Here is a 230,686-nt window from a genome sequence, read left to right as displayed (position 1 = left end):
CGTGGTCGGGATGCGGCAGATGTACGCCGAACTGCCGCCGTTCTCGAAGAAGCCGCGTACGGCGTGCGGCAGCATCGCACCCCGCACGAACCCGCCGTACACCCGCTCGTACTGCGGCCAGCTGGTGACCAGCTGCGGTTTCACGCCCGCAGGGTCGGTCGGATCGCCCGCCTCCCGGTCGTACCGTTCGGTGAAGCCGACGAACGCGGCCACGGCGGTTCCCACCCCCTCGATCGGCATGGAGCCGCTCGGCTGCTCCTCGATGTAGACGCCCGGGGCTCCGTACGACGCGGCCATGGGTGACACCCTTCGTCTTCAGGCCTGCACCGCGCTGGTCAGCAGCGCGGGATCAAGATCGGATTCGTAGAACTCGCCGTAGTGCAGCGGCGGGAAGACCCGCATCATCGGGTGGTTGGCCGAACATGCCACCACCTTGACGGCCGGGAACCGGTGCACTATCACCCAGACCAGGTCGTCCGTCGCGCTCTTGTCCAGGTCCAGCACGATGACGTCGGGCAGCGCCTCGAGCAGCCGGGCCAGGACGTCCCGCCCCTGCACATCCATCAGCTCGATGCCGTCCACCCGCAGGATGTTCTCGAGACCCAGACGATGCAGGGCGCTGAAGTCCCCCATCAGGACCCGCGTCATCGCCTCACCCCCACGAGCGCCTTCCCGCCGGTGCTGAGCGTGCCTCGCGTACACGCGCGGAGAGAAGGTGCGGCGGTGCAGCCGAAGGTGCAGTGCCGCTGAGAGCTCTTGCCGCCCTCCCCCGCTCCGTCGATCCTGGAGGGCGGGAAGGGAGCGGGCCGGGTGAAGCTGAGCACGCGACAGGAGCCGCAGACCGACGGGCAGGCACCCGAGCCGGTGCATGCGGTCGCGCGCTCCCCGCGTACCCCCCATCCCTCAGCGCTCGCCCGCACGATGCCGGCGGCCGCCGGCGGTAATGCCGCGATCCAGCGTCTGGCGACCGGGCCCGCGCCACATCCGGCCAACCTCGGCCTGCTCTCCGCGGGCGGCAGCAGGGCGCTGCACCGGCTGCACGCGCGGACGGCGCCGGTGCAGCCGAGGCTGACGGTGAGTCAGCCGGGCGACCGGTTCGAGGTGCAGGCCGAGGCCGTCGCGGCGAGGGTCGGTCCGGGAGAGGCTCCCGCCGGGCCGGCGCCGACGATCACACGGCTGGCGACGGCGTCGGGAGCGCCCGGTGATCCGTCAGGTCCCCCGGGCCTGGAGGCGCTGCTCGCCGATCCGGGGCCGGGCAGTGCGATCCCGCCGGAGATCCGCGCGCGGATCGAGCCACACCTCGGCTTCGACCTCGGCGGCGTGCAGGTGCACGGCAACGACAAGGCGCAGGCCGCGTCGGCGCAACTCGGGGCGCGGGCGTTCACCTCCGGCGGACACATCTTTCTCGGCGCGGGCGAGTCGGCGACCGACCTGGCCCTGATGGCGCACGAGGCGACGCACGTGGTGCAGCAGCAGTCCGTGGCGGTGTACCGGTTGCAGCGCAGCAGTGACAGCCTGCTGCCCGACTTCATCATGGAGGGCATCGAGGAGCTTGCCCGGTCGGTGCCGGGCTACGACATGCTGACCGTGGTCGCCGGGTACGACCCCATCGCGAACCGCACCGTGGACCGCAGCCCGGAGAACCTGGTCCGCGGCGTCATGGACCTGGTGCCGTTCGGCACCATCGTCGCCTCGAAACTGCTCGAGCTGGGCATTCTGCAGGACGCGTTCCGGATGATCGACGCGGGGCTCACCGCGAACAACCTGACCCTCGCGCGGATCCAGGGCGACATCGACCGGGCGTGGGCGGAGATCTCGATCGACAAGGGCATCGACGGCAATGTCGCGGTCATCACCCGGTACGTCGACAGCCTCTACAACGACGCGCTCGCGTTCGTCCGAGGCATCATCGACCAGGTCGTCCAGCTGATCCGCGACGCCGCGGTCGGCCTGGCGGAGACCTACCTGGTCGGTACGCCGCTCTGGGACCTGACCAAGAAGGTGCTGCATCACGACCCGCTGCGCGGCACCCCGGTCACCGCGCCGACCGTGGAGATCCTCGCCGACTTCCTCCGGCTGATCGGCAAGGAGCAGACGGTCGCGCAGATGACCGAGCGCGGGACCCTGCAGAAGACCGCCGACTGGCTGGACGTGCAGATCCCCCGCTTCCTCGGCCTGATCGGCGAGCTGGCCGCGCTCTTCGAGGCCGGGTGGAACGCGATCCAGCCGGCCACCATCGCCAGCCTCGCGGACAACCTGAGCAAACTGGCCCGCGACGCGGTCGGGCTGGTGCAGCGGGTCGGGGCGTTCGCGAACGACATCATCGTCACCGTCCTCAGGCTCATCAAGGACGCGCTGCTCGACTGGCTGTCGCGCGAGGCGGCGGGGATGCGCGGCTACCGCCTTATGACGGTGATCCTGGGACAGGACCCGGTCACCGGCAAGGCGGTGCCCCGGAGCGCGGAGAACCTGATCGGCGGCTTCATCGCGCTGCTGCCCGGCGGCGAGGAGACGTACAGCAAGCTCGCCGAGGCCGGCGTGATCGCCGAGGCCGGGGCACAGATCGAGGCGGCCATCGGCCGGCTCGGCATCTCGCTCGACATGATCGTCGGCACCTTCAAGGCGGTGTGGGACTCCCTCACCCTCGAAGACCTGCTGAACCCGATCGGCGCCTTCATGCGGGTGCTGGACAAGTTCGGCGAACCGCTGGGCCGGATCGTGGCCTTCGCCGGCGAGGTCCTCAAGGTCGTCATCACGCTGATCCTCAAGCTGATGAACTTCCCGAGCGAACTGCTCGGCAGCATCATCAGCAACGCGATGGCCGCGATCGAGGACATCGAGCGCGACCCCGTCGGCTTCCTGCTCAACATGATCGCCGCCCTGAAGAGCGGCTTCATGAGCTTCCTCGACAAGGTGCTCGACTACCTCCTGAGCGGCCTGGCCGACTGGCTGTTCCGGGGACTCGGCGCGCTCGGCATCCGGAAGCCGCCGGACCTGACGTTCAAGTCGATCCTGGAGCTGGTGCTGCAGGTCCTGGACGTCACCGTCGACAAGTTGTGGGCCCGGCTGGGCAAACACCTCGGCGACGACGTGGTGCAGAAGATCCGCGCCGGTATCGGCATGGCGGGCGAGGCGTTCGACTTCATCAAGGACGTCCAGGAGAACGGTGTCGGCGCGGTCTGGAAGCACATCGAGAGCCAGCTCGGCAACCTGTGGGACACGCTGCTGGGGATGGCGAAGGACTGGATCGTCAGCACCATCATCGAGAAGGCCACCGCGAAGCTGCTGTCGATGCTGGACCCGACCGGCATCATGGCCGTGGTCAACAGCGGCATCGCCTTCTTCAACGCGGTGCAGTCGGTCATCGAGTACGTGCGCGAGATCCTCGCGATCGTCAACGACTACGTCAGCACCCTGGCGGCCGTGGCGGCGGGGAACATCTCCGCGGGTGCGGCGAAGGTGGAACGAGGCCTGGCGAACGCGATCCCGGTGGCGATCGGATTCCTGGCGAACCAGGCCGGGTTGGGCAATGTGCCGCAGAAGCTGGTCGAGCTGATCGGCCAGCTCCGGGAGCTGGTGGACAAGGCGTTGGACTGGCTCTTCGAGCAGGCGGTGCGGCTCGGAAAAGCGGCCCTGAATGCCTTGGGCATCGGCAAGCCGGACTCAGCCCCGGATGACCCCGCAGCAGCCGGATTCACCGTGCACGAGTCACTCAAGACGCCGGACGAGGAAGACCACGAGCTCTACAACAAGCCCGGTACCTTCGAGCTCATCGAAGCCTCGGACAATCCGACCTCGCTCGCCAATCATCCCGATACGGCCGTGCAGAAGGCGTACAAGCTGTACCTGGACGCCGTGGCTGCGGCTTCGCCCTCGGGTCGGAAGGAGGCAGCCGCCGGGCCGCTCAAGGACGTCATCGAGGCGGTTCGGAACAGCACGGGAATGGGCGATCCACAGGCGAGCGCGCCAGGTCTGGGCGACACGGGCCTGCATGGGAACAAGCCGTCGAGTCTACGGAACACCCACCGGCTGTGGTGGCTCGAATCCGAGCACATTCTCCCCTTCGCCACCGGCCGAGCCCTGTGGAACGCACTGGACCTCTACCTGCCGAGCCGGGGCTTCCCGGAGGACATGAAGCAGACGACGATCATGATCTATTACGGGGCGGCCCGGCTAAAGACGCCGCAGGACAACGAGGTCAGTCAGCTGTTCAAGACCAGCGTCGCCAGCCTCAACATCCGTCAGGACCTTGACGTCGCCACAGTGCGGATGGAAGCAGGCGTGACAGACGCCATCACCGACGGGCGAGCGGTGCTGGACCGGATCGAAAGGCCGCTGCAAGAGGCGAGCGCCGACGCAAGCGACCGCACGGTGAAGGCGATCGAGGCGGAGAACAAGGAGAAGCTGCCGAAAGCCAAGCGCGAAAATGGCGAACGCCGCGGGCGCAAAGACACCCGGGAGCAACCGCTTCCCACGGCCGCCGACGTCATGGCGGCAGCAACGCAACAGTGGAAGGACCTCATGGCTCTGGCGCGTGCCGAACTCCTGCACAAGGAGGAGGTCCGCGAGCGCTTACGCAAGAAGGGCTTCGTCTTGGTGGATTGACCACACCCCGGCGCCTGGTCCCATCTCCACGAGGCCCGTCGTGACTTCCGGCACAGCTCTGCATGGTCGAATTTCCCGTGTCTGCGTCTCTACGATGACGGCGTGGGGACGCGTAGTGAAACGGCGAGGCACGACGGTGACGACAGGTCAAGTTTCGCCGCGTTGCGGGAGGCGGCCCGCCATACCTACGGCGCCGACGCCGCCGGCTACCGGGAAGGGCGGCCCGACTATCCGCCGCGGCTGTACGAGCTGCTGCGGTCGAGATGTGGTCTGGGAGAGGGTAGCCGGGTGCTGGAGATCGGCCCCGGGTCTGGGCTGGTGACGGAGCATCTTGTCGCTGCGGGCGCGCGGGTCGTCGCGGTTGAGCCGGACCCCGGGTTCGCGGAGTACCTCGGTCGCGCCATGCCGGAGATTCAGGTGGTGGAAGCGCCGTTCGAGGAGGCTGAGGTCGGCACCGGTTTCGATGCGGTCTTCGCCGCGACTTCCTTCCACTGGCTCGACCCGTCGACCGCGTTACGGAAACTGGGCGGCGTGCTGCGGCCGGACGGGTGGGCGGCGATCTGGTGGACGGTGTTCTCCGACCCGTACCGAGAAGATCCTTTGCTGGCCGAGGCCAGCGCCGCCCTGGGGTTCGAACCGGGCAACCAACGCGGTGGGACGGCGTTCCAACTCGACACCGACGCTCGATGCGAAGATCTGCGCCGGGGTGCTGGTCTGGTCGACATCGCCGCGGAGTTGATCCCCTGGGACCTGCCGATGAGCGCCGTTGAGGTGCGGGCACTGTTCAGCTCGATGATGACCGTCCGGCAGCTGCCCGACGATGAGCGCACCCGCACGCTGGACACGATAGCCAACCTTGTGAACGATCGCTGCGGCGGCGTTGCCACCCGCCGGCACCTGACGGCTCTCTACACCGGCCGGAGGGCCGGGTAACGCGCGGCGTTGATCCCGCCGCGTCGCTTCTGGTCCGGCGTATGGTCCAGTGACGATGCGTGCGGTCGCGCTGAACGCGGCGAACCCGGCTGAGCATCACCTGACCCTGCGACGGCAACGGCTCGCCAATCTCCGACTATCCGCCGATCGCCGGCCGCCGAGGTCGGCCGCGACGCCGCTTCGCCACGCCGCGTCGGTCGACATTGCGACTGATTGCGAGGGCGACACCGTCAGCGCACGCTGGCGGCCGTCCGACCGGCCCTGGGGCAGGAGTCACTCGCCGAGCCTGCTGGCGCGGACGGCGACCCGCTCGGTCGGCGGACCGGCCATGGCACGCGCCGCGGCGTCCACGGTGACCGTCACGACAAGATCCAAGCCCGGTTTGAGCTGGCCCCCGAGTGCCGACCAGAAATCGGAATTCTCGGTGCCGTCGCCGCTGCGCAGGCGCAAATGCGGCAGGGGCCGGACCGACGCGAACACGCCCTGCAAATGCTGCGCCTCGATCACCTGGTGCAGCAACAGCGCCGAGAGCACATCGCCGAGCAGCGAGTGCTCGTCGCGGACCTCGCTCGTCCACGCGGTCACCAGATACCGGCAGTCCACCCGCGGCAGCGGGTCCCGGCGGAACCGTTTGCCGTCCGCCTCCTCGAGAATCACCTCGCCGTAGTCGCGTTCGGACAGGTTGGGCCGGACGTCCCACAGGTAGAGATCGACGGTAGGCCGGGAGGACAAAGCGGCCGCCCATTCGCCGTCCGGGGCGTCGAACGCCACGTCCACGTCGCGGGCCGGCAGCGGCACCACCGCGCGCAGGAAGGTCTCCAGCGTTTCATCGAGCAGGTGCAGCATCGGATCCCCTGTTCACCAGGTCGAAGTAGCGCTCGAACTCCTTCTCGGTGCGCAAGCGGCCGAGTTTCTGGAACTCCCGCTTCACGCTCAGCACCGCGTGCCGCATGGTGATGGGGCTGTCCTCGGCCGCCGCGAGAAACGCCGCGCCGAGGGCCGCGTTGCTGATGACGCCGCCAGTGATCTTGAACTGGCGGGCCAGGAAGTCGAGGTCGAGGTCGGCCAGCGGCGCGGTCGCCGGAAAGGCCCGCTCCCAGATCGCCCGGCGTTCCGGCTCCTCGGGCGCGACGAAGTCGACGGCCACGGAGATGCGCCGCAGGAACGCCGGATCGATGTTTCGCTGCAAGTTGGTGGCAAGCACTACCAGGCCGTCGTACGTCTCCAGCCGCTGCAGCAGATAGGCGACCTCGATGTTGGCGTACCGGTCGTGGGCGTCGCTGACCTCGGAACGCTTGCCGAACAGCGCGTCCGCTTCGTCGAAGAACAGCACCAGGTCGCCCGCCGCCGCCGCCCCGAAGATCCGCTCGAGGTTCTTCTCGGTCTCGCCGATGTACTTGCTCACCACGGCGGAGAGATCCACCTTGTACAGGTCGAGGCCGAGATCGCCCGCGACGACCTCGGCCGCGAGCGTCTTGCCGGTGCCGGACGGCCCGGCGAACAGGGCGACCACGCCGGTCGAGGGCACCGGGCTGAACTGCCAACGGCCGTACACCGTCTCGCGGCAGCGGTGCCGGGCGGCGAGCTCCCGCAGCTGACCGGCCTCGTCGCGGGGCAGGATGAGGTCGTCCCAGGTGCGACGGGGACGGATCCGGACGGCTACGCCGTCGAGATGACCACCTGCGAGCCGGCGCACGGCGGGAGCCACCCGGCCCCCGTCCGCCGCAGCCGCGCCGGCCACCAGGCGCAACTGCTCACGGCTCAGCCGGTACGCCGGATCAGGGTCCTGTCCCAGCGCCCGCCGCCAGTCCTCGGCGTCCGCCTCCCCGTCGGTGATCCGCACCTCCCGCCAGCGCCGCTCCGGCAGTGCCTCGAGCGGCTGCTCACCCGCGGAGGACAGCACCCATTGCAGGTGACCGGCCCGCACCACCGCGTCGCGGCCCGCGACCGGCAACGGCTCGGCGAGGTCCAGCACCACCATGAGGTTGCCGACGGTCGCCTCGCGCACCACGGCTTCCCACCCCTGCGCCGCGGCCGGTGGTGAGCAGGTCACCATTCCGGCGCCGGGATGGTGCCGACGGATCGCACGCAGGCGGCTCTCCCGGTCGCCACCGTGCACCAGCAGCAGTCCCCCGGGTCGCCGCGGGGACTGCGCGGCGGCGATCACCGTGCCGGGCGGGAGTGCCGGATCCGGCGAGGCGTCGCCGCGCAGGTGCCAGATCAGCCGCGCGGCGGCCTCACCCACCAGGGTCGCCCACGGTCCGTCGCCGCTGAGGCGTACGAGAGCGGCGCGGCGCAGTCCTGAGCCGGGTGCGAGTGCGCGTTCTCCGGGGTGACCCGGCTCCACGAAGATCCGCGCCAGCGTCGCCAGGGTCAGCCGGGGCAGTTGCACCGAGTCCTGCACGTACGCGACGAGCCGCTGCCGCGCCGGGGACAGCTCGACCGCGACGAGCAGGGCGAGCACCTCGGCCTCGGCGACCGGAAGGTGAGCCGTCCGGGTGACGTCGGCGAACCGCGACCGTCCTTGCAGGGCCGCGACGAACGCCTCGCGGGCGGCGGTGACCGGTTCCGCCAGCGCTGTGCGGACGGCCGCGGCCCGTTCGAGATCCGGGCCGTCGAGGCCCGGCAGGGAGTGGAGGACTCGCCGGACTTCCTCGTCGGCGACGTAGAGGCCCGCGAAGTCGCGCGGCGGGCGGCCCTCGGCCAGGCGGCAGATCAGCGCCTCGCGCTGCAACAGCGTGTCCGCCAGAGTGGCCCAGGGTTCAGTGGGCGACATCATCCGCCGGCTCAAATCACGCCTTCGCGGGTCGCCACCGCGACCGCCTGCGCCCGCGTCCGGCAATTGAGCTTCGTCAGTACGTCGTGCACCACGTTCTTCACCGTGCGCTCCGAGAAGCAGAGGTCCTCGGCGATGCCGCGGGTGTCCATGCCGTCCGCGAGAAGCCGCAGCACCGAGCGCTCGCGAGTGTTCAGGCCGGCGGGGCCCAGGTGCGACGTCTGGCTGACGTGCAGCAGCAACCGGGCCAGCATGTCGCCCGGCAGCGCGACCGTGCCGGCCACCACCGCTCGAAGACTGGCGATGAGTGTGTCAGGGGTGAGGGTGGCGTGCGGCAGGATCGCCCCGACGCCGGCATCGACGAGTTCGCGGACGGCCTGCTCGTTGACGTCCCGGATGGTGGCGACGAGCCGGGTCGCGCATCCCTCGGCGAGACGGACCGCGCGCCGCAGATTCGGGCCGGCGTACTCAAAGACCAGGATGTCCAGACCGGTGACGACCGGCACGGGGGCCAGCGTCGCACTCTCACCCCGGACCACGAAGTCGGCCTGCTGCAGACACGCGGCCATGCCACGCCGGACGATGGGACTACTGTCGTCGATCCAGACAGACGGCGGCCGTTGGATGAGCATGCGTTCCCCCAGGCTGGCGGCCTCCCGGCACGACCATCAGCACATGATGCCCCCGCGAAGTCGATCAGAACAATAGGTCTTCCGGCTGTGTCGTTGATCCATCTCTGGTGACCTTTCCCGCGGGCATATGTATCTGACAAATGGCAGCTATGCAGCGGCGTTCGTGAGTTCTAATGTCGGATCCATGCCGAGGTACTCCGCGGAACAGATCTACGGTTTCGCCCGTCGCGCCGGGTTCTCCCCCGACGAGGCGGCGACCATGACCGCGATCTCGCTGGCAGAGTCGGGGGGCAACAGCCGTGCGCACAACCCGCACGGTGAGGACTCGCGCGGGCTGTGGCAGATCAACGGCCGCGCCCACCCTGATCTGCTGGCCGGGTCCGACCTCTACGATCCGCTGCAGAACGCGATGGCGGCTTACGAGGTTTCCCGTCATGGCAGGGACATCTCGCCGTGGACGGTGACCCACGGCGGCAACAGCGCGCGCTATCTGCGGTATCGCGAAGAGGCCCAGGCGGCCGCGGTGGCGTACGGCGACGGCGACGGGCGCGGCGTCTGGACCGGCACCCCGGGCTACGGCCACCCGGTCGCGGCGTCCGCATCGGACGGCGCCGGCGTCGGCCACAACTCCGCTCTCGACACGTTCTTGGAAGTGGCGAAAGCGCAGGTCGGCGACCCGTACGTGTTCGGCGCGGAAGTCAAACTCAAGGATCATGATCCGGACGTATTCGACTGCTCGGAATTCACGCAATGGGCGGCTTACCAGGCCGGCGTCAAGATTCCCGACGGCGCCACGGCGCAGTATCTCGATCTCAAGGAACGGGGTCTGCTGATCCCGGTGGACCAGGCCAAGGACACGCCCGGCGCGCTGCTCTTCTCCTTCGACCGTGAACCCCGTCCCGGTGACGGGCGCACCCCGGGCGCGCACGTGGCGATCAGCCTCGGCGAGGGCAGAGTTGTGGAGGCGGCCAACCGGCGCGCCGGCGTGCGCGAGTCCACCGCCGGCCATCGCTTCGAGTACGCCGCCGTGCTGCCCGGCATCTCCGACGGCACGGCGACCCCGCTCGCCGAGCCGACGCCCCCGCCGATGCCGATGGAGGTCGTTCCGGCGGCGACCGTGGTGCCCGAGCCGGCCCCGGAGCTGGGCGGCCCGGACGCCGACCGGGACGGCCTCAGCGACGCACTCGAACGCCGTCTCGGCCTCGACCCGCGGCGCGCCGACACCGACGGCGACAACCTGAACGATGCGCAGGAACTGGTCACGTACGGCACCGACGCCCGCAAGGCGGACACCGACGGCGACCAGCTCAACGACGCGTTCGAGCTGGCACAGGGCCTGAACCCGCTCTCACCGGACAGCGACGCGGACGGGCACATGGACGGCAGCCTCGCACCGGTGCAGACCGACACCGACCACGACGGCCTCGACGATGCGCTCGAGCGGGTGCTCGGCCTGAACGCCCAGCTCAGCGACTCGGATGCGGACGGCTTCAGTGACGCCCTGGAGTACCACGCGGGTTCCCGCGCGCTCGACGCGCACGACAATCCGCTGACGCACCTCGGCCCGGCCGATCAGATGGCCGGGGCACACCAGCCGCCGGGCGCGGGCCAGCCCGACGACCCGATCCACCTGCCCTGATCGGAAACGGTGCCGCGATCGTGGACGTGGAACTGACCCTGCCGACGGCGCCCGTGGCCATGTCCCCGGGCGCCGCCACGCGGGTTCCCGTCGAGCTGCGCAACCCCGGCGGTGCGTCCCGCACCGTGCGGATCTCGATGGCCCGCGGCCGGGTGTCGGCCTGGGCATCGGTCGACCCGCCGACCGCGACGATCGAGGCGGGCGCAACGACCACCGTCGACCTGCTGGTGCGGGTTCCCGCCGACCAGCCGCCGAGCCCGTCGCTCGCGCCCTTCACCGTGCGCGCCGAGGACGACGTGACCGGCGAGCCGGCCGGGTTCGCCACCGGGCTGCTCACCGTCGCGCTCCCCGTACCCGTGACCGGTACGTTGACCACCCGGACCGGTGCAGCCGACGCCTTCGACCTGCGCCTGGTCAACAACGGCGACGGACAAGCGGCCGTGCGCATCACCACGACGCTGGAACCGCCTCTCGGCAGCGTCGAAGCCCAGCCCGCCGCGGCGCGGCTCGATGCGGGCGAGACCGTCACGGCGTCCGTCCGCGCTCGGCCCAAACGACCTTTGACGGGTACGCCCAAGCCGTACGCCGTCGTGGTCTCGGTCCACGACGCGCTCGACCCGGACCGGCCGGCCCTGTTCACCGCCACCGGCACCGGCAGCCGCAGGCCGCGGGTGACATCGTGGATGGCCGGCACGGTGGCGATCGTGCTCGCCCTCGCCGCCACCGCCGCGGTGGCACTGTCGGGCGTACGCATGCCACTGCCCGGTCACCGCAAAGCCGCGAAGCCCCCGCCTTCCGCGCCCGCGCCCACGGCTGCGGTCCCCGTCCGCCGCCCGTACGCGCTGGTCGAGGTTTTCCCGCACCGCGGCGCCGACGGCGGCAGGGCCGTCGCCGAAGCCGCGCAGACCCGCTTGACCGGCGCCGGCATGCCCGTCCGGCTCGTGGACAGCCTCACCTCCGACGTGCTGGCCGACGACGGTTCGGGCTTCTGGGTGCTGCTGCAGGACGGGTTCACCTCCGTCGACGCGGCGCAGTCGTACTGCGGCGAATGGCGGCGCGTAGCCCCCCAATGCACCGTGACGGCGTGAGACTCCGGCGTCAGCCTTGAGCCGGCGCGGCCGTCTCCGCGGCCAGGATCCCCTCGCAGCTGCGGGCGACCGCCCGGGCCCCCGTCCTCAGCTCCCGCGAGGAGAACGGATGTTCCGCCACGGTCTGCCAGCGGGCCAGGGCCGTCCGGGCCGCCGTGGCGATCCGGGACGGCGGCGCGTCGGCCGGCAGGCCGAGCCGGCTGTGCGCGGCCCCGCCCCCGCCGCCGAGCAGCAGGTCCATCTCGGCCAGTTGCTCCTCGGTGCCGGGCAGCCGGCCGGAGCGAAGCAGATGCAGGAGCCTCAGCTCCACGAACTCGTGGGCGCTGGCCCGGATCTGTTCGGCATCGGCAGCGAGGGCCGAGTTCGGGTCCAGGCATCCGTCCAGCACCGCCAGCGCCGATCGCGCCTTGAGCACCTCGCTGCGGCCCACGAACTGGGCGGCGAAGACTTCGCGCAGACGGTCGATGCCGCTGTGCTCGGTCAGTGCCCGGGCCAGGTCGGCGGAGTCACCGACCGCGCCCTCGCGGATCAGCCGGACCGACAGCCGCACCCCGAAAAGGCCGAGGCGGTCCAGGACCCGGTCACGCCCGGCGCCCGAGGCGGCGAACCGGTCCGCGGTGAGCAGTATCTCGATCACCTCGGTCATCGGTTCGCCCGCGACGGCGGCGAGCACCCGGAACTCGTCCTCCCGCAGCGTGGCGCCGGCGGCCCCGAGCAGCCCTGCCACCGGCACGACCACCGGGCAGAGATGGCGCAGTCGCTGGTCGCTTGCGTACCGGGCGGCGACCCTGGACGCCTCCGTCATCGCGCCGAGGCGACAGCCGCCGATCTCGTCGGCGCGGGACAGCACTCCCACCGCGTTGACGGGGGTGCCGTTGGCGAGGCCGTCACCGTGGAACGATTCGAGGAAGCGGACATCGCTGCTGTGCATGTGCCGCAGCAGATAGATGACTGCGTCGGTCTGCGCGGCCCGCTCCCCCTCCGCCTCGAGGAACGCCATCGTCCGCAGGGACACGTCGGTGGACAGCGAAGCGATGCCCGGTGTGTCGATGAGCGTGTGGCGACGCAGGCGGGCGCTGGGCAGGCGTACCTCGAGGTGGTCGAACTGTTCGGCGGGCCGGCCCAGGGAAATGTCGATGGACCCGGATGTACGGCGGAACGGCCGCGATTCCGTGGTGCCGTCGGTGAGATGGGCGGTGACCGCATAGGTGGGGCCGTCGGCGTACCAGGTGACGATGCGGGTGCACTCGCCTGCGTCGGTGGGCGCCAGCTCCTCGCCGACCAGCGCGTTGAGCAGCGTGGACTTGCCCGCCTTCACCTTACCGGCGATGGCCACCCGCAGCGGCTCGTCCACCCGCCGGCGGGCCGCCGCGAGCACGGGCCGGGACGTGGGGTCGCGGATCTCGACGAGCGCGCGGTCGAGCAGCTGACGAACCCGGCCGATCAGGCTTCCGGAGCTCATGCGACCTCCAGCCGGTCGAGTTCGCGGCGCTGCTCGGCCAGCTCGCGGGCTCGGGCAGCACGGGAAGTCTCGGACAGCGCGGCCGTGCTCCGGACCGCCGCGGCCGTCGCCTCGGCGGAGCGCTGCACCGCCTGCGCCCGTGCCGCGAAATCGTCGCGCAGGAACCGCTGCGTCCGGCGGACCGCTTCGCGCGAATCCCGGCCGACGTGGAACGCGACATCGTCCACGTACCGGCGCAGCTCCGCCTTCGCCTGCAGCCGCCGCTGCTGCGCCTGGCGCTCGCGCTCCTGCTTGATCAGCCGCCGCCCGAGGGTCATCCCGGCCAGCAATCCGAGCGGCGCGGCAAGGGCCACGTTGAAAAGCGCGCCGACCGCGCCCAGCATGTAGAACCCGCCGTAGGTGACGCGCGCCGCGGTGAACGCCCCGAGGAATTGCTGCAGGCCGGACTTCTCGAAGCTGACATCGAGGTCCGTGACCTTCCGCAGCGCCAGTTCCGGCGACGGCAGGTCGACGTCCAGGCTGTCGTACTCGATGTCGAAGCGCTCGGCCACCTCGCGGGCGAGCTTCTCGGTGCGGGCGACGAGCAGCATCAGATTGTCGACGGCGGCCGCTGTGGCCTCCCGCGCGGCCCAGGTCTGGAAGTCTCGCCAGATGTCGCGTGGGTCGCCCTGGTCGAGCAGCTCCTCCCCGCGGCGCACCATCAGCCTCAGCCGTTCGTAGAGGTCGTGGTCGACGTCGGCGGTGAGGTCCTGGATGCCGTCGGTCAGTACGGTCCGCCAGGAGCCCTCCCCGAGCAAGGCACTTCGCCGGGTCTTCTCCGCGTAACGCTCCACGAGTGCCGGAGCGGCTGCGGGCACGGCCGCAACGGCATGTTCGGCCTCGACGCGCTCGCGCAGCTGGGTGACGACGAAGGCGAGTTCGGCGCGGGCCGCGGCGAGCGCGACGGCCTGGGCCGTGCCGAGCACGTCGCGGCGCAGCAGATCGATCAGCCGGGGAAAGCCCGACTCCTCGTTGAGCGACGTGCTGTCCTGCGCCTGCGCCCGCATCCGCAGGAACGACGACACTGCCATGATCGGCACGTCAAGGCCGGCGCCGGCCAGATGCCCCTGATTGAGCTCGGCGATGCGCCGCCACTCGCGGTACAGATCGATCTTGCTCAGTATGCAGAACACGCGGGGACAACGTTCGACGACGCGGCCGAGAAACTCCACCTCGGGTGCGGTCAGCTCCTGAGCCGCGTCGGTGACGAACAACGCCGCGCCGGCCGACGTCAGCGTTGCCAAGGTCATGTTCCCCTGGGCGGAGTCGAGGCCGCCCACGCCGGGCGTATCGATGAAGGACAGTCCCGCGCCGAGCAGCCGGCGGTCCAGGTGCACCTCCACACTTCGCGGCGCGGGGCCGCCGTCTCCGGCCACGGCGCCCTCGGTGACGTGGCGCCGCAGCTGCTCGAACGGCAGGGGCACCGCCCGCAGCGCGCCGTCGGAATCCGGCACCTGGAGGAAGACGGCCGGCGGCCGCCCGTAGCGCAGGACGGTCGGCAGTGCTGTGACCACGTCGGAATCCACCGGGCAGATGTCGGTACGCAACAGCGCGTTGATGAGCGTGCTCTTGCCCTGCTTGAACTCGCCGACCACGGCCACGGGCACATCGTCGGCCCGCAAGCGGGTGGCGGCGCGCCCGAGCCGCTCGGCGAGGTCCGGCCGGTCGGCGCCCTCGGCAAGCCGCCGGGCTCCGTCGAGCTCGGCGAGCACCTCCGCAACAGCACCGCCGCGCCGCGCCGCAGTGGTCGTCACCGATCGAACCTTACGCGGCGAGGTCAGCCGGTGACTACCACGACCGTCGCATCGAACTTGTCAAAAATCTGCCCCCGGTAGGATCCAGGGTCATGCCACTGTTCGGTGCGCACGTGCCGCCGTCGCCGTACGAGGGTCTGGACGCCCTGCAGCGGCTGGAACGGGACACCGGCCCGCTCGACATCGTGCATCTCTTCCAGCCGTGGGCGCCGAGCCCGGTCAGCGACTTCCACGAGGAGTGGCTGCGTCCGGCCCACGACAGCGGACGCATCGTGCTGCTGACCTGGGAGCCGTGGCACCTGGACGGTGGGATCCAGCAGGCGGCGTACACGGCGGCCCGGATCGCCGCCGGAGATCACGACCCGCACATCCTGGCCTGGGCACGGGCCTTGGCCCGTCTCGACTTCGAGGTCTATCTCCGTCCCCTGCACGAGATGAACGGAACCTGGTATCCGTGGGCGGCCGGCGTGCCCGGTTCCAGCCCGGCCGACGTGGTGGCTGCCTGGCGTCATCTGCGCGAGGTCTTCGCCGATGCCGGTGCCGACCGGGTGCGGTGGGTGTGGTCACCCCTCTGCGACGACGTGCCGGCCACCAACCGCTTCGAACTCAGTTACCCGGGTACGGACGCGGTCGACGTACTGGCGCTCGACGGCTACAACTGGGGTGCCGACGTGCCAGAGTACGGCGGATGGCGTGACGTCGACACCTTGTTCGCCGATGCCTACGCCCGGCTGATCGCGCTGGGCCCGCAGCCGATGTGGTTCGCGGAGGTCGGCTGCAGCCCGGTGGGCGGCGACAAGCCCGCCTGGGTGGCCGACCTGCTCACGCCCGGGCGGTTCCCGCGCTGCGCCGCGGTGGTCTGGTTCAACGTGAACAAGGAGCAGGACTGGCGACTCTCCTCGCCGCCCTCGGCCGCGCGGACGGTCGCCCGCTCACTTCGTCCCTGATCCCGGTCCGGACAGTTTCACGCAGTGCATGAGACCGTCGTCGCTGCCGACGAAGACGAAACCGTCGGACACCAGCGGCGACGCGCCGACGATGCCGCCGGTGGCGACGGTCCACAGGCGGGTGCCGGTGGTGGCGTCGAGCGCGTACAGCCGGTTGTCGTGACTGCCGAAGTAGAGGATGCCGTTGGCCAGCGTCGGCGACGAGAAGATCGGCTTGGGATCGCCGGGGACGGTGTAGCGCCAGCGCTCGCCGTGGGTACGCATGTCGATCGCGAAGACGGTGCCCTGGAAGTCCGCGGCGTAGACCGTCCCGTCGGCCACCAGGGGCGAGGACGAGACGTACCCGTTGGTCGCGAAGGTCCAGCGCACGGTGCCCTTGCGGGCGTCGAGGGCGTACACGTGTTTGTCGCCGCTGCCGAAGATGACGGTGCCGTCCACGACGGTCGGTGACGAGCGGACGTCGCCGACCCGGGTGGCCCACCGTTTCGCGCCCGTCCTGGCGTCCAGCGCGTACATGTTGCCGTCGGCGCTGCCGACGTAGACGGTCCCGGCCGCGACCGTCGGGGTGCCCCAGACGACGCCGTCGGTGGTAAAGCGCCACCGCTCGCGGCCGGCCAGGTCGAACGAGTACACGGCACCGTTGCGGCCGCCGATGTAGAGGGCATCGCCGACGACGGCCGGCGAGGAGAACTCGACGCTGGCCCGCGCCTTCCAACGCACGACGCCCTGATCGGCACTGAGCGCGTAGACGTAGCCGCTCTGCCGGGCGGTGCCCTGGCTGGCGAAATAGACCACGCCGCCGGCCACCACGGGCGACGAGGTGACCGAGGAGCCGGTCTCGTACTTCCACCGGACCGACCGGCTCTTGCGGTCGACCGCATAGAACGTCCCGTTCTGGTTGCCGAAGTAGAGGACCCCGCCGGCGACCGTGGGACGGCCGGTGATCGGCCGTCCGGTGCTGACGTTCCACGTCTCGACCCCGTTCGGCGCGGCCACGGTGGCCGACGGCCGCGCGCCGGCGGCACCGGGGCCGCCGTGGGACCGGAACCAGGCGGTGAATCCGCCGATCAGGGCTACCAGTACCAGTACGGCCACGCCGGCCAGCCACACCGTCCCGGTGCGGCGCGCAGGCCGCTCCGGGACCCCCGCATCGGGCCGGGCAAGCGGCGCGGGCGGCGCAGCGACGGCCACCGGGGAGCCCGGGACCGGCACAGGCGATGAGGCGACGGCAGACGCCTGCCTTACCGGTACGGCCGGCGCCTGCGGCCGGCTCAGGGACGGCCGGGCGATGCCCGGAGGGGGGTGCGCGACGCCGACGGTCGCCAGTTGGGCCGCACCGAGGGCGACCGCATGCTCGGGTTGGGCGTCGAGGATCACCGGGCAACCGAACTCGGTGGAGAGCGCCTCGGCGACCAGCGGTATCCGGGACGAGCCGCCGACCAGCAGAATCGACCGCAGCTCGCTCGATGCGACACCTGCGGAACGCAACGCGCGGCGCGTCGCCTCCACGGTGTCGGCGAGCGCCGGCGCGATCATCGTCTCCAGCTGGGAGCGGTTGAGCCGGACGCGGGTGTGCAGCTGGGGCATGGCGACCGGGATGGTGACCGCCGTATCGAAGGACAGGCCCTCCTTGGCCTCGGTGCAATCGCGCCGGAGCCGGGCGAGGGCGCCGGTCACCGCTTCGTCGGCCAGGTCGAGGTCGCCGACCGCGCCGCCGAGGGCGTCGACCACGTAGCCGAAGACGGCCTCGTCGAAGTCGACCCCGCCCAGCTGTTCGATTCCCTCGGGCCGTCCGAGCAGGGTGAAGCCCGTATCGGTCTTGCGCAGGACGGCCGCGTCGAAGGTGCCACCGCCGAGGTCGTAGACCGCGATCACCTCGCCGGACCGCATCCGCTCGCCGGCCGCGTACTGTACGGCGGCGGCCTCCGGTTCGGTCAGCAGCCGGACGTCCTCGACGCCGGCCATCCGCACGGCTTGGCCGAGCAGCTCGCATTTGTAAGGACCCCAGTTGGCGGGGTGGGTCACCGTCACCACGGCCGGTGGGCTCTGCTGATAGCCGGCGGCGATCTGCAGGACGGAGCGCAGCAGCCGGGCCATCAACGTGTGTGCCGCCAGGGGCGAGCCGCCGACCAGCAGCGGCACCGGGTCGCCGACGCGGCGTTTGAACTCGCGGGCCAGCCGGGACGGTTCGGCGGATCCGCGCCGCTCGGCCGCCTCGCCGATCAGCACCTCGCCGTCGTCGCCCAGGAAGACCAGCGACGGAATCTCGAGCCGCCGGCTGCCGAGCCGGATCATCTCGACGCGGCCGCCGACGCTTACCGCCGCCGCGGTGTGCGTGGTGCCGAGGTCGACGCCTAGCCCGTACTCCACGGACTCCTCCCGCCTGTGGGCGTGGTCGTCAAGTCTAGGACGGTTGTGGTGAGGCCGCGACGGCCGAGCGACCGGTCCCGGGCGCCAGCCGCGGGGTCGGGCGCCAGTACGGATGGGCCAACGCGTGGGTCAGTGCCCGCCGCGACCGGTCGTCCAGCGTGAAGTCGACCGGCGGCGCGTAGGGCAGGTTGAACCACACGACGGCCCGGATCAACGGGTACGACGTGCGGAACGTGTCCAGCGCCTTCGTCACCCAGGCGGCCTGATCACCGCCCTGCTCGACCGTCGCGATCTCGCTCACCATGATCGGCTTGCCGAACCTGCGCAGCTTCTTGTAGTCACCGGCGAAGATGGTGCCGGCACTCGTCCACGAGCTCCACGGTCGCGTCTTTCCCCAGTTCATGCCGCTGACGCCGAGCCAGTCGACATAGTCGTCGCCGGGATAGAAGTCGTCCGGGGAGTACGGCCGGCTCATCCCGTACCCGGAATTCAGTGACCAGACCCAGGAAACGTTGGTCGCGCCGGCCGCCCGGAAGATGTCGTGCACGTGGCGCCACGCGCGCACATAGCCTCGCGGCGTGTTCCCGTTGACCCCGACCGACCACGGATACCACCAGCCGTTCGCCTCGTGCATGAACTTGATCAGAACCGGTCGCCGGTAAGCGGCCAGCCCTTTGGCCCAACTGCGGATGTACGCGTCATACCGGCCGGACGCGATGACGTCGACGCTGGCGGCGGCCTGGTCCGGACTGGAGTAGCCGCCGGGCGGGCGGGCCCAGGGCTCCCAGACGATCATGGGTACGGAACCGGCCTCGGAGACGGCGTTCAGCCAGTCCTCCCGCAGCCGCACCTCACCGCTGCGCCACTGCTGGAACCACTGGACGAGCTGGACCCGGTCCCCCGCGTAGGTGCGCAGGACCTCGGCCGGGGTGGTGCCACCGTCGCCGTGTGAGAGCCCGAAGTACGCACCGGTCGTCGGCGGCACCAGGCGCCGGGGCGCGCTCTTCGGTACGGGGGTCGGCAACGGCACGACGAATGCGCCCGCCGGCACGTGCGAGTCGGCCACCAGGGAACTCGACCAGCGGGGCTCGGCAGCGGCCGGCGCGAAGAGGGACACGACCATGGCTGCGGCGATGCCCAGGCGCAGGCCGGCCCGAAGCCCGGCGGACTGGCGTGGGCGCCAGGTCACCGCGGTGATCGGACCGCTCAGCAGCAGCGCCATGAACGCCGTCCAGAACAGCCCGATGGGTGAGATCCCGGCGCGGCCCTCGCGCAGCAGCAGCGCCAGCCCGCTGATCATCGCGAGCAGGAGCAGCACCGGCGGCACCACCAGTCCGGAGAAGCGCCGCTGGTGATATTTGACGGAGATCAGCGTGCCCGGCCGGCGGCCCAGGAGCACCCGGACCGCCGCGGACAGGAACATGACCGCACTGGAGAGCGTCACTTGCAGGGAACGCAGCCCGGCCACCACACCCCGATGGGCGATGGCGATGAACAGGAACAAGGCAGCCAGGTACGGGCCCGCATGCCACAGATACGCCGCGTCGCTCGGTGACGCGACCATGGCGAACCGGGTGACGGCGTAGCTCAGTGACGAGACGGCGAACACCAGCTGCAGGCCGGCGAACAGATAACTGACCGTGGTGTCCAGGTAGTGCAGCCTGTGCCGCAGCGTCAGACCCCGGTGCCACAGCGGCGAGTCACGAAGCAGCAGGCGCAGGCTGTCCATGGCCCAGCGCTGCCGCTGGGCCAGGTATTCGGCGACGGTTTCGGGCGCCGTCCCGGTGCTCACCGGACGTGGATGGAAGACGCTACGCCAGCCGGCGGAGTGCAGCCGGTAGGACGTGTGCAGGTCCTCGACGAAACCCCACTCGCTGAAACCACCGATCGAGGCCAGCGCGGCCCGCCGGTACACCGTGCCGTTGCCGCAGGAGATGGCGCCGCCGTCGCGGTCCTTGGCGGGCTGGATCACCGTGTAGAAATAGGTCTCCCGGTTGTTGAGCACATCCCGCCCGGTCAGCGCGAACCGCTGGTAGGTGCAGACGAACGCCACCCACTCGTCGCGCAGATAGCCGATGGTCTGCTCGGCGAGGTCCGGCTCGGCCACGTGGTCGGCGTCCAGCGTCACCACGAAGTCCCCGTCGGTGTATTCCAGGGCGTGGTTGAGGTTGCCGGCCTTGCCCCGGGCGCCGCCGGTACGGGTGAAACACACGACCCCCAGCCGCGCGGCCAACGCGTCGATCTCCTGCCAGCCCGCCTTGCCGGCCAACCGGCCGTCGTTGAGCACGTACGTCCGATGCGGATAGGTGATCCGCAGCGCCGCCAGCAGCGTCTTCTCCACCATCTCGACCGGTTCGCCGCACACCGTGATGAACACGTCGAGCGTGCCGAAGGGCGGCCTCGGCGGCCCCGGACGCCACCGAGCACGCATGATCAGTACGGCGGTGCAGGCCAGCTGAAACCAGCAGAGAGCCTCGGTGACCAGCAGCACCCGGCCGGGCACCCCGGTGCCGCCCAGCGTGCCGAGCCGCCACCACAGGTATCTCCCGCCGAGGCCGACGGCCGCCAGGACAGAGGCGCGGAGCACGAACCTGAGACCGGCGCGGGGCGGGCGCTTCCATCGGGCGTCGCCGACGGGCGGGGTGGGGACCGCGGGTGGATCGGCGACCGCGGGCGGGTTCAGCACCGTCAATGGGCACCTCTGGATGCCGGATCCCCGTACATGACACAGAGGGTAGGACTTACGATTCGGTCCGTGAATCAACTGTCAGGTCTGGGTCAATAACCTGGTCACTTATAGACGACCGGCCGACGGCGCGCCGCCCCATTTCAGCGGATCCCGCGGTATTCGACCGAAACCGTACTGATTCTCGCCAGGACCCGTCGCAATAGGAACGACTTACCACGACACCTTCACCGCACGCCTGCTTCGGGTGCCGCCCTGGTCCACGCTTCCAGGAGCACGCGGCTGGAGGCCGCCGTCCGCTTGCCGTGCGGGGCGGGGCGGGATCAACCGTCAGCACCTCGCCCCCTCGATGAGGTGCCCGGCTCGACGCAGCGCGGACCGCAGATCGGCCTGCCGGTCGATGCCGTCCGAGTGCCGAGTGGGCATAAGGGAACCCCCTACAATCACTCGTCGTAAAGTCTCGGATGTCCCATTTCTCCGGCGGGTACATCCCGTTTACTCATTTCGTCCTATCGGGTGGTCCTTGCTGGCCTCAGCGAGCAGTTCCTATGCTGCGCGAGCTCTTCGATCACCTAAGTGAGGTATGTGTGGCAACTTTCCGTTCCGTGCTGCGGAGCCGGGCCCTCGGGACCATCGGGGTCGTCGGGCAAGCCATGAGCGTCAACGGTGTCCAATTCCCGCGTCGGCGACAGGGAGCCAGTGCGATGAGGCGAGCCGCGGGTCTCGCGGTGACCACGCTGGTCACGGCGATCGTGGCGACGACGACACCGGCAATGGCGTTGGCCGCGGACGGCGGTGTCCCGAAAGCGGTGGACCTCGCCGTCGACGGTGGCCGACCGGACGACCGGGCCGAGGGCTGCTGCTCGCTGTCCGCGGACGGCCGGTACGTCGCGTTCGAGTCGTTCGCGTCCAACCTCGTCGGCGGTGACCGTAACGGCGTACTCGACGTCTTCGTCCGCGACACCGCCACCGGAACCACGACACTGGTGAGTGTGGATTCGAGCGGTGTCCAGGCGGACGCGCCGAGCTTCGACCCGTCGATCTCAGCGGACGGACGCTACGTCGCCTTTGCCTCCTCGGCGTCGAACCTGGCTCCGGAGGACAAGAACGACGCCAACGACGTGTTCGTGCGGGATCTGCAGGCCGGCACGACCACCCGGGTCAGCGTCACCGCGAGTGCCGCCGCCGGCGGCTGGCACGCCGACAGCGAGTTGCCGGCGATCTCCGGGAACGGCCGGTTCATCGCCTTCGAGACCGAGGCTCGCCTGGTGACCACGGATACCGACGGCCTCAGGGACGTGTACGTCTTCGACCGTGTGACGGGCACGCCGGAGCGCATGACCGTCACCCCGACGGGCGAGCCCGCCAACCAGCACACCTTCTGGGCCGGAACCGGGATCTCGGACGACGGCCGGTTCGTCACGTTCGAGTCCGAAGCGTCGAACCTCGTGGCCGGGGACGTCAACGGGCAGAAGGACGTGTTCGTGCGGGACCGGCAGCAGGACGTGACCAAGTTGGTCAGCATCACTCCGGCCGGTGTGCAGGGCAACGGCCGCAGCGAGGACCCGTCCATTTCGGCGGACGGCCGCTCCATCGCCTTCGTGACGTGGGCGACGAACCTGGGTGAAGGTACGGACGGCGGCTGGGAGCGCAAGGTGTACGTGAAGGACGTCCGCACCGGACAGCTGAGCCGGGAGGACCGGAACTCCAGCGGCGCCTTCGTGGGGGCAAGGGAGCCCCGGCTCTCCGCGGACGGCAGCTACCTGGCGCTGACCGCCGGCTCCGGCAGCATGGAGAACGACTGGTCCGGTGGGTCCAACGTCTACGTCCGCGACCGTCGCAGCGGTGAGGTGGTGCCCGCCAGCCATGGCACCACCGGCAAGCCCGCCGTCCAAGCCTGTCTCGACATCGCACTGTCGGCCGACGGTCGACACGTGGCGTTCATCTCGGACGACGGCTCCCTGGTGGACGGTGACACCGAGGGCAAGGACAACGTCTTCCTCACCACCTTGCCGGCCTGACGCCATGCGCTGCCCGGGCCGGGACCCGGGCAGCGCATAGCTCGAGCACGTCTAATCCGCGCTCGCCTCCGCCGCCCAGCGGCCGGCCAGCGCGGTACGCCCGGAGACGCCGAGCTTCGCGTACACCCGGCCGAGATGCACCTCGACGGTCTTGGGACTCAGATGCAGGCGACGGCCCACCTCGCGATTGGTCAGCCCGGCCGAGACCAGGGCGGCAACCTCCATCTCCCGCCCGGTGAGCCCGACGCGTTCGGCCAGGGACCCGGCCGCCGGCGTGGCGTCGGCGCCGTGTCGCGGGCGACGCGCGTTCATACGCCGTTCCTCCCGCGCCACCTGAGGGAGGAAAAGCCGCGCGTCGCACCGTACGAAGAGGTTCCGGGCCGCGTCGAAGTGCTCCCGGGCTGCCCCCGTACGCCCTTCTGATGCGAGCGCGACCGCGGCGAAGAGGTGGGCCCGGCCGGCCTCCACCGCCACCCCGACGCGGGTGAACGCCGCCGCGACCGCAGGGGCCAGCCGGGCCGCCGCGGCCGGATCCACCGGCATCGTGGCCATCAACCGGGCGAGCTGCGCGACCGCGCTCCGTACGGGCGAAGCCACCGCGGCCGCGGCCGCCTCGGCCCGGCCGGCCCAGTCGGCGGCAGCGGCGAACCGGCCGCACCGGACTTCAGCCTCGGTGAGGATCTGGTACACCACGGGCCGGTTCAGGGCCTCGACGGCTGGAAGCTCGGCGCCTCCGCCGGCGGTGAGGAGCAGCTCGATGCAGGCGTGCGGGTCACCGGAGTGCAGCATCGCCTGGCCGAGCATCGCCGCGGCCTGCCCGCTTCGCCAGGTCAGCCCCGCCGTCAAACGATCCTCGGCGGCCAGCGCCCGCTTGCCGAGCCGGAGGGCCTCGTCGAGGTCGCCGCGCCAGGTGGTGATCCAGCAGCCGAAGGTCAGCGCCATGGTCTGCAGCTCGTCGCTGTCGGTCAGCTCAGCCGACTCCAGCCCGTCGGCGAAGCAGACCGTCGCCTCGGCCAGTTCGCCGAGGTACGCGTGGACCATCCCGTGGACGGCGTTCAGCGTGGTGATCACATGGGTCTGCCCGCCGGCCCGTGCCAGCTGAAGGCCACGCTCCAGGTGACGACCTGCCGCAGTCAGTCGGTCGGCGGACGCCTCGGCCCAACCCAGCCACAGCGCGGCGTCGAGGTTGCGGACCAGTTCGCCATCGGGCAGGGCGTCGAAGAGTGCGGCTGCCTCGTCGAGACCCGCCGCTGTCTCGGGCGCGGCTGGGTTCGCCCACGGGGCCAGCGCAGCGATCGACAGCGCCATGGCCAGCAACACGTGATCACCGGTACGCCGGGCGGCTTCGATCGCCTCGGGAATCCGGGTGCGCGTGCCCGCATCGCGTTCGACGACCTCGCCGGCGGCGAGAGCGACGACGAGGCCGGCCGCGGCATGGGGATCCTTACCGGTGGTCCGCTGCCACTCTGTCTGCAGCAGTGCCCGGGCCTCGATGTGGCGGCCGAGCAGGCGCTCCAGCGTCGCGCAGAGCCGGACCGTCTCGGCCCGTAGGCTGGTGAGGTCGGCCGGCAGAAGCCGTAGCACCTCGTGCAATGCCGCGCGGGCGCCACGCAGATCACCCGTCGCCGCCACGGCCTGGGCGAGTCTGCCGAGCAGGAACAGGCGCTGTGGCGTGGTGGGCTCGGTTTCGGGCAGCAGCCTGAGGGCGGCTCGCAGGAAGTGCCCGGCGTCCGACGGCGTGGTGTGCAGCGTCGCCTCGGCGGCCTCTGCGAGAACGGCGACGGCTTCCAGGTCGCCGCCGACGGCGGACCGCTCGACATGGTGTGCGAGTTCGACGTTCGCCGCGCCGCGGGCGCGCAGTGCCGCGGCGGCGCGGCCGTGAGCCTGCAATCGCCAGACCGGACCCGCGTCGCGGTAGGCGACGGCGCGCACCAGCGGATGCCGGAATCTGAACAGTCCGGCAGCGCGGCCGGTCCGCACGAGGTCGCGGTGAACGAGGTGATCGAGCGCTCTCAGCACCGGTTCCCTCGGCAGGGCGGCGGCCTCTGCCAGCAGCCCGGCGTCGAAGTCGTCGGCGACGACCGCCGCAGCGTGTGCGACGGTGCGTTGGTGCGGATCCAGCGCCGCCAGCTCGGCCGCGAGCGCCGCATGGATCGCCGGGGGTAGCTCTCCTCCGCTGCCGGGCGGCACCTCGCCCGGGGCCGCACCATGACGGTCCGCGCGCACCAATGCGTCGAGGTAGAACGGGTTTCCGGCGCTGGCCCGGTACAGCTCCTCGCGTCGGGTGCCGCTCAGCTCGGCCGGCAGCAGCGGCTCGGCCTCGACCCGGCTGAGCGGGGCGAGCTCGAGCAGCTCGGCGGTTCCATCGGCCACCGCCCGGCACAACGCGTGCCACATCCTTGGACTGACCTGCCGGCTGCGACATGACAACGCCAGGACCAGCCGGGCCCGGGGCGGATGGCGCAACAGGTGATCCAGCAGCTCCACGGTGCCCTCGTCCGCCCAGTGCAGGTCGTCGAGGGCGAGTACCAACCCCGCCGGCCCGGCAACCAGCTCCAAGAGGGAGCGGACCGCCCGGTGGAGCCGGTACCGCTCCACGTCGACCAGGGCGACCGGGGCAGCGGCGGAGATCGACGGGAACGCGGCGGCCAGCAGCGTGAGCTGCGGGTCCCCCAGCTCAGCGAGCCGTTCCTCGCCGAGCTCGGCGAGACGATCGTCGAGAGCATTGACGAAAACGCCGAAAGGCACATGGAGCTCGAACTCCGACGCACGCCCCGAACACACAGCGAACCCGGCTCTTGCGGCCATCTCCCCGAACTCGGACAACAATCGGCTCTTACCGATCCCCGGGTCACCAGCGACGCCGACACACCGCGACATGCCGGACTCGCCGAGCGAGCGGCGCAGGACGCCGAGCTCCCGGTCTCGACCCACCAACAGGCCGTCCGCCTCGCCGTCACCACGCTGCACATCCACCAGCGTCGCCCTCTCCCCCGCTCTCGACGCGCCGACCGCACGTCGCGGCGCCCCCGCGCGTCGGGCGATCATGCCCGGTTCGCCGCCACCGGAGCAAACGGCTCCGCCGTACGTCCGACCGTGCCCGCGGTCCAGGGCCGCCGCCGGAACGGACACGAGCACGTATCCGCGCGCCCCGCACCGAGCGCGGACGACGACTGCCTCTCGACGCCCCCCCTGCCGGGCGTTCGATGGGCTCAAGAGGGTCTGTCGCCGAACGTACAAGGCGGGCGCCAGTGGAGAACGCGCCCGGCACACGCGAACCGGCTGAGCAGCACGGCTCCGGCCGTCAACCGTGATGACCCCGTTCGGTGGCCGCCGGCCCCGTCGTCGTGGCGGGGCCGGCGGCCGAGAGTGCAGCTACGGGAAGCGCAGCCGTACTCAGGCAAAGGACGTCTTGCACGTCATCGGGCACGGGAACAGGCCGCTCTCGGGCTCCGGCTCCTCCAGCATCTGCAGGGCCTCGACATCGATCTCCATCGTCAGTCACCTCCTCGTTCAGTCGTCACGGACAGGGCGACATCGCACGCCGGCACACCAGGTGCGCGAAAGTGCGACGACGTCGGTTCATCGGGCGGTCCCGTCCTCACCGGATGCCCGAAGGCACTGCCATCGGTGGCTACCGCTCCATCCCGATGGCGGTGTACGAGGCCGGAAGCCACATCCGGTCGCCACCGAACTCCAGCCGCAAGAGGAAGGCGACCACGCCGGCGAGGCCGGTGTTGTAGTCGGCGGTCACCGCGTCCAGCAACTCGTCCGGGGCGAGCATCCGCCCGTCGCGCAGGGCATGCCGGCCGTAGATGCTGACCGCGAGGTCGCGCGCCCGGTCCCGGTACGTGTCGTCTCCCGTCACGTCGGCGACGTCGAGCAGGAACTCCCCGTCGCCGGCCAGGCCGTGACACTGGGCGGGCCCGGCGTGCCAGCGCGAGCGGTACACCGCGGTGGCGGCTTGCAGCGCCAGCTCCGTGAACCGTTCGTCACCGGTTCGCGCGCCCAGCCGCAGCAGGAAGGTGCCGACGCCGGAGGCCCCGCTGCACCAGCTCGTCATGCCGACCTGCTTCGTCTGGCCGCTCGGCCAATATGCCGCTCCGTCCTTGACCTGAGCGGCCGCGGCGAGCGTGCGGCCGCCGCGTTCCGCAGCATCCAGAAAGGAGCGGTCCCCCGTCGCGCAGGCGACGGTCAGCAGATACGCACCGACGCCGGCGACACCGTGGGCGAAGCCATAATGGACGAGGCCGGCCAGCGTCGAGCTGAAGTCGGCGGGGATCGGCCAGACCAGGCGGTCGTCACGGTCGTCGGCCATGGCCAGGAGACCGGCGGCGACCTGCCGGGCCCGCTCCAGGAAGACCGGGACGCCGGTGATTTCGTACGCTCGGAGCAGCGTGAAACCGCAGCCCGCCATGCCGTGGCACACGTCCGGGTTGGGCCAGCGCAGCGGCAGCCGGCCCGCGAGGTCGGTGCCCAGCTCGAACACGCCGTGGTCGTCGAGCTGTCGGCCGGCCTCGAGCAATGCCCAGGCGGTACCCGCACGCCCGAAGTAGAGGCCGGGCAGGGTCCGCGGCTCGCGCAGGGCGCGCGAGCCGATCCATCGGGCCGTGGTCGCCGCCGCCTCCCGCAGCGATACGTCGTCGCTCAGGTGGCGGCTCGCCCGGAGCAGGACGGCGAGAATCCCGGCCGCGCCGTGCTGCACGTTCAGCGGGTCGGTGCGGGAGCCGACCTCCCCGGACTGCCATAGGCGGTCGCGTTCCGGGGTACGGGTGGCGAGGAGGAAGCCGATACCGTCCTTGATCCAGCGAACCGGCTCCCCGTCGGCTGCTGTCACGACCCGTGGTGCAACCCCGACCGGGGACCGAGCGGCGAGCATGCTACGGACGTCGTTGACGCCGGGCCGCTGCGCGGGATCGTCGTGCAGCAGCGCGACGACGACGGGGGCGTACCGGCGGGCACACGGGTTACGTTCGCCGAGCAGTCGGAGCAGGGCGGCGACCCGGGTGCGGTGCTCACGCGCCGGTGGCTCGTCGCCAGGGAACAGCGGGTCGGAGCCGGTGACGAGGTGGAAAAGCGTCGCGCCGAGGCTGTACAGGTCGACGCTGGGGTCGTGCTCCGCGTCCAGCGGCGGCGCGCCGACCTGTTCCGGTGCGGCGTACCCGGGTGTGAAGGCCCGCGTGGCCGGTTCCCCGACCGGCGTGACCAGCTCAAGGTCGATGAGCCGAAGGTCGACGTCATCGGTCACCATGACGTTGTTGGGGTTGAGGTCACGCAGGACCAGGCCCTCGCGGTGGACGGCGTCGACCAGGTCCAGCAGGCCATCCGCGAGCCGGTCCACGACGGCCGGCGGCGGTCCCCAGGTGGCGCCGTCGTCGAGGACGCAGTTCTGTGTCGCCCACTGCCGCAGCGTCGCGCCGGTGACCAGCTCCTGAACCAGGAAGAGGTCGCCCTGCTGCTCGAACGTCTCGACCAGACGCGCGGTCAGGCCGGTGCCGGACAGACGCCGCATCATGGTCGCTTCATGGCGGCGCGCGGTCCGCACGTCGGCGCCGGTCAGGTTGGCACCGGCGTGCGCCCGGGCCTGTTTGACGACGACCGGATCGCCGGTGTGCTGGTCCTCGGCACGGTAGACGCCGCCGCCGAACGAGTGCCGGATCACCTCGTTCACGACGTACCGATCATTGAGCAGCACCGGACGCGGCGCAGCGGGCTTCGCCGCCCGGTCCCCGCCGAAGGGGTCACGCGGCGCCCACGCGGGCGGGCTGTACCACGCCTTGCGCTGGTCGAGCACCATGCTGCCGTCCGGCGCGACCAGCATCGCCTCGTAGCAGCCGTCGTTGCTGAGCATGGGTACGCCGCGGAAGACACCGAACCGGTAGTGCACCAGGCTGCCCGGCTTGTAGCGGCGGTCACTCATGATGCCTGGGCCGGGCAGGCCCCTGGTCGCCTCGTGCAGCTGCTCCGCGAGGGCCCGCAGCCCGTCGTCGTCGGTGTCGGGATACACCGTCAGGAACTTGCCTCCGCCACCGCGGTCGGCTCGCCGGGAGCCGAGCTCGCCGACGTGCTCAAGGGTACGGGCGAACTTGAACGAGCAGCCGTGCGCGAGCAGAACGGCGGCAGCCCGGGCCAGCACCACCGGCGCGGACAACGGCGTGGCCGAGAGGTGCAGCTTCCAGCCTTGCGTACGCGAGCGGTTCTCGGATGGCTGGACGAAGCACCAGAAGCCGTCCGGTCTTACCTGCCAATCCTGGCGCCCCTCGCCGAGCATCGCCCGTACGCAGTCCACCAGAAGACTGTCGTCGTCGTTCGCCGCGTCCATCTGTTCCCCCATTGGCGTCAGCGGTCGATCAGGACGGCGCGAAGGCCGGACGCCGGTCGATACGAGCGCGCGTCGCGTCGGTACCGAAGTGGTAGTCGATCCTCCGGGCGGCGTCGGCCCACTGCACCATCGTCCGTACGGGGGTGAGCGCCTCCACGACGAACGGGTCGCCCCATCGCTGAACGGCCCGATCCCACAGCACGTCCGGCGGTTCCGTCAGCACGTTGCCGACAGTTCCCTCGTAGATCGGCATCGCCCGGACCTCGCCGTCGGGTTCGACCTGGAGCGCCGGCATGTAGACGCCCCGCGCGACGAGATCCGGGCGCATCATGAGCATCAGATTGTCGTTGCTCGCGACGGCCACCGACCGTGGCGCCAGCGACCTGATCCGGGCCAACTGCTCCGGGCTGCCCAGCTGCCGGTGCTGTGCATCGGTGACCAGTTCGTGCACCGCGAAGTCGGCGCGGCTGGCCAGCCCGGACGGCACGGCGGCGCCGAACCAGAGGAACCCCAGCCGGGGAAAGCGCCGGGCCACCGCCGTACACAGATCGTCGATCTGATGGAAGTTGCCGCGAACGACGGCGCAGTCGATGCCCAGCACGGGCGCGGGCAGCCCGGCCGCGAGACGCCGGCGGACGGCCTCGTCCAGCAGCGTCAGCGCTTCGACAGCCCGGTCGAACGAGCCTGCCCGTCCACGGATGCGGTCGTGCACCTCGGCGGTAGCACCGTCCACACTGACGTTTATCTGCGCTACCGCGCCCATGAGGGCATCGGCCATGCCAGCGTCGAGGTGCCAACCTCCGGTATAGAGCGTGACCGCGATGCCGGACCGGGATAAGCGCTTCGCGACGTCCACCAAGTCCGGTACGGCCAACGGCTCCCCGCCCGCAATGGCGATCGCACTCGGGCGCATGGCGATCAGGGCGTCGGCGACCCGAAAAAGGTCAGGCGCACCGAGCTGCCGGGTCGAACGGCGGCCGGACTCCGAGTAACAGTGGATACATCGCAACGGGCACGCGTACGTGATGTCCCAGATGACGTCCGACGGGCCGCTGGCGATCTCCACGAGCACTCCTCACAAGACCGGGACGAGAGAGAGGTGCGTACCGGCGTCTCCAGAGTGCCGATGCAGGCCGCCGCCGGGTATAAGGGATCCGCCTACACCTCGCGCCGCGGCCGGCCCTGCTGGGTCCCGCTCTTCAGAACCTTCAGGTACCAGCTGGACCGTTCGTCGTTGATCCAGAGTTTGAGGTGGTCGGCGGGGATCGGCCCGTTCAGGGTGTCGCGGCCTCGGACACGAGTCGCTCCGCGCGGGCCGTGAGGTCGGCGGCCGTACCGCCGGTCTGCAACATGGTGAAGTTGAACTCGGAGGTGAGGCTCGCCGTGATGTCGGCGACCGGCACGTCCTCCGGGACGATCCCGACGAAGCGGGCTCGGGTCGGGCTGAACCGCACCCGGGTGGGTACGCCGTCGACGAGGATCTCGGCCGGCACCTCGTCCAGCGTCGAGGAGAGCTGCGTCTCCCCCGGCACGGTGCCTGGGCTCAGCCGCTCGACGTCTTTGCGGATCTGGCCGCCCCACTCGGACTGGGTCACCATGTCGCGCATGCCCTTGTCCTCGGCGATCACCTTCTGCGCGCGCCGGGACACCTTGCGGCCGCCGGCGGCCACCGCGTCCGCGTCGGCCTTGAGCCCGCTGCGCCGCAGCAGCGCCTCCACCGCCTCGGCGTCCTCCTCGATGACCACCTTGGCGAACTCGTCGCGCCGCCCGATCCCCGACGACGCGGTTCGCAGCCCCTCGGCCGCGCTGGCCCCGGCCTTCGACTCGAGCACCGTGACGATCTCGATCGAGCCGTCCGGCAGGCGCCGCGCGAGCACCCCGTCGGTCAGCTGACGGCGGCTCAGGTCGGCGATCCGGTGCCCCTCGATCAGCTCCAGGCCCGCGTTGTCGCCGACACCGAGCACGTCGGACGCTCCCGCTGCCAACCGGCGCCGCACGTCCACGTGCGCCAGCTCCTCGAGCAGCTGGCCCTTGACCTTGTTGATCCGGTCGGCCACCGGACCCACCCGCGCCTTGCCCAGCACCCGAGCGATCGCGTCGTCGGACAGCTCGAGGCCGGCCAGGGCGGTCCGCGCCCGGGACAGCCCTTCCTCACCGGCCGCCACGGCGGCCTCGGCGATGCCGAACCGGGCGGCGGCGCGGTTGGCCAGCTGCTCGCCGGCCTGCTCACCGAGCGTCTCGGTGGCCTCCCGCCGAAACGCCGCCGCAGCCGTCGAGTCGGCCTGCGAGGCGAGCGTGCGCGCCGCGACCCGCAACGACTTCGCGACGGTCGCCATGTCGATGAGCAGGAACGCGGCATCCAGCAGCACCCAGGTCAGGCTCGGCTCGTTCAGCGACAGATCCGCCACCGAGGCGTCCAGCGCGATGTTCTCGGCGGCCTCCTCGTTCAGGTAGTCGCGGATGCTGCCGTACAGCGAGCCGGCACCCCACAGGCCCGCCACGGCCGCACCGGCCGCCGGGGTGAACAGCATGCCGGCCAGGATCGTCGTAGTGATCGCCAGCGCCGCCTTCACCCAGCCCAGGAACGCCTCGTCACTCTTGATCTCGGCGATCTTCGCGTCGATCGCCCCGAGCAGCACCGGATGCCGCACGTTCAGGCGCTCCTGGGTGATGCGCAGGACGTCGCGCATGTTCCAGATCTTGAGCTCGTCAGCGTTGATCGCTTTCCGGACCCGCTCGATGTTCTCCAAGACCTCGGTGACCGGGCCGGCCGCCACCTTGCCCAGCTCAGTGGCGTCTGCCACGGCGAACGAGCCCGGCACATAACCGCTGCTCAGCAGGATCGGATAGGTACGCCCGTAGGAGAACCGGGCCGCCTGATAGATCGGGGTCTTGGCGGCCAGCATCCGCCGGTTCTGGTCAAGGTTCGCGATGTCGACCATCACCGACTGCTCGTTCGGCGGGATGGTGCGGGCGAACTCCTCCGGGGTCAGCACGCCGGCCGACGGCGCGTACCTGGACAGCGCCTCCTCGGCCATCCGCACCGCGTTCGCCAGGCTGAACGGAGCCAGCTGGTCGAGGGCCTGGTCAGCGGCGAGCAGGCCGTCGATGTCGGGCGAGCACACCTGCGCCGAGTAGCGCTCCAGCTCGGCCTTCGCCTCGTCGGCGTTGTGCTGCAGCATGTCGAGGGCGACCTGCTTGGCCTCGGCCAGGAACCGGTCCGGGAACCACTGCTCGGCCATCGCCAGCATCTCCGCCTCGCTGGCGACGTCGAGGCTGATGCAGTCGTGCTCGATGCGCTGGGTGAGGTCGCGCTCCAGGTCGACCAGCGCCTGATATTCCTGGTGCGGGCCGCCGACGTCCGGGTCCTGGGTGTCGCCGTCAGCCTCGATCCGGAAGATCCTGACACGGGCATCGTCGCGCCGCCGGATCATGGCGACGACCTCGGCGCCGCCGGTGACCTGGGCCAGCTTCGCGGTGTCGGCCTCGTTCAGGCCCGGCTTCAGTAGGCCGCGGTAGCGCTCGGGAATCGCTTGGTCCGCCGTGTCACCCTCCACCTGGTCAGGCTCACGGGAGATCGTCGCCGTCCGCGCCCGGCTTCCGGCCACCGTGCCACTGTCTGCCCGGCGCGCCGCCTCGATCTCGTGGGCGTCGCCGGGCTCGCTAACCGTCAGGCCACTCGTCACGGACGGGGACTGGGTGGTGTGCACCAGCTCATGGGCCAGCAGGCGGGCGCCGTCACCGGTGTGCGGCTGATATTCGCCGGCGCCGAAGAAGATGTCCTGCCCGACCGTGAACGCCCGCGCTCCGACGGCCCGAGCCAACCCGGCCGACTCGGCGTCGCGGTGCACCCGCACCCCGTCCAGATCGGCGTCCTCGTGCCGGTCCCGAAGCTCGGGCGAGAGGGCGTCGCCGCCACCGATCCGGCGGCCGATCAATCCCGCGACGTATTCCGGCACCTCCGCGGGCGCACCGGACCGCATAAGGCGCACCGCCGCCGCGTTGCCGGCCGACGACTGCACCCGCAACAGCAGACCAGCCAGACCGTCGGCCCTCCCCGCCGCCGGTGCGGGAGCGCGCTCTTCGATCCGCTCGGCAGGCGCGGCCGAGCGGGACGTTGCCCGCACGCGGTCCGCCCGGCCGGCCGTCACGTGTCCATGATGGCGCGACCCCCGGCACGGCGCCGTGTCATTTTCCGGACCGGACCTCCGGCGCACGGACGGGCAGGGCCAGAGAACCCGTCTGGCTTCTCCCGCTCATCCACTCCGGCAGCCGGGCAGTCCGGCAGCACACGATGGGTCTGGGCTCCCGATGTGGCCCTCTCTGCTGCGGTTGCCACCGCCTCCCTCGTCGGCTTCAGCGCAGCAGCGGACAGGCCGTCGCGGCGAAACCGAAAGAGGCCACCACCATGGTCGCGCCGACGGACAACGCCACGTATACCCCGCAAGGGCGGGAGTGGTCGGACGCGGTTCGCGGAGTCCGCACCTCAATGTCCGGATTCACCATACGGTCGCCGTGCGGTACGGCAGCCCGCCCCCAAGCGGCTGCCGCACCGCAGATGTGATGGATGGGTCGCTGTTTCTGCTTAACCGCGGATCTCGCACTGCCGATCAACCAACGGCATGTCCGCGACCGAACCGAAGGACCCCCCACGCGATGCCCCTCAGCTCCCGCCCCGCGGCCGCCGCACTGGCCACTGCCAGCGCTGTCGCCGCTATCCTCATCGCGGCCGCGCCGGCGCAAGCTGCCGCCGTAGCCGACACCCCCACGAACCTCACGACGCTGGCCGCGCCGAAGAGCATGACGGCAGCGAACGGGCGGCTGTTCGTCTCCGACGGCAATGCCGTCGCCGTCCTCGGCACCGACGGAGTCACGCAGAAGAGCGTCACCGGGATGTTCGGGGCACGTGACGTCCTGGCGTCGCCATCCGGTGACCTGGTATATGTCGCGCTCAGCCAGGCCAGCGCTATCGCTGTCATCGACACCGACACCCTGACCGAGGTCGCCCGATACACCACCGGTGAATGCCCGGTCCACCTTGCGTTCGCCGGCTCCCGCCTGTTCTACGGCGCCGGGTGCGGCCAGTGGGACGGCACCATCGGCTCGGTCGACGCCGCCACCGGCACCGACCCTCGCGCCGTACAGACCGTCAGCATGTACTCCGCTCCGCTGCTCGACGGTGCTGGGAACACCCTCGTGGCGGGCGTCGGCGGGATCAGCAGCGGCCCGGTCTACACCTACACCGTCGACGGAGCCACCGTCACCGAGCTGGCGCAGAAGGACACCGACGGGTACCTCGCTCGGGTCTCCATCAGCCCCGACGGCAAAAAGGTCGCCACGGCTGCCGGCTCTCCGTACTACCTGGCGCAGTACGAGGCCGCCACCTTGACCGCGGCCGGGTCGTTCGACACTGGCTCGTACCCGGCCGACGTCGCCTACTCGAACAACGGCACCATGATCGGTGGCGGGGTCGACAGCACGTACGGGCCGGGCGGCAACATCGTCGCGTTCGACGTCCTCGCGGGCACCCAGGTTCTCTCCGGCAACGCCCACCCGAAGGCCGCCTACAACCGCCCGGCGCCGGTTTCTGGCACCTTGACCTGGTCTGCCGACGACGCGCGTCTCTACTCGATCCTCGACGACTTCACCGGACGCGCCGACCAGCCGCACGTCTATTACCTCGCCAAGGGCTTCGAGACCATTCCCGCCCCGGCCGTGACGACCACCAAGCTGACGCTCGTTCAGCCCGCGAAGGCCGGTGCCAAGGTCCGCGCGACCGCCACCGTGGCCCGCCACCCGGGCGTCACGGTCCGGTTCGTCCGCACCAGCCCGGCAGGTAACCTCACGGTGACTGCCAAGACGAACTCGGCGGGCGTCGCGACCGTCACCATTCCGGCACCGGCCGGCGGGACAGTCACCGCCTACTACGACGGCGACGACAGCAACAAGCCGTCGTCCGCCAAGGCCACCTACAAGACCATCACGACCACCAAGGTCACCGTCTCCGGTCAGTACAAGACGGTCAAGAACGTCGCCTACTTCCGCGACAAGAAGAACGTCCTCGTCACGGTAGCCGTGTCCTCGCCCGTCCCCGGCCGGCGGATCACCGCCGTGCTACAGGGCAAGTCCGGCACCAAGTGGCGTACGTTGCAGACCAAGAGCATGACCCTGAACGCTTCCGGCGGCTACTACATCGGCCTGATCTCTGCGAACAAGGGGGTGCAGTATCGCGTCGTCGTCAAGTTCGCCGGCGACGCCTACGGTAAGCCGTCCTCGGGTACCGGCAGGGCCTTCATCATTCGATGATCGTGAAGTGACGGAGGGCCGGCACCTGAGTGCCGGCCCTACGTCATTTCTGCCGCCGCTCCAACCTCGCATGACGCGTGGTGCATGGGCACCGGCGTGCTGCCGGCTGGTCACTCAACGTCATAGCCGGTCTGCGGTGACCTTCTCCCCGTCCGGGCCGACGGCGTACCAGGTCCGGTCCTGACTCTGGCCGTTCAGGTCCCCGGGCTGTGAGTCACCCGAGAAGCGGTAGAGAGGCCAGCCGCCCACGGTCACCTGCACGTCGCCGTCCGCCCGGCGGATCGCCCCGACCTCGGCCGGATCGACACCCGCCAAGAACACCTTGCCACCATCCTCGACGGTCACCGGCGGCCACGTACGCGCGCAGCTCGCGTCGCAGGTGGACCGGGGCGGCTTCGCGCTGTCCCCGTCGTTGCGATAGAGGGCCGCCTGGTTGACGTTGACCAGATGCGGGGCCTTCAACGCAGCGGAGGTCACCGTGCTGAGCTGCACCCACCGAGGCGGACTCTCCTGGACCGCGACGCCGACGACCGTGCCACCGTTGCCGGTCTTGCCGGCCTGGGTCGCGGTCTGGTCGACCACCTCCAGCTCGTCGTTGCCGGCGGCCGGTGATCCGGATCCCGGCACGGCGGCCGACGCAGCCGGCGGAGCGGCCGTGGGGCCTCCCGTACCCGAATCGGTGATGGTGATCGACTTGCCGCAGCCGGACGTCAGCGCGACAGCGCCGAGGATCAGCACCGCGCCGGCGGCGCGAACCACTCGGCCGGTCCACGATGAAGGAGGGGTGGGGGTCGGAGCCATACCGCACACACGGAACGGCAGCCGGAACGGTTCACCGATTGAACCGCCGGGCGGGGCAGCTTCGTGTGTGACCCGGACGACGAGCCGTCGTCGCTACGCCAGGAAGGAACGCCGATGGCCGCAGACGTGCACATTCCCGGAAGCGAGCTGAAGGAGGCGCAGGACATGCTCACCTTCATCCACGACTTCATCGACGTCGGCCCGCACAGGGTCGACTTCGCCGCGGCGTTCGGCCGGGGCCGGCTCGCCGGCGCGGCCGGGCACTTCGATGACCGGTGGAACGACGGCCGGTTCCAGCTGCGGCGGCAGGTCGTGGGCGTACGGGACGCCATCGGCAGCATCCTGGACGCGTTCGGCAAGACCGATCAGGACGCCGCCCGGAATCTCGACGACGGGCAGGGGTGAAGCGATGAGCAGCGCACGACGCTTCCTGCTCGACGTCCCCGATCTGTGGGACGAGGTCGATCTCAGCGGTGAGCAACTGGCCCGGATCCGGGCGCAGGCTCTTTCCATGACGGACGATCCGCGCGAGCGGATGCGGATCAACGACATGTTCCGGCAGGGTCGCGAGGTCAGCCGCGCGGCGCGGCGGCAGGGCGCGCTGCTGGCCACCGGCACGGCAACCGTCTACGACGAGGGCCTGTTCATGGCGTACGGCATGGTCTTCGCCGTCACCACGCCGGCAGGTCAGGAATTGACGCTGCCGGTGCTCTCCACGCAGCTGGGCGTCTCCTCGTCGAGCGGCCAGGCCCCGAAGGACCGGATCGTCTCCTCGGTCCGGCTACCGCACGTCGGAACGGTCGCCCGGGTCACCGGTACGGAGACCACGCGGCTGACCGCGGACATCGACGTGCGGCTGCTGACCATGCACACGATGATGCCGGTTCCCGGCCGGCCCGCGGACTTCCTGGTCGTCACCCTGGCCAGCCCGAACCTGCCGCTGAAGAACGAGGTCTACGACCTGTTCGACGCGATCACCAGCACCTTCCGCTTCCTGACCGAGGACGGGCGGCCGGTCGAGGTCGCGGACGCGGCCTGAGCGGGACCACAGAGCGAAGGACGGCCGGTTTCCCGGCCGTCCTTCTGCCGTCTGGGACTGCTGCGCTTACCCGGTGAACTCCGGCACCTGCACCGAGAGCAGACTGCCGTCGCCCAGGTGCAGCAGGCCGCGACCCGGCTGCGGGGCCCGGCCGACGTACCCGCGGCTCAGCTTCACGCCGATGACCTCGCCGTCGCTCAGGCCCTGCGGCGAGAGCAGCATGCCGGTGCGGTTGCGCTTGACCTGGCCCATCCAGCCGGCCAGGCTCAGCGCCAGCGACTCCGCGTTGCCCGCGGCGAGAATGCCCCACCCGGTGCCCTGGGCGCCGCGCGCGAGCAGGGCGAGGTCCGAGTCGATCTCGGCGCCCATCAGCAGTTCGGCGTCGTCCACGACGATCACGGCGCTGGGCTCCGGGATGCCGCTCAGCACCGTACGGAAGTCGCGGACCGACACCTCCGGATCGGTGATCACCGCCGCGACCCCCGGGCGGCCCGCGAGTTCACGCAGCGGCGACCGGCGGGGCGCCAGGACGACCACGGCCGTCCCCTGGGCCAGCAGCGACTCGGCGGCGACGAGCAGAGTCGTGCTGCGGCCGGTGCGCGGCGGGCCGGCGATCACGAAGGTCGGTACGTCGGTCAGGTCGGGGCCGAACGAGGTGAGCGTGTCGCCACCGACGGCGACCAGCGGCCGCATCGGCGCCGGGTGGTGCAGCGCCATCGCGTCGGCGTACGAGATCCGGTCCGGAAGGGTGTCCAGCCGCAGCGGGCGACGGGCGGGGGGAACATCCGCCTCTCGCTTGGTCAGCTCCTCCCCCAGTGCCAGCAGAACCTGAGCCTGGGCGGCGCCGGACAGGTCGCCGCCGAGCACGGCGATCTGGGCCTCGCTCAGGTCCTGGGTGCGCAACGCCCGGCCGGGAGCCGGGTCCGCGGGGGCGGACCGGGAGGGGATGCCGACGGAGGAATAGTCCTGGCGGTCGTTCAACCGCAGGACGAGCTTGTCCTCGGTGGTCGCCGAGTAGCGACCGCCACCCAGGATCCGATCACCGGCCAGGACGACGTGGATGCCGGCACCGGCACCGTCGCGCAGCAGGCGCAGCATCCGCTCCATGTAGCTGCCGTTGTCGTAGGCGATGAACTCGCGGTCGAAGACCTCGAAGCGGTCGACCATCAGCACGATGTGCGGCAGGCGCTCGCCGGGCGCCTGCGAGCGGCGTAGTTCGGCGAGGTCCGCGGTACCCCGGGCGCCGAGCGCCGACTGGCGGGACGTGAGCTCGGCGTTGAGCCGGTCGAGCAGGCGGCCGAGCCGCTCGACCTGGTTGCGGTCCACGACCGCGCCGCAGTGCGGAAGACTCACCAGGGCGTTGAGCGCACCGTTGCCGCAGTCGATCCCGTAGAGGTGCACGTCGTCGGCGCCGTGCGCGAGGGCGAGTACCGCGGCGAGGGTACGCAGCGCCTGCGACCGCCCGCTGCGGGGAGAGCCGACGACATGCAGGTGCCCGGCCCGGTCGAGGTCCAGGGTCAGGGGCGCCCGGCTCTGCCGCGCCGGCAGGTCGACGACGCCGTACGCGACCGGCGGCAGGGCGGCCGGGCGGGTCTCGGCCGGTTCGGGCGCAGGCGGCCTGGTCCACTCGAGCAGGGTGGGCAGGGGCGGCAGCCAGGGGCTGGGCTGGCGGGGAATCCCGGCGAGCCCAGCGGCCTGCGCGATCGCGGTGACCAGGACCGCGAGGTCGGTGACAGCCTGCGTCTGAGCCGTCCCCGAGCCGCCGCGGGAGGGTTCCGGGCTCGGCAGCGGACCGCCGAGGTCCCGCCAGGAGACCGCCTGGGCCCGGACGGGAGCCGGCGTGTCCGTGGGCACGGCACCGCCGGGGCGGCGTCCACCGACCCGGGCGGACTGGAAGGGCAGGAGCACGGACGGGCCGAGCCGGACGAAGGCGCGGCCGGGGTGGGCCGGGGAGATCTCCCCGGCGTCCGGAGCATCGATGATGTCGCGGCTCTCCGTGGTGTCGGTCGTGCGCAGCGCGATCCGCAGGTTCGTGTTGGCCCGGATGTCGGGCGTCACCGCCCCGCCCGGCCGCTGAGTAGCCAGCACCAGGTGGATACCGAGGGAGCGGCCACGCTGGGCGACGTTGACCAGCCCGGAGATGAAGTCGGGCAGTTCCCGGGCCATGGCGGCGAACTCGTCGATGACCAGCAGCAGCCGGGGCAGCGGCGGCAGCGCATCGCCGCCCCGGGCGCGCTTGTCCAGATAGTCGAGGATGTCCTTGGCGCCGGCGGAGGCCAGGAGCGCCTCCCGACGGCGAAGCTCGGCGCCCAGCGACACCAGCGCCCGCTCGACCAGGTGGGTGTCGAGGTCGGTGACGAGGCCCACGGTGTGCGGCAGGTCGGCGCATTCGGCGAAGGCACTGCCACCCTTGTAGTCGATGAGCACGAAGGTCATCTCGTCGGGGCGGTTCACGACCGCGAGGGTGGCGACGAGGGTCTGCAGCAGCTCAGACTTGCCGGAACCGGTGGTTCCGGCGACCAGCGCGTGCGGACCGTCGCGGACCAGGTCGACGGCGAAGGCCCCGTCGAAGCCGGCGCCGAGGACGGCCGTCGTGCTCCGGCCACCCAGCGACCATCCCGCCACCAGCGCCTGCGCGGTCGGGGGCTCGATGCCCAGCAAATCCAGCAACCGTACGGCGCCGGGCAGCACGCTCTCGTCGCTGTCGCCCACGCCGCGCAGCGGGGCCAGGGCCCGGCCGAAAGGCTCGTACCAGCCCGGCTCCGGCGAGTCCGTCCGGACCTGGTCGAGCGGTACGGCGCCACCGGCCCGCACCTCGGACACGTTCCGGCGGCCGGATCCGGTGACGATGACCGCGCCGCACTCCTCGGGGAGCAGCCGCTCCTCCCGGTCGATGCAGATGACGTAGACGCCGACAGCAGGGCCGTCGCGGAGCAGGCCGACGACGCCCGGTAGTGAGCGGGCGCGGCGCGCCTGTTCCAGGACCACCAGGACGTCCGGGTAGCCGTTGACGCCGCCGCGGGCCAGTTCCGCTCCGGAGGCGGCGCGGGCGGCGACGATCCGCCCGAGCTCGCCGATCCGCCGGGCCAGCGAGTCGGTGGTGCTACCGACCAGCGCGTACGCATCCTCGCCCTGGGGCTGGGTGTGCGGCAGCCAGCGGGTCCACGCCCAATTCTGCTCGCCGTCCGGTCCGGCGAGGACGACGGCACGCAGATCGGTGGGGCTGTGCCGGGCCGCGGCCTGGGCCACGAGCCATCGGGCCAGGTCGGCGGCGCGCGGCCCGGCGATGCCGACCACACCGGCGTCGCGTACGGACACCGCGACCGGCACCTCGTTCAGCAACGGCACGGTGCCGCGCCGGTGCTCGTCCTGGGTCGGGTCGTCCACGGTCACCGCGGAGGGCAGATCGGCGGTTCCCACGCGTACGGAAAGGAAGTCGGGGTCGTGCCACCGCCTCTCCCACAACCGCTCGGAGGGCTGGACGGCCATCTGAAGCAGCGACGCCGGATCGGGCAGGGACAGGCGCAGCTCCCGCTGCTCGTCCAGCAGCGTGGTCTCGATGTCGGCGTGGACCCGGGCCAGCTTCTCCTCGTACTGTCCCACCTCGTCGAGGTACTTACGCATCGCCTGCTTCCGGCCGCCGAACTGGGTGAACAGGGCGGCGATCGGTGAGAGCAGCGCGACGAAGACGAAGGTCCATCTGCCGGTGGCCAGGATGGCGACGATGGCGCTGCCGGCCGGCAGAAGCAGGACGGGAAGCAGCGGGATGGGCCGCTTGTCGGGCTTGGCCGGCGGGCTCGGCAGCCGGAACCGGCCGCCGCTCGCCGCCGGAAGGAACCGTGGCGGCCGGTTGAAGCTCAGGCCGAGGCCGTCGGCGGCGGGTGTCAGCGGCGCCCGGGCCCCTCGGTGCGAGGTCAGCTCCAGCAGGATGTCACCGGCCGACAGCAGGCTTCCCTCACGCCACGGGGTGCGGTCCTCCACCGGCTTGCCGTCCAGCAGGGCGTGCTCGGCGGTCAGCAGCTCGGCCGTACCGTCCAGCCGGACCCGCACCCGGGCCGCCTGCGCGAGCGTTCCCTCCTCGGCGGACAGCCGGATGCGGCAGACCGCCGCGCTGCCGATGTCGTAGTCGCCGGGGACCAGACGGAAGATGGTCCCGGCGCCGGGACCGGAGACGATCCGGATTTCGGTACGGCCCTGCGCCTCGGGCTCGGCGCGAAGGGGTACGCCGAGCCCGAGGTCCACGCCGTCACGCACCCCGGCCGCCTGGAGCGTCGCCCGTGGGTCCACCGGATCGGCACCGATGTACAGCACCGGCTCCGCTGCCCCGGCATCGTCGGGTCGCACCGGGCCGACCGCACGGGCCAGCTCAGCCGCGAGGCTGCCGGCTGTGGCGGACGGCTCCGTGTCGACCACGACGGTGGTGGAGACCCCCGGGAACTGAGGATCAGGGACGCTCACGTTCAATCGCACGGCTTCTCGACCCTTGTCGTAGAGGAATGGTGGACGGCGTGGTGGCCTCGGTACGGCCGCCGGTCAGCCGAGGTTGGCGCCCAGCTGATCGTCGGTCTGCGAGAAGGCGTCACCGACCGACCGGACGTACTGGCCGATGCCCTGCAGACCCTGGTTGACCTGATCGAAGCCCTTGGCGAACTCGTCGAAGAACGGCGAGAACTTCTGCTGGGCGGCCGGCGTGGAGTAGCCGTTGGCGAGCAGACCGGAGATCTTCCCCTTGACCTCGGTGAGCTTGTCCTGCAGCTGGCTGAAGTCGTTGAGCAGCCCCTGCGACGTCGATGCGGTCTCGTCCGAGTTGACCCGGTAGTCGGGCATGGTGTCTCCCTCGTGTTGTTTTCTGGAACCCATCCGGACGGATGGAAACTTGGAGCCGCCGCGGCTAGGAGAGCCGGACGGGGACGAACGGCAGCCCGAGCCGCTTGGCCGCGATGATGCGGTGGTTGCCGTCGTTGATGCTGAGGTCGTCTTTGGCCAGGCCGATCGGGGGCAGCGGGGTGCCGTCCCGGAACGCCTGCACGATGCGGTCCACCCGGGCCTCTTCGGCGTCGCCGCGCAGCAACGAGTCCGGGATCTGGTCCGTCGGCACCAGGACGGGCTGGTCGGTACGCGGCAGGTCGTGCAGCTCGCCGAGGCTGCCGACCTGCGTGAGGTCCTGGCCCTCGAAGTTCTTGACCACGAAGTGATCCGTGGGGACCGGCCCCTGGAACCTCGTGAAGTCCGCGAGAGGCTCTTGGTAGGTGAAGCCATCGCCCTCGAACTTGCGGAACGTGTTGTCGTCGAGGTCGAAATACACGGTCTCGCCGGTGTCCTTCACCTTGAAGACCGGATCGCCGTCGATGTGGTGCTGGAACTCGAGGTCGACATGCGGGAACGTGGGGTGGACCAGGATCAGCGGGTCCTGGCTCTTGACCGCGGTGCCGTGGGGGAAGAACACGTCCTGCATTCCGGGCAGCGACGACGGAGACGGCGGCCGGGCGCCGGGATCGAGCGTCGTGTCCGTGTCGATACCGCGCGAGGAGGTGCCGTCGGCCGGTGCCGTCTTGACGGGGATCCCGCCGGAGGCGGTGTCTCCCTTCGTGCCCCGGTGTCCTGCCAGTTCGCCGCCGGCGCCCAGTCCGCCGGCCGTGGCGATCTGGGTGGCATCAAAGCCGTCGCCGTTGATCGCCTGCGCCGCGACCTCGTCCGTAGCGCCCTCGGCGAAGCCTTTGGCGCCGGAGCCTGCGAACCGTGCCGCGGAGCTGTTCACCAGGGGCCCGATCGTCCTGCTGGTGTTGATCGTCGTTCTGATGCCGGTGATGCTGCCGTTCACCGTCTTCGCGAGCTGTGGCACCACCTTGGCGGCCAGGCCGGCTCCGGCCTTGAGCCCGCTCCCGACGACCTTGAGGACGGACGCACCGGGGATGAGGCCGAGCAACCCGATCAGGAAGTCGCCGAGTTTGAAGGCACCCGTGGCTATCGCGACGATCTGGGTGACGGCGAACAGTGCGGCGCCGAGCAGCAGACCGACCACCGGGAAGAACACCGAGACGACAGCGAGCAGCAGGCCGAGCAGGATCTGGACGAACGGGAAGTCCGCGAAGAAGTCCGCGATCTTCTGGAAGAAGTTGCGTTCCGGGATCGCCTCGCCCGCCGCGCGGTCGAGGGCGTCGGCGCACGTCTTCTCCGCGGCCTCCCGCATGCTCTGTGCCTGCTCGGCCAGGCCTCGAGCCGCCGACATCTGCCCCTTGGCGGCGTCGATGCCGTCCTGCGCGCGGACAGCGGCGGCCTTCTCCTCGCCGGTGGCGTCCGGCGCCGGCGCCGGCGGGGTCTGATGCGCCTGCGGCGCCGCCTGGCGCGCCTGCTCGACCGCCCGGTCGAAGGTGTCCTGTGCCTCCCGCAGCCGGGGCGTGTACGCCCGCATCGCGTCGGCCGCGTCGTGATAGGACCGGGCCGTCTTCGCAAGCTTGTCGGGGAGGTCGTCGCCGACCTTCTCGCGCAGCTGGTCCATCGCGGATCCACGGCCGGTGGCAATCGATCCGTCCCGCTTCAGGACGCTCAGCGCCTTCTCCGCCGCGTCGCCGATCTCGGCATACCGCCGTACGACGTCCTCGATGTGCTCCGGATCACCCGGGGTCGGGTCCGAGCTCATGCCCACCAGCTCGAAATCCGCGGGTGTCGCGAACCGCCGCGCCATCCTTCACCTCTCCCCCGTGTTCTCTCCAACGCCCGGCCTTGATCAGGACGTCGCGGCATACACGGCGCCCCCCGCCGAACGGTTCACGGAATTTTCCGAACCCTCACGCCACCGGCCGCGTGTATAGGGCGATCACCGATAGGAGGTCCGGCGGCACGGCCGCCGAACTACACCGAGCGATGGCGGGGAACATGGGTAAGAGAAGCGCCGGGCGGGCACTCGTCCGGGCGGCCACGGTCCTGGTGCTGGCGTGCTGGGCCGCGTTCGCCGCGGTCGCCCCGGCCGCCGCCGACGACGGTGATCTGATCAAGGTCTTCGTGGTCTCCGACGTGAACGAGACCGGCGGCCAGCTGCCCACGCTGCCGTCGATCGCGGGAAGCACCCTCGACGACCCCGCCCGCGCCGGCGAGATCCTCGACCTCAACAGGGGCCGGACTCAGCCGGACGGCGGGGCACTGACCCGTGCGGACGATCGCCTGCACCCGGGGTGGATCCTGCGCCTGCCGCAGGACGCATCCGGTCCGGACGTACGCCTGGCCCGAGAGACGGGCAACCGCCGGAGCGACCCCCCGCCACGGGCGGCCTCCGGCGACGTCATCTCCATTCCCCTGCCGGCGGTCCTGGCCGTACTCGCCGCCGTCCTTGTGGCGCTCGTCACGGCCGCCATCGCCGGACGGCGCCGACTGACCCGATGGATCGCCCGGGCCGTCCATGCCCTCGGAGAGCCGGCCCGGCGCCGCCGTCGCCTGTCCGACCGGCTGTCGCTGGGCCGGCGGTTCGCCACCGACGGCGAGACCCTGCGCCGGGCGTACGACACGATCGGCGAGGTCGCCGTCATGTTCCCCGCGGGCGAGGGCCCGGTCCACGCCGTGAGCGTCGACCGCGCGGGCACGACGGTATGGCTACCTGCGTCGGAGTCGCTGGCCACCCCCTGGCAGCGCATCGACAGCACCCGCTGGCGGCGCATGTCGACCGCGACCGCGAGGTCCGGCCACGGTGACGCGGCGAGCCAGGCGCAGCGGGTACGGAACGAACAGATGGCGGCATGCATGGTCCGGGCCGGCAGCGACGCCGCCGGCGAGCCCGTCTTCGTGGACCTCAGCCGGCTCGACGGTGTGCTCAGCGTCACCGGCGACCGGCGGGTGGCCCGCGAGATCGTCCAGAACCTGCTGTGGGAGATCGCCCGGGTCCGGCCCGGCATCCCGGTGGCGGTGCTGCGAACGGCCGATGCCGGGATCCCGCTGGCCATGCCGCCCGGTCTCGCGGTCACACCCCACGTGCCCGTACCGGTCCAGGCCGGCGACGACGGCGCCGACGTCCCGATCCGCGGCGCGGCGGCTCGCCGCCCGGTACGCGCTCTGGTCGTGGTCCTGGGCACCCCCGACGAACGCGACACCGCCCGCCTGCTGGCGCTGTGCGGCACGAACGGCGTCGGCTGGACCGGCCTGGTCTGCGGCGACATCGGCGAGGGCGCCCACTGGCGCTGGCACGCCACCAGCGACGGCACGGTGGACGTCCCGGTGCTCGGCATGGAACTCACGGTCCCGGCCCGCCCCGGCACGCCCGCCGGGCACAGCCGGCCCTCAATGGCGAGGTGAGCGGAGGGCCGGACAGCACGACGGCCCCCCGGAAGGAGGGCCGCTGTGTGCTCAGCCAGGCCAGGGGATCTCAGCCACACCAACCCGGACGGCTACTGAACCAGACTCGCAGCTCCACCTCAATCCCAGCGCAAGCCGACCTCCAGACCACCGCAATTCCTGGTTGGCACCCCGGTTGCGCCTCCCCGCCGCGAGGTATCCGCGAACGGCGACCACCGTATGGCTCCAGCGTGGATACCGAACCGCAACCATGCCGGAGTCGAATGGGCCGATGTCTACCGGCCATCGCAGGCCGCCCATCCACCTCGGGTGGCTGCTGGGCGGCGTTTCCGCGGTCGCGGCGTACTACCTGATGCCACTGGCCTGCGTTTCCCCGGCCGGCCAGGGCGTGTGGTACTGCCTGATCAGCTTCGGTTCGGCGGTCGCCGTCCTGGCCGGGCCGCGCCTGCACCGGCCGCAGGCCCGGGCGGCGTGGTGGCTGCTCGGCGCCGGGCAGATCATGTTCACCCTCGGCGACATCGCCTACACCGTGATCACGAGCGCCGACCCCAGCACGAGCTACCCCCTGGTCGCGAACCTCTTCTACCTCGCCCAGTACCCGCTGGTCGCCGCCGCCCTGGCACTGTTGATCCGGCGTCGCAGCACCGGCAACAACGCGACCGCCTTCATCGACGCCGGCACCGTGGCCACCGGCGCCGCGCTGCTGTGGTGGACGTACCTGATCCAGCCGATCGTCACCGCACCCGGCGTCTCGACCCCGGACCGGTTCGCCGCGACCGCCTACCCCGTGATGGACCTCGCGGTGCTCGCCGTCGCGCTGCGTCTCGTCCTCGGCGGCGGCCGACACACCATGTCGTTCCACCTGCTCACTGGTTTTCTCGCGCTCACCCTGCTGGCGGATACCGTGTACGGGCTGCAGACGCTGCTCGGCGAGTTCGTCAACGGCAGCTGGCTGGACGCGCTCTGGCTGGCCGGGTACGTGCTCCTCGGCGCCGCCGCCCTGCACCCGTCCATGCGGCGCATCGACGAGCCCGGCCCGGTCAACACCGAGTCGATCTCCCGGTGGCGCCTGGGGCTGCTCACCGCGGCGGTCATGGTGGTCCCCGCCGTCCTGGTCGTGGAGAACCTGCGCGGCACGCATCCCAACCTGCTGATCATCGCCGCCGCCTGCACGGTGCTGTTTCTCCTCGTACTGACCCGGATGGCGGGCCTGGTCTCCGCGCAGCGCCACCTCGCCATCACCGACGAGCTGACCGGCCTGCACACCCGCCGCTTCCTGCAGGAACGGCTCGAGGCTCCGCCGCCGCGGCCGCGCCGCGACGGCGAGATGGGCCTGCTGATCGTCGACGTGGACCACTTCAAGCAGGTCAACGACGCGTACGGCCACCCGGCCGGCGACCAGGTACTGATCGAGGTCGCCCGCCGGCTGGAACAGGCGTGCCGACGCGACGACGTGATCGCCCGCTTCGGCGGTGAGGAGTTCGCCATCCTGGCCGCCGACGTGACCCGCGCCGAGCTGCGAGAGCTTGCCGAACGCGTCCGCCACACCGTCGTCGCCGAGCCCGTACCGGTAGCCACCGGGGTGGATCTGAAAGTCACCGTGTCCCTCGGCGGCGCGACCGCCCCGCGCCGGATCTCCGACTCCGGCGAACTGGTCCGCGTCGCGGACGCCGCCCTGTACGCCGCCAAGAACGCCGGCCGCGACCGCGCGGTCCTGGCCGCCCCGTCCTAGGGCGCCATCGCTTTCGACGGTGCCCGTGGAGCTGTGGTCAGGGAACGACGATGATTTTGCCGCGGGTGTGACCCTCGCGGTTCAGTCGCTGGGCGTCGGCTGCACGTTCGAGCGGCAACGTCGCGGCCACCTCCACCCGCAGTCTCCCGTTCTCCGCGAGCTCGGTGAGCGCCGCCAGGTCGCGGGCGTCAGGTCGCACGAAGACGTACTGGCCACCAAGTCCGAGCACGGCGGCGTCCGCGACCGATGCCAGGCGGCCGTCTGCGGCGAGCAGCTCAGGCGATGCCTTCAGGGCATCACCGCCGACGAGGTCGAGCACAGCGTCCACGCCGTGCGGTGCAAGGTTCCGGACGCGGTCGGTGAGACCCTCGCCGTACGTGACGGGTTCGGCGCCGAGCCCACGCAGGTAGTCGTGGTTGCGCTCGCTCGCGGTGCCGATCACCCGGGCGCCGAGCGACCTGGCGATCTGGACCGCCAGGGAACCGACGCCGCCGGCCGCCGCATGCACCACCACGGTGGCGCCGTCGCGGACCTGCAGGGTCCGCGTCAGTGCCTGGTACGCGGTCAGCCCGGCCAGCGGAAGACCAGCGGCCTCCTCGAACGTGAGGTTCGCCGGCTTGCGGGCGAGCGTACGGACCGGAGCGGCGACGTACTCGGCAAAGGTGCCGCGAGAGACGAAGTCCTCACGGACGTAGCCGATCACCTCGTCTCCAGGAGCGAACTCGGTGACGCCGACACCGGCCTGCTCGACCACGCCCGCGAGATCCCAGCCGGGTATGACGGGAAAGACGGCGTCCAGGACGCTGTCCAGGTATCCCGCCTGGATCTTCCAGTCGACCGGATTGACGGAGGCGGCCTTCACGCGGACCAGGACGGCGTCCGGGCCCAGTTTCGGCTTCGGGACCTCGCCGTACTCCAGGGCCTCCGGGCCGCCGTACGTGCGGTAGATGATGGCCTTCATTGCGGTACTCCCCCTGGATGTCGTGTGTACGGGTCGTCATGCGGGCCTTCGGCCCGTGTGTCAGGCGCGGGCCGCGACCGGCGGTTCCAGCTCGGCTCCCGTGCCCGATTCGGCCGGCTGGACGTCGCCGGTTGCGCTGTCGGCCGTGACCTGGCTCGCCGGCAGGACCGGCTTGGTACGCAGACCGAACAGGCTGATCAGCCCCACCAGGCCGAAGGCGACGCCGGCGACGGCGAAGCTGATCGTGAACTGCCGCTCTGCGGGCAGGGCGGGCACGCCGGCCGGCAGGTTCGCGATGGTGTTCGCGGCGAGCAGCGAGGTGACGACGGCGCTGCCGATCGAGCTGCCCGCCGAACGGGAGATGGAGTTGATCCCGTTGGCAATGCCGCTCTGGTGCAGGGGCACGCTCGCCATGATGAGCGCCGGCATCGCGGCGTACCCGAGGCTGATGCCGGCGCCGATCGCCATGCCTGTGCCGATGACCGAGGCCGGACTGTCGTGCGCGACCGTCAGGACGGCGAAGCCGGCCGCGCCGACCACCGCGCCGAGGGTCAGGGTGGACCGGGCGCCGATGCGGCGCACGAGCGCGCCGGCGAACTGCGCGGCGAACAGCGACACGATCGTTGCCGGCAGGAGGAACTCCACCGAGGCGCGCAGCACCGAGGCACCGAAGCCGTAGCCCGTGAGCGCGGGCGGCATCTGCACCAGGTACGACACGCCGATGAATTGGGCGAACATGCCGAAGCCAACGAACAGGCCGGCCAGATTGGTGAACAACACCGGCCGGAAGACGAACATCCGCAGGTCGACGAGGGGCTCGCGCACCCGGCGTTCGACCAGGACCCACACGGCGGCCATCAGCGCGGAGCCGGCGAAGCTGCCCAGCGTCCGCGCGCTCGTCCAGCCCCAGGACTGTCCCTGGGAGATCGGCAGCAGGAGGAGGACGAGAGCCGCGGCGAGGGTCACCGTTCCCAGTACGTCCACGCGGCCACCGGTACGGGAGCCCGCGCCCGGCACCAGGAAGACCACCGCCGCGAGGGCGAGCAGCGCGAGAGCCGTGGCGAGCCAGAACACCCGGTGGTAGTCCGCGTCCGCACCGCGGGTCAGCAGGCCGGTCAGGACCAGCGCCAGGCCGCTGCCGAAGGCCAAGGTGCCGCTGACCAGACCCATCGCCGCGTGCAGCCGCTCGTGGCGCACCTGCTCACGCAGCACGGACAGCGCAAGCGGGAAGATCGCCGTGGCCGCGCCCTGCATCGTCCGGGCGACGATCAACCAGCCCAGCGAATCGGTCAGGGCGGCCAGGACACTTCCGGCCACCATGACGACCATGACGGCGACCAGGGTCGGCTTCTTGCCGCGTTGGTCGCCGAGGCGGCCGAGCAGCGGTGTGAAGACGGCCGCGGACAGCAGCGTCGCCGTGGTCACCCAGCTGACGTTGCCCGCGCTCGTGTGCAGCGTCTGTTGAATGAGGCCGAGAATCGGCACCACCAGCGTCTGCATCACAGACACGATCATGGTGGCGAGACCCAGAGCCAGGATCAACACAGTGTCACCGCCGCGTCGCGACCGGACCTCGGAGCGCAGTTCCACCACACCGTTTCCCTTCACATGCCGCCCCTGGCCAGGCTGAACAGGCCGTCGGCGAATACTTGACAAGCTTGAAGCTTGATGACCTCAAGGAAAAAGACCGTAACCTCGATGGTTGAGGTGGTCAAGCTTTGCCGCTACTCTTGCGACGTGAGCCACTCCTCCCTCGCAGCGCCCGCCACACCGGTCACACCGGCGCCACCCACCACCGTTCAGCTCATGGAGCTGTTCGCGCTGGCCAGCACGGCGTATTTCCAGGACTTCGCCGCCGTGGCGGCCAACCAGGGCCTCACCTCGACGCAGGCGAAGCTGCTCAGCCAGCTGCGTCAACCGCTGTCCATGCGGGAGCTGGCCGAGCGGCTGGTCTGCGACGCCTCGAACATCACCGGCATCGTCGACCGTCTGGAGGCCCGCGGACTGGTGCGCCGGGAGATGAGGCCCGGCGACCGACGGGTCAAGAACGTCGTGCGCACCGACGCGGGCACCGACGCCATTCTGCGGGTACGCGACGAGATGCAGGCCACGCATCAGGCGCTCGCCGGCCTCGGCGACGCCGACCGCATCGCCCTGGCCGACCTGCTGCAGCGTCTGCGAGCCTCCCTGGACCAGCGAGCCTGACGGCTCGAGCGGGGCCGGCGCTTCGGTATCCAGGACGGGATCCGGCCGCCTCGCCGGTTGTAGCGTTCACCGCGGTGCCAGGACCCTCCTCGCCGTAGGGAGTGATTGACGGAGCTCCCGGGTGCGTGCTGTCTGTACTGTCGACCGTTCCTCGCCGTCGACCGCAAGAGGACCCGTGCCGAACGTCCCCCGCGCCCGCCTGGCCCTGCTCGTTTCCCTGCTGTGCCTGCCCGCCGGCGGTGTCGCCGCGTGCGATCCGTCCCGTGGCCAGAGCGCCCGGCCCAGCGTCTCGCGCACCATCCCGGCGTCCGGCCACGTGGACCTGCTCGCCGGGGACTGGAGCCGTTTCCCGGGGGCGACCGCCGCTTCCGGCGGCGTGCGCATCCACGGCCTGGGACGGCGCATCGTGCTTCAGGACGGCACGGGTGGACAACCCAATCCACCGGTGAACCTGCGCGGGCCACAGCTGCGGGTCCGCGGCGACTTTCAGGTCAGTGCGACGCTGCACCGTCCGGCCGGCCAGACCGCGTCGCTGTACCTGTACGGCGAGGTCCCGATCGTCTACGACGAGTGGCGACAGAACCGGCGGGGCCTGCGTGTCGCGGTTTCGGACCGCGATTTGCGCCTGACCGTCTGGGACGGCCGTTCCGCCACGCCGGCCACGGACCGGACCGCGTCGGCCACGTCACCCGGAACGGTCACCGTCACGGTCGAGCGTTACGGCGGCGACCTCGTGCTGTCCGCCGGTGACATCCGAGTGTCCGTCCCGGATCCAGGAGTGTTCGCCGCCGGTTCCGTCACTTTCGGCGGCGACGCCGCTCCCGGCCGGCCGGACTGGACGCTGGCGGCGCTGGAGGCGATGGGGCGCGGCGGCGGAAGCGTCGCGGTCCGTGACACCCCGATGATGGGGCCGGCCGCGCCGCCCGCCGACGCCCTGCGCGGCTTGGCCGAAGCCACCGGCCGCCGGCTCCCGATCGGAGCCGCGATGGCGGCCGCACCACTGGTCAGCGACGACGGCTACCGCGCCCTCGCCGCGACCCAGTTCTCGATGCTCACCACCGAGAACGACCTCAAGCCCCAGTTCGTGCACCCCGGGCCGGACACCTACGACTTCGCCGAGGGCGACCTGCTGGTCGACTTCGCGGCCGCCAACCATATGGCGGTGCACGCACACACCTTGGTCTTCGGCGAGGCCAACCCGCGATGGATGCAGGAGGTCGCACTCGCCGACCGGGAGAGCGTCATGACCGGACACATCAGGACCGTCGTCGGTCACTACCGCGGCCGGGTCGCGGAGTGGGACGTCGTCAACGAGCCGTTGTCCCCGGACGACGACGGGCCCGACGGTGTTCCCGGCCTGCGCGAACACCTGTGGCAGGAGGCCATGGGCGAGTCGTACATCGACAAGGCGTTCATTTCCGCCCGCGCCGCCGACCCCGGGGCAAAGCTCTACCTCAACGAGTTCGGTGCGGAGGCTGACGGCCCTCGCTGGGACGCCCTGTACGCCCTGGTCACCCGTCTCAAGCGGCGTGGAGTGCCCATCGATGGGGTCGGTTTCCAGAGTCATGTCCACGAAGCCGGCGACCACATCGACCCCGCCGTGCTGCGGTCGCACATCGCCGCGCTGGCCGAGCTCGGCCTCTCCGCGCGCATCTCCGAGATCGACGTGTACGGCGAATCACCCCGTGTTCAGGCCGCCCAGTTCGCCGGCGTGCTGGGTGCCTGCCTGTCCGAGCCGACCTGCACCTCGTTCACCACTTGGGGCATCACCGATCGCTACGGCTCCACCGCCGAACACGACAGCTATCCACTGGAACCGGGCGACGAACTGCCCTGGGACGAGCGACTACGCCCGAAGCCCGCCGTCGGCGCCCTGCAGGACACGCTTCGAGCCGCCCGCCGGTGATCGTCACGGCGCCTCGTCGTCGTGTCCTATGCCTCCGGCTCCCAGGCAATCAGCTGGTCGAGGACGCGCCGGTCGCCGTCGAGCCGCAGCGAGTCCATCGGAATGCGGCCGTAGCAGAACATGACCAGTTCATTGGCCGTGCCCTGGGCGCAGACATAGGCCGCCTCCGGGCCTACGCCGACGACCGGCGTGGGGAGGCGGGCGGTCCGGGCGCCGTCGGCGGAGAACCAGAGCCGCCACGAACGGCCCTCGGTGGCGTGGTAGTCGACGACCGCGGGCTGGTGCGGCCACGCGGCCGTCGTCGCGACGCAGGTGGTCAGGAACTCGTCGACACCGTCGAGTGCCACCTCGTCCGGCAGCGGCTGCGGGGCGCCCACGGCGACCTGCGCGTCGTAGGTGTGCACGGCGACCTGCTGGAGCTGGTGCCGGGCGACGGCACCGGTCGTCTGCGGCGACTGCGACGGACCCCACCACGTCCAGCAACCACGATCCGGGCCGGCCTCCCGCAGCGCGTCCAGCAGCTCCCCCGTCGACGCGGCGAACCAGGCCAGCAGGGCCTCGCGCTCCCTGGGCGCCACGGGGGCGGACATCGCCGGAGGCGCGTCCGCGGGCCCCGCGGCCACGATGGCGGCCCACTTGCGGCGCCCCTCGCCGAGGTGCTGCACCAGGTCGAACAACGTCCACTCGGGGCATGTCGGCACCCGCACGTCGAGGCTCGGTGCCGCGGCGACCGCCGCCCGGAAAGCGGTCGATCGTTCGTCCATCAGCCGCAACAGGTCAGCGAACTCCAGAGTCTCTTCCACCGCGGCTTTGTACCACCCGCATCCGACAACCGACAGCGGGTTTCCCCCCTCCCGACGGCGGGACCACCGTGCCGGGCATCTCGCCCGGAATGCCCGGCGCAGTGATCGGCATCGCACCGATCGGCGGGCCGGCCGACGGCGCGGTCACCGGCCCGCTCGCCCGCCGCTTCGGCATCGGCCCGCTCCTGGTCCTCGGATACGTGGCAAGCCGCCGCCGGCGCTGCGCGCCGTTGAGCACCTTGGCCCTCCTGTAGCCCGTCCCCTGAGCGGCACCTCGCCCGACCACAACTTCGACGCCCGGGGGACCAGCGGCCGCCGTTGGAGTTTGCTGCTCGATCATCGCCCGCGGAAGAGTCGCCGCCGGGGCGTCCACGGTGGGGCCGGACGGTTGATCGTGTCGCTGTCGCGGCCGATGGGCTGATCCCGCCGAACCTCGACGACCTCCAGGGCCGGATGACACAGGAGCGAGTCGACCGTCGCCCGGTCCGCGCCCACGTACGTGCTGTCCTGATCGATGTCGGTCGCCACCACTCCGGTTCCCACCGCGTCGGCCAGCAGCCGGGCCTGCGCCGGCGGCAGGGCACCCAGTTGCGGGCTGCGCGTCCAGAGCCGGCCGCCGTGACCGTCCGACTCTTCCCAGAGGTCCTCGGGCACCTGCCAGGCCGTCGCCCCGGCCGTCCGCCAAGTGCCGGCGATCGCGGACCATTGCATGCCTGGGTGGACGCGGCGACCGTTGGCTCGGGCGACAACGGCCCACCGCACCTCCGTGTCGTCGCGGGCGGCGGGGTGCAATACGCGCGCGTACGCTTCGAACCCATCCGGTACCAGTGAACCGACGGTCCGGTGCATCGCTGCGTGTTCCACGCACCGATTGTTGCCGCCAAACGGTAGGCGGCAAGCTGCGCGAGCGTCCCGGCACGGTGAACTCGTCAAGGAGCCCGACTGTTCATCTACGCAGTGATCGACTCAACCAGTGCCGCCGCGCCGGTTGCGGCGCCGGGGATGGTGTGGATCCGGGCTCGGGCGCCAGCGCAGAGATCAGGCAGGAGCGGCACAGGTCGGCGCGATCCCATTCGGCGTACAGGTCGATGTGGGGTACTTCCTCTCGCGCTTCCTCCGGCTGGATTTCGGTCAACCATTCCTGGGGTTTGTGGTACGGCAAAGGCCGCTCGCGCAGGACGACACCGCACAAGCTGTTCGGCTCCACGGGCCCCGTGTACCCCTCACGCACGGCAAACCGGCACAGGTGTCGTACCCCCTGCGCGCCGGTGATCAGTTCGTAGTTCTGCTGCAGTACGCGGCTGTGGTGCGGCGACAGGGGGCCGAGCACCATGGCCCTCCGAGGGCAGAACAGTGCGTGCCAGCACCGGTCGTCGGGTTCCGCGCACACCATGACCGGGACTAGCCGGTCGGGCGGTTCGTGCTGTACGTGCGGGTGGCATGGTTCCGGCTCACCCACGACGGCGGCCCGGTAGCAAGGTTCCCCGCCCGGCAGAGTGCCGCCCTCGGGGCACGCCCTCGAGTACAGCGGGTGGCACATGGCCTCGACGTTCGTGCTGTATTCAGCGTATTTATGCGTACCGTCGGGGAACCGAATGGTTGTCAGCCACGTTCCCACCTGTCTCCGCCTTTGTCAGCACGCCGATCACCTTGCCGATGTCGGCCAGTTGCACGGCTCCACGGGTACGGAAGCCACGACACTAGCAAGACCGCGAAGCCGGTCCGGGTACGTCTCACGGCGTACAAGTTGGGTTGCCCGCCCGCCGGCCGCGATGAAGTAGCCGCCGCGCGGGCGACTCCACTGCTACATAAAGCAAACTCGCTATACCAAGCGACACGACAAAGCAGCCCAGCGAGTACGGCACCCCCTCGCCGACAGCACGACCACGTTCGTCCACCACGGCGATTCCGACTCGCAACACCAGGAGGTGGACCAGATAGAACGCGTACGACACCTCACCCAGGCGCACCATAAGCGGGCCGCCGGCGCCGGACCTGTGCCCGCTCAGATCGGTGTGCGCTGCTGCGGCGATCAACAGCACGAAACCGGGCAGTGTCGCCGCCGCGTAGCGATACGGCGTAGGTACGAAGCTAGCCAGTAGACAGCCCCCAGCCGCTATCGCCACCGCGGCCGCCATCGGCGGATGAAAGCGCCATGCGCCGGTGGCAACGAGACGGGCCAGCACCACGCCGACCACGAACTCCGGTAGCCGGCCCGGCGGCGTCCAGTGAAAGAACCACGTCGCCGTGTCGGGGCCGGCGACCGCGCTGAGCAGCGCCGGCCCCACCGGCACCACCAGCGCTGCGGCACCGCCGACGATCCACAGGCCGGATGTGCTCAGCCGCCGTGTCGCCACCACGAGCCACGGCAGCAGCAGGTAGAAGAGAGCTTCGCAGGACAACGTCCAGCTCACCGTGTTGAGGCTCTGGACGTACGCCTCGTCCGGCATCCAGGCGTGCGTCAGGGTGAGGTTCGTCAGGATCACCGTCAGGGGCGGGGCGGGACCGCGCTCATAGGTGATCACCAACAGCAGGGCTGCCAGGGCAGTGAAGAGGTGCAGCGGATACACCCGTGCGAACCGTGCGCGATGAAATCCACGACGTGCGCGGTACGACCAGGCCAGCACGAAGCCCGACAACACGAAGAAGAAGGACACCCCGGCACTGCCACCGCGGAACAACATTGCGGCCACCGCGCCTGCGTCGCCTCGCAGAGCCCCCACGATGTGCAGGTGGAAGGCGAAGACGAAGAACGCCGCCGCCCAGCGAAGCCCGGTCAAGGAGGGTAACCGGGCGACGGCCGCTTCAGCCTCCCTGGAGGCGGTCGACGAGACAGCCAATTTGATCATGGCAGGAATGTAGAAGGCGGCCGCCACCAGCTGTGTCACCGCGACTCCGGCCCTCTGCCGACGAACGGCGCGGGCGGCCGCGAGCAAACCGGCGGCCTTCATCCGGGACACGCCTCGTGGCGCCGGGGAACGGGCCGGCTGCCGGTGGCACGTGGACGGAACAGGCCGCGGGCATGCGGCGGCGATCTGTGTCTCGGTCACGGGCCGACATTTAGGCCGACCATTCCGCTGCCCGCAGGCCGGGACGGGCTAGGATCGATGCATGGCTAACGAAGTGGTCGGGGTGCTCAGACGAGCATCGCCGGGGATGCCTGCTCGCGGCACCTTCGGCCGATGAACCGAGATCCTGTGAAGGGGCTGCAGATGCGCACGTATGACCAGCTCGCCTCGGCCCAGCCGCCCTACTCGGCGTGGGACATCTTCGGCCGCGACGACGAACTGGGCACCATCAACCTGCTGACGCCCGAGCGGGTGGCGGCCGCCGCGCAGCTCGTCCGCACGGGCCGGCGCTTCAGCCTCGACTATCCGGTGAACGCATTCCAGCCTTTTCCGACCGCCCCGCGGCCGGCCACCCGGCATCAGGTGTTCGAGCTCGGTGAGTTTGCCCGCGACGACTGGCTCGACTCGTTCTACCTGCAGTCGACATCACAGATCGACGGACTGCGACACATCGGCCACCCGGTATACGGCTTCTACAACGGGCTGTCGGCGGCCGACAACAGCGGCGCCTCCACCCGCCTCGGTATCCACAACTGGGCCGAGTCCGGCATCGCCGGCCGGGGCGTGCTGCTGGACGTCGTACGGTTCTTCGCCGAACAGGGGCGCGAGTACGACCGCGAGGCGACCGTCCTGCTCGATGCCACGACGCTGGACGAGATAGCCGCGGCGCAGGGTGTGGAGTGGCACGGCGGCGACATGCTGCTGCTGCGGACCGGTTGGGCCGAAAGCTATCTGTCGAAGACCGAGCCGCAGCGGGTGGACTTCAGCTACCGCGCCAAGTCGCCGGGGCTCGCGCGGCGGGAAGCAGTCGTGCGCTGGCTGTGGGACAAGCAGATCGCTCTCGTGGCCAGCGACACGCCGGCGGTCGAGGCCCAGCCCGTGCTCGAGTCCGACTTCCGGGCGCCCGGGCGGCTGCAGTCCGGCAGCGTCATTCTGCACCAACCGCTGATCGCGCTGCTGGGCATGGCCATGGGCGAGCTGTGGAATCTGGAGGACCTGGCCGCCGACTGCGCGCAGGACGGGCGGTACGACTTCTTCCTGACGGCCAAGCCCCTGAACATTCCGGGCGGCGTCGGCTCCCCGCCGAACGCCATGGCGTTCAAGTGAACGCGAGCCAGCAGTCCGGCTGACATTTCATCGCCGGCTGATTCGATGAGTCGAGGTGACCGGATCAGTCCACGGCAGGACCGGTTGTGCAGCCTCTCTCCGCCCGGTTCCTTGCGGGCTGCGTCCGGTGTGGCGGACGGGTTGCCCCGGTCCGCCATCCGTCAGTTCCCTGTCGTCCGGCTTTCAGAGGCCGCACCGCGGCAGGGGTTCCCCGCGACGGCCGACGACACGACAGCGGATGCACGGCAGCGGCCGAAGGCGTACGCGGTCGAGCGGTCACCGCGGCGGCAGGCGGTCCTCACCGACCTGCTGCGAACCGAGTGTTCGCCGGGACGATCACGCTGTACGGGTGTGCTACGAAGCGATCTACCAGTGGATCCAAGACCTTACGGACCTCGAGCACGCCGAAACCATAAGGAAGGTGACCTCGTCATCGGCAAGGCCGGTAAGAGCGTCGGCGCGACGCTGGTCGAACGTACGTAGCGATTGGTGGTCCTGGTCCCGCTGACCGGCCGGGACTCCCTGACCGTCGGGGACGCGGCAACGCCCGCCGCCGGCACTGTGCCACCGTAGATCGCCAAGAGCCTGACCCGGGACTGCGGCGCGGAGATGGCCCCGCACGCCCGGATCACCGCGGCGGGACTGCCGGTCCAGTTCGCCCGTCCGCGCTCGCCCTGGCAGGGCGGCAGCAACGAGAACCTCAACCGGATCCTGCGCGAATACTTCCCCGAAGCGTCAAGATCACCACCGACCACGAACTCTTTGGCGATGGTGGCTTCCGCAATCAAACGATCGACCCCGAGAGCTCCATAACTGGACGAAGCCCTCCGAGATATTAGCCGCTGAATTCGCTCACCGGTTTGCCGTTGGCAGGCTGCTTTGATCGGTGTCTTGATGCCCTGACCGGCGTTTCGTAGCCGGAGTTTGACCAGCGCCGGGGTGCAGGTCGGCGGCAGCCCGGTTCAGCGTCGCGGTCACGCCCATTTCAGGCATCGCCGGCGAGGTCTCGACCGGAATACTGTCCGGGCGCGTCACCGCTCGCACGCCCGCACCGGAGTCGCGGTGCTTTCCGGAGTACCAGGCGTCGATCGTTTCCTGCTTTACCGAAACAGGGCTTTCCGCCGGCCGGCGGCAGTCGAACAGTTTGCCGTCCAGGATCACGTGCGACCGGCAGTCGTCGGCGACCCGCTTCGGAGCGATGTGCAGATCCTGGGCTTGGGCGGCAAGCACGGCGACACCTTCATCGCGGTAGCGGTACGCGGTCGCCCGGGAGACCCCGAACCCGGCGCCACCAGGCTACATCCTGGGCCTTACGAACAGGCCTGATAGAAGTACGTCAACGCCCGAGTGTCACGCCGCGCACCGCGGGCGCGGCGATCCGCCGCAAGGAGCCGGCCGAGGTACTGCATAAGTTCCCGGGGCACGTCGAGCATCGCAGGATAGGCGAGCACGTGGAGCCCTCTCGAAGACTGGCTTCTGTCGCAAGGACCTGTCTGTCGATGGTTTCACGACTGTCTCCAGCACCATCCGATACGGACCGATCTGCCCGTGTCGTACGGGCCGTCCGCAAACGTGATCAATTCATATTCCAGCTGGCCACCCATGTCGGATAACCGCCAATATCGGGCGACTAACGTCAATGGGCAGTTATAAACTATGGATCACCGGCCGTCACGGTACCGCGATTTTGCGGGACAGCCGGTAGCTTTGCTTGCGACTGGGTCAAGCGGCCGGCCGAGACTCTCGTGAGTGCGACTGGCACGGGAGAAGGTCACTAAGCAGTTGCCCGACAAAGCACGATTTCGCAACCACACCGCACCGCACCGGCATTCGGAGAGACTATGGGGAAGTCCAACCTGCAATGCGGAAGCGCGACGAACCTCTTTTACGAGCCGGAGGGACTGCTGCTGCGCAGTTGCCTGCTCCCGGCCGACGACGAGCACCGCTCACACCTCCTGACCTTCCAGCTCGGCTACCTCGGCAGCGGCGAGATCACGGTGGATGTCGCCCTCGAGGGCGGCCCCGTGACGCAGCCTCCGGCGGAGCGCGAGGAGCCGGCCGTCGTCGTCGCGCGCCTGGTCGGCGCCGGCACCACGCCGCACAACGGGTGCTTGTCCGCGAACGCGAACCTCGCGTACCGAACGGTCGGCGACGAGCCCGTCCAATTCAAGTACACAGTGTGGGGCCAGGCTGCCGTGATGGGAGACAGCCTGCGCGGTGAGCTGTCCGTGGTCGTCGTCGGCCGCGTGCCCGATCTGACCGTCACCACACGTTCAAGCGCCACCTGGAACGCACCCCGGGCGCCGCGGCGGGCACCGCAGGTCGGCTGCCCGGCGAGCCGCGCGGTCATCCCGAAGATCCGCTGATCCACAAGCGGACCCGCGTCGAACGGCCGACGCTGCCCACGACCCGGTTCATCCGGAGCCTCGGCGGGCGGCGTCGGCCGTTCGGCGTTCCGGGTTCCCACCGCCGCCGTCGCCGTGGAGATATCGACCTAAGCCGACGTCTCGTTCGGCTTGACCCTTGACCGTTAGATCGTCAACTGTAGAATTCATCATGTATAGAACCGCCGATCGTCGCGGTGCGGGGCACGGCGGCCATAGTCCCGAGGAAGGACTCCCATGGGCACCATCTCGCTGACCGAGGACGAGATCCAGCAGAAGATCACGCAATACGTGAGCGCGAACCTGCTGGAGGGGACCGAAAGCCCGGCCGAGCTGTCCGGCGGCACTCCGCTGCTGCAGCTCGGCATTCTCAACTCTCGCAACACCGGCCGCCTGCTGGCCTACATCCGCGAGGAGTTCGGCGTGACCGTCCCGCCGACCCGCATCACCGGCAAGCACTTCGCGAACCTCGACAGCATCACCGCGCTGGTCGCCGGGTTGATCGCCGAATGACCCGCTCGCCTGCCGTGTTTCCCTCAACGCCCAGCGACGACCGCAGGAGAATGCCATGAAACCAGACTTCGACGTCGCGGTCATCGGCGGCGGCCCCGCCGGATCGACGGTCGCGTCCTACCTCGCCAAGGGCGGCATGTCCGTCGTCCTCTTCGAGGCCGAGAACTTCCCGCGCGAGCACGTCGGCGAGTCCCTGGTCACCGCGACGACACCGGTGCTGCTGGAGATCGGCGCGATGCCCGCCATCGAGGCCGCCGGCTTCCCCAAGAAGTACGGGGCGGCGTGGACCTCGGCCGAGACCCGCACCATCGACCCGCTCGGCTACGGCAGCGGGCCGCACGACTTCCGAACCGCGCAGATCCGCTTCCGCGAGCGCGAGCAGCCCGGGGTGGACCGCGACTACACCTTTCACGTGGACCGCTCGAAGTTCGACTTGATCCTGCTCAAGCACGCCGAAAGTCTGGGTGCCGTCGTGCACCAGGGGGTGCGCGTGCAGCACGTGGACTTCGACGGCGATCTGCCGACGGTGTCGGCCCGGGTGGGTGGCCGGATCGTGGACATCCCGGTGCGGATGGTGGTCGACGCCAGCGGCCGGCAAACCATGCTCGGCAACCAGCTCAAGGTCAAGGTGAACGACCCGGTATTCAACCAGTACGCGGTGCACACGTGGTTCGACAACTTCGACCGCAATGCGCTGAACCCCGCGAACGAGGAAGCCGACTTCATCTTCATCCACTTCCTGCCGCTCACCGACACCTGGGTGTGGCAGATCCCGATCACCGACACGATCACCTCGATCGGCGTGGTGACGCAGAAGCAGCGTTTCCGGCAGCACGAAGGGACCCGCGAGGAGTTCTTCTGGGAGACGGTCGCCAGCCGGCCCGACCTTCACGCCGCCCTCGAGAAGGCTAAGCGCGTCAAGCCGTTCAAGGTCGAGGGCGACTACAGCTACGGGATGCAGCAGATCACCGGCGACTCCTTCCTCCTCATCGGCGACGCCGCCCGTTTCGTCGACCCGATCTTCTCCAGTGGTGTGAGCGTGGCCCTCAACAGCGCGCGCATCGCCGCGACCGACATCCTGGCGGCGCACGAGGCGGGCGACTTCCGCAAGGCGCGTTTCACCGGCTACGAGACGAAGCTGCGCAAGGCGGTGAACAACTGGTATGAGTTCATCTCGATCTACTACCGCCTGAACATCCTGTTCACCGTGTTCGTCCAGGACCCCAACTACCGCCTCGACGTCCTCAAGATGCTGCAGGGCGACGTGTACGACGACGAGGAGCCCAAGGCCCTGGCGGCGATGCGCGAGGTCATCACCGCGGTCGAGAACGACCCGACCCACCTCTGGCGGCCCTTCCTCGGCAGCCTGACGGCGCCTGCGGCGAAGGCCAGCTTCTGAGGTTCCCACAGACTGTCCAGTGCCCCCGTTCAGCAAGCTGACCGGCGGCACGCGTCGTTGCACAAGGGACCACGAAGCTCCGCCACATCGACAACGGGCTCCATGCGCCGAGGGCGCACGGAGCCCGACGATCAGGTCAGCCTCGCGGTCGTCCCGGATCAGAGGCCGATGCGCTCCAGGCCGAAGCCGAGTTCCACGACCATCTCCGCGTCCCCGACCCCGTGCGGTTCGACGATCTCGGGGACCTCGACGCGGATACTGCCCGGCTGATCCATCCGGTACACCTGCATGTAGCTGCCTCGCCAGTAGCCGAGCGGGGATCGCGAGCGGTCCACGTCGCCGCCTACCAGCAGGCCGATGACGACGACGTGGTCGCCCGCGTCGATCAGCTGCTGGATCGAGCACTCCGCATGCGCGAGGACACGGTCGAGCACCGGCACCCCGCGGGCCGTACCGGGGCGCCACGGGACGCCGTCGAACTTGTCCTGGACCGGCCCGGCGAAGCGCCGCGAGATCTCCCGGCCGTGGGCGTCGAGGAAGTTGACCGCGAACACCCCGCTCTCGCGCAGCACGTCCAGGGTGCGGCTCGGCGTGCGGATGCAGGCGAGCAACAGCGGCGGGTCGGCGGACACGCTGCAGACCGAGGAACAGGTGAGCCCGTAGGGTTCGCCCGCCGGCGTGCGCGTGGTCACCACCGCGACACCACTGGCGAAGGAGCCCATGACGGCGCGGAAGGCTTCGTAGTCGAGGTCGACGTCCATCAGATCTCGCCTGTCTCGAGGACCGCGGCGAGCGCGGCGCGGTCAATCTTGCCATTCGGCGTGAGTGGGATGCTCGCGGTCAGGTGCAGCGCATCCGGCAGCATGTAGGTCGGCAGCCGGCCCGCGGCGAAGCTCTTGATCTCCAGCAGGCCGGGGCGGTGGCCGGGGGCCGGCACGACGATGGCATGCAGTGCGGATTCCAGACCCGAGCCCCGCACGAGCACCGCGACCGAGGCGACCGATTCGTGGGCGCCGAGCGCGGCCTCGATCTCGCCGAGCTCGATCCGCTGCCCGCGGACCTTCACCATCTGGTCGAGGCGCCCGATGTACTCGAGTTCGCCGTCCTGACCGACCCGGCCCAGGTCCCCGGTCCGGTAGGGGCCGGAGTGCGCGGGGGCGCCCCAGTAGCCGAGCATCACGGTGGGGCCGTCCACGACAATCTCCCCCTCCCCCGGCGGGTCGAGCACGACGGTGTCCCCGCTGGCGGCGGTGCCGATGGGCAGCGGCCGGACGCGGGTGAGGTCCGCGTCGGTGACCTCGTAGGAGGTGCACACGTTCGTCTCGGTCGGGCCGTACCAGTTCAGCATCCGCACGTCCTGCCAGTGCTTGCGTAGCGCCTGGACCTGCGGCAGGGCGAATGGTTCGCCGGCGAACACGCAAGCCCGCAGCGCGCGCGGGCGGGGACGATCGAGCAGCCCGCCGTCGCGCATCATCAGCGCCAGCGCCGACGGGACCGAATACCAGACGGAGATCCGCTCCACATCGATGAACTCGGCGAGGTGCTCGGGAGTGTAGGCCAGTTCCGGCTGGATCAGATGGACCGAGGCACCGACCGCGAAGGCCCCGTAGAGGTCGAAGACGGAGAGATCGAAATTGAAGGGCGCATGGTTCGAAAGGCGGTCCTCGCTGGTGAGTTCGAGCAGGTCCACGGCCCACGTGACGAAGGCCAGGGCATTGCGGTGGCTGATGCTGACGCCCTTGGGCGCGCCCGTGGAGCCTGAGGTGTAAAGGATGTACGCGAGATCTCCCGGATCGGCCCGGTGGATCGGTTCGGCCGGTGCGTCCGCCCGCTCGCCCTCGGTGCGCAGCGCGGTGAGGGTGACCAGGTCCGGGGCGCTCGGCCCGAGGCCGACCGCCCCCGGCCCGGCGGCGGTCGGCTCGTCGACGACGACCAGGGCGGCGGCGCAGTTGCCGGCGATGATGGCCACCCGTACGGCCGGGTTGGCAGCGGTCACCGGGACGTACACCACGCCGGCGCGCAGCGCACCCTGCATCAGCGCTACCATGTCGGCACACTTACCGCCCCAGAGAAGGATCCGCTGCCCGGGACGGACGCCCCGGGCGCGCAGCGCACGGGCGTAATCGTCGGCGGCGGCGTCCAGCCGGCCGTAGCTCAGGGTTCCATCCGCGTCGGCGACGGCCCGCGCCGATGGATCACGACGGGCCGCGGCGACGACGAGGTCCTGGAGATTCCGATTCACAATCCCATCTCCTTCGCGATCAGCAGGCGCTGGATGTCCGACGTGCCAGAGAAGATCGTGCTCGGGATGGCGTCGCGCAGGTAGGTCGCGATGCCGAAGTCGCTCCGGTAGCCACGGGCGCCGAAGACCCGCACCGCATCCAGCGCCGCGGCCAGCGCGCCCTCGGAAACGGCGAGTTTGGACAGCGCCACCTGCAGCACGCTGTCCGCGCCCTGATCCATCGACCAGCAGGCCCGGTACAGCAGCAGCCGTGCGCTCTCCGCCCGCATCTTCATGTCGACGAGGCGGTTGGCCACGCCCTGGAAGTCGGCGAGCCGGCGGCCGAACTGCCGGCGCGAGCGGACGTGGACGACGCACTGCTCGATCAGCCGGTCCATCAGGCCGAGGTAGCCCGCGAACAGGCAGGCCCGCTCCCAGCCCATGGAGTGCTGGAAGACCGCGCCGCCGGCGCCTTCGCCACCGAGGACGTTCTCGTCCGGGACGAAGCATTGGTTGAAGGTAAGGCCGCCCGCCGGGCAGGCCGCGAGCCCCAGCTTGTCGAAGGGCTCGCCGACGCTCAGCCCGGGCGCGCCACGTTCGACGACGAAGCCGGTGACGCCGAGGTGGCCGGCCGCCGGATCCGTCATGGCGTAGGTGACGAACACGTCGGCCGCCGGTCCGTTGCTCACGAAGCTCTTCTCACCGTTGAGCAGCCAGCCGCCCTCGGTCGGCTCGGCGACGGTGGCCAGACGGGAGACGTCCGAGCCCGCGTCGGTTTCGGTCATGGCGTTGCCCGCGACCAGCTCACCGCTGGCCAGGCCGGGCAGCAGCCGCTTCCTGAGCGTGTCCGAGCCGAACTCCGAGATCGGCACGCAGCAGGCGAACAGATGCGCGCTCGCGGCGAAGACGAGACCGGTCCGGTCGCAGGCCCGGCCGAACGCCTCGACCAGGCCGGCGGTCTCCAGCGCGCCGAGGCCGCCTCCGCCGTACTCGGTCGGCAGACACAGGCCGAGCAGTCCCAGGTCGCCGAGCGTGCGCCACTCCTCGCGGGTGAAGAACGACTCCTGCGGGCGCCGGTCGGGCGGCTCGCCGAACGCGTCGCGTACAGCATCCCGCACGGCGCTCTGCGCAGCCCGTTGCCGCGGGTTCCAATCGAAGTCCACGGTTTCTCCTGTCGCATGGATGGTCGGACGAGGCAGCTCAACCGGCGCTTGCACCGCCGTGACTGCTGATCGGGGCTAGGGTTCGCCGGCCAGCAGCCGCTCGGACACCGCCAGCTCAGCCATCAGGCGGGCCGCGAGCTCCTGCTCGGACAGCATGTCGAGGTCCACTTCGGGCTGCGGTTGGCGTTGCGGTTGGGGCTCGGGCTCCGTCTCCGGGTCCCGCAGCCGCTCGAGGAGGTGCTCGGCAAGGGCACGGGAGGTGGGGAACTCGAAGGTGAGGGTGGCCGGCAGGCCTACGCCGAGCTCCTCGTCCAGGCGCCCCTTGAGTGCGACCGCCATGACGGAGTCCATGCCCAGGTCGAAGAAGCCGCGCTCGGGATCGACCTCGCTGCCGGGCCCCTCGCCCAGGATGTCCGTGACGTGGCCGAGTACCCGGTCCACGAGGACCTCGCCGCGGATGCGAGGGCTGAGCGCGGCCAGCTCGGCCAGGAACGCCGAGCCGGCGGGGGCCGCGGCGACGCCGAGGTCCGGTGCGGCGGCGCCGCCGGGCAACGCGTCGAGCCCCGGGTGGCGTACCCCGGAGTCCAGCAACGCGAGGAACCCGCGGTCGGTCTGCTGGCGGCAGGCGGCCATGTAACGCCGCGCATCGACCCGGGCCATCGCAACGTCCCGAAATCCGCCGTGCAGCAACAGTTCGGCCGCGCCGCTGCGATCCGCCGCGGTGAGCGGGGTCAGCCCGGTGCTCTCCATCATCAGCAGGTCCCGCCGGGTCAGTTCGCCGGTGTCCGCGCCAGGCATCCAGACGGTGACGGTGGCGGCCCGGCCGGCCGCGCGGCGCGCGCTCGCCAGGGCGGCGAGCCCGCCGTCCACCGCGGCCGCCGCAGCCATCCCCGCGGCGCCCCAGGCAGCGGCGGCAGAGCCGAGGATGTGGAAGAACTCGAGCGACACCCCGCGGACCCGCGACCCGACGTTCTCGGCGAGCGCCACGAAGCGCAGCGCGGCCTCGACGTGCTCCACGGAGGTCTCGACGAACGGTCGCGTTGGCAGCGGCGGAGGCGCGATCACGACGCCCGCCAGCGGCTCACCCGCCGCCGGCAGCTGCGCCGCGTCGACGAACTCCACGCACGCCCCGGCGGCGACCATCCGCTCGGCCCACGCCTGCTCGGCGTGCCCGACCTCCGGCGCCCGTTCTCCGGCTCCCCGGACCACCATCCACCGGCGAGCTCCCGCGGCGAACAGCCGCTCGATCACCTCGCTGTAGGCGACGACGGAGCCGACGAGGACGTAGCGTCCCTCCGCCCGGAAGCGGGGCGCCGACGGTACGTTCGGCACGCGCACGGGGACGAGGCGCGGGACGTACCAGGTTCCGTTGCGGCGGACGAGCTCGTCCTCGACGGGGGTCTGGCGGTCCCGCGAGGTCATCGCGGCCGCGACGGCGGCGTAGTCGCCACTCGCGTCCGCTGCCGTCGCCACGTCGAGGTCGACGCAGCCACCCCACGCCAGGCCGGACTCCATCGCGAGGACGCGCAGCATGTGCCAGACGGCCGCGCGCTCGGGGACGAGCGCGGTATCGCCATCGGGGTCCTGCGCCCGCTGCGTGACCAGCCACAGCCGCGGAGGCGCGGAGGCGCGAACGAAGGCTCGGCCGACGGTGATCGCGGCCTCGACCAGCGAGATGTCGGCCGACTTCCCGGTCGCGACCAGCGCGACCCCGGCGAAGCCTTCGCCGAGCAGCCGCTCGGTGTCCTCCGTCGCCGCGTCGACGTGGACGTCGGTCGCGCCGGTCTCCATCAATCTGGAGGCGAGAGCAAATGCGGCATCCTGGTCGTCGAAGCCGACCGGCACGACGAGCCAGCGGCCCGCCGCCGCCGTGGCGTCCGGGCCGGGCAGCTCGGCCTCCTGCCACCGGACGCCGTAGAGCCGGTCCTCGAGCGCCGGGAGCACGTCCTGCGGGGCCTGGGGCTCCTCGGTCGCGAACCGGAGACCGACGATCTCGGCCGCAACGCGTCCGTCCACGTCGATGAGCCTGCCGCCGCGCACGCTGATCGACTCGATCTCGACGACCGTACGACCGTGCCACAAGGTGCCGAGCGCCCGGGCCAGCCGGGCGTTGTCCCCCGCAGGGTCCGCGCCGGTCGTCGCCGCCGGTCGGGTGGCGGCTCCGCTCAGCAGCGCGCGGAGGATAGGGCCGGCATCGCGCGTGCCGTAGCGGCCGGCCACGAGCCAGACCGACCATCCGTCCGCACCGGGCCGCAGCTCGAGGTACGACCCCGAACCGGGGCCGAAGGCCGTCGCGGGGACACTCGCGGCTTCCACGACGAGATCCCGCACGACGAAGTCCGCCTCGCCCGACACCTCACGGCACGCGGTCAGCACGAACGCCACGAACGCCGAGGCGTCGACGAACTCCTGCTGATCCGTTCCGATGCGGTACACCGGGTGGTACCGGACGCCGTCGCCGTCCGCCCCGATCGGTACGATGGCCGGCCCCCACCCGAGGCCGCGGCCGGACTCGCTGGTACGAGCCTCAGGGGCGGAGTCGATCCAGTGCCTGCGACGCTGCCAGGCGTAGCTCGGACCCGAGATGTGCGCGCCTCGGCCGGCCAACAGGGCGTCCCACGCTACGGAGCAGCCGTGCACGTGCAGCTCGGCCGCCAGCCGCACCGGCCAGGCGGAGCCGGCCACGTCCTCGGTGGCGACCACGACGAGGCCGCCCGGCGCCGTCGCCGCGATCTCGTCGGCCGCCCCGCCCAGGGCGGCGTCGAGCAGGACTGCGACGCCGAGCTCGCTGAGCCGGTCGCCCAGGCCGGAACTCCCGGCGGCCGTCAGCAGCCGCGTCGAGCCAGCCCCGAGCTCGACCGACCCGCCGCGCAGCGCCGCCGCCATCGCCTCGTCGAGGCCGAGCGCGCCCGCAGCGTACGCGGCGGAAATCTGGCCCGCCCCGAAGCCGACCAGGGCGTCGGGCCGCACGCCGAGGTCCGACCACAGTGCGGCCAGGGCGATCTGGGCCGCCGTCACCCCGGCTGGCGACACGGAGCCGGCCGCAGCCGCCCCGTGCAGCAGCTCGTCGCGGACAGACACCGCGGCTCCGGCCGCGGTCAGCGCCGCGTCGGCGGCGTCCAGGGCCGCGGCGAAGGCGGCCTCCTGCTGATACAGGCGCGCCCAGGGGAGGGCGCCGACGCCCGGCCCGAAGACCGCGGCGAAGGCGGCGGTCCCGCCGAGCCGGGCCGCCGTCACGGCCGGCGCGATGCGCAGCGCGTCGAGCAGCTCCCGCGGTTCGGAGCCGACCGCGACGAGCCGGTGCTCCAGATGGCTGCGCCGCACGCCGAGGGTGTGGGCGAGGTCGGCGAGCCCGGACGCCGGTGTGGCCGCCAGCCGCTCCGCGAGCCGCGACCGGGCGGCCTCGAGCGCGGCGGGGCTCGCGGCCGACAGGGCCAGCGCATAGGGGCGCGCGACGGACGGTACCGGGCGAGGCGGGGTGGGCGGCGCCTCGGTCAGCACCACGTGGGCGTTCGCCCCGGTGAAGCCGAAGGCGCTGACCCCGGCCGTCCTGGGGTGCGCGCCCTGCGGCCAGGGGGTGGCCGTTCGGGTGACCGCCAGGCACAGCTGGTCCCACGGCACCTTCGGGCTGGGATGCGCGAGGTGCAGGTGCGCGGGGATCTCGCCGTGCCGGAGCGCGAGCGCGGCTTTGATCAGCCCGGCGATCCCGGCCGCCGCCTCGAGATGGCCGATGTTCGTCTTCACCGAACCGACGAGCAGCGGGCCGGACGCCGGTCGTTGGCCGCCGAGGGCCCGGTCCAGCGCGGTCAGCTCGATCGGATCGCCGAGCGCCGTACCCGTGCCGTGCGCCTCGACATAGTCGACCGTGGCCGGATCGACCCCGCCGTCGGCCAGCGCTGCACCGATGACCTCGGCCTGCGCCTCGACGCTGGGTACGGTCAGCCCGCCGGACGCGCCGTTGTGGTTGATCGCACTGCCGCGGATCACCGCGTAGATCCGGTCGCCATCGGCCCGGGCCCGGCTGAGCGTCTTGAGCACGACGGCGCCGGCGCCCTCCCCACGGCCGTAGCCGTCGGCCGCCGCGTCGAACGCCTTGCACCGCCCGTCCGGGGCCAGCGCGCCGCCCGCGGACATCGCGATGGAGACCGTGGGGGTCAGCAACGCGTTGGCGCCGCCGGCCACCGCGATGTCGCTCTCGCCCGCCCGCAGGCTCTGGCACGCCAGGTGCACGGCCGTGAGCGAGGACGCGCACGCCGTGTCGACGGCCAGGCTGGGACCGCGGACGCCGAGGAAGTACGACATCCGCCCGGCGACCCCGGCGAAGGTGTTGCCGGTCCCGTAGTAGAGGTCGATCTTCTCCGGATCGCTGGACAGCAGCTGCCCGTAGTCGACGGTGTTCAGGCCGGCGAACAGGCCGGTGCGATCGCCGACGCGCGGGGACACGCCGGCGTCCTCCAGAGCCTCCCAGGCGACCTCGAGGAACATCCGTTGCTGCGGATCCATGCTGCGGGCCTCGCGGGCCGAGACGCGGAAGAATTCGTTGTCGAACAGGTCGATGTCGTCGATGAAACCGCCTCGGCGGGAGACCACCGCGCCCGGGGCGGTCTCGTCCCAGCGGCCTTCGGGCACCTCCCGCGTCGCGTCGACCCCGTTCGACAGCAGGGACCAGTAGGCGTCGAGCCCGTTGGCGCCCGGCAGCCGGCAGCCCATGCCGACGATGGCGATCGGCTCGGCCGCGCCGGCCGGAACCGGCTCCTCGACCGCCCCGGCCGGCGTCGACACCGCGGGCGCGGCGACCGACGCGTGCCCGGCGGCGGCCGTACCGACCTCGCCGTGCAGGAACTCGGCCATCGCGTCGATGCTGGAGTGGTCGAAGACCGTCGTGGCCGGCAGCTCGAGGCCGAACTCGGCGCCGATCCGGGCGCCGAGCTCCACGATGGACATCGAGTCGAAGCCGAGCTCGAAGAACCCGCGGGCGCCGGAGAGACGCTGGCCGGGCACGCCCAGCACCTCGGCGGCGATCCGACCGACAACGGCACTGAGGCTCCCTCGGCCGCCGAGCACGGTGTCGGTGCCGGCCACGGAGGCGGCGGGAGCGGCGGCCGGCGGCGCCTCAACGGGCGGCGCGAGCGCCACCGGCGGCCTGGAGGGCAGGGACGACACTACGGACGTCGGCTGCGCGCCATTGCCGAAGGCCGCCACCGGCAGCTCCCCGATGGTGGCGATCAGGCGGTGGTCGGCGTCGAAGAGCCGCAGTTCGCCACTGACCGGGAGCCCGGACGGCGAGCCGGCGGTGTCGCCCTGCTCGCCGCGCTCCAGGCCAGGCAGCCAGAACCGCTCCTCGTGCAGGGGGACTCGGGGCAGCGCGGGGAATGGTCCGGACGCGGGATGCACGGTCCGCCAGTCCACCTCAACGCCGGTGCAGTACAAGCTCCCGAGCGCGGCGGCCAGGGTGATCGGCCCGGGCTTGCCGCGGGACAGCGAAGCCACGACGATGCCGCGCCGGTTGCGGTGCGCGAGTGCCTCGCGCAGCGGCCGGGCCAGCACCGGGTGGGCGCCGATCTCCACGAATACCGCGTCTCGGCGGGCGAGCCACCGGTCGACGGCCGGCCAGAACCGAACGGCGTCGCGCACGTTGTCGCCCCAGTAGGCGGCGTCCGCCACGGGGGCGTCATCGTCCGGCCGGACGCTGGAAAGCATCGGGATCGCCGCGGGCCGCGGGCGCAGGTTGGCGATCAGCTCCTCGAGCTCGTCGCCAAGGGCCCGGACCGCAGGGCTGTGGAAGGCGTAGTTCACGGCGAGCGGCAGGCAGGTGACGCCGATCCCCTGCAGGTGCGTAACGGCCGCCTGGACGGCCGGGGCCGGGCCCGCAATGACCACCGAGCGGGGGCCATTGACGGTCGCGATGACGACCTCGTTCGCGAACGGCCGCAGCGCGGCGTGCGCCTCCTCCGGCGACAGCTGGACCTGGGCCATGCGCCCGGAGCCGTCGGCCGCCTGCATGATCCGGCCCCGGTGCACGACCAGCCGTACCGCGTCGCGCAGGTCGAGCACGCCCGCCGCCTGAGCCGCCGCGATCTCGCCCAGGCTGTGGCCGACAACGGCGACCGGCGCCACGCCCCAGGAAGTCCACAGCCGGCTGAGGGCGACCTGCACGGCGAAGACTGCCGGCTGGGCGAACTCCGTCATCGCCAGCCGGCTCTCCCGACCGCGCTGCAGCTCCTCGAGGAGCGACCAGCCGGCGTACTCGCGGACGAGATCGTCGCACTCCGCGAGCGTCCGGCGCACGACGGGCTGGGCGGCGTAGAGGTCGATCGCCATGCCGGGCCACTGCGAGCCCTGGCCGGAGAAGACGTGCACGACGCCGGGGGGCCGGCCGTCGAGGACGTCGCCGCTGACGTGGTCCGCGCCGGCCTCACCGGTCGCGGAGGAGCGCAGTGTGCCGGCGAGGTCCGCGCCGCTCGCGCCCACCACCGCGAGCCGGTAGTCGTGGTGCGTGCGCCGGATCGACGCGGCGTGCAGCAGCGCGGGCAGCGCCTCGGGGCCGGTCGCGGCGGTCGGCTCGGCCATGTCCCGGGCGTGCTCGGCCAGCGCCTCGGGCGTCGGCGCGGAGAGCAGGAGCACCGGCAGGGGCTCGCCGCGCTCGGCAACCGGGCCGGCGGCCGCGTCACCGGTCGCCGGAGCGGTCGCGGGGTCGGCGACCGGTGGCGAGGAGAGGACGACGTGGACGTTCGTTCCGGACAGGCCGAAGGCGCTCACCCCGATGGTCCTCGGCCCGTCCGCGTTCAGCGGAGTGGCCTGCGTGGCGACCTGGATCCCGCTGTCGGTCAGCGCGCTCAACGGCGACTCGAGGTGGATCTGCGGCGGCACGACGCCGTGCCGGGCGATCAGGATGCCCTTGAGAAGGCCCAGGATTCCGGCGGCGGAGTCGGTGTGGCCGAAGTTCGCCTTGTGCGATCCGATCAGCAGCGGCCTTCCCTCGTCGCGAGCCTCGCCGAAGACGGCGGCGAGGGCGCTGACCTCGATGCGGTCGCCGAGCGAGGTGCCGGTGCAATGGGTCTCGACGTAGTCCACCGCTCGGGCGGGCACGCCCGCGGCAGCCAGCGCCGTGCGCAGCAGCAACTCCTGCGCCTCGGCGTTGGGGGCGATCAGGCCGGCGCTGCGCCCGTCGTGCACGGTCGCGCTGCCCTTGAGGATCGCCAGGATCCGGTCGCCGTCCCGGACGGCGTCCCGGTAGCGCTTGAGCACGACCATGCCGCAGCCCTCGCCGCGCACCACGCCGTCCGCCGCCGCGTCGAAGGGCCGGCACATGCCGGATGGCGACAGCGCCTCGATCTTGCTCATGAAGATGCTCAGCTCCGGCGCCAGCATGAGGCTGACTCCGCCCGCGATGGCGGCGTCACACTCCCCCGTGCGCAGCGACTGGGCAGCCAGGTGCACCGCCAGCAGCGACGAGGAGCAGGCCGAGTTGAGCATCATGCAGGGGCCGTGCAGCCCGAAGGTGTAGGCGATGCGCCCGGCGCCGAAGCTCGCTTCCTTGCCGCTGGCGTAGTACGGGCCGACGCCGCGCGCGCCCTTGGCCTTGGCTAGCAGCAGCGTGTAGTCCGTGCCGAGGATTCCGGTGTAGACGCCGGTCCGGCTGCCCGCCCAACGGTCGAGTGGGATCCCGCTGTCCTCCATGGCCTCCCAGGCCGTGGTCAGCAGCAGGCGGTGCTGGGGGTCGATCTCGGCGGCCTCGCGCGGGCTGATGCCGAAGAACCGGGCGTCGAAGGCGTCGACGTCGTCGAGGAAGCCGCCCCGACCGCTGTACATGGCCCCCTCGGACCCGGCCGGGCCGAGGAATTCCTTGCCCCAGCGATCCGCGGGGGTGTTCGAAATCGCATCGTGTCCCTCGGACAGCGCCTGCCACAGACCCTGGAGGTCGCGCACTCCGCCCGGATAGCGGCAGCCCGCCCCCACCACCGCGATCTCCGGCCCACCGGCGGGTCGCATCGCATTGTCCGCATGGTCCTCGAGCATCTCGTCTCCCCACCCGGGCGCCCGTTCCACAACCGATGAAGTCGTCAACTGTATAATTCATCGTATGTAGAGCATAGATCTCCGTCACGGCGTGGTCAACCGTTGCGGGACCTGACGAACGCGGCCCCGCCTCGAGTCGAGGCGGGGCCGCGGCAGGACGGGATCAGGAGTCGTCGCCGGTCCGAGACGGTTGATCCCAAGGAGGCCGGGAGTGGGGGAAGCCCGGCCCCGACAGGGGCGGCGCGCTACCGCGATTCCTTCGCCGCCGCGAGTTCCGGCCCGGCCGGACGGCCGGTTGCGGGGGCGGCGGCGCCCGCCGGCGGACGCGCACCGGGCGGCGGACCCATCCGGCCGCGCGGCAGGAAGAACGTGCCGAGCAGAGTGACGACGCTCAGCCCGATGCCCGAGGCGCTGATGGCGGTCAGCGCGTGCACGTAGGCACTCTTGTCCGTCTGGTCGCCCAGAGCGTTGAAGAAGATCACCCCAAGCACCGCGACACCGATGGTCTGGGCGAACTGCTGCGAGGTGGTGAGCACGCCGGAGGCGACGCCCGCCTGGGCCGGAGCCACCTTCGACATCACCACGCCAGTGAGCGCGGGCAGCGTCACGCCGGTGCCGAGCCCGCCCAGGATCATGGGCGCCACCATCTCCCACACGGAGGTGTTCGAGCCGGAGGCGCTGAGCGCGATCAGCAGAACAGCCGTGCTCGACACCAGCAGCAGCTGGCCGACGGTGATCACGATGCTGCCGAACTTCATCAGCAGCGGGCGGGCCAGCAGCGAGCTCACCGCGAAACCGAGGCCCATGGGGGCGAAGGTCAGGCCGGCCTGCAGTGGGCCGAGGCCGAGACCGAACTGCAGGAACATCGTCATGCAGAACAGGAAGCCCGAGTAGAACGTCATCACGCCGACGATGACGGCGGTGCCGACGCCGTAGGCGCGGTTGCGGAACAGGGTCACGTCCAGCATCGGCTGGCCGCCCCGGGCGAGCAGGTTCTTTTCGTAGACCAGCGCGGCGATCCCGACCGGCACCGCGGCGCCCATCATGATCCAGCCCCACACCGGCCAGTGCTCCGAACGGCCGATCACGATCGGCAGGATCGCCAGGCCGAGGGCGAGGGCGATGCCGACATTGCCGATCACGTCCTGCTTCGGCCGCTTCGCCGCCTTGTTGCCGGGCAGCAGGCGGGCGGCGAGGAACAGGGTCACCGCGCCGATCGGGATGTTGATGAGGAAGATGACCCGCCAGCCGAGGTTCATCACGTTGGCCGACAGCAGCGCACCGCCGAGAATCTGCGCCGCGAGGACCGCGATGCCGATCGTGGCGCCGAACCAGGACAGCGCCTTCGGCCGCTCCGGCGGGTCGAAGGTCACCGTGATGAGGGCGACGATCTGGGGCACCATGAGCGCCGCACCGACGCCCTGAACCAGGCGCATCGCGACCAGCTCGGTGCCGTTCTGCGAGATGCCGCAGAAGAACGAGGCGACGGTGAACAGCAACATGCCGCTCATGAACAGCCGCTTGTAGCTGAAGATGTCCCCCCAACGCCCGCCCGCAACGAGGAAAGTGGCATAGGTGAACGTGTATCCACCGATGACCAGCTCGAGGGTGGCCCGGTCGAGCTTCAGCTGCGACTGCAGGGACGGGGTGGCGACGTTGATGATGTAGAAGTCGAAGATGGCCATGAACATCGCCACCAGGGCGACGGCGAGCATCAACCACCGCCGCCGGTCAGCACCGGCTGCCGGAGGCGCTGCGCTCAGTGAGCTCATTGGTGGTACCTCCCGTGGGAGCGCCAGCGAGAATGTGTGCCGGCTAACGATATGAAGCACTGTAGGCGCACGGTCGCTAGCCGTCAAATCATTGCCCGGCTAGCGACTTTTCTTGCCGCCGACTACCATTGGTGAGATCACCGACTCGAAGGAGTGGCAAGCGTGAGCGACTTCATCGACGCCTATATGCGCTCGTCGAAGACCTTTCGAGCCGTGTCCGACGCCGCCCTGCGCCGCCATGGGCTCCGCCTCGGCCAGAATCTCCTGTTGGCGGTGCTGTGGGAGAACGACGGCCAGACCCCCGGGACCATCGCCGCCGAGGTCAATGTCATGACTCCCACCATCGTGAAGATGGCCAACCGGATGACCGCGGCCGGCCTGCTGACCCGGCGGCGGGACGAGCACGACAGCCGGTTGGTCCGGCTCTACCTGACCGATGCGGGGCGCGACCTGCGCGAGCCGGTCGAGAAGGAGATGCACAACCTGGGGCAGCAGCTGACCGCGGGCCTGGAGCCGGACGAGGTGGCGACCATGATCCGGCTCCTGCACCGGGTCACAGCCAACGCGCTGGGCTCCGAGTCCGCCACGCACGAAGTTGAGTGCGATCACACGGACGACTGAGCGGCGAGACCACGCTGACGCCGCGGGGCGACGCCGGCGAGCCGCGCGATGCGTTCGGCGAACTGCCGCTCAAACTCGCCGCTAGCGAGGAAGAAGTGCTCCCCTTCCAAGAAGACGAGCTCGCAGACGCTGGTCGTCTCGTGGGCCCACGCCAGCACCCCGGCCGCGTCCGTCATCGGGTCCTGCCGACCGGCGAATGCCACCACCGGGATCGGCAACCTGGGCACGTCCGGGCGCGCGTATTGCTCGGCCAGCCGAAGGTCCCTGCGGATCATCGGCAGGAACAGCCGCATCAGCTCCGGCTGCCGCGTCAGCGCGGTCGGCAGTCCGCCCAGCGCATGCAGCGCGCCGACGAACTCCCGATCGGCCAGCCGATGCACCGGGCACTGCGAGGCCGGCAGCGATGGGCCGTTGCGACCGGCGACCGCCAGTAACGCCGGCGGCCGGCCGCGCTCGAGCATGCGGTGGCTGATGTCGAAGGCCAGCAGGGCCCCCAGGCTATGCCCGAACAGCACGTACGGCGCATCGGCGCTCGCCGGATCCGCGGGCCGCGGCCCGACCTCGGCGGCGACGGTCTCCGTGAGGCCGCCGACGAGAGCTTCCCAGTCCGGCTCGTGCGGCTCGCCCATCCGTGTGCCGCGCCCGGGCAGCTCGAGCGGAACGACCCGGGCGAATGGGTCCAGCCAACGCCACGCGCGAAAGTGCGCGGTGCTGCCGCCGGCGTGGGCGAGGCAGAAGACCCGCGTCGCCGGCCGCGGCGGCGGATGGTCCGTGCCCCGCCCCGCGTCGGCGGCGGTGACCGAGAGCAGGCTCAACGGTCCGATCCCGTTTGCTTCGACCGGCGGGAGTCGCCGCCCTTCGCGGCGAGTGCAGACGGCGGGACGTTCGTCAGGTTCTCCTTGGTCAGCATGGACCGGAACTCCGCCGGCGCCACCGTCTTCGTCCACGCCATGGCCTTGAGGCGCTTGGTCAACGTGAAGTGGTAGTAGCGGTCGTCCGGGTCGGCGAAGCCGTACAGCGGAGGCTTGAACTTGGCTTCGCGCAGCGCCTGCCAGATACGGTCGGCGGCCCCCGCGGCGGTGAGCTCGCCTGCGCGCACCTGCTGGGTCCACTCGAACGTCGACTCGAGCAGCTCCGGCAGTCCCCGTGGGAGGGTGAACCAGAACGCTCCCTCGTCCCATCGCTGCGTGCGGCTCCAGTCGCCGTCGCCCAGCGCATGGTTGCGAGCGCTCTTGAGGGACAGCGCCGCCAGCATCGACCACAGCAGCCAGACCCGGCTGAACGGGTTCCAGAGCCGGAAGTCGCTGGTGGCCACCCGTGCGGCGGCGAGGATCCGGTCATTGAATGCCGTCAGTTCCGTCTGGAACGCCGCCACCTGGGCGAACCGGGCCGGGGAGAAGTCATCCGTGTGGACCGCGCGGATCAGCACCGGCGCGAGTGCATAGACCAGCTCCGCGGCCATCGTCACGTCGCGCGAGAGGAACATGTCGTTACGGGAGGCGGAGCGCTCGAACAGGAAGTGCCGAGACCCCACGGTCCGCGTGACGGTGCGCTGCCACAGGGCGTCGCTGGACCACGGGGACGCCGCGACCGCGGTCGCGAAGGTCGCGGCCAGCTGCGGGAAGCGCTCGATCAGCGCTCTGAATCCGGCCTCGGGATCCTTGGGCAGGTCCCCGTACCGGTCGGGGTCGACGCTCACGGTCACCGAGGTGCGCGCGGTGCCGGCCTCCGGGTGGTTGTCGAAGTGCGCGATCTGGATCCAACCACCGTCGAACAGGTGGCTGATCGTCCCGAGCGACCACGGCGAGGCGCCGGGGTAGGCGCTCTGCGGCACTTCCTGCTCGAACTGACGGACGCCTTTCAGGTGCGCGCTCATTACCCGCGACCGCGTCCGCAGGCTCGCCACCGGATCCGAGCCGCCGAGCTTGGCGACGATGGGCGAGTCCATTCCCACGGAGTCGACGAGGTAGCGCGCCCGGTAGCGCACCCCGTCCGCGGTGGTGACCTCGACGCCGTCCCCACCCGGCAGCGGACCCGTCGCGGCCAGCACGCTGCGGTGCCGGGGCACGACGGCCCCGTACTGACGCGCGATCTCGTGCGCGTACTCGTCCACGTCCGGACGGAACATGTGCCACTCAGAGTGCTCGCCCGGGACGTTGAACTGAACGGTCTGCGTGGGGTCCTGCTGCTTGCCCGCCTGGTGGTACAAGAAGCTCAAGCTGCGCTTGACCCCGCTGGTCCGCCGCACCCGGTCCGGCAGGTCGCACGTCAGGCCGAACGCCCCGATCTCCGGGATTTCATAGCGCCGCGCGAGGGTGAAGAAGACCTCGGCCGTGTACGGCACGGTCGTCTCCCCCGCCGCCACCGTGGCATCCGCCTCGGCATCGACCAGCAGAACCCTCACACCGTTCTTTGCCAGGACGGCGGCCAGCAGGTTCGTCGCCAGATGCGCGCCGACCAGGGCGACGTCGTATTTCTCCTTGGGATCGGCCAGCGGCCGCCGTCCGTCCTTCACCGTCATTCTCCCGTCTCGTGTCCCGGTTCCCTGCCCGTGCGTCTGAACGACGCGGCTCAGAACAGCTTGTTGCCGCGTAGCCGCGCCTTGACCGCCTCGCGGATGTTGTGGGTCATGATCCGGGCCAGCTGCGGATCGCCTTCCCGCTTCGCCCAGCGCATGAGGTTGATCATGGTGTGGGGGTTCGGCTTGATGAAGCGAACCTCCCGCTCGGCCAGCCCGAAACCCTTCGGAAAGTAGTCCGCATGCTGGATCTCGTCGTAGAGCAAGTCGGTGGCGTCCGCCGGCGCGACGGTGCCCGCCTCGACCGCATCGAGCTGCTTGACCATCAGGTTGTGCAGCTCCGCGAAGCCGTCGTTGTCCGGCCAGTACAGGCCGAGGTGGGGCACCTTCTCGAGCTCGGTGAAGTGCTCGTCCTTGCCGTCCTCGCGGTACAGGGAGAGCGCCTCCTGCAGCCGCCAGACGCCGGCGTTGGCGCCCCAGGCCCAGATCCGGAACACCGCGGACCAGAGCCCGTAGTCCTTCCAGGAGATGAACGCCGCGTTGACCAGTTCGTCGTTGAAGTCCAGCGCCGCCTGCTGCGCCCGGTCGACGAACTCGAAGCGCTCCGCTGAGAAGTCGTCGTCCTTGACGGCGCGCAGCAGCCGGTAGGCCAGGACGTTGATCGCCTCAGCGGTGTTCGACAGGCCGCGGGAGAAGAGCGGGTCGATGACCCCGGCGGTGTTCGCCAGCAGCATCCAGCGGTCGCCGACGCTCGTGCTGGTGGAGTACTGCTGCCGTTCGGTGGAGACCCACTCGCGGGCCGGGATGCAGCCCTCGAACTGCCGGGCGATGTCCGGGAACGGCGCGCACAACCGCGCGAAGTCCTCCTCCGGGCTCATCCCGGGCACCTTCGGGAACTTGCGCGGGTCAACCGTCATCCCGATGCTGCACAAAGGATTCTTCGACCACTTGTTGTTGTCGAAGGCGATGACCCAGGCCCAGCCGCCCTCGAACATGTGGTGCACGGTGCCCTCGTACCACGGCCACGGGGGGCGCAGCTTCGGATTGACGTGGGTGAACAGCTCGTCGGTCGGCGTCACGTTCAGCGCGTGATTCCACAGGGAGCGCGAGTGGTGCTTGAAGCGGCACGGGTCTTCGCGCAGGCCCAGCTTGCTGGCCACCGGCGAGCGGAGGCCCGAGGCGTCGACCAGGTAGCGCGCACGGTATTCGCCGCGCTTGCCGGCCAGGCGCACGCCGGAGTCCTCGAATTCCACATCGTCGACGATGAAGTTCTGCCGGATCTTGGCGCCATACTTCGCCGCCACGAGGAACATGTAGGCGTCGGTTTCCTGCCGGAACAGGTGGGCGGCCTCGTGGAGGATATGCGGCGGCGTGCCGAACTCGTTCACCTCGACCGGGTTCTGCGGCACTCCCTCGTGGTGCAGCAGGAAGCCGAAGTGCCGCTTGATCCCGAAGTGCGGGCCGAGCGTCTTGGTGGTACTGGTGAAGGAAGCGAGCTCGGAGATCTCCGGCACGCCGTAGCGCTCGGCCAAGATGCGCAGTGACACCAGGGTGAAGGGGATCGTCGACTCACCGATGGAGAACCGCGGGTGCGACCCGCCGTCCACCAGCAGTACCTTGGTCCCCTGCCGGGCCAGGATCGCCGCCAGGATCGAGCCCGCGAGCCCCGATCCCACGATCGCCACGTCGTATGTCACGCTCTCTGGAGCCGTGTCAGTGTCCATGGTCGTGCTACCTCTCGTGAGAGTTGACCGGCTGGATTGATAAGCCGGGGCCTCGGGGCGTGATCACGGGCGCAGGCGAAGCACGAGGTTACGCACGCGCTCCTTGACCAGGCCGCTCATGGCGCCGTGCATGAGCTCGCCGACTTCCTTGGGGGCCTTGGTGCCGGCCCACTTCGCCGCCTGGACCATCTTGGGCGGGGTGATGTAGATGTAGTGCTCCTCCGGCACCCCGATCTTGAAGGCTTCGGGCACGTAGTCGGCCTCGCGCAGCACCTGGAACAGGCGATTCGCGGCCACCTTCGGGTCCAGCGTCCCGGAGTCCACCTGACGGCACAGCTCGAGGGCGGTGAAGCGCATCTCGTTGTAGGCCTCGCTGACCGGGAACGGCGAGCCGGGGTAGCGGACCTGTTCCAGGGCCTGGAAGACCTCGTCGCGGCCGTCCCGCTCGAACGCGAAGTACGCGTTTTCCAGGGTGAGGGCGGCGAGCACCGTACTCAGCGCCCAGGTCCGGAAGACCGCGTTCCACAGGTCGTAGTCGCGGAAAGCGACGAACGAGGTGTAGACGAGGTCGTCGTGCACGTCGAACAGACCCTGCTGGAGCTCCTCGACGTACTGGAACCGCTCGAGCGACCAGTCGCCGTCGCGGCTCGCCTCGATCAGCCGGCCGGCCAGCGCGTTGACAACCTCGAACGAGTTGGTCAGTCCGCGCGAGTACAGGGCGTCGATGAAGCCGGCGGCGTGCGAGGTGAGGCAGAAGCGGTCGCCGATGACCTGCTTCGACGAGTACTGCAGCCGGCCGGTCGACACCCAGGGCCGCGCGGCCCGCGCGTTCTTGAACTGTTTGGCCACGTCGGGGAACCGGGCGAGGAACGCGTCGAACTCCTCCTGCGGACCGAGATCGCCCTTGGGATGCACCCGCGGGTCGAGCGTGAGCCCGACGCTGCACAGCGGATTGAGCGAGTCCTTCGTGTTGTCGAACGGAATGACCCACAGCCAGCCGCCGTCGAAGATGTGGTGCAGCGTGCCGTCGTGCCAACGGCTCGGCTGCCCCTGCAGGCCGCCCGTCGGCGTCTCGTCGTACGGCTTCACCCCGATCATGTGCGTGAACAGGGATCGGGTGTGCGACCGGGCGCGGGTCGGCTCCTCGCGCAGGCTCAGCCGCTCGGCCAGCGGCGAACGGAATCCGGAGGCGTCGACGATGTACTCGGCCTCGAACCGTTCCCCCGACTGCGCCTGGAGCACCACCCCCGAGCCGCCGTCCACGTCGACCTCGGCGATCCGGACGCCGGTGCGGGCGTCGGCGCCGTACTTCAGCGCGACGTTGTACAGGTAGGCGTCGACGTCCTGGCGGAACAGGTGCGTCTCGGTCTGGAGCGCGACCGGCAGTACCAGCTGGTTGGCCTCCGCGGGGTTCTGAGTCAGGCCAGGCCGGTGATACACGAAGCCGAAGTTCTTCTTGTGTCCGCAATTGCGGGAGACGTTGTCCCGGATGTCGGCGTAGGTGGCCAGGGCGGCGATCTCGGGAACGTGGTACCGCGCCGCGATCAGCCGTACCAGTGCCGAGGTGTACGGGATGGTCGACTCGCCGACCGCGAACCTGGGGTGCAGGCCGGCATCGACGAGCAGGACGCGGACACCGTTACGGGCCAGGACGGCCGCGAGCATCGACCCGGCGATGCCCGCGCCCAGGATTGCCACCTGATACCGGTGATCGGAATCCGTTAAGCGTTGCGCTGTATCCAACTGCTTCACCTGCTTTCGTCAGCCGCAGGAACCTCCGCGGCAAGGGCGAGTTCCGAACCGGTGTGGCCTTCGTCGACCCGGGCCAGCAGGAACGCCGCCCAGAGGTTCGCGTCGGTTGCGAAGAACTCAGGACTGGAGATCTCCACACCGAAGTCCTTGCGGCACCGACTGATCAGCTCCATCACCATCAGCGAGTCCAGGCCGAAATCGAGCAGGTGGAACTCCCCGGCCAGGTCGGCCACGGGAAGCCGGAGCAGCTGGGCCAGCTGCTCACGCAGGTATGCGTCGACCAGGGCATGGCGGTCCGCGGGAGCGGCGGCGAGCACCGCATCGCGGACCACGGCGGGGGCGCCGGGATCCGGCCGGGCGGCGGTCGTCTCGATCCGGCGCAGAACCGGGCGCTCGGCGCGGGCCTGCAGCGTCGCCGAGTAGACCGGCCAGTCGGCGGAGCACACGACCTGGTGCACCTCGTCCCCGGCCAGCAGCGTGCCGAGCAGCGCCAGCGCTTGCGGGCTGGACAGTGGTACCAGGCCCGCCTTGGCCAGGAAGGCGGCGATCTCGTTGTCGAAGAGCGCGGACTCGAGCTCCCAGGAGGACCAGGCGACGGTCAGCGCGGCCTCGCCCCGGGCCCGGCGGTGGAAGGCGAGCTCGTCCAGGAAGGCGTTGGCTGCGGCGTAGCTGGCAAGGTGCTGGGAGCCCCAGGTCGCGGCGATCGAGGAGAACCCGAGGAAAAAGTCGAGGGGTACGCCTTCGGTTGCGCGGTGTAGCGCCAGACCACCGAGCACCTTGGGGGCCCACACCTTGTGGTACTCGGCGCGCTCGACCTCCCGGACGAACTGCGGCCCCGAGACGCCGGCGGCGTGGACGACGCCGACGAGCGGACGGTCCGGGTCGGCGGCCAACCGAGCGACCAGCGCGGCCACCGCCGTACCGTCGGTCACGTCGATGCAGGCCACCTCGACCTCGGCGCCGATCCCCTCGAGCTCGCGCATCAGGTTGACGCGCTGCCGGACGGACTCGGGCAGCGCCGGGTCGTCCCAGTCGGGGCGCTCGGGCACCACGGTGCGCCCGAGCAGGACGAGCCGGCCGGCCCCGCGCAGCGCGAGCCACCGGGCCAGCTCACGGCCGATGCCGCCGAACGCACCAGTGATGAGATAGCTGCCGCGGTGGCGGACCGCCACCTTACGACGCAGCTGCTCGTGCGGGGTGTGGGCGGCGACGATCCGGGCCACCAGGCGATCGTCGCCCCGCAGCGCCTGCTGGTCCTCACGGTCGGTCCAGGCCAGGGCCTCGACCAGCTCGGCGGCGACGTCGTCGCCATCCGCACGGTCGGGGTCGAGATCGATGGCGCCGCCCCAATGCTGGGGATGCTCGAGGGCGATCACGCGTCCGACTCCCCACAGCGGCGTGGCGGTCGGGGCATGGGTCCGCTGCTGCTCGCCGGCGGAGACGGCGCCCCGGGTGACGATGGTCAGCCTCACCCCGTCGAGGGAGGCGTCCGCGTGCAACGCCTGGACCAGGCCGAGCGCGAGCAGTTCGGTCCGATCACGGAAGGCGGTCAGCGCCCCCGGGCCGGAGTCTTCCAGGGCAGGGGCGTCGAGGCCGGTCAGCAGCACGATCCGGGACCCGCGTTGGGCGCTCGATCCGTCGCCTGGCCCGCGCTGCCAGGCGGCGAGCATCGAGCGCAGCGCGTCGCGGTACAGCGCGACCCCGGGAACATCGCCCGGCGCCGACGCGGGAGGAGCGACGGCCGTGGAGACGGCGCCCGCCGCGGTCAGCGCGCCGGCGAGGTCATCGGCCGCGCCGGGACTGTCGCCGACCACCAGCACGTCGGTGCCGCGCAGGTCCGTCGGCGAGGCGTCGTCCGCGTCGTCGACGGGCTCCCAGACCATGCGGTACAGCAACTCGTCCGGGTCGCGCCAGGGCTCGGGGGCGGGGCCGGTCGGCGGCGCCGTGATCTGCACGCCGTCCACCGCGCCGAGCCGCTCATGCGCCGCGCCGAGCAGGACGGCGCGCCGGGCATCCGCGTACACGAAGCGGACGTCCTCGGGCGCCGAGCAGCTCACGGCACCGAGGGCGGCGAGCCGTCCGTCCTCCCCCGCGGCCCAGAGCGTCGCCCCGACGGCGGTGGCCAGCACAGTTGCGAGATCGCGCCCGCCGCGCAGCTCCACCGACACACCGTCCGGGCCGCGCTCGGCGCGGGAGATCGTCTCGGCCGCAAGCAGGCGCAGGCCCGGCGGCAACTCGTCGCACGCGGTACCCGCATAGCCGGCCGGAGCGCCCGGCTCGGTTCGGCTCTCCCACCCGTCCGCGGAGGCACTCGGCTTGCGCCGCAACCCGCCGCTCACGTGGAGGCGCCACGGGGCGGCGGAGGCCTCCTCGGCCGGCGAGATGCTCCGTACCTCGAATTCGACGGCGGCGGGACCCTCCCCGGTAATGACCAGCTGAACCGTCCGCTCCGGATCGGGCACCAGCGGCTCGACGATCGTCACGTCTACGGCCTCGGTCCACGATCCGCCGATCGCGTCGCCGGTCGCGGCCAGCGCCCGCTCGACCAGCGAGCCGACGGACACTCCGACCGGCCCCTCGGCCTCCCCGGCCGGCACCCACCACGGCGAGTCCATGGCCAGCTGGTACGTCGGCCGGGCCGACCGCAGCCGCAGCCCGATTCCCGGGACCACGTCCCCGCGCGCCTCGGCCCGCGAGGCGCCGGCCTCCGCGAACCAGTACGAGTCGCCCTCCCACACATAGGTGGGCAGTGGCACGCGGCGCGCGCCGGTGCCGGCGTGGTAGCGGTCCCAGTCGACGGTGGCGCCACGCAGATGCAGCGCGCCGACAGCGAGCGACAGCGACCGGCGATCATCGGTGCCGCGCCGCAGGCTCGACACGAACTCGCAGGCGGGGTCGTCCAGGCCGCGGGCGGCGAGGCCGGAGAGCACCGGCTGCGGGCCGATCTCGAGGAAGGTCCGGAACGCGGCGTCGTACAGCGTCCTGATGCCGTCCGCGAACCGCACGGCTCCGCGGGCGTGGCGCACCCAGTACTCGGCGTCGATCTCGTCGTCCCGCACGATGCGGCCGGTCTCGTTGGAGATCAGCGGCGTACACGGCGCCCGGTACGCAATGGATTTCGCGGTCTCGCGCAGGTGGGCCAGCGCCGGGTCCATCAGCGGCGAGTGGAAGGCGTGCGAGACGGTCAGCAGCCGGTGCTTGATGCCACGCGACAGCAGTCCGGCCGTCACCGCCGCGACGTCCTCCGCCGCGCCGGAGATGACCGTGTCCGCAGGGCCGTTGACCGCCGCCACCGAGACGGTGCCCGTGAACGGCGCGATCGCCTCGAGCGCGGTGGCCTCGTCACACACGACCGTCGCCATGACACCGCCGGCGGGCAGCGCCTGCATGACCTGGCCGCGCGCCACCACCAGCCGGCAGGCATCGGGCAGGTCCATCACGCCGGCGACTGTGGCCGCCACGATCTCACCGATGCTGTGCCCGAGCATCGCGCTCGGTTCGACGCCCCACGACAGCCAGACCCGGGCGAGCGCGAACTCCACCGCGAACAGGGCAGGCTGTGCGTTCCCGGTGCGGTGCAGGGGGGAGGACGGGTCGAGCGGATCGGCCGGGTCCGCCGCGGAGCGCGCGAGCAGCTGCGCGAGCGATCCGCCGAGCAGCGGGTCCACGTGCGCGGCGACCTCCTGGATCGCCTCGTCGTACACCGGCTCCGCCCTCAGCGCCTCACCCATCCTCGGGTACTGCGACCCCTGGCCGGTGAACAGCCAAGCGACCTTGCGATGGCGGTGCGGGGCCAGGCGCGCGGTGACCCCCCGGCTCTCCCGTCGCCCGGCCGCGAACGCCTCCAGCCCGTCCGCGAGCTCGGCCGAGTCGGCTGCGGCGAGCGCCACCCCGAAACCCAGCCGGGAGCGGCCGACGTGCGTGGTGAAGCAGACGTCGGCCAGGGCCGGCGCCGACGGCTCCCGCAAGGCGGCCGCGTGCTTGCGGGCGAGTGCGCGCAGGGCCGTCTCACTGCGCGCGGAGAGGGTGATCGCATCGACGTCCCGGTGGCGGGAAGCGTCCGGCGCAACGGGCTCGGGCGCTGCGCCGACGATAGCGTGCGCGTTGGTGCCGGAGGCCCCGAAACTGCTGACCGCCCCGAGCCGGCCGGCCCGATCGCCCGGCCAGGGGCGCCGACCGGTGACGACCTCGATGGCCAGCGCGTTCCAGTCCACGTTCGGATTCGGTTCGGTCAGGTGCAGGTGCGGCGGAATCTCGCCGTGCTCCAGCGCGAGTACCAGCTTGAGCAGGCCAGCCACCCCCGCCGCGGACTCCAGATGGCCGATGTTGGTCTTGACCGAGCCGACCAGCAGGGGATCGCCGGCCGGGCGGTGGCGGCCAAGGGCTTCCTGTAGGGCCCGGAGCTCGATCGGGTCGCCCAGCGCGGTCCCGGTGCCGTGCGCCTCGACGTAGTCGATCTCGGCGGGGTCGAGCCGCGCCTGCTCGAGCGCGGACCTGATCACGGCCTGCTGGGCCGACAGGCTCGGTACCGAGATCCCGCTGGAGCGCCCGTCGTGGTTCACGGCGCTGCCCCGGATGACGGCGAGTACGCGGTCGCCCGCGCTCACCGCCTCGGAGAGCCGCTTGAGGACGACCATGCCGACGCCCTCCCCGCGGGCATAGCCGTCGGCCGCCGCGGAGAAGGTCTTGCAGCGCCCGTCGGGTGAGAGGGCGCGGAACTTGCTCAGCAGGACGAAGCTGTACGGGGTGAGCATCAGATTCACGCCGCCGGCCAGCGCCATGTCGCATTCGCCCCGCCGCAGCGACTCGCAGGCGTCGTGCAGCGCCACCAGCGACGAGGAGCACGTGGTATCGACCACCTTGCTCGGCCCCATCAGCCCGAAGGTGTAGGACACCCGCCCGGCGATGAAGGCGGGCTCACCGATCAGCTGATAGCCATCCATGTCCCGGATGTCGCCGACGTGCTGGCGGGCCCGCACGTAGTCGGTCGTCGAGACGCCGACGAACACGCCCGTGCTGCTGCCCTCGAGCCGGTCGGGGGCGTATCCCGCCCGCTCGAGCGCCTCCCACACCACCTCGAGGGTCATCCGCTGCTGGGGGTCCATGCCCACCGACTCACGCGGCGAGATCCCGAAGACCCCGGGCTCGAAGCGGTCGACCTCGTCGAGGAAGGCGCCACGGGTCACGTATGCCTTGCCCGGGGCCTCGGGATCCGGGTCGTAGTAGTGCGCGGCCCCGCCACGGGCGGTGGGGAACTCGCCGGTGGCGTCCACGCCGTCGACCAGCAGCCGCCAGAAGCCCTCGGGGTCGGCGACCCCGCCGGGCATCCGGCAGCCGAGGCCGATGATCGCGATCGGTTCTGCGACCCGGTGTCCGGCAACGGCGTTGAGCTCGCCGATGCGGCGCAGCGCCTCCGCGAGCAGGCGCCGGGTGTCGACGGAGGACTCCGCCGGCGCCGAAGAGTTCACGCTTTCCTCTGCCATGGACGCTTGACCCCCGATTGGCGAGCTGGTCGAAGAATGGGACGGACTCCTACGCCGAGCGGAACCTCAGCGCAGCAGGACGGGCAGGTGGTCCAGCGATCGCATCGGGATGCGCAGCTCCCACCGCAGCTCCTCGTCCGGCACCGCCAGACGCAGCTTGGGGAAGGTCTGCAGCATCGTGAGACAGGCCAGGCCCACCTCGGTGTTCGCCATCCGGGAGGCGAGGCAGTAGTGGACGCCGGCCCCCATCGCGATGCTGTCGTTGGCGTTCTCCCGGAAGATGTCGATCACGTCGGGGTTCTCGAATTTCCGTGGGTCCCGGCTCGCCGCGCCGAGCGAGAGGATCACCATTGAGCCCTTGGGAATCACCGCGCCGCCGACCTCGACGTCTTCCAGGGCATACCGGACCGAGCCCGGCTGCTGCGGGCCGTCGAGGCGGAAGATCTCGTCCATCACCGTGGTGCGCAGGTCCGGGTTGGCGAGCAGCTGCGCCCTCGCCTCGGTATCCTTCAGCAGCCAGTACATGCAGTTGCCGATCATGCCTTGGACACCGAAGTAGCCGGCCGTCATCACGTGGATCGCGGCCGCAAGCAGTTCGATCTCCTCGCACCGCCCGTCCTCCTCTTTGGCCTTGACGAGCGAGGTCAGCAGATCCTCGGCCGGCTCCACCCGCTTGCGCTCGATCTCCTCGGCGATGAGGACCTTCATCCGGTCGAGGGCCTTCTGCGAGGTCTCGGTGTCCTTGCCGCCGGTCAGCTCGTCCATGTCGAAGATCAGCTGTTCCTGCTTCGCGGGCGAGACACCGAGCAGCACGGACTGCACGCGCACCGGCAGCGGTTTGCCGAAGTCACTGACCAGATCCGCGCGGTCGCTGTCGCGGAAGTTGTCGATCAGCTCATTGGCGATCCGCACGATGTGCGGCTCCATCGCCGTGACCCGCTTGGCCGCGAACGCCTGCACCAGCAGCTTGCGCAGCCGGGTGTGGATCGGCGGGTCCTGATTGATCATCATGTGCCCGGACACCTCGTCGCGGCGCAGCACCAGGCCGCCGACCGGCGGGGCGGAGTCGGCGCCCGGCGGCTTGGGCGCATCCTCCAGGTTGCTGGAGAGCCGCTTGTGATCGAAGTAGCACTGCCGGACGTCTTCGAAGCGCGTGACCATGAACGCCTCGGAACCGTCGGGGAGGACCACCGGCTGTACCGGTCCCGCGTCCTGCAGCTCTCGGTAGGTCTGGTACGGCTCGTGCCCGAAGGCCGCGTCCAGCCGCACCGGGCAGCCGGACGCCGCGGCGGGAGCCGCCGCCTCGAAGTGCACCGGGCAGCCGGCCGCCGTGGCGGCAGCCGTCGCTGGCGACTGGGATTCCACGGACATGCTCAATCTCCTCACAACCGCGCCACGAGGACGCGGCCTCGTCATCCGCATCAGCCGACGAGCGAGGCACTCAACAGGCGATGATTTCGCCGTATGTGGAATATGACGCAGTCATAGATTGATGTCAACCGCCATCGTGAGCGGCAACCCGACCGCCCCGGGCTCCAAGATTTCGTTGCACGGCTAGCGATCCGGTGCTATACCTGGTGCCATGACAGTCGAAATCCTGGGGCAGTTCCAGCTCGCGACCGATGCGTTCGCGAAGCTGGCGGCCGGCGTGCGGCCCGACCAGCTCGCGCTCAAGACCCCGTGCCCGGAATGGTCGGTGCGGGATCTGATCGACCACGTGGTAAAGGGCAACCTGATGTTCACCCGCGTCATCACGGGGGCCGAGCCGCCCGCCGTGGATGTCGGCGCGGACCCGGACGCGGCGGTCCTCGCCTCCTCGAAAGCCCTGTATGAGGCCGCATCCGCCGAGGGTGTGCTGACGCAGATCTTCAAGACTCCCATGGGCGAACGCCCCGGCGGCCGCCTCATCGCCATCCGCATCAACGAGCTGAGCCTCCACGGCTGGGACCTGGCACAGGCCACCGGGCAGGGCTTCGAACTGCCCGATCCCGTCATCGCGACCTGCTTCCAGGTGCTGCAGGCCATCCTCCCCGAGGACCGCACCAGCACGCCCTACGACGCCGAGCAGCCGGCCGGGCCGGACGCCAGCCCGACCCAGCGGCTCATTGCCTTCGCCGGCCGAAGCGTCACCGCCTGAGCGGTCGCACCGCCGGCGACACTCTCGCTGATATCGATTGAACTTGCTCCCCGGCTCTTCCACACCTGACGAGTTCGAGGATAGGCTGTCTTCAACGCCTGGAGAATTTCCCAGCCGCACCTCGAAGCCACCGACAGCTTGCGCGCCATGATCGACGATGACGGAAACCCTCACCGGGCGTCTGACTGAGGGCAGTCGTCGGAGACGGGCACCAGTTCGAGCACTCGCCGGGCGGATGTCCTGAACATCACGGATCTCGCCGACGGCGACCATCGTGCTCCTAGCGGGTCACGCTGCACAGCGTCCTGCACCGGTTCGGTGGTCGCCGTCCATCCCGAAGGAGATCCGGTGAGTACCGACCTGCTCGTGACCCATGTCGTGGCCGGCTGCGCGATCATCATCGGCCTCGGCTTCGCGCTCGGCGCACTGTGCCGCCGGCTGCGCCAGCCGGAGGTGATCGGCCAGATCGCGGCCGGCATCGCGCTCGGTGGCAGCGTGCTCGGCCGGATTTGGCCGCAGCTGTTCCATGAGCTGCTTCCGACACAGGTCGTGCCCTACATCAACGTCGTCGCTCAGGTAGCCCTGGTGCTCTTCCTCTTCTCCGTCGGCTACGAGCTTGATCTGCGGGTCCTGCGCATTCAGCGTCGACTGGTGCCGACCGTCGCGGCCGCCGCCTTCGTCGTGCCCATGCTGCTCGGTGGCGGTTCGGTGTTCGCGTTCGGCTCGCTCTACCGCGACACCGGCGGCACCGGGCAGCATCGCGGCGCGTTCATCCTGTTCATCGCGGTCGCCCTCTCCATCACCGCGCTGCCGGTGCTCGCCGGCATTGTCGGCGAGCGCGGCATCGGCAGCACCCGGCCCGCCGTGGTGGCGCTGGCGACGGCCGGCGCGATCGACGGCGTCGGCTGGCTTGCCCTCACCGCCGCGGTGCTGATGGACGGCACCGCCACGGCCGCCGGCCGTTCGATGCTGATCACGCTGGCGCTGTTCGTCGGCTACGTCCTGGTCATGGTGTTCGCCGTGCGGCCGCTGCTGCTGCGCTGGCTGCGCCGCCCGGGCGCACTGGCCCGCAGCAACGTGCCGGTCATCGTCGCGATCGCGATGACCTCGGCCTGGGCCACGTCCGCTCTCGGTCTGCACGTCATCTTCGGGGCGTTCCTCGCCGGGCTCATCATGCCGCGGACCGAGGACGGGGCCCCGGACGCCGATCTGGTGCGCCCGATCGAACAGGCCGGATCACTGCTGATGCCGGTGTTCTTCGTGGTCGCAGGCCTGCCGGTGAACCTCAGCGGGATGACCGGCTCCGCCTGGATTCTGCTGACCGTGGTGTGTGTACTGGCGATGGCCGGGAAGCTGGGCGGCGGCTACCTCGGGGCCCGGCTGGGGGGCCTGCCGCGGCGGGAGGCGGCCGCGGTCGGCGCGATGCTCAACACGCGCGGGCTGACCGAGCTGATCGCGCTGAACATCGGGCTGCAGGACGGCATCATCAGCCGCGGCCTGTACACGGTCCTGGTCATCATGGCCCTCGTGACAACGGCGCTGACCGGCCCGCTGCTGAATCTGCTGCGGGTGCCGGCGCCGGGGTTCACCGCCCGCCGCCGGACGGCGACAGCCAAAGCGGAGCCGGAAGCAGGCCCCCTATCGGAGCCGGTCGTGCGGTGACCGCTCCGCCCGAGAAATCGTCCGGCGTCCCGTGAAACGGCGCATCGGCTCGACCGGCGGCGCCGGTCGAGCCGATGGTCGTGGTGCCCCGGCGCCGCGGTTCAGAGGCGCTCCGTCAGGTATCCCTGACAGGTGGGGGCCACGTAGCACACCAGGTCGTCCACGCTCATCGACGCGAGCGGCTCCACCTTCAGTACCAGGCGCAGGTAGACGATCCCGATCAGCTGAACACCAAGCAGCGCGGCGCGCACTTCGGCTTTGCCGTGACCGAGCGCCGTGGTGACGTCCAGCATCACCTCGCCCCCGACGAAGTCGCACAGCGCGGAATCCGCCTCCTCGAAGGCCCGCACGGAGCGGATCAGCGCCTCCACCTGCGGCCGGACTTCCGGGTCCTCCCAGTGGGCGAGGAAGGCGCGAGCGAGCCGCTCGCCGGCCCCCTCGGGGTCCCCCTCGGTGACCATCTCGACCAGCCCGGGGACCACGAATGCATTCTGCACGGCCGCCAGGAACAGGCCCTCCTTGGAGAGGAAGAAATGGTGGATCAATGCGGAGTCGACATCCGCCGCCTGAGCGATGCCGCGCATCGTCGTGCCGTCGAATCCACGTTCGCCGAACAGCGTTCGGGCAGTGTGCAGGATCGCACCGTGGGAGTTGCTAGGACCAACGCGTCGCCCGCTGCGCTTCTTCGGGTTCGGCGGGCGCGTATTTCGGCCGGTCACCATTTCTTCAAACATCTCCACTAGGACCCCGGATCCATTCTTTCAAGCAAGCCAAATATACCAGATCGCCGATATCTAACCGTCACGTTCGGCGCCCGAACCGCTAACGAACCAATAAGACCCGGCTCATCGGGAAGATCACGCAGAGTCCAATTCGAGGGCGCTCCCGCCAGGCCGGGAAAGCCGTCGATCCGAACCACGGCTTGCGTCCGGTCGGTACCGGCGGCCGCCTCGACGTCCGGATCCAGCCTCGTCGCGACGCTGCGCACATCGCCGGCGAGGCCGAGGCCGAGCGCCTTGAGCACCGCCTCTTTGCGCGTCCAGGCGCGGGTGAGCAGCCGCGCTCGCAGTTCCGCAGCAGCCTCGCACCACTGGGCGAACTCCGGCTCGGCCAACGCATAGCGGGCCAGCCGCCGCTCCTCCGACTCCCCCAGCGCGCCGACGACCTCGATGTCCACGCCGACGGCTCCGCATCGGCTGAATGCGATCGCCGCGGCGTCGCCCGCGTGCGCCAGACTGATATCGAACCGCCCGTCCGGCGGCGCCGCGGACGCCGCGAGCGCGAGCCGGCCGTCGACCGTCCGCGTCAGCACCCGGGCCGGGGATTCCCCCGGGATCGCCGCGCACGCGAGAAGGCGGGCGGCCGCATGCGCGCAGACATGGCGGTGCCGCAACGGCGGAGCCAGCCGGCCGAGCCGTGCCCGATCCTCGGGGGCCAGCAACGGCAGGCAGCGCTCCGCGGCAACCACGTCGTCGACGCCGACGAACCAGACCTCGACGACTGCCGCTGACCCGAGGGGCGGCGGACTCTGCGGTACGCCACGCCCATTGACCACCATCGCGACGAAACCTAAACTTCTACAGATGATGAATTGCCACGGAGCCCCAGAGGCGGACTAGCCATGATTCTCGCCTGTCCTCGCCGCGGCGACGGCCCCGCTCCGACCATCCTTGGCCTCCGGGAGGGGTCCGGTCAGACACCGCTGCAGGCTGCGCCCGACGATCCGCACCAACTCCTGTCGCTCCATCCGCGAGAGCGTCGGCGCGCCCAGCACATAGCGGCTCAGGCCCAGCGTCATCATCTGCGAGGCCGCCAGAGCGGCGCGCAGCTCCGGCCGATCCGGACTGACCTCGGCCGCAATGGCGCCGAAGAAAGGCACGATGAACGCATCCTTCATCAGGTCGGCGATCTGCGGGCTGTTGAGCGTCGAGACCAGGCGGACCAGCGACTTGGTGGACGCCGGGTCCTCCCAGAATCCGAGCATGAACCGCACGATCCGCGAACCGACCGCACCCGGCGCGCCGCGCAGGATCTCCTTGGCGAACTCCACGGGGTCGATATGGCCCTGAACGGCCTGCATGAGCAGCTCGTCCTTGGAGCCGAAGTAGTGCCGCACCAGGCTTGGGTCCACGCCGCTGCGGCGGGCAACGCCTCTCAGGCTGGTGCCGTGGTAGCCGCGCTCCAAGATCTCCTGCTGCGCAGCATCAATGAGCATCCGACGCGTGGGCTGCATCGGCTGGTCCCAGACCGTGCCGGGGTCCATACTTCGCCTCCGATCGCCCCCGCGCTTGGCCACATTATTCCGCACACGATGAGTTGATGCCAGCGCGCCCCCTCCCAACCCGACCCGGACCTTCCGTCTTCGATCAAAGGAAAGGAACGTCGATGAGCGACGAGCCGGAGAACGGCCCCGGCCAGCCCGCCGAGGAGGCGCTGTCCTACGAGGATTTCCGTGCCGTCATGGGGTCCTTCGCCAGTGGCGTGAGCGTGGTGACCACGATCGACGAGGACGGCACGCCATACGGCCTGACCTGCTCGGCGGTGTGCTCGGTGTCGGCCGGCCCGCCGCTGCTGCTGTGCTGCGTCCGCACGCCGAGCCGCACCCTGAACACGCTGCGCCGCTGCGGCCGCTTTGCGGTGAACTTCCTCGACGCCCAGGCGCGCGAGCTGTCCGACCTGTTCGCCGGCCGCACCACGGACAAGTTCGCGCTGGCCGACTGGGCGCCCGGCCCGACGCTCGGCATGCCGGTCCTCGCCCGCACCGTCGCCCACACGGAGTGCGAGGTCCACGAGGCCGTCGACGCCGGCGACCACATGGTCGTCCTCGGCCGGATGCGCAGCGGCCGGGCCAACACCGGACGCTTCCCGCTCGGCTACTGGCGCGGCAGCTACGTCGGGCTGTTCCGGATGACCGCCTCCGCCCGCCCCTGAACCCGGCTCGCCGCCGCCGACGGGAGCGGGGCGGCGGAACTGACCGCGCACACCGACGACGACCGTTTCCCGCGCGCAGAGGTGGCGTTTGTGCGGGGTGCGGATGGTTTCGCCAGCCCTCTGGTACGCCTCGTCGGCAAACGTCATGACGCCGGCGCCAGCCAGCGCGTCGATGACGCCGTGGGTGCGGGCGGCGGTCAGACTTCTTGGGCTCGCCACCTGCATCATCGCGTACCGACACGTCATGTGACATTTGTCAGTACCTCTTGACGCGTCGTTTCTTAGATCCTGTACATCATTAGCCGGTAGACCCTTTTCGATGGTGGTAGCCGACCCCAGGCCCGTTGCGCGAGTCAGGCAGTGCCGCGTCGCGTTACACCAGCGTGATGCGGCCGAACTGGACAACGCCGCCAAGAAAGCAGCCTGAGCACGCCTATGCGAAATCCGTGCCTGGGTGCGACCACTTGGCGACCATATCGCCCGGAAAACAGCCCCGGGGATATGCATGAAAATGATATCCCCTGGTCAGATTAGTCGGGCTGACGGGATTTGAACCTGCGACCCCTTGACCCCCAGACCGGCACCGGGTGTAGACCAGCATTCAGAAGGCTGCTGAGCTGCTCATACCGTCCTCCGACGTCCATGGATGTTCGCTGCTGTGTGCCTTGATCGTCACCCAGTTAGTCACCCTGCGCAGGGCTCCTGTCGTGTGGACCATCCCGGAGTACTCGCGTCCCGCAGCGGCGGGCTTTGTCCTGCTGTTTCGCTATGGCGCCGAGGCCGCCGCCGCGCAGAGCAACGGCCACAAGAATCCCGACCGCCTTGATCGAGTCCTCAACTGCCCGCACGTCCGCGGGTACCGGTGAAGGCGCCCACCTCCCGGGTGTGTACTGGGGAGATGAGGTGGCGGATGGATCGCGAATCGGTGAGCTCGACGGGCCGGGCCCTCGCGTGGCTGATCCTGCTGGGCGCGGTCTACACCGGACTACTTGGGGTCGGCTCCCAGCGGTGGACGGTGGCGCGGTACGGCATGGCGGGGCTGGCCCTGGCCGGCCTGCTGTGGCTGGTGGCCGTCCGCGTCGAGCGCAGTCTCGACTGGCAGGACGCCACCGCGAAGGTTCTCAAGGTCACGCCGCGCCCGTTCTCGGGCACCACTGCGCGCTGCGAGCTGACCCTGACAATGCCCAGCTGGCACATGCTCTCGCCGGTGACCGTCGTCGACTACCACGTCCCCTGGACGAAGTGGCCGGAGGTGGGCGCCTCGCTGCCGGTGAAGGTGGACCGGCGCAACCGCGGCCGGGTCCGCGTGCTCTGGGAGCAGGTCACCACGGCGGACGAGTCACTGCCGAGCCACCTGCATCCGGGCGTCCGGTACGACGACCTGTACGACGACAACTTCCTGGAGGAACCGGGGCCGGCGCCCTGGAGGATCGAACCGGAGCCGCCACCCGCGCCCGGCCGTCAGGAGTCGTAGTCGGGAGACTTGCCGAGGCGGGCCTCCACCGCGTTCGATTCGAAGGTCTCCTCGGTCATCCGGAGGTGGATCTCGTTGAGCGAGGGCAGATGCCGGATGCGGTACACCCGGAATCGCCCCGCGTCGAAGGAGAGCGTGCCGAAACCCAGCAGGGCCCCCAGGGGGGACTGCGAGGTTCGAACGTTGGTCATGCGCATCAGCGGGACGGAGGTCGTACGCCGCCACAGGAACCCGCGGACCAGGATGACGCGCCGGTTGGTCAGGACGAAACGCCCCCACGTCCAGGTCAATGCGCGCCATCCGGTCACGACAGCCACCGCGATCAGCAGACCGGTGGCGAGTGTAGGTGTGGCGAGCCCGTACAGCTGCGCGGGCAGCCGCCAGGCGGCCGGGATGACCACATGCAAAGCCGCACCCGAGGCGAGCCCGGACAGCGCGGCGCACACGATCGGATCGGCGCGATGCCGGCGCCACTCGCCGCGATACCGCTCGGTGGGGAACAGATACCGGACGACCAGGGTGGTCGGCTCGTCCTCCAGCGGCAGTCGCCTGCGCCCATAGACCCCGAGCGGGTCCTCGACCGGGCTGATGCCCAGGAGCTCCTCCTCTGTGAACACCGGCGACTCGTAGTCGCGGGCCGGAGAGTCCGGCGACACATAGTCCGACTCGAAGGCCGGATCCCGGAATCCGAACACCTCGTCGTCGTCGACCGGCCGCGAGGTTTCCGGAGCCGGTTCGGGCGGCGGGGAGATCGGCATCTCGGGCTCACGGCGGGGCCGGGGGGACGGCCGGCGGCGCACCGGTCGTGGTTTGGACACGGCGGGATTGGCGGCGGCCGACGCGAGCTGCTCCCGGGCGAGCGGACCCAGCGCCAGATCGTTGGTGACGACCAACCCTTCGAGCGTTTCCCGGGCGGCGGCCCGGCTGGCCGGCTTCTCGTCCGTCAGCAGGTCGCCGAGCATCTGCACGGCCATCCGCTGAAAATCCGGCCGGGGGCTGCGCAGCAGACCGACCACCTTGTAGATGTCGTCGGCGTGCCCGGTGTCGCCGGTCCGGTTACGGGCCAGCACGATCTCGCCGCCCTCGGCGCCGAGCAGCTCGATCTGCGGTGTCTGGTCCGGCTCCTCCTCCAGCACCACCGCGTACGCGTGCCGGTGCGCCTCGGAGACCGTGATCCTTCCCTTGTTGCCCACGTCCGCGAGCCCGCTGCGAATGCCCTCGACCAGTGCCGTCGTATAGATCGAGCCGGTCAGACCGGTACTCTTCGACTTGTACCAGTACGAGTACTGCCCGGCCCGGGAGGCGTAAAGGAGACAGACGCCCCGCGCGGCGGCCGCCTGCAGTTCCTGGTCGAGCAGCATCGGCTGGCGCAGGTTGGTTCCCTTGGTCCGGAACGCGGCGCTGTAGCAGGTGTCGAGAACGATCACGACTCGGCCGGCCTTGGTACGGGTGGCGAGGTCGTACACAAAGGCCGCCGGCACCGAGGTCGACTCCACCAGATCAGACCTGGTGTCCGCGGTGACGAAGAACAACCGCTTGTCCCGATCCCGCAGGCCGTGGCCGGAGATGTACAGCACCACGAAGTCGTCCTTGACACGGTCGGCGAACAGGGCGTTCACCGCGACCTGAATCTCCGTGCGCGAGGCGTTCACCAGTACCGGCGCCACCGAGAACCCGCAGACCTCCGGGTCGGACAGCAATGCCGCCATGTTCGTCGCGTCGTTCTCCGCCGCCGGCAGGTCATGGTACGCGCCGGTATAGCGCGAGGTGGCGATCACCAGCGCGTGCCGGGGGTTGCGCTGCGACGCGGTGGCCGGCTCGAAGAGCTCGTCGACGGCGCTCTCCTACTTGCGCCGCAGCCGAGCGACGACAGCCTGCACGATCGCCTCACGCTGCTCCGCCGTGGAATCGGGCAACTCCACGTCGACGTCCTTGCCGATGCGCACACGAACCGGCCGCTTGGCCCGTTCCGCCCACTCTCCCGCGAGCTTCAGCAGGTCGTAGACCGTTTTGCCGACGGCGAGCGTCACGCTGACCCACCCGACCAGCTCCGCGCCCGGCTTCGCACGCCCGGAGGCGGAAGCGGCGGGCTGGTAACTGGTGGTGCCGAGGTCTCGGTCTGCCACGTCGTCCTCGAACTGCCGGAGCAGATCGTCGCCCTCACCGGCGTCGTCCACCGTGAACTGCAGCTGAACCTCGCGGATGTCGCTCACCAAGGGAGTATCGGGCAGCCGGAACGAGGCGCGCAACAATCGTTCGAGGGAGCGCCGCGAGTGCTGGGCGACGCTTAAGCTCCTAACACGATCTGCTGAATCGATGATGATCCGCGCCGCGAGCACCCGCGAGGCGATGGACAGCAGTCACATCGACGCGAAGAGTGGTAGAGCTCAGCCAGCTCCCCAGCTCTCCCATCATCGCCAGTAACAGGTTCTGCGGTGTGTGGAATTGGTCCCAGTGGCGTTCTTCGGAGAACTGACCGATGCCCTCCGCGCCTCCGGAACCGGAAATCGCGGCATATACGTCGAGTTTGATCTCGATCCACCGCTCGAAGCCCTAAGGATCCCCTCCCCCGCGTCAACGTTGGTCTCCGAGGCGCGATCGATACCACAACCCCACGGGAGCAGCAGGCTGACAGCGAATCGTCATCGCCGGCCGCCGCGATGCAGGGGCCTCACCTGCCAGGGCCGAGTCGCAAGACAGGTACGCGTGCGACCTCGGCGAAGGGGCGCCCTGAGCCCACCGGCGGCATTCACACCAGATCTTGTTCAAACCGCGGGAGCGGGGTATTCCGCCGGGTGATGGGGTGAGCAAACCTCACGGCTCGGGTGCACGCGGCGAGCCGGACGCTCGCTTGCCAGACCAAGCATGGTGAACCGAGGTGGTCCCGCCAAAGGGCCCAAGACCGGTTCAGGGCTTTCCTTGGTATTCCACCGTCAGCCGTGGCGGATGCGGTCCGTACGCATTGCTCCGCGCCGACCGGCGGCGCACCCCCGGGATGGCGGTGATCCATTTGAGCAGCGCGGGTGGCGCGATCGGCCGGCCCTTGCCGCGGGCGTTGGCCACCCGTTTCTCGAGCCGTACCTGCTGGGCCTGCACCTGCTCGATGGCGGGTCGGCGGGCCGCCTCGATCGCGGCGAGGGTTGTGTCCGGAATCGGGCCGCCGGAGCGGAACGCGGGAACGAGATGGTTGGCCGCCTCTACGGCGTCCTGGATCGCCATCAGGATGCCGTTGCCACCGACTGGTGAGATGACGTGCGCGGCGTCGCCGATGAGCAGGACGCCCGGGCGCCACCAGCGATCCACGCGGGAGATGTCGACCGACAGCAGGGTGATCTGATCGAAGCCGGTGAGCTCGCCGACCCGGTCGGCAAGCCAGGGTACGTGGGTCGCCACGAACCGCCGGATCGGTACCACCCCGGCTTCGCGCGCCGCGGCGAAGCCACCCTTGGGCACCGTGTACCCGACCTGCCAGCCCTGGGTGCCGGTGAGCAGACCGACGTATTGGTCACGGCCGAAGTACAGGTCGAGGTCGGCGTCCGGTGGGTCGGTGTCGTGTCGGGGCAGCCGGAACCAGAGCAGGTCGGTCTGCGCGCCCAGGGAACGGGCCGGTAGGCCGGTGAGGCGGCGCATCCGGGAATACCTGCCGTCGCTGCCGATGACCAGGTCGGCGGCGAGCTCGGCGACCCGGTCGGAGGTGCGGTAGCGCACGCCGGTCACGCGGTCGCCCGCGTGCAGCAGGTCCACGACCTTGCAGCCGTTGCGCACGGCACAGCCGGGCAGGGCGGCGACCTCGGCCGCGAGGAAGTCGAGGAAGTACGCCTGCGGCATCAGCGCGACGTAGTTGAACGGCGTGGCCAGCTGCCCGTAATCGGCGGTGGTGATGGTGCCCGCCGCGGTGTGGAAGCGGAACTTCCGGGCCTTCACGTGCGACCGGGTCAGCAGTTTGCCGGCCAGGCCGAGCGAATCCAGCAGCTCCATCGTGTACGGATGCAGCGAGTCACCGCGGAAGTCGCGGTCGAAGTCGTTCCCGGCCTCCAGCACGGTGACCGAAATCCCCGCGCGCCCGAGCAGGTAGGCGAGCATCATCCCGCCCGGCCCGCCGCCGACGATCACACACGTCATGCCGGATCCAGCCGGAACACCGCCAGCCGGTCGAGAGCACCCTCGATGTCGGCCCGCGAGGCGTCGGGCGCCACCGGAAACGCCTGCAGCGCCCACGGCGTGGTGACGGCGCGCAGATACGTGGCGACCACGGTGATCGCCTCGTCGCCCGCGACGCGCCCGGCCCGGCACTGCCAGGTCGACGAACCGGCCGCGAGGGTGCACGCCGGATCGTGGGTCAGATTGCGGACCCAGTCACGGTTCGGGTCGGGGGACACGAGGTAGGTGACACCATTCTTCTGGACGACGCCCAGCGGGACACGGCGGGGCTCACCGGTGATGCGACCGCGTACCTCGAGAACCCGGAGAACGTACGACCCCTCGGTCACCTCGTCGGCCGGGCGGGTCAGTAACTGCTCGACGATCCCGGCGTTCATGATCCTGATCTGGTCGCTAGATTTTCTAGCCATGTTGCCACCGTACCCACCGGCGGCCGGAACTACGATGCCCGCGTGGATCCCGATCACGCTGCAGCGCAACTCGGCTTGGCCGTCCGCCACCTGCTGCAGGCCGGACGGCACATGCAGGCCGCGATGGCGGCGCGGCTCGGCCTCCGGACGACCGACCTGCAGGCCATCGACCATGTCGTGTCCGCAGGTGAACCGATCGGCCCGGTAGAGCTCGGTCAGCGCCTCGGCATCCGTTCGGCCTCCGCCACAGTGCTGGTGAATCGGCTGGTGAGGGCCGGCCACCTGGAGCGACGGCCACATCCGGGCGACCGCCGACGGATTACCCTGGCCGCGACGGAACACGCCCACCGCAGCATTCGCGACGCGCTGAACCCACTGCTTGTCAACCTGGCCACCGTGACGGACAACCTCGACGAACAAGACCTGAACCGCGTACTGACCGTGCTGTCCGAGGTGATTGGCCTGATGCGCGCGTACGGCGACGCCTGAGCGGGCATCCGCCGGCCAGCCGGCGCGGTCCTCGTCCGCGGATCGCCACGCCGGAGAACTGGAGACGGCCTACTTGGCCTTCGGATGGCGTCGCCTGTGCTGGAAAAGAAGCTGGCGAAGGTCGTGCTGACCCGCTTGTGTCCGGCGACAATGCGCAGCGTTGTCAGGTCGACGCCGCCGGAGCCAGCCAGGTCAGCAGCGAGTGCCGCAGTCCGTACATCGTCATCCGTTTCCGCAGTCCGTTGGACTCGGCGGGGTGCGGAACTTGTGACCGGTCGGTGTAGAAGTCGTCGTTGCGCCAATGCCCTCCCTCGAGGGGCGGTGAGCGCGAACGCGTCTCGGTCTCGGCTGCCGCAGCGAGCGGCGAGGACCTTCATGAACTGAACGGGTACCGGCATCTCGCGGTAGCCGTCCTCGGCTTTCGGCTGCGGGATGACCTTCCACTGGAACTGTCCGCGGCGCAGCACCTGCATGATGTCGACCGTGCCGCGCTCCACTGCACCGCCCGCACCGGCAGCCCGGCCGCCTCACCCCAGCGCATGCCCGTCGCGGATCTTGGCGATCGAGGAGCGACACAGCGGCTGCGTGAGCCGTTCCTGCCTGTCGCGACTCGGAGACAAGCTCGTACGCGGGAGGCCGCCAACCACGGGGATGGCGGGCCGCACGGGCCACGATGTCGTATCTGCACGGGCGCTCGCGGTGTGGTGGCTCGACCACTGTCACGGCCAGGTTCACCGACGGTTCGAGCGTCTCCCCCGCTCGTGACGGCCGACTCCGCGTCAAATTCATAAGATCCGCGAGATCGCCACCCAGGCGCCGATGTCCTGGCCCGGGCGTGAGCCGATTCGCCACGGACTACCGGTCGACCGCGGCCAACCACCGAGCGACACCCTGTGCTCGTGACCAGCCCACGCCGCACAGTCCGCCCAGCATCGGTATCCCTCCGCCTGTGTACCCGCCCCGTCACACCCTCCAGGTCAAGCTCAATGCGGCACATCAGCCCTTCATGACGGCGTAGAACTCAGCGGGCTGTCCGGCGAAGGTAGGCGACCTGGCCCCTCGAGGACGTGCAAGAACTCCCAGCCACGCTGTCCACGTCGGCACGCCCGGGGACCACATCCTCAGCGATGAACTCACGGGACGGCCGGGGAAGCATCACGCCGGCACCAGCTCGTCGAAAATGTCGTCGGGGATCGCCGCAGCGGCCTTGCCCAGTCAATGACCGGGCTCGGATGTGCCGCGGTTGAGCTGGGCACCGACCCGCGCGCCGTCTCTGCCTCTGGCGCCGTGGCCGCCTCCCGTGTCGTGCCCTTTCCATCGCCGCAAGGTGGTCCGCCATGAGAGACGGTGTCCGAGACATCATCGGGCCGGCGTGGCAGGCCGTGCCGCGGGACGCCCGGCGAGCAGCGCGTCGATCTGGGCGGCCGGTGTCGGCCGGGCGAAGTGGAAGCCTTGGGCGTAGCGGTAGCCGAGGGCGTGGAGGCGGTCGGCCTGGGCCGGGCTCTCCACGCCCTCGGCGACCGCGCGCAAGCCCAGGGTGGAGGCGATGCCGCTGAGCGAGACGGCGATCGCCTCCTGCTGCGCGGTGCCGTTCAGCTCGTCGATGAACGACTTGTCCACCTTCAGCGTGGTCACCGGGCACGTCCGCAGGAGGGTGAGGGATGAGTGGCCGGTGCCGAAGTCGTCGAGCGCGATGCCGACGCCGAGGTCCCGCAGCGCCTGCACCGCGGCCAGCGCGGCGCCACCGGCGAACACGGCCGTCTCGGTGATCTCCAGGGTGAGCCGTGCCGGATCCAGGCCGTGGCGCTGCAGCGCGGCGGCGACGAGTGTGGGTAGCTCCGGGTCGAGCAGCTGCCGGGCCGAGACGTTCACGCTCACCCAGGGAACGTCGGCGCCGTGGGTGCGCTGCCAGGCGGCGGCGTCAGCGCAGGCGGTGTCAATGATCCACGCGCCGAGGTCGACGATAAGGCCGGTGTGCTCGGCGACCGGGATGAACTCCGCCGGCGACACCGCCGGCTCGCCGTCGGGATGCCAGCGCACGAGCGCTTCCACGCCGACGACCGACCCGTGGGGCAGCTCCACGATCGGCTGGTAGACCAGCCGGAACTCGCCGAGGTCCAGCCCGCGGCGCAGCGCGGCGGCGAGGTGGGCATGGTGGTCCGCGGCGGTGTCCAGGTCCGGTGTGTACTCGCGGTAGCGGTCGCGGCCGGCGCGCTCGGCGGCTTGCAACCCGAGCTCGGCGCGGCGCAACAGATCCGGCACTGTGCCGCCCTGCGCGGTCGCGACGCCGGCCGTGACGGTGACCAGCAGGTCCCGATCCTCAACCCGCAGCGGCGTACGGAAGGCATGCAGCAGCGCGTCGGCGAGCCGCGGCCCGTCGGCGAGCGGATGGTGCTCGGGCACCAGCACGCCGAACTCGTCGCCGAGCAGGCGGGCCACGACGGCGTCGCCGCCGACGGTGAGGGTGAGCCGGGCGGCGGCCTCGCGCAGGATGGCGTCGCCGCCGGCGTCCCCGATCCGATCGTTGAGCGCGGCGAAGTCGTCCAGGTCGCAGACCGCGACGGTGGTGGGCGCGGTGCGCTGGTTCAGCGTACTGGTGAAGAGTCGGCGGTTGGGCAGGCCCGTCAGGTCATCGTGGCCGGCCTGTTCAGCCAGGCGGTCCAGCAACTCGGTGTTGTCGGCGAGCGCGACCAGCTGGCGGATGACCACGAGCACGATCAGCGCCACGGAGCCGCCGGCGAGCCCGGGCCGGAGGTACCCGGTGTGCAGCGTGACCCCCACCAGGACCGAGACAGTGACGGCCACGGCCGTGTACGGAACGGGGCTGATGCTGCGTCGCCAGACGCCCGGCCGGGTACCCCGGTCACGGGGCAGCTGCTGCGCCGCCGGGGCCGGCGGGGTCATGTTCACGCGGGTCTGGGTGCGGGCGGCCTCGGCGAACAGTAGTGCGGCCGGCAGCAGGACGACGACGGTGGTGTTCAGGTGCGGCCATGCCTGCAGGGGCGTGGCCAGCGCCGCCGACAGGGGGCCCAGCGCCCCGATGGCAGTCAGCATCCACAGCGCCCGCCCGGGTACCGGCCCGGCACCCGCCATCCCCACCCGGATCACGGCGAGGACCACAACGGTGACCGCACCGAACACGAAGAGGGGCTGGAGGTGGTCGCTCACCCGCATCGGCAGCATCGACAGCGCTTGGACGGCCACCAGCCCGGCCCCGACGGCGACGACCGCGGCATCCAGGCACAGCGCGACGGTAGCGCGCCGGGTACGCCGGCGCCCGCGCAGGACCACGAAGGCCAACGCCGCCGTGCTGAGCGCGGCGACATACAGCGCGACGCTGACCGGACGACTCGCCGGCGCCGCGCCGACACCGGTGACAATGTCGTAGAGATTGCTCAGCCCACCAGCGCACAGGAGGCAGGTGGCCACGGTCAGGCGCCGCCAGAAGGTCCGCACCGGCCCGTCCCCCGTCGCCGCCGCGATCGCGCAGCTCACCGCGGCCGTGCCGGTCGCAGCGATCGCCGCGGGCCACAGCAGCCAGACCGGTACGGTGTGGGATACGCCGACCACGCCCAGCAGCACGGCGGCCACCACGCACCCGGCGGTCAGGACGACCACCCGGTCGGCCGCGCGAACAGAACAGAACAGTGGTCGCACCGGTGTCGTCGTTCCTCTCCGCGGATCGCCGGCCGACCCGGCTCCTTTGCCATATCGGCCGCGACGACACCGTTCTGAAGACCCGGGCAGCTCGCCGCCCGGGTGGCGCAGGGATCAGTCGAGCAGTCGCACGCGGCGGGCGACCGCGGCCGCCTCTCCCGTGCTGCTCACCCTCAGCAGCGAGACGTTGGCCGGGGTGAACCACTGGGTGGTCTGGACGGCGTGTCTTGCGTCTTGCTGTACCTGGCGGGAGCAAATCCGCAGGTAACAGTGGCTATGATGGCGGGCCCGGTCAGGCGGCAGCCATGCGGTAATGGATGTCATCCGCACCCACCTACCGGGCCGCCGCCACCTTCCCGCCGTGCCGGCCGGTCGAGTGCCTCCCTCGGGTACCAAGCGCGGAATCTGGTCCGCCGCGCTGTCGGCGATCGTTAGCGTCGGTGGGTGCTCAGGCCGCCGATCGCGCCGATGCGAGCCGTCGGCGTCCCGGACCTGCCCGCACCGAGCATGTGCCGCGGCGGCTGCGCCTACGAGATCAAATTCGACGGGTTCAGGACAATCCCGTTCACCCGGCCAGGCGGCGTCTATCTCCAAAGTCGCCAGCCCAAAGACCTGACGCCGTACGCCCCGGAGATCGCCGCGGCGGTTCGGGCCTCGCTCCCGCCGGACACCGTCGTCGACGGCGAATTGATCATCTTTGACCCGCAGACGAGGCCGGACGTCGTTCTCGGCGTTGCTCGGCCGGATCACCGCCGGTCGTCGGCTGCCCGTCGAGGTAGCCCGTCGCCCCGGCGAGCTTGGTTCTGTTGGACGTCCTCGCCGCGGGCGGCGAAGACCTGACCGCCTGGCCGTTGCGGGAACGCCGGGCCGCCTCGAGGCCCTGCTCGCCGACGCGCCACCGGCGCTGGTGTTGTGCCAGAGACCACCGACGTGGACATCGCCCGCGTCTGGTTCGACAAGTATCACGTCATCGGCGCGGAGGGCCTGGCCGTGAAGGACCTGGCCTCGCCCCTCCAACCCCGTTGACATCAACCTGTCGCTCAACACTCGCTCGCACGATCGACTTCGCCAACTAACGCGCTCAGCTTCGCCAACTACCACACTCAGTCACATCGACGACCGTGACTGAGTGCGGTAACTGGCGGCAGCTACTGGCAGTTGGCGAGGCCCAAGGTTGCTGTTGAGCGACAGGATGTTGCCAGCCAAAACGAAGGGTGGATGATGTCAGCGGCCCCGACCACCCTGTTGTTAGTGGCCGGCGCCGGAGGCGGCGTCACTGGTAGCTGTACCGGTGGTGGCTGATGCTGTAGCCGACGTCGTTGATCGCCACACCGGTACCCTTTCACAGCGTCCCTGCGACGCCGCTCGATACGACCGTTCCACCGGCGCCCCGATCGACTCCACCCCGCCGGCCTGCGCACCTCTTGGGAAAGCGAGCACCACACCGTGTCGATCACCACTGACAGCACTCTCGCCCTCACCGATCCGGCCCGGCTGGCCGCGGTACGCCGCTACGAAATCCTCGACGCCCCCACCGACGGCCAATTCGACACGATCGCCGCCGCCGCTGCGGCGGTATGCGGCACCCCGATCGCCACGGTCAGCATCGTCGACGCCGACCGGGTCTGGTTCGCCGCCACCCGCGGCCTGGACGGCGTCGCGCAGGTCGGCACCGAACCCGGACTGTGCGCGTCAGCGTTCTGCGCCGACGGCCCATACGTGATCAACGACACGGTCGCAGATCCACGCACCCTCGACCACCCGCTCGTGCGTGGCGAACTCGGGCTACGGTTCTACGCCGCCGCCCCGATCGTCACCGCCGACGGGCACCACCTCGGCACAGTCACCGCGATCGACGGCATCCCTCGGCAGTTGACCGACACGCAGAAGACCGTCCTCGGCCACCTCGCCGACCAGGTCGCGAAGCACCTGGAACTGCGCCTGGCCACCATCCAAGCGGTCCGCGCCGAACGCGAGCTGCGCACCGAGGCCGAGCAGCGCGCCGCCGCCGCCGCGGAACTCACCGCCCAGATGCGCACCGCCGCAGCGAAGCAGGCCACCACGCCACACCCCGAGCAGTGCGAACTCGGCGGCGCCCGCGGTTGCACCGCACCAGCCGAGATCAAGGTCGCCGACTCCTGGGGCGACTCCGCATGGGGCTGCACCACCCACGTCGAAGAAGCCATCCTCAACGTGACATCGGTGTACATCGCCAGCGAAGAACTCGGTGGCCTGGCCGCCTACCTCAACCGCTGACCCGCCCACGAAAGAAGGGTCAACGTCGAGGTCACGGTACGCGCAAGCCCGGCGATGGGCTACCGGCGGCCGGCGACGGTACGGTGCCGGCAGCTAAGAAGGGGGTGCTCAAGACGGTTCAGGTCGAGTCCTATGAGCTGCATCCCGGCGTAGTGTGTGTCGTGCTCGGCGGCGAGCTCGACATCGATACCGCGACCGAACTCGGCCAGGCCCTGACCGTGGCGGTCGACGGTGAGCAGACGAGAACGGTGACGTCGACCTAGCGACGGTGACATTCATCGACTCCACCGGCCTCAACGTACTGATCAGGGGCCGGAATCGGGCCGACAGGTTGATCCGAACCTGTCCCTCCGCCGACGGCCGCAGTGCCACCACGCGATGGGTGCTGGTAGGCGGCAACGAGCTGAGCTGGAGACGTGCGCCAAGCTGACTGAGGGCCGGGCGCTGGCTGGTCACGCCCGGAGGCGGCGCCACGACCAAGCCGGCCTGCGCCACCGTGTTGGCGGCGCGAGCGGCGCACCGGCGACCAGGCGGTTTCTGCGCTCCTCCCTTGCCCGCCGAGCCGTGGCGTGAGCTGCGGCTCCTCGGTGCCCGATGACAATCCGCGGGCTCGCACCTCCAGGGAACCCGGCGAGAGCGGTGGCGATCAGCCGGCGTGCCAGCTGCGGTTTCGTAGCGAAGCAACGGTGTCAGGCACACCGGCTTCGGCCCGCGACTGTGCAGACCGTGACGCGACCGCTCGTCGGTGCCCGGCTGTCGCCTGGCTCGGCATCGCCAATGCCCGGCCACCCTCCCTCCAACCCGAACCGATCATCGACCCGGATCGGCTCACCGACATGACCGTCCATCGACGCGACCGCCTTGGCGGCGTCCTGCACGGATACGAACATGCCGCTCGGCCAGCCTCGACGTAATTCCGGCCGGTACAGGCGGCACTGCAGCATGAGCGCCGGACGGGCGAACGAGGGTTTTCACCGGCCCGGTACAGTCTGTCTGACATTCTGATGGTTTTCGATGACACCGAGGGCGGCATGGATTCGCACAATGGTTACCTGGGACTGCGCGCCGACCGCGTGTTCGACGGTGAGCGGGTGCTGCCCGGCCGTCCGGTCGTCGTCCTGCGCAACGGGCGGATCGACTCCATCCATGATGGACCGGTCGCTGCGGAGATCCCGGTCACGGACTACGGCGCGGCCACGCTTCTGCCGGGGCTGGTCGATGCCCACGCGCATCTCGTCTTCGACCCGTGCGGAGATGTCGCCGACCAGTGCCTGACCGACTCCGACGAGACGATGCTGACGCGCATCCGTGATCATGCACGGATGGCGCTGCGCAGCGGCGTGACCACGCTACGGGACCTCGGCGACCGTGGATACCTGACGCTGCGCGTCCGCGACGAGCACGCCCCGGACCTGCCGGAACTCGTGTGTGCCGGCCCCCCGTTGACGCGCGAACGGGGTCACTGCTGGTTCCTCGGCGGGGAGAGCGAGCCTGGCCCGGCACTGACCGCCGCGGTCGACGAGCGTGCGGCCCGGGGTGTCGACGTCATCAAGGTCATGGCGACCGGCGGAGTCATCACGCCGGGCTGGGCGCCGCACGAGTCCCAGTACACGGCGGACGATCTGCGCGCCGTCGTCGACCGTGCCCACTCGCACGGAATACCCGTCACCGCGCACGCGCACGGCGCAGACGGCATCGCCGCGGCACTCGACGCCGGGGTGGACGGCGTCGAGCACGCGTCGTTCCTCGGCGCCGGCGGCGTGGTGGTCCGCGATGAGGTCATCGACAGGCTGGCCGAGTCCCGTGTTTTCGTCGGCGTCGCATCTGCCCGGCTCCCGATGGACAAGCCGCTGTCGCCGCTCTTTCAGGCGGTCGCCGCCGCCTTCGCCCGCCAGCGTCAGGCCGGGGTACGGCTGGTGTGTTCCTCGGACGCGGGAGTGGATCCGCAGAAGCCGTTCAACTGCCTGCCGCACGGGATCGTCGACTTTCGGGACGTCATCGGCATGGACGATCGGATGTCGCTGGTGGCTGCCACCAGTCTGGCGGCGGAATCGTGCGGCCTCGGACACCGCAAGGGGCGCCTCGCCTCCGGCTATGACGCTGACGTCCTGGTCGTCACCGGTGATGCCGCCGCCGACGTGTCCGCCCTACGCTCGCCCCTCGCCGTCTACCGCGCGGGCTCCCTGGTCACCTGATGGTGGCATCACGGTAGGCGTCTGGTGGCATCACGGTAGGCGTCCCGCACCGCCATCAACCACCGCAGTTCGCTGTCGAGGTCCTCGCCGCCGCTGGTGGCGATGTCCGGCACATCGATGGAGCGCGCCTCGCCGGCTCGCTTCGCCTTGCGACCGAGTGCCAGACACCGCGCCGTGACGGTGGCGCTCGCCGCCATCCCGGAGGCCCCGCTTCCGGCCACCTCCGCGGTCACCGTGGCGAACTGCTCGGGGCTGATCCATTCCCGCAGGGTTATCGCGGCGTCACGGATCTCGATGACACGCCGTTGCAGTCGTACGGCGTTGCGCCGCATCCGCAGCACGTCGCGGTAGATCGACGGGCTTTCCTCCAGGACGACGCCAGGCACCGCCTCGGTCAGGCTGCGCCAGAGACGATAGAGCCGGCACCGCTGCCACCAGGCCCGCATGCCGGCGACGATCGGCGCCAGCACCACGATCGCGCAGCCGAACACGTAACAGAGAAAGTAGGTCGAGGACGCGCACATGACCAGCAGAGCGCTGGGAGAGCCTGGCCGCGCACCGTCCATGATGGTGAAGATGCGGCCCACGACGTAGACGGCGCTCGCGGTCGTGCCGACGCAGAGAAGCGCGATCGCGAGCCTGAGGGCACCGAAGCTCGTGGCCCTATGGTGACGCCACAACCGCCAGGTGCAATCCACGGAGACGACCGCGATGAACAGCAGATAGGCGAGCCATCCGACGGTGATGATGCTCCGGCCAACCGCCATCGGCAGCGCCCGTTGGCGCGTCGGCTCGGCGAGAAGGGTGGAGCACACCTCACTGATCAGCATCGCGATCACGGTCAGGGTGGTGAACCACAGCCGGAAGCGGCTCCCCCGCCGTGACGGCGGACCGGATGGGCTCGTACTCGCCACGGTCCACAGAATGGTGATCATGGCGACGTGGCAGAAGCCGCCGACGAAGACATCCAGGTTCGGCACGCCGCTGCTGTGCGTGACCACCGCCGCGACGGGTCGCTGGAGCAGCGCGATCTCGACAGCCAGCGCGAGCAGAGCCAGCCACATGGGGCGCTGGCGCGCCGACAGCACGGCCCGGGAGCGTACGATCAGGGCAGCCCAGCTGACCACGAGCAGGACAAGCCTGATGGTTTGTTGGGCCGTCACGAGAGGTTCTCTACCACGTCGCCAGCCATGGGGCCGGGGCTTTCACGCGCCCTCAGCAAGCCGCCGCCGCATGTCGGCCACAGTGAACATCTGCGGGAACAGCACTCCGCCGGGGTCGAGCGGAGCCGAGTCGGCCAGGCCGCCGATGTCGACCGGCACGAAGCCGGTCGCCACGACCAGTTCACTGGCTACCGTCTTGGCCGCCGCATCGTCGCCGGCGACCGCCATCGCCCACAGACCGGGCTGCCGCCGGCCGCGAGCCGCGAGCAGCTCGTCCATCACGTGCGTGAACGCCCGGACCACGCGCGCCGAGGGCAGTGCCGACGCGAGCCGGGAGCCGACGGTGCCGGCACCGTCCAGACCCGACACGATGTGTCCGTCCGCGGAGAGTCCGACCGGATTGGTGGGATCGATGACAATGCGGTCCGCGGCACCGACCGGCCAGCCGGCGACGACGTCGGCGATGGCCGGATACGGAACGGCCAGGACGATCACCTCGGCGCGTTCGACCGCTGAACGCCAGTCCACACACGGTACGTCCACCGGAGCATCGCCCGACTTGAGGAGATCGGGATCTCGGCTGCCCACGACGATGTCGTGTCCCGCCTCGCGCCAATGTGCGGTCAGCGCGCGGCCGATGGAGCCATAGCCGATTACCGCGATCATGCCTGCCGTTTCCATTCGCGCATCCCACCGCCGATCGCTCGAGGGTGGCGAATCTATCAGAGGGCGCCAACGCCGGTGAGAGGGCGGTGTGAAGGTCGTCCACGGATTCCCGTGCGTCGCGATCACGTTTCGGTCTGGTAAATCGATGATTTCGCAAGCAGGAATGCGTGATGCATGCAGTCACCCGCCGGACGGCATTCCGATCTGGACCTTTGCCGCCATGCCAGGCCACTTCCATGACCTGGCCTGCGCTCGGGAACTCGGTGTCACCGCGGCTCTGAACTGGGCCGCCGCCGAGCTCCATCTGCCCGCCTTGCCCGACGCCAGCTACGACGGCGCAGGCCACGGCATCAAGACCCCGACAAGGCAACCCGCCGACGGCAAACACCTCGCCGTCGCGAACCGCAGCGTCAACCGGCGGCACCGCAGCCTGCGCTGGCAAGGCGAACGCGGCTTCGCCATTCTCACCGGACGATGGAAGACACTGCGACACAGCACCGTCAGCCCTCGCTGGATCGGCGACATCGTTGCCGGGCGCCAGCTCGGTCAGTCGACGGGAATGGCGTTCACCCGCGGCCAAGGTGTCGATCATCGCCCGGCCGGACAGTCCGAGGAAGTTGGTGGGCCATTGTGGAACACTTAAACAGAGCGTGTTCCAGCAGTTTCTCCAAGTGCAGCTTGTAGCGGGTCCGGTCCTTGACGAGATCATGGCGCAGCCGGGTGTAGTCACGGATGTCACGGACTGCCTTGGGCGGCACGAACGAAGGCCGTAGCATCCCGCGCTCGTTGAGCCTGGCCAGCCAGATCGCGTCGAGTTTGTCGGTCTTCGGCTGGCCCGGGACCTGCTTGACGTCGTTGGTGTTGACCAGCCACACGGTCACACCGTGGGCTTGTCAACGGCGGATTAGGCTGCGGTCGACAGGGCTTGCAGGATCAGGATGTAGTAGAACGGCCGCCACTAGTCACCAGTCGACTCCAGAACGGCGCGTTCGATCTGATCGGTGATCAGACGCTAGGCCAGAGCGCAAAGTCCGGTGGTCATGGACGCGAGGTCCCCCAGGGTCACCCTGCGACGAAACTGAATCGAATGCGGCAACCGGGAGGAGACCTTGCCGGATGCCTTCGCGACGTCGATGGCGGCGACTCGGGTCAACCGGATCTCGTGATCGGGTCGTGGATCTCTTCAAGTTTTCGGGCCATGCCACCGGGCTCCATGGGTAGAAGGGGGTGGACGGTCGCCCGTGGGCACGCTCGGAGAGAAATCTGACCGGCGTGCTCGAAGCAACAGTGTGCGACTCATCGAGGTCGGGCCCCGCGCCAGACTCGTTGACGGCTTCAAGTGCCAAGAACACATCGGCGCCCGCGGGCGACGGGACCGCAGTCTTTCACTGCCATAGCGGCCTGCTCGGCACAGGGTCACTCGTTGCTCTTGCCGTCCACCCTGGCTTACGGCACGACGTCGGGTCTGCTGGTCCAATGCCGCCAGCAGGTGGACCCGGTCGGCGGGGCGACGGCTGCCGCGGACGGTCTTGCCATCCAACGCAAGAACCCGCCGAGCTGGTGCCTGCGCCGGCTGTGTTGTGGTGATCAGCCACTGGCCGAGCGCCGTCTCCATCAAACCCGGTGCGGAACAACCATCAAGCTCGGACCGGCAGCGGACCTGCCGTCACGCAACACCGCGATCGGATACCACCACATCGACAGCGCCACCGCCACCGCCACCGCCGAGGCCACCCGACGCGCCAACCACCGCCCACACGACCTCATCGACGCCGTGAGCACCGGAAAATCGACCGTGACCAGAGGTAACCCGACTATGCAATAGCCCTGGGGCCGCACGCCCGTACAGGCCGACTGTCAAATCTTCAAAAGCAGAAGGTCAATTCGTTGAAGGGTCGCGGTCGTGCACCAGCGCGGGCACCTAGCCTCGGATCCCGACGGCGCTCCACGATGACCCGTGGACGGGACGGAGGGATCGCGATGCGGAACATGTTCCGGCTCAGCGGTGCCGTGATGGCGCATCCCACTCGCAGTGTGGAGGCGGAGCGACTGGCCGGCCTCGACCCGCAGGGGCGGCTTCGGGTCGTGCTGGACCCCGAGCCCGAGGGGCCACCCACGGCGCTACGCACCGCCGCCGCGGCCTGGGCCGCGGTGGATCATGGTGCCACGCATCATCTGGTGCTGCAGGACGACGTCCTGCTGGCCGAGGGCTTCTTCGAACACGTCGCGGTTGCCGCCGAAGCCGCGCTGGACGACGCGATCGCTTTCTACGCCAACTGGAACTCGCGCAACGGAGCCGCCGTGCGCGCCGCGGCTCTGGCGGGGGCCGCCTGGGCCGCGGCGCTCGATGAGTACGCGCCATGCGTCGCGCTCATGCTGCCCGCCCGGATGGCCGCGGGCTACGGCGCCTCCGCCGCGGGCGACGACGCCGGCTGGCCCTACGACGTCCTGATGCACCGTTACCTGAAGGCGTCGGGAACGCGCCTGCGAATCTCCGTGCCGAACACCGTCGAGCATGCCGGACTGCCGAGTATCGCCGGAAACTCCGGACACGGCCTGCGCCGTTCCGCACTGTTCACCGGAGTGGCCCCCGATCCGGACCGGATCCGGTCAGGCTGCGCCGCGTTGTCGGTGGTGCCCTTCATCAAGCACGGCAGCGCCCAGGTGGCGGTGCGCACCGGGAACGGCTGGGAGTACCTGGAGGCCGAACGCCACCTGCTGCGCAGTGGTTGGTCGGCACGGACGGTACGCCGGGACTTTGAGTCGGTGGTTGCTGGCACGGGGCTTCCCCGCGAAGCCGCGTGGAACACCTGGGTGGCCGCCTTTGTTCTGGGAACGGCGCAGGGCCGCCACGCCACCAGTGCCCCGGCAGCCGACGCCGCGCTGCGTACGCTGGGACCGGGCGGAGTATGCGACGAGTTGTCCCCCGCACAGGTGGAGGCGCTCGTGGCTCCCCTCCACGAGCTGGCACGAACCGCCCTGGCGGCCGGACGTGCCGCGGCCCGCGGACCGCGACCGCGGGTGTCCGCGATGGCCGGTCAGCGGGATGTCACGGCCGTCACCGGTGCCGACGGGCAATTCGCCCGTGCCCTTGGCGGGCTACTGGCCGATCTCGGTAACACGGTGCGGCACGTGCCCGGTCCGGTCACGGCATCGGACATCGCCGGGTGCACCCGCCTCGTCCACCTGGCCCACGGCGAACCCGCGGGCCAGGGAGCGCCAGAGATGACGGTGCGTCACGTGCTCGATGCGGCCCGGACGGCCGGCGTCCGGCGGCTCGTGTACGCCGTCGAGGCGACCGCGACGGCATGCGGCGGAGACACCGTCGTGCCCGAGCGCTTCCGGCCGGAGCCCCCACCCGGAGCGGCAGGGCTCGACCGCTGGCAGGAGGAGGAGTCAGTGCGGAGGTGGGCCGGCCCCGGCGAAGAGCAGGACACGGTGGTACCGGCCAGAACCATGGCGCGGTCCGCCACCGTGCTTCGTTATGCCGAGCCGGTGGGTGCGCACGTGCCCACCGCAACAGTGACGGCCGACTGGATCCTCCGCGCCTGGACCCGCCGGGAGCTGCCACTGGAAGCGGACCGGCGCCACCAACTAGTCGACATCAGGGACCTTGCCTCGGCCGTGCACGCCGCGCTCACTGTCGACGCGGCGGGTCCACGCCTTGTGCACGTGGCCTCCGCCGTTCACGACGAGGCGGCCTGGGCCGCCCAGGTGGTGGCGGTAACCCGTCGCACCGCACGCACCGTACATCGCCTAGGGACGGACGCAGCGCCCGGTAGTAGGCGCCCGATCCTGGACACCGATCTGACCGGAACCGTCCTCGACTGGAAGCCGACCGCACCGCTGGCAGCGGGGCTACGCGCGCAGGCCCAGTGGCTGGCCTACGACACGGAGTGTTGTTGATGAAAATCCTCTTGGCCACGCCGGAACCACCGGCCAGCGACTACGGCAACAGCGTCACCGCCCGCCGATGGGCCGGCATCTTCCGCGACCTCGGCCACGAGGTGCGCGTCTGTCTGGGCCACACCGACGGTGAGTACGACGCACTGGTGGCCCTGCATGCCGGCCGCAGCGCCGACGTCATCCGCCGCTTCGCCGCGCAACGCCCTGGCGCACCCGTCGTCATCGGACTCACCGGCACGGACCTCTACCCCGACTTCGCCACCAGTGGCGTGGATCCGGCCGTGCTCGACATGGCCGACCGGTTCGTCGCCCTGCAGAGCCACGGGGTACGGCAGCTCCCCCCTCGGCTTCGCCCACGGGCCCGCGTGATCACCCAATCGCTATCGACTGTCGAGGCCCGTCCGTCGCGAATGGACTGCTTCGAAGTGGCTTTCCTCGCGCATGTCCGCCCGGTGAAGGACCCGCTGCTGCCTGCCCAGGCGGTGCGGCTACTTCCCGCGGACTCACGGATCGTGCTGACCCATGCAGGCGGCGCCCGTGACGAGGAATCAGAGCGCGCGGTGGCCGCCGAGGCTGCAGAGAACCCGCGCTACCACTGGCTAGGCGCGCTGCCGCGCACCGAGGCGCTGGGAGTGTTGGCGCGGAGCCGCCTGCTGGTGCTCGCCTCGCAGCATGAGGGCGGCGCGAACGTGGTCACTGAGGCGCTCGCTCTCGGTGTGCCGGTCATCTCCACGCGCATCCCTGGCTCGACCGGCCTCCTCGGCGACGACTATCCGGGGTACTTCCCGGTCGGCGACGCCGAGGCACTCGCCGCAGCGCTTTACGCCGTGGAACAGAACCGGGACGGCTTCCACGACGTACTCAAGGAACGCTGCGGCGCCTTACGGCACCTCGCGGAACCCGACCGGGAGCGGAACGCCTGGTCCGAGCTGTGGTCCGGCCTGCGGGCCGAGGCACGGGCCCTACACCCTTCACCCACCGCGCCCGGCAGGAGAGGACAGCAGTGAAGCTCCGAGACTCCGTACCCAAGGTGAACGGCGGAGGGACGCACCGCGAGTGCACCTCCGCGCAGACCTACGAGCGTGTCCGGCCGCACCTGAGACGCATGGGCGTAACCCGGGTGGCCGAGATTACCTGGCTGGACCGGATCGGCATACCGGTCTACAACGCCATCGCCCCACGCTCCAACGACATCATCTCCGTCTACAACGGCAAGGGCCTCAGCCCCGAGGACGCCAGAACCTCGGCGGTCATGGAGGCCGTCGAACGCTTCTCGGCCGGCCTGCCGATCCGTCCCGCCGCCATCGCCTCCTACGAGGAACTGGTAAAGGCCGGGCGCACTGTGCTCGACCCGCGAGAGAACCTGGTCGCACTGTCCCGGCACTATCGCGAGGACACCCCGATCTCCTGGGTGGAAGCCCACGACCTGCTCAGCGGCGAGACGGTGCTGGTCCCGCAGGGATGCGTGGCCTACTCGCTCGCCTCGCACGAGCCGCCGACCTACGAGATCTCCACCACCAACGGCCTGGCCTCGGGGAACAATCCGGAGGAGGCGATCTGCCACGCGCTCACCGAGCTGGTGGAACGCGACTCCATGACCACAGCCGAGCTGGTGAGTAACCTGCTGTGCCAGATCCTGGAGAAGGGCGTCCGGGCCGAGCGCCAGCCGGAGCAGGTCACTGACCTGCTCAAGGAGATCCACCCGCACGTGAACCCGGAAAGCCTGCCACCGAAGGCGCTGGCGCTGGTGCAGCAGTTCCGCGCCGCCGGCCTGCAACTGCGAATCGTGCACATCACCTCCGATCTAGGTATTCCCAGCTTCCTCGTGGCCACCGACGAGGAGATCAGCCCGACCACCTCGAAGGGACACGGGGGCTTCGGCACCCATCCGGACGCCGAGGTCGCCGTCATCCGAGCGATCACTGAGTGCGCGCAAAGCCGGGTCGTGGACATCCAAGCGATGCGCGAGGACATCCGCCTGCCCGACGAGCAGGTCAGCAAGTACCAGAAACACGTCCAGCGTTCCTCAACCATCGACAAGGGCGCTTGGGCCTGGCGCCCGGTGCGCAAGGTCGTGGACTTCGCGGACATCCCCACCTGGCGGACCGCCGACGTCATGGACGACCTGCGGCTGATGCTCGACCGCCTGCGGGAGCGCGGCATCCGTCGCGCCCTGGTCGTGGACCTGTCACCGCCTGAGATACCGGTAACCGTGGTCCGGGTGATAGTCCCCCAGCTGGAGTCCTGGGCGGTGGATCACGGCCGGATTGGCGCCCGGGGCGCGGCGGCCTGGAACCACGCACTGGCGGACCTGCGCGCGCACAGCCGGGAACTGACAGCGCAACGGAACCAACACGGGCAGGGGGCTCCGGAGTGAATGCCGTCGTCTTCATCGGTCCCAGCATCGACCGGTCCTCAGCCGCCGCCGTGCTGGACGCAGAGTTCCTGCCCCCGATCGAACGCGGGGACATTGCGCAGTTGCTGGCCCGTCCGGAACGCCCGGACGCCATCGGCATCGTGGACGGGAAATTCCTGCAAAGCATGTGCATCTCCCCAAAGGAGGTGCTGGCCGCCATCGACGCTGGGGTAGCGGTATTCGGGTCGTCCAGCATGGGCGCGTTGCGGGCGGCCGAGTGCGAACCGTTCGGCATGGTGGGAGTCGGCAAGGTCTTCGAGGAGTACGCAAGCGGCCACATCGACGCGGACGACGAGGTCGCCGTGGTCTACGACGGCAGGGCGCTGTCCGCGCTGTCCGAGCCGATGGTCAACTTCCGGTTCGCGATCGCGGCGGGACTGGCAGCGCAGGCGTTCTCCCGGGCCGCCGGGGACCGCTTCCTGAAGATCGCCAAGGGCTTGTACTTCCCGCAGCGCAACACCCGAACCGTACTGATGCTGCTGCGACCTGAACTCGACGCGGCCGAGTACGAGCGGGTCGCTCGCTACTTCGCCGAATCCGCCCCGGACACCAAGCGCGACGATGCGCTGCTGCTCCTTGCCCGCATGCGGGAACACTTCGGCGGTCCAGCCGCCACCATCACCGTCTGAGGAGGCCCTGTGCCCATCGGTACCGCACTGGAAGACCTGGTCGTGGACAGCCCCGAGGAGTTGCAGGAGTTCCTGGAACAGGTAGCCGCCGAAACCGACCGCGAAATCGTCGCCACCATGGAGTCGCTGACCACCACGATCATGACGTCCATCGAATGAGCCCGCTGACCGCCGCGGCGGCCCGCACCGGGCTGTTCTCCCCTCGTTACCGGGGCAGCAGCCTGGCGTTCGGTGGGGTGACCTTTCTGACGGGCTTCGCCGCGCTGGCGCTGGTCACCACCATGCCGGTGGCTGTGCAGGCACTGCACGGCCTGAGGCTCTACCCGCTGGCCTTCGGCGGGTTCGTGACGGCAGGCCTGTTCGGCAGCGTGTTGGCAGGCCGCCTGGCCGACCGCTTCGGTCCGCGTTCCCCGCTCACCGCGGGCTTGGTGCTGTCCGTGATCGCGCTGTTGGTCTGCGGCGGGGCGCAGTCGGTCTGGCAGCTGATCGCCGGACGCTTCCTGGACGGTCTGGCGGGGAGCCTGGTGGTGGTCTCCGTGAACGTCGTCGTTGCCCGCACGTATCCGGCCGAGCTGCGGCCCCGGGCGCTGTCGCTGATGAGCGTGTGCTGGATCGTGCCCTCCATGGCCGGTCCGCCGATCGCCGGCCTGGTTTGCGCCGCCACGTCGTGGCGTTGGGTCTTCCTCGGCCTGGCGTCAATCACCGCGGCGGTTGCGGGTGCCGTCCTCCTCCTGGCACGGCGCCGGATGGCCGAGGCGGAAATCGATGCCGGCTCAGGGGAATCCGCGCACGAGGGGTGGAAGCGGGTTCGCATCGCCGTCGCACTAGCCGTCGGCGCCGGCATGTTGCAGTACGCCGGCTCTGGTCGGCACCCGGTGCAGGTGGCGATGGCCGTCGTCGGGATCGCCCTGCTGGTGCCGACCGCGCCCCGGCTGCTGCCACGGGGGACGCTGCGGGCTGCGGCTGGCCTGCCGGCCGTCGTGCTGCTCAGCGGTGTCTGTTCCGGGGTGTACTTCACTCTGGAGTCCTTTGTCCCGCTTTTGTTGATCAATTACCGGCACGTCCCCGTCTCGCTGGCGGGCGTCGCCTTCACCGGCGCGACGCTCGGCTGGGCAGCGGCCTCCTGGCTCCAGGGCCATGTCTGGTCGGCCGTGCCACGGCAGCAGCTGGTCGCGGTCGGGATAGCGACAACCGCCATCGCGACCGCGGTGGCAGCCCTGGGCGTGGCGGCCGGGACTCCACCGCTGACGGCGGCCGTGGCTCTGGTGGCGGCGGGCGCCGGTATGGGCCTGGTGGCTCCCAGCCTCACCGTGCTGGTCTTCGCATACTGCCGTCCGCAGGAGCAGGGCCGGTACAGCGGCGCCCTGCAGGTCTCGCAGTCGCTGGGCCAGGTCCTGACTATGGCCCTGGCCGGGACGCTCTACGCCGCCGCCGGCGGCGCCGCCGCCTTCACCTCGATCTTCGCCTTGCTGTTCGCCCTCGCCGTCGGCGCCCGCCTGTTGGCCCCTCGTACGCGAGCCGTTGACGGAACCGCGAACACCGCACCCGACTACGGAGGCTGACGATGACCACCACCGATTCACCCGGTCCAGGCGACAGCACCGCGCAGCGGGAAGTCGTCGTCGTGGGACTGGGGTATGTGGGACTGCCACTCGCCTTGGAGGCGAGCCGGGCCGGCCTGGCCGTGACCGGCTTCGACCTCGATCCACGGGTCATCGGAGGGCTGCGGGCCGGGCGTTCCCACATCGACGACGTCGATGACGCCCATGTGGCACAGATGGTCGCGGCGGGGTTCACGGTCACCGACGACGAGCGGATGATCGGCGGCGCTGGGACGGTGGTGATCTGCGTGCCCACTCCACTGACCAGCGATGGTGGACCAGATCTGGGGACGGTACGCTCGGCCGCTGCGGCGGTCGCCAGGCACCTACGTCCCGGGACGCTGGTGGTCCTAGAGTCCACCAGCTACCCGGGCACCACCGAGGAGGTGGTGCTGCCGTTGTTGGAGCGGTCCGGGCTGGTCGCGGGCAGGGACTTCCGGCTCGCCTTCTCCCCCGAGCGGGTCGATCCCGGAAATCCGATCTATGGCATCCGTAACACCCCCAAGGTGGTCGGCGGCCTCACCCCCGCGTGCGCCAGCGCCGCGGCCGCGTTCTACGGCAAGTTCGTGGAGCGTGTGGTGCAGGCGAAGGGCACCCGCGAGGCCGAGATGGCAAAGCTGCTGGAGAACACCTACCGGCACGTCAATATCGCGCTCGTGAACGAGATGGCGGTGTTCTGCCATGAACTCGGCATCGACCTGTGGGACGCCATCGCCTGCGCGGGCACCAAACCTTTCGGCTTCCAGCCGTTCTTCCCCGGTCCCGGCGTCGGGGGCCACTGCATACCCATCGACCCCAACTACCTGTCGTACAAGGTCCGCACATTGGGCTACCCGTTCCGCTTCGTCGAACTGGCGCAGGAGATCAATGCGCGCATGCCTCGTTACGTGGTCGAGCGCGCCCTGTACCTGCTCAACCGCGCGGGAAGGCCGATGGAGGGCGCACGGGTGTTGCTGCTCGGCGTCACCTACAAGGCCGATATTGCCGACCAACGTGAATCGCCGGCGCGCAGCGTCGCTGCCGGTCTGCGGAAGCTGGGAGCGCAGGTCCTCTTCCATGACCCATACGTGCAACGGTGGACGGTGGACGCCACCGATGTGCCACGGACCGAGCCGGAGGCCGGTGCGGCCGGTGCTGACCTGGTGATCCTGCTCCAGGACCACGAGGCCTATGACCTGGAGGCGATCGGCGGAGCCGCGCGGCTGCTGTTGGACACCCGCGGCAAGATCCGCCCCCGCGCGGGGGTCGAGGCACTGTGACCGCCGAGAGGGTCACCCGTACGACCGAAATCCGGAGGACATGATGTGCGGAATCGCCGGCTGGGTCGACTTCACGAGCGACCTGACCCGCGAAGCGGACACGCTGCGGGCCATGGTACGGACCTTGGAGCGGCGCGGCCCCGACGACGAAGGGATGTGGCTTTCGCCGCACGCGGCGCTCGGCCACCGTAGGCTCTCGGTGATCGACCTGGCCGGCAGTCGGCAGCCGATGGGCGCCACGGGCAATAGCCGGTCGGCTGTGATCAGCTATAGCGGGGAGGTCTACAACTACCGCAGCCTCCGCAGCGAACTCCAGTCGTTGGGGCAGATGTTCAGCACTGCCGGGGACACCGAGGTGGTCCTGCGAAGCTGCCTCGTCTGGGGCGCGGACGCGGTGGCCCGACTCGACGGCATCTTCGCCTTCGCGCTGTGGGACGTCCCGCGGGAGGAGCTGCTGCTGGTACGGGACCGCCTGGGCGTCAAGCCGCTGTACTACCTACTGACCCCGACCGGTGTGGTGTTCGGCTCGGAACCCAAGGCGCTACTAGCGCACCCAGCCGTGGCGCGCGAAGTGGACGCCGATGGCCTGCGTGACATCCTGTCGGTGGCCAAGAACCCCGGCCACGCCGTCTTCCGCGACGTACACGAGGTACCGCCGGGTTACCTACTCAGGGTGAGCCGCGATGGCGCTGCGCTCCAACGGTACTGGAAACTGGAGGTGCACGAGCACCCGGATGACCTGCCGACCACCGTGGGGCGGGTCCGAGGGCTCCTGAAGGACGTGATCGCCGCCCAGTTGCGGGCGGATGTACCGCTGTGCACGCTGCTTTCCGGCGGTCTGGACTCGAGCACCCTCACAGCGTTTGCCACTCGCGCGGCGGTCGCGGACGGAGGGGATCCGGTGCGCTCGTTCGCCGTGCGCAACGAGCCATCATCCAACGACGACCATGTGTACGCCTGCCTGCTGGCGAAGCACGCCGGCTCCCACCACACCGAGGTGACGGTAGACACCGTCGACCTGCTCAATCCGGCGTTGCGGGAGGGCGTCCTGTCCGCTTACGACCTGCCGCTGGCCAAGGGCGACGAGCACGCCTCGCTGCTCCGACTCTTCGAGGCCGTCGGGCAACACTCCACGGTGGCGCTCTCGGGCGAGTGCGGAGACGAGGTGTTCGGCGGCTACCGTTGGCAACGCAACCCGGAGGCGGTCCACTCAGGCACGTTCCCCTGGGTGCATTCGGGGCGCCACCGGCACCGCGGCCTGGAACTGCTGCTCTCCCCCGAACTGCTGGCCAGGCTCGACCTGGCGGCGTACGAGCGCGACAGCCACGCCACGGCAGTAGCCGAGATCGACACCGGCTCCGTGCTCGATCCGGTTGAGGCACGCTTCCGGCAAGTGACCTACCTGGCCCTGACCCGGCACGCGCAGGTGCTGTTCGATCGCAAGGACCGGCTGAGCATGGCACACGGCCTTGAGGTGCGCGTCCCGTTCGCCGCCCACGCACTAGTCGAGTACACCTTCAATGTTCCCTGGGCGATGAAGTCCTTCGACGGCCGAGAGAAGAGCCTGCTACGGGCGGCCGGACGCGGGCTACTTCCGCCAGCGGTGTCCGAGCGGCCGAAGACCCCCTACCCCTCGGTGGTGGACACCGGCTATGACGAGGGCCTGCGCAAGCTGCTGGCGGAGGCGGTGTGCGAGGGCGACACGCCGGTGCTGCCGTACCTTAACCCGGTACTGGCGCGGGAGGTACGTCGCAGCGGCGCGTCCGCGTTGCCGGAGGGGCTCAGCAGGGCGGCCCTGGAGACCGTGCTGCAGTGGAACACCTGGCTGGCGAAGTACCGTGTCCGGGTTGTGCTGTGAACCGACACCTTGATCTGGAGGGCTGCTTCAACTCTCGGGACCTAGGCGGCCTTCCCACTGCCGAGGGGAGACGCACCGCGGTCGGAGCGGTGATCCGCTCGGACTCGCTGCACCGGCTCACCGCGCGGGGCTGGTCGGCGCTCTGGGACCACGGGGTCCGGACGGTGGTGGACATGCGTAACGCCGACGAGCATCAACCCGACGCGGCCCCTCGGCCACGGGGCCTGGAGACGCTGTCGCTGCCGCTCGCACCGAGCACCCCGATGAAACCGTGGAGCATCGGCGGACAGGGCACGCCGCTGTACTACCGGCGGTTTCTGGAGCGCTTTCCACAGCTCACGGCCCGGGTTGTGCGCGCGGTGGCCCGGGCCGCGCCCGGAGGCATCGTGGTGCACTGTGTGGCAGGGCGCGACCGGACCGGACTGGTCAGCCTGCTGCTGCTGGCTTTGGCCGGGGTTTCCAGCGCCGACATCGCACACGACTACGCGCTCAGCGAAGAGCGCCTGGCGGGCCTGTACGCGGCCGCAGGGGAGCCCGACCGGCGGAATGAGCTGGAGGCGCCGTTGCGGCGGGCCGGCATCACCGCCGCAGCGGCGGTGGCCGGTGCCGTAGCCTCCCTCGACCCGGTGGCGCACCTCCGCGCTGGCGGCCTGACGGACGTAGAGATCGAGGCCGCACGCATGCGGCTGACCGGCCGCCTGTGCTGACGCCCAGCCGAGCTTCCATCGTAAGGCGTCAAGAGCGGTCCAGTGATCAGCAGCTGCGGCGCTGGCTGACCGCCAAACACGCGCCGCCGCGTTTGATCAGACCACCGCGGTCCACGCACTCGGCTGGCCCTCGATCAACCCTCGAACCATCGACCGGGGAACCCAGGAGACCACCGCCACGCCAACGCCGCGTCTATCGAGCCGCCACCGTCCATCCTCATTACCACGAACCCACCCGGACGTACGTGGCCCGACACACCGCCGAAGGAAAAACAAAGCCAAGAGCACCGCACCCCATGGCGCCGATTCGTCGACCGGTCTAATCGGATCGCGCGACGCGGGTGGGCGCGATCCCACTTCGGCGTCTCATGTGATGTATTCCATATCGCGATTACGCGGTGGACCGAATGGGCCCCTGACCGGGCAATGTGGATGCCCCGTAACGTCAAGAAAGTGTCAAGGATTACCCAAGTCGGATTGGGCTCGCTGTTCGCCGCGGGCCTCAACTCGTATTCTCTGTGATCACTGCCCGCTGTGGCGGACGGTCGTGTCCGCCGGGCTCCACATGTCGAGCGGCGGGAAGCACCGCGGACCCGCTTCCGGTCCGGCCGCTTTCGATCTGAGGAACAAGCGATGCTCGTGTCGAGAATCCCGAACGACGACCTCGTCGAATCCGGTCCCGCCCCGCGCGTTGGACACGTGGACGACTACCTCGGGCCTGCCGCCGAGCGATACTTCGGCTCCGGCTACAAGCGGGTGTCCCAGCGGATCGCCGATCTTGCGTGGCTTCCCGGGCCGGACCTGCCGGCCGGCGGCCATGCCGAGGTGACCTATCCCGACGACTGGTCTTCGAAGAACCGTGGGCTCGCCAGCCCGATCCACCTCAGCACCATCGACGCTCTCGTCCTGAGCCAGCGGTTGGTGGAGACCTACCTGCAGTCGGGTCTCGGTCTGACTTCCGACCAGGTGTCCCGTGCCTGGCTGCGCCGGTACACGATGCGGCCCGGCTCCCAGCCGCACACCGACGTGCACAGCGTGCCGCTGCGGATCGGATTGGGCGAGAGCCGTCCCGGCGCGAGGGGATGGGTGTCCACCGAGTTCGTGTGCGTGGTCGGCGGCATCAAGGTCCGCTGCCACGTGGAGCACGAAGTGGGTCGCTCGCCTGAACGAGCCGAACCATTGTCCCCTGTCACCGCGCCCTATCACGGGGGTGGATATCGTTTCCGTACGCACGAGATCGGGGACATCATTGTGCTGCCCGAACAGCGCTCCCTCGTGGCAACCGTCGACGTCCGGAACGGGGCGGAGACCGGTGCGGGCGCCGGTGAGCTGGGCGCCGCGTACCAGCCGGCTATTACGCTGGTCGACGCCACCATCGTGTACGCCCAGGTCGCTCAAGTCCTGATGTACTCCCTGGATGGGCTACGCCGCGACGAGACCGACACACTGTGGATGCGATCGGTCGACATGGCGCGCAGCGGGCCCGGCCCGGCCCTGTCCGGACCGGTGTTCTGCGACTCGCAGGTGACACGTAGTTCAATCCTGGACTTCGCCGGCGGAAGGTGGCGGGTGTCCACGATGAAGGGGATATTCGCGGACACCACGGTCACGCACGCGCTCGGTCACCGGCTGCCCCCGGCGGCGAACGCGTGAAGCTGGCGATCTCCGGGACCTATTCGTCCGGTAAGACGACGACATCGATCGCTCTGTCGCGGCTGACCGGGATCCCCCGGACGCACGCCAAGACGATGCGGGAGATCCTGCCTGTGCTCCTACCCGGCCGGCGGCTGGAGGACTGCAGCATCCCGGAACTGCTGCAGCTCGGCATGGTGCGGTACGCCGAGCGTGCGGTCCACGAGAGCCATCTGCCCGACGGCTTCATCTCCGACGGATCGTCGCTGCACGAGTGGGTGTACGGCAAGACCCGGGTGGCGGTCGGCCTGCACCCCGGCACCCGGCAGGACGGCGACGGCTTTCAATCCGCGGCGGAGCGCACATTCTTCGAACAGGTCATCGATGCCATGGGTGCCGTGATGCGCCGGCACGCGTTACAGACCTACGACGCCTTCGTCCACCTGCCGATCGAGTTTCCGCTGGCTGCCGACGGGCACCGGCCCGTCTCCGAGGAGTTCCGGGTGAAGTCCGATCATCTGCTGCTGGACACGCTGCGGCAGGCGGGCATTGCGGTGCACATCGTCGGGGGATCGCTGCCCGACCGGCTCGAGGCGATCGTACGGACCTTCGGTCTCGCGACGGTGATGCCCGTCGGGCAGGCCATTGATCTCGCCCGCGCCGAGATCGACCGTCTGGACACCTCGGACGAGATGACCCGTCAGCATGTGACGGCGGCAGCCGTTGCACCGAAAGGACGAGTATGACCACCGCAACGGTGCAGAACGCCCTGCTCACGACCTTCGACGTGGGTCGCCTCCGGTTGCGTAACCGGGTCGTCATGGCTCCCATGACTCGCGAGGCATCACACGACGGCGTGCCGACCTCCGACATGATCGACTATTACGTACGCCGGGCCGCCGGTGGCGTCGGACTGATCATCACCGAGGGCACGACCGTCGCACACGAGAGCGCCCGCAACCGGATCGGCGTTCCTGTCTTCCACGGCGACGCCAGTCTGGGCCGCTGGTCCGAGCTGGCCGCGGCCGTGCACGCCGAGGGCGCCGCGATCGTGCCCCAGCTCTGGCACGTCGGCATGGACCGCAAGGTAGGTGACCCACCGGACCCGCTAGTGAGCCCCGCCGGACCCTCCGGAGTCGATCTGCACGGCGCCGTACGCGCCGAGCCCTTGAGCAGGTCGCAGATCGACGAGATCATCGCTGCGTTCGGCACTGCCGCAGGCGAGGCCGAGCGGCTCGGTTTCGACGGCATCGAGCTGCACGGGGCGCACGGGTATTTGATCGACCAGTTCCTCTGGTCCCGGACCAACCGGCGCACGGACGAGTACGGCGGTGACATCGCCCGACGAACCCGCTTCGCCGCCGATGTGGTCCGGGCGTGCAGGTCGGCGGTGTCACCCGACTTCCCCATCATCTTCCGGCTCTCGCAGTGGAAGATCACCGATTTCGACGCCCGGCTGGCGACCTCGCCGGCCGAACTGGAGGAGATCGTCTCCCTCCTGGCGGATGCGGGAGTGGACGTCTTCCACTGCTCGACGCGCCGGTTCTGGGAGTCCGCATTCGAGGGATCGCCGTTGACGCTCGCCGGCTGGGTTCGGAGCATCACCGGGTTGCCGACGATCGGCGTGGGCTCCGTCGGCTTGCAGAACAGCGACTTCACCGCGACGCTGCTGGCCGGCGAGGGAGCCGCGGTGGACGGGCTCGCCCGGGTGGAGGAGTTCCTGAGCCGCGGCGAGTTCGACCTCGTCTGCGTGGGTCGTGCACTCATCTCCGACCCGGCATGGGTCAACAAGATCGCAGCAGGGCGCCACGATGAGCTCGTCGCGTTCGACGCCTCCGATCTCGCCCGGCTGTACTGAGGCACGCAGTGCCGAGGCGGAAACGCATGGAGCACCGGGATACCGTACGACAGGAGGGGTTGATGTCCGTCGCCGACCGGGCCGCGACACCAGGTTCGGAACACACCGTGGGCCGCCCGGGGGACGGCGTCAAGATCTTGGCCCTGGCGATCGGATTCGTGATGGCCACCCTCGACGCCACGATCGTCACCGTCGCGGCCGTCGACATCGCCGACGACATCGGCATGGGCGTGGCGGGCCTGACCTGGCTGATGGACGGCTACATTCTGTCGTTCGCGTCCCTGCTGCTGCTGTCCGGCTCGCTGGCCGACCGGTTCGGAGCGAGGCGCACGTACCTGGCTGGGCTCGCCGTCTTCATCGCCGGGTCGACGATGTGCGGGCTGGCCGGCGCCGGAACCTTCATGATTCTGTCTCGTATCGTGCAGGGTGCCGGAGCCGCGTTGTTCATGCCGAGCTCGTTGAGCCTGCTGGTGGGGGAGTTTCCGGAGCCACGGCGCCGGGCGACCGTGCTCGGGCTGTGGACCGCCATCGTGTCGACCGCCTCGGGGCTGGGACCGGCGATCGGCGGTGTCCTGGTGGGCACGCTCGGCTGGCGCAGCATCTTCCTCATCAACATTCCGTTCGGGATCGTCGGCGCCGTTCTCACCCTTCGACGGATCAGCCCCTCACCGAGGCGTCCTCGGCCCTTGAACCTAGCGAGCAACTTCGCAGCCGCAGGCCTGGTGGCCGCGCTGTCGATCGCGCTCATCGAGGGGCCGCACCTCGGGTGGGGCTCGCCGCAAATGGTGGCTCTCGGCGCGGTGGCGGTCGTCGCGGCGGGCGCGCTCATCCTGGTGGAACGATCTGCCGCGGATCCGCTCATGCCGCGTTCCCTGGTGCGCAACTCGGTGTTCGTCTCGGCCGCCGCCATTGGGCTGCTGCTGAACCTCGCGCTGTTCGGCTCGATCTTCATGCTGGGTGTGTTTATGCAGCGGGCCTGGGGGCTGACGTCGATGACGGCGGGCGTCTGGCTGCTTCCCATGATGGCGGTGTTCGTCGTCGGCAACCTCACGTTCGCGCGTCTCGCGCGGAGGGTCGGCAGCCGGCGACCGGTTCTGATCGCACTTCCGCTGGCCGCGGTGTGCGTGGCGACGATGGTGACCATCTCCGAGTCGACGCCCTACGTGATCCTCGCCGGGGTCGTCGGCGTCGCCAACTTCTGCGTCGGTGTGACCGTTCCCGCCTTGACCGCCACCCTCATGGAGGCGGCGGGCAGCCACGCCAATACGGCCGGCGCGCTACTGAACGCCAACCGGCAGGTCGGGGCGCTGCTCGGAGTCGCGGTCGCGGGAACGGTGCTGGCCAGTGCCGCTGACTGGTACCGTGCGGCCTCGGTGGGCTTCGCCGTCACCGCCCTGGCGTACGGCGCAGCGGCGGTCCTGGCATGGTGCTTCACCCGGGGGCGAGCCACTGCTCGTCGCGCAGCGGCCGGCTGATGAGCTGTGACCCGGCACTGGCGCTGCCGGGCGCAGGGTCGGCGCGCGCTCGTCCCGGCGACATCGAAGCTGTAGCCCACGCCGCGTACGGTGACGATCTGAGCGGTCGGCCCGATTTTGCTGCGCAGGGTTCCGACGTGAATGTCGAGGGTACGGCTCGCACTTCCGCCGCGCGGCGGCGCTGCGATCCTGCCAGACCGGGTCATCAGCTGCTCTCGGGTGAACACCGCTCGGGCTCCGTCGCGAGCAGGTGCAAGAGATCGAACCCCTGGGCGTCAACGTGACGGGCGATTCGGAAACCTGCACCTGACGGATCGAGGGCTCGATCCGCACGCAGCCTCGACCGAGGACCGCAGGCAGCCGGCCGCTCCCATCCTCGCGACGAGCTCACGGGCGCCGTACGGCTTGTTGATGCAGTCGTCGGCACCGGCCTGCAGGCCACGGACCCGCCCGGCCTCGCCGCCGGCGGCGAGGCCGATCACGGTGGTGTCCCCCGCCGTCCGGATCGTTCGGCACAGGCAGAGCGAGTCGATGTCCGGCAGATCGAGGTCGAGTGTGCGCCCGTACTGTTGCTTGAACGTCAGTCAATTCCGAGCGGCGCGCCTGACGCGAGTCACTCTGCCTAGGCTGCCACTCAAAAAAAACCCAGTGCTTCACCGAGATAGCGTTCCCTGGCCTCGGCGCCGTCACCGTCCCACGACCGCGATCGCTCCAGCAGCATGGTTGCCACGAGCTCTGCCTCCTTCTCCTGCTGATTCGTGTAGCTGGTGCGCATGAGCGCGCCAGCAATCACATCGGGACAGGTCAGATCGCTGCTGCTGAGCACGTGTTCGTCGACGTCCTGCAGACGGTGACCGCACAGCATATGGCCGATCTCATGGAGAATGATCTGTTCCTGGTGGTACTTGCTCGTTCTGTGTTCGAAGAAGATGTGGTCCGCTTGCGACGTGGCGATCCAGGCGCCGCAAGGGGCTTCGTCGCCGACCCCGACTGCTTGGTAGGGGTGAAGATAGATGCGCCGGGCGGACTGTGCGGCCAGCGATTCGCACAGGGCCTTGGCGGAGAACGGCCGCGGCAGCTTGATGTCTCCTACGATCGAGTCACAGTACCGGCGAAGCGTCCGGTCCAGCATTTCTGCCCCCTCCTGGACTCCCCCCGAGTCTCAGCTCGTCCGGCCGGCGCGGGATCGATGAGATTGCCGCACGCCTGCCCAGCTCCAGATCGTCGCGAGCGTCGTGATCGCCGGCCATCGCTTCAGTCTGGCGGCTCAGCGTCGAGTTTCTCGATCATCCGGGCATGCTCGATCATGCTGAGGATAACTTTCTTGCTCTGCTCGGAGAGCCCATCGGAGCGTAGGGCGATCCGGACGACATCGCTTGACCGCAGCGCTGCGGCGAGCTGGCCGTCGGGCTCCGAAGCGTCCGCTTCGATGAAGTACGCGGGTGAGCGGCCGAAGAACTTGGCCAGAGCCTGAAGATGGCTCCCCGTCGGGTTGTCGCGTACGCCAGTTCTCAGCATCCATAGATATCCGGTGGAGATGGACAGTCCCGTCTCCGCGCGGATGCGTTGCGCGATCACGGCGTTGCCGGGCGGCTTCTGCCCCCTCCAATGCTCGATGATCAGGCCGTTGAGCTTGTCGGCGAGCGTCCGTGCCGGTGCCGGATCGGCCTCGGGATCACGCCCGGGAATCTGTTCGTCCATAAGAAGGTCAGCAAACCGGACCGCGGCCTGGCGCGTCAACTACTGTGAACAAGTCCACAGTGTCCAGCGCCAATAGATCCACATTGGGCGGACCGACGGCGGAAAAAATACCGTCTAACTACATCAAATCCGGCATTCGTAGTCTCGTGTGCTCTGTTGCTGAGCAGCGATCGGAGCTGTTCTGTTCACGGTAGTAGTTGACGAGCTTCGTGGGCGGTGCCATGCTCGCACGCAGCCATTTGATGACTGATGATCCATGAGGGAGTGCCGCACCGCACTGCGACTAGGTGGCGCCAAAGGGTGACAGCATCCGGAGCCTTCGGACGCTGAGGGCCACTCGAACGGCTGAGGGCCACTCGAACGCAGTGAAGTGATCTAGTGATGATGACATCAGCGGGTGCGGTCCCGTTCTGGGTCATGGTTTCGCGAACTCATGATCACCAACGGATCGCGTCCGTCCTAGCTGGACCTTCGGAGCTTGCCGAATCCCGTACAAACCCCAGTTCAACAGCCCTTCAACCGACTACGCAACAGCCCTGCCCGCAGGCGGATAGCCATGAGCCAGATCATCGCGATATCGATATCACAGCCCACTCATGGCTGGGATGACCTATGTTATTGAGCATTTGCGTCGATGCAGTCTCGCCGTAACTTAAAACACCCAAGTCGTGACTCAAAGCACCCAAGCAGCTACCCGGAAGGCTCTGAGGAATGCACTGTCCCCACTGGAGTCTCATAGGATTACGTAACGCAGAAATCTTTTGACACTGTCGTGCGAATGTTTGTACTTTTGCCGACAGTGTGGGCATTACTACATCGGTTCTAAATGTCGGGGGATGCAATGGACCAGGATGTGACCGCCACAATGGAGCGCGGCGATTCGCCTGCAGCGACGATGCTGCTGCCGGGGAGGGCGGCGGCATCGTGGAGTGTCCTGCTGGTGGAGAGCGACAGCCGTGAGATGAAGGAGCTCGCGAACCGGCTGCGGCGGCACGGGCATCAGGTGGAGGGCACCCAGACCGGCGGCGTGGCGCTGCGGATCTGCGAGAGGTTCGACCTCATCCTGTTGGAGATGGAGCTGCCCGACCTCGACGGTCTGGAGGTATGCCGGGCCATCCGGGGCAGCTGCGATGTTCCGGTAATCGCCGTGACGTCCGGTGGCACGGTGCTCGACCGGGTCCTGGCCCTGCAAGCCGGCGCGGACGACTACGTCGCCAAACCGTACGCATTTCCCGAGCTGATGGCCCGGATGGACGCGGTGATGCGCCGGGCGCTGGGGCGGCCGCGCACCGCGCCGGTGATCTCGCACGGCCCGCTGCAGATCGACGTCCCGCTGCGCAAGGTCAGCCTCGCCGGCCGTGACCTCGGCGTCACGCGGAAGGAGTTCGACCTCCTCTGCCTGCTCGCCGCGAACCCGGACAAAGTGATGCCCCGACAGCGGATCATGCAGCAGGTGTGGGGTAACTCCTGGTCGCGGCGCACGGTGGACACCCACGTGAGCAGCCTGCGGAGCAAGCTCGGCAGCCAGGACTGGATCGTGACGGTGCGCGGTGTCGGTTTCCGCTTCGGCCGCCCGTGACCGATGCGGATCTGCTGTCACCGTTCGGGGTGGTGTCGCCGCCCCGAACAGTGACGTAGCCAAGCACGGCGCGGAGCGCGGAACCAGCCCCGGTTGACCGGGGCAAGCCCGGCTCCAAGATCCTCACTGTCGACGAGCGTGGCGGGCTGCGTCTGCACATCGAGTTGTCGCCGCCAACCTCAACGACCATCGGATGCTGCAGGAGGTGGTCGACGGCATCGAGCCGGTCCGGCCCCCGGTCGGCCGGCCGCGGAAACGGCCGACCAAGCTGCACGGCGACAAGGGCTACGACTATCCCGGCTGCCGGCAACTGCTTGCGCTGGTCAGGCCCGAAGGCCGAGAAATAGGTAGCTGACGAAGCTGACGAGCAGGTACCAGCTGGCCGCCTTGGCGGACCATCGGGACTCGCGAGAATGCCAGAAGCGCCATCCCGCCACCATCACCACCGAAAGTGGCGCCACTGCGGCTACCCACCAGTGCCCTAATGGTCGCGTCGCGCCGAGCAACAGCACAATCATCGAGGCGATCGGGGCTGCGAGAGCGAGCGCGACGGTGCCACCGAGGCCGAATGTCGCAACGTATGTCCGCTCGCCCGGTCGGACGATTCGAGTAATCTTTTTAGCCAACTCGAGGTGAACGGACGCGAGCACCACGACCGCGATCGCCTCGGCGCCGGGCCGACCTGGTGTCAGTCCGGTGCCCTGCAGGAAGCCGACGTAGAGATACAGGTGCAGCAGCAGTTGCACCGGGAAACTCACCAGCAGGCTCAGGACCAGGTTGTTTGCCGACGGCCAACGCAGCCAGTGGTGGACCGCGATCACCAGGGCGCCGTAGCCGAGCTGTCCGGCGAGGATGAGCGCGGCGACCGGGTTGCCGGCGTTGAGCACGGGCAGCAGTAGAGCGCCGGCGGCGTACAGGACGCAGAGATCGGTCCGGCGCACCACACCGGCGGCTAGGGGGCGGCCGGGGTGGAGGCGTCGGTCGTAGTCGAGGTCCCGGATGTCGTCGAGGGCCCGCATCAGCAGCAGGTTCACCGCCAGTGTGGCCGCCGCCACGGCGGTACCGAGATCCGGGCGCCAGTGCGCGGCGCGGGGATCAATCGCGGCGAACAAACCGGTCACCCCGTACGCCCAGGCGACCGCGAACAGCAGTGACGGCAGCGGCGGGTAGCTTCCGGCCACGAACCGGGTCAGTCGCGTGATCATGCGGCGTGGTTCCGCCCGGACCACCGCACCGGCAGGGTCCAGACCCCGCGGATGAACATCTGGTCGCGCCATTGCAGGGCAGACTCCGGCATCGCCAGCTCCAGCCCGTCCAGGCGGCGCAGGATCGCCGCCAGGCCCTCCTGCAGTTCCACCCGGGCGTGCGAGGCGCCGAGGCAGAGATGCCGCCCGTGACCGAAACCGAGATGGGCGTTCTGGGCGCGGTCGGGCCGGAACTCGTCGGCGTCCGGGAACGCGTCCCGGTCTCGGTTGCCCGCGTCGGTGAGGGGGATGACCACCTCGTCGACACCGAGGACGCGGCCAGCGAGTTCCACCTCCTGCGTAACGACGTGCGGCTGCCCACCGGTAGCGACGAACCACACCCACCGCAGCAGCTCCTCGACGGCCGCCGGGATCAGGGTGGGATCGCGGCGCAGCGCCGCGGTCAGCTCCGGCCGGTGCAACAGCGCCAGGGTGCACATCGCCAGGTGGGATGCGGTGGTTTCGCCTCCCGCCATCAGCAGTCCGAAGCCGAAGACCGTGATCTCTTCAGTACTCAGCCGGGTCTCGGCCGGAGCGGTCAGCAACGCGGTCAGCAGGTCGTCACCGCCCGGCGCGGCGCCGGTGGTGGGGTCCGGCCGGCGCTCGGCCAGCCGGTCTTGGACATAGCCGTACATCGTCTCCTGGGCGGCAGCAACCTCGTCGGGAGGAAACCGGCCGGCCGACATCATGACCGTCACCAGTGGCAGCAGCCGGTCCAGGTCGCCGAACGGAATCCCGAGCAGGTCACAGGTGACCCGGTACGCCAGTGGGGTGGTGAATTCGGCGACCAGGTCCACCGGCGCGCCCGCCGCCTCGATGCGGTCCAGCAGCTCGTCCGCGATAGCGGCGATGCGCGGCCGCGCCTGCTCGGCCCGGCGGTGGGTAAACCAGGACTGGACGGCGCGCCGGCGGCGGGCGTGCGTGGGACCATCGCTGGTCGCCAGCGCGAGGGTGGCGGACTTGCGGGCGAACAACGTGCCGCCCTGCCACGCCTCCCGGCTGAACCTGGGATCGGCCAGCACGGTGCGCACGTCGGCGTACCGGGTCACCAGCAGGACCTGCTGTCCGCCGGCCAGCCGCACCGGTACCAGCGGCTCGTCGTGCAACAGCGCCAGGCGTTCGGGATCCAACGCGATGCCCGGGAGGTCCGGCAGGGGAAAATGCGGGCAGCGGCCCCCCGGGATACCGCCCTCGCCGTGGCCGGGGCCGACGGCGGCGGTCGCGGGTACCGGGTCGTGGGTCACGACGGCCGTCCGGGCATCGGCGGGCGGGTGGCGCCCGCATCGACCTCGGCCCACCCATGCGGGACGTTCACACCGTCTCCCTTCGGGGCTCCGGTCGCCCGGTGGCCCACTCTGGCAGGGAGAGGATCTCGACGACCGCCGCCGAGATCGACACCCCCACCCCGTTGCTAATCATGAGGACGTGGTCGCCCGGTGCGACCTGGCGGGTGGCCACCAGGTGAGTCAGCGCGGCGAAATGGTCGTTGACCGAGAGATGACCGAGGGCACGGCCGAAATCAAGCATGCCGCGCGCCGGGTCGATGCCGAGCGGGGCGAGCACGCTGCGCACGTAGCTCTCGCCGCCGGCGAAGACGTGGGTGGCCCGGGTGATGTCGGCCGGGGTAATCCCGGCCTCGGCGATGGTCCGCAGGCCCAGTTCGGTCCGGGCCGCGCTGATCGCGTGCTTGGCCGCCGCCGCCGCCTCCGGGAAGCGGCGGGCGAAACTCAGCTGCCGTCCGGCCACGTCCACCGGGCGGTCGAAGGTGAGCGCCGGCGGAAACAATGGTCCCTCGGGCCGGTTCATCTCCTCCAGCTCGGGCACCGACACGGAATCCATGGCCCGTACCTTGGCGAAGCCGTCCACGATGGACAGGACGGCGGCGGTCGCGGCATCGCCCATGATGGAACCGCGGCCGGTGTTGGCGCCCGAAGCGTACCGCCACCGGTCGAAGCGCAGCACACCGAAGTTGTCAGCCCCGGTGACCAACGCGGCGGTCCGGCGCCCGGCACCGGCGCACAGGTACCCGTAGGCCAGCTCCAAGGCGGCAAGGGCCCCGTTGCAGCCCTGGCGCAGCTCGACCGCCGGAATGCTCCCGCCCACAGTGTGCCGGAGCACGTAGTGGTGCGGTGACCAAAAGTCGGGGCCCTGGTCACCGACCGACGCGTGCAGCAGCAGAGCGATCTCGGCATGGTCGCGTCCGGACCGCGCCAGGGCCAGGTTCGCGACGTCGACCGCCATGTCGGGGGCGGAGATCCGGCCGGCCACCGCCGCGCCGGTCCAGCCGCTGTTGCGCCACTCGTGCTCGTCGTACCAGCCGGCGGCGACGGCCCGCTCGGTCGGGACGGAGGCGGGGAGGTAACTGGCCAGCCCGGCGAGGTACAGCTGCGGTATTCTCACGCGGTCACCCCGTCGGTGGCGCCCGACGGGACGCGAAGACCGGATCCGACCGGCTCGGCGGAGAGCAGCCGGACCGTTCCCGCCGCCCCGTCCAACTCCACCAGCGCACCGTCCGAGATGCGGGTGCTCGCCCCCGCGACCGCCACCACCGTCGGAATGCCCAACAGCCGCCCGGTGATCGCGGTGTGCGACACCATGCTGCCGCGTTCCACCACGATGCCCTTCGCCGCCATCATCAGCGGCAGCCACCCGGGGTCGGTCTCCCGCGCGACGAGGATCCGGTCCGCGCACGACTCGGGCGGCACCGCGGCATTCAGCACCACCTTGGCGCGGGCCCGGACCCGGCCACTGCTGGATGGCAGACCCCGCAGGGTGTCACCCTCGACGGCTACCGGCGCCGGCCCGGTTTCGCACCGGGCAGCCAGCCCGAGACGAACCGGTGCGCCGGCCGGCGTGGTGAAGTACGCCGGCGGTTCCGGGCGGTCCGCCGCGGCCGCCAGCTCTGCCCGCCGTCGGGTCACCAGGGCGCGCAGGTCGGCGTCTGGAACGGTGCCGTCGAAGGCACCGAGCACCTCCTCGACCCGCAGGTGCGCCACGTCGTCGGCGGCGTCCAGCAGGCCCGCCTCAACGAGCCCGTCGGCGAGCCGCCACAACATGTCTCGGGAAAGCCCGTACAGCTGGCTCCGGCAGAACCGGGTGTCCTCACGCGCGGTGAGGAAGAACCGCAGAACGCCGACGACGGCGCCGAGCACCGCGCGCCGGGCGGGATTCGGGCAGGCGGCGCGCAACGCGTGCCGCGCCTCGTCCTGGGCCTGGCGCGCATCGGCGAGGCTGCCGGCGACGGTCAGTCCCTGGGTGACGAAGGGGCGGACCGTGGCCAGAATCATCGCGGGACGTTGCCGGGGGGTGGGCACCTCGAGCTTGAGGTCGTGCAGCGCCCGGTCGCCGTAGGCGTCCAGGTGCCGGGCGAAAGCGGACGCGACGTCCGCGCCGTACCGGCCGGCCGTGATCTCCGCCCACACCTCGGGCTCCGGTCGCTGAAGCACCGCCACCCGCAGCTCCGGCGCGGCGTTGACCAGTTCCGCCAGGCCGATCGCCGACCGGACGGCGGCGAGGGTCCGGTTCGGCCGGCCACCGGCCACCAGGCTGGGCAGCAGCGCTTCCCCGTCCGGCACCCAGCGCCGCAACAGCATGGTGGTGACGCCCAGCGCGGCCAGGCCGAAGTAGCTGCTCACCATGGTGGTCCCCCACCGGCGCTCGACCTCGGCCCACAGCTGGCGATAGCGCGCGATCAGCTCCTCCGGGGTACGGTCGGCGAGCCGGCCGGTTTCGGCCACCAGCGCGTCCCACCAGCTCAGAAATGCCCGCAGCTCCGCCGGCTGTCGGGCCAGCAGCAGTGCGAGCCGCGGGGTGGCCCGCAGCACCTCGCGCCACGGACGGCCCGGCGACTCGGGCGGCATCCCGGTCCGCTCGGTCAGCCCGAGCGAACGCTCCCACAGCGGGCGCATCAGCGCGAAGCCGGGAATCCGCCCGTGGAGCGCGAACCAGGCGTCGAGCCGGTAGAAGACCCGCCCGTCGAGGTGGCCCACCATCCGGCTCAGGTGATGACGGTGCCGCCGCAGGGTTCGTTCGGGCACCCCCATCCGCCGGTAGAAGTCGGTGAAGCCCACCTGGTAGAACACGCACGCCTGCGAGTACGTCAGGGCGCCGGTGAGCCCAGGGAAGCTCTCCGTCAGGTTGTGGTTAGTCCACGGCACGGCCGCGGGATCCGGCCGGACCCCGCCGACGGCCACAGCCGGAATAACAGCCGGTCGGGCCTGCACCAGGTGGACTCGACCGTCGGCGGTGAGGGTGCCCTCGATGTCCTGGGGACCACCGAAGATGCCTTCTACCCGGGCAGCCAGGGCGCAGATCTCGTGCACCTCGACGTCGGTCAACACCGGTGGCTCCGCCAGCCGGGCCGGGACCGGCAGGCCAACCGGGCCGGTGTCGGGCCGCGCCGGGTCCAACCCGACCATCGCGCGCTTGGTGACCGTGTCTGCGTGCACGGCGCCGGTCACCCCGTCGACGAAGTAATGCTCGATGTCGGCCTTTTCCTGCACGATGCCCTCGCCGATGCCGTACGCGGCGGCGATCACCCGACGGTCCGTGCCGGTCCGCGGGTCGCGGGTGAAGGCCACGAACGAGCGGACCCCGGGCACCATGCGCTGGACGCCGACCGCGATCCGCACGGCGGCGGGGTCGACCCCCCGGTGCAGCCGGTACACGGTTGCCTCCGGGTTGTACGCCGAGGCCCAGCAGTCCGCGACCCGGGTGATCAGGCCGGCCCGGTTGACGTACAGGAAACTGTCGGACATGCCCGCGAAGGGCTCCTGCGCGCCGTCCTCGCCGGTGCCGTCGACGGCGGCCACCACACAGGCCCGCACGGCGACGAGGCCGTCCGGCCCGGCCAGGTCGTCGAACGCGGCGAGCAGCCGGTCCGCCAGGCTGGTCGGCACCCCAGCGGCGCGGACCCGGGCCCGGTTCGTCTCCGCCCACCTGATCACCTCGGATGTCTCCGCACCCCGGCCGGGGAACGGGGTCGGCGCGGGCACCACCGCACCGAACGCCTCCCCGGTCAGGCAGAAGAACCGGGGCACGTCGAGCCCAGCCCGACGCATCACGTCTTGTCGAGAGAACTTGAATCCCACCAGCGTGGGGTCGGCCAACGCCGGCCCGGAGACGATGAGTTGCATCCCTCACCACACTCCGGGAACGAGGCGGGCACGGCCATCGGCGTACACCGGGTAACCGGGAACGGTGAACAGCACCCGTTCCTCGACCCGGATCCGCCACACGATCACTCCACTGAGCGCAATCAGGAACAGCAGGCTCAGCGGATTGCCGAAGAAGGCCACGAAGGCGGCATTGGCGAGCAGCATTCCGGTGTACGCCGGGTGCCGAGCGAACCTGTATGGCCCAGAAGTGACGATCGCGTGGTCGCGGTACCGAACCACGTGATGCGAGTAGAACCGGCCCAACGTCCGGATCGCCACCAGGCGCAGCACCACCGCGGCAACGAACGCGACCGCCAGGACGGCCAGCCACGGTGACAGGTGCTCCCGGTGCAACGGCCACAGGATCGCGGACACGCCGGTCCCGATACGGGCCAGGGCGTACGGCAGCAGCGTGTGGTTCTCCGCGGCCAGCTCATCGGGATGGCGCACCGTGATGCGAGCCTCGCCCACCAGCCACAGGAGATAGCCACCGCCCATGGCCGCCGCAGCGAGGTGCACTGGCTCGTCCGGCCAGCGCAGGTGTCCACTGATCCCGATGACGAACGCCGCGACGGCGGCCGGCAGTAGGACGCGCAGGCAAGCAACGGTCAACCGCTGGGTCATGCTGTCCCCCCGCTGGCACGTCGGAACCGGCCGTAGGCTTGCGCGCTCAGCACCTTGATGTGGTAGCGCAGCGTGCCCAGCACCGGGGCCGGATCGTCGACACCGACCAGGTCGAAGTCACACCATGTCCGCCCGGTCCCGAGCGGGGCGGTGCGCCAACGCAGCGCCAACCCGGCGGTGCGCGGCAGGTCGGTGGGAAGATCGGCCACCACCCCTAGCCATATGATCTGTGCGCCCAGCGGCCAGCGGCCGATCCGGTGCACCAGCAGGGTGATGAACTGGCGCGCGGCCTCGATCAGGCATTCGACCGAATGGGTGTCGGGACCGCGGCCCGCCAAGGCATGCTCGGCCGACGGCACCAGCACCGGGGCCCTGAACCCGTCGTCCGTTCGGTGGGGATCGCCGATCATGACGTTCTCCGTGCGAACCCGGTGCACCAGCAGAGCCTCCGCCGGCAGCGGGCGCGCGGGTGCCGCCGGTGGCACCGCGACAGTGCCCGTGGAGTCGAACGCGAACCAGCCGTCGGCCGCTACCGCCGCGCCCTGCCGGACGTGCACGTCGTACCGGCCGTCTCGGTCGACCAGTTCCAGCGCCGGGTCAGGCGCGAGTTCACAGATGCGCCGAAAGGTCAGCGCGGTACGCAGCCGGTGGGCAGCCGAACCTGCGGCGCCCGCCCGGGCCAGATCCAACGCGCCGCACAAGAGCAGCATCCCCGGCACGTGGTCGAGTGGGTGATCGAAGAAGAACGGATCCGTCCGGTCGACGCGCAGGTCGGCCGTCCACCGGTGGCCGTCCTCGCCGTGTCGCCTGACGGCGTCCAGCAGTGCGGCGGTGCCCGGGACGGGCTGGAGGATATTGGCGGGGAAGTTCATCTCAGTCAGACTCTTCCTTCTCGGTCCAACCGTCTTCGCTGCGCGACCAACGGTCGAGGTGCAGCACCGCTTCCAGTGGTCGACGACGAGCCGGACGGAACGCCGTGCCGATGGCGTGCGCAGTGGGAATCAGCGCCGCTTGACGGACGTGATCCGGCAGGTCCAGCACCGCGGCTACTTCACGCTCGTACGCCAGATGCACGGTGGTCCAGGCGGTGCCCAGCCCCCGGGCGCGCGCGGCGAGCATGTAGCTCCACACCGCGGGCAACAGAGAACCCCAGAGGCCGGCCTGGTTTCCCGTAGGCAGTTCGAGGGCTTCCAGTTCCAGACACGGAATCATCAGAACCGGCACATCGGCGATATGGTGAGCGAGATACCGGGCGCTGCGTATGGTGGCAGCCGGGTAGCGCTCAGTATGCGCATCGAACCGTTCCCGCCAGGCGCGGGTATACCAGGACCCCACTGCGGCACGCTGCCGCGGATCGGTGACAACGATCCAGCGCCACGGTTGCACGTTGGCCCGTGACGGCGCCTGCAATGCGATGCGCAGACATTCCTCGACCGTGCTCAAATCGACCGGTCGGGACAGATCAAGTCGCATTCGTACGGCCCTGGTGGTGGTGAGAAGCTCATCCGGCGCCAGCATTTTTCCCCTGTCGTGGTTGACGCTCACAAAAGCATTCGCCGCCCCTGTCGCGGATGGCGGTTACCCCGGCCACCGTTGCCCGATCCGCTAGGACAGGCCTAACCTGGCGCAGCCGGACCCCACTATGGGAACGTCTTCGTTCGCAGTTGTCGGGTCACCGCGCCCCTCGACGGAAGTTCGAGCAAGCGCGGCGACCGGATCGGTGGACGGCGGTGGGAGCGCGGCGCAGCAATCCGCCCCGATCATTCAGCGAGGAACAGCTACATGTCATCCTGAAATTCAGGCCGGACCGTCTCGAAGTTGAACGCCTTGTCGCGAATGGTGATTGTCCACGAGACGCCCGCAGTGAGTTCCAACACGATGCTCGGCATATGCCACTCGTACCTCATGAGCATGCCTTGGTCCGCATGGGTGTCCGAGCCGTCATGCGCCGATACATTTCCGTAGTTGTTGACGGCAAAGATTTTGGGCGTGGCACTCATCCACCCGATTCTCGTCTTGCCGGCTTCAATGAAGTCTTCTCGCGACTCGGCCCGCGACAGCAGGTCCATCTGCCGCTGCTCCTCGGCGCGATAGTAATCACGGATCTGGATTCCCGAGCTTTGCTCGACGACGCTTCGCGGCACCGGCAGAAACTGAAGCGAGTTACCCAGGGCCAGCTTCGGTGAGTAAAGGCTGTTCTTCAGGACGAAGATGTTCTCGCAGTTGCGATGAAGGAAGTCGGCCTTCATTCTTTCCAGGAACGGCCCGATCTTGACCGGTGAAGTACAGCTTTCGGCGAACGTGGTCGGGAGTTTTTTGTTTGCACCGGACGGCGCGGTCTCAGCGGGCGGCACGAGGTCCGCCAGCTCATCAACTCGGACCCCAAGCTCTGCCAGGCCTTGAGCGATTTGGAAGCCGTCCTTCCGAGTCTTCAGGGTCTTCATCAGCGCCTGGTGAAATCGGAAAACCTTGTATCCGTCTTGCAGCGGAAACGGCATGCAAGTAAAGATTCCCTGCCGGTACGGGTCGGAGCGGTAGGTCACGGAAGCCAGCAGAAAGCTGTCATAGAAGCTTTCGTATTTTTCCGCGAGGAGCTCCTGGAAGGACGAGAGAGGGAAATCCTCGGGAGTATCGAAGGTCAGCTCCACCAGGTGGCACTTGGAGAAGAGAGGATTCCCTCGGAAGAAATGCGTCACGGCCTCCTCGAACTCGACGAGGTCGAAAGGCCTCTCAACCTGGTAGGTCGAAAGGGCCGGAAAGAACTGTGCCGCATCTCTGTGCGGGAACGTGGTCAGGGAGAGTCGAAGGACCTTGTCGGCGAGGGTGCGGGGCATTTATTCACTTCCATTGACTGGTATGCGCAAGGCGGCGCAGTCGGCGACAGCGCTCGCGGCTTCTGAATGTGGTCCAGAACTCCAATGTCGAACCGGGGGTTCCGCGCCGATGGTGGGTCGTGGAACGGACGGAGGGCTGATGCGTAACCGCCGCCGGTGGGGCCAGACGTGCAGATCTGGCCCCCGACGACAGGTCAGTGTGTTACGGCCTCCGTGCGCAGCGGCTTCAGAGCACCGGACCACGCGATGAGCTCGTCCAGCATCTTGTGCAGGGTTGGCTCCTGGTGCGGACCGGGGGTCACGGTGCCCGGGTCGAGAGGGTTGGTCGGGTCGGAGAACGTGAAGTCGGTGAAAATCTGCAGGCCGACTGCGGTTGCCACGTCGGCTACCTTCACCTCTGCCAGCGTGGTCCGCAGGTGCTCGACGGCGCGCAGGCCGCCCTGAGTGCCATAGCTGACGAAACCGGCGGCCTTGTTCGACCACTCGTTGTAGAGGAAGTCGATCGCGTTCTTCAGTGAAGCCGGCACGGACCGGTTGTACTCCGGGGTCACGAAGACGAAGGCATCGTAGGAAGCGATTGTCCGCGCCCACTTCTGAGTGTGCTCGTTGCGGTACTGGCCGAACAAGGCCGGCATGGTCTCGTCGAGCAGCGGAAGACCGAACTCTGCGATGTCCACGATCTCGACTGTGGCGTCACCGGTCTTGACGGCCTCATGGCTGTTCGAGGCGTCCTGCACCCACTGAGCCACGTTGGCTCCGCGACGGCCAGGGCGGGTGCTGCCGATGATGACGGCGATCTTGGTCATTTCTTGCTCTTCTCAGTGAGGGCTGTACTTTGCGTCAGACGGGCGGAAGGGTTCAGGAGTGCCGCAGGTTCGGGTCGCCCGCGGTCCACAGCAGGTCGAAGGCGAAGCGGCGGAGCCGCCATCCGGCCGGGGTACGCACCGCCGTGGCCTCGTAGTGGCCGCCGATGTCGAAGTGGACGGCCGGCTCCTTGCTCCGCTTGACGTGCACGGCGGTGAGGTGGGCCCGGATGTCGGCACGGTCACCGTCGAGCGTGATCGTGTAGTTGGAGCCGATGTGGTGGGTGCTCTCGAAGGTCGTGCGGGCCATCTGCTGGAAGGCGGCGAGGCCCTCGAGCCCTTTGTACTCACCCATGGGGAAGGTGAGGTGGCAGTCGTCGGTGAAGACCGCGCCGAACCAGTCGTCGTTGTGACGATCCTTGTCGAGGTGCAGGACGTAGCGGTCGCACAGCTCGGTGATGGCGGCTCGGTCGCTGAGCTGCCGGACCTGGGCGGCAAGTGCGGTGATGTCGTGGGTCATGAAGTCCTTCCGGTCGTCGAAAGTGGGCGGTCCGGTCAGAGGTGCCATGTGCGCGCACCGCCGAACGGGGCCGGCCGGTCGAAGCGCCGCCACCGGGCCACCGGGCGGATCCCCCGGCCGCCACCGGTCGGGCCGGCCGGCACGGTGCGGGCCAGCAGCACCGCGACGAGCGCGGCAAGTTCCTCTGCCCCCGCGGCGCCGCGCTGCACCCGGATCACCTGTCGTGTCCCCTCGCCGTCCATCGGCGTGCCTCCCTCATTGCGGTGGATTCCCGTGCTTGCGGTGCGGCAGGTCGGCGTGCTTGGTGGCGAGCATGGCCACCGCCCGGCAGAGCACGGCCCGTGTCTCGCGCGGGTCGATCACCTCGTCGACCAGGCCCCGCTCGGCCGCGTAGTACGGATGTACCAGCGACTCCCGGTACTCCTCGATCCGATCGCGCCGCACCTTGTCCGGGTCCTCCGCGGCCGCGATCTCCCGGCGGAACAGCACGTTCACCGCGCCCTCGGCGCCCATGACGGCGATCTCGTTGCCCGGCCAGGCCAGGGCGAGGTCGGCGCCGGTGGACCGGGAGTCCATCACGATGTACGCGCCGCCGTACGCCTTGCGCAACACCACCGAGATTCGCGGCACGGTCGCGTTGCAGTACGCGTAAAGCAGCTTGGCGCCGTGCCGGATGATCCCGTCGTGCTCCTGGGTCACGCCGGGAAGGAATCCCGGCACGTCGACGAGCGTGATCAGCGGGAGGCTGAACGCGTCGCAGAACTGCACGAAGCGCGCTGCCTTCTCGCTCGCCGCGATGTCCAACACCCCGGCGAGCGCGGCCGGCTGGTTCGCCACCACGCCGACGGTCTGGCCGTTGAGCCGGGCAAGTGTGCAGACGATGTTCGGCGCCCAGGCCGCGTGCACCTCCATGTGCTCGCCGTCGTCCACGATTTCCTCGATCACCCCGCGGATGTCGTACGCCTGTCCGCCGTCGGCCGGCACCAGCTCCAGCACCGCTTCCAGGCTCCGATCGGCCGGATCGCTCGCCGGCGCCACTGGGGCCAGCTCCCGGTTGTTCGGTGGCAGCAGGGAGAGCAGGTACCGCACGTCGGCGAGGCAGCTCTCCTCGTCGTCGTAGACGAAGTGGGCCACGCCGGAAAGCGACGCGTGCACGTCCGCGCCGCCGAGCTCGTTCTGCGTGACCCGTTCCCCGGTCACCGCGTGCACCACGTCGGGTCCGGTGATGAACATCTGCGAGATGTCCCGGACCGCGAAGACGAAGTCCGTCAGGGCCGGCGAGTAGGCGGCGCCGCCCGCGCAGGGGCCGAGCATCACCGAGATCTGCGGGATCACGCCCGACGCCCGGGTGTTGCGCTGGAAGATCCCGCCGTACCCGGCGAGCGCGCTCACCCCCTCCTGGATCCGGGCGCCGGCGCCGTCGTTCAGCGACACCAGCGGTGCCCCGGCGGCCAGCGCCATGTCCATCAGCTTGTGGATCTTCTGCGCGTGGGCCTCGCCGAGCGCACCGCCGAAGACCCGGAAGTCGTGGGCGTAGACGAAAACAGGCCGGCCGTCGACCAGGCCCCACCCGGTGACCACGCCGTCGCCGTACGGCCGCTTCGCTTCCAGGCCGAAGCCGCTCGCCCGGTGCCGCCGCAGCGACTCGGTCTCGGTGAAGCTGCCTTTGTCCAGCAGCAACTCGATCCGCTCGTGGGCGGTGAGCTTGCCCTTCGCGTGCTGCCGGGCGTCGGCGCTGGGATCGGGGCCGCTCCGAGCGGCTGCCCGCAGTTCGTGCAATCGCTCCAGCGGATCGGTCAGCATGACGTCGGTACGCTCCTTACGTTGATATCGATGCCGGCGCGGCACTCCTCGGCGAACGCGAGGGCCCGCAGGTGGTACGCACGCGCCGCCCAGCCGAGGCTGATGTTGTGGCCGGCGTCCGGCTGGCGGTCCACCTCTACGCGCGGTGAAGCGCTCAGCCGGGCGATAAGGTCGGCGATCGCATCGCTGTCGTGCCGCCACCAGTACTCGTGCCCGGCGAAGGTCAGCCGCACCGGCACCCGGATCCGGGCCGCCAGGCCGGGGAAGATCTCCGGCCAGCGGGCGGCCTCCCGCAGCTCCCGCTCGGGCATCGGCGCCACTAACGACTCGCTCAGGCGGAAGGCGTTCGGCGGGTAGAGCCTCAGCACGCCCCAGTTGCGCCGCCACCCACCGCCCCGTTCGGTGACGTCGTTGATGTCGGTGGCGTAGAGGTGGCCGCAGCCGGAGATGTCGAGCCCGAGCAGAGCGAGACCGTCCGGGTCGGCCGCGCAGGTCAGGGCGAGCTTGCCGCCGTAGGAGTGGGCGAGCAGGAACAGCCCGGCGCCGGTGCGGAACCGGCTCGCGAAGTCCCGCAGCGCGGCACGCAGGGTGGCGGCCTGCGCGGCGAGGGTCTGGCCGTCCGGCAGTGCGGCGGCGGACGCTCCGTATCCGGGGCGGTCCACCGCCAGCACCGTCCAGCCGAGCCGAGCGCCGAGCGTGAGCAACGACAGGTCCGCATGGGCCTGTCCATCGAAGTATCCGGCGCTCATCCCGCCGCCGTGCAACGCCACCACCGTCGCGCGCGGCTCCGTGCCGGGTGTTCCGGCCGCGTCGCGATCCGCTGCCGGGTAGGCCGGGTCGGCTTCGCGGAGCAGCGCGGAGAGGGTGACGCCGGCACCGTCCAGGGTGATGCGGCGTACTCGCGGGGACAGTGCCGGGGTCATCAGGACGCGTCCGTCCCCGGTTCGCCGAACCAGCGGCGTAGTGCGGCCGGCAGCGAGCCGGGCGACTCCTCGCCGGGCGCACCGACCCAGGCCACGTAGCCGTCCGGGCGGATCAGCACCGCGGTGGCGTCGGCCACCGGGTCGTCGCCGTCGACCGGTGCCAGGGTGCCGGTCACGGTGATCACCCGGTCCTTCCAGCCGGCCGCCAGGTCCCGCACCGCAGGGTCGTCGCCGAGGTCGAGCAGGACGCCCTGGGCGGAGTGCAGCAGCGCGGTAGTGCCGGTCCGTCCGCCGGGGCCGGTCAGCTCCCGGTCCGCCATCCGGGCACCGACCAGCCGATGACCGCCCGCTTCGCCGAGGTCGTAGCGGACCGCGAGGTGGCTGACGATGCCGGCCAGGTGGCGTTTGACGTCGTCGTATCCGACCAGTTCGGTGAGGAGCTCGCGCAGCGGTGCCGCAGCGTCGCCGCCCAGGAAGACCATTCCCTGCGCCCGGGTGGTGACCAGCAGCCGCTCGCCGACCGGGTGCCGCTCCCCGTGGTAGGTGTCCAGCAGGCCGTCCGGTGCCCCGCCACGGATCACCGCGGCGAGCTTCCAGCCCAGGTTCACCGCGTCCTGCACCCCGGTGCTCAGTCCCTGGCCACCGGCGGGCAGGTGGATGTGCGCCGCGTCACCGGCGAGCAGTACCCGCCCGCGCCGGTACTCGCTCGCCTGCCGGGTGGCATCGGTGAACGAACTCACCCAGTGCGCCGCGCCGCCGTGGATGTCCTCGCCGGTGATCCGCTGCCAGGCGTCGGCGACCTCTGAATAGGTGAGCGGCCGCTCGGTCGCGTCCCGTGGCGGCGTGCCGTGCGGGCAGACGATGATCCGGTCCACGCCCGGGCCGAGCGGCGCCGCCATCACCATCCCCTCGGGCAGGGTCTCGCCGAGGAAGCGGGGTTTCAGCCCGCAGCCGACCACGTCCGCGAGGTACATCTCCCGGGTGGCCGGAGTGCCCGGGAAGTCGAAGCCGGCCAGCTTGCGGACCGTGCTGTGCCCGCCATCGCACCCGACCAGGTAGGCGGCCGTCAGCTCACGCACGCCGTCCGGAGTGTCCACGCTGACCCGGACGCCGGTGCCGTCGTCGGTCAGGTCGCGCAGCGCCCAGCCGCGGCGGATGTCGGCGCCGGACTCGGCGGCCCACGATTCCAGCACCGCCTCGGTCTGCGACTGCGGGATCCCGCGGGCGCCGAAGTGCGCGCCGGGCAGCACGGAGTAGTCGAACTGCACGCCGCCGAAGTGCCCGATCGGGCTGGTCTCCAAGGTCCCGAACCGGGGCAGCAGGCCGCGCTGGTCGAACGACTCCATCGCCCGCGCGGTGAAACCGAGCCCGCGGGACTGCCCGGTCGGGGTGGCAAGCCGTTCCAGGACGATCACCCGGGCTCCGCCGAGACGCAGCTCGCCGGCGAGCATCAGGCCGGTCGGTCCGGCCCCCACCACGATGACGTCGGTCTCCACGGGTCAGCCCGCCGACCGGGTGTGCACCGCCCGGAACGTGTTGGCGAACCGCGACGTGGCCAGCGCCCGGGCCCGCACCCGCGCTTCGCGCACGTCCGCCGGCCGCTGGTCCTCGGGCATGGTGTGGAACGCGTCGTAGAGCTCCTTGCTGTCCCACTGCGCGTAGTTGCAGATCACCGTGCCGTCCAGACCGCGCAGGTAGGTGTGCGAGCGGTATCCGGGCACCTCGAAGAGCCACGGCTCGGGTTGGGCCACCGTCTCCAGCAGTTCCTTCTGCTGCTCCGGGTCGACGCCGAGGACGATGAAGACGGTGTAGTCGTCCCGCTCCGGGGAGATCTCCACGACGTCGCCCTGCGACGGGTGCACCTGGCTGAACGCCACCTCGGTCTGCAGCAGCCGGGCGCTGGTCGCGATCTGGTCGAAGAGCGGCACGGTCTTCTTCTTGAACTTCTCGCCGGCGTACCGGGCGCGCAGGTCCTCGACGCTGCGCCACTGGACGCAGTTGAGCGTGCCCGGGGTGTCCAGTCCTTCATGGACGGTCGACGAGATCCAGCCCGGGTAGTCGGCCGTGTCTACGATCTTCTTCATCTCGTCGACGACCCGCTGCTGACCTTCCGGTTCGGCGATCTCGAAGAGGTTGAAGACGTTGACGAACCCGTCGTTCGGTGCAAGGAATGGCATGGGTGGGCTTACCTTTCTGACGAGGGAGAGGGTGGGGTGCCGGCGGGGCCGAGCCAGCGCCGCAGCGCCGCCCGTGGGTCGTTCGGGCCGGTGGCGCACCAGGCGACGTGCCCGTCCGGCCGGATCAGGAGCGCGGCGACACCGGCCAGCGGCCCGTCCGCCGGCGTCTCGGCGGTTACTGGGTCCACCCGATCCGCCCACGCCTCGGCGAGTACCGTGAGCGTGCCGTTGAGCGCCCGGTCGGCGAGCAGGAGCAGGACGCCGCGGCCGGTGCGCAGCAGTTCGGCGGGGCGGGTCGGCGCGCCGGCCACGGTCAGCGGCACGTCCGGCACCCGCCGGCCGAGCAGCTCGTGCCCGCCCGGGGCGACGCCGAGGTCGTACCGGACGTCGAGGCCGGAGATCGTGCCGGCCAGGTGGCGCCGGACGTCGTCGTAGCCGAGCAGTTCGGCGACGACCGCGCGCAGCGGCTCCACCTCGGCGCCACCGAGCAGCAGCCGAGCCTGCGCCTCGATGTTCGCCAGCACCCGGCGGCCAACCGCGTGCCGCTCGTCGTGGTACGTGTCCAGCAGCTCCTGCGGGGCCCGCCCGAGCGCTACCGCGGCCAGCTTCCAGCCGAGGTTCACTGCGTCCTGCAGGCCCAGGTTGAGCGCCTGTCCGCCGACCGGCAGCTGCCGGTGCGCCGCGTCACCGGCGAACAGCACCCGGCCGTGCCGGTAGTGGGTCAGCTGCCGGCTCGCGTCGCCGAACGAGTTCACCCAGAGCGGTGTGCCGGCACCGATCTCCTCACCGGTGACCCGCCGCCACACCTCGGCGACCTCGCCGAACCCAGGCGGCGTGGAGCGCTCGACGAACCGACGGCCGAACTCGTGCACCATCACCCGGGTCACGCCGCCGGGCTGGCGGGCCGCGATCGCCAGGCCGGCCGGCAGCCGCTCGAAGCGCCGGTCCGGGATGTCGATGCCGGCCACGTCGGCGCGCAGCAGCTCGCGGTCCGCGTCGTGCCCGGGGAACGCGGCGCTGGTCAGGCGGCGTACCGTGCTCTCCTCGCCGTCGCAGCCGACCAGGTAGTCGCCGCGGACGGTGAGCGGCGCGCCGTCCGGGCCGGTGACCGCCGCCTCGACCCCGTCCTCCGTGACGGTCAGGGCGACCAGCTCGTACCCGCGCCGGATCCCGGCGCCGAGCGAGCCCGCCCACTTCTCCAGCAGCTCCTCGGTACGGGCCTGCGGCACCTTCCACTGGCCCGGGTGACGGCCGGGCAGAGTGAGATCCATCGGCAGCCCGCCGAAGTGCCCGCGCGGTATGTTCGGCGGGCGGCCCAGCGGATCCAGCAGCCCCCGGCTGTCCAGGATCTCCATCGTGCGGGCGTGCAGTGTGGAGGCCCGGGACTCGGTGGTCACCGTGTGCCGCCGCTCCAGCAGCAGCACGTCCGCGCCGCCCAGGCGCAGCTCACCGGCGAGCATCAGCCCGACCGGCCCGCCGCCGACGACGATCACCCCCGCCCGCACGGTCAGCGCCTCGCCTCGGCGTATGCCTTCGCGTGCTCCAGGGTGGCCCGGCTGTTCGTGCTCAGCGCGCCGCGCACGTACTCCCGGGCGTCGGCGACGGTCGCCTCCGGGCCCAGCACCGCCTCGATGTTCCCGGCGTTGAGCACCACGGTGTGCTGCGAGGTGGCCGCGACGCCGTCGCCGTCCTCGGCGAACGTCCAGATCCCGGTGTGCAGCGTCATCAGGGCGGGCAGGGTGACCTGCTTGTACGCGATCCGCCGGGGCGCGAACGTGACCCGGTACGACTTGGTGGTGTGGGTGGAGCCGTCCCGGGCCCGGGTGTCCATCTCCAGGGTCTGCAGGCCCGGGGTCTCCTCGGTGAAGCCGACCCGGGCTACGTGCGGCAGCCGCTCCGGCCACCGGTCCGCCTCGTTGATGAAGTCGTAGACGTCCTTGGCCGCACCGGCGATGCGCACCGTGTCCTCGAAGGAGAACGTCAGCTCGGTGTCGGCGTGCGCCAGCTCGACGGTCGTCTTCAGGGAGGCCAGTTCGGCGCGGGAGTTACGGTCCACCGCCTGCTCGATCCAGGCGAGTCCGGCGGGGTCGTCGTCGACCGCCCGGTAGTCGTGCAACAGCCGGATCCGCGACGACGTCTCGGACAGCGCCTCGATGATCCAGCTGCCGCCCATCGCGGCGACCGGCGGCGCGGAGACCTCCTGCCGGAACGTGACGCGCAGGGCGTCCGGGTCCAGGGTGCGGTGCGAGGTCCAGTTCTTCGCCTCGCCGTTCGCGGTGGCCCAGATCCGGATCCGTTCCTCCCGCTCGCCCCGGCTCAAGTGGTCCACGTAGATCGTCGGGGGGAAGATCCGTGGCCAGTTCTCCACCTCGGCGATCAGGCGATACACGGTCCGGGCCGGAGCCTCGACCGTTATCTCGTGCTCCACCTCACGCGATCCGGGTTCTGCCATGTGCTGCTCCTGCTCACTCGTGACGGGGTACTAGGGGGGGTCCGCGGTCAGAAGTTGCCCAGGCCGCCGCAGACGTTGAGGGCCTGCGCGGTGATCGACGCGGCGGTGTCCGAGGTGAGGTATCCGACCAGCCCGGCGACCTCCTCCGGGGTGGAGTACCGGCCGAGCGGGATCTTCGCCTGGAACTTGGTGAGGATCGCGTCCTCGCTGGTGTCGTAGGCCTGCGCGTAGCCGGCTCGGACCCGCTGTGCCATCGGGGTCTCCACATATCCGGGGCAGACGGCGTTCACGGTGATGCCGGTCGGGGCAAGCTCGTTGCCGAGCGCCTTGGTGAAGCCGACGACGCCGTGCTTCGACGCCGAGTAGGGCGCGCCGAGCACCACGCCCTGCTTGCCCGCGGTGGAGGCGATGTTGATGATCCGGCCGCGGTCCTTGTGCCGCATGCCGCCGGTGGTGAGCACCTCACGGGTGACCAGGAAGACGCTGTTCAGGTTCGTGTTGATCACGTCGAACCAGAGCTCGTCGGCGATGTCCGCGGTCACCCCGCCACCGCTGCGCCCGGCGTTGTTGACCAGCACGTCGATGCTGCCGAACCGGTCCACCGCGGCCTGGACGAACGCCTTGACCTGCTCCCGCGAGCCGACGTCCACCGGGCCGCCGTCGACGTCGAGCCCCTCCTCCTGCAACTGCTTGACAGTGGCGGTGACGTTCTCCGCGGTGCGGGCGCCGATGAAGACCCGGTGGCCGGTGCCGGCCAGCAGCCGGGTCACCGCCAGACCGATGCCGCTGGTGGCTCCGGTGACGACCGCGACTCGCGGTTCGCGGGTGGTCATCGGGTCGGCTCCGTGACCAGGCCGAGCAGGTCGTTGACCGCACCGATCAGGCTCCGCGGGGTGGCGCTGTCGAGGAGCAGGTCGTCGCCGAGCGCGATGCCGTACTCCCGCTCGATCCGGCCACCGGTCTCCAGCAGCGCCAGCGATTCGTAGCCGAGCTCCTCGAACGTGCGGTCCAGGATGTCGCCGTCCAGGTCCACCGCCTCGTCGGCGCCGGCGCCCTCGGTGAGAATCCGCTTCAGGTCGTCCAGGGTGAACTCGATGTCAGCCATGGCTGGCCTCTGTCCTTTCCGATCGGTGAGAGTTGTCGCTGGTGCGGGTCAGCACCATCGCGGAGTTGAAGCCGCCCTGGCCTCGGGCCAGCACCAGCGCGGTGTCACAGGCGCCGGTCCGTGCCTCGGTGACCAGGTCCAGGTCGGCGTAGTCGGCCGCCGGGCGCACGTTCACGGTCGGCGGGATCAGCCCTTCGGCCAGGCCGAGAAGCGCGGTGGCCAGGTCCAGCGGTGCCGCGCCGGAGTAGAGCCGGCCCGTCATCGTCTTCGGCGCGGTGACCGGCACGCCGCGCGGGCCGAAGACCGCAGTGATCGCGTCCGCCTCGGCCCGGTCCAGGTCGGGAAGGGCCGCGGCGTCGGCGAACACCACGTCCACATCGGCCGGGGCGAGGCCGGCGTCGGCCAGCGCGATCTCGATCGCTTTGCGGAGGGCCGGCTCGCGGCCGCTGCCGGGGGCCGGGTCGAAGGTGGCCCCGTACCCGCGGATCTCGCCGTAGCTTCGCGCACCGCGCCGGCGGGCCGCCTCGGCGTCTTCCAGGATCAGGATCGCGCCACCCTCGCCCGGAACGTGACCTGCCGCGTCACCGTCGAAGGGCAGGTAGGCACGGTCCCGGTCGTCGCTGCCGCTGAGCCGGCCCCCGGCGAGCTGAGCGACCCAGCCCCAGGGGCAGATCGAGGCGTCCACCGCGCCGGTCACGACCAGGCTGGTGCCCTTGCGGATCTGGCGCCGCGCCTGGGCCACCGCGTCCAGGCCACCGGCCTGGTCGCTGACCACGACGCCGCTCGGGCCCTTCATGTTGTTCCGGATCGAGATCTGGCCGCTGTTGACCGCGTAGAACCAGGCGAACGACTGGTAGGCGCTGACGTACTGGCTGCCCTTGCTCCAGAGGGCCTGCAACTCCCCCTGGCCGAACTCGAACCCGCCGGACGAGCTCGCGGTGATCACACCCATGTCGAATTCCGGCAGGTCGCCCGGGCGCACCCCGGCGTCGGCCAGCGCCCAGTCCGCGGCGACCAGCGCGAGGCGGGTCATGTGGTCGGTCTGCGGCAGCAGCCGGCTCGGTAGATGGTCCTCGGCGGTGAAGCCGGGCACCTCGCCGGCGAGACGCGCGGGATAGCCCGCGGCGTCGAATCGCGTCACCGGGCCGATCGCGCCGCGGCCCGCGCGGGTGGCCGCCCAGTGCTCGGCGGTGCCGAGGCCGGTCGGGGCGACCACGCCCAGGCCGGTCACCACGACCGCTGAGCCTGGTGAACGGCGCGCCGGGGCGCTGACCGAGCTGATCGGTTCGCTCGCAAGCTCGCTCATGCCGACGTCCTTTCCGGTCGTGTCAGCACCATCGCGCTCTGGAAGCCGCCGAAGCCGCTGCCGACCGTCAGCACCGTGTCGACCAGCTGGTCTCGGGCAGTGATCGGCACGTAGTCCAGGTCGCACTCCGGGTCGGGGGTGTGCAGGTTCGCGGTCGGCGGCACGACGCTGTGCTCCATGGCAAGCGTGCAGGCGGCGATCTCGATCGAACCGATCGCGCCGAGCGAGTGCCCGACCATCGACTTGATCGAGCTCATCGGGGTCCGGTACGCGTGCTCCCCGAGGCTCCGCTTGACCGCCGCCGTCTCGTGCCGGTCGTTCTGCTTGGTGCCCGAGCCGTGCGCGTTGACGTAGTCGATCTCGTCGGGATTGATCCGCGCCTCGTCCAGCGCGACCCGGATCGCCTCCGCCATCTCCGCGCCGTCCGGCCGCAGCCCGGTCATGTGATAGGCGTTGCTGCGGGTCGCGTAGCCTGCGATCTCGGCGTACAGGTGGGCGCCGCGCCGGCGGGCGGACTCGAGCTCCTCCAGGACGAAGACTGCCGCGCCCTCGCCGAGCACGAATCCGTTGCGGGTGCCGTCGAACGGCCTGGAGGCCCGCTCCGGCTCGTCGTGCCGGGGGGTGGTCGCCTTGATCGCGTCGAAGCAGGCCATCGTGATCGGCGAGATCGGCGCGTCCGACGAGCCGGCCACCATGACGTCGGCGGAGCCCTCTCGGATCAGTTCGGCCGCGTACCCGACCGAGTCGATGCCGGAGGTGCAGCCGGTGGAGACGACCGTGGTGGGCCCCTGCGCGCCGACCGCCCAGGCGACCTCCGCCGAGAACGAGCTGGGAACCAGGTAGTTGTAGAGGTGCGGGACCGCGTACCGGTGGTCGACCAGGTGCAGCCGGCCGCCGTCGCTGACCACCCGGTACTCCTCGTCCAGGCCCATCGTGGCGCCGACCGCGCTGCCCACGGTGACGCCGACCCGGTACGGGTCGCAGGAGTCCAGCACGATGCCGCTGTCGGCGACCGCGCCGCGTGCCGCCACCACGGCGAACTGTGCGGCGCGATCCATCCGGCGGATCTCCTGCGGGCTCAGGCCGTGCTCCTCGGGCGAGAAATCGATCTCGGCGGCGACCCGGGACCGGAACGGCGCCGGGTCGAAGAAGGTGATGCCGCGGGTCGCCGTGCGCCCCTCGCTGAGCAGGTCCCAGAAGTGCTTACGGCCGAGACCGCCGGGGGCGAGCACCTCGACACCGGTGATGACCACACGCCGACCGGTCACGAGGAGGCCTCCCACGAGTAGAACCGGGTGGCCATGGCGTCCGCCGGGGAGCGCCAGGTCGCCGGGTCGTACGCCTCGATGAACGGCTTCAGGTCCGCGCTGATCGCGACGAACCGGGGGTCGGTCTTGGCGCCCTCGATCCGCTCACCGCCGTCGTCCGAATCGAAGTCCTGCAGGTGGAAGTACAGCCCGCGGTAGGAGAAGAGCTGGCGCCGACGGGTGCCCATCAGGTGCGGCATCTCGGTCTCGTCGAAGCTGCGGAACAGCTGGGCGACGTCGGCGCCCGCCGACGGCTCCATGCGCGCCACGATCAGAGTGCTATGCATGCGTCTCTTCCTTCTTGATGAAGCCGACTGGGTGAAGCCCTTGATGAAGCCGGCCCGGGCGAAGCCACGCGGATACGTCAGTCCTTGATCTCGCAGACGACCGCGCCCGACCGGACCGCGGCGCCCACCGTCGTGGCCAGACCCTTGACCGTTCCGGTCTTGTGGGCGTGGAGCGGTTGCTCCATCTTCATCGCCTCCAGAACGACGATCAGATCGCCTTCCCGGACCTCCTGGCCGTCCTCGGCCGCGACCTTGACGATCGTTCCCTGCATCGGCGAGACGAGGGTGTCGCCGGTGGCGCCGCCGCCCGCCGCCCGGCCCGGCCGGCGCCGGGGACGCTCGCCGTGCACCGCCTTGCGCGCCGATGCCGCGCCGCCCAGGGAACCCGGCAGGGATATCTCCAAGCGCCGGCCGCCGACCTCGACGACCACGGTCTCCCGGACGTTCTCCCCGGCCTCCGCGTCGGCGCCGGGCCCCGCGTAGGCGTCGATCTCATTGCGGAACTCGGTTTCGATCCACCGGGTGTGCACCGCGAACGGCGAGCCGGTGAACGCCGGGTCGGTGACCACCGCCCGGTGGAACGGCAGGACGGTGGCGAGCCCTTCGACCTGAAACTCGGCCAGTGCCCGGCGGGCGCGCCGGAGCGCCTGCTCTCGGGTGGCCCCGGTGACGATCAGCTTGGCCAGCAGTGAGTCCCAGGCCGGCCCGATCACGCTGCCCGCCTCGACCCCGGAGTCCAGCCGGACACCCGGTCCGGACGGCGGGGCGAAGACGCTGACCGTGCCCGGCGCCGGCAGGAAGCCGCGCCCGGGATCCTCGCCGTTGATGCGGAACTCGATGGAGTGCCCTCGCGCGGGCGGATCGTCGTAGCCGAGCGGCTCGCCGTCGGCGATCCGGAACATCTCGCCGACCAGGTCGATGCCGGTGATCTCCTCGGTGACCGGGTGCTCGACCTGCAACCGGGTGTTGACCTCCAGGAACGAGATGGTGCCGTCCCTGCCGACGAGGAACTCGCAGGTGCCGGCCCCGACGTAGCCGGCTTCCCGGAGGATGTCTTTCGACGCCCGGTAGAGCTCGGCCCGCTGCGCCTCGGTCAGGAACGGCGCCGGGGCCTCCTCCACCAGCTTCTGGTGCCGGCGTTGCAACGAGCAGTCCCGGGTGGAGACGACCACCACGGTGCCGTACGCGTCCGCCAGGCATTGGGTCTCCACGTGCCGGGGTCGATCGAGGTACCGCTCGACGAAGCACTCGCCGTGGCCGAACGCGGCGACCGCCTCCCGAACCGCGGACTCGTACCGGTCCGGGATCTCCTCGATGGTGTGGGCGACCTTGAGGCCACGGCCGCCGCCGCCGAACGCGGCCTTGATCGCGACCGGCAACCCATGCTCGCGGGCGAACGCGATCACCTCGTCTGCGTTCGCCACCGGGTCCGGGGTGCCGGCCACCAACGGCGCACCGGCCCGCTGGGCGATCCGGCGGGCGGCCACCTTGTCACCGAGGTCGCGGATCGCCTGGGGCGGCGGGCCGATCCAGATCAGCCCGGCATCCAGCACCGCCTGGGCGAAGCCGGCGTTCTCGGAGAGGAAGCCGTACCCGGGGTGGACCGCGTCGGCCCCGGACTGCCGGGCGGCGCCCAGCACCTTCTCGATGTCCAGGTAGCTGGTGGCCGGGGTGTCCCCGCCGAGCGCGTACGCCTCGTCGGCGGCCCGTACGTGCGGGCTGTCCCGGTCCGGCTCGGCGTAGACGGCCACGCTGATGATTCCGGCGTCCCGGCAGGCACGCGCTACGCGCACCGCTATCTCGCCTCGATTAGCGATGAGTACCTTACGCACGACTGGCGGTCTCCTGATTCGCTGGGAATCTCGAAGGCTGTCCCTCCACCTCCGTAGACCATCCTGCTCATCGCACACCCCCATTTCAAGAATCCCGGGTGCAAGATCGAGTCAGTTTTCACAATTCCCTGCAGGAATCACACAGAATTCCCAGTCAAACGTCAGGGCAATGTCATAAGTGCAGGTCATCCAAGGAGCGGGGCCGGCCATTTGGGTGTCGACTCCACCGAAGACATCAATCGCGGCGACATCAGCTGCAATGGAGGACATCGCCGCCCTGCCCTTCGTGGCCGGATGCAGGGCGGCGGGCACCAGCCGGCAACTCGGACGAGGAAGATAGCCCTCTGACCAGGCTCGACGAGGTTGCAACGGCACGTCAAGGAGTGCCCGAGAACCTCCCGGCCGGAGCCGACAAATCCCGTCAAGGACCCGACTTCAGTCAGTCGTTGGGTCAGACCCCGGCGAGAGATGATCACGAACATCTTCTTTTTCAGTCGTCAGTAAGAGCCAGGCCGCCGGACGGCGACCCACCAATCTCACAATCCCGACATCGCCCGCGCCGGTCGACAGGAGACGAATCTGTGAGCGGCGACAAAAATCATTGACACAGCATTATCGCGGTCTATAGGTTCCTCCAGTCAATGACCTAACCGGGGGGAAGTGCCATGAATCGACGCTCTGTGTTCATTGCCGGAGGAGCAGTTGTCGGTAGCGTATTGCTCGGGCGGCAGGCCGTGGCCGCGGCGGATCCGGCTGTGCAGGACCCGCACGCAGACCACGCCCGTTCGGGGGGCGGCGCCGTGCAGGGTCAGGCGCTGAACGTCACGCCGTTCCAGACGCTGATGCCGGTGCCGCCGGTTGCGGTGCCGATCCGGCGCGGCGGGTCCTACGACGAGTACGAGATCAACGTGCAGCCAGCTCGGCTCGAACTGGTGCCGGGCCTGATGACCGACGCGCTCACCTACGGCGGGGGCTGGGTCGGTCCGGTGATCCGGGCCCGCACCGGCCGTCCGGCGAAGGTGACCTTCCGCAACACGCTGGACGTGCACACCAACGTGCACCTACACGGCGGGCACGTGCAGGCCGTCGACGATGGGTACCCGATGGACATGATCATGCCGGGGGACTCGCGGACCTACAACTACCCGAACAGCCAGTGCGGAGCCACGCTCTGGTACCACGACCACGTGCACCACGATGAGTCTGAGCACACTTACCGCGGGCTGCACGGCATCTACATCATCGACGACCCGGCCGAGGCAAGCCTCCGGCTGCCGACCGGCGCGTACGACATACCGATCATGCTCACGGACGTGAAGATCGACTCCGCCGGCGCGCTGATCTACGAGCCCCCGAAAGCGATCGAGCGTGACATCGTGCTGGTGAACGGCAAGGCTACGCCGTTCTTGCCGGTGGCCGCCCGGAAGTACCGGTTCCGGCTGCTCAACGCGACGAACGAGGGCACCTACAAGCTGTCCCTCGACAAGGCGACGATGTGGCAGGTGGGCACCGACGGGGGGCTGCTGCCGGCACCGGTGGCCCGGCCGGAGATCACCTTCGGCTCTGGTGAGCGGGTCGACGTGGTCGTCGACTTCACCAAGCTTCCGAAGGGCTCCTCGGTGGTGCTCAGCGACGCCGTCAAGGGGCCGATCCTGCGCTTCGACGTGAACTTCACAGCCAAGGACACCAGCGAGGTGCCCCGGAAGTTGCGGGATTTGCCCGCGCTCCCCGCTGCCACCGTGGAGCGCGACGTGCGCCTCTCGTTCGACTTCAGCAGCGGAATTCCGCCGCTCGCTCTGGTCAACGGCAAGCAGTTCGACCCCGACCGGGTCGACTTCACCATCAAGCGGGGCACCACCGAGATCTGGACGGTCCACAACGACGACACAGAGCCCAGCATTCTCCACACCTTCCACCTGCACATGACGCACTTCCGGGTGCTGAGCCGCAGCGGCGCGCCGATGACCGCGGACGATGCAGGGCTCAAGGACACGGTGCTGGTGCCGCCCGGATCCTCGGTGCGGCTGCAGGCGACCTTCGCCGATTACCTGGGCCGCTACCCCTATCACTGCCACTTCCTCGAGCACTCCAGCATCGGCATGATGGCCCAGATGGAGGTCGTGCCCTGAGCCCGTCGGTCGCTGAGCACCTTCGGGCGGGTCCACTGTCACAGGTCGCCAGTGTCGGGCGACCGCGCAAACGCGATCTCCCGGGCACAGGAACTCGGGCCGCCGGCACTTCGGCGGCATCGTGGCGTTGAGCTCTACGACAGTCACCACGCGGTCGGGTCGGACGTAACCGCCCGCAGCACTGCGTCGACCAGGAAACTGAACGTATGGCTCGCCTGCGGCTGCCGCGCAACGACGCAGCACGCCTGACTTCTTCGGACGTGCCCCGCTGACAACGGGGCACGTCCGTGTGCTGTCACCGAAGACCGCCGCCGGGAGTGGACCCAAACCCTGCTCCCGGAGGGCGACCTCGCCACCGCTCAGCCCACGAAACTGCGCTACCGGATCCTGCACGTTGCCGCGCGGTGGACCCATCTCGCCGGCGCAGCTGGTTGACTCTGAACCGACGCGCTGACCAGCGCAATCAGGCGGTGCCGGTGACGTGCCCGCTGCGCGGCGCGCTGACAGGGCGTCTGCATGCCTGTCATCGCCGGCAGGTTGCGCGCTGCCCGCGGGTGGCCGGGGCATGCTGGTCGAGCTGCGGGTCCGGCGCACTGCCTCGTTTCCTCGACGGTCCGCGGGCCGGACGCGCGGCCGGGCGGTGGGCGCGTTGTTGTCTGCCCACGGCACCCGGCCGCGTGTCGGGGTCAGACGGACAGCGGCTCGGCGGCAGGGGCGCGCAGCGGCTTCAGTGCCGCCGACCACGCGATGACCTCGTCGAGCATGGTGGCCAGGGCCTCGATGTGGTGCGGGCCAGGCGTGCAGGTTCCCGGGTCAGTGGGATTGGCAGGGTCAGTGAAAGTGAAGTCGGTGAACATCGACAGGGCTACCTGGGTGTGCACGTCAGCGATCTTCACCTCGGCCATGATCTGGCGCAGCTGTTCGACAGCACGGGTGCCGCCCTGGATGCCGTAGCTGACGAATCCGGCGGCCTTGTCGTGCCACTCGGCGTAGAGGAAGTCGATCGCGTTCTTCAGCGCCGCGGGGAAGGAATGGTTGTACTCCGGGGTGACGAACACGAACCCGTCGAATCCCGAAACGGTCTCCGCCCAACGGCGGGTGTGGGCATGGGCGTAGCTGGCGAACGCGGCGGGGACCGGCTCGTCGAGCAGCGGCAGGTCGAAGGTCGCCAGGTCGACGATCTCGACGGCGGCTCGGCCGTCGGTGATGGCGGGATGTGCTGCGGCGGTGTCGGCGACCCAGCGGGCCACCGACTCGCTCCGGCGGCCGGGACGGGTGCTGCCGACAACGACGGCGATGCGGATCACGGTAGGTGTCTCCTTGCTGTGGTGGTGGGTGCGGTCAGCGGGGGCGGTAGGCGCCAACGGTCTGCACGTTGGCGACGGTCGGCGGTTCGACGCAGATGTCGTTGAGCGCGGCGCGGTAGCGCTGGAACGAGGCGAGCCGGTGGTGCGCGGCGTCACCTGGGCCGGCGTCGGACTCGATGACGGCCAGGAACTGGCCGGTGCCCTCCACCTGGAACGTCTCGTAGCGCAGCCCCGTCGGCCTGGCGCTTTCCAGGTCCGCGTAGACGGCGCGCAGCAACTCGGTGCTGCGGGTTATGTGCTCCGGTTTGACCGTGTAGTGGATCAGCACCCGCACGCCCGGCTCCTTTCGATGCGCTGAGCAGGCCACTTTCATCAGACGGCCTGTATTTCGTAAGACAGCATGTCTTTCATAAGACGCTATGTCAAATGAATGGTAGGGTCGGTTCATGACCCCCACGCGCAAGTACGAGCAGCGACTGCGCGCCCAGGCCGCCGTGGACACCAAGCGCCGCATCCTCGAAGCCGTCTACCAGCAGCTCGTCGACGCGCCATCCGAACCGGTCAGCCTGGACAAGGTCGCCAAACTCGCCGAGGTAGCCCGCTCGACCATTTACACGGTCTTCGGGTCCCGTGCGGGTCTGTTCGACGCGTTCGGCATGGACCTACTCCACCGCGGCGGCTTCACCGGCATGGTCCACGCCGTCTTGCAGCCCGACGCCCGGCAGGGCCTGCGCGACGGCATCCGCGGCAACGTGCACATGTACGCGGCCCACCGCGACGTTCTGCGCGCCCTGTTCTCCATGGCCGAACTGGACGCCGACGCAGTCGGCGGGGCGATCCGACGCCTGGAACAAGGCCGCGCCGAGGGCATGAACGGCCTCGCCCGACGCCTCCACGAACAGCACGCGCTGCGCGACGGCGCCACCGCTGACCACGCCGCCGACGTGCTGTGGCTCCTCACCAGCTTCGACAGCTTCGACCTATTGTTCACCGGCCGGCGACTGTCCACGGACACGGTCACCGCCACCCTGGCCGACACCGCCGAGCACGCGTTGTGCCGGCCTGCGCCGGACACTCGTCAGGATCGCACCACGCGTTGACCGCTGGTTCCGCAAGATGTCTCTGGCTTGTTACTGTAAGTAAGCGCGACACTGGCTTCCACGATCAGGTGTCGATCAACCACGCTGCGCTGTGCAGTTCTGTGATGCGCCCCCAGAAGGGCATCCACCTTTGCTCAGCGTCGAAAGAGTGACCAACCGTCTCGAGTCAGCGTGCTCCATCGACGCTGACGGCTGCCGTCCAACTCGGGCCCCGGCGCGGTGCGGGGCCGAGCCGGTGCCGGCGCAGGATTCGCCGCACCGAAGTGGGCGACACTCGGATGCCGAGCTTGCGGCACTCCCCCACGATCCGCAGGCATCCCCATCGTGGGTTCGTACATCCCAGCGACGGCGGGGCCGGCGACGAGGCGATCGCCGCGCTGATCGAGGGCCTGCGGAGTCGCGCAGCTGGGAACGAGCGCTCTGTGGCAGTCAGGCCGGCCCAGCGCCGGTCATCGTGCAAGGCGCAGTGCTGCGTAACGACGCCGGACAGCCGTACGGGATCGTGACGTACCTGCAGGACGTGAGGGCTCTGCGCGAAGCACAACGCGCGCTGACCCAACGCGAGGCGATGTCTACTGCGCTGGCGTTGCGTGCCAGCGACCTGGCCCTGGTGGCCGACCGAGCGGGCCGGCTGTGCTACGTGTCCCCGGCGGCGATCGCCACGATGGGCTACGAGCCTGAGCTGATCACGTTACTGAGGGGTTTTCCGGGGGGTTCAAATTTCGTAGGCAAATATCAAAGCCCCAACCGGCGTTGCCGCTGGTCAGGGCTTTGAACAAGTCGGGCTGACCGGATTTGAACCTGCGACCCCTTGACCCCCAGGCTGTTGGAGCAGGCGTTTCCGCACGTCAAGCGCGGTCCGTAGCGTCCAGGCGAGTGTCGAGTGTGCAGGTCCGCGCATCCGCGCGCATACCGTGTGGTCCCCGGACGGTCCCAAAACCGACCCACGCACGCAGCGCAACTCAGCGCCGACCCCGCGGCCTACCGCCCGGGCGGCCTCCCATCGCATTCTTGACCGCCTTCCGGACGCCTGAGGCCCACCGGGTGTCCGGGTGCTGATCGCCGAGCATGTCCCTCAAGCCTTTCCACCCTTGATCAGCTAAATGGCGAGCTGGCAGCAGACGGCCAAGGTTGAACTGGACGATCGCGAGATTTAACCCAGCCGTCAGCGTGGCCGGGTGCTCCTCCCCCAAGACCCGCCGCCGCTGCTCCCACACCTGCTGCCGGAGCGTCAACGCCTCCTGATACCGCCTCAGGTCACCCAGCGACGAGGCGACGTTGCCCGCCGACGTCAGCGTGTCCGGGTGCTCGTCACCCAGCACCCGCCGCCGCTGCTCCCACACCTGCTGCTGGAGCGTCAACGCCTCCTGATCCCGCCCCAACTCACTTAACGACGTCGCGACGTTGCCCGCCGTCGTCAGCGTGGCCGGGTGCTCCTCACCCAGCACCCGCTGCTGTTGCTCCCACACTTGCTGCTTGAGCGTCAACGCCTCCTGATGCCGCCCCAACTCACTTAACGACGTCGCGACGTTGGCCGCCGTCGTCAGCGTGTGCGGGTGCTCCTCGCCCAAGCCCCGCTGCTGCTGCTCCCACACTTGCTGCTGGAGCGTCAACGCCTCCTGATGCCGCCCCAACTCCCCCAACGACCTCGCGACGTTGCTCGCCGCTATCAGCGTGTCCGGGTGCTGCTCCCCCAGCGCCCGCCGCTGCTGCTCCCACACTTGCTGCTTGAGCGCCAACGCCTCCCGATACCGCCCCAACTCCCCCAACCATTTCGCGACGTTGCCCGCCGACAACAGCGTGTCCGGGTGCTGCTCCCCCAGCGCCCGCCGCTGCTGCTCCCGCACCTGCTGCTGGAGCGCCAACGCCTCCCGATACCGCCCCAACTCCCCCAACCATTTCGCGACGTTGGCCGCCGACTTCAGCGTGTCCGGGTGCTCCTCACCCAGCGCCCGCCGCTGCTGCTCCCGCACCTGCTGCTGGAGCGCCAACGCCTCCCGATACCGCCCCAACACACCCCACGACCTCGCGACGTTGCCCGCCGAGATCAGCGTGTCCGGATGCTCCTCACCCAGCACCCGCCGACGCCGTTCCCACACATCACGTTCGATCTCGGCTGCACGCCGGGCGTTACCCCACGCGCCGTGGACTACAGCAAGGTCGGCCGCGCTGCGTAGCGTGTCGGGATCGTCCTGGCCCAACATCTTGATCTGCCGCGTCAACGTGTCATCGATCAGCGGCCGCAACTGGTCGTACTCGCCGAGGTCGCGAAGCGCCCACACCAGCTCGGTCGCTGCTCGTAGGGTGTCCCGGTGATCAGCGCCCAGGCGTTGCTTCCATTCGTCGTAAAGACTCGAGGCGAGTTGCCGGGCGGGGCCGGGGTCACCGCGGCTGATCAGATAGACCACCGCGTCGCGAACACATTCGCGCAGGACCGGATCATCAGTGCGGGCCGGCTTCGCGGCGAGCAGGTGCGGCAACAGCCGTGCCCACGCCGGCCAATTTGCCGCATCCCGCGGATCCCCTGGACGCATGCCGCCGAGCGTCGCCTCCAGATGAGCGACAAGCTCCTCCGACACCGGCTGCTCCAGCTGGCTGCGGACCACGGCCTGGGTCAGCCGGTGAACCGTCACGGTCCCTGATCCAAGCTTCGCGAGCCCGTACGCGCCGAGCCGGCCGATGGCCTGCTGCCGGGCCAACGGCTTGCCGATCACATCCCGAGCCGCGTTCAACGCCTGCGGATAACGCTCGCCCGGTGCGGCCACCTCCATAATCAGGTCCACCGAAACCGGCTCCGGCGCCAGAAATGCACACAGCTGAAGGATGGCCACCGATGCCGCATCCAGCTCCGACAAGGCAGACACGCTCAACGTGATCGCTGCCGCCAACGACTGCGGATAGTCGACCGGCCGGCCCAACGCCAACACAGCCTCAGTTTCTTCACTCAGCAGCTGCCGATACTCCGCAACGGACATGCCCGTCTGGGTGAGATAGCCGACCGCCTGCGCCAACGCCAACGGCAGATCCCCCAACGCCTCGGCCAGCCGGTCTGCATCCGCGCAATCCAGACCCGACCGGTGCCCGGTCAAGAACGCCACCGCCTCGTCCCGGGGCAGAACATCCAACTCCACCGCGTCGGCGATCTGATACCAGTTCCCCTGCCGGGAGGTGATCAGCACATGCCCCCCGCCCCGCGGCAACCACGGCAGAACATCTTCGCTGTTCACCACATTGTCGAACACCAGCAGCCAACGCCCGCGCCCCGACAGATGCCCCAGCACCTTGCTCTTCGCCACCATCGAATCGGCCGCAGCATCGATGATCCCCAACTCGACGCCCAGCGCCGCGAACTGCTCACCGATCAGGCCGGTCTGCTCCGCGGACACCCACCACACCAGGTCGTACTCCCCGGCGAACCGATACGCGTACTCCAACACCAGCTGGGTCTTCCCCACCCCGCCCATGCCGTGCAAGGCCTGCACCGCCACCCGCGCGCCGCCGGACAACGCGTCGCGCACCTGGCTCAGCAATTTGTCGCGCCCGGTGAAAGCCGGATTCCGGCGGGCCAGATTGCAAACCGGCGGCAAGGACCCCGGCGGGCGCGGTCCCACATCAGTGCCCGCCGGGTTCGCCGGACCATCCGGGTACGGCGGCGCCACGCCAACCGCAGACGTCTCCGGCTCGAGCACCCTGCCAACGGTGTCCAGCAGCCGCACAGCAGCCTCATCCGCAGCCAGATCGAACACATCCGGCACGACGATCGGCGCCCATATCCCCTCGGCCAGATCGACTCTGTCGACCCGTACGGGAATCAGTTTCGCTTCCGGGTCCTTGCGCCGCTGCGCCAGCCGAGCCGTCCACTCGTCCGTCGTGAACCGCTTCGGGTCGAGATATGCCGACGACAGAAGCAACAGCATCGGATTCGCCCGCTGAAGCCCCTCATGCATCCGCTCGACGAAGTTGTCACCCGCCTTCCAGTCGACGCAGTCCAACTCCGTGCGGTAACCGGCACTCGCCAAGTGCCAACGAGCCCACTCCGCCCACGGCCGATCCCGGCCGGCGTACGAAATGAAGATCCGGGACGCATCACTCACGCCGTCCACCCTGCACTGTCAGACGTCCGAACGACCACCCCCGATTGGACGACCACGGCGAACCCGCCGAAAGCGTTGCTGGAGGTCAGCCGACCCTGAACCGTGACGACATACCCCGCCGGGTGCTTGACCAGCGGTCAAGGTGCGCTACCACTGGCGCTACTTGACTCTCGTGGTCCCCAGGAACGCGAAGAAGGCTGGCCTAAGATCTAGACCAGCCTTCTGACCTGCGAAAACCTTCGGTCGGGCTGACAGGATTTGAACCTGCGACCCCTTGACCCCCAGCATTTAGAGGGCCCAGCGACGTGCTAATGAACATTCCACCAGGGCGCCCAGAAGTATACTCAGCCGAGTAAATGGGTCCAAGCGAGTGACGCTCTCAACGCTGGCTTCATCCCGCCTGACCTGGATCTTGCCAGGGCAACACGGTACCCGACCGGAGCCTGATCTCCGGACTCATCGTGCGTCGTCACCGACCCCACGCATCCGGTGATGATCATACCGGCGCTACAAACGCCAGCACCAAGCCCGCCTCAGCCACTAAGAACGGAGAGGCTGCGCACTCACCTAACTGCCGTTGCAGTATTATCTACTCCTTTGCAGCCTCACCCACGCTCACGACCGGCGTCTGCTGTGCGAACGAGTGGCCTTGACTTCGAGTGGTGCAAGACAATCGAGAGTGCGTCCTGTGATCGCCGGTGATGCTGCCATCCTTCTCGCCGATTGAGCCCTTGGGGCCTTCGCCTCTCCACAGTCAAGCAGTGGCGAGCGAGCTGCTATGTCGCCGTCGACGCGGCCGGGAGGAACCAAGGTGCCACATCGTCCGCCGTCGTCAGTCGCCGGACACCCATCACCGCAGCGCGTGAACGTGGCGTCCTACGAGTGCCCCACCCCGGCATGGTCGTGGGACTCAATCGTCCAACCGATACTCATTCCATCCCGCAGAAGCCAACAGGCGGATCCCACGCTTAGCCATCTCGCGTGCGCCCACGGAATAGTAGTGTCCTTTTGCACGCTGCTCCGCGCCAGTAATGGGGTTAACGACAGTCGAACCACTGAGCAATGACGCCTTCACTTTCGCCCGTATCGCCCGCCATATTCTGATGCTTTCGCTATCATCTGTCATTGCACTCAATGCCGTCTCGCGAAGATCGGTTTGTGATTGCATCCCGAGGGATACCGCAAGAATATTCGGGTTCAATCGTACAAAGTCGAGCGACGAGGTAGGTGAGAGATCTATCGGCACCAGGTTGAGAGAAACGCGATTGATATCGGATGAGCCTGCAAGTTCGGCACCAAGGTCTTCCATGATGCACGATCGGGCGACATACCTGGGAACAAACGACTCGACGGCGACCACCAGTCCAAACTCTTGAACCCAACCGGCTATCCACGAAGCAACTTCATTACGATCAGCATGGAACTGAATGGACACCTTTGTCATAACGCCTCAATTGTAGGGCACAAAGTGCATCTCGACTCCCGCTCCCTCAAGGTCGGAAATAGCTTGCGCCTCTCGCTTGATGGGAGCCCCACTTGCCGCCTGCTTACCAACGTTGATGCCATAGATCGAACCATCGGGCCGACGGACAAGAATATCCGGGCGACGACTCCCTTTAAATCCGCCAGGTGTAGGAATCGCCCTTTCCGGAAGCACACCGCCGCCCGCAATTACCTCGCCATCGGTAACAGAATTTCCAACTGTCTCAATCTTAAGGTTGTGCGGCCCTGTTCCAGCAGGCTTCGGACCCCGCTTCGCGCCGACACCACACGCAGTATTATGTACCAACACAGGTATCTTGCCAGCCAGCACATAGTACGTGTGCAGGTCGGCGACTGTCAGGTTGTACATAGTCTGCAGACCGGGGAACGCGTGGACCTCCCTCACCGTGGCAGTGCCGTGCGACTTCTCGGCGCCCAGGGACTGGTCGTTCTTTAGCTTGCCGGCGTCGACCCACTTCTGGCGTTCTGGACTCCAGAACGGGTGCTCGCTCGTGGTATGGAGCGTGACGGTTTGACCATCGGCGGTGTCGACGGTCAGGTCGACCAGCTCGGTGTCCTCGTTGACGTGGAGCTCGGTGACTTCTTCGGCGCGGGTGGTGCCGGTGGTCGGATCGGTCGCGAGCACCTGGTCGCCGGCCTGGATTTGGGAGATTGGTTTGGTGGTGCCGTCGGCAAGCAGGACCCGGGTCTCAGGCGAGAAGCTGTGGCCGCGGACGCAGGCCGAGCTGACGCCTTGGGCCATCTCTTCGAGCTCGTCGAAGCTGCTCATCGACGCCCGCGTCGAGGCGAGCATCTTGCCCTCGGCTGCAGCGCTTCCGCCCTCGTCGTTGCTGACCGCGTCGTGCAAGCGGCTGGAACGTTCAGGGTCGCCGCCGTTGGCCTTGACCGCTTGGGCGTTGATGGCGTTGTGGACTGCAGTGGCGTACACCGTGTTGCAGATCGAGTCCATCTGCTGACAGGCCCAGTCCATGACCTTCAGCATTTTGAGGTTGTCGTCGAGCGCGTCGAAGCCCTGCTGGGTGGCGCGGAAGTAGAAGTAGGCGTAGTTGACCTTTTGGCCGTAGGCATAGACGTCGTCGACCTGGTCGACCGTGACCGTGATACCGCCGACGCTGCCTACTCCGTTGCCATTGGCCTCGATATCGACCGGGTTTTGCTGATTCCTGCTGCCGCTGCCGCCATTGTTTCGGGCGCCGCCCTGGTACTTGTCGCTGTCCGGGTCCTTCTCGTCCGGGAGGACGTACCCGCCGCAATTCCCGCCGTTTCCGCGGGCGCACCCCGGACGGTCGCCGTCGATCCGGAGCCCACTGGGATCAGAGTTGGTGATCGGGTTGTCGCCGGCGTACGCGTAGCCGCCGAGCTGTGCCGGGTCGGTGGTCTCCAAGAGCGGGTCGGCACTGATGAATCGGCCGAGGCCCGGGTCGTACTTGCGGGCACCGACGTCGGTGTAGCCGGTGCTGATGTCCTTTGGAGCGCCCAGGTAGCCGTGTGTCAGGTCCGGCCACAGGGTGGTGTTGCCTGCGGCCCGGTTCTCGCCGTAGGGCTTGTATTGCTGTCTCGACACATCCTGGGTGGTTGTGTCGATGGCGAGGTTGGCGGTCCCGTTGGAGTTGCCGAACAGGTAGTGGGCGCCGCCCCCGGGCAGCGTGGAGCGGACGGCGACTGCTCCTGCGCCGCCGTGCGCGTAGTGGCGCACCGCGCCGATCAGGACGGCCGGGTTCACTGCGGTGCTGACCACGACCTCGGTGTCGCCGGCGAAGAGGCTGGTGCGGCCGGGATCCCGGCGGATCAGCTGCAGGCCGTTGGCGTCGTAGAGGTACTTGGTCGTGCCGGGCTGGGCGCCGGTCGTGGTGACCGATGCCAGGTTGCCCTCGTCATCCCACTTCAGCGTCTGGTTGTTGGCGCTGGACGCGGTGCGGGTGAGCAGGTTGCCGTCGAGGTCGTAGACGAACTTGGTGGGATCGCCGCCGCCGGCCGTCTCGGTGAGAGTGTGCGGCTGCGCGCCGGACGCGGTGCCGTAGGTGTACTTGGTAGTGGCGTCAGCGCCGCCCGCGGTGGAGTGCTCCACAGTGCGGTCCCGGTCGCCGATGGTCTTGTACCCGAACGTCTGCCAGTACGCGCCGGGCCTATTGGCTACCTGACCGGCCGCGGGCCGGGCGACTTCGGCTTCGGGGCAGGCGGAGGCTGCCGTCCAGGCTTCGGTCAGGCGAGCCAGGGTGTCGTAGCGGTAGCACTGGGCGTCGGTGACGGTGTTTCCGGACTCCGACTGCTTGTCGACCACCGACAACGGGTTGCCGGCGTCGTCGTACATGTACCCGGTCTCATCGATCACCGGCCCGGGCGCCTGCTTGCGGGAGATGGTGCGTGACTGCAGGCGCAGCGTGTACTTGTCGTAGTCGTAGATTGCCTCGACCTGGTTGGTGGAGTCGCCCATCGTGATCCGCGACGGCTGTCCGAAGTCGCCGTAGGTCGTGCTGGAGACGTACAGATCGATGCCCGAGGTCTTCGTGGGTGCGCCGAGCGCGTCACGGTCGTAGACGATCTTTTCCCCGGGCAGGGTGCCGACCGCCGGGTCCTGCTGAGTGGCCAAGAGCTCGGTGTTCGGGGTGTAGGTGAACTTCGTGGTGTACGAGAGGGGCAGCGGCCGCTCGACGCTCGGCAGTGTGATCGTCTGGCCGAGCGGCTGGCCCATCACGGTGTACCCCGTGGTGGCCACGGTGTAGTTACCGGTGACGTTGGGGACGTACCGGGTGGATGATGTCGGCTTGCCGATGCGCAGCGTGTCGTAGGTCCATGACGCGAACTTGAAGTTGGCCGCCGACTTGTCGACCGCGGTGAGCTTGCGGCCGAGGAGGTCGTAGGTATAGCCGAGCCGGACACCCCGGGCGTCCTTGGTTGTCGTCAGGTTGCCGGCGTCGTCGTAGCTGCTGTAGCTGATGCCGGTATCCGGGTCGTTGTGCTGGATCTGGCGCCCGAGCAGGTCGTACGTGTCGCTCCACACCGCGTTGTCCGGGCCGGTGACGGTGGTTTGCTGGCCGGCTGCGTTGTACGCGTACTTGGTGCTGTTGCCGACGCCGCCCGTGGCGGTGAACCCGTTGGTCAGGTTGCCGGACAGCGTGGGCGCGGTGGTGTGTTGCACGAGCTCGGTCAGTCGTCCGCGCGCGTCGAGGGTCGTGGTGGTTGCGATCGCCCCGGTCGGTGGGACCGTCGTGGCCTTGTCACCGTTGTACGCGGTGCGGGTGTGCCAGACGTCCTTGGCGTCGTGCTCGGTGGTGAGCTGGGTGACCCGGCCCATCGCATCGTGGTCGGTGACCGTGGTGGACGGGACCGTGACCTGCGACAGGCCGTTGGAGAGCAACACGTCGACCGGAGCGCCCGACACCACGTAGTTGTTGTTGGTGATGACGGTCCAGCCGTGCGAGTCGTATTGGGTGTCGGAGACGGTCGTGCTGCCGTTCTCACCGGTGTGCTGCGTTTCGAGTGGGCGCAGCAGGGCGTCGTACAGGGTTTTGCTCAGGCCGTACTGTGGCTTCGGGTCGTCTTTGGCGTCCTCCAGCAGCGACTTGGTGGTCACTACGCTCGGACCGGCCTTAGCCAGCTTGTACTCGAAGATGACGTTTGCGGGCGCGTCGGCCGCCTCACTGCGGTTCGGCATCCACACCGAGGTGGTGCGGCCGAGGGCGTCGTAGTCGACGGATGTGAGCGCGCCGGCCACGTCTGTGCTCGCTGTCGGCACCCCCCGGGCCGGGTCCAGCGTGACGGTGCTGAGCTGGCAGTCTTTGCTCGACTTAGTGGCCGTCGAGCAGTCCGTGCCCGCGGTCACCTGGGTGACGCTGGTGACGGCGGTGGGCAATGCTCCGGACGCCGGCGTGATTTTGGTGTAGACGCTCTGAGCGAGGCTCGTGTTGTCGGGCGCCTTGGAATCCGGGGTACGGGTGGTGGAGGCGACTCGGCCGTAGCTGTCGTAGCTCGACTTCGCCGTCGTCACCCATGCGGTGACGGTCGTGCCGGTGGCCGCCGACGCCTGCTCGACCTTGGCGGGGTTGCCCTTGGTGTCGAAGGTGGTCTTCACGTCGGAGAGCAGGGTGCCGGAGGGGGTGGTCCGCGTGGCGCAGTCTTGGTCGGTGTTGATGACCTCGGAGGGTTGCACGACCGGCGCCGTCTTGCCGCCGGGCAGCGTCACCGTGGTGGGGGTGTACGAGGTGAAGGTGCATTTGGCGGTGTTGCCGGCGGCGCCGGTCTCGCCGCGTTCGACGGTTTGTACGGGACGGCCGCTGGTGCTCTGGCCGAGGGTGGTGTTGTATAACGTGTCGGTCTCGGTCCGGCGCCAGCCGTACGACACCTTCTTGCGGGTCAGCGTCTTGGCCGTGCCGGTCATCCGCGCGTGCAGGGCGGGCAGTTCGTCCCGGGCGCGCGAGGCGGTGGTGCCGACGACAGTCGGGACGGTAACCGTCGCCGAGTCGATCGTGTCGTCGGTACCGGCACCGGTGTAGGTGACGCTCTCGAAGGTCTGACCGGCGTACTCGGCGCGGTCGGGCACGCTCACCGAGCCGTCGGTGCTCTTCAACTCCGGCACGTCTCGGGTTTTGCCGTCGGGCAGTGTGTCGCCGTCCATGCCGAGGAAGTAGTACGACTTCGTCAGAGTCTTTTGGTCATGCACCGCCTGACCGTTCGTCAGGTGGAACACGGCCGGGTCACCGGCGATGACGTCGACCTCGGGGTAGCCGCGGAACTGGCCCCAGGTCCGGTTCTTCTTCTTGACGACCTCGTTGTCGTCGTAGTGCCAGCCCGGCTTGCCCTGGTAGGCGTACCGCGTGACAAGCTTCGGCTGGGAACCGTCCTGCATGTGGTTGCCGGCGCTGTCATACGTGGTCACCGACGTGACCGGGTGGGTGTAGAACCAGTCCATCAGCGGCTCGGGCTGGTACTGCTCGGCCCAGTAGACCGGGAAGCAGCCGGTGGTGTTGGTCGAGGCGAACTGCTGGGCGGCCTTGTCCTGGGTCTTGTCACCGGACGGGTTGGCCGGCGGCAGCCCTTCGCATTTCGGCGTGTCGTACTCGACGACGGTTTCGGCGCCGGTCTCCGACCAGACGGTGTGGATCCGGTTGTAGTACATCCTCGGCCCGGGCAGCACGCCGACCCGGTTGGCGTACTGCTGCGGGTCGAACGACACCGTGCCGGCGGAGGCGTCTGTGGTCGCGCCGCCGAGCCGGTCCAGGCCGGTGCGGGTTACCGACTGCAGCCAGAGGGTGGGTTCGTGGTCGCCGTTGTCGGGGAAGGAGTGCTTGAGGTCGTATCGGTCGACGTTCTTGGGGGCGCCGTCGACGCGGATCCGGGTGGTGATCGTGGTCAGCATCCGGCGGGTCCAGAAGCTGGGCGAGTGGTTGGTGCAGTCTTTGCTCTTGGTGCAGTTGAGGTCGACGGGCACGTCGGGCCAGTACGCCGGGTGCGAGACGGTGAACTGGTCGTCGGCGCAGGTGTTGCCGTCCGGCTGTCCGGCGATGCACCGCTCGTCGGTGGTGAAGATGACCTGCTCGGGCGCGGGGGCGGAGTAGACCGTGGACGAGGTCATGCCGTAGTCGATCCGCTTGATCGTGCTGGCCCGGACGTAGGGCACCGCGGTGTCCTTCATGTTGGCGCCGTAGTAGCCGATCTCCGGTTCGTTGTAGTAGTAGGCCATCGCGTTGCCGTTGCGGTCGACGGCGTAGTCGAGGTTGAACCGGTAGCCGAGTTTGCAGGAGGTGTCGGCGAACGATCCGTCCGGGCAGGCGTCGACCCCCTTGTGGCCCTTGTACACCGGAACGGTCTGCACCGAGTTGGTCTCCTCGGCGCCGGTGGTCCAGCCGGGCAGCCGGTTCAAGCCGAAGTAGTACTGCGTTCCGTTCTGGGTGACGCGGAAGTACTCGTTGTTCTTCGTGCCGTTGGTCGCGGTGAACAGGTTGTCGATCTGGGTGGTCGAGCTGTCGTTCTGGGAGTGGAACGTGTGGGTCTTGTCGTCGTAGACGATGGGGGTGGATTCGCCGTTCAGCGACAGGGTGAGGATCTGGCCGGCCCAGCACAGGTCACCGGAGTGCTCGGGCGCCCCGGAGTCGTCCACGTCGTCGCAGGAGCGGTATGTGCGCTCGATGAAGTTGTCGCCCATCGACCACCCGTCGCCGATCCAGGAGGACTGGCTGTTCGTGCCGACGGTCCGGGCGTCCTGCGAGGCGGAGCTGTAGGACAGGTTGATGCTCGGGGTGAGCGCCCCGATCGGTGGCGGCACTGCGATGGGGTAGCTATAGGCGAATGCGCCGGTGTTGCCGCTGGTCGACCACGTGCCGCCGGGCGAGAGGCTGGTCGCGGAATAGTCCCCGCCCGAGCCGCTGGTGCCGGACGTTGCGGCGAGCACCGTGGCGCCCGCGGCGGCCAGCGACACCTGGGCGGTCAGCGGCGTCACGGCCGCCGTGGCCACCGGCGTCTGGGTCCGGCACTTGGCGACCTTGGGCGTGGTGAGCGCGCAGCCGGGCAGCCGCACCAGGCGAAGCCGGGACGCGTAGCCGCCACCGTAGGCGTTGGCGAACGTCGAGGGGTCGACGTCCACGCGCACTGTGCCGGCGCCGGTGGCGCTGCCAACGGAGAATAGGAGGCCGTGGATGCCGGCGGCGCGAGCCGTCTTCTGGTCCGTGGCCTGCAGGCGTACGCGGTCCGGCGCCTTGCCGGGGCCGCGGCTCACCTTGATCGGCGTCGCGCCGGCGACGCTCCTCGCCGCGGGGGCCGACAGGTCAATGGTGGTCGTCTGCGCTCCCGGCAGCGAGGCGCGCGCCGAGGCGTCGAAGAGGGCGACCTTCTTGTGCGGCTTGGCCGTGGCAGTCCTTGCGGTCTTGCCGAGCTTGACCCGCTCGAGCTTGGGCGGCACGGGTCTCGGCGCGGCCACCGCGGGTGGCTCCCCTGCCACCGCGTACGTCAGCGACGGCGTGACCGCGACAAGCAGAACGGCGACGAGCGCCGGGCGCCACCGCCCCATCAACCTCTTGGACAGCAAGGTGCCCTCCCCGTATCCGCCCGCTCAATCTTGATCCGAGCGGGCACATGCTACGGGTGAATGCACCGATGCTGTGCGCCACCACCAGCAACTCGTTACCGAACAGAGATGCTTGTAAGTATTTCACTGTATCGTGTGGCACATCTGTTGCCCTGATTGCTGCTACGGGGTCGAGGAAACGCCCTTGGACAGTCACAATGTGCGCCTCGCGATCGATGATCGTTCCTTCTCCGAAGGGTTGCCGAGGCACTATGTCGTCACGCTTGACGCGACCGGGGCGTCTACCGATATTCACGGCTGCCGCCGCGTTGCTCGCCACCACCGTGCTCGGGGTCACCACGCCGGCAATGGCGGATCCGCCCCCACCCGCGCCCCAGCCCACCACGCCACCCGTCACGCCCGCGCAGCCGTCTGATCAACGGCCGCCGCAGGAGGAGCCGGACATCCCCGCGCCGACCAACGATCCGGCTGAGCAAATCACCGACGCGATCGCCCAGGCGCAGAAGAGCGGCCATACGGTGCCGATCTCCTCCCTGACCGACGAGTACTCGACGACGGTGGCGAGCCCGGATGGGACCTTCGCGACGACCTACTCGGTCACGCCGCAACAGGTGCAGCGCGACGGTAAATGGACCGACGTAGACACCACCCTCGTACACCAGGCCGATGGCAGCTGGGCGCCGAAGGCCGCACCGGCGGACGTGCGGTTCGGCGGCGGTGGCGACACCACGCTGGTGACCCTCAAGCACGGCGCAAACGCGTTGAAGTTCAGCTGGACCGCAAAGCTGCCCGCCCCGGCCATCACCGGCGACACAGCCACCTACCCGAACGTGCTGCCCGACGTCGACCTGCAGGTCACCGCCAACGCCACCGGCTACTCCTCGATCTTCGTCGTGAAGACCGCCGCGGCTGCCGCCAGCTCTGAGGTGCAACAGCTCGACCTCGGCCTGGTAGGCACGAAGGTGAAGGTGTCGACGACGCGCGACGGCGGCGCAGAAGCGACCGACACCACCAGCGGCCGCACCGTGTTCCAGGCCAACACCGCCATGATGTGGGACAGCACACCGAGCACCGACGGGCCCGCCGAGCGGGTCATCCGCACAAAGGCGCTGAGCAGCCCACAGGCAGCGCACGAGGCAGCTTCGCTGCTCGGCCGCCACCGGACCCGCGTCAAGGTCGGCTTCCGCAAGGGCCGACAGTCGCTGACCCTCGACAAGACTCTGCTCACCGCGAAGAGCACCAAGTTCCCCGTCTTCGTCGACCCGGATTGGGGCGTCAAGTACTACGGTGCCCAGTCGGCCTGGGCACGGATCTCCAGCAATGGCTGGAACGTTTACAACTCGACGTCGACCACGGGGGCTAACAGTGCGCGTATCGGCCTCGACGACTGGCCGCAGTATGGCGGCGCGGGTGAGAAGGCCCGCACCTACTACAAGATGAACATCTCTGGCATCAAGGGCGCCACGGTCAAGCAGGCCTACTTCTACGTCAAGCACCGCTGGTCGGCGTCCTGCTACAAGACCAGCGCCGAGTTGTACGCCACAGGCGCGCCCGCGGGCTTCAGCTCATCGACGCTGCATTGGGGCAAGGAACCGTCGCGCGGCTCGCTGCTGGACACCGAGTCCGGCCAGGAGCTCAACTGCGGAAAGAGCAGTCCGTCGGCCTCCCCGGGAACGTTCACCTTCAACGTGACCGGCAACGTCGCGTCGCTGGTCAAGAACAAGAAGGGTTCCGCGTACTTCCTGATCGAAGCCAAGGACATGAACGACAAGATGTCCTGGAAGCAGCTCGGCTACAAGGGCGGCGCCAGCCTGACAGTGCACTACAGCTATCCGCCGAGGACCAATCCAGATGACGGCAAGCAGCACGTCTTTCCGTCGATCAGCGACGGCGGCAAGGTCATTACCACCTCGCGGACACCGACGCTGTCCTGGCGGGCCACCAACCGCTTCCCCAACGGGGTTCAGCGCCCCCTGATGGTCGACTACCACGTCGAGCAGAAGGGCACCGGCAAGCTGATCGCCTACGGCTACGGGCCCGGCCAGAACAAATACAATACGAACGGCTCCGACTGGGGGGTGAATGTCGAACTGCCAGACGGCGACTACCAGTGGAAGGTCACCGCCAAGAACGCGGACGGGCTGTGGGCGCCGGCCTGGAGCGGATACAAGTACTTCACGGTGGACGCGACCGCGCCGAACCCGCCCTCGATCAAATCGACCCAGTTCCCGCCCGGCCAGGTCGGTGCCAAATACAGCGACAAGGGCGTATTCGCGCTGTCCAACGACCGCAAGAACAACGTCACTGGATACCTGTTCTGCCTGGACGGTGACCTGAACGGCGTCGTGTACGCGAATAACAAGGGCACTCAGTGGGTCGCCGGCACCACGATCAAGCCCGGCACCGTCTACTACGCCAAGGCCGACAACAAGGACGGCACCGGCACGGTCGTAACCAACGGCAGCGCCGGACTGACGTTCGCACCGGGCCGCGCGGGCCTGCACAAGGTCATGGCCAAGGCCGTCGACCAGGCCGGGTCCACCTCCGGGCAGACGACGTACCAGTTCAACGCGGGCACCAGCACTCCGCTGTACGTGTACGGCGACAAAATGATCAGCGGGTACACACAGAACAACACCGACGGCACGACCACGGCGGTGCCGAAGGCCACCACCACCAGCACCGGAGGCGTGCTGGTCGCCCAGCCGAACTACGCCGGCTACTACTTCCTCGACGGCTACCAGGCGATGCTCGGCAACAACGCCGCCACCGGCACCAAGGTAGCTGCCGGAGACAGCGCCACGTTCTCGTTCGCCGTGCCGCAGCTCGGCATTTGGGAGATCGGCGCAAACCTCACCGTAGCCTCCGACTACGGCACCTACTCGCTGACCCTGGACCAGGGACGATCGACACAGTCCGCAGTGCTTCCGAGCTTCGACGCCTACGCCACGCCCAACGGCACGAAGTACCGCAACCTGATCGTGCGGGACGTGAACAACGCGCCGATCGTGCTGGATCAGGGCGTACACACCATCACCCTCAAGCTGACCGGGAAGAACGCGAGCTCCGGCGGCTTTCAGGCCGGCATCGACGGACTCCGGCTGAGCCAGGCGGTGACGTGCCCAATCAACGACACCAGGGCCTGCCTGAACAACAAAGCGATCAGCACGTGGCAGCCCGGCGCCACACCGCCCGTCACGGACGCCGACGCCGACGGATGGGGGTTCAGCCTCAACGCCGGCAACCTCACCGACGCCGGCTGGACTCCGGGCGCCGCGCTCAACGTGCACGGCGCCTCGGTGAAGCTGCCGGCGACCTGGGGTGATGGGCACAACGACAACATCCTGGCCGACGGTCAGCTGATCACCGTGCCGTCCGGCGGCGTGACCAACAAGGGCAACGCCGTGGTGTTCGTCGGCTTCGCCGTCAACGGCGACGTCAAGGACGCCAGCGGCCGCATCACCTACGCCAAGGACAGCGGCTGCAACGTCACCTCCCAGGCGTACACGATCGACTGGATGATGGACTGGGCGGCCGCGCCGAACGGCAATGCGGTCCTCACGCTTCCGTGGCGCAACAAGACGGCAGACGGTACGGCCTACTCCGGCAAGTCACCCAGCATCATGGCGGCCAGCGTCCCGTTGCTCTGCCCGGGCGCGGCAATCTCGAGCATCTCGCTGCCGCTGGTGTCGGGCACCGTCGAGGACCACGTGAACGCGCTGCACATCCTTGGGGTGGGCGTGCGCCCGACCTCGAGCACTGCCGACGGCGCCCGCTGGGTCGGCAGCTGGTCGGCCGCGCAGGACACCAAAGCGGTACGGACCTCCGCGTCGGCCGACGCCACACTCAGCGGCCAGACGGTGCGCATCCCGGCGCACCTGAGCATCGGCGCCGAACCGGGTCGCGTGCGCGTGCGCCTGGCCAACAGCCGGGGCGCCATGCCGGTCACCTTCGACGCGGCCTCCGTCGCGCTGCAGGATTCCAGCGCCGCCGGCGCGACGGCCGCGGCCAAACCCGTGCCGCTGACCTTCAACGGCGCGCGGAACATCACCCTGCCAGCGGGCACCGACGTGCTCAGCGATCCGGTCGATCTGCCCGCGGCCGACCAGAGCACGGTGCTGGTCAGTCTCAAGGTCAAGGGCTCACTCGCCGCCCTCGCCGGCCACCGCGACGCCAAGACCCCGGTCTACATCAGCGCCGACACCTCCGATCACACCCGCGACACCGACGGCGCCACGTTCGACACCTCGGCCATGACCGGTTTGCCGTTCCTGGCCGGCATCGACGTCAGCACGCCGAAGGACGATCCTGCCGGCGCGGTGGTCCTCTACGGCGACCAGACCGTCAACTCCGACACCACGGCCGGCGACGGGGCTAGCCACCTCAGCGACTACCTCGCCACGGCTCTGTCCACCGACGAGTTCGGCAACCGGTACCCGATCCGCGCCGGCGTGCTCAGCCAGGGCAGCAGCAGCTGGAGCAATGCGTCGCAACTGCCACCGGCGGCCGACACACCGTACCCTCAGAACGCGTACGGCCTGGTCGACCGGGAGATCCTTAACCAGAGCAACGCCCGCATCGTGCTCATCGCCTCCGGCACTAACGACCTGCTGACCTGTACGGACACCGCGGCGGCCTGCTCCGACGCGGTCGACAGCAAGCTGAACGCGCTCGCCGGGCAGCTCCAGCAGTACCGCTCCGACGACGCACTCAACTACGCCGTCACACTGCCCACCACGAGCCGGACGCTGAAGGTGTACGTCGCCACGCTGCCGCCGTTCACCGGCGCGCACACCGCCGCGCAGGAGACCGCACGGCAGCTCGTCAATGCGCACATCCTGGGCGCGGGGGGCCCGTCGACCATGGAGGGCTACGCCGACGGGGTCATCGACTTCGCCGCCGCAGTATCCGCCGACGGCACGGCCACCGGGGCCACCGTCAAGCCCGAAGATCTGGACACCTCGAGCGACGGCAAAGCCTACCCGAACAACCTCTACTACCAGAGCCTTGCGCAGCAGTACGTGACCGACGCCGACAGCGTCGATGCGACCGCCGGAGACGGCACGGTGAGCGGCGGCGACGACTCCGTCCCGCTCGGCGAGTGGAGCTTCAAGGAAGGCACCGGCAATGTCGCCGCCGACACGGGCTCCGGCACCGGCGACCCAACCCAACCCGTCCACCACGACGCCAAACTGTCCAACGTTACATGGGCATCGCCGGGGCGGCTGGCCGACAGCAAGGCCGGCACGTTCAACGGCACGAGCAGCTACGCCGACACCGGCCTGCCATTCAACACAGGGCAGAGCTTCACCGTCGAGGCGTGGGTACGGCTGACCGCCAAGTCGGCGAAGCGGACGATCCTCGCCCGGACCGGCAGCGACAAGGCGTCGCTCTACCTTCAATACGACGCCGAAAGCGACTGCTGGCTCGCGCAGATGCCGTCAGCCACCTCCGGGGACTCGGTCGCCACCTTCGACGCCATCTGCAATGAAGGAGTCAAGGCACAGCTCAACACCTGGACCCACGTAGCGGCCGTCTACGACGCGTCCGTCAACGGCCTCCAGCTATACGTCAATGGCAAGCCGCAGGGCTACGCCGACGAGGTGACGCCCTTCAACGAGCCCGACAAGACCGCCTGGATCGGCCGAAGCGGCACAGCCTGGTTCGCCGGCGACATCGCCGACGTCCGCGTCTGGCAGCGGGCGATGGGCGACGCCGAGGTCGAAGCCGAGGCGGCGCCGCGGAAACCGATGGTGATCTGGCAGTTCGAGGACCAGAGCCAGCCCACCACCGCCACCGACTCCTCACTGGTGGAACCCGAAGCTTCCGGCACCTTCACCGGCGGAGTCGCCTGGAAGACCGAGGGCCACCCCCACCCAGACGGCGATACCAGCGGCACCGATTCCGACCTTGGCGCGATCACGCTCAACGGCACCACCGGCGCCGTCACCACCCGGGCCCGGGTCCGCACCGACCAGTCGTTCACCGTCGCCGGCTGGGCCCGCATCACCGACACCACCCGCGACCAAGCCGTGCTGAGCCAGTACGGCACCCACACCTCCGGCTACCGGGTCGGCTACGGCAGCACCTGCAAGTGCTGGCGATTCGTGTTGCCCACGACGGACACCGCAAATGCGGCAGCGGTCACTGTCGAATCGACCGCCGCCGTCACAGCCGGCACTTGGGTACACCTGGCCGGTGTCTACGACGCCACCGCCGGCACGGCCACGATTTACGTCAACGGCACGGCGGCGCCCGCCATCACGGTTCCGACGCGGACCTGGAACGCCGCCAAACAATTCACCGTCGGCCGCGGCCTGCGGCAGGACGCCAGCGGAGAGTACTTCGCCGGTGACGTCGACGACGTGTACGCGTACCAGGAAGCGCTCGACTCCGAAGAGATCAACAACCTGCGACGCACAGGAGCGCCACAAGGCTGACCGCTCGACGGCGGCCACCCTTCGCGGGTGGCCGCCGTTGCCGCACTGCAGACCGTCCGATCCTTCCCCGACGTACCGCCGCGTGAACCGGGCGGAACCACGACTTCTGCACGCGTCGGCAACGCACTACGCGCTCAGCCGGAAGCCCAATTCCCGGGTATTCCCGGCCCGAGCCGAACCGAGGCCACCCGCTCCGTGCCATCTCCGGGGCGAAGTTGACCCCTTGCACAGATGCCCGTGCCCGCACACGGAAGCCTCACGCAGGCGGTGACGGGCGCTACCGACCTCCAGCGGGATGCCGGTACGCGGCAGCCTCTTGCACGCCCCGCTAATCCAGCCGCCCCGGACGACCGCACACCGGCACTGCCCCCAACGGGCAGGCCGCTGAGGCGGCGACTATCCGTCACCCTTCGGGGCCAGCACCGTGAGGATTCGGCCGCCGCCATCCTCGCCCACGGACAACGCGATCGCTACCGCCCGGTCACCGTCGCTCCACACCCTGCAGCGGTAGCCCGGGTCTCTCGCACCGCCCTCCGGAAATCGTGTATCGACTTCCCAGCCGCGTCCCAGCTCCGCCGCGTAATGCGCAGTCATCTCGTCCCACGGCGTCCCTGCGGGCAGGGAGAACTGATCGGTGTCCCACGGGGGCTCGTAATGCTCCTCAAGCCGCGACTGCAAATGGTCCCGGACGCGCTCGACCCGGGTCAGCGCCGCCCCGCTCAACGGCGCGGTGCGGCCCCGCTCGACCGTGCCCGGCAATGCCGCCAGCTCCGGCGGCGGCGGCTCGGAGGCGCAGCCCGCGACGGTCAACACCAATGTAGCCAGTATCAAGAAGCGTTTGATGTGCCGCACGATGCACGCCCACCCGTCAGCGTCGAATTTATCGCAGGCGATGATAGCCGGGGCCGACGAAGCCGGTTTCTCCGAGTACGAGCGCCCGGGGCGACCACTGTTTATCAGGGCTTCCCCAGCCGGATCTGCGCCGCTGACCTCGGGGCTTGGTCGCAGTCGAACCCGCGTGCCTGGGCCACTCCTCCGGTACGTTGGATCCGGCTGGCTGCACCACGACCTCGGCACAGCGTCCGAGCGTCCAGGTCTGGCGCGCGATCGCGAGTCGTAGCCGCGAAGCCGATCGACGCCCGAGCAGGTAGGCCTGAAAAGGGCGTTGGCGGCGAAAGGCCTCGTCATCCCTGCTCAATAGCGGTGCCATGGGATCATGGCGGCGTGCCCGACTGGACCTATCACCCGCTGCGCCCGTTCGCGGCGCGCATGCTCGGTGAGCGCCGCTCCGGGCTAGCGGCGCTGCGCGCACTCGCGACCCTGACGGCGTTGCCCGGCGGCGCGCGGATCGTGGCAGCCGTGTCCGGCCGTCCCCAGGCGCCGGTTGATTTGACTCGCCGGCTCGGTGCAGTGGTGCCGGTTCACCACGCGCGCGATGCCCTGCGCGCTTTGCCCGCCCTCGGCGCCGGGGTGGTAGAGATCGGCCCAGTGACCGCCGACGACGTACCGTCCATCCTGGCCGCCGTAGCGAAGCCCAGGGGCGCCGTCTTCGTCCAAACCAGGGATCCCGCGGTCGCCGCGGCCCTCCGCCCGCACGTCGACCGGGTGATCCTCGGGACGGACCCGGACGTCGTACATCTCAGCGAACCGGACATTGCGGTGGCCCGGCATGCGCTGTCGGAGCCGGAGAAGACCGTGCTGGCCACCACCGGCGTCCTCGTCGCGGCCGGGCCGGGCTGGTTCCAGCGCGTCATCGAGGCAGAGACGCCGACCCGGCCGGCGCCCGGCCTGCGGGAGGCAGGCCGCGACCCCCGCCGGTGGCCGGGCTGGTTCTGGGGCCTCCTCGTCGGCGCCGGGATGATCGCAGCCGGGCTCGGCGCGGCGATCATCACCCTCGGACCGCTGCTGCTGTGGTACGACAACGATTACCTCGGCATGAACCGCGAACACCTGGTGGCCCTCAACGGGCACCTAGTCTCGTTTCTGCAGCACGACCGCATCACCATGGCCGGCACGATGATCGCCATCGGAGTGCTCTACGCGGGGCTGGCCTGGGGCGGCATGCGGCGGGGCTGGGCCTGGGCGCGCACGTCGTACCTGGTGTCAGGGGCGTTCGGTTTCCCCACCCTGTTCTACTTCTTGGGCTGCGGCTTCCTGGAGCCGTTGCACGCGGCGGTCACGGCCGTACTGTTCCCGATGTTCATCCTGGCCGTGGCCCGGCGCCCGGACGCGCCGGCGTGGCCGCCCATCCCGGAAGGCCCGGAACCCGTCCGCCTGCGAGCGCTCGCCGGGCAACTGATCATGATTTCCACCGGTGTCGGTCTGCTCATCGGTGGTCTGGTGGTGTCGGTAGTGGGCCTGACCGACGTGTTCGTCGCGACAGATCTCGATTTCCTCCACAGCCAGCCGGGGCCGCTGCGCGACGCGAACCCCCGCCTCCTGCCGTTCATCGCCCACGACCGCGCCGGTTTCGGCGGCGCCCTCGTATCGGCGGGACTGGCCGTCATCACCCTCAGCGCCTGGGGATGGCGGCGCGCCGAGGCGTGGGTGTGGTGGACCCTGGCCGGGACTGCCGTCGCAGGCTTCGGGCCGGCTGTGGCCGTTCACCTCCTGATCGGCTACACCCACTGGGAGCATCTCGCGCCGGTCTACCTCGGAATCGCGCTCACGGCCTCGGCACTTGCCCTGTCGTACCCGTACCTGTGCGCGCGCACGAGCCCAGCCAGCCGGACGTAGCGCAATGCGTGCGCGCCGCAGCCGCGCCCGCCTGGTCCGGGTGAGCACCCCACTGTCTGACCGATCTGGACCAGGCGGGCGCGGGCTGGTTGCCTTCCGGTGTGCATGGATACCCGCCGGGCTTCGGCATCCCACAGCCGCTCGGGTCCAGGGCGCGCAGCCCTGGCCGCCGGAGGCATCTTCCGGGTGCAGGGTCGGAGATCCTGCCCGCCGGGGGCAGCTGTGGATGTGCTGGAGTTGCCACGGAAGGGCAACATGGGGGTCGTGACGAGTAACGAGCCGGATACCGTACGTTGCCCCGTATGCCACGGCACCGCTGTCTTGCCCCTTCACCCCGGCGCAGTCCATTGAGCCCTTTCCAGCCTCAACCACCCGGTGAGGCCCTCAGTCCGGGGGCTCGCAGATCAGGTCGGCGAGGTCGCGAAGCCTGCGGTAGTAGCCAGCCTCGACGGGGTTGGTGAGCAGCGGCAAGACGTGATTGAGGCTGCTGAGGCAGGTGCTGAGCCGGACCTGGGCCTCGGAGGACAGCTGGCCGACGTGCTCCAGCCAGGCGTGGATGCAGCCAGCGGTGTCGGCGTCGAGCAAGACCATGTCGATTCCACTGATCTCGGTGCCTCGGAGCCTGGACGGGTACGGCGTCTGCAGGTGCTCTCGCCATAGCCGAATTACGGCCGCGACGCGTTCGTCGTCCATCGCGCCAGTATCCCGCGCGACTTGATTCGATTTCTCATTCTCCGTAGCAGTTCGTTTCGACTCCGTGCAGGACGAGGATGGCCTGGACGATTACGGACGCGCGGCGCGGGCAGCAACGCAGCTTGGCCAGAACCTTCCAGGTCTTGAGCGTGGCGATCGCCCGTTCACCACGGGCACGGATCCTCGCGTGAGCCCGGTTGACTGCCTTCTGCCGCCGGGACAGTTTCGGCCGGTAGCGGTGCCGCTTGAAGGGTGTCCGCACGCTGCCCCGTGCGCCTTGGTAGCCCTTGTCGGCGAAGGTCATCACGTCCTGGCTGGTCAGCGCGTCGATGATGCCGTGGGTGCGAGCGGCGCTCAGGTCGTGCGCCGTGCCCGGCAGGGCCGGTGACGCCCAGACGAGCCGACCAGCGGCATCGGCGATGACCTGCACGTTCACACCGTGCCGCCGATGCTTGCCGGAGTAGTACGGCTTCTGACTGCGGACCCGGTCGATCGGGATCAGCGTGCCATCCAGGATCGCGTGCGCGAGTCGCTGGATCCGCCGCATCGCCGCGGCCAGGTCCTCGGCGGCAGCCGCGAGCAGGGCGATCGCTTCCTGCACGTATCGCCAGGCGGTGGCGACGCCGATCTCGAACCCGGCGGCCAGTCGGGTGTAGGTGTCGCCGTTGCGCAAGTGAGCCAGGGCGAGCAGCGCCTGCCGGCCGGGGTCGAGGCGCCGCCACCGAGATCGGCGCTGCTGTCGATGTAAGCGGATGCGGTCGGCGAGGTGATTGAGCGTGCGAGTGGACAACGGGATAGCGGCAGGGTAGGACAGCAACGAGGCTCCCGGTTGGGGCACTAATTTGGTCGATTGCTGTCCTACCGGGAGCCTCACCTCGTGCCGCTACCGACCTCCCACGCGTGGCTGAGCAGCACGATCAGGCTGGAAACGGCTCCCTGGTGATGTCGTGCGTGAACGAACGGCATCGCCGGAACCGGAATGGGCTCCGTTGGGCCATCAGATCAACCACACGAGAATCATCGACTCATTTCACGCTGCCAGCGTGATTGAGCGCTCGATGCCCCGAGGGCACATCAGTGCGCCTCACGTCCCCACGATTTGACGAAGGTGTTCTTCGATCAGAATCTCTAAGTTCCTGCACCCCCGAGGGGAGTAGTCATAGATCAAAACCCGACGGTGTCGAAGATCGAAGGGAACATCGTCGAGAGATTGCGATATCAATAGTACCGGAATTTCAAGAGCATGCGCGATACCCACTTCGTAGAACACGTTGGGATTTCGACCGGTCAAATCAGCTATGACGACCTTCGCCTTCTGGATGGCTGTGATCACGTCCTCCATGACCACGTTCGAGCCGAACATGTCGTCGCCTCGAACGCACTCGAGTCCACACCTCGACTCAACAGCGGGCTTGATGAAGTCCTCATAAACGATCTGAAGATCGTCCGGCCCAAATGGCATTATCATGAATGCTGCCAGCCGCGACGTGGATGAACGCTGCGTCCGATGCACAGCCTCAAATCTGGCTTGCAGAAGTTCGAAGTCACGTTGCAACGCAGCTAGATCTGTACCTGGCTTGAGTTCTCCCGGACTTCCCTCGCCGGTCACTTCGAAACCTCAAGTACCTGTGCGACCTTCTGCGCCAGGCCAGAGTCCGCCGCTTTTAAGTATCCAAAGTGCCGCAGCGGCCCCTGTGGTTCACCTTGCACTAAGATGGGAAGTACCTTTTTGCGTCTTTCGAGAGCAACGAGAAGCTCTTGCGCGCACCATTGAGAAGCGAAGTAGCTTGGTGACATGACCGCGATTACCGCATCAGCTTCTGTTATGTACCGCTCAAGCAACTCAGCGAAGTTACTGCCGGGCGGGACCGAGGAGTCTCGGTGGACCACAAAACCGAGCTCGAGAAGCTGGTCGGACAAGAATTGTGCTACTGCCGAGTCCGCGGCGGCATAGCTCACAAAGATGCTTGGTTTCGCCGGCCCGCCTTGATTCGGGTGTTCATCGCCTAGGGTCCGCTGCCTGCGAGCAAGGGTGTCCTCGTCGAGCGGGCGGGCATGCTCGTGGTCACCCAACCGATGCAGGTCGAGAGCGAGGTTGCTGGCCGAGGAAAGGGTGTCCGGGTGGTCCTCCCCGAGCACCCGCCGCCTACGAGCAAGGGTGTCCTCGTCGAGCCGGCGGGCAGCCTCGTGGTCCCCGAGGGCACGTAGGCCAGCAGCGAGGTTGCTGGCCGAGGAAAGGGTATCCGGGTGGTCATCGCCGAGCACCCGCCGAGAGCGGGCCAGGGTCTCCTCGCTCAGCTGGCGCGCCTGCTCGTATTCCCCCGTCCGGGTCAGGTCGACGGCGAGGTTGCCGGCCGAGGAAAGGGCGTCGGGGTGGTCATCGCCGAGCACCCGCCGCAAGCGGGTGAGAGTGTCCTCATCCAGCTGGCGGGCTTGCTGGTAGCGGCCCAGCTGCCGGTAGATTTCGCCAAGGGCGGCGGCAGCGGCGAGAGTGCTGGTGTCATCGGGGCCGTGGCGCTGCCTCCATGCCTGGTGCAGGCGTTCAGTCAGCGGGAGAGCGGTGCGCACTTCACCTCGCGCCACCAGGTGCCACACCGATCTGATTGCGGTTGCACGCAAGTCGGGGTTGCTTGTGCCGGCCGGATCGACGGCAAGGATGTGCGGTAGCAGCATGCTCCATCGCGGCCACCATTGCGGGTCAGCGCCGCCGTCGGGGGCGGCGGCGACCAGCAGCTGTTCGACCGTACTGCGGTGAACGTCTGGGATGGGGTCGACGTCACGCAGGACGGCTTGGACCAGTAGGTGCAACAGGGGGCCGACATCGGTAAGCCTGGCTAATCCATAGCGGCTGAGCTGGGTGACGCTGTGGGCGAATGCGACCGGCCTGCCCGCCACCTCGGCAAGTGGATCCGGAAGCAGATCCGGCCGAGCGGTGAAAAGGTCGACCGGGACGGGTTCGGACCCGAGCCACGCACACAGAAATAGCAGCTCTGCCGCAGCGGCGTCGGCGCTGCGCAATCGGTCGGTGGTCAGTGTGACGGTGGCGGCTAGCGGAGCTGGATAGCCGCCTGGGGGTTGGCCGGTACCCATTAGTTGTGCCGCGTGCTCGCTGAGCTCCGCCAGGTAGGTGTCGGTGTCGAGGCGCGTCTCGCCGAGCAGGCCCGCGGCCTGCCCGACTGCGAGCGGCAGATCCCCCAATGCGTCAGCGAGCCGGTCCGCATCAGCTTGATCCAAGTGGGGCAGGTGGCTCCGCAATAGGACGACCGATTCGTCACGGGTGAATACGTCCACGTCCACCCCGGCGGCGACACCCGTCCAGACTGGGCTTCGGCTGGTGACCAGTAGATGACCCGGCCCGTCGGGCAGCCAAGAGGCGAGCTGCTCCCGGTCCTCGGCGTTGTCGAAGACCAGCAGCCATCGCGACGCCCGACGCAGGTGCTCGTACAGTGCTTCGACAGCCTCCGGCGTCGCGGTCCCGGCGGGAATCAAGCGCAGCTTCTGCGCCAGGGCGGCGAGGTGGTCACCGATCAGCTCGCTCTGCTCGGCGGGGACCCACCACACAAGGTCGTATTCCCCGGCGAACCGGTGGGCGTACTCCAAAGCAAGCTGGGTCTTGCCCACCCCGCCCATACCGTGCAACGCCTGCACCGCGACCCGACTGTAGCCGTGCAGGGTGTCGTGCAACCGGTTGAGCATGCCATCACGGCCTGTGAAGCTTGGGTTGCGGCGAGGAAGGTTCCACACCGCAGGTAGCGAGCCAGGCGGGCGCGGCCCTCCACGCACAGCCGCTACAGCGCTTGCAGCGGGGTAGCCGTGCAGCGTCGCGGTAGGCGCCCGATCGACTACCCGCCGTACCGCGTCGACCAGCACGGTAACCGCCTCATCCGGCGATAGGTCGAACACATCCGGCACGACGATCGGCGACCACAACCCGCCGTATAGGTCAACACGCTCGACCCGCAGTGGGATCAACTTCGCGGCAGGGTCCTTGCGACGCTGTGCCAGCCGGGTTGTCCACTCGTCGGTGGTGTAGCGGCCCGGGTCCAGGTAGGACGTCGAGAGCAGCACCAGCATCGGATTGCCGCGGTGCAGCGCCTCGTACATCGCCTGCACGAAGTTGGTTCCGGGCGCCCAGTCGACCGTGTCCAACTCGGTCCGGTAACCCGCCGCCTCCAGATGCCAGCGGGCCCACTCCGCCCACGGCCGGTCCCGACCGGCATGCGAGATGAAGATCCGCGACGCGTCATTCACAGCGTCCACACTGCACCACCTGGCGCTAAACGACGACCACCGAAAGAAGGATCATTACCGCGACCACGCCAAGCCGAATGCATTTCCCTCGTTCTGTTGGCCCTTCACTCGTTGGAGGGCGTCAGACACGGCAGGTTTCCAGCCCATGCACTGTCAGAGCACGCGACCAATTCATGTCCATTTGAATAGGATAACGGCTGTTATCCTATGCCGATGAAGACCCCGCGCTCCCCCGTCGAGCGGCGGCTCGCTCGGGTGCTGCGCCACCCCGGCTTCTGGGCACGCCTCGCGGTGCTGGCCGCTGCCGGGCTCCTCGTGCTGCTGCTCGGGCCGGTCGCCTGGTGGGCCACGCCGGCCAAGCATCTGCACGGCAAGGACAAGGCCGACGCCCGGAACGCCACCCGGCAGGTCCTCCTCGCCGCGGTCGGCGGGCTGGTGCTGCTCACCGGCGCCGGGTTCACCGCGCGCACCTTCTTTCTGACCCGCCGCGGGCAGTACACCGACCGCTACACCAAGGCCATCGCCCAGCTCGCCAGCGACAAGCTGACCGAGCGTCTGGGCGGTATCTACGCCCTCGAACACCTCATGATCGAGTCCGAGCGGGATCACCCCACCGTGGTCGAGGTCCTCGCCGCCTTCATCCGCGAGCGCACCCTCGAGGTGCCCGAAGAACCCGAGACCGACGACCCGTCCTCCTGGCCTCCGACGGCCACCGACGTGCAGGCCGCCCTCACCGTGCTCGGCCGCCGGCCCCACCGGGCCGAGCCCTCTTCCATCGAGCTGTCCGGTACCCGGCTGCGTCGCGCCAACCTCACCGGGCTGCGCTTCAGCGGAGCTCAATTCCAAAACGCCGATCTACGTGGCGCATATATGGAGGCGGTCGACCTTCAGGGTGCCCAGCTCTTTCGCGCCAGCATGCAGAAAGCCCTGCTCTCGGGCGCCCACCTGCAGGACGCACGCCTCTTCGACGCGCGACTCGCCGGAGCCCATCTGAGAGGGGCTCGCCTGCACCGCGCTTCCCTGGGCGCCGACCTGACCGGTGCTCACCTGTCCGGCGCCGAGCTGGACGACGCCCTGCTCGGCGGTGCAGTGCTGAAGGGGGCATACCTGGGCAGCGCCCGCCTGCACGGAGTCGACCTGCGCGAGACGAAGGGGCTCACCCGAGAGCAGGTGGATGCCGCCGAGACCGACGACCGTACCCAGCTGCCTGCAGATCTGCCGTACGCGAGACCGCGGATGTCGGTGGTGCCGTTTCCGACACTGCGCTCTCTCGAGAAGCTCGGGCCAAAGATCCCCGAAGGAACTACCGGCGGCGTTGAGACGCCGACGGACCCCGCACCCGAACGCGAAGTACCCGAGCCGCCAGACGCTACCGAGCACACGCCATGACCGGGTCCATCGCCGAGGTGGGCAACCAATCCGAGCCGGCCGCGCCATCGCCCCCGGACACTGAACTGTCGACGACGCCGATCCGTCTGCAGACGGGCGACGCACAGCGACCCGGCGCCACCCTGGACGCCCGGATGGCACGCATCGCCGCCCGCGTCGCCGCCTACCCCAGCCTGCCGCCGGACGACGGCACCCGGTACAGCGTGCGGCGGCTCACCGCGGCCTGGCTCCTCGAAGCGGAGTCCGCGCACACGGAGAAGGCCCACGACCGGGACCTAGCCACCTTCCTGCACTGGTGCGCGGCCGAGCGCCTGGACCCGCTGACCGCCCGGCCCACCGACCTGGCCCAGTTCCGGCTCTGGCGCGAGCTGCAGGGCACCGGCGGGCGCACCGCCAAGCCGGCCACCGTCGCCCGCGCCCTCGCCTCGGTGTCCAGCTGGTACACCCACCTGATCGCCAACACCGACGGGCGGGTGCCCCGCAACCCCGCCGCCGCGGTGAAACGCCCCCCGGTCAACGCCCACCACTCCCCCACCGCCGGACTCACCCTCGACGAGGTCGACCAGCTGCTCGCCGCTGCCGACGCCGAAGCCACCGACCGCGCCAAGCCCTGGCACGCCACACCCAGCCCCGGCCGGCACGGCCGGTACCTGGCCGCGCTACGCGACCGGGCCCTGCTGCGGCTACTCGCCGATCTCGGCCTGCGCATCGGCGAGGCCCTCGACCGCGACGTCCAGGAACTGAGCTACCAGGCGGGGCAATGCACCCTGCGCTACCGCGGCAAGGGCGGCCAACCCCGGGAACGAGCCCTGCCGGCGCACACCCTGGAGGCCCTCGACGACTACCTCGGCGCCCGCGCCGCCGCAGCGGAGATTTCCGTCGAGGCGCTGACCGGGCCGCTGTTCGCCACTACCGGCACCGGCGCGCGGCCCGGCCGGCTCGCCGAGCCCAACGTCTTCACGTGGCTGCGCCGCCTGGCCGCGGCCGCGGGCCTGCCCTCGGCCGGCCGGCTGTCGCCGCACTCGCTGCGGCACGCCTTCGCCACCGGCGCGCGCGCTGAGGGCGTACCCCTCGAGGACGTGCAGGACGCGATGGGGCACGCCGATCCCCGCACCACCCGCCGCTACGACCGCGACCGGCACAATCTCGACCGCGAGCTGGCACGTGCTCGGCGCCCGCCGGGCCAGCCGACGATCACCGGATCGGACGCGAGGGTCACGGGATCCATCGGCGCAACGTGTCAGCGTCCAGCCATACCGGCCTGACGTCACCCGGCGCCCGCTTCAAGGCGTTGCCCTGGAGGATGTGCAGGACACCTATCACGGGCTGCGAGACGCCTTCGGTCAGCCGTTCCGCGGCGCTGGACCATGGGGCAGTTCCTGGCGCTCCGACTGGTGAGTCTGTTCAGCGAGGGCCAGATCAACGGCATTCAGGTGTGCATCGGCCACCAGCTGGCATCTTTAACCCAGGGTTGACGGCGAGTCCGTCGGGCAGGGATTTGCCCGAGGGGCCCCAGCCAACGAGCACTGAAGGGCCCCTCAAAGGTCGAACTCGTTCGCTCAGGGCGCGAAAACCCCAATAGAGGAGCCCATTTCGGCGTAGAGGTGTCCTCCCACGATAGCCCTAATGTGTTGCGTGTTTCCGAGTGCCGAACTGACGGTCAACTTGGCTCCGGTCGAGGCGTTGAGCGCCAAGGGCATCCGACCGGTGTACCACCGCGGCACCCATACCAACCCTCCTGCTCGAACCGGCTGCCAGGTGGTAAGGCCAGTATCGCGAGTCCAGAGCTGCTTGCCGGTCGCCGTGTCAAAGCAACTGATGACGCTGTCCCAGCCGCTGATGTATAGGTGTCGGCCGTCGGTGGCTGCCTGCGCCCCGTTGTGGCGCGCCGTCCATTTTACGACGCCAGTTCGAGCGTCCACCGCGTGCACGAGTTCCTGAAGAGTCCCCTCGTACAAGTCGTAGTCATGCATGAAAACCTTGTCACCAGAGGCGGAGGCTGCTATGGCATCCCAGTTCCTCGGTGCAGTCCAGAGAGTTGTGCCGGTGCGGATGTCGATGACATCAGAGCGGTCTGCGCCGTCGTTGCTGTGCCGAACCGTGACGCGGCTCCCCGCGACGACATCGCTCGGCCACAGTTGCCGCTCTGCGGTCCCGAGTTGCGTCCACCGCTTCCGCCCACTGCTCGCCTCCACGCCATACATGGCCTGCGGCGCACCTTCAACCGAGACCCCCGCGAACAAAATCATGCCGTCCGCTGCGAGCATGAGGTCCGGAGTGACGTCGTCGCGCAGTTGCCAACGAAGCGCACCGTTGGTGGCATCGAAGGCGTAGATGGCGGCATCGGGGTTGGCTGGCCGTCCACATGTGCGTGTTGCCACGACTGCTAGCTTTCCGACCGAGGTGAACCCGCGAACTTCCTGGTTCCGGAGGTCGACCGGTGCCCGCCACAAGCGTTTGCCGGTTGCGGGAGCGTACGCAGTCAGCCAGTCATCGACTGCCAGGACACGGTTGTCGATGACGAGAGGTCCGTGGGTCTCCGATAGGCAGCGATTTGAATAGATCCGAGGGAATTTCCACTTGAGCTTAAGTTTGCCGACGCTCGCTGCGTTGATGACCCTCTCAGCGGGGTTGTAGTAGGTGCCAGCGGCGTCATACCCGGGCTGCGCCCAACTCGCGGACGTGGCAGCTGTGGCCGAGGAAGGCTTAACGAGGGGCGAGGCGATGAGCAAGCTGGCCGTCGCGATGACACGAATTGCAATGTGTAGGATCTTCATTGTGTCCTTCGGCAAGTGGGGCATCTTACTCTCACCATAGGCCAGGGAACCGGTCTATTGAGTGCCACCACGTCGTCCGACCGGCTCCCTATTCCCGCCGTTCAGCGCATTCTCGACGAAGCCAGATAAGGGAGCCGAGAGGCGGCCTCCCGGGCATGGTCCGGGGCGTCGAGGATAGGATTGGGCAACCACCGGCAGTTGACGCGCAGCGGCGCGGCGAATGTGAGTCATGTAGGGATCAATCCTGCCGGCCGCTGGAGAGGCGTGGCGAGAAGCCCCTCGTGATCGGTGCATCTCAGTGAGGATTAGCATGCAAGGTTGGCGGCATGTCGGTATGCCCGCCAGGACACCAGTGGCGCTTTGCTTCCATCTGCTCGCATCGGAATGACAGCACACCCGGCGTCATGCCATTCCAATACGGCCGCCAAAGTATTGATTGCGCGGTTCACTCAGCCCCCATCGAGCCTCCGCCAATGCCGCACCGAGCCTGACCGGAACAGGTTTCCAGGGGCAAGCTGCCTGTCCCTGTCTAGGGCTGTCCGCAACTGTCTCGAGCCATCAGCGCTTCGGCGTTGCCCGCATCCTCGCTTTGGCAACCGCTCTGCTGACTGGACCTTGTAACCCCTCGTTGACCCCCGTCGGCGGCCCACCAGCGAAGGAGGGTCGTCGCCCGCCGGTCAGGATGCGGCGGTCGCACCGAGGACCGCCAGCAAGCCCTCGACCGAGACGACGTAACGCTTTCCGACCCGAATGAGGGGAACCGGGAACTCGCCGGAACGAGCCAGCGTGTAGGCGGTGGTCCGCCCGATACCTAGCACCGAAGCCGCCGTCTCCACGTCCGTCGCCATTCCCAGTTCGCGCACCTGTGCCACCGTCCACACACGCTTGGACACCCGGTCTCCCTTCGCCTCGACACGCGCCGCGCGGCGTCGCATTCGTCGTCACCTGTGGGACGTGCCGTGAGGTCTGCTCCTTGATTCAGCGCATCACAACAACGATGACAGTGGCAGCTGTCCGAGACTGTCCCCAGCCGTCCGAAGCTGACCAACGGGCGATCAGTTGGCAACTTCGCCGAGGGCGGAGTCCATCAGTTCGGCGGCTTTACGTTCACTCTCGGGAAGGACGTGGGTATAGATCTCGCGCGTGGTGCGGGCGTCGGCGTGGCCGAGCCGCTTCTGCATGACGTGCTCGGGAACGCCAGCGTCCGCTCCGGCTGTCGCCGAGGTGTGCCGGGCGTCGTGCAGCACGATGACCGGAACACCGGCCGCCGTGCACGCGTCCTCCCAGCGATCGGTGAAGTACCGCGGGTAGTAGGGTTCGCCGTCTTCGCGGGGAAACACATATCCGTAGTCATGGTAAAGCAGCCCGGCAGCGGCATTCTCCTCGTCCTGGCGGGCCTTGTGCTCGCGCAGGACGCGCACCATCGCAGGGCCGATCGCGATCGGGCGCCGACTCTTACCCTTCGGCGACTTCTCGATGACCTTGTTGCCGCAGATCGTGCGCTGGCTGTGGATGTAGACGTTCCCCATTTCGAGATCAACCTTCGACCAGCGCAGGCCGGCGATCTCCCCGCGCCGGGTCCCGGCCACTACTGCGAGCGCCCAGGCCGCGTACAGCCGTGAGTCGCGATGGAACGTGAGGAACTGCTTCGATTCCTTCGGCGTCCACACGCCTTTGCGGCCGTGGTCCTCTCGTTCGGCCGGGCGTGGCTGGCGGACGGAGCCTAGTTCGATACCGAGATCCCGGAACGCCTTCATGAGGACGCGGTGCACGGTGCGGACCGTGGTCGGCGACAGCGGCTTCTTTCCGGAGCCGCCTTCTTTCAGCAGCTTTTTGTAGAAGTCCTGGACTGTCCGCTTGTCGAGGTTGTAAAGCTGCCGGCCGCCGATGTGCGGGATCACGTACATCCGGAACAGGTTGCGATAGTTGTCGAGAGTGGTTTCTTCGATGTCGAGTTCGCGTTCCGACAGCCAGCCGGTCAGTTCGGCTGCGACACTGCCGTCCGCGCCGATGCTGGCCTCGCCGTAGGCTTTCCGGGCTTCGGCTTTTGCCTTCTCCGCAGCCGTCTTGCTAGGAAATCCACGTCGCTTGTACTGGCGCCGTTTCCCGTCGTCACCGGGCGGCAGGTCGACGACGAAGAACCACAGCGTCTTGGTAGAAGTCTTGTACGAGCCGACGGTCATCTGGGCGCCCCCGTGGTCACAGAGCTGAGCTGACCTCATCCACGGTAGGCCTGCCTGTGACCACGCCTGTGACCACAAGATCCAGTAGAGCGATCTTGATCGAGCGACGATCGTCCATAGAAAAAGCCGCTGACCAGGACTTTCGTCCTCGCCAACGGCTTCAAAACGCTGGTCGGGCTGACAGGATTTGAACCTGCGACCCCTTGACCCCCAGTCAAGTGCGCTACCAAGCTGCGCTACAGCCCGATGCCACGCCCCGGATCCCCAGTGCGCGGCAACACCATCACCCTACCCCAGTCCCTCAACCGGTTTCACACCGGCATGCCGGGTCGTCACCCGTGCGCTTTGCCTCGCCCGCCCGGCCCCAGCTTCTTCCTCGGCCGGACCGACACCTCTACCGGGCTCCCCTCGAAGCCGAACTCCTCGCGCAGCTTGCGCTCCACGAACCGCTGGTAGCCCGCGTCGAACGGCCCGGTCGTGAACAGCACGATGCGGGGCGGGGCGACTCCGGCCTGCGTCGCGAAAAGCACTCGCGGCGCTCGGCCGCCGCGGACCGGGTGGGGGGTGGCTTGGGTCAGGGCGGTCAGCCACTGGTTGAGGGCGCCGGTCGGGATGCGTTGTTCCCAGCTGGCGAGGGCTCGGCGGATCGCCGGGGCTAGTTTGTCGACTGCTCGGCCGGTTTTGGCGGAGATGTTGACTCGGATGGCCCAGGGGATGCGCTTGAGTTCGCGGTCGATTTCCTTGTCGAGGTAGAACCGGCGGTCGGCGTCGACCAGGTCCCACTTGTTGAAGGCGATGACCAGGGCGCGGCCGGCTTCGACGACCTGGGTGAGGACGCGCTGGTCCTGCTCGCTGATTGTTTCGGCCGCGTCCAGGAGGACGACGGCTACCTCGGCGGCTTCGACGGCTCCGGCGGTGCGCAGGGAGGCGTAGTACTCGGTGCCCGACGCCTGGTTCACGCGCTTGCGGAGGCCTGCGGTGTCGACGAACTGCCAGACTTCGCCGTCCATCTCGACCAGGCTGTCGACCGGGTCGACGGTGGTGCCGGCTACCGAGTCGACCACCGCTCGCTCTTCGCGGGCGAGGCGGTTCAGCAGGGAGGACTTGCCGACGTTGGGGCGGCCGACCAGCGCCACTCGGCGGGGGCCGCGGGGGCCGCCTTCGATGATCGGGGGCGCCGGGGGCATCGCGGCGAGGATGGCGTCGAGGAGGTCGCCGGAGCCGCGGCCGTGCAGGGCGGAGACCGGGTACGGCTCCCCGAGGCCCAGCGACCACAGCGACGTCGCCTCGAGTTCGACGGCCTGGTTGTCGGCCTTGTTCGCCACCAGCAGGACCGGCTTGGCGCTGCGGCGGAGCATGCGGACGGCCTTCTCGTCCATGTCCGTGGAGCCGATCGTGGCGTCGACCACGAACACGACCACGTCGGCGGTCTGGACGGCGATCTCGGCCTGGGCGGCGATCGCGGCGGCGCGGTCCTTGGCGTCCGGTTCCCAGCCGCCCGTGTCGACCACGGTGAAGCGGCGGCCGTTCCACTGCGCGTCGTACGGGACCCGGTCGCGGGTGACGCCCGGCACGTCCTCGACCACTGCCTGGCGGCGGCCGATGATGCGGTTGACCAGGGTGGACTTGCCGACGTTGGGGCGGCCGACGACCGCCACGATCGGCTGGGGTCCCGCCGGCTCGTCCCCGTCGGGGGTCGAGCCGTCGGAGAAGGTCACGTCGTCGAACTCGGAGAGATCGACGGGAAAGTCAGTCACGAACTCACCTTGCTGTTGAGCATGTCGAGGAGCCGGTTCACGACGTCGTCGATCCCCATGCCCGTGGTGTCGAGCTCGGTCGCGTCGTCGGCCTGCCGCAGCGGGTCGACCGCCCGCGACGAGTCGAGCTTGTCGCGCCGGGCCAGGTCGGCCTCGGTCGCGGCGACGTCGGTGGCGTCCTCCGCGCTGCGGCGCTGGGCGCGGGCGGCGGCCGACGCGGTCAGGTAGACCTTGAGGTCGGCGTCCGGCGCCACGACCGACGCGATGTCACGGCCCTCCACGACGATGCGCGGCGCGCCCGAGATGATGTCCTGCTGGAACTGCACGAGCATCGTGCGTACCTGCGGAATCGCAGCGACGGCCGAGACCGCGCCGGTGACCTCGGGCCCGCGGATGGCCGCGTCGACGTCAACCCCATTGGCCTCGAAGTGCGGCGCGCGCGGGTCGGTGCCGATCGAGAGGTCGGTCTCCTGGGCAATCTTGAGCACCGAGTCGGCGTCCGCCAGATCGACGCCCGCCTGGAGCACGGCCCAGGTGATGGCCCGGTACATCGCGCCGGTGTCGAGGTAGACGCCGTCGATCGCGATGGCGAGACGCCGGGAAACGGTGGATTTACCCGATCCCGAGGGACCGTCGACGGCCACCACACACCGCTCGGGCCGTACTGCTTGCGCCACCGTTACCTCCAAGGTCGGGGGAAGAAACCTTCCCCATTGTGCCCGGTCCCTCCGACAGGATTTCGCCCGGAGGCACAAGCGTGGCCGGGCCGGTCGTATTCCGCACCCGGGTGCGGTGCCGGGTCGCATTCCGGAGGTACGGCGACCACCCCGACCCAACCGCAAGCGACCACCGACCGGCGTCAGAGGCCGGGCATGAGGCGGACACCACACCGGGCCCCGGGCCGAGCGGGTCCCACCACGGCCGGACGCACACACCCAGCCGCAGCCGCCGCCATCCAGTCACACGCAATCTCCCAGCCATATCCAGCCGCCGAGCCCCGCGGGAGGCTGCCACGCCGGAACCTCGATGGCACGGCCACGCCGCCACACTCAGGCACGCAGGCACGCAGGCCGTCGCCGGAGGGTGCCTGCCCCAGCACTCCCAGCGGCCCAAGCCCCGCGCCCCGCCGTCTCCACCCTCATCGGCGCCGCATCACCCCGACAGCCACCGCGGCACCGAACGGCACGAGCAGACCGGCGAGGATCATCGGCGCGCAGCTCACCCCGAGCCGCGCGACCATCCGATCCATCCAGCCGCACTCCGCAACGCGATCACGATCAGAACGGTCCGGGCCGCGGTCAGCGCATAACCGCCCGCCTCACCGAGGATCATGTGCACGCGTGGTGAAGCTCTCCACCGCACCCGGCCGGCCCGCCGGGGACGTGGCCGGACCGGTCACGACGCCGGCGAGGAACGGCACGACCAGCGGCCAGCGCAGCAGCCCCACGACCTGAACGACAGCCGCCGCAACGCCGATGCCCGCAGTCACTCGGGCCACCCGGGCCAGCCGAGCCACCCTGCCACCCGAGCCAGCCCAGCCAGCCGAACCAGCCGAACCAGCCGAACCAGCCGAACCAGCCGAACCGGCCGAACCGGCCGAACCCAGCCGAGCCACCCGAACCCAGCCGAGCCACCCGAACCCAGCCGAGCCACCCGAACCCAGCCGAGCCACCCGAGCCACCCGGGCCAGCCGGGCCACCCCGGCCACCCTGCCACCCGAGCCACCCGGGCCACGCCGCCACCCGAGCCACCCGGGCCAGCCGAGCCAGCCGAGCGAGCCGAGCGAGCCGAGCCAGCCGAGCGAGCCGAGCCAGCCGAGCGAGCCGAGCCAGCCGAGCGAGCCGAGCCAGCCGAGCGAGCCGAGCCAGCCGAGCGAGCCGAGCGAGCCAGCCGAGCGAGCCGAGCGAGCCAGCCGAGCGAGCCGAGCGAGCCGAGCGAGCCAGCCGAGCCACCTGCCACCCGTGCCATCCGGGCCACCCGGCTCGGCCGGGCGAGCCGCGAGAGCCGCAAGGCGACCGGCGCCAGGAGGGCCGCCCCGGCAGTGAGCAGCAGGAACAGACCGCCGACCAGAACGGCATCGGCTCGGAACCGGCCCGGGACCATCTCCGCAGCCGGGCTCTGCAGAGTCCCCGTCACTCTCCGCAAGTGGTTCAGGAGGACGGACGACGACGCAAGGACCGCGCACGCATTGTGGCTGCCGGTGAACTCAGCGACGTCGGGACACCACACCGAGCAACGGAAGGGGTATCCGGTCAAATCCGCCTGGTCCTCGAAGAGTGCATGGGCCGTCACCACACGCGAGCGCGTGATCATCTCTGCCGTTTCCGGTCTGACCATGCACACGCTTCAAGGGGCATCTTCATCCGTGCAGACGCGATGCGTAGCTGCGGAGAGCTAGCCCGCAGTGACCAAGTGGCGGTAAGCCGACCTCAATTCCGGTCGACACCGAGGGCCGGCCACCTCATCGTCGTCCACCTGCTCGGCTTCGTCGCCCTGGAAGCCGCAAGCGGGACCCGAAGCACGGCAAGCGGCCCACAACGCGTTCCCGCCGCGCCGTGCCCGCGAACGACCGCCAGCCCGATACAACATCACCGAGCGGCTCATCCGTGGTCTCGACCGGCTCCTGGACGGTCCGCGGCGGTGATCTCGTCCAGCAGTGTCATGCACCGCTCCGGGTCCTCCACGTGCGCGTTGTGACCCAGCCCGGCCAGGGTGACGACCGGTACGCCGAACCCCGCCAGCTGCTCATCCGTATTCATCGGATCGTGCTCGCCACGCGCCAGGATCACCGCCGCCGGGCTGCGTGTCACCAGCCCCGCTACATCGGGAGCCCCGACGCCGAAGGCCCTGCCGTCCAGCGCGAGCCGCCACCGGCCGTCCTGTTCGGACAGGCCGGCGTCCACGGCCGGGTCGCCGTCGTCGATCAGCCCGGACAGCCCCGAGACTCGCAGGTGCCGGGCCGCCGCCTCGTCCCGCGAGCCGAACCACGTCACCGGCCGCCGGGCCATCGCCTGGGCACGGTCCAGCTCCTCGTCGCTCCAGGCGACTTTGATCCCCAGACCGGCGACCACGGTGACCGGCGCACCGGCGGCGGCGAGAGCCAGGGCGACGACACCGCCGAGCGAGTGCCCCAGCACGACCGTCCGGTCACCGGCCTCGGCGAGCGGCCGCACCGCGGCGGCCAGGGCCTCGAACGTGTATTCCGGCAGCGGCGCGGACCCGCCGTGTCCGGGGAGGTCCGGCGCGACCCACCGCCCGGGCCACCGGTCGGCCAGCGTCGGGCGCCAGCCGGCCCAGACGTCGGCGGTCGCGCCCAGACCGTGCAGCAGGATCAGCAACGGCTCCCCGTCGCCGCCGCTCAGCACTCGGAGATCACCGTTCACGACCGGGATTCTGCCACCCGGATATGACATCCGTACGTGGCAGAAGCGCTTGCTACTCCCCCACGGCCTTGAAGAGCGCGCCCACCTCGGCGTTGGACAGGTGGCGGAATCCACCCGGCCGCATGTCGCCCAGCCGGATCGGTCCCACCGCCGTACGGATCAGCCGCGACACGGGGTGCCCGACCTCCTCCATCATCCGCCGAACGATGTGCTTGCGCCCCTCGTGCAGGGTCAGTTCGACCTGCGCCGTCTTGCCGATCGCGTCCACGAGCTTGAACGCGTCGACCTTGGCGGGCCCGTCCTCCAGCTCGATGCCGCTGAGCAGCCGCCGGCCGACGTTGCGCGGCAGCGGCCCGGCGACCTCGGCCAGATACGTCTTCGAGACCCCGTACGAGGGGTGCATCAGCTTGTGCGCGAGCGCCCCGTCGTTGGTGAGCAGCAGCAGGCCCTCGCTGTCGGCGTCGAGCCGGCCGACGTGGAAGATCCGCTGCTCGAACGTGCCGAGGAAGTCGGCGAGCTCGTTGCGTCCCTTCTCGTCGTCCATGCTGGAGACGACGCCGCGGGGCTTGTTCATCGCCAGGTACACCAGCTTGGTGTCGGTGACGACGCGCTGCCCGTCGACGTGGATCTCCGCCGTCGCCGGGTCGACCTTGTCACCGAGCTTGGCCACCCGGCCGTTGACGGTCACGCGCCGCCGGAAGATCAGATCTTCGCAGGCGCGCCGGGATCCGACTCCGGCGGTTGCCAGGACTTTCTGCAGCCGTACGGAATTGTCCGGATCAGCCTGAGGCATCGAGCACTTCTTCCACATCGTCGGGCAGGAACGGCGCCAGCGGGGGCAGCTGGTCCACCGAGTTGAGGCCCAGCTTTTCGAGGAACAGCGCCGTGGTCCGATACAGGAATGCCCCGGTCTCGCCCTCGGTGCCGCATTCCTCGATGAGGCCGCGCGTGACAAGGGTACGCATCACGCCATCACAGTTCACACCGCGGATGGCCGAGATCCGCGACCGGGTCACCGGCTGCTTGTACGCCACCACCGCGAGGGTCTCCAGCGCGGCCTGCGTCAGCCGCACGGACTGCCCGTCCAGCACGAACCGCTCCACGTACGGCGCGTACTCCGGCCGCGTGTAAAGCCGCCACCCACCCGCGGCCCGCCGCAGGTCGAACCCGTGCCCGGCCGCCGTGTACCGCGCCGAGATGTCCTCGAGCATGGCCGCTACCCGCTCGGTCGGCTGCTCCACGATCTGCGCCAGCTGCATCTCCGCCACCGGCTCGTCGACGACGAGCAGAATCGCCTCGAGCGCCGCCCGCAACTCACCGTCGTCGAGGTGCTTGAGCTCTACTTCTTCTTCGGTACGGGTCGACGGCTCCCCAGAAGCAGCACCCCCTGCCCTGACTCGACGGCCTTGAGCAGGAATCCCGGACCCGGCCCCGCTCCCGCCATCGGCGACCTCGTCGTCCGCAGCGCGATCGACCACGTCCCCGGCGTCGTCCCCACCGACCGGCAGCGGGGCATCCACCAGCGGCGACGACTCGTCCTCGTGCTCCGAGGCCTCCTCGATCGCCCCGGGCAACGGCAACTCGGGCCCGACCCCGACGTCGGTCGGATCGAGTTCGCCCTCCCCGGGAATCTCCTGCGGAGCGTCGACGGTCGCGGGCCCCTCAACCTCCCCGGGAACCGGCGGAAGCTCCGGCGGCACCTCATCGCCACCGGCCGACCCGAGATCATCGACCGAACCGGCGCCCTCGTCACCATCCGGACCGACGCCCTCGACGCCACCGGAGCCGGCGCCCTCAGCGGAGGCACGTGCCGCGGTCGAAACGGCCGCCGCCGCGAGCCCGTCGCCCTGCGCCGACCCGTCATCCTCGCCGGCGCCCATTTCCGCGAACGCGGTTCCGGCGGGGTCGCCCGACCGCTCCCCGCCGACTGAGCCCGCTGGGTCCAAGTCGTCGTCCGGCCACTCAGCACCGGCCGAGCCAGCTGCGGGGAAATCCTCGCCTGACCGCTCCACCTCACCCGAGCCGGCTATGGCGAAATCCTCGTCGGCCGAGCCGTCTGCCTCGGCCGAGCCGGCCGCGTCGAGCTCCTCGTCGGCCGAGCCGGCCGCGTCGAGCTCCTCGTCGGCCGAGCCGGCCGCGTCGAGCTCCTCGGACAGCAGCTGGTCCTCGTCCTCCACCCGGTGCGCTGCCGCGTACGCGGGATCCGGCGGGCGCTGAGCGCGTTCCCACGGGGGAACCCAGGAGGCCGCCTGGGCGGCGAGGGAGTCAGGGCGCTCGTCGGTCATGCCTCGTCCTCTTCCGATGAATCCTCCGGTGCGGCCGCGGCCTCCGGATCGTCCTGATCACGCCCGTCATCGTCCGCGACCGACCCGCCGCCGGACTCCGGCTCGGCCGCACCATGCGACTCGCCCGCCGCGGCCTCCGGCTCGGCCGCACCGTCCGACGCGCCCGCCGCGGCGTCCGGCTCGCCTGCCGCGGCCTCCGGCTCCGTTGCCGCGGCGTCCGGCTCCGTTGCCGCGGCCTCCGGCTCGGCCGCACCGTCCGACTCGCCCGCCGCGGCGTCCGGCTCGCCTGCCGCGGCGTCCGGCTCGGCTGCCGCGGCGTCCGGCTCGGCTGCCGCGGTGTCCGGCTCAGGCTTGCTGCCCTCGTAGTCGTCGATGTCGAGGTCCGGCCCGGCGTCGTCCCCGCCGATCCACCTGATCGTCAGCTCGTCCAGCGACACCGGTTGCTCGAAGTCCACGAGCCCCTCGCGGTACAGCTCGAGCAGCGCCAGGAAGCGGGCCACCACCTCGAGGGTGTTCTCGCAGTCGGCGACCAGCAGGCTGAACGTCGACGTGCCGGCCCGCCGCAGCCGTTCGCGGATCAGGTTGGCGTGTTCCCGCACGCTGACCCGCACCTGGTGGATGTGGGCGATCGAGACCTGCGGCGGCCCCGGTTTCGGCACGAACTGCTTGAGCGCCAGCTTGAACAGCCGCTCCGGGCCGACGCCGAGGACCAGTTCGGGCAGCGCTTCCGCGTACCGTGGTTCCAGCGAGACCGCGCGCGGCCAGCGCCGGGCCCCCGTGCTTTCGAGGTCGGCGATGTGGGCGGCGGCTTCCTTGAAGGCCTTGTACTGCAGGAGCCGCGCGAACAGCAGGTCGCGGGCCTCGAGCAGGGCGAGGTCCTCCTCGTCCTCGACCTCGGCGGCGGGCAGCAGCCGGGCGGCCTTGAGGTCGAGCAGGGTGGCCGCGACCAGCAAGAACTCGCTGGCCTCGCCGAGATCCCAGTCGTCGCCCATCGCCCGGATGTACGCGATGAAGTCGTCGGTCACCTGGTGCAGCGCAACCTCGGTGACGTCGAGCTTGTGCTTGCCGATGAGCTGCAGGAGCAGGTCGAAGGGGCCGGTGAAGTTGGTCAGCCGTACCGTGAACTTGCCCGTGTCGGCCTGCTCCGGCGCACCCTCGCCGGCCGGCGGACCGTCGGGCGGCGGTGCAGCCGTCAGCACCGGCGGGTCGGCGGCGGAGCCGGTCGGCGCCGGACCGGGGCCGCCCGGTTCGCCGGGCGCGGGGAGAGCAGGCTCTTCAGGCACGTGCTGACCGTAGACCACGGGTCCGACAAGCTGCTCCCGGCTCACTCGTGCAACCCCCACAACCTTCGCGAACAGCCTCTCGTGGGTCAAACGCCACGGCGGGCCCGGGGTAACTGACAGAGAGATCATCAATTCGCGGCGAGGCCTCTCGGCGGTGGTGCGGTAACGTCGCGACGAAGCGGGTGGAAAGGGCCGACATTCATGCGCCTGCACGTCGGATGCGCGATGTGGAATCTGAAATCCTGGCAGGGCCGTTTCGTGCCGCACCCTCTGCCGCCCCAGGAGCGCCTGCGGGCGTACGCCGGCTGGTGCAACGCGGTCGAGGGCAACACCACCTTCTACGCGACACCGTCGCGGGAAACCGTGCAGACGTAGGCGGCCCAGACCGACACCGACTTCCGCTTCGTGATCAAGCTGCCCAAGCGCATCACGCACGAACGCCGCCTGGTCGGCGCCGACGAGGACCTGCGTACCTTTCTCGCAGCGATCGAACCGCTCGGCCCGCGCACCCATGCCGTCTGGATCCAGCTACCCGGTACCTTCTCCCCCGCCGACACAACCTCGCTCGCCGCGTTCTTGGCCCACCTACCCCGCATTCATCGGTACGCCGTGGAAGTGCGCCACCCCGCATTCTTCGACGACGCGAACGCCACCACGACGCTCGAGAAGGCGCTGGCCCCCGTCGCCGCGGAATGGGTGCCGTTCGACACGACAGCGCTGTTCCGCAGCCCGCCGACCAGCGACATGGAACGCGACGCCTGGACCAAGAAGCCGCGGATGCCGCTGCGTACGCTGGCCCTCACGGACCGTCCGATCGTCCGCTACCTCGGCCGCGACGACCCGGACCGGACCGTGGAGGGCTGGCGTCACTGGGTCGACGCGGTCACGGAGTGGCTGCGGGAAGGCCGTTCTCCGACGGTGTTCATCCACACCCCGGACAACGCCGACGCGCCGGCGCTGGCCCGCCGCTTCCACGACGAAGTACGCGCGCGACTGCCCCGGCTCGAACCCCTGCCCGAGCCGGCGCCGGCCCAACCGGACACGCTCTTCTAGGAATCGACGAATACTTCTCCGGTGATTCGCGAAGGTCTTGGCTTCCGGGCGGTGCTATGCGGGCCAAGCTGCTCAGGAAGGTGATCCGTTCCGGGTGATCACCGCATCCACGCCCCACCGCGGCCTCCAACGCAGCGTCGATCGCGATGGTGGTCTTCCCCGGTGGGCCGTGGAGCTCGGCCTAGGGTCGGCGTGTGCCCGATGCCATTTTTGCGGATCCCCGGCTGGCCGCGGTCTACGACGCCTTTGACGGTGATCGGGGAGATCTGGCCGCTTAGCTGACCATCGCCGATGAGCTGGGGGCCCGGCGGGTGGTTGATGTGGGCTGCGGGACCGGATCGCTGGCTGTGGTGCTTGCTCGCTCCGGGCGTACCGTCATCGGGCTTGATCCGGCGGCCGCGTCGGTGGAGGTTGCCCGGGCGAAGGATGGCGCCGCGGCCGTCGAGTGGCAGGTCGGCGATGCCGCCGGCGTGCCGGCGTGCGATGCGGATCTCGCTGTCATGACCGGCAATGTCGCGCAGGTTTTCCTCACCGATGAGGACTGGTTGGCGGCCTTGCGTGGTGTTCGCGGCGCGCTCCGGCCCGGGGGCCATTTCGTCTTCGAGACCCGGCGGCCCGGCTACCGGGCGTGGGAGGAGTGGGCTGCGGACATGGGTACGGTCGTCCGCGACGTCGTGGGACCGGTCGAGCAGTCGTTCGCCCTCACCGCCGTCGAGCTGCCGTTGGTCTCCTTCCGGTTCACCTACCGGTTCCGCACCGGCGGCTCCGTGGTCGTCTCCGATTCGACCTTGCGGTTCCGCCGAGCGCGATGAGGTCGAGGAGGGCCTGAACGCCTGCGGATTCCGGGTGCTGGATGTTCGGGAGGCGCCGGATCGGCCCGGGCGGGAGTACGTGTTCGTCACCCGTCGCGGCGCCGTACCGTGATGGTGAAGGACTTCTGTCCATGGCGGACGGTGGCTGCCGCGGATGCCGCCAGCAGCGGGACACCGGTCAGGAACAGGACGTCCGCCGTCACCAGGCCGACCGTCAGGTCGGGGCCGTACCGGAGTCCCACCAGGAATTCCATGAGCTGTTGCGCCGCGGGGATCGCTACGAGCGGCGCGAGGAGGACCGCGAGCCGGCCCCGGACGCTCGGCTCGGCGTGCCGCAGGCCTGCGATCACGAGGGCGGCCGCCGTCACGAGCAGCGCGTCCCGGACGGTGACGAGTCCGAGGATCTGGGTGGTGGCGAGCGAGCCGATCAGCGCCCGCGGGGCGGCGCTCAGGGTGACGATGGCGCCCCAGAGTGCCATGGCGGCCGGCGTCAGGGTGAGCAGGGTGCCGGCGGTGCCCAGGACGCGGGCGGGAGGCCGGCCGCGACGGGCGAGCAGCAGCATCGCGGCGACCAGGGCGGCCAGCATCGGCGCCCAGGACATGCGGATCGGGCGCAGGGGTTCGCCGGGTAGCCAGGCCACGATCGCCGCGATCTCGACGATGAGGCCGCCGATGCCCAGGGCGGCGGCGGTGCGGCGCAGGCCGGCGGCGACGGCGATCAGGACCGCCAGCCAGACGGCGGTCCGCGCGGCCACGTCGGACAGCAGGCCGGCGGCCGGAACGTGGGGGGTTTCCTGGGTGAGGATCAGGGCGCTGACGAGCCGGCGGGCGGCGGCGGCCGTGAGCAGGGCGGCGCCGAGCAGGGCGGTCACGCCGGCGGCGTCTCGCCAGCCGGGGCCGCGAAGGGCGCGGGCGCCGTGGCCGGCTCGGGTGCGCATGCCGGACCACAGCAGGTCGGCGGCCTCGCGGAGGCCGGGGCGGCGCTGGCCGGGTCGCGCGCCGGCCAGGAGCACGCCGAGCATCTCGTCGGCGTAGACGCGGCGGTGCTCCGCCGGGTACGCCCCCAGCAGCCGGCGGTAGCGGGTCTCGAGCGGGCTCATGCGGGCGCACCCCCCAGGTGGCGGCGGGCGCTCAGGCGACGCTCCGCGAGCGTGGCCTGGTGGCGCAGGCGGCTGGTCTCGGCAGCCAGCCGCTGTTCGCCGAGGCCGCTCAGGCGGTAGTACCGGCGCAGCCGCGACTGGACGACCTCTTCGCGGTCGACCTCGATGAGTCCCTCGGTGCGCAGCCGGTCGAGGGCCGCGTAGAGGGTGCCGGCGCGCAGCCGTACGCGGCCGTCGGTCATCCGGGCCACGTCCTCGATCACGGCGTAGCCGTGTTGCGGGCGCTCGGCGAGCGCGGTGAGGACCAGGAACGTCGGCTCGCGCAGGGGTCCATCGGTCATGACCGGCAGCATATACCGATGGCAGGTATATGCGACACCGCCGTCAGGCCACTCGCCAGACCCAGGCGTCGGCGTACGGCTCGCCCGGCCCGACCAGCAGGTCGACCGTGCGGCGTACCACCTCGTTCTCGGGGCGGGCCCGCAGCACCAGCACCGACCCGCGGAAGCGCTGGATGTCGGCCTGCACCGCGGCGCGGACCTCCGGGGTGATCTTCGGGACCCGGTGCTGACGGGCCGCCTTGTTCACGATCTTGGTCAGCGTGCTGGGCGCGACACCGGCGCGTCCGATGCCGTTGTCGCCCGGGCCGAGGAAGTAGCCCTCCGGCACCGGGAATTCGAGCTTCGTCCAGGCGCTCCAGCTCAACGTGTCCCGGCCGACGGACTTGCTGGGCGGGGGCAGCGGCACCAGCGCGCGGCCCGGCGGCACGTAGGCCTTCCACGCTCCCGAGGTGATGAACACCGGGGGGCGCTCGTCGGTGCGCGTCGGCAGCGGCGTCGGGATGAGCGGCACCAGGGCCCCGATGATCGCCAGCATGGCGGCCACGGAGGTGACGCGGCCGGGCAGGTCCCTTTCCCGTACGCGGGCAGCCGCGTCGAAGCCCAGCGCGATCATCAGCGCGAAGATCCCGACCACGCCGAACGTGATGCGGCTGGGGGTGAGCAGGCCGAGGACGGGCAGGTCGTCGGGGATCCAGTGCCACACGCCGGGCACCTCGGTGTACTGGCCGTTCCACTTGATCTGCGGGCCGAGCGAGAACACGAGCAGCACCACGGCGGTGAAGCCGGCCACCCGTGCGAGGGTCGACCGCCACATCAGGGTGAGCAGGGTGAGCACCACGACGATCGTCAGCGGCCCGCCGAACCAGCTGTTCTGTTCCGTACGGCCCAGCGTCGTCTCCACGATCGCGTCGCCGGCGAGGGTGTCGCGGGAGTACGTCACGTAGGCGACCAGGTCCTCGCCCCACGAGTGGAAGATCGGCAGCGAGGAGAACGTCTGCGGGCCGTTGAACTGGAACCAGAGCGGATAGGCGCACAGCGTCGTCGCCACGGCGGCGGTGACGAGCAGCGCCGGGGCGAAGTGTTTCACCCGTCCCAGGGCCGCGCGTGGCCGCAGCAGCGCGTAGCCGAGCACGGCGATGCCGCACGACGCGGCCGTGACCACCAGGATCTCCTCGTTGACGAACACCTGGTACGTCACCAGCAGCCCGAGGATGATCCCGTCCCGCAGCCACCGCCCGGTCACCCCGAGCCGCATCACCATGGCGACGATGAACGGCAGGGCGAAGTTGCTGACGAAGTTGGGCTGCCCGTTGGCGTGGTGCACGACGCCCGGCGCGAAACCGGCGAAGGCGCCGCCCAGCAGTGCGGCCGCCCGGGAGCGCACCACCCAGCGCTGGAAGACGTAGTACGTGGAGAAGGCCGTCCCGCCCAGCGCAAGCACCATCCACACGAGATAGGCGACCCTCGGCCCGAACAGCATCGTGACGGGCGCCAGCGGCAGGGTGACGCCCAGCACCGACGTGTTCGCCATCATGTTCACGCCGACCGGGTAGTTCTGGCGTACCGAAAAAAGCGGGTTGTCGAGATGCCGGACCGAATAGGCCCCGTGGGAGAGCAACCACTGGAACCACGTGTTGTCGTTGGCCAGGTGGTCGGAGACGCGATCCATCGGGTGCGCGACGAAGTTCGCCATGACGACCAGTGCCAGCCCGAGATAAGCGAGTGCCGCGGCGACGTGCATCGGCCAGCGGCGCGGACGGGCCGCGGCCTCACCGGTGACGGGCGCGGGCGAAGCAGGCTCGGCGACCGCCGGCGATGTGGTCGTCAACGTCGTCGGCTGCGATGACACCGTGGTCGCCCCACTTCCCGGTCCCCCGTGACGGACCCGGGGGCCCGGCTGTACCCATCCATGATTTCAGCACCATTATCGACGGGCACCTTGCCCTCCCGTGGCACTGTCCTGGTGCTCATGGAGAACGGGGAACGACGGCTGATGCGCGCACACTCGACGCTGATTTCGCCGAACTACTGCGATGGCACCGTAGAACGGCGGGTCCTGACGCAGCAAGAACTGGCCGGCCGCGCCGGCGTCAGCGCGGCCACCGTCCGCGATCTCGAGCAGCGCCGCAGCAAGCAACCGCACCCCCGGTCGAGGCCCTGCGGCGGGTCTGGACCTCGGACCGGCCGACGCGGTGACGTTCCACCGGGCAGCACCGGCGTGTGCGGGCGAGCAGAACGCCGCCCCGGACGCCGGCGCGGCCGATGGACCGGCGACGATCGGCGTCCTGGGTCCGGTGACGATGCACGCCGGCACACGACACCTCGACGCCGGCAGTCAGGGTCCGCGCATCGTCCTCGGTCGTCTCGCCCTCAGCGCCCGTGTGCCCGTCCGCGGGAGGAATTGATCGGCCTGCTCGGCGCCGCCGGCGGCTCGATCTCTTGCAGACGGATGTGTCCCGGCTGCGGCGCACCTCGAACCCGGCCGGGCGCCCCGCGACGCGGCCGGGCTGCTGCGGCTGATCCCGGGCGGCTACCAGCTCGCGGCCGACGCCGGCACGCTGGACGTCGTACGGTTCCAGCAGCTGACCGACGAGGCGCAGGGCCCGGCGGCGGACCGGCCCGCCGAGGCCGGCGACCTGCTCGACCGGGCACTCACGGTGTGGCGGGGCTCCGCGGCGGTGGCGTTCCAGGCCAACACCCGCTTCCTCTACACCGTTGGACGGCGGCGGCACCACCTCCGACAGCAGGTACGGGACGATGAACGGCACCAGCCCCGCGGTCCGCGGATCCCGGATCGCGTTCCAGGCCAACACCGGCTTCCTGTCCCTGCGTCACGGCAACGGCCGGGCGTCCGACACCGGCTACGGGATGATGCGCGGCACCAGCCCCGTACTCTGACCGCGACGCATGCGCCTCGCCGGCAGACCGGCCGGGGCGCGCGCCTGTGTGCGGCTCAGCCCCAGAGGCGCAGGAACAGCACGCCGAGCACATCGAGGATCATGGTCAGCAGCGGGCGGCCCAGCGGGAAGAAGGAGCAGACCAGCAGGATCAGGACCCCGATGTTCTTCTCCTCGAACCACACCCGCATCCACTGCATGCCGTGGCCCGGCTTGCGCTGCGCGGACCACAGCACGCCGAAGCCGTCCAGCGGCGGGATCGGGATGAGCGCCAGCAGCCCGAACGCCAGGAACCCGCCGCCGGCCGAGAGCAACACCTGATCGAGCATGGGCAGCGGGACGCCGCTCAGCAGGTCCGAGACGTGCATGATGCCGAGGTAGTTGGTCGGCGTGCTGAACGCGTACCCGGCGAAGAAGAGCTGGGCCACGACGATGCAGGCCAGCGGACCGGCCAGGAAGACCATCGCCGCGCGGCCCCGGCCGCGCCAGCGCGGCACCTCGTCCACGCTGATGGTCTTGCCCCAGCCCATGCCGCCGATCGCGGCCGCGACCGCGCCGAACGGGTCGACGTCCTCGCGCAGGCGCGGGCTCAGCGGTTCGCGGCGGTCGACCAGACCGAGGCTGCGGGCGGTGAACCGGATCGCGACGGCACGCAGCACGAGCGCGAGAACGAAGGCGGCGACCAGCGCGACGAACGCGACCGGTTCGCCGAGGGCGAAGAGCAAGCTAGCCTCGTTCCGCCTTCGCGGCGATGACCTCGCGGGCGAGCTGCCGGTAGTTGCGGGCGCCCGACGAGGCCGGGTCCAGCGTGGTGATCGGCGCGCCGGCCACCGTGGACTCCGGGAACTTCACCGTCTTGGTGATGACCGTCTGGTAGACCTTGTCGCCGAACGCCTCCACGACACGCTGCAGCACCTGGCGGCAGTGGGTGGTGCGGCTGTCGTACATGGTCGCGAGGATGCCTTCGAGCTCCAGGTCGAAGTTGAGGCGCTCGCGGACCTTGTCGATGGTGTCGAGCAGCAGCGCCACGCCGCGGAGGCTGAAGAACTCGCACTCCAGCGGAATGAGCACGCCGTGGGCGATGGTCAGCGCGTTGATCGCGAGCAGGCCCAGCGACGGCTGGCAGTCGATGAGGATGAAGTCGTATTCCTTGCGCACGCTGCGCAGCACCCGGGCCAGCGCCATCTCGCGGGCGACCTCGTTGACCAGCTGGATCTCGGCCGCGGACAGGTCGATGTTGGCGGGCAGCAGGTGCAGGCCGGCCACGTCCGACTTGATGATGACGTCCTCGGCGGTGACGTCGTCCTGCATGAGCAGGTTGTAGACGCTGAGGTCGAGGTTGTGCGGGTTGACGCCGAGCCCCACCGAGCACGCGCCCTGGGGGTCGAAGTCGACGAGCAGGACCTTGCGGCCGTACTCGGCGAGCGCCGCGCCCAGGTTGATCGTGGTGGTGGTCTTGCCGACGCCGCCCTTCTGGTTGGCGAGGGCGATGATCCGCGCCGGGCCGTGCCGGTCCGTCGGCATGGGCTCGGGGATCGGGCGGCGCATCGTGTATGCCGTGGGGTCGGCCGGACCGAGGTCGGCGCCCAGATCGAGGGAGCTCTGCTGTTCCCGCAGGGCAGAGGTCCAGGCCTCCGCACGCTCGTCGTTACCCGCCATGTCCCGCTCGCCCCCTCTCGACCCGCTGCCCGACTGTACGCCACGCGAGCCGTCGATCCGGGGTCACCCGTTCGGCGTGTCGTCCACTGGTGCCCAACGCCTAACGAGCGCGCGGGTGCGCGGTCGCGTAGACCTCGCGCAATCGGTCCACCGTCACCAGGGTGTAGACCTGCGTGGTGGTCACCGAGGCGTGTCCGAGCAGCTCCTGCACCACGCGTACGTCCGCGCCGCCGTCGAGCAGGTGGGTCGCGTACGAGTGCCGCAGCGTGTGCGGAGACACGGCGTGGGGCCCGTCGACCGGCAGCCCGGCCGCGCCCGCCGCCCGGTGCAGGACCGTCCACGCGCTCTGCCGCGACAGCGCTCCACCGCGCGCGTTGAGGAACACCTTCGGCGCCCCCTTCCCCGCCGCCAGCAACGACGGGCGGCCGCGGACGAGATACGCGTCGAGAGCCGCGCGGGCGTACGAGCCGAGCGGCACGAGCCGGGTCCGGCCGCCCTTGCCGTGCAGGGTGACGACCGAGTCGTCGAGGTCGTCGACGGCCAGCCCGACCGCCTCGGAGATCCGCGCGCCGGTGCCGTAGAGGAATTCGAGCAGGGCCCGGTCCCGCAGGGCCAGCGGTTCGTCGCCGGTGACCGCGTCCAGCAGGCGCGTCACCTGGTCGACGTCGAGGGCCTTGGGCAGCCGCTTGGGCAGGGCCGGCGGCTTGACGTCGCGGCTGACGTCGTGCGGGGCGAGGCCCTCGCGGGCGGCGAAGCGGTGCAGTCCGCGGACGGCGCTGACGGCCCGCGCGGCCGACGCCGCCGACAGGGCCGGATGCTCCTCGGAGCCCTCGCGCAGCTGCCCGAGGTGCCGGGTGAGGTCGGCGGCGGTGACCGCGGCGAGATCGGTGATCCCGGCCGCGGTCAGCGACTCCAGATAGCGGTCCAGATCCCGGCGGTACGACGCCAGGGTGTTGCGCGACAGGCCGCGCTCGACGCTCAGATGGTCGAGGTACGTCTGCACGGCCCGCCGCAACACCGTCTTCCCGCCGCGTGCGGCTAGCTCAGCGCGTCGGCCAGCGACAGCGCCTGCATACCGTGGGCGTCGGCGACCGGGCCGTAGGTGACGTGCCCGGCGTGCGTGTTCAGGCCCAGGGCCAGCGCCGGGTCCGCCTTGATCGCCTCGCGCCAGCCGCGGTTCGCCAGCTCGAGCGCGTACGGCAGGGTGACGTTGGTCAGCGCGTACGTGCTGGTGTGCGGCACCGCGCCGGGCATGTTGGCCACGCAGTAGAACATGGACTCGTGGACCTTGTAGACCGGGTCGGCGTGCGTGGTGGGCCGCGAGTCCTCGAAGCAGCCGCCCTGGTCGATGGCGATGTCGACGAGCACGCTGCCCGGCTTCATCCGGGACACCAGCTCGTTGGAGATCAGGTTCGGCGCCTTCGCGCCGGGCACCAGCACCGCGCCGATGACCAGGTCCGCGTCGATCACGGCCTTCTCGATCTCGTACGCGTTGGACGCGATCGTCTGCAGGTGCCCGCGGTAGTCGGCGTCGGCGGCGCGCAGGCGTGCGATGTTCTTGTCGAGCACCAGCACCTCGGCCTGCATGCCCAGGGCGATCGCCGCCGCGTTCATGCCGGACACGCCGGCGCCGATCACGACGACCTTGGCCGCGTACACGCCCGGGACGCCGCCCATCAGCACGCCACGGCCGCCGCCGGAGCGCATCAGGTGGTAGGAGCCGACCTGGGGCGCGAGCCGGCCCGCGACCTCGGACATCGGTGCGAGCAGCGGGAGCGAGCGGTCGGGCAGCTCGACGGTCTCGTACGCGATGCCGGTGACCTTGCGGTCGATCAGCGCGTCCGTGCACTCCTTGGACGCGGCGAGGTGCAGGTAGGTGAAGAGCACCTGCCCCTCGCGCATGCGGGCGTACTCCTCCGCGATGGGTTCCTTGACCTTGAGTACCAGCTCGGCCGTGCCCCACACGTCGTCGGGGCTGTCGAGGATCGTGGCACCGGCGGCGACGTAGTCCGCGTCGGTGATCGAGGAGCCGGCGCCCGCGCCGGCCTGCACGAAGACCTCGTGGCCCGCGCGGGTGAACTCGAAGACCCCGGCCGGGGTGATCGCCACCCGGAACTCGTTGTTCTTGACTTCGCTCGGAATGCCGACCTTCACGAGTCGACACCGTCCTTTCCGGGAGAGACGTCGATGGCTCATACCCGAGACGGGCTGCTTCGCAGGTTACCGTCCCACCAAGTGGAAGATACTGCCGATCTGTTGCTCGAAGATCAAGAAGTGGCGACCGGTGGACAACCTTGCCCGCCGGCGCCCCCGCCGAGCAGGCCGCCGGTCACGTCCGGCGGCCTGTCGTCGGATTCCCGACCTTGACGCCCTCAGGCTAGCCTCCGGCGAGCGGCGGGGTGTCGGCCGGGCGCAGGGTGGCCCAGCCGTCGTCGCGGGCGCGGGCGGCGCTCAGCAGGCCGCCCACCGCCGCCGCGTTGGTGATCTCGCCGCGCAGGACCATCGCCACGGCCTCGTCGAGGTCGACCCAGACGATCTCGATGTCGGCCTCCTCCTCCTGACGCTGATGCCGCTCGTCCTGCGGCACCGGCGTCAGGTCGCGCGCGATGAAGATGCGGATCGTCTCGGCGCTGAAGCCGGGCGACGTGTGCAGATCGACGAGCAGGTCGAATCGGGCGGCGGCGAGGTCCGCCTCCTCGGCCAGCTCCCGCCGGGCGGTGACGACCAGGTCCTCGCCGCGCACGTCGCACAGACCCGCGGGCAGCTCCCAGAGCCGCGCGCCGACCGGGTGCCGGTACTGCTTGATGAGCACGACCCGGCCGACCTCGTCGAGGGCCACCACGCCGACCGCGTTCTTGTTGACGACCACGTCGCGGTGGGCCGTGCCGCCCCCGGACATCGTGATCTCGTCCGTGAAGACGGTGAAGACCGGGCCGGCGTACTTCTCGGTCCGCGACTTCGTCTCGTGCACGAAGGCCGTCACGACACAGTCCCTAGGTCATGCCCTCCTGGCCCTTGCTTCGCTGCGGTGCAGTCGGTCATGACGCAACCGCCGTCTTGTCGGTGTCGGGCTCCATGGAAGGAGCCACCTCGACCGGCAGCTCGTCGGCGGCCGCGTACGCGACGGCGGCCTTGACGAACGCGGCGAACAGCGGGTGCGCGCGGGTCGGCCGGCTCTTCAGCTCCGGGTGCGCCTGGGTGGCCACGAAGAACGGGTGCGTCTCGCGGTCCAGCTCGATGAACTCGACCAGGCGGCCGTCCGGCGACGTGCCGGAGAACCGCAGGCCGGCCTTGGACAGCTTGTCGCGGTAGGCGTTGTTGACCTCGTACCGGTGCCGGTGCCGCTCGGAGATCTCGGTGCTGCCGTACGCCTCGGCCACCACCGAACCCTCGGCCAGCGCCGCCGGGTACGCCCCCAGCCGCATCGTGCCGCCCAGGTCACCCCGGCCCGCCACGATGTCCTGCTGGTCGGCCATGGTGGAGATCACCGGATGCGGCGCCCGCTCGTCGAACTCCAGCGAGTTGGCGCCCTCGAGGCCGGCCATGTTGCGGGCGGCGTCGATCGTCATGCACTGCAGCCCCAGGCAGAGGCCCAGGATCGGGATGCCGTTCTCCCGCGCGTACCGGGAAGTGTTGATCTTTCCCTCGATGCCGCGGATGCCGAAGCCGCCGGGGATGCAGATGCCGTCGACGCCCTTCAGGGCGGCCGCGGCGCCGGCCATGGTGTCGCAGTCGTCGCTGGGGACCCAGCGCAGCTGGACCTTCGCCGTGTTGGCGAAGCCGGCCGCCCGGATCGCCTCGCTGACCGACAGGTACGCGTCCGGCAGGTCGACGTACTTGCCCACCAGCGCCACGGTGATCGTCCGGCGCGGGTGGTGCACGCGCTCCAGCAGGTCGTCCCAGGTGGACCAGTCGACGTCGCGGAAGGACAGGCCGAGCCGGCGCACCACGTACGCGTCCAGCCCTTCGCGGTGCAGCACCTTGGGGATGTCGTAGATGCTCGGCGCGTCCGGGGCGGCGACCACGGCCTCGCGGTCGACGTCGCAGTAGAGCGAGAGCTTGTGCTTGAGCTTGTCCGGGATCTCCCGGTCGCTGCGGCAGACGAGCGCGTCCGGCTGGATACCGATGTTGCGCAGCGTGGCGACCGAGTGCTGGGTCGGCTTGGTCTTCAGCTCGCCCGACGGCGCCAGGTACGGCACCAGCGAGACGTGCAGGTAGAAGACGTGGTCCCGGCCGATCTCGTGGCGTACCTGGCGGATCGCCTCGAGGAACGGCAGCGACTCCATGTCACCCACCGTGCCGCCGACCTCGGTGATGACCACGTCCGGGATCCGGCCGTACTCGTCCGGAGCGGCCATCGCGAAGATGCGCTCCTTGATCTCGTTCGTGATGTGCGGGATGACCTGCACGGTGTCGCCCAGGTATTCGCCGCGGCGCTCCTTGGCGATGACCGCCGAGTAGATCTGCCCGGTGGTGACGTTCGCCTTGCCGGACAGCGCCCGGTCCAGGAAGCGTTCGTAGTGCCCGACGTCGAGGTCGGTCTCGGCGCCGTCCTCGGTGACGAAGACCTCGCCGTGCTGGAACGGGTTCATCGTTCCCGGGTCGACGTTGAGGTAGGGGTCCAGCTTCTGCATGACGACCCGCAGTCCGCGTGCGGTCAGCAAATTGCCGAGGCTGGAGGCGGTGAGGCCCTTGCCCAGCGAGGAGGCGACGCCTCCGGTGACGAAGATGTGCCGCGTCTCGCGCACTGTTGGTGCCAAGGCCTGCTCCCGTGGTCGGTCAGTTCGGTCTTGCAGACCGGCGGGATCGTATTCCGATCGCGCCATCCACGGGATTTCACAGTAACACCTACCGCGGCAGGTGCACGTTCGGGCTGGTCGGCGCGCGTGTCAACGGACGATCACGCCCTCGGCGCCGCTTTTGTCCGGCGCCGGGCCGTCGTCGCCGCGGCGCAGCGACCGCCCCGGGCCGCCGGGGCCGTCGGTCTCCCCGTCGGGACGGGTACGGTCCGCGGCGTGCTCCAGCACCCGCAGCGTGGTGAGCACGTACAGCGGCACCACGACGGCGGCGGCCGCCCCCGCGACCGCGAAGGCCGCTCCTCCGAAGATGCCGGCCAGCACGACGGTGACAGTGGTGCCGGCCAGCGCGGCACGCAGCGCCGGGTGCAGGCCGAAGACCCGGTTGAGGCCGCCCCACGGCGAGAACTGGCTGAAGGCGAGGGCCAGGGCACCGACCAGGGCCAGGATCGTCAGCGGGCTGTCCAGGGCGTGCCCGCCGGCCGTCGCGGCGCGCTGGATGGCCGGGCCCGCCGTGCCGTCCAGGAGCGCGGTCAGGAACCGTCCGACGCTGCCCTGCTCGAGGGCCGGGCGGTGCAGGTCGAGCACCGCGAAGCCGATCGTCACGGCGAGGCCGGCGACCGTCGCCCAGGCGAAGCGCGGGAAGGTGAGCCAGCCGCCGGTGCTGATCGCCGCCGCCACGCACACCCCGGCCGTGACGGCGATCGCGCCGATCGGGTCCGCGCCCAGGTACGGGCTGCCCACCATGATCACCGCGAAGCCGCCGATCAGGACGACGATCACGGGACGCCAGGGACGGCGTACCCATTGCGCGGCGCAGCCGGCGACGACCAGCGCGCCCGCCACGAACACGCCGAGGCCGACGCTGCCCACACCCGCGTACCGGGTGCCCTCGATGGCCGAATAGCCGGCGACGCCGTTGAGCTGCAGCTGCGCACCGGTGAGCAGGTCCACGCCGACCACCGCGACGGCGGACAACGCGACCACGCCGATCGGCCACAGCGTGCGCTGGTAACGCGGCGCCGACCGGACCGCCGCCGTGCCGACCGCCGTCAGCAGCAGAGCCAGCAGCGCGAAGGCGATGCCGGGACGCCCCGCGCGCCACCACGGGATCGCATCCGCCACCAGCGCGGCCGGGATGGCCAGCGCGGCGGCGATCAGCAGCACCTCGACCGAGCGGACGAGCAACCGCGGCGCGGACGCCGGCCCGGTGGGGCCGGCATGCCTGCGGGCGCGCATCATCAGCGGCACCACGAGGAGGAAGATGGCCAGCTGGACCGCGCCCAGCCCGGTGAAGAACGATCCGGCGACCCCCAGCTGCGCGCCCGCCCGCTTGTCGGCGTCGTGCTCGCCGAGCACCGACTCGTCCGGGGCCGCCGGCCGCCCGGGCACCGTGCTCGCGGTGCGCCCGCTGAACAGCCGCTCCGGGGCCGGGCGCCCGAGCGCCGTCAGGATCGTCGGCGCCAGGTCGACGAGCTGCAGATAGCCGTCGCGGCCGGTGCCGGCGGAGGTCAGCCAGCCCCCCTGCCATCCGGGACCGTCGGCGATGGCCACGTGCAGCCGGGAGGTCGTGTCGGTGTCCGAGACGCCGGCGACGACCACCAGGGACCGATCCGGGCGGGCGGCCAGCACCTTGGCCAGGGCGGCGTCGACCTCCGCCGCCCGGTCACGTCGGGCGCGGCCCGTACCGGTGACGGTGCCGAGGTCCACCATGCTCAGCACGCACTGGGCGAACAGGCCCTTCGGGTCGTCGGGCAGGGTGGGGGCGTACCGGTCCACGCGGCCGAACGGCCGGGCGGCGGCGACGGCGGCTCCCGGGCCGACGGCGACGGTGCAGCGCACCGACTCGGCGAGGGCGCCCGGCACCGCGCCGTACGGCTGGTTGTCGGCGTTGGCGCGGACCACACTGCCGAGCTCGGGAAGGTTGGCGCCGATGCCGTCGGGCCGTTCCACGACCGGGGCCAGGGCCGGGCACTGCCCGCTGACCCGCTGCGCGTTCCAGACGGCGTAGTTGCCGGCACCGAGGGTGAGCCAGCCGTCGGACGGGCAGGTGGCGTGGTGCGCGGAGCGTACGGACAGCCAGCCGACGGAGCCGCGGGTCGCCTCCTGCCACAGCGTCGGCGTGCGCTGCGGGTCGAGGTCGTCCCAGCGCAGCCCGGCCGCCCCGGCGACGATGACGTAGTCCGCGGTGTCGCCCGGCACACCGGTGGCCGGGCGCACGGCGAGCCCCGCCAGGCTCGCGGCGGCGGTCAGGACCACCAGCAGGTACGGCACCCAGGTCCGGCCCCGGCGGGCCCGCGACGGCGGCGCGGAGTCGGGCCGGCGACCACGCCGGACGGTGGCCAGCAGCCGTGTGAGCGGACGGGCCGGCACCCTCACCCCTGGCCTGCCCGCACCGGGGCGACCGACGCGTACGCCGCCAGCACATCCGCGACGGTGTCCTGCTCGGTGGGCCAGGTAGCGGCCCGGCGGGGACCGCGCGCGGCGTAGTCGGCCCGCTTGGCCGGGTCGGCGAGAAGCTCGCGCACCGCCCGGTCGAGGGCGTCAACGTCACCCGGCGGGATCTGCACGGCGGCGTCGCCGACCAGCCCGGGCAGCCCGCCCACCGCGGTGGTGATCAGCGGTACGCCCGCCCGCAGCGCCTCCTGGGCGAACAGCTGCCGGGCCTCCCAGTCGCTGGTGACCACGGCCAGGTCCGCGCCGGCCAGCAGGTCGGGCACGTCCGTACGGTGCCCGAGCAGGTAGAACCGGGCGTGCAGCTCCGAGGCGCGCTGGGCCAGCAGCATGTAGCTGGGTCCCGAGCCGGCGACGACGGTCACGGGCGCCGGGTCCAGGTCACGCCAGCGGGCGCAGGCCTCGAGCAGGACGTCGTACCGCTTCTGCGGGTGCAGGCGGCCGACCGAGACGATCAGCGGCACGTCGGCGGCGACGCGGAACTCGGCCCGTACGGCGGCGCGGGTGCGTTTCGGTGCGGCGGCGACAGGCGCGGCGACCGCCCCGAGGCGCGCTTCGCGCGCGCCGAGCAGCTCGGCGCGGGCCACCAGGTCCTCGGACGCCCCCAGCGTCAGGTCCGCCGAGCGGGCGACGATGCGCTCGACCAGGGCGGAGGCGCTGCCCCGCAGCCCCCGGGCGAGGACGGCGTTGTGCCAGGTCACCACCAGCGGCGTGGAGGGCCGGGAGAGGGCGGCGACGAACGCGGCCCGCAACCCGTGTGCGTGCACGACGTCGAACTCCCGCCCGGCCAGGGCCCGGCGCAGCGCCCGGATCGCGCCGGAATCCTGAGGGCCGGGGCTGGCCGGGATCTCGACCGGGGCGAAGTCGGCGCCCGCGGCGGCGAAGCCGAACAGGTCGTCGGTGGCGGCGGGACCGCAGACCAGCACCCGGCAGCCGGCGGCGAGCAGGCCGCGGACCAGCGAGGAGACGTGCCGGCCGACCCCGCCGGTGCTGGAGCCCAGCACGAGCGCGACCGAACCCTGCCACGGTGCCGCCTGCGCTGCGTCGGTCACGGGCGATGCCTCCTGGTGAACCTCGAGACCAGTGATCGGAGGTCGCGGCGGTCGAGCGGGTAGACCACCGTGGCGAACACGACCGCGACCGCGACCCCGCCCAGCATGCCCTGCATGATGCTCATCCCGACTGCCGGGGTGCCCGCGGCGACGTGTCGCACGCCCTCCGCGGTGGCCCATCCGGCGAAGCCCGCCACGACCGCCGCCACGATACCCACGGCGGTCACCCGCGGCAGTCCGGAAAGCGCCTCCGGGCCGGCGTGGCGGCGAACCGCCAGCACGAGCAGCAGTCCGATGGCCGACATCCCGATCGAGTTCGCGGCGGCGAAGCCGGCGACCTGGCGCTGGTCGTCGAGCGTGGCGGCGAGCCCGATCGCGGTCAGCGCCGCGATCCCCCACCCGGCGGCGGTGGCGAACGCGGCGGCGACCGTTGCGCCGCGGGCGTACAGGGCACGGGAGAGGACGGCGAACAGGGCGTAGCCGAGCAGCCCCGGAGCGAACGCCACGACACCCGGCGCGGCGGCGCGGTCCCCGACGAGGTGAGCGGCGGGCCACGCCAGCGCCCCCAGGGCCGCGGCACCGAGGCAGGCCAGCAGCACCACCGACCGCGCGGTCCGGGACACGGCGTCGGCGTAGGCCTGCTCGTCGCCCCGCGCAACCGCCGCGGCCAAGCGCGGGTAGACGGCGGTCGCCAGGGGCACCGCCAGCACCGCCCAGGGCAGCAGGAAGATCGTCTGCGCCGCCAGGTAGTCCGTCAGCGGCCCCTTGGCGGCCAGCAGGACCACCACCAGCACCATGATCTGCTGGGAGCCGACGGTGACCGCCCCGGCCCAGCCCAGCCGGAGGGCGTGGCGCCCCTCGTCGCCGGGGAAGCGGTAGCCCGGCCGCAGTCGCAGGCCCAGCTTGCGCAGGGGGATCAGCAGGCACAGCGCCAGTGCCACCACGCCCAGGGTGGTGCCGCCGGCCAGGATCAGCTCACCGGTGCGGCTCAGGCCGGCGACGTCGCTACCCGCGCCGTCGACGAGCGCATAACTCAGGTACGCGCCCATCACCGTGACACTGGACAGCAGCGGCGCGATCACCGGCCACGCGAAGCGGTGGTAGGCCTGGAGCACTCCGGTCAGGACGATGCCGATGCCGTACAGGGGCAGCTGGGGAGCGAAGATCCGCAGCATGCGCGCGGCCACGTCCTGGTTCGCGGCGGGGATGTGGAACAGCCCGGCGATGTGCCCGGCGAGCAGAGCGAGCAGGACAGCCAGCGGCACCAGCAGCGTCAGCACCCAGGTGAGCAGTGCCGAGGCGACCGCGCCGACCCGCTCACGGTCCTCCGCCTCGACCGCCCCGGCGATCAGCGGCACCACCAGACCGGCCAGGGCGCCCCCGGCGACCACCTCGAAGATGATGTTCGGGATGACGTTGGCGGCGTTGTAGGCGTTGGCGAGCCCGTCGTGGCCGACCGTGTGCAGGAAGACGAAGGTGCGCCCGAAGCCGGCTATCCGGGACAGGATCGTCAGTACGGTGATGACGGCGGCGGCCCCGGCCACCCCCGCGCCGGTGCGTGCCGACGTCACGGTGCCGGGCGGCGGCCGAGCGCGTCGAGCTCGCGCAGCCCGGGCGTGTCCTGGATGACCTTGGTGAAGCTGACCTTCTCGCTGGCGGCGGTCAGCCCGGCGAGCACCGTGAGGGCCAGCGCGCGCCCGGCGGGCCCGGTCTTGGCCGCGAGGGCCACGCCGAGCAGCGCACCGAGGGCGTTGGCCCCGGTGTCACCGAGCATGATCTCCTCGCCGAGGTCGGCGGGCAGCAGCGCCGCGCTCGCGCCGAGCGTGCCGGCGGTCATGGCGCCGCCACGGCCGGCGACCAGCGGCGTACCGATGATGACGCCGGCCTTGATCGCCCGGCCGGGACGCAGGTCGAGCAGGTTGAGCAGGTTGGCCGTGCCCGCGATGACGCCAGCGCCGAGCAGCACGTCGGCGGTGCGGCGCGCCGCGCCCGCGTCCCGGCGGCCGCGGCGACCGCGCACTCCGGGGTCGCGGGAGAGCAGCGCCGCGGCGGCGAGCGCGCCGGCGCCCACCCCGACGATCTTGACGAGGCCGCTGGTGACGCGCCCCTCCCGCAGCGCGCCCAGGTGGCCGCGCAGACCCTTGGCCTTCTGCTCGGGCCGGTTGCCGACGACGTCGTCGTAGAGACCCACCGCGCCGGAGGTCGCGCCGGCCGCGATCACGGCGGCGGTGGCGGCGGCGGTCGGTGCGCCCGCGGCAGCGGCCAGGGTGGCGCCCACCGCGAGCGCGGGCCCGCCGGCGAGGCTGACCGTACGGCCGTGGAAATTGGTGCGCTCCAGGGCGCCGGCGTGCGGGTCCCGGCGGATCCAGGTCAGCGCCGCGCGGGCGGCCAGCGCGCCGAGGCCGGACGACTTCACCCTGCTGGCCATGCGTGTGCTCTCCTGACTCACCGGGACCGCCCCCACGGCGGCCGACCGCCGAGTCTAGGGGCTGGCCGCCTCCCGAGCGCGGACGCGCCGAGGCACCCCCTCGGGCGCGCCGGATCAGCCGGCTGCTTTGGGCACCTGCGAGGAGGCGCCGGCCGCCAGGCCGTACTGGCCGACCTTGCCGGCCACCACCCGCTCGATCACGGTCAGCGCGGTCGCCAGCTGGCCCTGCGCGGTGGTCACGTTGTCCACGGTGGAGACCTCCTTGACCAGGGTCGGGTCGCCGCGCACCTCGGACACGAGGTTGCCCTCGCCGATGGCGTTGCCGGCCACCACCACCGGCTTCGCCTTGGAGAACTGGTTGGTGAGCGTCACCGCGTTCTGGTTCTTCTTGCCCGCGTCCCGGTCGACCGGGGGCAGGCCCGACACCAGGACGGCGGCCTCGGCGCCCGGCGCCATCTCGTCGGACACACCGATGTAGCCCGGTTCCGTGTACGCCGTGAGCACCGCGGTCAGGTCCTGCTCGGCGACCGCCGGAGCCTTCTCCAGCAGCGCGCGGGCCAGCAGGGCGCTGGACGTCTCCACGCCGTCGCTGTTGAGCGGCAGACCCTCGGCGGACACGGTCGGCCGCGACGCCCGCTCGGCGAGGCCGAGGAGCTCGATGGCGTTGGCCGGGTCGAAGAACTTGTCCTGCACCGTCACCTGTCCGGTGATCGTGGCGCCGGCCACCTTCAGCATCGAGGACACGCCGTCGGCGTAGTCCTTGCCGCCGGGCAGCACCACGACCACGAGCTTGCGGCCGGCGAGCTTGCCGTTGAGCAGGGCCGGAGAGAGCTCGGTGGCGAACTCCTGGGTACGGCCGAGCTCCTCGCGATACTGGTTGGCCTGCTCGCGGTAGTTGCCGTTGTCCTTGCTCAGCGCGTCGACGCGGTCCTTGAGGGTGTCGACCACCGGTCCGTTGAGCGCGGCGGTGCCCACCACCAGCCCGATGGCGAGCGCGAGGAAGACCGCGGTGAGCGACACCACGTGGTACCGGAAGTTGATCACACCAAAATGCCTCTGCTAGAAGAGCTGTCCTAATTGGAAGACCAGATTGTCCCACCACTCGGACACCACGGCGAGGTACGCCTGACCGACGGTCGACACCGCCACGGCGGAGGCCATCGCCGCCACCGCGGACAGCACGAGCAGCAGCAGCGACGAACCGGAGATGTTCTGCTTGTAGAGCCGGCTGACACCCTTGGCGTCGACCAGCTTGCCGCCCACCTTCAGCCGGGTGAGGAACGTCGAGGCCATGCCGCCGCGGCCCTTGTCGAGGAACTCGACGAGGTTGGCGTGGGTGCCGACGGCGACGATGAGCGAGGCGCCCTTCTCGTCGGCGAGCAGCATGGCGAGGTCCTCGCTGGTGGCGGCGGCCGGGAACGTGGTGGCCTGCACCCCGAGCCCGTGCACCCGGGCCAGCCCCGGCGCCCGGCCGTCCGGGTACGCGTGCACGATCACCTCGGCGCCGCAGCGCAGCACGTCGTCGGTGACCGAGTCCATGTCGCCGATGATCATGTCGGGGGTGTGGCCGGACTCGACCAGCGCGTCGGCTCCGCCGTCGACCCCGATCAGGACCGGCTTGAACTCGCGGATGTACGGCCGCAGCACGTCGAGGTCGGCCTTGTAGTCGTAGCCGCGCACCACGATCAGCACGTGCCGCCCGGCGATGCGGGTCTCGACGTCGGGCACGCCGACGCCGTCCAGCAGCAGGTCGCGCTCCTGCTTGAGGTAGTCCATCGTGTTGGCGGCGAACGCCTCGAGCTGCACCGACAAGCCCTCGCGGGCGTCGGCCATCGCCGCCGCGACGGTCTGGGGGCTCTGCCGGATGCCGGAGGCCACGGGCTCGCCGTCGAGCAGCACCGAGTCCTCGTCGAGGCTGACGACGTCGCCCTCGCTGAGCCGGTCGAAGACCTCCTCGCCGAGGTTGTCGATCAGCACGATGCCGGCCTGGACCAGCACCTCGGGGCCGAGGTTGGGGTAGCGCCCCGAGATCGACGGCTTGGCGTTGAGCACGGCGGCGACGCCGACGGCGACCAGCGAGTCGGCTGCCACCCGGTCGATGTCGACGTGGTCGATGACGGCGATGTCACCGGGGCGCAGCCGCCCGACCAGGCGCTTGGTCCGGCGGTCGAGACGAGCGGTGCCGGAAACAGCCCCGGGTTCGACGCTCCGGGTCCGGCGCAAGGTGGGAAGTCGCATCCGGGCCATCCTGACACGCCTCATCCAGCGCTTCGTACGCGACATGCACAAGGTCACCCCCGAAAAGGGGCATTTCACCCGCCGCGCTTCTCCCGTTCCGCCACCGCCAGCAGCTCCTCGGCGTGCGCGATGCCCAGGTCGGAGTCGGGCAGGCCGGCCAGCATGCGGGCCAGCTCCCGGGCCCGCTCGGTCTCCTCGACGATCTTGACGCCGCTGGTGGTGATCGCCCCGCCGGTGTCCTTGGCGACCACCAGGTGCCGGTCGGCGAAGGCGGCCACCTGCGGCAGGTGGGTGACCACCAGGACCTGATGGGTACGCGCGAGCCGCGCCAGCCGCCGCCCGATCTCGACCGCCGCCTGACCGCCCACCCCGGCGTCGACCTCGTCGAACACCAGCGTCGGCGGGCCACCCGCGCCGGCGAATACCACCTCGATGGCCAGCATGACCCGCGACAGCTCGCCGCCGGAGGCGCCCTTCTGCAGCGGCAGCGCCGGAGCCCCGGGGTGCGCGATGAGGCGCAGTTCGATCTCGTCGGCGCCGTCCGGCCCGGCCGCCAGGCCGTCGATCACCGGCTCGTCCCGCCCGGCGCTGCGCGGCAGCACCGCGATCTCGACCCGCGCGTGCGGCATGGCCAGCCCGGCCAGCTCGACGCTGACCTGCTCGGCGAAGCGCCCGGCGGCGTCGGTGCGTGCGGCGGTGAGCCGCCCGGCCAGCTCCGCGACCTGCCCGGCCAGACGCAGCCGCTCCTTGTCGAGCTCCTCGAGCAGCTCGTCGGAGGTGTCGAGGGCGGCCAGCCGGGTGCGGGCGTGCTCGGCCCAGGCGATGACGCCGTCGATGTCGTCCGCGTATTTGCGGGTCAGCGCCCGCAGCGCGGCCCGCCGCTCGTAGATGGCCTCCAGCCGGGCCGGGTCCGCGTCGAGCTGGTCCAGATATGCCGACAGCTCGGCGGAGACGTCACCGACCAGGGTGGCCGCCTCCTCCACCCGCGCCGCGAGCTCGCCCAGCGCCGGGTCCACGCCGGCCTGCGCCTCCAGCGTGCGCCGCGCCGTGCCCAGCAGCTGGGTGGCGTCCGGGGTCTCGTCGGTGGCCTCGACGCCGCCGGCCAGCGCCTGCGCCGCGAGCGCCGCGGCCGTGCGCAGCCCCTCGGCGTGCTCCAGGCGCTGCAGCTCGGTGCGCAGCTCGTCGTCCTCCCCCGGCTGCGGGTCGACACGGCTGATCTCGTCGAGCCCCAGCTTCAGCAGGTCGGCCTCCTGGCTGCGCTCGCGCGCGTTGCGCCGGCGGTCGGCCAGGTCGTCGACCACGGCCCGCCACTGCGTGAAGGCCTGACGGTACGTCTCCAGCAGCTTCTCGTGCTCCGGGCCGGCGTAGCGGTCCAGCGCGGCCCGCTGCTCGGCCGGGCGCAGCAGCCGCAGCTGGTCGGACTGCCCGTGCACCGCGACCACCTGCTCGCCCACCTCACCGAGCATCGCCACCGGCATGCTGCGTCCGCCGACGTGCGCCCGTGACCGTCCCTCGATCGTGACCGTGCGGCTGAGCAGCACCGAACCGTCGTCGTCGACCTCCGCGCCGGCGTCGGTGATGCGCGTCTGCACCGCGTCGGCCAGCGGTCCGTCGAGCCGCAGCCGCCCCTCGACGATCGCCCGGCCGGGATCGGCACGCACCCGCCCGGCGTCGGCCCGGCCGCCGAAGAGCAGCCCCAGCCCGGTCACCACCATCGTCTTGCCCGCGCCGGTCTCACCGGTGATGGCGTTCATGCCCGTGGTCAGCCGCAGCGTCGTGTCGTCGATGACGCCCAGCCCGGTGATCCGCAGTTCCTCCAGCACAGGGCGAACAGTATCGGTGCCCACCGACAATTGCCCACCGGCCCCGCGCTCATCAGCGTCGATTACCGCGCCAGCCTTCCACCGGCAGGGCGAACTTGGCCACGAGAGTGTCGGTGAACGGCGTCGGCTTCAGGCGCACGATCCGCACCGGCAGCTGCCCGCGCTCGACCGTCACCTGGGCGCCCGGCGGCAGGTCCCACGTCCGGCGCCCGTCGCAGCACAGCACGGCGAACGACGTGTACGGGTCCACGGTCAGCACGAACGTCGACGTCGGCGCGGTCACGATCGGCTTGCTGAACAAGGCGTGCGCGCTGATCGGCACCAGCAGCAGCGCCTCCACCTCGGGCCACACGACGGGACCGCCGGCCGAGAACGCGTACGCCGTGGATCCGGTCGGAGTGGCACACACGACACCGTCACAGCCGTACCGGGACAGCGGCCGCCCGTCGACGTCGACGAGCAGCTCGAGCATCTGCGCCCGCTGCCCCTTCTCCACACTGACCTCGTTGAGCGCCCACGAGTCGGCGATGAGCCGGCCGTCGTACTCGGCGCGCACGTCGAGGGTCAGCCGTTCGTCCACCGTGTAGTCGCCGTCGACGATGTCCCGCACGGTCCGGTCGATGTTCTGCAGCTCGGCCTCGGCGAGGAAGCCCACCTTGCCGAGGTTGATCCCGAGCAGCGGCGCCTTCGCCGGCCGGGCCAGCTCGGCGGCCCGCAGGAAGGTGCCGTCCCCGCCGAGCGCGAACACGATCTCCACACCCTCGGCCGCGGACGGCCCGTGCACCGGGGCGACGCCGGGCGGCAGCTCCAGGTCGTCGACCTCCTCGGCGATGACCCGCACCTCGAAGCCGGCCGCGACGAGGTCCCGGGCGACGGCCTGCGCATGCTGCGTGCTCTGCCGGCGGCCGGTATGGGTCACCAGGAGCGCGGAGCGGGTCATGTTTCCTCCAACGGGGACGAATCCGGCGTCGGTGCCGGCCCGCCGGAGGCTACCGCGCCGGACGGCCCGGCGGCGACCACGGCGCGTACCCGCTCGGCGTCGGCGGGTGGCGCGCCGCGACGGAACCAGACGAAGAACTCCACGTTGCCGCTCGGCCCGGGCAGGGGGCTGGCCGCCACGGACACCACCCCGAGCCCCTGCTCGGCGGCGGCGGACGCGACGTCCAGCACCGCCTCGGCGCGCAGCAGCGGGTCGCGAACCACCCCGCCGGAGCCGACGCGTTCCTTGCCCACCTCGAACTGAGGTTTCACCATCAGCGCCAAATCCCCGTCCGCCGCGGTGCACGCGCTCAGGGCGGGCAGCACCAGCCGCAGCGAGATGAACGACAGGTCCGCCACGGTCAGCGCGACCGGCCCCCCGAGCATGTCCGGGGTCAGCGTCCGCACGTTCGTACGCTCCATCACCGTGACCCGCTCGTCGGTACGCAGCGGCCACGCGAGCTGCCCGTATCCGACGTCGACGGCGTACACGTGACCGGCGCCCTCACGAAGCAGCACGTCGGTGAAGCCGCCGGTGGACGCGCCCGCGTCCAGGCACCGGCGGCCCTTCACCAGCAGGTCCGGGAACGCCCGCAGCGCCCCGGCGAGCTTGTGGCTGCCGCGCGAGACGTACTCGTCGGCAGGATCCTCGCCGGTGACCACCACCGGGTCCGCCGGATCGATCATCGTGGCGACCTTGGCCGCCACCGTGCCCCGGACCTGGACCCGGCCGGCCGCGACGAGCGCGGCGGCCTGCTCCCGGGACCGGGCCAGCTTCCGGCGGACCAGCTCGGCGTCCAGTCGCGCGCGGCGGGCCATCAGTACACAACCTCCGTCAACGGTCGATGCTCGCCAGGGTCTCCTGGAGCACCTGATGCGCCGCCTCGTACTCGGCGATCTGGTCGGCGGGCGCGAGCGTCGCGGCGTTCGCCAAGGCCTGCAGCACGGCGTCCACGGCCGGGTGACCCGTCTTCTCCGAGCCGTCGAGAAGGCCGGGAGTCACCTCCACCCGTGGCGGCTGCGCGGCCTGGTGTCCCGGCGGCGGGCCGGGCCGGAAACCACCGGGCGGCGGCCCCGGGCGAGGCGGTTGCTGGTTCGGGTACGTCACGGTGCGACCTCCGGCGTCGAAGTGTCCGGGCCGGCCGCGTCCTCGGCCGGCGTGCTCTTCGCGGGGGTGGTCTTGTTCGCGGCGGTCTTCTTGGCGGCCGTCTTCTTCGCCGCCGTGCTCTTCGCCGCCGTCTTCTTCGCCGGCGTCGGCAGCACCGTCTCAGCGGCCGCGGCCTTCACCGGCGCGGTCGGCGCGGCGACGGTCCCGGCCGGCGCCCCGGGTGCCCCGGCACCGAGCGTCCCGCCCTCGGCCGGCGTACCTCCCGGAGCGGCCGTCTTGCGCGCCGCCTTGGCAGCCTTCGTGGCCTTGGCGGGCACGGCCTTGCCGGGCGCGGCCTTCGCCGGGCCGGTGGTCGCCGGGGTGACCTTCTTCGCCGCCTTACGCGGCGGGGTGGCGGTGGTGGCGGCCGCGGGCATCGCGTTCGGCGTGGCGGACTTGGCCACCTTCTTCGCCACCGCCTTCTTCACCACGGCTTTCCTGGCGGGCGGCTCGACCCCCGCCGGGCCGGGCTCGGCGATGGTCAGGTCAGCCGCCGGTTCGCCGGCCCCGGCCGCGTCGGCGCGCGCCCGCGCCAGGCGCAGCTCCTTCTCGAGGTCACGGACCCGGGTGGTGAGGTCGGAGACCTCCTCGGCGGTGGCCAGCCCGACCAGCCCGAGCGCCCGGTCCACCTCGTAGCGCACCAGGTTGGTCAGCGCCTGGCGGTTGGCCATGCCCGTCGACATCAGGTCCTCGACCAGGCCCTGCAGCTGACCGGCGGTCGCGCCGCCCTTGTTCAGCAGGTCGCCCGCCACCTTCTGCGCCTTCTTGCGCGGTGCCTCCGTCAACCCGAGCGCCATCTCCAGATACGCCCGCCATGCGTCCTGCATGAGCCTCTCCCCTCGCGCTCGCGCCACGATCGTGCTGGTGTCACGCTACCGGGCATACCCGGCCTGCCCGTCGGGTACCGTGCGGAACGTCGTCGGGTGTCGCGGAAGGAGTGGCTCAGTGGCCAGCGTGGACGAGTGCCGTCAGGCGTTGCAGGGGCTGGCGGCCCGGCTCGATGCCAACGCCGAGACCCGCGGCAAGCTGGATCTCGACCGTACCCTCGCCTGCCGGGTGCCGGACCTGGGCACCGCCTTCCACGGCAGGCTGACCGGAGGCCGCCTGGTCGGCATAGCCGACGGCGACGACCCGAAGGCGAAGATCGCCCTGACCGCCGACAGCGACGACCTCGTCGCACTGGTCACCGGCCGGCTGGACGTCACCCGGGCGATCGCCGCCCGGCAGGTGTCGGTCAAGGCCAATCCGTTCGACCTGCTGAAGCTCCGCAAGCTGCTCTAGGCGGCGGGCTGGAACTCAGCCCAGCCACTCCCCGAGCAGCTTGCCCGCCTCGTCCGAACCCGCCTGCGGCTTCCCGCCGTCCCAGACGAACCCGGTGAGCAGCCGCAGCGCGTCGACCGCGGCCCCCGCTCCGGAGAGCCGCCCGTCCGCCAGCCGCCAGCCACCCAGCTCGGCCGTGCCGGCGGGCACCCGGGCCGCCTCGGCCGGGCCGAAGAGCCCCGACAGGTCGGCGGCCACGTACGCCGGCCGCCGCGACGGCGGCGCGGCCAGCAGATCGGCCGGCCCGCTGACCCCGGTGAGCACGAGAAGGCTGTCCATGCCGGCGCCGACCGCACCCTCGATGTCGGTGTCGAGCCGGTCACCCACCACCAGCGGACGCCGCGCGCCCGACTTCGACGCCGCGGTCTCGAACAGCGCCGGCGCGGGCTTGCCCACCACCACGTCCGGCTCCCGGTTCAGCGCCGTACGCAGCACCGACACCAGCGAACCGTTGCCGGGCAGCGGCCCGCGCGGGCTGGGCAGCGTCCGGTCGGTGTTGGTCGCCATCCACAGCGCGCCGGCCCGCACCGCGAGCGAGGCCTCGGCGAGGATCTTCCAGCCGACGTCGGGCCCGTAGCCCTGCACGACGGCGGCAGGCTCGTCGTCGAGGCGCTCCACCGGGGTGAGGCCGGCGTCGCGCACCTCGGCCCGCAACGCCTCCGCACCGACGACCAGCACCGGAGCACCGGCCGGCAGCCGCCCGGCGAGCATGGCGGCGGCGGCACCGGCCGAGGTCAGGACCTCGTCGGCGGCCGCCGGGACGCCCATGCCGGTGAGCAGAGCCGCCACGTCGCCGGCGCGCCGGGAGGCGTTGTTCGTCGCGTACGCCACGGCCGTGCCGGCGCCCCGCAACCGCTCGACGGCCTCGGCCGCACCCTCGATCGGCTTGTCGATCAGGTAGATGACGCCGTCCAGGTCGAAGACGACGAGGTCGTACCCGTCGGCCAGGGCATCGCTCACGCCTGGTCCCCCGTCACGCGCGCCTCCCGGTCGTGCTCGTCCTCAGGCAGCCCCGCGGTGAACTCGTCACCGCCCGCCTTGCCGTCCTCGGCCGCGTCGATCCCGGCGTCCACGTCGAGGTCCTCGCCGTCCGCGGGCTCGTCGTCGTCCTCGTCGTCGAGCCCGTCGGCACCGAGCTCGTCCCGGTCGTCGTCCTCGTCGTCGTGGTCCACGTCGTCGTCGAGGAACGCCTCCCGGCGGTAGGCCGCCTCGTCGTCGTCCTCGTCGTCCCGCTCGGCGTCGTCCTCGTCGCTCTCGTCGTCCAGACCGCCGCCGCTTGCCGTCGCGCCGGCCGCGTCGTCGTCCTCGTCGTCATCACCCTCGATGGTGACGCCGTCGAGCTCCAGCAGCCGCTCGGCCGCGTCGGTCAGATCGTCCTCATCGGCGGCCGCGGCCCGCGAGAACCACTCCCGCGCCTCGTCCCGCCGGCCCGCGGCCAGCAGAGCGTCGGCGTACGCGTACCGAAGCCGCGCCGCCCAATCCGCGTCGTCATCCGCCGTGAGCTCCTTGACCTGCAACATCGCCACGGCGGCGTCGTGCTGGCCGAGGTCACCGCGCGCCCCGGCCGCCACGATCAGCAGCTCGATCGCCCCGGCCTTGTCGAGCGCCTCCCGGTCGGCACCCCGGAAGAGATCGATCGCCCGTTCCGGGCGCCCCAGGGCCCGCTCACAGTCGGCCAGCTCGGCCAGGTGGGTCTGCCGCCCGGTCATCCGATGGTACGTCCGCAGCTCCGCGATAGCGGTCGTCCAGTCCCCGGCGGCGTACGCGGCAAGCCCGACGGCCTCCCGCACCACGGCGATCCGCGACGCCAACCGCCGCGCCGCGATCGCGTGCTGAAGAGCCAGCTCGGAATCCTCGTCGATGATCGTCCCGGCAGCGACCAGATGCCGCGCCACGCGATCGGCGGTGTCCCGCGACAGGCTCAGCAGCTCGGCACGAACCTCCTTGTCGAGGTCGCCGGCCACGATGTCCTCAGGAATCTCGGGCGCCTGGAACGCGGGCAACGCGTCCCGGCGGTCCTGCGACCCGCGGTCCTCCCGCGGCTCGCGGTCGTCCCGCGGCTCGCGGTCGTCCCGCGGCTCGCGGTCGTCCCGGAACCCACGGTCCTCACGGGGTCCCCGATCCTCGTGGAACCCACGGTCCTCACGCGGTCCCCGGTCCGCACCGAAGCCGCGGTCGTCACGCGGCCCACGGTCGTCACGCGGTCCGCGGAAGCCGCCCTCGCGGGAACCACGATCCTCGCGCGGACCACGGAAGCCGCCGTCACGGGAACCACGGTCGTCACGCGGCCCACGGAAACCGCCCTCGCGGGAACCACGATCCTCCCGGGGCCCACGGAAACCGCCCTCGCGGGAACCACGGTCGTCACGTGGCCCACGGAAACCGCCCTCGCGGGAACCACGATCCTCCCGGGGCCCACGGAAACCGCCCTCGCGGGAACCACGGTCGTCACGCGGCCCACGGAAACCGCCCTCGCGGGGGCCACGGTCGATCTGGGGCCGGTCGCCACCGAAGCCGCCACTGCGATTGCCGGGACGGTCGCCCCGGAAGCCGCCGGAACCACCCTGGAAGCTGCTCCGCTGGCCACCTTCGGCGCGGTCGCCGCCGCCCTGATAACCGCCACGGTCCCGGTCGGCGCCACGGAAGCTACCCCGGTCGCCACCACTCTGGTAACCGCCGCGCGTGCCGCCGCCCTGGTAGCCGCCACGGTCACGATCACCACCACGGAACCCACCGCGGTCACCGCCACCCTGGTAACCACCCCGGTCACGATCACCACCACGGAACCCACCGCGGTCACCGCCACCCTGGTAACCACCCCGGTCACGATCACCACCACGGAACCCACCGCGATCGCCGCCACCCTGGTAACCACCCCGGTCACGATCACCACCACGGAACCCACCGCGATCGCCGCCACCCTGGTAACCACCCCGGTCACGATCACCACCACGGAACCCACCGCGATCGCCGCCACCCTGGTAACCACCCCGGTCACGATCACCACC

At 70.1% G+C, this 230,686-nt stretch carries 172 protein-coding genes, 1 tRNA gene and 5 pseudogenes (1 of these 178 cut by a window edge); 59 read left to right on the top strand and 119 right to left on the bottom strand.

The window, feature by feature from the left end:
• Both ACIBO8_RS26120 and ACIBO8_RS26115 read right to left on the bottom strand, forming a co-directional pair.
• Window positions 1–297, bottom strand: the beginning of a protein-coding gene (locus tag ACIBO8_RS26120; RefSeq protein ID WP_396117928.1) for a phage tail sheath family protein. The gene continues 1,347 nt to the left of window position 1, outside the view; the window shows 297 of its 1,644 coding nt (coding positions 1–297); its start codon is at window positions 295–297; its stop codon lies off the left edge, out of view.
• Window positions 298–315: 18 nt separating this feature from the next.
• Window positions 316–648 carry a hypothetical protein gene (locus ACIBO8_RS26115; RefSeq protein WP_396117927.1) on the bottom strand — a complete coding sequence of 111 codons (333 nt, stop codon included), beginning with the start codon at window positions 646–648 and terminating at the stop codon, window positions 316–318.
• A 162-nt stretch (window positions 649–810) separates the two neighbouring features.
• On the opposite strand from ACIBO8_RS26115, the gene ACIBO8_RS26110 reads away from it, so the two are divergent.
• Window positions 811–4,605, top strand: coding sequence for a DUF4157 domain-containing protein (locus ACIBO8_RS26110; RefSeq protein ID WP_396117926.1), 3,795 nt, complete (start codon window positions 811–813; stop codon window positions 4,603–4,605).
• A 102-nt stretch (window positions 4,606–4,707) separates the two neighbouring features.
• Window positions 4,708–5,538, top strand: a complete 831-nt coding sequence (locus ACIBO8_RS26105; protein ID WP_396117925.1) for a class I SAM-dependent methyltransferase — start codon at window positions 4,708–4,710, stop codon at window positions 5,536–5,538.
• 273 nt (window positions 5,539–5,811) lie between these two features.
• Here ACIBO8_RS26105 and ACIBO8_RS26100 read toward each other — a convergent pair whose 3' ends face one another.
• The 3 genes from ACIBO8_RS26100 to ACIBO8_RS26090 are packed head-to-tail and all read right to left on the bottom strand — an operon-like array spanning window position 5,812 to window position 8,883.
• Window positions 5,812–6,384, bottom strand: a complete 573-nt coding sequence (locus ACIBO8_RS26100; protein WP_396117924.1) for a DUF4255 domain-containing protein — start codon at window positions 6,382–6,384, stop codon at window positions 5,812–5,814.
• Window positions 6,365–8,317 (bottom strand): ATP-binding protein, encoded by a 1,953-nt coding sequence (locus tag ACIBO8_RS26095; RefSeq protein WP_396117923.1) that lies wholly within the window; start codon window positions 8,315–8,317, stop codon window positions 6,365–6,367. The genes ACIBO8_RS26100 and ACIBO8_RS26095 overlap by 20 nt, the downstream gene beginning before the upstream one ends.
• Before the next feature lie 8 nt (window positions 8,318–8,325).
• Complete coding sequence (locus tag ACIBO8_RS26090) at window positions 8,326–8,883, bottom strand: LuxR C-terminal-related transcriptional regulator (RefSeq protein ID WP_396117922.1); 558 nt, start codon at window positions 8,881–8,883, stop codon at window positions 8,326–8,328.
• A 190-nt stretch (window positions 8,884–9,073) separates the two neighbouring features.
• Here ACIBO8_RS26090 and ACIBO8_RS26085 point away from each other — a divergent pair, with 190 nt between their 5' ends.
• Both ACIBO8_RS26085 and ACIBO8_RS26080 read left to right on the top strand, forming a co-directional pair.
• Complete coding sequence (locus ACIBO8_RS26085; RefSeq protein ID WP_396117921.1) at window positions 9,074–10,585, top strand: NlpC/P60 family protein; 1,512 nt, start codon at window positions 9,074–9,076, stop codon at window positions 10,583–10,585.
• A gap of 20 nt (window positions 10,586–10,605) precedes the next feature.
• Window positions 10,606–11,673: a hypothetical protein gene (locus ACIBO8_RS26080; protein WP_396117920.1), complete on the top strand. Its 1,068-nt coding sequence runs from the start codon at window positions 10,606–10,608 to the stop codon at window positions 11,671–11,673.
• Between the two features lie 10 nt (window positions 11,674–11,683).
• On the opposite strand, the gene ACIBO8_RS26075 is transcribed toward ACIBO8_RS26080, so the two are convergent.
• On the bottom strand, window positions 11,684–13,135 hold the full coding sequence (locus tag ACIBO8_RS26075) for a dynamin family protein (protein WP_396117919.1): 1,452 nt from the start codon (window positions 13,133–13,135) through the stop codon (window positions 11,684–11,686).
• Complete coding sequence (locus tag ACIBO8_RS26070) at window positions 13,132–14,928, bottom strand: dynamin family protein (RefSeq protein WP_396117918.1); 1,797 nt, start codon at window positions 14,926–14,928, stop codon at window positions 13,132–13,134. Before ACIBO8_RS26070 ends, ACIBO8_RS26075 begins: the two co-directional genes overlap by 4 nt.
• 92 nt (window positions 14,929–15,020) lie before the next feature.
• Between ACIBO8_RS26070 and ACIBO8_RS26065 the strand changes: the two genes are divergently transcribed.
• Window positions 15,021–15,875: a glycoside hydrolase family 26 protein gene (locus ACIBO8_RS26065; protein WP_396117917.1), complete on the top strand. Its 855-nt coding sequence runs from the start codon at window positions 15,021–15,023 to the stop codon at window positions 15,873–15,875.
• Here the strand turns inward: ACIBO8_RS26065 and ACIBO8_RS26060 are convergent.
• Together ACIBO8_RS26060 and ACIBO8_RS26055 are read right to left on the bottom strand one after the other, a co-directional pair.
• Entirely contained in the window at window positions 15,861–18,245 is a 2,385-nt protein-coding gene (locus ACIBO8_RS26060; RefSeq protein WP_396117916.1) for a PQQ-binding-like beta-propeller repeat protein, read from the bottom strand. The genes ACIBO8_RS26065 and ACIBO8_RS26060 overlap by 15 nt on opposite strands.
• 34 nt (window positions 18,246–18,279) lie before the next feature.
• Complete coding sequence (locus tag ACIBO8_RS26055; RefSeq protein WP_396117915.1) at window positions 18,280–20,931, bottom strand: glycosyltransferase; 2,652 nt, start codon at window positions 20,929–20,931, stop codon at window positions 18,280–18,282.
• A gap of 704 nt (window positions 20,932–21,635) precedes the next feature.
• On the opposite strand from ACIBO8_RS26055, the gene ACIBO8_RS26050 reads away from it, so the two are divergent.
• Window positions 21,636–22,952 (top strand): TolB family protein, encoded by a 1,317-nt coding sequence (locus tag ACIBO8_RS26050; RefSeq protein WP_396117914.1) that lies wholly within the window; start codon window positions 21,636–21,638, stop codon window positions 22,950–22,952.
• 51 nt (window positions 22,953–23,003) lie between these two features.
• Here ACIBO8_RS26050 and ACIBO8_RS26045 read toward each other — a convergent pair whose 3' ends face one another.
• From ACIBO8_RS26045 to ACIBO8_RS26025, 5 genes are all read right to left on the bottom strand, one after another.
• On the bottom strand, window positions 23,004–25,928 hold the full coding sequence (locus ACIBO8_RS26045) for an AAA family ATPase (RefSeq protein WP_396117913.1): 2,925 nt from the start codon (window positions 25,926–25,928) through the stop codon (window positions 23,004–23,006).
• A 420-nt stretch (window positions 25,929–26,348) separates the two neighbouring features.
• On the bottom strand, window positions 26,349–26,447 hold the full coding sequence (locus ACIBO8_RS26040) for an ALQxL family class IV lanthipeptide (RefSeq protein ID WP_396117912.1): 99 nt from the start codon (window positions 26,445–26,447) through the stop codon (window positions 26,349–26,351).
• A gap of 139 nt (window positions 26,448–26,586) precedes the next feature.
• Window positions 26,587–29,274, bottom strand: coding sequence for a class IV lanthionine synthetase LanL (gene lanL, locus ACIBO8_RS26035; RefSeq protein WP_396117911.1), 2,688 nt, complete (start codon window positions 29,272–29,274; stop codon window positions 26,587–26,589).
• A gap of 28 nt (window positions 29,275–29,302) precedes the next feature.
• Window positions 29,303–30,340, bottom strand: a complete 1,038-nt coding sequence (locus ACIBO8_RS26030) for a radical SAM protein (RefSeq protein WP_396117910.1) — start codon at window positions 30,338–30,340, stop codon at window positions 29,303–29,305.
• Between the two features lie 208 nt (window positions 30,341–30,548).
• Window positions 30,549–33,425: a DUF4157 domain-containing protein gene (locus ACIBO8_RS26025; protein WP_396117909.1), complete on the bottom strand. Its 2,877-nt coding sequence runs from the start codon at window positions 33,423–33,425 to the stop codon at window positions 30,549–30,551.
• A 505-nt stretch (window positions 33,426–33,930) separates the two neighbouring features.
• On the opposite strand from ACIBO8_RS26025, the gene ACIBO8_RS26020 reads away from it, so the two are divergent.
• A complete protein-coding gene (locus tag ACIBO8_RS26020) occupies window positions 33,931–35,580 on the top strand; it encodes a YncE family protein (protein ID WP_396117908.1) in 1,650 nt (549 codons plus the stop codon).
• Window positions 35,581–35,700: 120 nt separating this feature from the next.
• On the opposite strand, the gene ACIBO8_RS26015 is transcribed toward ACIBO8_RS26020, so the two are convergent.
• Entirely contained in the window at window positions 35,701–36,339 is a 639-nt protein-coding gene (locus tag ACIBO8_RS26015; protein WP_396117907.1) for a hypothetical protein, read from the bottom strand.
• A gap of 156 nt (window positions 36,340–36,495) precedes the next feature.
• Between ACIBO8_RS26015 and ACIBO8_RS26010 the strand changes: the two genes are divergently transcribed.
• Both ACIBO8_RS26010 and ACIBO8_RS26005 read left to right on the top strand, forming a co-directional pair.
• The gene (locus ACIBO8_RS26010) at window positions 36,496–36,786 is read left to right on the top strand and encodes a hypothetical protein (protein ID WP_396117906.1); all 291 of its coding nucleotides are present in this window, start codon (window positions 36,496–36,498) and stop codon (window positions 36,784–36,786) included.
• Between the two features lie 4 nt (window positions 36,787–36,790).
• Window positions 36,791–37,420 carry a hypothetical protein gene (locus ACIBO8_RS26005; protein WP_396117905.1) on the top strand — a complete coding sequence of 210 codons (630 nt, stop codon included), beginning with the start codon at window positions 36,791–36,793 and terminating at the stop codon, window positions 37,418–37,420.
• Between the two features lie 66 nt (window positions 37,421–37,486).
• Here the strand turns inward: ACIBO8_RS26005 and ACIBO8_RS26000 are convergent, their stop codons facing one another.
• The 3 genes from ACIBO8_RS26000 to ACIBO8_RS25990 form a co-directional block, all read right to left on the bottom strand.
• Window positions 37,487–41,878 (bottom strand): FtsK/SpoIIIE domain-containing protein, encoded by a 4,392-nt coding sequence (locus tag ACIBO8_RS26000; protein WP_396117904.1) that lies wholly within the window; start codon window positions 41,876–41,878, stop codon window positions 37,487–37,489.
• 75 nt (window positions 41,879–41,953) lie between these two features.
• A complete protein-coding gene (locus ACIBO8_RS25995; protein WP_396117903.1) occupies window positions 41,954–42,247 on the bottom strand; it encodes a WXG100 family type VII secretion target in 294 nt (97 codons plus the stop codon).
• Window positions 42,248–42,311: 64 nt separating this feature from the next.
• The gene (locus ACIBO8_RS25990) at window positions 42,312–44,105 is read right to left on the bottom strand and encodes a hypothetical protein (RefSeq protein WP_396117902.1); all 1,794 of its coding nucleotides are present in this window, start codon (window positions 44,103–44,105) and stop codon (window positions 42,312–42,314) included.
• A 191-nt stretch (window positions 44,106–44,296) separates the two neighbouring features.
• Here ACIBO8_RS25990 and ACIBO8_RS25985 point away from each other — a divergent pair, with 191 nt between their 5' ends.
• Window positions 44,297–45,703, top strand: coding sequence for a hypothetical protein (locus tag ACIBO8_RS25985; protein ID WP_396117901.1), 1,407 nt, complete (start codon window positions 44,297–44,299; stop codon window positions 45,701–45,703).
• Window positions 45,704–45,974: 271 nt separating this feature from the next.
• Entirely contained in the window at window positions 45,975–47,435 is a 1,461-nt protein-coding gene (locus tag ACIBO8_RS25980; protein WP_396117900.1) for a diguanylate cyclase, read from the top strand.
• 37 nt (window positions 47,436–47,472) lie between these two features.
• Here the strand turns inward: ACIBO8_RS25980 and ACIBO8_RS25975 are convergent, their stop codons facing one another.
• Complete coding sequence (locus ACIBO8_RS25975; RefSeq protein WP_396117899.1) at window positions 47,473–48,396, bottom strand: NADP-dependent oxidoreductase; 924 nt, start codon at window positions 48,394–48,396, stop codon at window positions 47,473–47,475.
• 60 nt (window positions 48,397–48,456) lie between these two features.
• Window positions 48,457–49,911: an MFS transporter gene (locus ACIBO8_RS25970; RefSeq protein WP_396118217.1), complete on the bottom strand. Its 1,455-nt coding sequence runs from the start codon at window positions 49,909–49,911 to the stop codon at window positions 48,457–48,459.
• Window positions 49,912–50,133: 222 nt separating this feature from the next.
• Between ACIBO8_RS25970 and ACIBO8_RS25965 the strand changes: the two genes are divergently transcribed.
• Window positions 50,134–50,601 carry a MarR family winged helix-turn-helix transcriptional regulator gene (locus ACIBO8_RS25965; RefSeq protein WP_396117898.1) on the top strand — a complete coding sequence of 156 codons (468 nt, stop codon included), beginning with the start codon at window positions 50,134–50,136 and terminating at the stop codon, window positions 50,599–50,601.
• 175 nt (window positions 50,602–50,776) lie between these two features.
• Window positions 50,777–52,507 carry an endo-1,4-beta-xylanase gene (locus ACIBO8_RS25960; protein WP_396117897.1) on the top strand — a complete coding sequence of 577 codons (1,731 nt, stop codon included), beginning with the start codon at window positions 50,777–50,779 and terminating at the stop codon, window positions 52,505–52,507.
• Between the two features lie 26 nt (window positions 52,508–52,533).
• Here ACIBO8_RS25960 and ACIBO8_RS25955 read toward each other — a convergent pair whose 3' ends face one another.
• Window positions 52,534–53,310 (bottom strand): maleylpyruvate isomerase family mycothiol-dependent enzyme, encoded by a 777-nt coding sequence (locus tag ACIBO8_RS25955; RefSeq protein WP_396117896.1) that lies wholly within the window; start codon window positions 53,308–53,310, stop codon window positions 52,534–52,536.
• A gap of 89 nt (window positions 53,311–53,399) precedes the next feature.
• On the opposite strand from ACIBO8_RS25955, the gene ACIBO8_RS25950 reads away from it, so the two are divergent.
• A complete protein-coding gene (locus ACIBO8_RS25950) occupies window positions 53,400–53,564 on the top strand; it encodes a hypothetical protein (protein ID WP_396117895.1) in 165 nt (54 codons plus the stop codon).
• 82 nt (window positions 53,565–53,646) lie between these two features.
• Here the strand turns inward: ACIBO8_RS25950 and ACIBO8_RS25945 are convergent, their stop codons facing one another.
• The 3 genes from ACIBO8_RS25945 to ACIBO8_RS25935 form a co-directional block, all read right to left on the bottom strand.
• Window positions 53,647–54,021 carry a hypothetical protein gene (locus ACIBO8_RS25945; RefSeq protein WP_396117894.1) on the bottom strand — a complete coding sequence of 125 codons (375 nt, stop codon included), beginning with the start codon at window positions 54,019–54,021 and terminating at the stop codon, window positions 53,647–53,649.
• 235 nt (window positions 54,022–54,256) lie between these two features.
• Window positions 54,257–54,643: a hypothetical protein gene (locus ACIBO8_RS25940; RefSeq protein WP_396117893.1), complete on the bottom strand. Its 387-nt coding sequence runs from the start codon at window positions 54,641–54,643 to the stop codon at window positions 54,257–54,259.
• A gap of 400 nt (window positions 54,644–55,043) precedes the next feature.
• Window positions 55,044–56,198: an acyltransferase family protein gene (locus ACIBO8_RS25935; protein WP_396117892.1), complete on the bottom strand. Its 1,155-nt coding sequence runs from the start codon at window positions 56,196–56,198 to the stop codon at window positions 55,044–55,046.
• A 294-nt stretch (window positions 56,199–56,492) separates the two neighbouring features.
• Between ACIBO8_RS25935 and ACIBO8_RS25930 the strand changes: the two genes are divergently transcribed.
• Window positions 56,493–57,485 carry a cyclase family protein gene (locus ACIBO8_RS25930; protein WP_396117891.1) on the top strand — a complete coding sequence of 331 codons (993 nt, stop codon included), beginning with the start codon at window positions 56,493–56,495 and terminating at the stop codon, window positions 57,483–57,485.
• An 852-nt stretch (window positions 57,486–58,337) separates the two neighbouring features.
• Here the strand turns inward: ACIBO8_RS25930 and ACIBO8_RS25925 are convergent.
• Window positions 58,338–58,715 carry a hypothetical protein gene (locus tag ACIBO8_RS25925; RefSeq protein WP_396117890.1) on the bottom strand — a complete coding sequence of 126 codons (378 nt, stop codon included), beginning with the start codon at window positions 58,713–58,715 and terminating at the stop codon, window positions 58,338–58,340.
• A gap of 611 nt (window positions 58,716–59,326) precedes the next feature.
• Between ACIBO8_RS25925 and ACIBO8_RS25920 the strand changes: the two genes are divergently transcribed.
• The 3 genes from ACIBO8_RS25920 (at window position 59,327) to ACIBO8_RS25910 (ending at window position 61,781) form a co-directional block, all read left to right on the top strand.
• A complete protein-coding gene (locus ACIBO8_RS25920; RefSeq protein ID WP_396117889.1) occupies window positions 59,327–59,851 on the top strand; it encodes a hypothetical protein in 525 nt (174 codons plus the stop codon).
• A gap of 255 nt (window positions 59,852–60,106) precedes the next feature.
• Window positions 60,107–60,382, top strand: coding sequence for a phosphopantetheine-binding protein (locus ACIBO8_RS25915; protein WP_396117888.1), 276 nt, complete (start codon window positions 60,107–60,109; stop codon window positions 60,380–60,382).
• Window positions 60,383–60,437: 55 nt separating this feature from the next.
• A complete protein-coding gene (locus tag ACIBO8_RS25910) occupies window positions 60,438–61,781 on the top strand; it encodes an NAD(P)/FAD-dependent oxidoreductase (RefSeq protein WP_396117887.1) in 1,344 nt (447 codons plus the stop codon).
• Window positions 61,782–61,939: 158 nt separating this feature from the next.
• On the opposite strand, the gene ACIBO8_RS25905 is transcribed toward ACIBO8_RS25910, so the two are convergent.
• From ACIBO8_RS25905 to ACIBO8_RS25885, 5 genes are all read right to left on the bottom strand, one after another.
• Entirely contained in the window at window positions 61,940–62,542 is a 603-nt protein-coding gene (locus ACIBO8_RS25905) for a flavin reductase family protein (protein ID WP_396117886.1), read from the bottom strand.
• On the bottom strand, window positions 62,542–64,023 hold the full coding sequence (locus ACIBO8_RS25900; protein WP_396117885.1) for an amino acid adenylation domain-containing protein: 1,482 nt from the start codon (window positions 64,021–64,023) through the stop codon (window positions 62,542–62,544). Before ACIBO8_RS25900 ends, ACIBO8_RS25905 begins: the two co-directional genes overlap by 1 nt.
• Entirely contained in the window at window positions 64,020–65,165 is a 1,146-nt protein-coding gene (locus ACIBO8_RS25895) for an acyl-CoA dehydrogenase family protein (protein ID WP_396117884.1), read from the bottom strand. Before ACIBO8_RS25895 ends, ACIBO8_RS25900 begins: the two co-directional genes overlap by 4 nt.
• A 75-nt stretch (window positions 65,166–65,240) precedes the next feature.
• Window positions 65,241–73,184: a type I polyketide synthase gene (locus ACIBO8_RS25890; protein ID WP_396117883.1), complete on the bottom strand. Its 7,944-nt coding sequence runs from the start codon at window positions 73,182–73,184 to the stop codon at window positions 65,241–65,243.
• Between the two features lie 245 nt (window positions 73,185–73,429).
• Window positions 73,430–74,899: an MFS transporter gene (locus tag ACIBO8_RS25885; RefSeq protein WP_396117882.1), complete on the bottom strand. Its 1,470-nt coding sequence runs from the start codon at window positions 74,897–74,899 to the stop codon at window positions 73,430–73,432.
• 219 nt (window positions 74,900–75,118) lie between these two features.
• Here ACIBO8_RS25885 and ACIBO8_RS25880 point away from each other — a divergent pair, with 219 nt between their 5' ends.
• Window positions 75,119–75,577 (top strand): MarR family winged helix-turn-helix transcriptional regulator, encoded by a 459-nt coding sequence (locus ACIBO8_RS25880; protein ID WP_396117880.1) that lies wholly within the window; start codon window positions 75,119–75,121, stop codon window positions 75,575–75,577.
• On the opposite strand, the gene ACIBO8_RS25875 is transcribed toward ACIBO8_RS25880, so the two are convergent.
• The 6 genes from ACIBO8_RS25875 to ACIBO8_RS25850 form a co-directional block, all read right to left on the bottom strand.
• The gene (locus tag ACIBO8_RS25875; RefSeq protein WP_396117879.1) at window positions 75,562–76,392 is read right to left on the bottom strand and encodes a thioesterase II family protein; all 831 of its coding nucleotides are present in this window, start codon (window positions 76,390–76,392) and stop codon (window positions 75,562–75,564) included. The two genes, ACIBO8_RS25880 and ACIBO8_RS25875, sit on opposite strands and share 16 nt — an antisense overlap.
• Entirely contained in the window at window positions 76,389–78,092 is a 1,704-nt protein-coding gene (locus tag ACIBO8_RS25870) for an NAD(P)/FAD-dependent oxidoreductase (RefSeq protein ID WP_396117878.1), read from the bottom strand. Before ACIBO8_RS25870 ends, ACIBO8_RS25875 begins: the two co-directional genes overlap by 4 nt.
• Before the next feature lie 56 nt (window positions 78,093–78,148).
• Complete coding sequence (locus ACIBO8_RS25865; protein ID WP_396117877.1) at window positions 78,149–79,819, bottom strand: NAD(P)/FAD-dependent oxidoreductase; 1,671 nt, start codon at window positions 79,817–79,819, stop codon at window positions 78,149–78,151.
• Window positions 79,820–79,882: 63 nt separating this feature from the next.
• Window positions 79,883–81,517 carry an NAD(P)/FAD-dependent oxidoreductase gene (locus ACIBO8_RS25860; RefSeq protein WP_396117876.1) on the bottom strand — a complete coding sequence of 545 codons (1,635 nt, stop codon included), beginning with the start codon at window positions 81,515–81,517 and terminating at the stop codon, window positions 79,883–79,885.
• 50 nt (window positions 81,518–81,567) lie between these two features.
• Window positions 81,568–87,039: a type I polyketide synthase gene (locus tag ACIBO8_RS25855; RefSeq protein WP_396117875.1), complete on the bottom strand. Its 5,472-nt coding sequence runs from the start codon at window positions 87,037–87,039 to the stop codon at window positions 81,568–81,570.
• A gap of 81 nt (window positions 87,040–87,120) precedes the next feature.
• Window positions 87,121–88,425 carry a cytochrome P450 gene (locus ACIBO8_RS25850; RefSeq protein WP_396117874.1) on the bottom strand — a complete coding sequence of 435 codons (1,305 nt, stop codon included), beginning with the start codon at window positions 88,423–88,425 and terminating at the stop codon, window positions 87,121–87,123.
• Window positions 88,426–88,636: 211 nt separating this feature from the next.
• Between ACIBO8_RS25850 and ACIBO8_RS25845 the strand changes: the two genes are divergently transcribed.
• The gene (locus tag ACIBO8_RS25845; RefSeq protein ID WP_396117873.1) at window positions 88,637–89,191 is read left to right on the top strand and encodes a TIGR03086 family metal-binding protein; all 555 of its coding nucleotides are present in this window, start codon (window positions 88,637–88,639) and stop codon (window positions 89,189–89,191) included.
• 348 nt (window positions 89,192–89,539) lie between these two features.
• On the top strand, window positions 89,540–90,853 hold the full coding sequence (locus ACIBO8_RS25840; RefSeq protein ID WP_396117872.1) for a cation:proton antiporter: 1,314 nt from the start codon (window positions 89,540–89,542) through the stop codon (window positions 90,851–90,853).
• 101 nt (window positions 90,854–90,954) lie between these two features.
• On the opposite strand, the gene ACIBO8_RS25835 is transcribed toward ACIBO8_RS25840, so the two are convergent.
• Genes ACIBO8_RS25835 through ACIBO8_RS25825 form a run of 3 tightly spaced genes read right to left on the bottom strand, consistent with a single transcriptional unit; the run spans window position 90,955 to window position 93,116 of the window.
• Window positions 90,955–91,587, bottom strand: a complete 633-nt coding sequence (locus tag ACIBO8_RS25835) for a TetR family transcriptional regulator (RefSeq protein ID WP_396118216.1) — start codon at window positions 91,585–91,587, stop codon at window positions 90,955–90,957.
• 5 nt (window positions 91,588–91,592) lie between these two features.
• Window positions 91,593–92,411 carry a 4'-phosphopantetheinyl transferase family protein gene (locus tag ACIBO8_RS25830; protein WP_396117871.1) on the bottom strand — a complete coding sequence of 273 codons (819 nt, stop codon included), beginning with the start codon at window positions 92,409–92,411 and terminating at the stop codon, window positions 91,593–91,595.
• Window positions 92,412–92,468: 57 nt separating this feature from the next.
• Complete coding sequence (locus tag ACIBO8_RS25825; RefSeq protein ID WP_396117870.1) at window positions 92,469–93,116, bottom strand: TetR family transcriptional regulator; 648 nt, start codon at window positions 93,114–93,116, stop codon at window positions 92,469–92,471.
• A 122-nt stretch (window positions 93,117–93,238) separates the two neighbouring features.
• Between ACIBO8_RS25825 and ACIBO8_RS25820 the strand changes: the two genes are divergently transcribed.
• Entirely contained in the window at window positions 93,239–93,784 is a 546-nt protein-coding gene (locus tag ACIBO8_RS25820) for a flavin reductase family protein (protein ID WP_396117869.1), read from the top strand.
• 81 nt (window positions 93,785–93,865) lie between these two features.
• Here ACIBO8_RS25820 and ACIBO8_RS25815 read toward each other — a convergent pair.
• Window positions 93,866–93,997 (bottom strand): annotated as a pseudogene (locus ACIBO8_RS25815) (IS5/IS1182 family transposase); the annotation flags it as partial.
• 452 nt (window positions 93,998–94,449) lie between these two features.
• Here ACIBO8_RS25815 and ACIBO8_RS25810 point away from each other — a divergent pair.
• Together ACIBO8_RS25810 and ACIBO8_RS25805 are read left to right on the top strand one after the other, a co-directional pair.
• Window positions 94,450–94,650 carry a hypothetical protein gene (locus ACIBO8_RS25810; RefSeq protein ID WP_396117868.1) on the top strand — a complete coding sequence of 67 codons (201 nt, stop codon included), beginning with the start codon at window positions 94,450–94,452 and terminating at the stop codon, window positions 94,648–94,650.
• Window positions 94,651–94,694: 44 nt separating this feature from the next.
• Complete coding sequence (locus ACIBO8_RS25805; protein WP_396117867.1) at window positions 94,695–95,258, top strand: hypothetical protein; 564 nt, start codon at window positions 94,695–94,697, stop codon at window positions 95,256–95,258.
• On the opposite strand, the gene ACIBO8_RS25800 is transcribed toward ACIBO8_RS25805, so the two are convergent.
• The 4 genes from ACIBO8_RS25800 to ACIBO8_RS25785 all read right to left on the bottom strand — a co-directional run bounded on the left by ACIBO8_RS25800 (window position 95,246) and on the right by ACIBO8_RS25785 (window position 99,829).
• Entirely contained in the window at window positions 95,246–97,036 is a 1,791-nt protein-coding gene (locus tag ACIBO8_RS25800; RefSeq protein WP_396117866.1) for a caspase family protein, read from the bottom strand. The genes ACIBO8_RS25805 and ACIBO8_RS25800 overlap by 13 nt on opposite strands.
• Window positions 97,037–97,102: 66 nt before the next feature.
• Window positions 97,103–97,471 (bottom strand): hypothetical protein, encoded by a 369-nt coding sequence (locus ACIBO8_RS25795; protein WP_396117865.1) that lies wholly within the window; start codon window positions 97,469–97,471, stop codon window positions 97,103–97,105.
• Window positions 97,472–98,165: 694 nt separating this feature from the next.
• Entirely contained in the window at window positions 98,166–99,380 is a 1,215-nt protein-coding gene (locus ACIBO8_RS25790) for an FAD-dependent oxidoreductase (protein ID WP_396117864.1), read from the bottom strand.
• Complete coding sequence (locus ACIBO8_RS25785) at window positions 99,377–99,829, bottom strand: nitroreductase/quinone reductase family protein (RefSeq protein ID WP_396117863.1); 453 nt, start codon at window positions 99,827–99,829, stop codon at window positions 99,377–99,379. The genes ACIBO8_RS25790 and ACIBO8_RS25785 overlap by 4 nt, the downstream gene beginning before the upstream one ends.
• Before the next feature lie 42 nt (window positions 99,830–99,871).
• On the opposite strand from ACIBO8_RS25785, the gene ACIBO8_RS25780 reads away from it, so the two are divergent.
• Window positions 99,872–100,318, top strand: coding sequence for a MarR family winged helix-turn-helix transcriptional regulator (locus ACIBO8_RS25780; RefSeq protein ID WP_396117862.1), 447 nt, complete (start codon window positions 99,872–99,874; stop codon window positions 100,316–100,318).
• 1,359 nt (window positions 100,319–101,677) lie between these two features.
• Here the strand turns inward: ACIBO8_RS25780 and ACIBO8_RS25775 are convergent.
• Window positions 101,678–103,975 carry a putative bifunctional diguanylate cyclase/phosphodiesterase gene (locus ACIBO8_RS25775; protein WP_396117861.1) on the bottom strand — a complete coding sequence of 766 codons (2,298 nt, stop codon included), beginning with the start codon at window positions 103,973–103,975 and terminating at the stop codon, window positions 101,678–101,680.
• Between the two features lie 468 nt (window positions 103,976–104,443).
• On the opposite strand from ACIBO8_RS25775, the gene ACIBO8_RS25770 reads away from it, so the two are divergent.
• The 4 genes from ACIBO8_RS25770 to ACIBO8_RS25755 all read left to right on the top strand — a co-directional run bounded on the left by ACIBO8_RS25770 (window position 104,444) and on the right by ACIBO8_RS25755 (window position 108,426).
• Entirely contained in the window at window positions 104,444–104,815 is a 372-nt protein-coding gene (locus tag ACIBO8_RS25770) for a hypothetical protein (protein ID WP_396118215.1), read from the top strand.
• 606 nt (window positions 104,816–105,421) lie between these two features.
• The gene (locus ACIBO8_RS25765; protein ID WP_396117860.1) at window positions 105,422–106,231 is read left to right on the top strand and encodes a GAF domain-containing protein; all 810 of its coding nucleotides are present in this window, start codon (window positions 105,422–105,424) and stop codon (window positions 106,229–106,231) included.
• 104 nt (window positions 106,232–106,335) lie between these two features.
• Window positions 106,336–106,494, top strand: a complete 159-nt coding sequence (locus ACIBO8_RS25760) for a hypothetical protein (protein WP_396117859.1) — start codon at window positions 106,336–106,338, stop codon at window positions 106,492–106,494.
• Between the two features lie 768 nt (window positions 106,495–107,262).
• Entirely contained in the window at window positions 107,263–108,426 is a 1,164-nt protein-coding gene (locus ACIBO8_RS25755; protein WP_396117858.1) for an amidohydrolase family protein, read from the top strand.
• An 8-nt stretch (window positions 108,427–108,434) separates the two neighbouring features.
• On the opposite strand, the gene ACIBO8_RS25750 is transcribed toward ACIBO8_RS25755, so the two are convergent.
• Window positions 108,435–109,589: an MAB_1171c family putative transporter gene (locus tag ACIBO8_RS25750; protein ID WP_396117857.1), complete on the bottom strand. Its 1,155-nt coding sequence runs from the start codon at window positions 109,587–109,589 to the stop codon at window positions 108,435–108,437.
• Between the two features lie 42 nt (window positions 109,590–109,631).
• On the bottom strand, window positions 109,632–110,381 hold the full coding sequence (locus ACIBO8_RS25745) for an NADPH-dependent F420 reductase (RefSeq protein WP_396117856.1): 750 nt from the start codon (window positions 110,379–110,381) through the stop codon (window positions 109,632–109,634).
• A gap of 19 nt (window positions 110,382–110,400) precedes the next feature.
• Between ACIBO8_RS25745 and ACIBO8_RS25740 the strand changes: the two genes are divergently transcribed.
• Window positions 110,401–110,898: a transposase family protein gene (locus tag ACIBO8_RS25740; protein WP_396117855.1), complete on the top strand. Its 498-nt coding sequence runs from the start codon at window positions 110,401–110,403 to the stop codon at window positions 110,896–110,898.
• On the opposite strand, the gene ACIBO8_RS25735 is transcribed toward ACIBO8_RS25740, so the two are convergent.
• Window positions 110,822–111,136 (bottom strand): transposase, encoded by a 315-nt coding sequence (locus ACIBO8_RS25735; protein WP_396117854.1) that lies wholly within the window; start codon window positions 111,134–111,136, stop codon window positions 110,822–110,824. The two genes, ACIBO8_RS25740 and ACIBO8_RS25735, sit on opposite strands and share 77 nt — an antisense overlap.
• 542 nt (window positions 111,137–111,678) lie before the next feature.
• Between ACIBO8_RS25735 and ACIBO8_RS25730 the strand changes: the two genes are divergently transcribed.
• From ACIBO8_RS25730 to ACIBO8_RS25665, 14 genes are all read left to right on the top strand, one after another.
• Window positions 111,679–112,080 carry a hypothetical protein gene (locus tag ACIBO8_RS25730; protein WP_396117853.1) on the top strand — a complete coding sequence of 134 codons (402 nt, stop codon included), beginning with the start codon at window positions 111,679–111,681 and terminating at the stop codon, window positions 112,078–112,080.
• 155 nt (window positions 112,081–112,235) lie between these two features.
• Window positions 112,236–114,161 carry an NAD-dependent epimerase/dehydratase family protein gene (locus ACIBO8_RS25725; RefSeq protein WP_396117852.1) on the top strand — a complete coding sequence of 642 codons (1,926 nt, stop codon included), beginning with the start codon at window positions 112,236–112,238 and terminating at the stop codon, window positions 114,159–114,161.
• A complete protein-coding gene (senB, locus tag ACIBO8_RS25720) occupies window positions 114,161–115,168 on the top strand; it encodes a selenoneine biosynthesis selenosugar synthase SenB (RefSeq protein WP_396118214.1) in 1,008 nt (335 codons plus the stop codon). The genes ACIBO8_RS25725 and senB overlap by 1 nt, the downstream gene beginning before the upstream one ends.
• Entirely contained in the window at window positions 115,165–116,538 is a 1,374-nt protein-coding gene (locus tag ACIBO8_RS25715; protein WP_396117851.1) for a YcaO-like family protein, read from the top strand. Before senB ends, ACIBO8_RS25715 begins: the two co-directional genes overlap by 4 nt.
• A complete protein-coding gene (locus tag ACIBO8_RS25710; protein ID WP_396117850.1) occupies window positions 116,535–117,206 on the top strand; it encodes a TfuA-like protein in 672 nt (223 codons plus the stop codon). The genes ACIBO8_RS25715 and ACIBO8_RS25710 overlap by 4 nt, the downstream gene beginning before the upstream one ends.
• Window positions 117,207–117,215: 9 nt before the next feature.
• Window positions 117,216–117,365 carry a hypothetical protein gene (locus ACIBO8_RS25705; protein ID WP_396117849.1) on the top strand — a complete coding sequence of 50 codons (150 nt, stop codon included), beginning with the start codon at window positions 117,216–117,218 and terminating at the stop codon, window positions 117,363–117,365.
• Window positions 117,362–118,768 (top strand): MFS transporter, encoded by a 1,407-nt coding sequence (locus ACIBO8_RS25700; protein ID WP_396117848.1) that lies wholly within the window; start codon window positions 117,362–117,364, stop codon window positions 118,766–118,768. The genes ACIBO8_RS25705 and ACIBO8_RS25700 overlap by 4 nt, the downstream gene beginning before the upstream one ends.
• A gap of 2 nt (window positions 118,769–118,770) precedes the next feature.
• Window positions 118,771–120,066, top strand: coding sequence for a nucleotide sugar dehydrogenase (locus ACIBO8_RS25695; protein WP_396117847.1), 1,296 nt, complete (start codon window positions 118,771–118,773; stop codon window positions 120,064–120,066).
• Between the two features lie 43 nt (window positions 120,067–120,109).
• Entirely contained in the window at window positions 120,110–121,924 is a 1,815-nt protein-coding gene (gene asnB, locus ACIBO8_RS25690) for an asparagine synthase (glutamine-hydrolyzing) (protein WP_396117846.1), read from the top strand.
• On the top strand, window positions 121,879–122,631 hold the full coding sequence (locus ACIBO8_RS25685; RefSeq protein WP_396117845.1) for a tyrosine-protein phosphatase: 753 nt from the start codon (window positions 121,879–121,881) through the stop codon (window positions 122,629–122,631). The genes asnB and ACIBO8_RS25685 overlap by 46 nt, the downstream gene beginning before the upstream one ends.
• A gap of 633 nt (window positions 122,632–123,264) precedes the next feature.
• The gene (locus tag ACIBO8_RS25680) at window positions 123,265–124,284 is read left to right on the top strand and encodes an AvrD family protein (protein WP_396117844.1); all 1,020 of its coding nucleotides are present in this window, start codon (window positions 123,265–123,267) and stop codon (window positions 124,282–124,284) included.
• Window positions 124,194–125,009: an ATP-binding protein gene (locus ACIBO8_RS25675; protein WP_396117843.1), complete on the top strand. Its 816-nt coding sequence runs from the start codon at window positions 124,194–124,196 to the stop codon at window positions 125,007–125,009. The genes ACIBO8_RS25680 and ACIBO8_RS25675 overlap by 91 nt, the downstream gene beginning before the upstream one ends.
• Window positions 125,006–126,121 (top strand): NADH:flavin oxidoreductase, encoded by a 1,116-nt coding sequence (locus ACIBO8_RS25670; RefSeq protein ID WP_396117842.1) that lies wholly within the window; start codon window positions 125,006–125,008, stop codon window positions 126,119–126,121. Before ACIBO8_RS25675 ends, ACIBO8_RS25670 begins: the two co-directional genes overlap by 4 nt.
• Window positions 126,122–126,183: 62 nt before the next feature.
• On the top strand, window positions 126,184–127,596 hold the full coding sequence (locus tag ACIBO8_RS25665; RefSeq protein WP_396117841.1) for an MFS transporter: 1,413 nt from the start codon (window positions 126,184–126,186) through the stop codon (window positions 127,594–127,596).
• A 77-nt stretch (window positions 127,597–127,673) separates the two neighbouring features.
• On the opposite strand, the pseudogene ACIBO8_RS25660 reads toward ACIBO8_RS25665, so the two are convergent.
• The 4 genes and pseudogenes from ACIBO8_RS25660 to ACIBO8_RS25645 all read right to left on the bottom strand — a co-directional run.
• Window positions 127,674–127,823: pseudogene (locus ACIBO8_RS25660) on the bottom strand (DNA-binding response regulator); the annotation flags it as partial.
• Between the two features lie 48 nt (window positions 127,824–127,871).
• Window positions 127,872–128,138, bottom strand: a complete 267-nt coding sequence (locus ACIBO8_RS25655; RefSeq protein WP_396118213.1) for a response regulator transcription factor — start codon at window positions 128,136–128,138, stop codon at window positions 127,872–127,874.
• 92 nt (window positions 128,139–128,230) lie between these two features.
• A complete protein-coding gene (locus ACIBO8_RS25650; RefSeq protein ID WP_396117840.1) occupies window positions 128,231–128,728 on the bottom strand; it encodes a hypothetical protein in 498 nt (165 codons plus the stop codon).
• Window positions 128,729–128,850: 122 nt separating this feature from the next.
• Window positions 128,851–129,297, bottom strand: coding sequence for an XRE family transcriptional regulator (locus ACIBO8_RS25645; RefSeq protein WP_396117839.1), 447 nt, complete (start codon window positions 129,295–129,297; stop codon window positions 128,851–128,853).
• A gap of 853 nt (window positions 129,298–130,150) precedes the next feature.
• Here ACIBO8_RS25645 and ACIBO8_RS25640 point away from each other — a divergent pair.
• Window positions 130,151–130,876, top strand: a complete 726-nt coding sequence (locus ACIBO8_RS25640) for a response regulator transcription factor (protein ID WP_396117838.1) — start codon at window positions 130,151–130,153, stop codon at window positions 130,874–130,876.
• A 193-nt stretch (window positions 130,877–131,069) separates the two neighbouring features.
• Window positions 131,070–131,231 carry a hypothetical protein gene (locus ACIBO8_RS25635; protein WP_396117837.1) on the top strand — a complete coding sequence of 54 codons (162 nt, stop codon included), beginning with the start codon at window positions 131,070–131,072 and terminating at the stop codon, window positions 131,229–131,231.
• Here the strand turns inward: ACIBO8_RS25635 and ACIBO8_RS25630 are convergent.
• The 24 genes from ACIBO8_RS25630 to ACIBO8_RS25515 form a co-directional block, all read right to left on the bottom strand.
• Complete coding sequence (locus ACIBO8_RS25630; RefSeq protein ID WP_396117836.1) at window positions 131,200–131,997, bottom strand: hypothetical protein; 798 nt, start codon at window positions 131,995–131,997, stop codon at window positions 131,200–131,202. The genes ACIBO8_RS25635 and ACIBO8_RS25630 overlap by 32 nt on opposite strands.
• 80 nt (window positions 131,998–132,077) lie before the next feature.
• A complete protein-coding gene (locus tag ACIBO8_RS25625; RefSeq protein WP_396117835.1) occupies window positions 132,078–133,364 on the bottom strand; it encodes a cytochrome P450 in 1,287 nt (428 codons plus the stop codon).
• A gap of 67 nt (window positions 133,365–133,431) precedes the next feature.
• Window positions 133,432–134,520 carry a ketoacyl-ACP synthase III family protein gene (locus tag ACIBO8_RS25620; RefSeq protein WP_396117834.1) on the bottom strand — a complete coding sequence of 363 codons (1,089 nt, stop codon included), beginning with the start codon at window positions 134,518–134,520 and terminating at the stop codon, window positions 133,432–133,434.
• On the bottom strand, window positions 134,517–137,180 hold the full coding sequence (locus ACIBO8_RS25615) for a PEP/pyruvate-binding domain-containing protein (RefSeq protein WP_396117833.1): 2,664 nt from the start codon (window positions 137,178–137,180) through the stop codon (window positions 134,517–134,519). The genes ACIBO8_RS25620 and ACIBO8_RS25615 overlap by 4 nt, the downstream gene beginning before the upstream one ends.
• Before the next feature lie 78 nt (window positions 137,181–137,258).
• Window positions 137,259–137,900 carry a methyltransferase family protein gene (locus tag ACIBO8_RS25610; protein ID WP_396117832.1) on the bottom strand — a complete coding sequence of 214 codons (642 nt, stop codon included), beginning with the start codon at window positions 137,898–137,900 and terminating at the stop codon, window positions 137,259–137,261.
• Window positions 137,897–138,772 carry an AfsA-related hotdog domain-containing protein gene (locus tag ACIBO8_RS25605; RefSeq protein ID WP_396117831.1) on the bottom strand — a complete coding sequence of 292 codons (876 nt, stop codon included), beginning with the start codon at window positions 138,770–138,772 and terminating at the stop codon, window positions 137,897–137,899. The genes ACIBO8_RS25610 and ACIBO8_RS25605 overlap by 4 nt, the downstream gene beginning before the upstream one ends.
• A 1-nt stretch (window position 138,773) precedes the next feature.
• Complete coding sequence (locus tag ACIBO8_RS25600; protein ID WP_396117830.1) at window positions 138,774–139,445, bottom strand: nitroreductase family protein; 672 nt, start codon at window positions 139,443–139,445, stop codon at window positions 138,774–138,776.
• Between the two features lie 233 nt (window positions 139,446–139,678).
• Complete coding sequence (locus ACIBO8_RS25595; RefSeq protein WP_396117829.1) at window positions 139,679–140,734, bottom strand: hypothetical protein; 1,056 nt, start codon at window positions 140,732–140,734, stop codon at window positions 139,679–139,681.
• Window positions 140,735–140,928: 194 nt separating this feature from the next.
• Window positions 140,929–141,540 (bottom strand): NADPH-dependent FMN reductase, encoded by a 612-nt coding sequence (locus tag ACIBO8_RS25590; protein ID WP_396117828.1) that lies wholly within the window; start codon window positions 141,538–141,540, stop codon window positions 140,929–140,931.
• A 52-nt stretch (window positions 141,541–141,592) separates the two neighbouring features.
• Window positions 141,593–142,105, bottom strand: coding sequence for a nuclear transport factor 2 family protein (locus ACIBO8_RS25585; RefSeq protein ID WP_396117827.1), 513 nt, complete (start codon window positions 142,103–142,105; stop codon window positions 141,593–141,595).
• A complete protein-coding gene (locus tag ACIBO8_RS25580; RefSeq protein WP_396117826.1) occupies window positions 142,093–142,299 on the bottom strand; it encodes an acyl-CoA carboxylase epsilon subunit in 207 nt (68 codons plus the stop codon). The genes ACIBO8_RS25585 and ACIBO8_RS25580 overlap by 13 nt, the downstream gene beginning before the upstream one ends.
• A gap of 13 nt (window positions 142,300–142,312) precedes the next feature.
• Entirely contained in the window at window positions 142,313–143,860 is a 1,548-nt protein-coding gene (locus tag ACIBO8_RS25575; RefSeq protein ID WP_396117825.1) for an acyl-CoA carboxylase subunit beta, read from the bottom strand.
• Entirely contained in the window at window positions 143,854–144,783 is a 930-nt protein-coding gene (locus ACIBO8_RS25570) for an alpha/beta hydrolase (RefSeq protein ID WP_396117824.1), read from the bottom strand. Before ACIBO8_RS25570 ends, ACIBO8_RS25575 begins: the two co-directional genes overlap by 7 nt.
• Complete coding sequence (locus ACIBO8_RS25565) at window positions 144,783–146,279, bottom strand: FAD-dependent monooxygenase (protein WP_396117823.1); 1,497 nt, start codon at window positions 146,277–146,279, stop codon at window positions 144,783–144,785. Before ACIBO8_RS25565 ends, ACIBO8_RS25570 begins: the two co-directional genes overlap by 1 nt.
• 3 nt (window positions 146,280–146,282) lie before the next feature.
• Window positions 146,283–146,960 (bottom strand): antibiotic biosynthesis monooxygenase family protein, encoded by a 678-nt coding sequence (locus tag ACIBO8_RS25560; RefSeq protein WP_396117822.1) that lies wholly within the window; start codon window positions 146,958–146,960, stop codon window positions 146,283–146,285.
• 8 nt (window positions 146,961–146,968) lie between these two features.
• Complete coding sequence (locus tag ACIBO8_RS25555; RefSeq protein ID WP_396117821.1) at window positions 146,969–148,465, bottom strand: FAD-dependent monooxygenase; 1,497 nt, start codon at window positions 148,463–148,465, stop codon at window positions 146,969–146,971.
• Window positions 148,466–148,467: 2 nt separating this feature from the next.
• On the bottom strand, window positions 148,468–149,412 hold the full coding sequence (locus tag ACIBO8_RS25550; protein ID WP_396117820.1) for an aromatase/cyclase: 945 nt from the start codon (window positions 149,410–149,412) through the stop codon (window positions 148,468–148,470).
• Between the two features lie 47 nt (window positions 149,413–149,459).
• Window positions 149,460–150,245 (bottom strand): 3-oxoacyl-ACP reductase FabG, encoded by a 786-nt coding sequence (gene fabG, locus ACIBO8_RS25545; RefSeq protein WP_396117819.1) that lies wholly within the window; start codon window positions 150,243–150,245, stop codon window positions 149,460–149,462.
• Window positions 150,242–150,517, bottom strand: a complete 276-nt coding sequence (locus tag ACIBO8_RS25540; RefSeq protein ID WP_396117818.1) for an acyl carrier protein — start codon at window positions 150,515–150,517, stop codon at window positions 150,242–150,244. Before ACIBO8_RS25540 ends, fabG begins: the two co-directional genes overlap by 4 nt.
• Window positions 150,510–151,823 carry a ketosynthase chain-length factor gene (locus ACIBO8_RS25535; RefSeq protein WP_396117817.1) on the bottom strand — a complete coding sequence of 438 codons (1,314 nt, stop codon included), beginning with the start codon at window positions 151,821–151,823 and terminating at the stop codon, window positions 150,510–150,512. Before ACIBO8_RS25535 ends, ACIBO8_RS25540 begins: the two co-directional genes overlap by 8 nt.
• Window positions 151,820–153,091 (bottom strand): beta-ketoacyl-[acyl-carrier-protein] synthase family protein, encoded by a 1,272-nt coding sequence (locus tag ACIBO8_RS25530; protein WP_396117816.1) that lies wholly within the window; start codon window positions 153,089–153,091, stop codon window positions 151,820–151,822. The genes ACIBO8_RS25535 and ACIBO8_RS25530 overlap by 4 nt, the downstream gene beginning before the upstream one ends.
• A complete protein-coding gene (locus tag ACIBO8_RS25525) occupies window positions 153,088–153,417 on the bottom strand; it encodes a TcmI family type II polyketide cyclase (RefSeq protein ID WP_396117815.1) in 330 nt (109 codons plus the stop codon). The genes ACIBO8_RS25530 and ACIBO8_RS25525 overlap by 4 nt, the downstream gene beginning before the upstream one ends.
• Window positions 153,418–153,494: 77 nt before the next feature.
• Entirely contained in the window at window positions 153,495–155,249 is a 1,755-nt protein-coding gene (locus tag ACIBO8_RS25520) for an acetyl/propionyl/methylcrotonyl-CoA carboxylase subunit alpha (RefSeq protein ID WP_396117814.1), read from the bottom strand.
• A 111-nt stretch (window positions 155,250–155,360) separates the two neighbouring features.
• Window positions 155,361–155,561, bottom strand: coding sequence for a hypothetical protein (locus ACIBO8_RS25515; RefSeq protein ID WP_396117813.1), 201 nt, complete (start codon window positions 155,559–155,561; stop codon window positions 155,361–155,363).
• Between the two features lie 443 nt (window positions 155,562–156,004).
• On the opposite strand from ACIBO8_RS25515, the gene ACIBO8_RS25510 reads away from it, so the two are divergent.
• Window positions 156,005–157,378 (top strand): multicopper oxidase family protein, encoded by a 1,374-nt coding sequence (locus ACIBO8_RS25510; RefSeq protein WP_396117812.1) that lies wholly within the window; start codon window positions 156,005–156,007, stop codon window positions 157,376–157,378.
• A gap of 686 nt (window positions 157,379–158,064) precedes the next feature.
• Here the strand turns inward: ACIBO8_RS25510 and ACIBO8_RS25505 are convergent.
• Window positions 158,065–158,685 carry an NADPH-dependent FMN reductase gene (locus ACIBO8_RS25505; protein WP_396117811.1) on the bottom strand — a complete coding sequence of 207 codons (621 nt, stop codon included), beginning with the start codon at window positions 158,683–158,685 and terminating at the stop codon, window positions 158,065–158,067.
• Between the two features lie 34 nt (window positions 158,686–158,719).
• On the bottom strand, window positions 158,720–159,019 hold the full coding sequence (locus tag ACIBO8_RS25500) for a hypothetical protein (protein ID WP_396117810.1): 300 nt from the start codon (window positions 159,017–159,019) through the stop codon (window positions 158,720–158,722).
• Window positions 159,020–159,131: 112 nt separating this feature from the next.
• Between ACIBO8_RS25500 and ACIBO8_RS25495 the strand changes: the two genes are divergently transcribed.
• Entirely contained in the window at window positions 159,132–159,785 is a 654-nt protein-coding gene (locus ACIBO8_RS25495; RefSeq protein WP_396117809.1) for a TetR/AcrR family transcriptional regulator, read from the top strand.
• 466 nt (window positions 159,786–160,251) lie between these two features.
• Complete coding sequence (locus ACIBO8_RS25490; protein ID WP_396117808.1) at window positions 160,252–160,560, top strand: hypothetical protein; 309 nt, start codon at window positions 160,252–160,254, stop codon at window positions 160,558–160,560.
• 187 nt (window positions 160,561–160,747) lie between these two features.
• On the opposite strand, the gene fxsT (ACIBO8_RS25485) is transcribed toward ACIBO8_RS25490, so the two are convergent.
• The 3 genes from fxsT (ACIBO8_RS25485) to ACIBO8_RS25475 all read right to left on the bottom strand — a co-directional run bounded on the left by fxsT (ACIBO8_RS25485) (window position 160,748) and on the right by ACIBO8_RS25475 (window position 172,403).
• The gene (gene fxsT, locus ACIBO8_RS25485) at window positions 160,748–163,879 is read right to left on the bottom strand and encodes an FxSxx-COOH system tetratricopeptide repeat protein (protein ID WP_396117807.1); all 3,132 of its coding nucleotides are present in this window, start codon (window positions 163,877–163,879) and stop codon (window positions 160,748–160,750) included.
• Between the two features lie 910 nt (window positions 163,880–164,789).
• Complete coding sequence (locus tag ACIBO8_RS25480) at window positions 164,790–165,323, bottom strand: hypothetical protein (RefSeq protein ID WP_396117806.1); 534 nt, start codon at window positions 165,321–165,323, stop codon at window positions 164,790–164,792.
• 6 nt (window positions 165,324–165,329) lie between these two features.
• A complete protein-coding gene (locus ACIBO8_RS25475; protein WP_396117805.1) occupies window positions 165,330–172,403 on the bottom strand; it encodes a polymorphic toxin-type HINT domain-containing protein in 7,074 nt (2,357 codons plus the stop codon).
• A gap of 308 nt (window positions 172,404–172,711) precedes the next feature.
• Here ACIBO8_RS25475 and ACIBO8_RS25470 point away from each other — a divergent pair, with 308 nt between their 5' ends.
• A complete protein-coding gene (locus ACIBO8_RS25470) occupies window positions 172,712–178,843 on the top strand; it encodes a LamG-like jellyroll fold domain-containing protein (RefSeq protein ID WP_396117804.1) in 6,132 nt (2,043 codons plus the stop codon).
• A 396-nt stretch (window positions 178,844–179,239) separates the two neighbouring features.
• Here the strand turns inward: ACIBO8_RS25470 and ACIBO8_RS25465 are convergent, their stop codons facing one another.
• Window positions 179,240–179,659: a hypothetical protein gene (locus ACIBO8_RS25465; RefSeq protein WP_396117803.1), complete on the bottom strand. Its 420-nt coding sequence runs from the start codon at window positions 179,657–179,659 to the stop codon at window positions 179,240–179,242.
• 408 nt (window positions 179,660–180,067) lie between these two features.
• On the opposite strand from ACIBO8_RS25465, the gene ACIBO8_RS25460 reads away from it, so the two are divergent.
• A complete protein-coding gene (locus ACIBO8_RS25460; RefSeq protein WP_396117802.1) occupies window positions 180,068–181,579 on the top strand; it encodes a hypothetical protein in 1,512 nt (503 codons plus the stop codon).
• A gap of 384 nt (window positions 181,580–181,963) precedes the next feature.
• Here ACIBO8_RS25460 and ACIBO8_RS25455 read toward each other — a convergent pair whose 3' ends face one another.
• From ACIBO8_RS25455 to fxsT (ACIBO8_RS25440), 4 genes are all read right to left on the bottom strand, one after another.
• Entirely contained in the window at window positions 181,964–182,272 is a 309-nt protein-coding gene (locus ACIBO8_RS25455; protein ID WP_396117801.1) for a hypothetical protein, read from the bottom strand.
• A gap of 34 nt (window positions 182,273–182,306) precedes the next feature.
• Window positions 182,307–183,089: a transposase family protein gene (locus ACIBO8_RS25450; RefSeq protein ID WP_396117800.1), complete on the bottom strand. Its 783-nt coding sequence runs from the start codon at window positions 183,087–183,089 to the stop codon at window positions 182,307–182,309.
• A gap of 267 nt (window positions 183,090–183,356) precedes the next feature.
• The gene (locus ACIBO8_RS25445) at window positions 183,357–183,881 is read right to left on the bottom strand and encodes a hypothetical protein (protein WP_396117799.1); all 525 of its coding nucleotides are present in this window, start codon (window positions 183,879–183,881) and stop codon (window positions 183,357–183,359) included.
• Window positions 183,878–186,532: an FxSxx-COOH system tetratricopeptide repeat protein gene (fxsT, locus tag ACIBO8_RS25440; RefSeq protein ID WP_396117798.1), complete on the bottom strand. Its 2,655-nt coding sequence runs from the start codon at window positions 186,530–186,532 to the stop codon at window positions 183,878–183,880. The genes ACIBO8_RS25445 and fxsT (ACIBO8_RS25440) overlap by 4 nt, the downstream gene beginning before the upstream one ends.
• 204 nt (window positions 186,533–186,736) lie before the next feature.
• Between fxsT (ACIBO8_RS25440) and ACIBO8_RS25435 the strand changes: the two genes are divergently transcribed.
• Both ACIBO8_RS25435 and ACIBO8_RS25430 read left to right on the top strand, forming a co-directional pair.
• Window positions 186,737–187,912, top strand: a complete 1,176-nt coding sequence (locus tag ACIBO8_RS25435; protein WP_396117797.1) for a pentapeptide repeat-containing protein — start codon at window positions 186,737–186,739, stop codon at window positions 187,910–187,912.
• A complete protein-coding gene (locus ACIBO8_RS25430) occupies window positions 187,909–189,177 on the top strand; it encodes a tyrosine-type recombinase/integrase (RefSeq protein WP_396117796.1) in 1,269 nt (422 codons plus the stop codon). The genes ACIBO8_RS25435 and ACIBO8_RS25430 overlap by 4 nt, the downstream gene beginning before the upstream one ends.
• Before the next feature lie 294 nt (window positions 189,178–189,471).
• Here ACIBO8_RS25430 and ACIBO8_RS25425 read toward each other — a convergent pair whose 3' ends face one another.
• From ACIBO8_RS25425 to ACIBO8_RS25375, 11 genes are all read right to left on the bottom strand, one after another.
• Window positions 189,472–190,704: a PQQ-binding-like beta-propeller repeat protein gene (locus ACIBO8_RS25425; RefSeq protein WP_396117795.1), complete on the bottom strand. Its 1,233-nt coding sequence runs from the start codon at window positions 190,702–190,704 to the stop codon at window positions 189,472–189,474.
• Window positions 190,705–191,366: 662 nt separating this feature from the next.
• Window positions 191,367–191,582, bottom strand: coding sequence for a helix-turn-helix domain-containing protein (locus ACIBO8_RS25420; protein WP_396117794.1), 216 nt, complete (start codon window positions 191,580–191,582; stop codon window positions 191,367–191,369).
• 162 nt (window positions 191,583–191,744) lie between these two features.
• Window positions 191,745–192,872, bottom strand: a complete 1,128-nt coding sequence (locus ACIBO8_RS25415; RefSeq protein WP_396117793.1) for a tyrosine-type recombinase/integrase — start codon at window positions 192,870–192,872, stop codon at window positions 191,745–191,747.
• A 169-nt stretch (window positions 192,873–193,041) separates the two neighbouring features.
• Window positions 193,042–193,118, bottom strand: a tRNA-Pro gene (locus ACIBO8_RS25410).
• An 86-nt stretch (window positions 193,119–193,204) separates the two neighbouring features.
• The gene (gene der, locus ACIBO8_RS25405; protein WP_396118212.1) at window positions 193,205–194,590 is read right to left on the bottom strand and encodes a ribosome biogenesis GTPase Der; all 1,386 of its coding nucleotides are present in this window, start codon (window positions 194,588–194,590) and stop codon (window positions 193,205–193,207) included.
• 35 nt (window positions 194,591–194,625) lie between these two features.
• Window positions 194,626–195,306: a (d)CMP kinase gene (cmk, locus tag ACIBO8_RS25400; RefSeq protein WP_396117792.1), complete on the bottom strand. Its 681-nt coding sequence runs from the start codon at window positions 195,304–195,306 to the stop codon at window positions 194,626–194,628.
• Window positions 195,307–195,947: 641 nt separating this feature from the next.
• Window positions 195,948–196,118 (bottom strand): hypothetical protein, encoded by a 171-nt coding sequence (locus ACIBO8_RS25395; protein ID WP_396117791.1) that lies wholly within the window; start codon window positions 196,116–196,118, stop codon window positions 195,948–195,950.
• 1,111 nt (window positions 196,119–197,229) lie between these two features.
• On the bottom strand, window positions 197,230–198,012 hold the full coding sequence (locus ACIBO8_RS25390; RefSeq protein ID WP_396117790.1) for an alpha/beta fold hydrolase: 783 nt from the start codon (window positions 198,010–198,012) through the stop codon (window positions 197,230–197,232).
• Between the two features lie 52 nt (window positions 198,013–198,064).
• Window positions 198,065–198,823 (bottom strand): pseudouridine synthase, encoded by a 759-nt coding sequence (locus ACIBO8_RS25385; RefSeq protein ID WP_396117789.1) that lies wholly within the window; start codon window positions 198,821–198,823, stop codon window positions 198,065–198,067.
• Window positions 198,792–199,712, bottom strand: coding sequence for an SMC-Scp complex subunit ScpB (gene scpB / locus ACIBO8_RS25380; RefSeq protein WP_396118211.1), 921 nt, complete (start codon window positions 199,710–199,712; stop codon window positions 198,792–198,794). Before scpB ends, ACIBO8_RS25385 begins: the two co-directional genes overlap by 32 nt.
• 581 nt (window positions 199,713–200,293) lie before the next feature.
• Window positions 200,294–201,580: a segregation and condensation protein A gene (locus tag ACIBO8_RS25375; RefSeq protein ID WP_396117788.1), complete on the bottom strand. Its 1,287-nt coding sequence runs from the start codon at window positions 201,578–201,580 to the stop codon at window positions 200,294–200,296.
• A 225-nt stretch (window positions 201,581–201,805) separates the two neighbouring features.
• Between ACIBO8_RS25375 and ACIBO8_RS25370 the strand changes: the two are divergent.
• Window positions 201,806–202,633, top strand: a pseudogene (locus ACIBO8_RS25370) (DUF72 domain-containing protein).
• 347 nt (window positions 202,634–202,980) lie between these two features.
• The gene (locus ACIBO8_RS25365; protein WP_396117787.1) at window positions 202,981–203,445 is read left to right on the top strand and encodes a class I SAM-dependent methyltransferase; all 465 of its coding nucleotides are present in this window, start codon (window positions 202,981–202,983) and stop codon (window positions 203,443–203,445) included.
• Between the two features lie 86 nt (window positions 203,446–203,531).
• Here ACIBO8_RS25365 and ACIBO8_RS25360 read toward each other — a convergent pair whose 3' ends face one another.
• Genes ACIBO8_RS25360 through ACIBO8_RS25350 form a run of 3 tightly spaced genes read right to left on the bottom strand, consistent with a single transcriptional unit; the run spans window position 203,532 to window position 206,714 of the window.
• Window positions 203,532–204,545, bottom strand: coding sequence for a hypothetical protein (locus ACIBO8_RS25360; RefSeq protein WP_396117786.1), 1,014 nt, complete (start codon window positions 204,543–204,545; stop codon window positions 203,532–203,534).
• Window positions 204,542–204,886, bottom strand: a complete 345-nt coding sequence (locus ACIBO8_RS25355) for a PadR family transcriptional regulator (protein ID WP_396117785.1) — start codon at window positions 204,884–204,886, stop codon at window positions 204,542–204,544. The genes ACIBO8_RS25360 and ACIBO8_RS25355 overlap by 4 nt, the downstream gene beginning before the upstream one ends.
• Window positions 204,887–204,929: 43 nt before the next feature.
• On the bottom strand, window positions 204,930–206,714 hold the full coding sequence (locus tag ACIBO8_RS25350; protein ID WP_396117784.1) for a hypothetical protein: 1,785 nt from the start codon (window positions 206,712–206,714) through the stop codon (window positions 204,930–204,932).
• 679 nt (window positions 206,715–207,393) lie between these two features.
• On the opposite strand from ACIBO8_RS25350, the pseudogene ACIBO8_RS25345 reads away from it, so the two are divergent.
• A pseudogene (locus ACIBO8_RS25345) lies at window positions 207,394–207,579 on the top strand (BTAD domain-containing putative transcriptional regulator); the annotation flags it as partial.
• Window positions 207,580–207,643: 64 nt separating this feature from the next.
• The gene (locus ACIBO8_RS25340) at window positions 207,644–207,784 is read left to right on the top strand and encodes a hypothetical protein (RefSeq protein ID WP_396117783.1); all 141 of its coding nucleotides are present in this window, start codon (window positions 207,644–207,646) and stop codon (window positions 207,782–207,784) included.
• Window positions 207,785–207,839: 55 nt separating this feature from the next.
• Here the strand turns inward: ACIBO8_RS25340 and ACIBO8_RS25335 are convergent, their stop codons facing one another.
• The 17 genes from ACIBO8_RS25335 to ACIBO8_RS25255 all read right to left on the bottom strand — a co-directional run bounded on the left by ACIBO8_RS25335 (window position 207,840) and on the right by ACIBO8_RS25255 (window position 227,185).
• The gene (locus tag ACIBO8_RS25335; protein WP_396117782.1) at window positions 207,840–208,508 is read right to left on the bottom strand and encodes a hypothetical protein; all 669 of its coding nucleotides are present in this window, start codon (window positions 208,506–208,508) and stop codon (window positions 207,840–207,842) included.
• Between the two features lies 1 nt (window position 208,509).
• Window positions 208,510–209,442, bottom strand: a complete 933-nt coding sequence (locus tag ACIBO8_RS25330; protein ID WP_071806245.1) for a ParA family protein — start codon at window positions 209,440–209,442, stop codon at window positions 208,510–208,512.
• A 100-nt stretch (window positions 209,443–209,542) separates the two neighbouring features.
• On the bottom strand, window positions 209,543–210,445 hold the full coding sequence (locus tag ACIBO8_RS25325; protein ID WP_396117781.1) for a site-specific tyrosine recombinase XerD: 903 nt from the start codon (window positions 210,443–210,445) through the stop codon (window positions 209,543–209,545).
• 35 nt (window positions 210,446–210,480) lie between these two features.
• The gene (gene ald / locus ACIBO8_RS25320) at window positions 210,481–211,596 is read right to left on the bottom strand and encodes an alanine dehydrogenase (RefSeq protein WP_396117780.1); all 1,116 of its coding nucleotides are present in this window, start codon (window positions 211,594–211,596) and stop codon (window positions 210,481–210,483) included.
• Between the two features lie 223 nt (window positions 211,597–211,819).
• The gene (locus ACIBO8_RS25315) at window positions 211,820–212,425 is read right to left on the bottom strand and encodes an NUDIX domain-containing protein (RefSeq protein ID WP_396117779.1); all 606 of its coding nucleotides are present in this window, start codon (window positions 212,423–212,425) and stop codon (window positions 211,820–211,822) included.
• 55 nt (window positions 212,426–212,480) lie between these two features.
• Window positions 212,481–214,202, bottom strand: coding sequence for a CTP synthase (locus ACIBO8_RS25310; protein ID WP_396117778.1), 1,722 nt, complete (start codon window positions 214,200–214,202; stop codon window positions 212,481–212,483).
• A 129-nt stretch (window positions 214,203–214,331) separates the two neighbouring features.
• On the bottom strand, window positions 214,332–216,512 hold the full coding sequence (locus ACIBO8_RS25305) for a hypothetical protein (RefSeq protein WP_396118210.1): 2,181 nt from the start codon (window positions 216,510–216,512) through the stop codon (window positions 214,332–214,334).
• A 101-nt stretch (window positions 216,513–216,613) separates the two neighbouring features.
• Entirely contained in the window at window positions 216,614–217,744 is a 1,131-nt protein-coding gene (locus tag ACIBO8_RS25300) for a glycosyltransferase family 4 protein (protein ID WP_396117777.1), read from the bottom strand.
• Window positions 217,741–219,315 carry a murein biosynthesis integral membrane protein MurJ gene (murJ, locus tag ACIBO8_RS25295; RefSeq protein ID WP_396117776.1) on the bottom strand — a complete coding sequence of 525 codons (1,575 nt, stop codon included), beginning with the start codon at window positions 219,313–219,315 and terminating at the stop codon, window positions 217,741–217,743. Before murJ ends, ACIBO8_RS25300 begins: the two co-directional genes overlap by 4 nt.
• Window positions 219,312–220,172 carry a hypothetical protein gene (locus tag ACIBO8_RS25290; protein ID WP_396117775.1) on the bottom strand — a complete coding sequence of 287 codons (861 nt, stop codon included), beginning with the start codon at window positions 220,170–220,172 and terminating at the stop codon, window positions 219,312–219,314. The genes murJ and ACIBO8_RS25290 overlap by 4 nt, the downstream gene beginning before the upstream one ends.
• A 114-nt stretch (window positions 220,173–220,286) precedes the next feature.
• Window positions 220,287–221,216, bottom strand: a complete 930-nt coding sequence (locus ACIBO8_RS25285; RefSeq protein WP_396117774.1) for a copper transporter — start codon at window positions 221,214–221,216, stop codon at window positions 220,287–220,289.
• 15 nt (window positions 221,217–221,231) lie between these two features.
• On the bottom strand, window positions 221,232–222,410 hold the full coding sequence (gene steA / locus ACIBO8_RS25280) for a putative cytokinetic ring protein SteA (protein WP_396117773.1): 1,179 nt from the start codon (window positions 222,408–222,410) through the stop codon (window positions 221,232–221,234).
• A gap of 74 nt (window positions 222,411–222,484) precedes the next feature.
• The gene (gene recN, locus ACIBO8_RS25275) at window positions 222,485–224,233 is read right to left on the bottom strand and encodes a DNA repair protein RecN (RefSeq protein WP_396117772.1); all 1,749 of its coding nucleotides are present in this window, start codon (window positions 224,231–224,233) and stop codon (window positions 222,485–222,487) included.
• 52 nt (window positions 224,234–224,285) lie between these two features.
• Window positions 224,286–225,173, bottom strand: coding sequence for an NAD kinase (locus ACIBO8_RS25270; RefSeq protein WP_396117771.1), 888 nt, complete (start codon window positions 225,171–225,173; stop codon window positions 224,286–224,288).
• Entirely contained in the window at window positions 225,170–226,030 is an 861-nt protein-coding gene (locus ACIBO8_RS25265; protein WP_396117770.1) for a TlyA family RNA methyltransferase, read from the bottom strand. Before ACIBO8_RS25265 ends, ACIBO8_RS25270 begins: the two co-directional genes overlap by 4 nt.
• A 16-nt stretch (window positions 226,031–226,046) precedes the next feature.
• Window positions 226,047–226,319 carry a hypothetical protein gene (locus tag ACIBO8_RS25260; RefSeq protein WP_396117769.1) on the bottom strand — a complete coding sequence of 91 codons (273 nt, stop codon included), beginning with the start codon at window positions 226,317–226,319 and terminating at the stop codon, window positions 226,047–226,049.
• Window positions 226,316–227,185, bottom strand: coding sequence for a phasin family protein (locus ACIBO8_RS25255; protein WP_396117768.1), 870 nt, complete (start codon window positions 227,183–227,185; stop codon window positions 226,316–226,318). Before ACIBO8_RS25255 ends, ACIBO8_RS25260 begins: the two co-directional genes overlap by 4 nt.
• A gap of 118 nt (window positions 227,186–227,303) precedes the next feature.
• Here ACIBO8_RS25255 and ACIBO8_RS25250 point away from each other — a divergent pair, with 118 nt between their 5' ends.
• Window positions 227,304–227,639, top strand: a complete 336-nt coding sequence (locus ACIBO8_RS25250) for an alkyl sulfatase C-terminal domain-containing protein (protein ID WP_396117767.1) — start codon at window positions 227,304–227,306, stop codon at window positions 227,637–227,639.
• 15 nt (window positions 227,640–227,654) lie between these two features.
• Here ACIBO8_RS25250 and ACIBO8_RS25245 read toward each other — a convergent pair whose 3' ends face one another.
• Window positions 227,655–228,638, bottom strand: coding sequence for an HAD-IIA family hydrolase (locus ACIBO8_RS25245; protein WP_396117766.1), 984 nt, complete (start codon window positions 228,636–228,638; stop codon window positions 227,655–227,657).
• Entirely contained in the window at window positions 228,635–229,573 is a 939-nt protein-coding gene (locus ACIBO8_RS25240) for a Replicase polyprotein 1ab (protein WP_396118209.1), read from the bottom strand. The genes ACIBO8_RS25245 and ACIBO8_RS25240 overlap by 4 nt, the downstream gene beginning before the upstream one ends.
• 231 nt (window positions 229,574–229,804) lie before the next feature.
• Here ACIBO8_RS25240 and ACIBO8_RS25235 point away from each other — a divergent pair.
• Window positions 229,805–230,686: pseudogene (locus ACIBO8_RS25235) on the top strand (hypothetical protein); the annotation flags it as partial.

Source organism: Actinoplanes sp. NPDC049681 (assembly GCF_044465265.1).
Lineage (GTDB): Bacteria > Actinomycetota > Actinomycetes > Mycobacteriales > Micromonosporaceae > Actinoplanes.
Note: the sequence above shows the minus strand (reverse complement) of the source record. Positions and strands in the feature narration are given on the sequence as shown.

What these genes read in the sequence shown, in the direction of transcription:
- ACIBO8_RS26115 (WP_396117927.1), bottom strand. Translation starts at nt 648, where the DNA reads ATGACGCGGGTCCTGATGGGGGACTTCAGCGCCCTGCATCGTCTGGGT.
- ACIBO8_RS26100 (WP_396117924.1), bottom strand. Translation starts at nt 6,384, where the DNA reads ATGCTGCACCTGCTCGATGAAACGCTGGAGACCTTCCTGCGCGCGGTG.
- ACIBO8_RS26095 (WP_396117923.1), bottom strand. Translation starts at nt 8,317, where the DNA reads ATGATGTCGCCCACTGAACCCTGGGCCACTCTGGCGGACACGCTGTTG.
- ACIBO8_RS26090 (WP_396117922.1), bottom strand. Translation starts at nt 8,883, where the DNA reads ATGGCCGCGTGTCTGCAGCAGGCCGACTTCGTGGTCCGGGGTGAGAGT.
- ACIBO8_RS26085 (WP_396117921.1), top strand. Translation starts at nt 9,074, where the DNA reads ATGTATCTGACAAATGGCAGCTATGCAGCGGCGTTCGTGAGTTCTAAT.
- ACIBO8_RS26075 (WP_396117919.1), bottom strand. Translation starts at nt 13,135, where the DNA reads ATGAGCTCCGGAAGCCTGATCGGCCGGGTTCGTCAGCTGCTCGACCGC.
- ACIBO8_RS26065 (WP_396117917.1), top strand. Translation starts at nt 15,021, where the DNA reads ATGCCACTGTTCGGTGCGCACGTGCCGCCGTCGCCGTACGAGGGTCTG.
- ACIBO8_RS26050 (WP_396117914.1), top strand. Translation starts at nt 21,636, where the DNA reads ATGAGGCGAGCCGCGGGTCTCGCGGTGACCACGCTGGTCACGGCGATC.
- ACIBO8_RS26040 (WP_396117912.1), bottom strand. Translation starts at nt 26,447, where the DNA reads ATGGAGATCGATGTCGAGGCCCTGCAGATGCTGGAGGAGCCGGAGCCC.
- lanL (WP_396117911.1), bottom strand. Translation starts at nt 29,274, where the DNA reads ATGGACGCGGCGAACGACGACGACAGTCTTCTGGTGGACTGCGTACGG.
- ACIBO8_RS26020 (WP_396117908.1), top strand. Translation starts at nt 33,931, where the DNA reads ATGCCCCTCAGCTCCCGCCCCGCGGCCGCCGCACTGGCCACTGCCAGC.
- ACIBO8_RS26010 (WP_396117906.1), top strand. Translation starts at nt 36,496, where the DNA reads ATGGCCGCAGACGTGCACATTCCCGGAAGCGAGCTGAAGGAGGCGCAG.
- ACIBO8_RS26005 (WP_396117905.1), top strand. Translation starts at nt 36,791, where the DNA reads ATGAGCAGCGCACGACGCTTCCTGCTCGACGTCCCCGATCTGTGGGAC.
- ACIBO8_RS25995 (WP_396117903.1), bottom strand. Translation starts at nt 42,247, where the DNA reads ATGCCCGACTACCGGGTCAACTCGGACGAGACCGCATCGACGTCGCAG.
- ACIBO8_RS25990 (WP_396117902.1), bottom strand. Translation starts at nt 44,105, where the DNA reads ATGGCGCGGCGGTTCGCGACACCCGCGGATTTCGAGCTGGTGGGCATG.
- ACIBO8_RS25985 (WP_396117901.1), top strand. Translation starts at nt 44,297, where the DNA reads ATGGGTAAGAGAAGCGCCGGGCGGGCACTCGTCCGGGCGGCCACGGTC.
- ACIBO8_RS25980 (WP_396117900.1), top strand. Translation starts at nt 45,975, where the DNA reads ATGTCTACCGGCCATCGCAGGCCGCCCATCCACCTCGGGTGGCTGCTG.
- ACIBO8_RS25975 (WP_396117899.1), bottom strand. Translation starts at nt 48,396, where the DNA reads ATGAAGGCCATCATCTACCGCACGTACGGCGGCCCGGAGGCCCTGGAG.
- ACIBO8_RS25970 (WP_396118217.1), bottom strand. Translation starts at nt 49,911, where the DNA reads ATGATCGTGTCTGTGATGCAGACGCTGGTGGTGCCGATTCTCGGCCTC.
- ACIBO8_RS25950 (WP_396117895.1), top strand. Translation starts at nt 53,400, where the DNA reads ATGCCCGGCGCAGTGATCGGCATCGCACCGATCGGCGGGCCGGCCGAC.
- ACIBO8_RS25945 (WP_396117894.1), bottom strand. Translation starts at nt 54,021, where the DNA reads ATGCAATGGTCCGCGATCGCCGGCACTTGGCGGACGGCCGGGGCGACG.
- ACIBO8_RS25940 (WP_396117893.1), bottom strand. Translation starts at nt 54,643, where the DNA reads ATGGTGCTCGGCCCCCTGTCGCCGCACCACAGCCGCGTACTGCAGCAG.
- ACIBO8_RS25930 (WP_396117891.1), top strand. Translation starts at nt 56,493, where the DNA reads ATGAACCGAGATCCTGTGAAGGGGCTGCAGATGCGCACGTATGACCAG.
- ACIBO8_RS25920 (WP_396117889.1), top strand. Translation starts at nt 59,327, where the DNA reads ATGGGGAAGTCCAACCTGCAATGCGGAAGCGCGACGAACCTCTTTTAC.
- ACIBO8_RS25915 (WP_396117888.1), top strand. Translation starts at nt 60,107, where the DNA reads ATGGGCACCATCTCGCTGACCGAGGACGAGATCCAGCAGAAGATCACG.
- ACIBO8_RS25910 (WP_396117887.1), top strand. Translation starts at nt 60,438, where the DNA reads ATGAAACCAGACTTCGACGTCGCGGTCATCGGCGGCGGCCCCGCCGGA.
- ACIBO8_RS25905 (WP_396117886.1), bottom strand. Translation starts at nt 62,542, where the DNA reads ATGGACGTCGACCTCGACTACGAAGCCTTCCGCGCCGTCATGGGCTCC.
- ACIBO8_RS25890 (WP_396117883.1), bottom strand. Translation starts at nt 73,184, where the DNA reads ATGCTCGAGGACCATGCGGACAATGCGATGCGACCCGCCGGTGGGCCG.
- ACIBO8_RS25885 (WP_396117882.1), bottom strand. Translation starts at nt 74,899, where the DNA reads ATGCTCGCCGTCGCCCTGGTGGCGATGTTCATGGCCATCTTCGACTTC.
- ACIBO8_RS25865 (WP_396117877.1), bottom strand. Translation starts at nt 79,819, where the DNA reads ATGGACACTGACACGGCTCCAGAGAGCGTGACATACGACGTGGCGATC.
- ACIBO8_RS25850 (WP_396117874.1), bottom strand. Translation starts at nt 88,425, where the DNA reads ATGTCCGTGGAATCCCAGTCGCCAGCGACGGCTGCCGCCACGGCGGCC.
- ACIBO8_RS25845 (WP_396117873.1), top strand. Translation starts at nt 88,637, where the DNA reads ATGACAGTCGAAATCCTGGGGCAGTTCCAGCTCGCGACCGATGCGTTC.
- ACIBO8_RS25835 (WP_396118216.1), bottom strand. Translation starts at nt 91,587, where the DNA reads ATGTTTGAAGAAATGGTGACCGGCCGAAATACGCGCCCGCCGAACCCG.
- ACIBO8_RS25830 (WP_396117871.1), bottom strand. Translation starts at nt 92,411, where the DNA reads ATGGTGGTCAATGGGCGTGGCGTACCGCAGAGTCCGCCGCCCCTCGGG.
- ACIBO8_RS25825 (WP_396117870.1), bottom strand. Translation starts at nt 93,116, where the DNA reads ATGGACCCCGGCACGGTCTGGGACCAGCCGATGCAGCCCACGCGTCGG.
- ACIBO8_RS25820 (WP_396117869.1), top strand. Translation starts at nt 93,239, where the DNA reads ATGAGCGACGAGCCGGAGAACGGCCCCGGCCAGCCCGCCGAGGAGGCG.
- ACIBO8_RS25805 (WP_396117867.1), top strand. Translation starts at nt 94,695, where the DNA reads ATGGATCGCGAATCGGTGAGCTCGACGGGCCGGGCCCTCGCGTGGCTG.
- ACIBO8_RS25790 (WP_396117864.1), bottom strand. Translation starts at nt 99,380, where the DNA reads ATGACGTGTGTGATCGTCGGCGGCGGGCCGGGCGGGATGATGCTCGCC.
- ACIBO8_RS25785 (WP_396117863.1), bottom strand. Translation starts at nt 99,829, where the DNA reads ATGGCTAGAAAATCTAGCGACCAGATCAGGATCATGAACGCCGGGATC.
- ACIBO8_RS25770 (WP_396118215.1), top strand. Translation starts at nt 104,444, where the DNA reads ATGCGAGCCGTCGGCGTCCCGGACCTGCCCGCACCGAGCATGTGCCGC.
- ACIBO8_RS25755 (WP_396117858.1), top strand. Translation starts at nt 107,263, where the DNA reads ATGGATTCGCACAATGGTTACCTGGGACTGCGCGCCGACCGCGTGTTC.
- ACIBO8_RS25740 (WP_396117855.1), top strand. Translation starts at nt 110,401, where the DNA reads ATGATTTCGCAAGCAGGAATGCGTGATGCATGCAGTCACCCGCCGGAC.
- ACIBO8_RS25725 (WP_396117852.1), top strand. Translation starts at nt 112,236, where the DNA reads ATGCGGAACATGTTCCGGCTCAGCGGTGCCGTGATGGCGCATCCCACT.
- senB (WP_396118214.1), top strand. Translation starts at nt 114,161, where the DNA reads ATGAAAATCCTCTTGGCCACGCCGGAACCACCGGCCAGCGACTACGGC.
- ACIBO8_RS25700 (WP_396117848.1), top strand. Translation starts at nt 117,362, where the DNA reads ATGAGCCCGCTGACCGCCGCGGCGGCCCGCACCGGGCTGTTCTCCCCT.
- ACIBO8_RS25695 (WP_396117847.1), top strand. Translation starts at nt 118,771, where the DNA reads ATGACCACCACCGATTCACCCGGTCCAGGCGACAGCACCGCGCAGCGG.
- asnB (WP_396117846.1), top strand. Translation starts at nt 120,110, where the DNA reads ATGTGCGGAATCGCCGGCTGGGTCGACTTCACGAGCGACCTGACCCGC.
- ACIBO8_RS25680 (WP_396117844.1), top strand. Translation starts at nt 123,265, where the DNA reads ATGCTCGTGTCGAGAATCCCGAACGACGACCTCGTCGAATCCGGTCCC.
- ACIBO8_RS25670 (WP_396117842.1), top strand. Translation starts at nt 125,006, where the DNA reads ATGACCACCGCAACGGTGCAGAACGCCCTGCTCACGACCTTCGACGTG.
- ACIBO8_RS25665 (WP_396117841.1), top strand. Translation starts at nt 126,184, where the DNA reads ATGTCCGTCGCCGACCGGGCCGCGACACCAGGTTCGGAACACACCGTG.
- ACIBO8_RS25650 (WP_396117840.1), bottom strand. Translation starts at nt 128,728, where the DNA reads ATGCTGGACCGGACGCTTCGCCGGTACTGTGACTCGATCGTAGGAGAC.
- ACIBO8_RS25645 (WP_396117839.1), bottom strand. Translation starts at nt 129,297, where the DNA reads ATGGACGAACAGATTCCCGGGCGTGATCCCGAGGCCGATCCGGCACCG.
- ACIBO8_RS25635 (WP_396117837.1), top strand. Translation starts at nt 131,070, where the DNA reads ATGCTGCAGGAGGTGGTCGACGGCATCGAGCCGGTCCGGCCCCCGGTC.
- ACIBO8_RS25615 (WP_396117833.1), bottom strand. Translation starts at nt 137,180, where the DNA reads ATGCGTCGGGCTGGGCTCGACGTGCCCCGGTTCTTCTGCCTGACCGGG.
- ACIBO8_RS25610 (WP_396117832.1), bottom strand. Translation starts at nt 137,900, where the DNA reads ATGACCCAGCGGTTGACCGTTGCTTGCCTGCGCGTCCTACTGCCGGCC.
- ACIBO8_RS25605 (WP_396117831.1), bottom strand. Translation starts at nt 138,772, where the DNA reads ATGAACTTCCCCGCCAATATCCTCCAGCCCGTCCCGGGCACCGCCGCA.
- ACIBO8_RS25595 (WP_396117829.1), bottom strand. Translation starts at nt 140,734, where the DNA reads ATGCCCCGCACCCTCGCCGACAAGGTCCTTCGACTCTCCCTGACCACG.
- ACIBO8_RS25590 (WP_396117828.1), bottom strand. Translation starts at nt 141,540, where the DNA reads ATGACCAAGATCGCCGTCATCATCGGCAGCACCCGCCCTGGCCGTCGC.
- ACIBO8_RS25585 (WP_396117827.1), bottom strand. Translation starts at nt 142,105, where the DNA reads ATGGCACCTCTGACCGGACCGCCCACTTTCGACGACCGGAAGGACTTC.
- ACIBO8_RS25580 (WP_396117826.1), bottom strand. Translation starts at nt 142,299, where the DNA reads ATGGACGGCGAGGGGACACGACAGGTGATCCGGGTGCAGCGCGGCGCC.
- ACIBO8_RS25575 (WP_396117825.1), bottom strand. Translation starts at nt 143,860, where the DNA reads ATGCTGACCGATCCGCTGGAGCGATTGCACGAACTGCGGGCAGCCGCT.
- ACIBO8_RS25570 (WP_396117824.1), bottom strand. Translation starts at nt 144,783, where the DNA reads ATGACCCCGGCACTGTCCCCGCGAGTACGCCGCATCACCCTGGACGGT.
- ACIBO8_RS25560 (WP_396117822.1), bottom strand. Translation starts at nt 146,960, where the DNA reads ATGCCATTCCTTGCACCGAACGACGGGTTCGTCAACGTCTTCAACCTC.
- ACIBO8_RS25550 (WP_396117820.1), bottom strand. Translation starts at nt 149,412, where the DNA reads ATGGCAGAACCCGGATCGCGTGAGGTGGAGCACGAGATAACGGTCGAG.
- fabG (WP_396117819.1), bottom strand. Translation starts at nt 150,245, where the DNA reads ATGACCACCCGCGAACCGCGAGTCGCGGTCGTCACCGGAGCCACCAGC.
- ACIBO8_RS25540 (WP_396117818.1), bottom strand. Translation starts at nt 150,517, where the DNA reads ATGGCTGACATCGAGTTCACCCTGGACGACCTGAAGCGGATTCTCACC.
- ACIBO8_RS25535 (WP_396117817.1), bottom strand. Translation starts at nt 151,823, where the DNA reads ATGAGCGAGCTTGCGAGCGAACCGATCAGCTCGGTCAGCGCCCCGGCG.
- ACIBO8_RS25525 (WP_396117815.1), bottom strand. Translation starts at nt 153,417, where the DNA reads ATGCATAGCACTCTGATCGTGGCGCGCATGGAGCCGTCGGCGGGCGCC.
- ACIBO8_RS25495 (WP_396117809.1), top strand. Translation starts at nt 159,132, where the DNA reads ATGACCCCCACGCGCAAGTACGAGCAGCGACTGCGCGCCCAGGCCGCC.
- ACIBO8_RS25480 (WP_396117806.1), bottom strand. Translation starts at nt 165,323, where the DNA reads ATGACAAAGGTGTCCATTCAGTTCCATGCTGATCGTAATGAAGTTGCT.
- ACIBO8_RS25455 (WP_396117801.1), bottom strand. Translation starts at nt 182,272, where the DNA reads ATGGACGACGAACGCGTCGCGGCCGTAATTCGGCTATGGCGAGAGCAC.
- ACIBO8_RS25435 (WP_396117797.1), top strand. Translation starts at nt 186,737, where the DNA reads ATGAAGACCCCGCGCTCCCCCGTCGAGCGGCGGCTCGCTCGGGTGCTG.
- ACIBO8_RS25430 (WP_396117796.1), top strand. Translation starts at nt 187,909, where the DNA reads ATGACCGGGTCCATCGCCGAGGTGGGCAACCAATCCGAGCCGGCCGCG.
- ACIBO8_RS25415 (WP_396117793.1), bottom strand. Translation starts at nt 192,872, where the DNA reads ATGACCGTCGGCTCGTACAAGACTTCTACCAAGACGCTGTGGTTCTTC.
- ACIBO8_RS25385 (WP_396117789.1), bottom strand. Translation starts at nt 198,823, where the DNA reads ATGTGGAAGAAGTGCTCGATGCCTCAGGCTGATCCGGACAATTCCGTA.
- ACIBO8_RS25360 (WP_396117786.1), bottom strand. Translation starts at nt 204,545, where the DNA reads ATGAGCCCGCTCGAGACCCGCTACCGCCGGCTGCTGGGGGCGTACCCG.
- ACIBO8_RS25355 (WP_396117785.1), bottom strand. Translation starts at nt 204,886, where the DNA reads ATGACCGATGGACCCCTGCGCGAGCCGACGTTCCTGGTCCTCACCGCG.
- ACIBO8_RS25340 (WP_396117783.1), top strand. Translation starts at nt 207,644, where the DNA reads ATGAACGGCACCAGCCCCGCGGTCCGCGGATCCCGGATCGCGTTCCAG.
- ACIBO8_RS25330 (WP_071806245.1), bottom strand. Translation starts at nt 209,442, where the DNA reads ATGGCGGGTAACGACGAGCGTGCGGAGGCCTGGACCTCTGCCCTGCGG.
- ACIBO8_RS25290 (WP_396117775.1), bottom strand. Translation starts at nt 220,172, where the DNA reads ATGGCCAGCAGGGTGAAGTCGTCCGGCCTCGGCGCGCTGGCCGCCCGC.
- steA (WP_396117773.1), bottom strand. Translation starts at nt 222,410, where the DNA reads ATGCGACTTCCCACCTTGCGCCGGACCCGGAGCGTCGAACCCGGGGCT.
- ACIBO8_RS25270 (WP_396117771.1), bottom strand. Translation starts at nt 225,173, where the DNA reads ATGACCCGCTCCGCGCTCCTGGTGACCCATACCGGCCGCCGGCAGAGC.
- ACIBO8_RS25265 (WP_396117770.1), bottom strand. Translation starts at nt 226,030, where the DNA reads ATGGCCCGCCGCGCGCGACTGGACGCCGAGCTGGTCCGCCGGAAGCTG.
- ACIBO8_RS25255 (WP_396117768.1), bottom strand. Translation starts at nt 227,185, where the DNA reads ATGCAGGACGCATGGCGGGCGTATCTGGAGATGGCGCTCGGGTTGACG.